Annotated in this window: 182 protein-coding genes, 2 tRNA genes, 3 rRNA genes, 1 other RNA gene, 1 pseudogene and 1 riboswitch (2 of these 190 only partly in view); of the genes and pseudogenes, 76 read left to right on the forward strand and 113 right to left on the reverse strand. The window is 71.4% G+C overall.

What is annotated here, in order from left to right; translation table 11 throughout:
- The 5 genes from ssrA to ftsE form a co-directional block, all read right to left on the reverse strand.
- Positions 1 to 82: a transfer-messenger RNA gene (gene ssrA / locus KK483_RS12900) on the reverse strand (it extends 288 nt beyond the left edge of the window).
- A gap of 111 nt (positions 83 to 193) precedes the next feature.
- Entirely contained in the window at positions 194 to 673 is a 480-nt protein-coding gene (smpB, locus tag KK483_RS12905; protein WP_262005376.1) for an SsrA-binding protein SmpB, read from the reverse strand.
- An 18-nt stretch (positions 674 to 691) separates the two neighbouring features.
- Positions 692 to 1,903: a S41 family peptidase gene (locus tag KK483_RS12910; RefSeq protein ID WP_262005377.1), complete on the reverse strand. Its 1,212-nt coding sequence runs from the start codon at positions 1,901 to 1,903 to the stop codon at positions 692 to 694.
- Positions 1,904 to 1,970: 67 nt separating this feature from the next.
- Positions 1,971 to 2,888 (reverse strand): permease-like cell division protein FtsX, encoded by a 918-nt coding sequence (gene ftsX, locus KK483_RS12915; RefSeq protein WP_262005378.1) that lies wholly within the window; start codon positions 2,886 to 2,888, stop codon positions 1,971 to 1,973.
- Positions 2,889 to 2,928: 40 nt separating this feature from the next.
- The gene (ftsE, locus tag KK483_RS12920; protein WP_262005379.1) at positions 2,929 to 3,618 is read right to left on the reverse strand and encodes a cell division ATP-binding protein FtsE; all 690 of its coding nucleotides are present in this window, start codon (positions 3,616 to 3,618) and stop codon (positions 2,929 to 2,931) included.
- Positions 3,619 to 3,857: 239 nt separating this feature from the next.
- On the opposite strand from ftsE, the gene KK483_RS12925 reads away from it, so the two are divergent.
- Positions 3,858 to 4,052 (forward strand): hypothetical protein, encoded by a 195-nt coding sequence (locus KK483_RS12925; RefSeq protein ID WP_262005380.1) that lies wholly within the window; start codon positions 3,858 to 3,860, stop codon positions 4,050 to 4,052.
- A 125-nt stretch (positions 4,053 to 4,177) separates the two neighbouring features.
- Here the strand turns inward: KK483_RS12925 and KK483_RS12930 are convergent, their stop codons facing one another.
- The 4 genes from KK483_RS12930 to KK483_RS12945 form a co-directional block, all read right to left on the reverse strand.
- Positions 4,178 to 5,071, reverse strand: coding sequence for a hypothetical protein (locus KK483_RS12930; protein WP_262005381.1), 894 nt, complete (start codon positions 5,069 to 5,071; stop codon positions 4,178 to 4,180).
- Positions 5,072 to 5,343: 272 nt separating this feature from the next.
- A complete protein-coding gene (prfB, locus tag KK483_RS12935; protein WP_262005382.1) occupies positions 5,344 to 6,450 on the reverse strand; it encodes a peptide chain release factor 2 in 1,107 nt (368 codons plus the stop codon).
- A 70-nt stretch (positions 6,451 to 6,520) separates the two neighbouring features.
- A complete protein-coding gene (locus KK483_RS12940; protein WP_262005383.1) occupies positions 6,521 to 7,759 on the reverse strand; it encodes a serine/threonine-protein kinase in 1,239 nt (412 codons plus the stop codon).
- A 139-nt stretch (positions 7,760 to 7,898) separates the two neighbouring features.
- Positions 7,899 to 9,611 (reverse strand): serine/threonine-protein kinase, encoded by a 1,713-nt coding sequence (locus tag KK483_RS12945; RefSeq protein ID WP_262005384.1) that lies wholly within the window; start codon positions 9,609 to 9,611, stop codon positions 7,899 to 7,901.
- Positions 9,612 to 10,027: 416 nt separating this feature from the next.
- Here KK483_RS12945 and KK483_RS12950 point away from each other — a divergent pair, with 416 nt between their 5' ends.
- The 4 genes from KK483_RS12950 to KK483_RS12965 all read left to right on the forward strand — a co-directional run bounded on the left by KK483_RS12950 (position 10,028) and on the right by KK483_RS12965 (position 17,665).
- Positions 10,028 to 13,744 (forward strand): FHA domain-containing protein, encoded by a 3,717-nt coding sequence (locus KK483_RS12950; RefSeq protein ID WP_262005385.1) that lies wholly within the window; start codon positions 10,028 to 10,030, stop codon positions 13,742 to 13,744.
- A 187-nt stretch (positions 13,745 to 13,931) separates the two neighbouring features.
- Positions 13,932 to 15,320 (forward strand): ABC transporter substrate-binding protein, encoded by a 1,389-nt coding sequence (locus KK483_RS12955; protein ID WP_262005386.1) that lies wholly within the window; start codon positions 13,932 to 13,934, stop codon positions 15,318 to 15,320.
- A 7-nt stretch (positions 15,321 to 15,327) separates the two neighbouring features.
- Positions 15,328 to 16,686, forward strand: a complete 1,359-nt coding sequence (locus KK483_RS12960; RefSeq protein ID WP_262005387.1) for a carbohydrate ABC transporter permease — start codon at positions 15,328 to 15,330, stop codon at positions 16,684 to 16,686.
- Between the two features lie 100 nt (positions 16,687 to 16,786).
- On the forward strand, positions 16,787 to 17,665 hold the full coding sequence (locus KK483_RS12965; protein ID WP_262005388.1) for a carbohydrate ABC transporter permease: 879 nt from the start codon (positions 16,787 to 16,789) through the stop codon (positions 17,663 to 17,665).
- On the opposite strand, the gene KK483_RS12970 is transcribed toward KK483_RS12965, so the two are convergent.
- Together KK483_RS12970 and KK483_RS12975 are read right to left on the reverse strand one after the other, a co-directional pair.
- Complete coding sequence (locus tag KK483_RS12970; protein WP_262005389.1) at positions 17,658 to 19,127, reverse strand: glycosyltransferase family A protein; 1,470 nt, start codon at positions 19,125 to 19,127, stop codon at positions 17,658 to 17,660. The two genes, KK483_RS12965 and KK483_RS12970, sit on opposite strands and share 8 nt — an antisense overlap.
- A 483-nt stretch (positions 19,128 to 19,610) precedes the next feature.
- Positions 19,611 to 20,219 (reverse strand): TetR/AcrR family transcriptional regulator, encoded by a 609-nt coding sequence (locus KK483_RS12975; protein WP_262005390.1) that lies wholly within the window; start codon positions 20,217 to 20,219, stop codon positions 19,611 to 19,613.
- A gap of 123 nt (positions 20,220 to 20,342) precedes the next feature.
- Here KK483_RS12975 and KK483_RS12980 point away from each other — a divergent pair, with 123 nt between their 5' ends.
- The 3 genes from KK483_RS12980 to KK483_RS12990 are packed head-to-tail and all read left to right on the forward strand — an operon-like array spanning position 20,343 to position 23,368.
- Positions 20,343 to 21,266: an ABC transporter permease gene (locus KK483_RS12980; RefSeq protein ID WP_262005391.1), complete on the forward strand. Its 924-nt coding sequence runs from the start codon at positions 20,343 to 20,345 to the stop codon at positions 21,264 to 21,266.
- Positions 21,267 to 21,282: 16 nt separating this feature from the next.
- Positions 21,283 to 22,083 carry an ABC transporter ATP-binding protein gene (locus tag KK483_RS12985; RefSeq protein WP_262009460.1) on the forward strand — a complete coding sequence of 267 codons (801 nt, stop codon included), beginning with the start codon at positions 21,283 to 21,285 and terminating at the stop codon, positions 22,081 to 22,083.
- A 37-nt stretch (positions 22,084 to 22,120) separates the two neighbouring features.
- Complete coding sequence (locus KK483_RS12990) at positions 22,121 to 23,368, forward strand: glycosyltransferase 87 family protein (protein WP_262005392.1); 1,248 nt, start codon at positions 22,121 to 22,123, stop codon at positions 23,366 to 23,368.
- 50 nt (positions 23,369 to 23,418) lie between these two features.
- On the opposite strand, the gene KK483_RS12995 is transcribed toward KK483_RS12990, so the two are convergent.
- Positions 23,419 to 28,398 (reverse strand): NAD-glutamate dehydrogenase, encoded by a 4,980-nt coding sequence (locus KK483_RS12995; RefSeq protein WP_262005393.1) that lies wholly within the window; start codon positions 28,396 to 28,398, stop codon positions 23,419 to 23,421.
- Positions 28,399 to 28,845: 447 nt separating this feature from the next.
- On the opposite strand from KK483_RS12995, the gene KK483_RS13000 reads away from it, so the two are divergent.
- Positions 28,846 to 29,412, forward strand: coding sequence for a DJ-1/PfpI family protein (locus KK483_RS13000; protein WP_262005394.1), 567 nt, complete (start codon positions 28,846 to 28,848; stop codon positions 29,410 to 29,412).
- Positions 29,413 to 29,557: 145 nt separating this feature from the next.
- Here the strand turns inward: KK483_RS13000 and KK483_RS13005 are convergent, their stop codons facing one another.
- On the reverse strand, positions 29,558 to 30,220 hold the full coding sequence (locus KK483_RS13005) for an HAD family hydrolase (protein WP_262005395.1): 663 nt from the start codon (positions 30,218 to 30,220) through the stop codon (positions 29,558 to 29,560).
- 138 nt (positions 30,221 to 30,358) lie between these two features.
- Positions 30,359 to 30,865, reverse strand: coding sequence for a DUF6912 family protein (locus tag KK483_RS13010; RefSeq protein WP_262005396.1), 507 nt, complete (start codon positions 30,863 to 30,865; stop codon positions 30,359 to 30,361).
- A 263-nt stretch (positions 30,866 to 31,128) separates the two neighbouring features.
- On the opposite strand from KK483_RS13010, the gene KK483_RS13015 reads away from it, so the two are divergent.
- Entirely contained in the window at positions 31,129 to 31,566 is a 438-nt protein-coding gene (locus KK483_RS13015; protein ID WP_262005397.1) for an Rv3235 family protein, read from the forward strand.
- A gap of 216 nt (positions 31,567 to 31,782) precedes the next feature.
- Here KK483_RS13015 and secA read toward each other — a convergent pair whose 3' ends face one another.
- A complete protein-coding gene (gene secA, locus KK483_RS13020) occupies positions 31,783 to 34,605 on the reverse strand; it encodes a preprotein translocase subunit SecA (protein WP_262005398.1) in 2,823 nt (940 codons plus the stop codon).
- 251 nt (positions 34,606 to 34,856) lie between these two features.
- Between secA and KK483_RS13025 the strand changes: the two genes are divergently transcribed.
- A complete protein-coding gene (locus tag KK483_RS13025) occupies positions 34,857 to 35,438 on the forward strand; it encodes a GNAT family N-acetyltransferase (protein WP_262005399.1) in 582 nt (193 codons plus the stop codon).
- Positions 35,439 to 35,488: 50 nt separating this feature from the next.
- Positions 35,489 to 36,667, forward strand: a complete 1,179-nt coding sequence (locus tag KK483_RS13030; protein WP_262005400.1) for a winged helix-turn-helix domain-containing protein — start codon at positions 35,489 to 35,491, stop codon at positions 36,665 to 36,667.
- A gap of 49 nt (positions 36,668 to 36,716) precedes the next feature.
- Here the strand turns inward: KK483_RS13030 and KK483_RS13035 are convergent, their stop codons facing one another.
- The 7 genes from KK483_RS13035 to mtnA all read right to left on the reverse strand — a co-directional run bounded on the left by KK483_RS13035 (position 36,717) and on the right by mtnA (position 45,203).
- Entirely contained in the window at positions 36,717 to 37,457 is a 741-nt protein-coding gene (locus KK483_RS13035; RefSeq protein ID WP_262005401.1) for a response regulator transcription factor, read from the reverse strand.
- Between the two features lie 185 nt (positions 37,458 to 37,642).
- Positions 37,643 to 38,332, reverse strand: a complete 690-nt coding sequence (gene hpf / locus KK483_RS13040) for a ribosome hibernation-promoting factor, HPF/YfiA family (protein ID WP_262009461.1) — start codon at positions 38,330 to 38,332, stop codon at positions 37,643 to 37,645.
- A 331-nt stretch (positions 38,333 to 38,663) separates the two neighbouring features.
- Entirely contained in the window at positions 38,664 to 39,389 is a 726-nt protein-coding gene (locus KK483_RS13045) for a ComF family protein (RefSeq protein WP_262005402.1), read from the reverse strand.
- A 123-nt stretch (positions 39,390 to 39,512) separates the two neighbouring features.
- Entirely contained in the window at positions 39,513 to 41,363 is a 1,851-nt protein-coding gene (locus KK483_RS13050) for an LpqB family beta-propeller domain-containing protein (protein ID WP_262005403.1), read from the reverse strand.
- A complete protein-coding gene (gene mtrB, locus KK483_RS13055) occupies positions 41,353 to 43,365 on the reverse strand; it encodes an MtrAB system histidine kinase MtrB (RefSeq protein ID WP_262005404.1) in 2,013 nt (670 codons plus the stop codon). Before mtrB ends, KK483_RS13050 begins: the two co-directional genes overlap by 11 nt.
- Position 43,366: 1 nt before the next feature.
- On the reverse strand, positions 43,367 to 44,056 hold the full coding sequence (gene mtrA / locus KK483_RS13060; RefSeq protein WP_187740742.1) for a two-component system response regulator MtrA: 690 nt from the start codon (positions 44,054 to 44,056) through the stop codon (positions 43,367 to 43,369).
- Between the two features lie 4 nt (positions 44,057 to 44,060).
- Positions 44,061 to 45,203, reverse strand: coding sequence for an S-methyl-5-thioribose-1-phosphate isomerase (gene mtnA, locus KK483_RS13065; protein WP_262005405.1), 1,143 nt, complete (start codon positions 45,201 to 45,203; stop codon positions 44,061 to 44,063).
- A 182-nt stretch (positions 45,204 to 45,385) separates the two neighbouring features.
- Between mtnA and KK483_RS13070 the strand changes: the two genes are divergently transcribed.
- From KK483_RS13070 to KK483_RS13090, 5 genes are read left to right on the forward strand one after another with little or no spacing between them, the layout of a single operon-like run.
- Positions 45,386 to 46,594, forward strand: coding sequence for a glycerophosphoryl diester phosphodiesterase membrane domain-containing protein (locus KK483_RS13070; protein ID WP_262005406.1), 1,209 nt, complete (start codon positions 45,386 to 45,388; stop codon positions 46,592 to 46,594).
- Between the two features lie 4 nt (positions 46,595 to 46,598).
- Positions 46,599 to 47,285 carry a DUF4129 domain-containing protein gene (locus KK483_RS13075; protein ID WP_262005407.1) on the forward strand — a complete coding sequence of 229 codons (687 nt, stop codon included), beginning with the start codon at positions 46,599 to 46,601 and terminating at the stop codon, positions 47,283 to 47,285.
- A complete protein-coding gene (locus KK483_RS13080; RefSeq protein WP_262005408.1) occupies positions 47,282 to 48,484 on the forward strand; it encodes a DUF4350 domain-containing protein in 1,203 nt (400 codons plus the stop codon). The genes KK483_RS13075 and KK483_RS13080 overlap by 4 nt, the downstream gene beginning before the upstream one ends.
- Complete coding sequence (locus KK483_RS13085; protein ID WP_262005409.1) at positions 48,481 to 49,464, forward strand: MoxR family ATPase; 984 nt, start codon at positions 48,481 to 48,483, stop codon at positions 49,462 to 49,464. Before KK483_RS13080 ends, KK483_RS13085 begins: the two co-directional genes overlap by 4 nt.
- 11 nt (positions 49,465 to 49,475) lie before the next feature.
- A complete protein-coding gene (locus tag KK483_RS13090) occupies positions 49,476 to 50,786 on the forward strand; it encodes a DUF58 domain-containing protein (RefSeq protein ID WP_262005410.1) in 1,311 nt (436 codons plus the stop codon).
- 85 nt (positions 50,787 to 50,871) lie between these two features.
- Here the strand turns inward: KK483_RS13090 and rrf are convergent.
- From rrf to KK483_RS13110, 4 genes are all read right to left on the reverse strand, one after another.
- Positions 50,872 to 50,988: ribosomal RNA gene (rrf, locus tag KK483_RS13095) — 5S ribosomal RNA — on the reverse strand.
- A gap of 80 nt (positions 50,989 to 51,068) precedes the next feature.
- Positions 51,069 to 54,187 (reverse strand): 23S ribosomal RNA (locus KK483_RS13100).
- A gap of 314 nt (positions 54,188 to 54,501) precedes the next feature.
- Positions 54,502 to 56,027 (reverse strand): 16S ribosomal RNA (locus KK483_RS13105).
- The 16S, 23S and 5S rRNA genes sit together here, the layout of an rRNA operon.
- Before the next feature lie 588 nt (positions 56,028 to 56,615).
- Entirely contained in the window at positions 56,616 to 57,623 is a 1,008-nt protein-coding gene (locus tag KK483_RS13110; protein ID WP_262009462.1) for a stage II sporulation protein M, read from the reverse strand.
- A gap of 182 nt (positions 57,624 to 57,805) precedes the next feature.
- Between KK483_RS13110 and KK483_RS13115 the strand changes: the two genes are divergently transcribed.
- Positions 57,806 to 58,789 carry an RDD family protein gene (locus KK483_RS13115; RefSeq protein WP_262005411.1) on the forward strand — a complete coding sequence of 328 codons (984 nt, stop codon included), beginning with the start codon at positions 57,806 to 57,808 and terminating at the stop codon, positions 58,787 to 58,789.
- Positions 58,790 to 58,835: 46 nt separating this feature from the next.
- On the opposite strand, the gene KK483_RS13120 is transcribed toward KK483_RS13115, so the two are convergent.
- Both KK483_RS13120 and ahcY read right to left on the reverse strand, forming a co-directional pair.
- Positions 58,836 to 59,456 (reverse strand): hypothetical protein, encoded by a 621-nt coding sequence (locus KK483_RS13120; RefSeq protein ID WP_262005412.1) that lies wholly within the window; start codon positions 59,454 to 59,456, stop codon positions 58,836 to 58,838.
- Between the two features lie 137 nt (positions 59,457 to 59,593).
- Positions 59,594 to 61,051, reverse strand: a complete 1,458-nt coding sequence (gene ahcY, locus KK483_RS13125) for an adenosylhomocysteinase (RefSeq protein ID WP_262005413.1) — start codon at positions 61,049 to 61,051, stop codon at positions 59,594 to 59,596.
- Positions 61,052 to 61,593: 542 nt separating this feature from the next.
- On the opposite strand from ahcY, the gene KK483_RS13130 reads away from it, so the two are divergent.
- Entirely contained in the window at positions 61,594 to 63,642 is a 2,049-nt protein-coding gene (locus tag KK483_RS13130; protein WP_313879511.1) for a fructose-specific PTS transporter subunit EIIC, read from the forward strand.
- A 141-nt stretch (positions 63,643 to 63,783) separates the two neighbouring features.
- On the opposite strand, the gene KK483_RS13135 is transcribed toward KK483_RS13130, so the two are convergent.
- From KK483_RS13135 to KK483_RS13160, 6 genes are all read right to left on the reverse strand, one after another.
- A complete protein-coding gene (locus KK483_RS13135; protein ID WP_262005414.1) occupies positions 63,784 to 64,761 on the reverse strand; it encodes a cation diffusion facilitator family transporter in 978 nt (325 codons plus the stop codon).
- Positions 64,762 to 64,878: 117 nt separating this feature from the next.
- Positions 64,879 to 66,042, reverse strand: a complete 1,164-nt coding sequence (gene manA / locus KK483_RS13140) for a mannose-6-phosphate isomerase, class I (RefSeq protein ID WP_262005415.1) — start codon at positions 66,040 to 66,042, stop codon at positions 64,879 to 64,881.
- Between the two features lie 225 nt (positions 66,043 to 66,267).
- Positions 66,268 to 67,404, reverse strand: coding sequence for an SIS domain-containing protein (locus KK483_RS13145; RefSeq protein ID WP_262005416.1), 1,137 nt, complete (start codon positions 67,402 to 67,404; stop codon positions 66,268 to 66,270).
- A 71-nt stretch (positions 67,405 to 67,475) separates the two neighbouring features.
- Positions 67,476 to 67,658 (reverse strand): Trm112 family protein, encoded by a 183-nt coding sequence (locus tag KK483_RS13150; RefSeq protein ID WP_262005417.1) that lies wholly within the window; start codon positions 67,656 to 67,658, stop codon positions 67,476 to 67,478.
- A 185-nt stretch (positions 67,659 to 67,843) separates the two neighbouring features.
- Positions 67,844 to 69,217: a phosphomannomutase/phosphoglucomutase gene (locus KK483_RS13155; RefSeq protein ID WP_262005418.1), complete on the reverse strand. Its 1,374-nt coding sequence runs from the start codon at positions 69,215 to 69,217 to the stop codon at positions 67,844 to 67,846.
- 146 nt (positions 69,218 to 69,363) lie between these two features.
- On the reverse strand, positions 69,364 to 69,795 hold the full coding sequence (locus KK483_RS13160; RefSeq protein ID WP_262005419.1) for a DUF3499 domain-containing protein: 432 nt from the start codon (positions 69,793 to 69,795) through the stop codon (positions 69,364 to 69,366).
- Positions 69,796 to 70,091: 296 nt separating this feature from the next.
- On the opposite strand from KK483_RS13160, the gene KK483_RS13165 reads away from it, so the two are divergent.
- Positions 70,092 to 70,547 carry a metallopeptidase family protein gene (locus tag KK483_RS13165; protein WP_262005420.1) on the forward strand — a complete coding sequence of 152 codons (456 nt, stop codon included), beginning with the start codon at positions 70,092 to 70,094 and terminating at the stop codon, positions 70,545 to 70,547.
- A gap of 150 nt (positions 70,548 to 70,697) precedes the next feature.
- On the opposite strand, the gene KK483_RS13170 is transcribed toward KK483_RS13165, so the two are convergent.
- From KK483_RS13170 to KK483_RS13180, 3 genes are all read right to left on the reverse strand, one after another.
- Positions 70,698 to 72,302, reverse strand: coding sequence for a DUF5719 family protein (locus KK483_RS13170; RefSeq protein ID WP_262005421.1), 1,605 nt, complete (start codon positions 72,300 to 72,302; stop codon positions 70,698 to 70,700).
- Entirely contained in the window at positions 72,299 to 76,057 is a 3,759-nt protein-coding gene (locus KK483_RS13175; protein ID WP_262005422.1) for a glycosyltransferase family 2 protein, read from the reverse strand. Before KK483_RS13175 ends, KK483_RS13170 begins: the two co-directional genes overlap by 4 nt.
- Positions 76,058 to 76,260: 203 nt before the next feature.
- Positions 76,261 to 76,524 (reverse strand): WhiB family transcriptional regulator, encoded by a 264-nt coding sequence (locus tag KK483_RS13180; RefSeq protein ID WP_077974550.1) that lies wholly within the window; start codon positions 76,522 to 76,524, stop codon positions 76,261 to 76,263.
- Positions 76,525 to 77,215: 691 nt separating this feature from the next.
- Here KK483_RS13180 and KK483_RS13185 point away from each other — a divergent pair.
- From KK483_RS13185 to KK483_RS13195, 3 genes are all read left to right on the forward strand, one after another.
- Entirely contained in the window at positions 77,216 to 77,716 is a 501-nt protein-coding gene (locus KK483_RS13185) for a cysteine dioxygenase family protein (protein ID WP_262005423.1), read from the forward strand.
- A 138-nt stretch (positions 77,717 to 77,854) separates the two neighbouring features.
- Entirely contained in the window at positions 77,855 to 78,811 is a 957-nt protein-coding gene (gene cofD / locus KK483_RS13190) for a 2-phospho-L-lactate transferase (RefSeq protein WP_262005424.1), read from the forward strand.
- Positions 78,808 to 80,118 (forward strand): coenzyme F420-0:L-glutamate ligase, encoded by a 1,311-nt coding sequence (locus KK483_RS13195; protein ID WP_262005425.1) that lies wholly within the window; start codon positions 78,808 to 78,810, stop codon positions 80,116 to 80,118. The genes cofD and KK483_RS13195 overlap by 4 nt, the downstream gene beginning before the upstream one ends.
- Before the next feature lie 401 nt (positions 80,119 to 80,519).
- On the opposite strand, the gene KK483_RS13200 is transcribed toward KK483_RS13195, so the two are convergent.
- From KK483_RS13200 to KK483_RS13210, 3 genes are all read right to left on the reverse strand, one after another.
- Positions 80,520 to 81,530 (reverse strand): DNA-3-methyladenine glycosylase, encoded by a 1,011-nt coding sequence (locus tag KK483_RS13200; protein ID WP_262005426.1) that lies wholly within the window; start codon positions 81,528 to 81,530, stop codon positions 80,520 to 80,522.
- A gap of 155 nt (positions 81,531 to 81,685) precedes the next feature.
- A complete protein-coding gene (locus tag KK483_RS13205) occupies positions 81,686 to 82,789 on the reverse strand; it encodes an NDP-sugar synthase (protein WP_262005427.1) in 1,104 nt (367 codons plus the stop codon).
- 124 nt (positions 82,790 to 82,913) lie between these two features.
- Positions 82,914 to 84,566, reverse strand: coding sequence for an N-acetylmuramoyl-L-alanine amidase (locus tag KK483_RS13210; protein ID WP_399014004.1), 1,653 nt, complete (start codon positions 84,564 to 84,566; stop codon positions 82,914 to 82,916).
- A gap of 128 nt (positions 84,567 to 84,694) precedes the next feature.
- On the opposite strand from KK483_RS13210, the gene KK483_RS13215 reads away from it, so the two are divergent.
- The 4 genes from KK483_RS13215 to KK483_RS13230 all read left to right on the forward strand — a co-directional run bounded on the left by KK483_RS13215 (position 84,695) and on the right by KK483_RS13230 (position 90,526).
- Positions 84,695 to 85,447, forward strand: a complete 753-nt coding sequence (locus KK483_RS13215; RefSeq protein ID WP_262005429.1) for a TIGR03089 family protein — start codon at positions 84,695 to 84,697, stop codon at positions 85,445 to 85,447.
- 124 nt (positions 85,448 to 85,571) lie between these two features.
- Positions 85,572 to 86,765, forward strand: coding sequence for an LCP family protein (locus tag KK483_RS13220; RefSeq protein ID WP_313878934.1), 1,194 nt, complete (start codon positions 85,572 to 85,574; stop codon positions 86,763 to 86,765).
- Between the two features lie 226 nt (positions 86,766 to 86,991).
- Positions 86,992 to 88,764: an LCP family protein gene (locus KK483_RS13225; RefSeq protein WP_262005430.1), complete on the forward strand. Its 1,773-nt coding sequence runs from the start codon at positions 86,992 to 86,994 to the stop codon at positions 88,762 to 88,764.
- Between the two features lie 82 nt (positions 88,765 to 88,846).
- Positions 88,847 to 90,526 (forward strand): LCP family protein, encoded by a 1,680-nt coding sequence (locus tag KK483_RS13230; protein ID WP_262005431.1) that lies wholly within the window; start codon positions 88,847 to 88,849, stop codon positions 90,524 to 90,526.
- Between the two features lie 76 nt (positions 90,527 to 90,602).
- On the opposite strand, the gene KK483_RS13235 is transcribed toward KK483_RS13230, so the two are convergent.
- Positions 90,603 to 91,616 carry a glycosyltransferase family 2 protein gene (locus KK483_RS13235; protein WP_262005432.1) on the reverse strand — a complete coding sequence of 338 codons (1,014 nt, stop codon included), beginning with the start codon at positions 91,614 to 91,616 and terminating at the stop codon, positions 90,603 to 90,605.
- A 346-nt stretch (positions 91,617 to 91,962) separates the two neighbouring features.
- On the opposite strand from KK483_RS13235, the gene KK483_RS13240 reads away from it, so the two are divergent.
- Positions 91,963 to 93,351, forward strand: coding sequence for an LCP family protein (locus tag KK483_RS13240; protein ID WP_262005433.1), 1,389 nt, complete (start codon positions 91,963 to 91,965; stop codon positions 93,349 to 93,351).
- Between the two features lie 106 nt (positions 93,352 to 93,457).
- Here the strand turns inward: KK483_RS13240 and KK483_RS13245 are convergent, their stop codons facing one another.
- Positions 93,458 to 94,006, reverse strand: coding sequence for an acyl-CoA thioesterase (locus tag KK483_RS13245; RefSeq protein WP_242337322.1), 549 nt, complete (start codon positions 94,004 to 94,006; stop codon positions 93,458 to 93,460).
- Positions 94,007 to 94,125: 119 nt separating this feature from the next.
- On the opposite strand from KK483_RS13245, the gene KK483_RS13250 reads away from it, so the two are divergent.
- Positions 94,126 to 95,352, forward strand: a complete 1,227-nt coding sequence (locus KK483_RS13250) for an LCP family protein (protein ID WP_262005434.1) — start codon at positions 94,126 to 94,128, stop codon at positions 95,350 to 95,352.
- Between the two features lie 87 nt (positions 95,353 to 95,439).
- Here the strand turns inward: KK483_RS13250 and KK483_RS13255 are convergent, their stop codons facing one another.
- Both KK483_RS13255 and KK483_RS13260 read right to left on the reverse strand, forming a co-directional pair.
- On the reverse strand, positions 95,440 to 96,087 hold the full coding sequence (locus KK483_RS13255) for a hypothetical protein (protein WP_262005435.1): 648 nt from the start codon (positions 96,085 to 96,087) through the stop codon (positions 95,440 to 95,442).
- A gap of 163 nt (positions 96,088 to 96,250) precedes the next feature.
- Positions 96,251 to 97,408: an acyl-CoA dehydrogenase gene (locus KK483_RS13260; protein WP_262009465.1), complete on the reverse strand. Its 1,158-nt coding sequence runs from the start codon at positions 97,406 to 97,408 to the stop codon at positions 96,251 to 96,253.
- Between the two features lie 181 nt (positions 97,409 to 97,589).
- On the opposite strand from KK483_RS13260, the gene KK483_RS13265 reads away from it, so the two are divergent.
- Entirely contained in the window at positions 97,590 to 98,930 is a 1,341-nt protein-coding gene (locus KK483_RS13265; RefSeq protein ID WP_262005436.1) for a UDP-glucose/GDP-mannose dehydrogenase family protein, read from the forward strand.
- Between the two features lie 124 nt (positions 98,931 to 99,054).
- Here KK483_RS13265 and KK483_RS13270 read toward each other — a convergent pair whose 3' ends face one another.
- A complete protein-coding gene (locus KK483_RS13270) occupies positions 99,055 to 99,417 on the reverse strand; it encodes a VOC family protein (protein WP_262005437.1) in 363 nt (120 codons plus the stop codon).
- Between the two features lie 96 nt (positions 99,418 to 99,513).
- On the opposite strand from KK483_RS13270, the gene KK483_RS13275 reads away from it, so the two are divergent.
- The gene (locus tag KK483_RS13275; RefSeq protein ID WP_262005438.1) at positions 99,514 to 100,026 is read left to right on the forward strand and encodes a CGNR zinc finger domain-containing protein; all 513 of its coding nucleotides are present in this window, start codon (positions 99,514 to 99,516) and stop codon (positions 100,024 to 100,026) included.
- Between the two features lie 74 nt (positions 100,027 to 100,100).
- On the opposite strand, the gene KK483_RS13280 is transcribed toward KK483_RS13275, so the two are convergent.
- From KK483_RS13280 to KK483_RS13290, 3 genes are all read right to left on the reverse strand, one after another.
- A complete protein-coding gene (locus tag KK483_RS13280; RefSeq protein ID WP_262005439.1) occupies positions 100,101 to 101,279 on the reverse strand; it encodes a dipeptidase in 1,179 nt (392 codons plus the stop codon).
- Between the two features lie 98 nt (positions 101,280 to 101,377).
- Positions 101,378 to 101,917, reverse strand: coding sequence for a 5-(carboxyamino)imidazole ribonucleotide mutase (purE, locus tag KK483_RS13285; RefSeq protein ID WP_262005440.1), 540 nt, complete (start codon positions 101,915 to 101,917; stop codon positions 101,378 to 101,380).
- On the reverse strand, positions 101,914 to 103,053 hold the full coding sequence (locus tag KK483_RS13290) for a 5-(carboxyamino)imidazole ribonucleotide synthase (protein ID WP_262005441.1): 1,140 nt from the start codon (positions 103,051 to 103,053) through the stop codon (positions 101,914 to 101,916). The genes purE and KK483_RS13290 overlap by 4 nt, the downstream gene beginning before the upstream one ends.
- A gap of 322 nt (positions 103,054 to 103,375) precedes the next feature.
- On the opposite strand from KK483_RS13290, the gene KK483_RS13295 reads away from it, so the two are divergent.
- Positions 103,376 to 103,906, forward strand: coding sequence for a GtrA family protein (locus KK483_RS13295; protein ID WP_262005442.1), 531 nt, complete (start codon positions 103,376 to 103,378; stop codon positions 103,904 to 103,906).
- 31 nt (positions 103,907 to 103,937) lie between these two features.
- Here the strand turns inward: KK483_RS13295 and KK483_RS13300 are convergent, their stop codons facing one another.
- A complete protein-coding gene (locus KK483_RS13300; RefSeq protein ID WP_399014012.1) occupies positions 103,938 to 105,278 on the reverse strand; it encodes an ATP-binding protein in 1,341 nt (446 codons plus the stop codon).
- A 99-nt stretch (positions 105,279 to 105,377) separates the two neighbouring features.
- The gene (locus KK483_RS13305) at positions 105,378 to 106,055 is read right to left on the reverse strand and encodes a response regulator transcription factor (protein ID WP_242337352.1); all 678 of its coding nucleotides are present in this window, start codon (positions 106,053 to 106,055) and stop codon (positions 105,378 to 105,380) included.
- A gap of 472 nt (positions 106,056 to 106,527) precedes the next feature.
- Here KK483_RS13305 and KK483_RS13310 point away from each other — a divergent pair, with 472 nt between their 5' ends.
- Positions 106,528 to 108,051 (forward strand): peptide MFS transporter, encoded by a 1,524-nt coding sequence (locus KK483_RS13310; protein ID WP_262005443.1) that lies wholly within the window; start codon positions 106,528 to 106,530, stop codon positions 108,049 to 108,051.
- 89 nt (positions 108,052 to 108,140) lie between these two features.
- Here the strand turns inward: KK483_RS13310 and KK483_RS13315 are convergent, their stop codons facing one another.
- The 6 genes from KK483_RS13315 to KK483_RS13340 form a co-directional block, all read right to left on the reverse strand.
- Positions 108,141 to 109,544, reverse strand: coding sequence for a hypothetical protein (locus tag KK483_RS13315; RefSeq protein ID WP_262005444.1), 1,404 nt, complete (start codon positions 109,542 to 109,544; stop codon positions 108,141 to 108,143).
- A gap of 14 nt (positions 109,545 to 109,558) precedes the next feature.
- Positions 109,559 to 110,602 (reverse strand): hypothetical protein, encoded by a 1,044-nt coding sequence (locus KK483_RS13320; RefSeq protein WP_399016042.1) that lies wholly within the window; start codon positions 110,600 to 110,602, stop codon positions 109,559 to 109,561.
- A gap of 68 nt (positions 110,603 to 110,670) precedes the next feature.
- Entirely contained in the window at positions 110,671 to 111,507 is an 837-nt protein-coding gene (locus KK483_RS13325) for a hypothetical protein (protein WP_399014015.1), read from the reverse strand.
- A 2-nt stretch (positions 111,508 to 111,509) separates the two neighbouring features.
- Positions 111,510 to 112,121 carry a peptidase gene (locus tag KK483_RS13330; protein ID WP_262009467.1) on the reverse strand — a complete coding sequence of 204 codons (612 nt, stop codon included), beginning with the start codon at positions 112,119 to 112,121 and terminating at the stop codon, positions 111,510 to 111,512.
- A gap of 238 nt (positions 112,122 to 112,359) precedes the next feature.
- Positions 112,360 to 112,860 carry an anti-sigma regulatory factor gene (locus KK483_RS13335; RefSeq protein WP_262005446.1) on the reverse strand — a complete coding sequence of 167 codons (501 nt, stop codon included), beginning with the start codon at positions 112,858 to 112,860 and terminating at the stop codon, positions 112,360 to 112,362.
- Between the two features lie 188 nt (positions 112,861 to 113,048).
- Positions 113,049 to 113,417: an STAS domain-containing protein gene (locus KK483_RS13340; RefSeq protein ID WP_262005447.1), complete on the reverse strand. Its 369-nt coding sequence runs from the start codon at positions 113,415 to 113,417 to the stop codon at positions 113,049 to 113,051.
- Positions 113,418 to 113,662: 245 nt separating this feature from the next.
- Between KK483_RS13340 and KK483_RS13345 the strand changes: the two genes are divergently transcribed.
- The 3 genes from KK483_RS13345 (at position 113,663) to KK483_RS13355 (ending at position 117,512) form a co-directional block, all read left to right on the forward strand.
- Positions 113,663 to 114,601, forward strand: a complete 939-nt coding sequence (locus tag KK483_RS13345) for an RNA polymerase sigma factor SigF (RefSeq protein ID WP_262005448.1) — start codon at positions 113,663 to 113,665, stop codon at positions 114,599 to 114,601.
- A 201-nt stretch (positions 114,602 to 114,802) separates the two neighbouring features.
- The gene (locus tag KK483_RS13350; RefSeq protein WP_399016046.1) at positions 114,803 to 115,966 is read left to right on the forward strand and encodes a DegT/DnrJ/EryC1/StrS family aminotransferase; all 1,164 of its coding nucleotides are present in this window, start codon (positions 114,803 to 114,805) and stop codon (positions 115,964 to 115,966) included.
- Positions 115,959 to 117,512: a lipopolysaccharide biosynthesis protein gene (locus KK483_RS13355; RefSeq protein WP_399014018.1), complete on the forward strand. Its 1,554-nt coding sequence runs from the start codon at positions 115,959 to 115,961 to the stop codon at positions 117,510 to 117,512. The genes KK483_RS13350 and KK483_RS13355 overlap by 8 nt, the downstream gene beginning before the upstream one ends.
- On the opposite strand, the gene KK483_RS13360 is transcribed toward KK483_RS13355, so the two are convergent.
- The 12 genes from KK483_RS13360 to hutU form a co-directional block, all read right to left on the reverse strand.
- On the reverse strand, positions 117,487 to 118,647 hold the full coding sequence (locus KK483_RS13360) for a glycosyl hydrolase (RefSeq protein WP_262005450.1): 1,161 nt from the start codon (positions 118,645 to 118,647) through the stop codon (positions 117,487 to 117,489). The genes KK483_RS13355 and KK483_RS13360 overlap by 26 nt on opposite strands.
- Before the next feature lie 11 nt (positions 118,648 to 118,658).
- On the reverse strand, positions 118,659 to 119,063 hold the full coding sequence (locus KK483_RS13365) for a hypothetical protein (protein ID WP_262005451.1): 405 nt from the start codon (positions 119,061 to 119,063) through the stop codon (positions 118,659 to 118,661).
- Positions 119,064 to 119,076: 13 nt separating this feature from the next.
- The gene (locus KK483_RS13370) at positions 119,077 to 121,029 is read right to left on the reverse strand and encodes a hypothetical protein (RefSeq protein WP_262005452.1); all 1,953 of its coding nucleotides are present in this window, start codon (positions 121,027 to 121,029) and stop codon (positions 119,077 to 119,079) included.
- 96 nt (positions 121,030 to 121,125) lie between these two features.
- Complete coding sequence (locus KK483_RS13375; protein ID WP_262005453.1) at positions 121,126 to 121,932, reverse strand: polysaccharide deacetylase family protein; 807 nt, start codon at positions 121,930 to 121,932, stop codon at positions 121,126 to 121,128.
- Positions 121,929 to 123,266, reverse strand: coding sequence for a glycosyltransferase (locus KK483_RS13380; protein ID WP_262005454.1), 1,338 nt, complete (start codon positions 123,264 to 123,266; stop codon positions 121,929 to 121,931). Before KK483_RS13380 ends, KK483_RS13375 begins: the two co-directional genes overlap by 4 nt.
- Positions 123,267 to 123,296: 30 nt before the next feature.
- Entirely contained in the window at positions 123,297 to 124,367 is a 1,071-nt protein-coding gene (locus KK483_RS13385; RefSeq protein WP_262009468.1) for a GNAT family N-acetyltransferase, read from the reverse strand.
- A gap of 266 nt (positions 124,368 to 124,633) precedes the next feature.
- Positions 124,634 to 125,719, reverse strand: a complete 1,086-nt coding sequence (locus KK483_RS13390; protein ID WP_262005455.1) for a DUF2278 family protein — start codon at positions 125,717 to 125,719, stop codon at positions 124,634 to 124,636.
- Between the two features lie 223 nt (positions 125,720 to 125,942).
- Positions 125,943 to 127,112, reverse strand: coding sequence for a hypothetical protein (locus tag KK483_RS13395; RefSeq protein WP_262009823.1), 1,170 nt, complete (start codon positions 127,110 to 127,112; stop codon positions 125,943 to 125,945).
- A gap of 427 nt (positions 127,113 to 127,539) precedes the next feature.
- On the reverse strand, positions 127,540 to 128,730 hold the full coding sequence (hutI, locus tag KK483_RS13405) for an imidazolonepropionase (protein WP_262005456.1): 1,191 nt from the start codon (positions 128,728 to 128,730) through the stop codon (positions 127,540 to 127,542).
- A gap of 47 nt (positions 128,731 to 128,777) precedes the next feature.
- On the reverse strand, positions 128,778 to 130,136 hold the full coding sequence (locus KK483_RS13410) for a formimidoylglutamate deiminase (protein WP_262005457.1): 1,359 nt from the start codon (positions 130,134 to 130,136) through the stop codon (positions 128,778 to 128,780).
- Entirely contained in the window at positions 130,127 to 131,317 is a 1,191-nt protein-coding gene (locus KK483_RS13415) for an allantoate amidohydrolase (RefSeq protein WP_262009469.1), read from the reverse strand. The genes KK483_RS13410 and KK483_RS13415 overlap by 10 nt, the downstream gene beginning before the upstream one ends.
- A gap of 119 nt (positions 131,318 to 131,436) precedes the next feature.
- A complete protein-coding gene (hutU, locus tag KK483_RS13420) occupies positions 131,437 to 133,095 on the reverse strand; it encodes a urocanate hydratase (RefSeq protein ID WP_262005458.1) in 1,659 nt (552 codons plus the stop codon).
- 105 nt (positions 133,096 to 133,200) lie between these two features.
- Here hutU and KK483_RS13425 point away from each other — a divergent pair, with 105 nt between their 5' ends.
- Together KK483_RS13425 and KK483_RS13430 are read left to right on the forward strand one after the other, a co-directional pair.
- Entirely contained in the window at positions 133,201 to 134,538 is a 1,338-nt protein-coding gene (locus KK483_RS13425) for a diaminopimelate decarboxylase (RefSeq protein ID WP_262005459.1), read from the forward strand.
- A 36-nt stretch (positions 134,539 to 134,574) separates the two neighbouring features.
- Positions 134,575 to 135,036: an SRPBCC family protein gene (locus tag KK483_RS13430; RefSeq protein ID WP_262005460.1), complete on the forward strand. Its 462-nt coding sequence runs from the start codon at positions 134,575 to 134,577 to the stop codon at positions 135,034 to 135,036.
- 143 nt (positions 135,037 to 135,179) lie between these two features.
- Here KK483_RS13430 and KK483_RS13435 read toward each other — a convergent pair whose 3' ends face one another.
- The gene (locus KK483_RS13435) at positions 135,180 to 135,533 is read right to left on the reverse strand and encodes a hypothetical protein (RefSeq protein WP_262005461.1); all 354 of its coding nucleotides are present in this window, start codon (positions 135,531 to 135,533) and stop codon (positions 135,180 to 135,182) included.
- A 97-nt stretch (positions 135,534 to 135,630) separates the two neighbouring features.
- Here KK483_RS13435 and KK483_RS13440 point away from each other — a divergent pair, with 97 nt between their 5' ends.
- From KK483_RS13440 to KK483_RS13460, 5 genes are all read left to right on the forward strand, one after another.
- Positions 135,631 to 136,998 carry an APC family permease gene (locus KK483_RS13440; protein ID WP_262005462.1) on the forward strand — a complete coding sequence of 456 codons (1,368 nt, stop codon included), beginning with the start codon at positions 135,631 to 135,633 and terminating at the stop codon, positions 136,996 to 136,998.
- 185 nt (positions 136,999 to 137,183) lie between these two features.
- Positions 137,184 to 137,609 carry a hypothetical protein gene (locus KK483_RS13445; protein WP_262005463.1) on the forward strand — a complete coding sequence of 142 codons (426 nt, stop codon included), beginning with the start codon at positions 137,184 to 137,186 and terminating at the stop codon, positions 137,607 to 137,609.
- A gap of 11 nt (positions 137,610 to 137,620) precedes the next feature.
- A complete protein-coding gene (locus KK483_RS13450; RefSeq protein WP_262009470.1) occupies positions 137,621 to 138,373 on the forward strand; it encodes a transcriptional regulator in 753 nt (250 codons plus the stop codon).
- A 38-nt stretch (positions 138,374 to 138,411) separates the two neighbouring features.
- Positions 138,412 to 138,900, forward strand: coding sequence for a roadblock/LC7 domain-containing protein (locus tag KK483_RS13455; protein ID WP_262005464.1), 489 nt, complete (start codon positions 138,412 to 138,414; stop codon positions 138,898 to 138,900).
- Positions 138,901 to 138,926: 26 nt separating this feature from the next.
- Positions 138,927 to 139,301: a hypothetical protein gene (locus tag KK483_RS13460; protein ID WP_262005465.1), complete on the forward strand. Its 375-nt coding sequence runs from the start codon at positions 138,927 to 138,929 to the stop codon at positions 139,299 to 139,301.
- 20 nt (positions 139,302 to 139,321) lie between these two features.
- On the opposite strand, the gene KK483_RS13465 is transcribed toward KK483_RS13460, so the two are convergent.
- The 3 genes from KK483_RS13465 to KK483_RS13475 form a co-directional block, all read right to left on the reverse strand.
- Positions 139,322 to 139,885, reverse strand: coding sequence for a hypothetical protein (locus tag KK483_RS13465; protein ID WP_262005466.1), 564 nt, complete (start codon positions 139,883 to 139,885; stop codon positions 139,322 to 139,324).
- Between the two features lie 115 nt (positions 139,886 to 140,000).
- Positions 140,001 to 140,852: a MurR/RpiR family transcriptional regulator gene (locus KK483_RS13470; protein WP_262005467.1), complete on the reverse strand. Its 852-nt coding sequence runs from the start codon at positions 140,850 to 140,852 to the stop codon at positions 140,001 to 140,003.
- A complete protein-coding gene (locus KK483_RS13475) occupies positions 140,849 to 142,366 on the reverse strand; it encodes an aromatic amino acid ammonia-lyase (RefSeq protein WP_262009471.1) in 1,518 nt (505 codons plus the stop codon). Before KK483_RS13475 ends, KK483_RS13470 begins: the two co-directional genes overlap by 4 nt.
- A 140-nt stretch (positions 142,367 to 142,506) precedes the next feature.
- On the opposite strand from KK483_RS13475, the gene KK483_RS13480 reads away from it, so the two are divergent.
- From KK483_RS13480 to KK483_RS13490, 3 genes are read left to right on the forward strand one after another with little or no spacing between them, the layout of a single operon-like run.
- Complete coding sequence (locus KK483_RS13480; protein WP_262005468.1) at positions 142,507 to 143,646, forward strand: ABC transporter ATP-binding protein; 1,140 nt, start codon at positions 142,507 to 142,509, stop codon at positions 143,644 to 143,646.
- Between the two features lie 5 nt (positions 143,647 to 143,651).
- Positions 143,652 to 144,293 (forward strand): ABC transporter permease, encoded by a 642-nt coding sequence (locus KK483_RS13485; protein ID WP_262009472.1) that lies wholly within the window; start codon positions 143,652 to 143,654, stop codon positions 144,291 to 144,293.
- Between the two features lies 1 nt (position 144,294).
- Positions 144,295 to 144,957 carry an ABC transporter permease gene (locus KK483_RS13490; protein WP_262005469.1) on the forward strand — a complete coding sequence of 221 codons (663 nt, stop codon included), beginning with the start codon at positions 144,295 to 144,297 and terminating at the stop codon, positions 144,955 to 144,957.
- 48 nt (positions 144,958 to 145,005) lie between these two features.
- Here KK483_RS13490 and KK483_RS13495 read toward each other — a convergent pair whose 3' ends face one another.
- A complete protein-coding gene (locus KK483_RS13495; RefSeq protein WP_262005470.1) occupies positions 145,006 to 146,202 on the reverse strand; it encodes an IS110 family transposase in 1,197 nt (398 codons plus the stop codon).
- Positions 146,203 to 146,432: 230 nt separating this feature from the next.
- Here KK483_RS13495 and KK483_RS13500 point away from each other — a divergent pair, with 230 nt between their 5' ends.
- Positions 146,433 to 147,371, forward strand: coding sequence for an ABC transporter substrate-binding protein (locus KK483_RS13500; RefSeq protein WP_262005471.1), 939 nt, complete (start codon positions 146,433 to 146,435; stop codon positions 147,369 to 147,371).
- A gap of 80 nt (positions 147,372 to 147,451) precedes the next feature.
- Entirely contained in the window at positions 147,452 to 147,880 is a 429-nt protein-coding gene (locus KK483_RS13505; RefSeq protein ID WP_262005472.1) for a hypothetical protein, read from the forward strand.
- A 293-nt stretch (positions 147,881 to 148,173) separates the two neighbouring features.
- Here KK483_RS13505 and KK483_RS13510 read toward each other — a convergent pair whose 3' ends face one another.
- Entirely contained in the window at positions 148,174 to 149,562 is a 1,389-nt protein-coding gene (locus KK483_RS13510; protein ID WP_262005473.1) for a cystathionine beta-synthase, read from the reverse strand.
- 178 nt (positions 149,563 to 149,740) lie between these two features.
- Here KK483_RS13510 and KK483_RS13515 point away from each other — a divergent pair, with 178 nt between their 5' ends.
- The 3 genes from KK483_RS13515 to KK483_RS13525 all read left to right on the forward strand — a co-directional run bounded on the left by KK483_RS13515 (position 149,741) and on the right by KK483_RS13525 (position 153,337).
- Positions 149,741 to 150,775 (forward strand): SGNH/GDSL hydrolase family protein, encoded by a 1,035-nt coding sequence (locus tag KK483_RS13515; RefSeq protein WP_262009473.1) that lies wholly within the window; start codon positions 149,741 to 149,743, stop codon positions 150,773 to 150,775.
- Between the two features lie 202 nt (positions 150,776 to 150,977).
- Positions 150,978 to 152,198 carry an acetyl-CoA C-acetyltransferase gene (locus KK483_RS13520; protein ID WP_262005474.1) on the forward strand — a complete coding sequence of 407 codons (1,221 nt, stop codon included), beginning with the start codon at positions 150,978 to 150,980 and terminating at the stop codon, positions 152,196 to 152,198.
- 269 nt (positions 152,199 to 152,467) lie between these two features.
- Positions 152,468 to 153,337 (forward strand): hypothetical protein, encoded by an 870-nt coding sequence (locus tag KK483_RS13525; protein ID WP_262005475.1) that lies wholly within the window; start codon positions 152,468 to 152,470, stop codon positions 153,335 to 153,337.
- Between the two features lie 12 nt (positions 153,338 to 153,349).
- On the opposite strand, the gene KK483_RS13530 is transcribed toward KK483_RS13525, so the two are convergent.
- Complete coding sequence (locus KK483_RS13530) at positions 153,350 to 153,679, reverse strand: hypothetical protein (RefSeq protein ID WP_262005476.1); 330 nt, start codon at positions 153,677 to 153,679, stop codon at positions 153,350 to 153,352.
- A 99-nt stretch (positions 153,680 to 153,778) separates the two neighbouring features.
- On the opposite strand from KK483_RS13530, the gene KK483_RS13535 reads away from it, so the two are divergent.
- On the forward strand, positions 153,779 to 154,009 hold the full coding sequence (locus tag KK483_RS13535; protein ID WP_262005477.1) for a DUF4287 domain-containing protein: 231 nt from the start codon (positions 153,779 to 153,781) through the stop codon (positions 154,007 to 154,009).
- Positions 154,010 to 154,108: 99 nt separating this feature from the next.
- Here the strand turns inward: KK483_RS13535 and KK483_RS13540 are convergent, their stop codons facing one another.
- Positions 154,109 to 154,996, reverse strand: a complete 888-nt coding sequence (locus KK483_RS13540; protein WP_262005478.1) for a Bax inhibitor-1/YccA family protein — start codon at positions 154,994 to 154,996, stop codon at positions 154,109 to 154,111.
- A gap of 224 nt (positions 154,997 to 155,220) precedes the next feature.
- Positions 155,221 to 155,302 (reverse strand) — tRNA-Leu (locus tag KK483_RS13545).
- 357 nt (positions 155,303 to 155,659) lie between these two features.
- Between KK483_RS13545 and KK483_RS13550 the strand changes: the two genes are divergently transcribed.
- Positions 155,660 to 156,469: an ABC transporter ATP-binding protein gene (locus KK483_RS13550; RefSeq protein WP_262005479.1), complete on the forward strand. Its 810-nt coding sequence runs from the start codon at positions 155,660 to 155,662 to the stop codon at positions 156,467 to 156,469.
- Between the two features lie 89 nt (positions 156,470 to 156,558).
- Positions 156,559 to 159,123 carry an ABC transporter permease gene (locus tag KK483_RS13555; protein ID WP_262005480.1) on the forward strand — a complete coding sequence of 855 codons (2,565 nt, stop codon included), beginning with the start codon at positions 156,559 to 156,561 and terminating at the stop codon, positions 159,121 to 159,123.
- Positions 159,124 to 159,201: 78 nt separating this feature from the next.
- On the opposite strand, the gene KK483_RS13560 is transcribed toward KK483_RS13555, so the two are convergent.
- From KK483_RS13560 to KK483_RS13600, 9 genes are all read right to left on the reverse strand, one after another.
- On the reverse strand, positions 159,202 to 160,506 hold the full coding sequence (locus KK483_RS13560) for a cyclopropane-fatty-acyl-phospholipid synthase family protein (protein WP_262005481.1): 1,305 nt from the start codon (positions 160,504 to 160,506) through the stop codon (positions 159,202 to 159,204).
- Between the two features lie 237 nt (positions 160,507 to 160,743).
- Positions 160,744 to 162,126, reverse strand: coding sequence for an NAD(P)/FAD-dependent oxidoreductase (locus tag KK483_RS13565; protein WP_262005482.1), 1,383 nt, complete (start codon positions 162,124 to 162,126; stop codon positions 160,744 to 160,746).
- Positions 162,127 to 162,495: 369 nt separating this feature from the next.
- Positions 162,496 to 163,410: a Ppx/GppA phosphatase family protein gene (locus KK483_RS13570; RefSeq protein ID WP_262005483.1), complete on the reverse strand. Its 915-nt coding sequence runs from the start codon at positions 163,408 to 163,410 to the stop codon at positions 162,496 to 162,498.
- 50 nt (positions 163,411 to 163,460) lie between these two features.
- Positions 163,461 to 163,988: a DUF501 domain-containing protein gene (locus tag KK483_RS13575; RefSeq protein WP_262005484.1), complete on the reverse strand. Its 528-nt coding sequence runs from the start codon at positions 163,986 to 163,988 to the stop codon at positions 163,461 to 163,463.
- Between the two features lie 227 nt (positions 163,989 to 164,215).
- Positions 164,216 to 164,680, reverse strand: coding sequence for a septum formation initiator family protein (locus KK483_RS13580; RefSeq protein ID WP_242337437.1), 465 nt, complete (start codon positions 164,678 to 164,680; stop codon positions 164,216 to 164,218).
- Between the two features lie 111 nt (positions 164,681 to 164,791).
- The gene (gene eno, locus KK483_RS13585; RefSeq protein WP_262005485.1) at positions 164,792 to 166,081 is read right to left on the reverse strand and encodes a phosphopyruvate hydratase; all 1,290 of its coding nucleotides are present in this window, start codon (positions 166,079 to 166,081) and stop codon (positions 164,792 to 164,794) included.
- A gap of 260 nt (positions 166,082 to 166,341) precedes the next feature.
- Complete coding sequence (locus tag KK483_RS13590; protein WP_262005486.1) at positions 166,342 to 167,052, reverse strand: transglycosylase family protein; 711 nt, start codon at positions 167,050 to 167,052, stop codon at positions 166,342 to 166,344.
- A 3-nt stretch (positions 167,053 to 167,055) separates the two neighbouring features.
- Positions 167,056 to 167,217: riboswitch (cyclic di-AMP (ydaO/yuaA leader) on the reverse strand.
- Positions 167,218 to 167,485: 268 nt separating this feature from the next.
- The gene (locus KK483_RS13595; RefSeq protein WP_262005487.1) at positions 167,486 to 168,433 is read right to left on the reverse strand and encodes a transglycosylase family protein; all 948 of its coding nucleotides are present in this window, start codon (positions 168,431 to 168,433) and stop codon (positions 167,486 to 167,488) included.
- 133 nt (positions 168,434 to 168,566) lie between these two features.
- Complete coding sequence (locus tag KK483_RS13600; RefSeq protein ID WP_262005488.1) at positions 168,567 to 169,859, reverse strand: cytochrome P450; 1,293 nt, start codon at positions 169,857 to 169,859, stop codon at positions 168,567 to 168,569.
- 108 nt (positions 169,860 to 169,967) lie between these two features.
- On the opposite strand from KK483_RS13600, the gene KK483_RS13605 reads away from it, so the two are divergent.
- A complete protein-coding gene (locus tag KK483_RS13605; RefSeq protein ID WP_262005489.1) occupies positions 169,968 to 170,597 on the forward strand; it encodes a Uma2 family endonuclease in 630 nt (209 codons plus the stop codon).
- Between the two features lie 13 nt (positions 170,598 to 170,610).
- Here KK483_RS13605 and KK483_RS13610 read toward each other — a convergent pair whose 3' ends face one another.
- Positions 170,611 to 171,612 carry a nucleoside triphosphate pyrophosphohydrolase gene (locus KK483_RS13610; RefSeq protein ID WP_262005490.1) on the reverse strand — a complete coding sequence of 334 codons (1,002 nt, stop codon included), beginning with the start codon at positions 171,610 to 171,612 and terminating at the stop codon, positions 170,611 to 170,613.
- A gap of 30 nt (positions 171,613 to 171,642) precedes the next feature.
- Positions 171,643 to 172,296 carry a SurA N-terminal domain-containing protein gene (locus KK483_RS13615; protein WP_262005491.1) on the reverse strand — a complete coding sequence of 218 codons (654 nt, stop codon included), beginning with the start codon at positions 172,294 to 172,296 and terminating at the stop codon, positions 171,643 to 171,645.
- 251 nt (positions 172,297 to 172,547) lie between these two features.
- Here KK483_RS13615 and KK483_RS13620 point away from each other — a divergent pair, with 251 nt between their 5' ends.
- Positions 172,548 to 173,498 carry a glycosyltransferase family 2 protein gene (locus tag KK483_RS13620; RefSeq protein ID WP_262005492.1) on the forward strand — a complete coding sequence of 317 codons (951 nt, stop codon included), beginning with the start codon at positions 172,548 to 172,550 and terminating at the stop codon, positions 173,496 to 173,498.
- Entirely contained in the window at positions 173,495 to 174,787 is a 1,293-nt protein-coding gene (locus KK483_RS13625) for an alpha-2,8-polysialyltransferase family protein (RefSeq protein ID WP_262005493.1), read from the forward strand. The genes KK483_RS13620 and KK483_RS13625 overlap by 4 nt, the downstream gene beginning before the upstream one ends.
- 44 nt (positions 174,788 to 174,831) lie before the next feature.
- Here the strand turns inward: KK483_RS13625 and KK483_RS13630 are convergent.
- Positions 174,832 to 175,209: pseudogene (locus KK483_RS13630) on the reverse strand (GtrA family protein); the annotation flags it as partial.
- A complete protein-coding gene (locus tag KK483_RS13635) occupies positions 175,206 to 176,186 on the reverse strand; it encodes a glycosyltransferase family 2 protein (RefSeq protein ID WP_262005494.1) in 981 nt (326 codons plus the stop codon). The pseudogene KK483_RS13630 and the gene KK483_RS13635, both read right to left, overlap by 4 nt.
- A gap of 123 nt (positions 176,187 to 176,309) precedes the next feature.
- Between KK483_RS13635 and KK483_RS13640 the strand changes: the two genes are divergently transcribed.
- Both KK483_RS13640 and KK483_RS13645 read left to right on the forward strand, forming a co-directional pair.
- Entirely contained in the window at positions 176,310 to 178,904 is a 2,595-nt protein-coding gene (locus KK483_RS13640; RefSeq protein WP_262005495.1) for a YfhO family protein, read from the forward strand.
- The gene (locus KK483_RS13645) at positions 178,889 to 179,752 is read left to right on the forward strand and encodes a class I SAM-dependent methyltransferase (protein ID WP_262005496.1); all 864 of its coding nucleotides are present in this window, start codon (positions 178,889 to 178,891) and stop codon (positions 179,750 to 179,752) included. Before KK483_RS13640 ends, KK483_RS13645 begins: the two co-directional genes overlap by 16 nt.
- Before the next feature lie 2 nt (positions 179,753 to 179,754).
- Here the strand turns inward: KK483_RS13645 and KK483_RS13650 are convergent, their stop codons facing one another.
- From KK483_RS13650 to KK483_RS13660, 3 genes are all read right to left on the reverse strand, one after another.
- Positions 179,755 to 181,293, reverse strand: coding sequence for a serine/threonine-protein kinase (locus tag KK483_RS13650; protein WP_262005497.1), 1,539 nt, complete (start codon positions 181,291 to 181,293; stop codon positions 179,755 to 179,757).
- A complete protein-coding gene (locus KK483_RS13655) occupies positions 181,290 to 181,880 on the reverse strand; it encodes a hypothetical protein (RefSeq protein ID WP_262005498.1) in 591 nt (196 codons plus the stop codon). Before KK483_RS13655 ends, KK483_RS13650 begins: the two co-directional genes overlap by 4 nt.
- Before the next feature lie 133 nt (positions 181,881 to 182,013).
- On the reverse strand, positions 182,014 to 184,062 hold the full coding sequence (locus KK483_RS13660) for an N-6 DNA methylase (protein ID WP_262005499.1): 2,049 nt from the start codon (positions 184,060 to 184,062) through the stop codon (positions 182,014 to 182,016).
- A gap of 211 nt (positions 184,063 to 184,273) precedes the next feature.
- Between KK483_RS13660 and KK483_RS13665 the strand changes: the two genes are divergently transcribed.
- The gene (locus KK483_RS13665; RefSeq protein WP_262005500.1) at positions 184,274 to 185,107 is read left to right on the forward strand and encodes a DUF4352 domain-containing protein; all 834 of its coding nucleotides are present in this window, start codon (positions 184,274 to 184,276) and stop codon (positions 185,105 to 185,107) included.
- A gap of 79 nt (positions 185,108 to 185,186) precedes the next feature.
- Positions 185,187 to 185,951, forward strand: coding sequence for a hypothetical protein (locus KK483_RS13670; RefSeq protein WP_262005501.1), 765 nt, complete (start codon positions 185,187 to 185,189; stop codon positions 185,949 to 185,951).
- A 99-nt stretch (positions 185,952 to 186,050) separates the two neighbouring features.
- Here the strand turns inward: KK483_RS13670 and KK483_RS13675 are convergent, their stop codons facing one another.
- Together KK483_RS13675 and KK483_RS13680 are read right to left on the reverse strand one after the other, a co-directional pair.
- Positions 186,051 to 187,265: an acyltransferase gene (locus KK483_RS13675; RefSeq protein WP_262005502.1), complete on the reverse strand. Its 1,215-nt coding sequence runs from the start codon at positions 187,263 to 187,265 to the stop codon at positions 186,051 to 186,053.
- A gap of 193 nt (positions 187,266 to 187,458) precedes the next feature.
- Positions 187,459 to 188,178, reverse strand: coding sequence for an HNH endonuclease family protein (locus KK483_RS13680; protein ID WP_262009474.1), 720 nt, complete (start codon positions 188,176 to 188,178; stop codon positions 187,459 to 187,461).
- 208 nt (positions 188,179 to 188,386) lie between these two features.
- Between KK483_RS13680 and KK483_RS13685 the strand changes: the two genes are divergently transcribed.
- Entirely contained in the window at positions 188,387 to 188,710 is a 324-nt protein-coding gene (locus KK483_RS13685) for a DUF6191 domain-containing protein (protein WP_262005503.1), read from the forward strand.
- Positions 188,711 to 188,719: 9 nt separating this feature from the next.
- Here KK483_RS13685 and mfd read toward each other — a convergent pair whose 3' ends face one another.
- From mfd to KK483_RS13700, 3 genes are all read right to left on the reverse strand, one after another.
- Positions 188,720 to 192,301 (reverse strand): transcription-repair coupling factor, encoded by a 3,582-nt coding sequence (mfd, locus tag KK483_RS13690; protein ID WP_262005504.1) that lies wholly within the window; start codon positions 192,299 to 192,301, stop codon positions 188,720 to 188,722.
- A gap of 229 nt (positions 192,302 to 192,530) precedes the next feature.
- Positions 192,531 to 195,107 (reverse strand): ABC transporter permease, encoded by a 2,577-nt coding sequence (locus tag KK483_RS13695; protein ID WP_262005505.1) that lies wholly within the window; start codon positions 195,105 to 195,107, stop codon positions 192,531 to 192,533.
- On the reverse strand, positions 195,104 to 195,970 hold the full coding sequence (locus tag KK483_RS13700; protein WP_399014039.1) for an ABC transporter ATP-binding protein: 867 nt from the start codon (positions 195,968 to 195,970) through the stop codon (positions 195,104 to 195,106). The genes KK483_RS13695 and KK483_RS13700 overlap by 4 nt, the downstream gene beginning before the upstream one ends.
- A 543-nt stretch (positions 195,971 to 196,513) precedes the next feature.
- Here KK483_RS13700 and KK483_RS13705 point away from each other — a divergent pair.
- The 3 genes from KK483_RS13705 to KK483_RS13715 all read left to right on the forward strand — a co-directional run bounded on the left by KK483_RS13705 (position 196,514) and on the right by KK483_RS13715 (position 200,399).
- Entirely contained in the window at positions 196,514 to 198,142 is a 1,629-nt protein-coding gene (locus KK483_RS13705; RefSeq protein WP_399016053.1) for an MFS transporter, read from the forward strand.
- 161 nt (positions 198,143 to 198,303) lie between these two features.
- Positions 198,304 to 198,792 carry a DUF485 domain-containing protein gene (locus tag KK483_RS13710; RefSeq protein WP_262005508.1) on the forward strand — a complete coding sequence of 163 codons (489 nt, stop codon included), beginning with the start codon at positions 198,304 to 198,306 and terminating at the stop codon, positions 198,790 to 198,792.
- Entirely contained in the window at positions 198,789 to 200,399 is a 1,611-nt protein-coding gene (locus tag KK483_RS13715) for a cation acetate symporter (RefSeq protein WP_262005509.1), read from the forward strand. Before KK483_RS13710 ends, KK483_RS13715 begins: the two co-directional genes overlap by 4 nt.
- 90 nt (positions 200,400 to 200,489) lie before the next feature.
- Here the strand turns inward: KK483_RS13715 and KK483_RS13720 are convergent, their stop codons facing one another.
- Together KK483_RS13720 and KK483_RS13725 are read right to left on the reverse strand one after the other, a co-directional pair.
- Positions 200,490 to 202,985 carry an SUKH-4 family immunity protein gene (locus KK483_RS13720; RefSeq protein WP_262005510.1) on the reverse strand — a complete coding sequence of 832 codons (2,496 nt, stop codon included), beginning with the start codon at positions 202,983 to 202,985 and terminating at the stop codon, positions 200,490 to 200,492.
- A 7-nt stretch (positions 202,986 to 202,992) separates the two neighbouring features.
- Positions 202,993 to 203,979, reverse strand: coding sequence for an SMI1/KNR4 family protein (locus tag KK483_RS13725; protein ID WP_262005511.1), 987 nt, complete (start codon positions 203,977 to 203,979; stop codon positions 202,993 to 202,995).
- A 297-nt stretch (positions 203,980 to 204,276) separates the two neighbouring features.
- Between KK483_RS13725 and KK483_RS13730 the strand changes: the two genes are divergently transcribed.
- Together KK483_RS13730 and KK483_RS13735 are read left to right on the forward strand one after the other, a co-directional pair.
- Entirely contained in the window at positions 204,277 to 204,801 is a 525-nt protein-coding gene (locus tag KK483_RS13730; RefSeq protein WP_262005512.1) for a YwqJ-related putative deaminase, read from the forward strand.
- Between the two features lie 8 nt (positions 204,802 to 204,809).
- Entirely contained in the window at positions 204,810 to 205,298 is a 489-nt protein-coding gene (locus KK483_RS13735) for an SUKH-3 domain-containing protein (protein ID WP_262005513.1), read from the forward strand.
- Positions 205,299 to 205,438: 140 nt separating this feature from the next.
- On the opposite strand, the gene KK483_RS13740 is transcribed toward KK483_RS13735, so the two are convergent.
- Positions 205,439 to 206,767 (reverse strand): sensor histidine kinase, encoded by a 1,329-nt coding sequence (locus KK483_RS13740; protein ID WP_262005514.1) that lies wholly within the window; start codon positions 206,765 to 206,767, stop codon positions 205,439 to 205,441.
- A gap of 239 nt (positions 206,768 to 207,006) precedes the next feature.
- Between KK483_RS13740 and KK483_RS13745 the strand changes: the two genes are divergently transcribed.
- The 6 genes from KK483_RS13745 to KK483_RS13770 all read left to right on the forward strand — a co-directional run bounded on the left by KK483_RS13745 (position 207,007) and on the right by KK483_RS13770 (position 211,797).
- Positions 207,007 to 207,078, forward strand: a tRNA-Gln gene (locus KK483_RS13745).
- Between the two features lie 118 nt (positions 207,079 to 207,196).
- On the forward strand, positions 207,197 to 208,645 hold the full coding sequence (gene glmU, locus KK483_RS13750; RefSeq protein WP_262005515.1) for a bifunctional UDP-N-acetylglucosamine diphosphorylase/glucosamine-1-phosphate N-acetyltransferase GlmU: 1,449 nt from the start codon (positions 207,197 to 207,199) through the stop codon (positions 208,643 to 208,645).
- Positions 208,646 to 208,803: 158 nt separating this feature from the next.
- A complete protein-coding gene (locus KK483_RS13755) occupies positions 208,804 to 209,778 on the forward strand; it encodes a ribose-phosphate diphosphokinase (protein WP_242337503.1) in 975 nt (324 codons plus the stop codon).
- A 170-nt stretch (positions 209,779 to 209,948) separates the two neighbouring features.
- Entirely contained in the window at positions 209,949 to 210,554 is a 606-nt protein-coding gene (locus KK483_RS13760) for a 50S ribosomal protein L25/general stress protein Ctc (RefSeq protein ID WP_262005516.1), read from the forward strand.
- 88 nt (positions 210,555 to 210,642) lie between these two features.
- A complete protein-coding gene (gene pth, locus KK483_RS13765) occupies positions 210,643 to 211,239 on the forward strand; it encodes an aminoacyl-tRNA hydrolase (RefSeq protein ID WP_262009475.1) in 597 nt (198 codons plus the stop codon).
- 87 nt (positions 211,240 to 211,326) lie between these two features.
- Positions 211,327 to 211,797 carry a hypothetical protein gene (locus KK483_RS13770; protein ID WP_262005517.1) on the forward strand — a complete coding sequence of 157 codons (471 nt, stop codon included), beginning with the start codon at positions 211,327 to 211,329 and terminating at the stop codon, positions 211,795 to 211,797.
- Positions 211,798 to 211,863: 66 nt separating this feature from the next.
- Here the strand turns inward: KK483_RS13770 and ppc are convergent, their stop codons facing one another.
- Positions 211,864 to 214,593, reverse strand: a complete 2,730-nt coding sequence (gene ppc, locus KK483_RS13775; protein WP_262005518.1) for a phosphoenolpyruvate carboxylase — start codon at positions 214,591 to 214,593, stop codon at positions 211,864 to 211,866.
- 216 nt (positions 214,594 to 214,809) lie between these two features.
- Between ppc and KK483_RS13780 the strand changes: the two genes are divergently transcribed.
- The gene (locus tag KK483_RS13780; protein WP_262005519.1) at positions 214,810 to 215,790 is read left to right on the forward strand and encodes an acyl-CoA desaturase; all 981 of its coding nucleotides are present in this window, start codon (positions 214,810 to 214,812) and stop codon (positions 215,788 to 215,790) included.
- Positions 215,787 to 216,461 carry a TetR/AcrR family transcriptional regulator gene (locus KK483_RS13785; protein WP_262005520.1) on the forward strand — a complete coding sequence of 225 codons (675 nt, stop codon included), beginning with the start codon at positions 215,787 to 215,789 and terminating at the stop codon, positions 216,459 to 216,461. Before KK483_RS13780 ends, KK483_RS13785 begins: the two co-directional genes overlap by 4 nt.
- Positions 216,462 to 216,540: 79 nt before the next feature.
- Here KK483_RS13785 and KK483_RS13790 read toward each other — a convergent pair whose 3' ends face one another.
- Positions 216,541 to 216,957 carry a VOC family protein gene (locus KK483_RS13790; RefSeq protein ID WP_262005521.1) on the reverse strand — a complete coding sequence of 139 codons (417 nt, stop codon included), beginning with the start codon at positions 216,955 to 216,957 and terminating at the stop codon, positions 216,541 to 216,543.
- A gap of 16 nt (positions 216,958 to 216,973) precedes the next feature.
- Entirely contained in the window at positions 216,974 to 217,795 is an 822-nt protein-coding gene (locus KK483_RS13795; RefSeq protein WP_262005522.1) for a trans-aconitate 2-methyltransferase, read from the reverse strand.
- 131 nt (positions 217,796 to 217,926) lie between these two features.
- Here KK483_RS13795 and KK483_RS13800 point away from each other — a divergent pair, with 131 nt between their 5' ends.
- Positions 217,927 to 218,424, forward strand: coding sequence for a MarR family winged helix-turn-helix transcriptional regulator (locus KK483_RS13800; RefSeq protein WP_262005523.1), 498 nt, complete (start codon positions 217,927 to 217,929; stop codon positions 218,422 to 218,424).
- On the opposite strand, the gene KK483_RS13805 is transcribed toward KK483_RS13800, so the two are convergent.
- The 9 genes from KK483_RS13805 to KK483_RS13845 form a co-directional block, all read right to left on the reverse strand.
- On the reverse strand, positions 218,383 to 219,162 hold the full coding sequence (locus KK483_RS13805; protein ID WP_262005524.1) for a response regulator transcription factor: 780 nt from the start codon (positions 219,160 to 219,162) through the stop codon (positions 218,383 to 218,385). The two genes, KK483_RS13800 and KK483_RS13805, sit on opposite strands and share 42 nt — an antisense overlap.
- Before the next feature lie 274 nt (positions 219,163 to 219,436).
- A complete protein-coding gene (gene galK / locus KK483_RS13810; RefSeq protein WP_262005525.1) occupies positions 219,437 to 220,618 on the reverse strand; it encodes a galactokinase in 1,182 nt (393 codons plus the stop codon).
- On the reverse strand, positions 220,605 to 221,600 hold the full coding sequence (galE, locus tag KK483_RS13815) for a UDP-glucose 4-epimerase GalE (RefSeq protein WP_262005526.1): 996 nt from the start codon (positions 221,598 to 221,600) through the stop codon (positions 220,605 to 220,607). Before galE ends, galK begins: the two co-directional genes overlap by 14 nt.
- Positions 221,597 to 222,652: a galactose-1-phosphate uridylyltransferase gene (gene galT / locus KK483_RS13820; RefSeq protein ID WP_262005527.1), complete on the reverse strand. Its 1,056-nt coding sequence runs from the start codon at positions 222,650 to 222,652 to the stop codon at positions 221,597 to 221,599. Before galT ends, galE begins: the two co-directional genes overlap by 4 nt.
- 304 nt (positions 222,653 to 222,956) lie before the next feature.
- On the reverse strand, positions 222,957 to 223,628 hold the full coding sequence (locus KK483_RS13825; protein ID WP_262005528.1) for a LuxR C-terminal-related transcriptional regulator: 672 nt from the start codon (positions 223,626 to 223,628) through the stop codon (positions 222,957 to 222,959).
- Positions 223,629 to 223,909: 281 nt separating this feature from the next.
- On the reverse strand, positions 223,910 to 225,670 hold the full coding sequence (locus KK483_RS13830) for a PQQ-like beta-propeller repeat protein (protein WP_262005529.1): 1,761 nt from the start codon (positions 225,668 to 225,670) through the stop codon (positions 223,910 to 223,912).
- Between the two features lie 64 nt (positions 225,671 to 225,734).
- Positions 225,735 to 227,492: a PQQ-like beta-propeller repeat protein gene (locus KK483_RS13835; protein WP_262005530.1), complete on the reverse strand. Its 1,758-nt coding sequence runs from the start codon at positions 227,490 to 227,492 to the stop codon at positions 225,735 to 225,737.
- Between the two features lie 294 nt (positions 227,493 to 227,786).
- Positions 227,787 to 229,598: an ABC-F family ATP-binding cassette domain-containing protein gene (locus KK483_RS13840; protein WP_262005531.1), complete on the reverse strand. Its 1,812-nt coding sequence runs from the start codon at positions 229,596 to 229,598 to the stop codon at positions 227,787 to 227,789.
- Between the two features lie 36 nt (positions 229,599 to 229,634).
- Positions 229,635 to 230,686, reverse strand: the 3' portion of a protein-coding gene (locus KK483_RS13845; RefSeq protein ID WP_262005532.1) for an acyltransferase. It continues 346 nt past the right edge of the window; only the last 1,052 of its 1,398 coding nucleotides appear in the window; its start codon lies off the right edge, out of view; it ends in the stop codon at positions 229,635 to 229,637.

Here is a 230,686-nt window from a genome sequence, read left to right on the forward strand (position 1 = left end):
GACATATGGTTAACGAGATCATTGCCGCTTCCTCGACACGCTTCCCCTGCTTCGACATCCGCTGTCGAAACCGATCATCCCCATGTTGAGTTGACAAACGTGCCCCCTCTGGGAGGGCAGTCCCATCGTACGTGACCAACGCACGACGGTGCCAGCCTATTCCCGGGCGTCGCGCCCAGGCGAGGCCGGCAGGTCAGGCCCGCTGGCGCCGCCGCGCCGCCGACATCGCCCGGTCCGACTCGCGCCGGTCCTGCTTCTCCCGCAGGGTCTGCCGCTTGTCGTACTCCTTCTTGCCCCTGGCGAGGGCGATCTCGACCTTCGCCCGGCCGTCCTTGAAGTACAGGGCCAGCGGCACGATCGTGTGCCCCGTCTCCTGGGACTTGGACTCCAGCTTGTCGATCTCGGCGCGGTGCATCAGCAGCTTCCGCTTGCGCCGGGCGCTGTGGTTGGTCCAGGTGCCCTGGCTGTACTCCGGCACGTGCACGTTGTGTAGCCACGCCTCGTGGCCGTCGATCTGGACGAACCCGTCCGCCAGCGAGGCCCGCCCCTGACGCAGCGACTTCACTTCCGTCCCCATCAGCACGAGACCGCACTCGTAGGTGTCGAGGATGTGGTAGTCGTGCCGCGCCTTCTTGTTCTGCGCGATCAGCTTGCGCCCTTTTTCCTTAGCCATAGTGCGGTCATTTTCGCACTACGACCCGGTGCCGAGGCCACTCAATACCGTCCGGGCCCGTTCCTCGGCCCGCTCGCTGACCGCGAGGTCGGGAGTGATGCCCTTTCCGTCCAGATCGTGACCGGCGGGGGTGCGGTAGTGACCGACGGTGAGCTCGGCGACGGAGCCGTCGGGCAGCGGCTCCGGCATCTGCACGGACGCCTTCCCGAAGGTGCGCGAACCGACCGTCACCGCCCGGCCGCGGTCCTGGAGTGCGCCCGTCACGAGCTCGGCGGCGCTCATGGTGCCGCCGTCGACGAGCGCGACGACGGGCCGCTCGGTGTCCCCGCCGGGCCCCGCGTACAGGGCCTTCTGCTCGCCGTGCACGTCATAGGTGGCGACGAGGCCGCCGTCGAGGAACGCGGAGGCGGCGGTGACGGCCTCGGTGACCAGGCCGCCGCTGTTGCCCCGCAGGTCGAGCAGGACACCGGCGCCCGCGGGGGCCCTGCGGACGGCCTCCCGCACCCGCTCGCCGCTGCCCTTGGTGAAGGCGGCCACCTTGATCATGACCGCGTGGTCGGCGAGCCGGTGCACCGTCACGGCCTCGGTGGCGAGCCGGGCGCGGCGCAGCGTCTCGGTCCAGGTGTGCGCGCCGCGCTGGAGGCCGAGGGCGACGGTGGAGCCGACCTTGGCGGTCGCGCCGCGCTCCGCACCCTTTCCATCGCCGCGCAGCAGCGCGACGACCTGGCTGACCGGCCGGCCGTCTATGGGCTTCCCGTCGATCGCGCGGATCCGGTCGCCGACCCGGATCCCGGCCCGCTCTGCGGGTCCGCCGCGCTGTACGCGGGAGACCTCGACCCGCCCGTCGGCGGCGCGCTTGGCCCACAGCCCGACGCCGGTGTACGAGCCGTCGAGGGCCTGGGCGAACTCCTCGTACTCCCTCTTGTCGTACACGGCGCCCCAGCGGTCGCCGCTGCGGCTGACGACCTCCTCGGCTGCGGCCGCCGCGGACTTGCCGTCGGCCATGGCCTCGGCGGCGGCGCGGGCGACCGCGTCACGGTCGGCCTCGGCACGGTCGGACCCGCCGTTGTCGACGGCCGTGGCGGCGGAGCCGGCGGAGGACAGCTCCCCGTCCCCGTCGGGCAGCAGCCCCCGGGCGGACGCGGTCACGAGGACGCTGGCGAAAAGCAAGGTGAGGGCCGCCCCGCGGCGGAATCCACGGGGCATCAAGGGAGATTCAGGGCCCGACATGGCGCCCACTCTAGGACAAGCGAAGGGCGTCGTACGGCGGTTGGCCGTACGACGCCCGGGGCGCTTGTCACACCTTGAGGTACTTGCGCAACGCGATGAAAGCCGCAAGGGCGGGCATCAGCAGACCGATCGCGAGCACCAGCGGCAGCTTGGTGATCACGGCCTCCCAGCCGATGAAGTTGACCAACTGCATCTTGTTCGCGAGCGCCAGACCGTTGTCGATCAGGAAGTACCGGCCGAGGAGCAGCAGGACACACGCGACACCGCCGCCCAGCAGCCCCGCGAAGGCGGCCTCCATGATGAACGGCATCTGGATGTAGAAGCTGGACGCCCCGACGAGCCGCATGATGCCGGTCTCACGCCGACGGCTGAACGCCGACACGCGCACCGTGTTGACGATCAGCATCAGAGCAATGATCAGCATCAGGCCCATGACGAACAGCGCCGCGACGTTCATGCCGTTCATCAGGTCGAAGAGGTTCTGCAGGATGTTGCGCTGGTCCTGGACGGACTGCACACCGTCCCGTCCCGCGAAGGCGGTGGCCACCACCTGGTACTTCTCCGGGTCCTTCAGCTTGACCCGGAACGACTCCTGCATCTGGTCCGGGGTGATGGTCGCGGCGATCGGGGTGTCGCCGTACTGCTCCCGGTAGTGCTTGTACGCCTCGTCGGCCGACTCGTGGTGGACCTTCTCCACGACGGCCATGTCGCCGAGATCGGCCTCGATCTCCTCTTTCTGCTGGGCGGTGACGGCTCCCTTGGAGCACTTCTCGTCGGTCTCCGCGTCGTTCTTGTTGCAGAGGAAGATGGAGACGTTGACCTTGTCGTACCAGAAGTCCTTCATGGTGCTGACCTGCTCGCGCATGAGCAGCGCACCGCCGAAGAGGGCGAGCGAGAGGGCCACGGAGACGATGACCGCGAAGGTCATCGTGAGATTGCGACGGAGACCGACTCCGATCTCCGAGAGTACGAACTGGGCGCGCATGGCGAGTCTTTCAGCCTTTCCGTCTTGTCGCTCTACGTGCTCAGTGCTGGTAGCCGTAGACGCCGCGCGCCTGGTCTCGTACGAGACGGCCCTGCTCGAGCTCGATGACGCGCTTGCGCATCTGGTCGACGATGTTCTGGTCGTGGGTCGCCATCACCACTGTGGTGCCGGTCCTGTTGATCCGGTCCAGCAGCTTCATGATGCCGACGGAGGTCTGCGGGTCGAGGTTGCCGGTCGGCTCGTCCGCGATCAGCAGCATCGGGCGGTTGACGAAGGCCCGCGCGATCGCGACGCGCTGCTGCTCACCACCGGAGAGCTCACCGGGCATCCGGTCCTCCTTGCCGCCGAGCCCGACGAGGTCGAGGACCTGCGGGACCGCCTTGCGGATCTCACCGCGCGGCTTGCCGATGACCTCCTGCGCGAAGGCCACGTTCTCCGCGACGGTCTTGTTGGGCAGCAGGCGGAAGTCCTGGAAGACGGTGCCGAGCTGGCGGCGCATGTGCGGCACCTTCCAGTTCGAAAGCCGGGCGAGGTCCTTGCCCAGGACATGCACCATGCCGTGGCTGGCGCGCTCCTCGCGCAGGATCAGCCGCAGAAAGGTCGACTTTCCGGAACCGGACGAGCCCACGAGGAAGACGAACTCCCCCTTCTCGATCTCCAGGGAGACTTCGCGCAGGGCGGGGCGGTTCTGCTTGGGGTAGCTCTTGGAGACGTTGTTGAATCGGATCACGGGTGCACCACGGTCGGCCGGGAGTAGGTGTGCGTGACCTTACGCGACTGCGGACGGCGCGCGCAGTTGCCGTCCGGAGTTGCGCGTTTTGTCCGATACCGGAATGGGCGTATTCCGGCGAGGCGCGCCGAAACGCGCGGGAGCTGGCACAGTGGTAGGGGGAACGGACGCGTTCCCCGGAGCGTTGAGCGGAGAGAAGCCCCAGCCGGCGACTCCGCCGCGCGGGAGGAGGAGAGCGCATGACCTATGACCGACTGGTGTGCGCGAACTGCGCGGCGCCTGTCACCGAAGGCCGGTGCCCCGTCTGCCGCGCCAATCGCGAGCGGCTCCAGCAGCAGGAGGGCCCCCTGGCGGGCCTGAGCCCTGTGGCGCTGCTGACGCTGCTTGTGGTCCTGGTGGCCGCGGTGGCGCTGCTGGCGCACCAGACCGTGTAGGCCCCCCGCAGGACCGCGACAGACCGCGACCGCGTAGCCGCCGTACAGAGTCGAAACAAGGGCCCGGAGTGCTGAGAAGCACTCCGGGCCCTTGTCACGCGCTGTTACTTTTGCCTAGCTGTCACTCACGCAACGGTACGGCCGCCGCCGACGAGGCGCGGCAGCATCCGGAAGCCGATGCCACCGGCGATCATCGTCGCGGCGCCGACCAGCAGGAACGTGGTCTCGGCGGCGCCGGTCTCGGCGAGCTCCTCCTTGGCCGCACCCTGCTCGACCGGCTGCGAGCCGGCGTTGTCGGTGTCGGTGTTGTCGCCGCACTCGGCCCCGTCGAGGTCCACGGTGCAGGTCCCGGCGCCACCGTCGGTGGTGCTGCCGCCGGTGGAGCCACCCGTGGCGGCGGTGCCGCCGGTGGAGGTGGTGGAGCCACCGGTGGCGGCGGTGCCGCCCTGGTTACCGCCGGCGTTGCCGTTGCCGCCGTTGTTGCCGTTACCGCCGTTGCCGCTACCGCCGTTGGTGGTGCCGCCGTCGGTCGTGGTGCCACCATCCGTAGTGGTGCCACCGTCCGTGGTCGTACCGCCGTCAGTGGTGGTGCCACCGTCAGTGGTCGTACCGCCGTCAGTGGTGGTGCCACCGTCCGTGGTCGTACCGCCGTCGGTCGTGGTCCCGCCGTCGGTCGTGGTGCCACCGTCCGTGGTCGTACCGCCGTCGGTCGTGGTGCCACCGTCAGTGGTGGTGCCACCGTCCGTGGTCGTACCGCCGTCAGTCGTGGTCCCACCGTCAGTGGTGGTACCACCGTCAACGCCGCCGTCAACGCCACCCGGGCCGGCGCCACCGTCCACGCCACCGATGGCGTTCAGTTCCGCACCCTGCTCGGTGAGCTCGGCGCTCGCGCCGATACCCGCAACGTTCACGTCGATACCGACGGCCTGAGCGGCACCCGCGGCGGTCAGGGACGCGCCGGCGGCGATCAGCGCGCCGGCGGCTATCCGCGCCACACGGATCCGCGTCTTGTTGGTCATCTGCTGCTACCCCCAGTAGCTGAAATCGTCAGTGTGCAGCGCCATGGGGCAGCAGCCGCTGAGGGTCGTTCTTCCGTTTCCCCCGCTCACACGCGCCCCAAGTAACACGCATGCCGCGCGCCAGCCTCCCCCAGTTTTCGCGGACGCGTCAAGTTTCATTGCGTCTGCGATGCCCGAAATAAGGGCAGTTGACCGAGGCGCACACAGGACTGTGACGAAAAAGGGAACTGCCGCCCACGGGGCGGCAGTTCCCTTGTCGACAAAGCGAGGTCTTACTTGTCCTGCTGCTTGCGCCAGCGAATTCCCGCTTCCAGGAAGCCGTCGATCTCGCCGTCCAGCACCGACTGCGGGTTGCCGACCTCGAACTCCGTACGAAGGTCCTTGACCATCTGGTACGGGTGGAGGACATACGAACGCATCTGGTTGCCCCAGGAGCTGCCGCCGTCGCCCTTGAGGGCGTCCATCCTCGCCCGCTCCTCCTGGCGCTGACGCTCCAGGAGCTTGGCCTGGAGGACGTTCATCGCGCTCGCCTTGTTCTGGATCTGGGAGCGCTCGTTCTGGCAGGAGACCACGATGCCGGTCGGGATGTGGGTGATACGGACCGCGGAGTCGGTCGTGTTGACACCCTGGCCGCCCGGGCCCGACGCGCGGTAGACGTCCACGCGCAGATCGGACTCGTCGATCTCGACGTGGTCGGACTGCTCGACGACCGGGAGGATCTCGACGCCCGCGAAGGACGTCTGGCGGCGGCCCTGGTTGTCGAAGGGGGAGATACGCACCAGGCGGTGCGTGCCCTGCTCGACCGAGAGCGTGCCGTAGGCGTACGGCGCCTTGACGACGAAGGTGGTCGACTTGATGCCGGCCTCTTCCGCGTACGACGTCTCGTAGACCTCCGTGCCGTAGCCGTGCCGCTCGGCCCAGCGCAGGTACATGCGCTGGAGCTGCTCGGCGAAGTCCGCGGCGTCGACGCCACCGGCCTCCGCGCGGATGTTGACGAGCGCCTCGCGCTCGTCGTACTCGCCGGAGAGGAGCGTGCGGACCTCCATCTCGTCCAGCGCCTTGCGGACCGACTCCAGCTCGGACTCGGCCTCGGCGCGGGTGTCCGGGTCGTCCTCGGCCTCGGCGAGCTCGAAGAGCACCTCGAGGTCGTCGATCCGCCCGCGCAGCGCCTCTGCCTTGCGGACCTCGGCCTGCAGGTGCGAGAGCTTGCTGGTGATCTTCTGCGCCGCCTCGGGATCGTCCCAGAGGGACGGCGCCGCCGCCTGCTCCTCGAGCACGGCGATGTCTGCCCTCATCCTGTCGAGGTCCAGGACGGCCTCGATCGACCCCATGGTCGAGGAGAGGGACTTCAGCTCTTCGGATACATCGACGACTGCCACGCCCCCAAGGGTAACGGCATCGCGCGACACGCCATCGCGCCTGTGGACGGCAAGGACCGAACGGCAGGCCCTACGGCTGCGAGGGAGCCGACTGCCTGTTGTCCTCGGGCGGTACGGAACCGTCGTCGCCGCCCGCCGCCAGCCAGCCGCCGACCCCTACCGCCGCGGCAAGCACCAGCCCCGCGACACCCAGTGTGATGCGGCGCCTGCGCACCGCGTCCGAGGACTTGTGCCGGGCGGAGCCGGGGCGGCGCTGGCCCGGGGAGCGCGGGGCGCGGGCCGTGCCGCGGGCGCCGCCCTCCAGCTCGTCGGGGGCCGGAACGCGCATCGAGGTGTGGGTGTCCCGGTTGGAGTCGGTCGCGGAGCCGCGGACGAGGGGCACGGCGGCCCTGCGGGGGCCGGTGGGGAGGGTCGCGTGGTCCGGTTCCTCGTACGGCTCGGACGAGGGCTCCGCGTCGGGCTCGTCCACGTCCAGCGGGGGCAGGCCCGCCAGCAGCGGCAGCACGTGGTGGAGGCGTGCGGCGAGCTCGGAGGCGCGCAGCCGGGACGCGGGCGCCTTGGCCAGGCACTGGACGATCAGCTGCCACAGCTCGTCCGGGATGCCGGGCAGCGGGACCACCGTCTCGGTGACGTGGCGGCGCAGCACCGCGCCCGGATGGCCGCCTCCGAAGGGGGTGAAGCCGGCGAGGAGCTCGTACAGCACGGTCGCGAGGGCGTAGATGTCGACGGCCGCGCGCGGCGGGAGGCCCTCGACGATCTCCGGGGCGAGGTAGTCCGGCGTGCCGATGATCTTGGTGGCCCGGGTGCGGCGCGGGGTGTCGATGAGCTTGGCGACGCCGAAGTCGGTGAGCAGCGCGGGGTGGGCGCCGCCGGGCCCGAGCGGGCCCTGCATGTCGAGCAGGATGTTCTCCGGCTTGACGTCGCGGTGGACGACTCCGGCCGCGTGGGCCGCGGCGAGGCCGTCGGCGACGTCGGCGATGATGGCGACGGCCGCCTCGGGGGCGAGCCGGCGCTCGCGGTCGAGACGGGTGCGCAGGTCGGTGCCGCGGACGAGGTCCATCACCAGGGCGAGGTCGTTTCCGTCCACGACCAGGTCACGGACGCCGACGACGCGCGGGTGGTCGAGTCCGAGAAGGGCCGTGCGCTCCTGGACGAAGCGTCCGACCAGCTCCTGGTCGGACGCGAGGTCCTCGCGCAACAGCTTGATGGCGACGGGGCCTTCGGGGCCCTCGCCTAGCCACACCGTGCCCGCGCTGCCCCTCCCGAGGATCTGGTGGGCGGTGTACCGGCTGCCGATGTTCCGTGCCAAGACTGCTCCCTCAGCGGCTGGCGTTGCCCATCAAAGTACGCGGGCGTCCGGGTGTCTCGTGCCCCGGATGGCGCCAACCGTCACTTCTGCGGGGCTTTTTCCCCCGCAGAAGTCGACATAACGACAGACTGATCGCTCGCTACTGCCCCGTGCCGCCACCGCTGCCGGTGCCCGATGTCGTACCGGAGCCCGGGTCGGAGGCGGTGAGGTCCTCGATGAACCTGCTGATGCTCGAGATCCCGTCGCCGATCGCCTTGAAATAGCTCTGGCCCTGGCCGATCCAGTCCTGGAGCGGGGTCAGCTCCCAGATCAGCCAGCCCGCCACGAAGAACAGGACCAGCGTGAAGAGGCAGCCCTTGAGGCAGCCGAGGCCCGGGATCCGCATCGGGTTCGCGCTGCGCTGCCGGGGCGGGCGCGGTGCGGGCTGCTGCGGCGGTGGCTGCGGGGGCGCGTACTGCTGCTGCGGCGGCGGAGCATACTGCTGCCGCTGCGGGGGCTGGGGAGCCCACTGCTGCTGAGGCTGCTGCTGGGGCTGCCGTTGCGGCTGGGGGCGCTGCTGCTGGCGCTGGGGCGGCTGCTGCGGCCTCGGGGCCGGCTGCCGCTGCGGACGCCGGCGCAGCGGGTCCTGGCTCGGGTCCAGGTACTGGACCTGGGTCTGCTCGTTGCGGTCGCGGGCCGCCTGGAGCTGGGACTGCCAGGGGTGCGGGTCCTCCGGACCGGGCTGCGGCGGGCCGTCGGGGCGCGGCGGCAGGGGCGGCATGACCGCGGTCGGGTCGGCGGCGCCCCTGTTCTGCAGTACGGCGGTGGGGTCGGCCGCACCGGGCATGCCGGTCTGGGGCATCACGCTGGTCGCGGCGGACGGGTCGTACTGGTGCGAGGCGTTGCCCTGGAGCACCTGCGTGGGGTCGGAGGCCCCGGGCATGCCGGGGACGGTGGCGGGCGCCGGGTCGGGTGCGAGCAGCGCGCCGACGCCCTCCGCGGCCTCGATCTGGGCGGGCGTGGAGTGGACGCCGACCCCGGCGGCGACCGTACGCAGACCGCGGGCGAGGTTCTCGGCACTCGGCCGCTCGCCGGGCTCCTTGCGCAGGCAGCGCTCTATCACCGTCCACAGCGGCCCCGGCACGGTGGACGGGCGGCGGGGCTCCTCGCTGAGGTGGCGGTGCAGCACCTCGAGGGCGGTGCCGCCGGCGAACGGGGGACGGCCGGTGACCAGCTCGTACAGCAGGATTCCGGCGCCGTAGATGTCGACGGCGGAGGTCTGCGGGCGGCCCTCGGCGGACTCCGGCGCGACATAGGCCGGCGTGCCGACGAACTCGTGCGTACGGGTCAGGCCCGGGGAGTCGGCGAGGCGGGCGATGCCGAAGTCGGTGAGCATCGGGTGCATCTCACCGCCGCGCTCGGCCAGCAGGACGTTGGCGGGCTTGAGGTCGCGGTGGACGACGCCGTCGGCGTGGCTCGCGGCGAGGGCGTCCGCGATCTGGGCGGTGAGCAGAGCGGCGGCGACCGGGGTGAAGGGGCCGTTGTCGCGGAGGTAGCGGTGCAGGTCGGGGCCCTCGACCAGGTCCATGACCAGGGCGAGCAGGTCGCCCTCGACGACCAGGTCGCGGGTGCGGACGATGTTCGGGTGGGTCAGGCGGAGCAGGACGGAGCGCTCGCGCAGGAAACGCATCACCACGTCCGCGTCGTTCGCCAGCTCCTCCTTGAGGACCTTGATCGCGACGGTCTCGCCCGGCTGGCCGGGCACGGCCGCCTCGGCCCCGGCGGTCTCCCGCTGGCGGGCCCGCCAGACGGTGCCCGTGGCACCGCGGCCGAGCGGTTCCTCGAGCAGGTACTTGCTGCCTACCGGCCGCACGTCATGCGCTCCCTGCTGATCGTCATCGGATCGTCGTTCTGGTGGTCCCCGGTACGAGCGCGGACCCGTCCGTGTGTCCGACCCACTGTAGTGCCGCCGACCGCGTCACCGGGGTGGCCGCCGGATTGGCGGTTAAGACGTCCCCGACGGGCCATTGGTTGCCGAACGGATGTGCTGAGGGTGGGGCAGACGAGCCCAACCAGGCACTTTTCCGCCCAGGCCGGGTCCCGTGTCGGCCAATCAAGATCACTTCCGGGTAGGGGGCGGGCGCGTTGTCGGTGGCAGGTGCGAGGATGCCTCCAGCACGGCGTCGTGGGGTCGGGAGAGCCCCTCGGCCGTGCAGACCTGCCGGGTGGGGGGAATCACAGGGCGGCTCCCCTGCCGGGCACCCCGCGCAGAAGGGACCGCTGACGGCGATGCAGATCCGGCTGACCGTCCTCGCGCCGCGCAGCGGCCTGTCCACGCCGGCGCGCGCATGCGACGTGCTGGTCACGGCCCCCGCGGGCACGGCGCTCGCGGCGGTGTCCTCCGCTCTCGCCGCGGCCGTGTCCGGCGCGGAAGCGGCACCGGGCCCGGTCGTGCTGTTCGCCGGGCGCGAGCGGCTCGACGCCCAGCGGTGCGCGCTGGGCGAGCCCCCGCTGGTCGACGGCGCGGTGCTCTCGCTCCAGACACCCGCCGATGACGAGGCGGAGGACGGGGAGGCCGGGGCCCAGGCCCGGCTCCATGTGGTCGCGGGCCCTGACGCGGGCGGGGTCCATCTGCTGCACGGCGGGCAGATCCGCGTCGGACGCGCAGTGGAGGCGGATGTTCCGCTCGACGATCCCGATGTGTCGCGGCTCCACTGCGCGGTGACCGTCGCTGAAGACGGCGGGGTCACGGTCGCGGACCTCGGCTCCACGAACGGCACGACGCTGGACGGAGCCGACGTCGGCCCCCGCCCCGTGCGACTTCCCGTGGGCGCGCTCCTCCGTATAGGTGAATCCACCCTCCGTCTGGCGCCTCCGGCCGCCCCCGAGCGGCTGGCGACGACACCGGACGGCGAGGGCCACCTGCGCCTCGGCGCCGCCTCCACGGATCACGCCCGCAGCGACGCACGGGACCCGGACGCTTCGGACCCGCACGCTCCGGCCCCGGGCGCACCGGGCCCGGACGCACCGGGTCCGTACGAACCCAGGGACGACCGCGCGACGCCGCGGCTCCCCGGCCAGCTGCCGGAGATCCCCGGGCAGCGCGGGCCCTCGTGGGTCCGGGGGGATCACGACTCCACCGCGCAGGACGGGATGCACCGGCACGGCCGCTACACCGTCCGGGGGGCGACCACGCACGGCCTGGGTGGCCACACCCACGGCGGCCCCGCGGGACACGGCTCGGACACCACGCACAGCGGGACTACGCACAGCGGCACCACGCACGGGCTGGGCGCTTACCTGCCCGGGGACGCCGCCGCGGACGGGCCGGGCGGGGGCGGGGCCGCGGGCGGTCCCGGTGCCCCCGATGACGGAGAGCGGGCCTCGGGCGACAGCCCGGGGCGACGCTCGCGGAAGCGCGGCATAGGCGCCTGGGCACGGCGGCTGGCCGGAGCACGGGACGCCGCCGGTGACGCGGAGCACGAGTGGGGGGAGCCCTCCGGGGCCGTCACCGAGCCCTTCGCCGAGACCTGGCCCGACCCCGCCGCCGTGCTGCTGACCGCCCTCGGGCCGGGCCCCCGGTTGTGGGAGCGCGGACCTGGACACCCCGAGGACCTCGTCGTCAGGCTCGGCACCGCGGAGCGGGCCGGCACTTCCGCCGTGCCCGTCACCGTCGGGCTGCACGAGGCCGGAGCGCTCGGGCTCGCCGGGCCGCGCGAGCGCCTGACAGGGCTCGCCAGGTCGGTCGTGGCGCAGCTCGCGGCGCTGCACTCGCCCGCCGACCTGGAGATCGTGCTGATCAGCGCGGACCGCGCGCGGCCCGTGGAGCGGCGCAAGGACGACTGGGCCTGGCTCGGCTGGCTCCCGCACCTGCGGCCGGCGCACGGCCAGGACTGCCGGCTCCTGCTCGCCTACGACCGGGACCAGGCCGCGGCCCGCGCCGCCGAGCTGACCCGGCGGCTCGACGACGGCCCGCTCGGGCCCGGCTGGCCCAGCGCGGACCGCCGCACGGTCGAGGACGCGGCGGCCCGCCACACGGGCCCGCGGACCGTGCTGATCCTGGACGGCGACCCCGGCTCGGCGGCGCTCCGCGAGGCCACGGCGCGGCTCGCCTCCGCGGGCGCGGCCGGGGGCATCCACGTCGTCTGCCTGGCCGAGACCCCGGCCGCCTCGCCGCGCTCCCCGGTGGCGGCGACGTACGAGGAGGCGTGCGCGGCGTCGCTCGCGTTCCGCGAGTGCGGGGCGGTGGCGCTGCTGAGCGGCGACGTGGCGACGGCGCTGCGACTGCTGCGCACGGCGGCAGGACAGCCCGCAGGACACGGCACTGTCGCCGCGCTGGACGCGGTCTCCGCGGCGTGGGCGGAGCGCTTCGGCCGGGCCCTGGCGCCGCTGCGTACGGCGGTGGACGGCGACGGCGCGCGCTCCGGCCCGGCGCGCGGCGGGGTGGCGGCCGTGGCGTCGCCGCTGCCCCGGTCGGCCCGGCTGCTGGACGAGTTGGGGCTGGCCCGGGCCACACCCGCGTCGCTGATGTCCCGCTGGGCCTCCGCACCGGACGGTACGGCGGTGCTGGGTGCGGGCCCGCGCGGCCCGCTCTCCGTCGACCTCACCGGCGAGGGACCGCATCTGCTGGTCGAGGGCCCCGCAGGCAGCGGGCGCACGGAGCTGCTCCGCGCGATCGCCGCCTCGCTGGCCGCGGCCGACCGCCCCGACCGGCTCGGGCTGCTGCTGGTCGACGGCGCGGGCGGCGAGCGCGGCGAGGGGCTCGCGGCCTGTACGGAGCTCCCCCATGTCATCGGCCATCTGGTCGCGTCGGACCCGGTCCGGATGCGTGAGTTCGCACAGGCGCTCGGTGCCGAGCTGAAGCGGCGTTCCGAGCTGCTGGGCCGGGAGAGCTTCGCGGAGTGGCACGCCCGGCGCACGGTCGCGGACCGCCTGGTGGGCCAGCGCTCCGCCCCGTCCGCCGAGTCCGCGTTCACGGCGGCCTCCCCTTCCGCCTCCCCTTCCCCGTCCCCGTCCGCTTCCGCGCGGGGCGATCGCGCAGACCGCGGCGATGTCGACTCGCCGGAGTCGGGCTCGCTGCGGCTGCGGGCGCGGGCGGCCCTCGCCGCGGGAGCCGCCACGCGGCACACGGCGTCGGGTGCGGGAGGCTCGATGGCGGGCGAGGCCGTGGCATCGGCGCCACAGCGGACGCGCCCCGCCGCGCCCGCGGCTGATGCCACCGAAGGGCACGCGAGCCCGGCAGACCCGGCCAGGCAGGACCCCGCCGCCGAAGCCGCCCGAGCCGCGGAAGCTGCCGGAGCCGGCGGATCCACCGGGCGCGGCTCCTCAGCCGTACCCCCCGGCTCCTCGGCCGTACCCCGCGGGTCCCGGCCGGGCACGACCGGCGCCGCCCCGGCCGGCCCGGACGGCGGCCCCGGCCCCGCCGGTGCCCGTACGACCACCCCCGCGACGGCAGCTGCGGGGACGGGTGCACCGCCCCCGCTGGCCCGCCTGGTCGTCCTCGCCGACGACTACGACGCCCTGGTCGCCCCCGCGCTCGGCAGCCCGGGCCGCCCTGCCGCCGGTTCCGTCGTACGGGCGCTGGAGGCGGTGGCCAGGGACGGCGAGCGGCTCGGCGTCCATCTCGTCGCGACGTCCGCCCGGCCCGACCGCACCGAGGACACCGAGCTGGCGCGCCGTGCACGGCTGCGTGTCGTGCTCGATCCCCCGCCCGTGTCCCCCGGCCCGGACGACCCCGCTCCCGGGCGCGGCAGGCTGGGGCATCCGGACGGGCGCGTGACCGCCTTCCAGGGCGGCCGCGTGACCGGCCGCATCCCCCGGACGGCGACGCTCCGGCCCACCGTCGTCGAGGTGGAGTGGGAGCGCATGGGCGACCCGCCCACCCGCCGCCCGGTCCGTGAGCTGGGCAACGGCCCCACGGACCTGGCCCTCCTCGCCAGCGCCCTCGACCGCGCCGCCCGCTCGGTCGGCGCCGCCCCCCTCCCGCCCCTCCCACTGCACCGCTGACCTCCACGGACCGCGTCCGGCCGCTGACTGCACGTCACGAGCCCATCACGATCACCCAGTTGACAGGGAAGGCGGTATTGCCTCACTCCCGCCCCGGGCGTAGACCTGACCGCACGGGACGGGAGCGGTGCTGCCTGCGTCACGGCCGGCTGCGCCCTCCACAGCGCACGGGAGAGACGGGGCTGACATGCGCATCACTCGTACTCGTACTCGCACATGCACGACTCGGAGCAGGGCCGCCATCGGGCTCGCGGCCGCCGGTGCACTCCTGGCACTCACCGGCTGCGGCGGTGACAACGATGGCGGCGGCGGAAGCACACCGGACAGCACCAGCGGCAGCGACTCCGCGCCCACCGTCCGACTGCCCAAGCTGAACGGCGAGAAGATCGAGGTCGCGGCGGTCTGGACCGGCCCCGAGCAGGAGAACTTCACCAAGGTCCTCAAGGAGTTCGAGAAGCGCACCGGCGCGACCGTCACCTTCGTCCCGGCGCAGGACCCGATCGTCAACTTCCTCGGCACGAAGATCGCCGGCGGCAGCCCGCCCGATGTCGCGATGCTGCCGCAGGTGGGCGCGATCAAGGAGACGGTGGCCAAGAAGTGGGCCAAGCCGCTCGGCCCGGAGGCCAAGGCGGAGCTGGCCAAGAACTACGCCAAGGGCTGGCAGGACCTCGGCTCGGTCGACGGCACCCCGTACGGCGTGTACTTCAAGGCCGCCAGCAAGTCCCTCGTCTGGTACAACAACGCGGTCTTCGAGAACGCGGGCGCCACCGAGCCCAAGACCTGGAAGGAATTCCTCACGACGGCCGAGACGATCTCCGCGTCCGGCGTCACCCCGGTCTCGGTCGGCGGCGCGGACGGCTGGACGCTCACCGACTGGTTCGAGAACGTCTATCTCTCGCAGGCCGGCCCGGAGAAGTACGACCAGCTGGCCAAGCACGAGATCAAGTGGACGGACCCGTCCGTCACGCAGGCGCTCACCACCCTCGCCGAGCTGTTCGGCAAGCCGGCCCTGATCGCGGGCGGCGCCGACGGCGCACTGCAGACGGAGTTCCCCGCGTCCGTCACCCAGACCTTCACCGGCGGCGACCAGCCCAAGGGCGCGATGGTCTTCGAGGGCGACTTCGTCACCGTCAACATCGCGCAGACCGAGGCGAAGATCGGCACGGACGCGAAGGTCTTCCCCTTCCCGGCGGTCGGCGCCGAGCCCCCGGTGGTCACCGGCGGGGACGCCGCCGTCGCGCTGACCGACTCCAAGGGCGCCCAGGCCCTGCTGACGTTCCTGGCCTCGCCCGACGCGGCGAAGATCTGGGCCGGGGCCGGCGGCTTCATCTCCCCGAACAAGTCCCTTGACGTGGCCGCGTATCCGAACGACATCCAGCGTGACATCGCCAAGGCGCTGATCGCCGCGGGCGACGACTTCCGCTTCGACATGTCGGACCAGATGCCGCAGTCGTTCGGCGGTACGCCCGGCAAGGGCGAGTGGAAGGCGCTCCAGGACTTCCTCAAGAACCCGAAGGACATCGCGGGCACGCAGGCACGGCTGGAGGCCGACGCGGCCAAGGCGTACGGGAACTGAGGCCGCGATGACGGCCCCCGAAGCCCCGTCCCGGGTACCGGAGGGCGAGGGCGGAACCGCGCACGGGCGACGCGGCAGGAGCGTGACCGGCACCCGTCGGCTCGCCGCCGCCGGCTTTCTGCTGCCGGCGCTCGTGCTGCTCGGCGCGCTCGTGGTCTACCCGATCGGCTACTCGCTCTACCGGTCCTTCTTCGACAAGTCCGGCGACGGCTTCGCCGGGCTCGGCAACTACGTCGAGATCTTCACCGACGACACCATCCTCACGGCCGTCAAGAACAACGCGGTGTGGGTGCTCGTCGCCCCGGCCGTCGCGACCGCCCTCGGCCTGGTCTTCGCCGTACTCACCGAACGGGTCCGCTGGGGCACGGCGTTCAAACTCGTCGTCTTCATGCCCATGGCCATCTCCATGCTCGCCGCGGGCATCATCTTCCGCCTCGTGTACGAGCAGGACCCCGAGCGCGGCGTCGCCAACGCGGTCTGGGTCGGGGTCCACGACACCTTCGCCGAGTCGGCCGGCTTCCCCAAGGCGCATCCGCTGCCCGCCCACCCGCTGCGCACGGCGGGCGGCGGGGCCTTCGTCACCAAGGAGCCGGTCACCGCGGGGACGGCGGTCCGGCTGCCGCTCGTCGGGGTCGCGCCCGCCAAGATGCCGGGGGACGCGGTACCCGCGAAGGCCCCGGCGGCGGACCCCGGCAGGATCAACGGCACGGCCTGGCTGGACTTCACCCGCGGCGGCGGCGGGAAACCCAACACCATCGACACCAAGGAGCTGGGCCTCAAGGGCATCAAGGTCGAGGCGGTGAAGGACGGCAAGGTCGTCGCCACGGCCACGGCGGCGGCCGACGGCACCTTCTCGCTCCCCGCCGAGGCGGAGGGCTCACTGCTCCGGCTGCCCGCGAGCAACTTCCGCGAGCCGTACAACGGAGTCGACTGGCTCGGCCCCTCGCTCGTGACACCGGCCATCATCGGCAGTTACGTCTGGATGTGGGCGGGCTTCGCGATGGTGCTGATCGCCGCCGGCCTCGCGGCCGTGCCACGCGAACTGCTGGAGGCCGCCCGGGTGGACGGGGCGAACGAGTGGCAGGTCTTCCGCAAGGTGACCGTCCCGCTCCTCGCGCCGGTCCTCGCGGTCGTCCTGGTCACCCTGATGATCAACGTCCTGAAGATCTTCGACCTGGTCTTCATCATCGCGCCCGGCTCGGCACAGGACGACGCGAACGTCCTGGCGCTCCAGCTCTACCGCTCGTCGTTCGGCACCGACGCGGATCTCGGCGTGGGCAGCGCCATCGCCGTACTGCTGTTGCTGCTGGTGATCCCGGTGATGCTGTTCAACATCCGGCGGATGCGAAGGGAGACGCGCCGATGACGCCACGACACGGCCTCCGCCCCGCACCCCGCCGGGGGTCCGGGGGTCGCCCCCCGGAAGAACACAGCAACATCCGGCGGATGCGAAGGGAGACGCGCCGATGAGCGCCGACAGCGCCGTTAAGGCGAGGGCGTCGCTCGCCTCGCGCATCGCCGCCCGTACCGGCGGCGGGGCCATGCGGGTCCTCCTCGTCCTGGTCGGGCTGTTCTGGCTGATGCCGACCGTCGGACTGCTGCTCTCCTCGCTCCGCTCGCCCGCGGACATCACCGCGAGCGGCTGGTGGGAGGTGTTCACCGCCCCCGCGCAGCTCACCACCGAGAACTACACCCGGCTGCTGCAGAACGACACCATCACCGGCTCGCTCGTCTCCACGGTCCTGATCACCGTCCCGGCCACGGTCCTGGTCGTCGTGATCGGCTCGCTCGCCGGATACGCCTTCGCGTGGATGGAGTTCCCGGGCCGCGACTGGTGGTTCCTGGTGGTCGTCGGGCTGCTCGTCGTCCCCGTACAGGTGGCCCTCGTGCCGGTGTCGAAGCTCTTCGGCGAGATCGGGATCTTCGAGACGACGGCCGGGGTCGTGCTCTTCCACGTCGCCTTCGGTCTCCCCTTCGCGATCTTCCTGCTGCGCAACTTCTTCGCGGAGATCCCGAGGGAGCTGCTGGAGGCGGCCCGGCTCGACGGGGCGGGCGAGATCCGGCTGTTCACCAGGGTCGTGATGCCGCTCGGCGCGCCCGCGATCGCCTCGCTCGGCATCTTCCAGTTCCTCTGGGTCTGGAACGACATGCTGGTCGCGCTGATCTTCGCGGACTCGGACTCCCCGCCGATCACGGTCGCACTCCAGCAGCAGGTACGGCAGTTCGGCAACAACATCGATGTGCTCGCGCCCGGCGCGTTCGTCTCGATGGTGATTCCGCTCGCCGTGTTCTTCGCGTTCCAGCGGCAGTTCGTGTCCGGGGTGATGGCGGGCGCGGTCAAGTAGCCGGGGCGCTGCGGGGCTGCTGCCGGCGGCCCAGCGGGGCGACGGCGACGACGAGTCCGCGGGTGCCGTCCGCGGCGACGTGCAGCCGGTACGGGCGCAGGCCACGCAGGCCGTGGGCCCGCCGGGGCGGGGCTCCGGCGGGGACGGTGGCCTGGTGCTCGGTGCCGAGGAGGGCGGTGCGCAGGCCGAAGCGGGTGCGGCCGGGCGGGAACGCGTCGGCGGGGATTCGTACCTCGATCTCCGTACCGCAGCCGTCGGGCGCCGGCCGCAGCACGATCCGGCCTGCGCCCGGCCGGGTGCCGGTGAGCCGGACCGGGGCCTCGGCGAGCGCGCCGAGGCCGGGCAGCGGGCTGCGGGCGGTGAGGACGAGGGTGTGGCGGGCGGGCCCGGTGCGCCGCCAGCCGGCGGAGACGAGGTCGGTACGCAGGGGCGGCACGCCGTGCCCGGCCTCGTACCGGACGACCGAGACCAGACCCGGCAGGTCTCCCGCGCGTACGTACGACAGGCGCAGCCGTAGTCCCGGCGGCAGCCTGGTCAGCACCGCGTCGCTGAGGTGGTCCGTGACCAGCCTGCGCAGCCCGGCGAAGACCCTGCGGCGGACCGGCTCGGCCACGTCCAGGAGGGCGGGGCCGGTCAACGGGTCCAGCTCCCGGGCGAAGTGGCGGTGGTGGAAGCCGTCGCGGAGCCGACCGGGCTCGGTGAAGCGGGCGGTGACGGCCATCGCCGCGGCGGTGCCGCGCAGCAGGTCCTCGATTCCGGGGGCCGGGTCGGTGTCGGTGTCGGTGTTGCTCGCGCGGGAGGCGAAGCAGTAGTCGTAGTCGGCCAGTACGGAGATGCCCCGGGCCCGGAACAGCGCTTCGAGCGTGAACGCCTGTACCGCGAAGGCGGCCGGGATTTCGTCGGCGAAGCGCAGCCCGTGCCGTTCGACCGGCTCCCGGCGGAACAACTTGGTGCCGGACAGCTCCCAGGGCAGCCCGGAGGCGTCGTGGGGGACGCGGTGTCCGGTGCGAGCGAAGAGCGCGCCGGTCGCACCGGCGGTCTTGGCGTAGACGACGTCGGAGCCGTGGATGTCGGCCGCGTCGACGAGTCGGGTGAGTGCCTCGCGGCCGAGGAAGTCGCCGGAGCGGAGGAAGAGGAGATAGCGCCCGCGGGCACGGGCGACGGCCGCGCCGACGGTGGCAGGATGGCTGGCGGAGAACCGTTCCAGCTGCTCGGCGGCGCAGGCGTCCCGGAACGCCTCGTCGCCGGCCGGACCGTCACCGACCAGGCCCCCGCCGGCCAAGCTGTCGCCGACCGGGCTGTCACCGGCGGGGCCGTCGCCGACGAGGAGGACCTCGATGCGGTCCAGCTCGAGTGTCTGCCCGGCGAGCGAGTCGAGGGACCGGGTGAGGCGCGGCTCCGGCCCGCGGGCCGAGAGGACGACGGTGACGTCGGGTGTGCCGGTGGTGCCCGATGCGCTCATGGGGTGGCCTCCACTCCCCTCGGGCGTGCCGTCCGCGCGCCCTTCCGGGGGAACGAAACGAGTCGCCCGTGGCTACGCGCCACGCGGCCCGTTCACCCGTCCGGCCCATGAATCGGCCCGCTTCGGACGCACGCCGACCCGCTCCGGCGGCTATCGGGCACCTGCGGCGGGCCCACTGGTCCACCGCCCCCGCCCTTGCCCGCTGCGTGGGTGACAGCAGGCAGCGACCCATGGCTGGTACGACCATCCGCAGTCGGCAACGCGCCGAGTCGGGGCCGTGCCATGCCGTGCCGTGCCGTGCCGTTGAGAGTCGGCCCCGCAGCAGTCGGCGGCCCCGAGGAATGTGAGCCCGGGGCGCCGCCCCACCACCCACCGTCGCAAGCCGTAGGCACCCGCGGGACTGCACGACCCGCACGCCCGCACCGCCGGACCGCCGGACCGCCGGACCGCCATCACGCATACGCGCACACACGCGCACACACGTCAGCCGCGCGTCAGCCCCGCCACCGCCGACGCCGCCAGTTCGTCCAGGTACCCCTTCGGCAGATCGCTGCGCACCACGACCAGCCGCCAGTAGAGCGGCCCGATGATCAGGTCCAGCGCGCGGTCCGGGTCCGCCGACTCGGGGAGTTCACCGCGGGCGACGGCGTCGCGGATCACCAGCGCGGCCACGCCCTGCTGGCTGTCGAGCAGGGCCGCCTTGATCGCGTCGGAGATCTCCGGGTGGCGGGCGGACTCGACCAGCAGGTCGGGGATCACCTGGGAGGCGACCGGATGGCGCAGGGCGTGCGAGGCCACTTCGAGGAGCGCGCGGACGTCCCCGTACAGCGAACCCGTCGCCGGCGCCGGCAGCCCTTGTACGGCGAAGGCCGCCAGCAGGTCGAGCACGAGCGACAGCTTGGACTTCCAGCGCCGGTAGACCGCGGTCTTGCCGACGCCCGCCCGCCGCGCGATGCCCTCGATCGACATGCGGGCGAAGCCGACCGCGGCCAGTTCCTCGAAGACGGCGGCGCGGATGGCTTCGGTCACGTCCTCCCGGAGCACTGCGGCTCCCGCGGGGGCGCGTCGTGGGGTTCCCGGGTCCGTGGTCATGCGCAGGAGCATACCCGTCACGACGAGACGGTTGCGTTGCGACGTCGTTCCGTCCTACTCTCCCCGTAGCGACGATACGGGTCCGTCCCATCGCCAGCGATCCCCCCGCCCCCGGCGAAAGCGATGAGCGCGAGCGTGAGCAGCCAGACGATCACCAGGCCGGCGCCACCGGCCCAGCGGGAGAACCTCAGCGAGCTGGCCGCCCGGCACGGGCTGACGGTCAGCGGGGCCCGCCCCCCGCTCGGCGCGTACATCAGGCAGCTCTGGTCGCGCCGCCACTTCATCGCCGCGTTCGCCACGGCCCGGCTCACAGCGCAGTACAGCCAGGCGAAGCTCGGCCAGCTGTGGCAGCTGATGACCCCGCTGCTCAACGCCGCCGTCTACTACCTCATCTTCGGGGTTCTGCTCCAGACCAGCCACCATGTCCCGGACTTCGTGCCGTTCCTGGTCACCGGCGTCTTCATCTGGACCTTCACGGCCAACTCGGTGATGGCGGGGACCAAGGCCATCTCCGGGAACATCGGGCTCGTCCGGGCACTGCACTTCCCGCGCGCCGCGCTTCCCATCGCGCTCGCCCTGCAACAGCTTCAGCAGCTCCTCTTCTCCATGGGGGCGCTGCTCCTGATCGTGATGGCCTTCGGGCAGTTCCCGACGGCGTCATGGCCGCTCGCCGTCCCGGCACTGCTGCTCCAGACCGTCTTCAACACCGGCCTGTCGATGGCCATGGCCCGTATCGCCGCCCACACACCCGACGTCTCGCAGCTGATGCCGTTCCTGCTGCGCACGTGGATGTACGCCTCCGGGGTGATGTTCAGCATCTCGACGGTCCTCAAGGGCCGGGACCTGCCGGACTGGGTGACCGTGGCCCTCCAGTGCAACCCGGCCGCCGTCTACATCGACCTGATGCGCTTCGCGCTCATCGACAGCTTCACCTCGGCCCAACTCCCGGCGCATGTCTGGGCGGTCGCCCTCGGCTGGGCCGTGCTCTTCGGAGTGGGCGGATTCGTGTACTTCTGGAAGGCAGAGGAGCAGTACGGCCGTGGCTGACCACAACCAGCAGGACATGCAGGGCACGCGGGACGAGCAGAGCGCGCGGAGCGCGGAGCCCACCGTCGTCGTCGACGGCGTCCACATCACGTACCAGGTCAACGGCGCCAAGACCGGTCGCGGCGCCGCGACCGCCGCGCTGAGCCGGATACTGTCCCGCCGCAAGGACAAGCGCGGCGGGGGCCGCGAGGTCCACGCCGTCAAGGGCGTCAGCTTCGCCGCGCACAAGGGCGAGGCGATCGGCCTGATCGGCTCCAACGGCTCGGGCAAGTCCACGCTGCTGAAGGCGATCGCGGGCCTGCTGCCGACGGCCGAGGGCCGGATCTACACCCAGGGGCAGCCCTCCCTCCTCGGCGTGAACGCCGCCCTCATGGCCGACCTGACGGGCGAGCGCAACGTCATCCTCGGCGGGCTCGCGATGGGCATGACGCGCCAGGAGATCCGCGATCGCTACCAGGAGATCGTCGACTTCTCCGGCATCAACGAGAAGGACGACTTCATCTCCCTCCCGATGCGGACGTACTCCTCCGGCATGGGCGCCCGGCTGCGCTTCTCGATCGCCGCCGCCAAGAGCCATGACGTCCTGCTGATCGACGAGGCGCTGGCGACGGGCGACGCCAAGTTCCAGCGCCGCAGCCAGGAGCGGATCGCCGAACTCCGCAAGGAGGCCGGAACGGTCTTCCTGGTCAGCCACAGCAACTCCACGATCACATCGACGTGCGACCGGGCGCTCTGGCTGGAGTCCGGGACGCTGCGGATGGACGGCCCGGCGAAGGAGGTCGTCGCGGCGTACGAGTCCTTCACCAAGAAGAAATAGCCGGAACACATGACATAACGGGCTAGGGTGCCGGTCGATGACGACCCATCAGGCACCCCAGCAGACGCCCCTCCCCCTCCTCTCCCGCTCGGACGCCACCGCCACCCACCGGCACCGCACTCTCGCCGCCGTCTGGGCGGTCACCCGGCTCGGGATGCTCGTCCTCCTCGTACGCGACGACCTCGGCGTCGGCGGCGTCTCCCGCGAGGTGTACGTCCTCTACGCCGGCTGGTACGAGCAGCTCGCCCGCGGGGTCTTCCCGTACGGCGACACCACGTGGCAGTACCCCCCGGGGGCGGCAGCGGTGTTCCTCTCCCCCGGACTCCTCCCCTGGCTCAGCTACTTCCAGGCGTTCGTCGCCCTGGCGCTGCTGGCCGACGCGGCCGTCGCCCTCGCCCTCGCCCGGGCCGGCGGCCGCGACGCCGGGACCGCCGGGGCCTGGCTGTGGACCTGCGGCCTCCCCCTCCTCCTCCACATCCCGCTGGCCCGTTACGACGTCCAGACCACCGCGCTCGCCGTGCTCGCCCTCCTCGCCCTGCTGCGTCCACGTCCCCGCCCCCGCCTCGGCGGCGCGCTCGCCGGACTCGGCGCGACGGTCAAGCTGTGGCCGCTGCTCACCCTGCTGGGCACCCCCCGCGGGCGCCCCACCCGCGCCGCCTGGACCTCGGCGGCCGCGGCCGCCGCCGCCCTGCTCGCCGGCCTCGCCCTGGGCTTCCCGCACACCCTGGACTTCCTGCGGCAGCAGGGCGACCGCGGCGTGCAGATCGAGTCCCTCGGCGGCACCGCCCTCCATCTGGCCCGGCTCGCCGGCCTGCCGTACCACGTCGAATACCGTTACGGAGCCTTCGAGTTCCTCGGCCCGCAGGTGCCGGCCGTGGCCCGGCTGTCGCTGCTGCTGACCGCCGCCGCCTTCGGCTGGCTGCTGCTGTGGCGGGTGCACGCGAGGCGCTGGACCCCGGCGACCCCTTGCGACGCGGCGCTGTGCGCCGTGCTCCTCTTCACCGTCACCAGCCGCGTCATCAGCCCGCAGTACCTGATCTGGCTGCTCGGCCTGGCCGCGGTCTGCCTCACCACCCGCCGCACCACCCAGCGCCCGGCCGCGCTGCTGCTCCTGCCCGCGGCGGCGCTCAGCTCCCTCGGCTATCCGCTGCTCTACGAGGACGTCATCGCGAGCACCCCGGCCGGCTGCACCGTGCTCGTCCTGCGCAACGGTCTGCTGCTGGCGGCAGCCTGGCTCTCCTGCCGCGGACTGTGGCGGGCGACGACCGCCGCGTCAAACACCTGAGGGGGCGCCCACCTGTACGGCGGGCGCCCCCTCGGCTCACTCCACGGCCGTCAGCTGTGCGTGCGCAGCAGCTGCCGCATCGTCCGCATCGCCACCGACAGGTTCGCCAGGTCGAACGTGTCCGAGCCCTGGATCTCCTCCAGCGTCGTCCGCGCCCGGCCCAGGATCGCCGCGTTCTTCTCCTCCCACGCCTGGAAGCGCTGCTCCGGAGTCGAGGCGCCGTTGCCCACCGACAGCACGTCCGACGTGAGCGCCGCGTGCGCCGCGTACAGGTCCTCGCGGATGGACGCGCGGGCCATGGACTGCCAGCGGTCGGCCCGCGGCAGCTCGATGATGCGGTCCATCAGCTCGGTGATCCGCAGCCGGTCGGCCAGGTCGTAGTAGATCTCGGCGACGGCCATCGGGTCCTTGCCGGTCCGGTCGGCGATCGCGACGATGTCGAGCGTCGGGAACGCGGACGAGAATCCGGCGACGCGCAGGGCCAGCCCCTCCGGGACGCCCGCGGCCGTGAACTCCTCCAGGAGTCCCTGGTACCAGTCCAGGTCGGCGCCGCGCAGCAGCTTCGGCAGCTCGGCCCAGACCTGCTCGACGCCCGCCGCGAAGAACTCGATCGTCTCCGTCAGCTCCAGCGGCTGCGGCCGGTTGCCCAGCAGCCAGCGCGTACCGCGCTCGACGAGCCGGCGGGAATGCAGCCGCATCCGGGTCTGGACGGCGGCCGCGACCTGGGTGTCGAGCCCCTCGACGGCGTCCCACACATCGCCGAGTCCGAAGATCGCCCGCGCGGCGGTCTGGGCGCGCACGATCTCCTCGATCGACGCCCCGGTCTCCTCGCGCAGCCGGTGCAGGAAGGTCGAACCGCCCGTGTTGACGGTGTCGTTGACCAGGACGGTGGTGACGATCTCGCGGCGCAGCGCGTGGCCGTCGACCGCCTCGGGGAACTTCTCCCGCAGCGGCTTCGGGAAGTACGCGTGCAGCAGACCGCACAGGTACGGGTCGTCCGGCAGCGTGGTCCGGATCAGCTCCTCGGCCGTCGTGATCTTGGTGTAGGCGAGCAGGACGGCCAGCTCGGGCTGGGACAGCCCCTGCTTGTTGTTGAGCAGCTCGCGGATCTGGCGGTCGTTCGGCAGGAACTCCAGGGCCCGGTCGAGCGCGCCCTCTCGGCCCAGCCTGCGCATGAAGCGCTGGTGGGCGTGGAGGAGGCTCGGCGACTGGGCGACCGCGTTGGCCAGGGCCACGTTCTGCGCGTAGTTGTTGCGCAGCACCAGCCGGCCGACCTCGTCGGTCATCTCGGCGAGCAGCTTGTTGCGCTGCTTGACGGTCATGTCGCCCTCGGCCACCAGACCGTTCAGCAGGATCTTGATGTTCACCTCGTGGTCGGAGGTGTCCACGCCCGCGCTGTTGTCGATGGCGTCGGTGTTGATCCGGCCGCCGTGGCGGGCGAACTCGATCCGGCCCAGCTGGGTCAGGCCCAGGTTGCCGCCCTCGCCGACGACCTGGACCCGCAGGTCCGCGCCGTCGACCCGGATGACGTCGTTGGCCTTGTCACCGACGTCGGCGTTGGACTCGGCGGAGGACTTGACGTACGTACCGATGCCGCCGTTCCACAGCAGGTCCACCGGGGCCTTGAGGACCGCCTTCATCAGCTCGGCCGGGGTCAGCTTGGTGACCCCCGCCTCGATACCGAGGGCCGCCCGGACATGCGCGTTGACGGGGATCGACTTGGCCGTACGGGGGTGGATGCCGCCGCCGGCCGACAGCAGCTCCTGGTTGTAGTCGGCCCAGGACGAGCGGGGCAGCTCGAACAGGCGGCGGCGCTCGGCGTACGAGACGGCCGCGTCCGGCTCCGGGTCGATGAAGATGTGGCGGTGGTCGAAGGCCGCGACCAGCCGGATGTGCTCGGAGAGCAGCATGCCGTTGCCGAACACGTCACCGGACATGTCGCCGACGCCGACGACCGTGAAGTCCTCGGTCTGGGTGTCGTGGTCGAGCTCGCGGAAGTGCCGCTTGACGGACTCCCAGGCGCCGCGGGCCGTGATGCCCATGCCCTTGTGGTCGTAACCGGCCGAGCCGCCGGAGGCGAAGGCGTCGCCCAGCCAGAAGTTGTAGGCGATGGCGACCTCGTTGGCGATGTCCGAGAAGGTCGCGGTGCCCTTGTCGGCGGCGACGACGAGGTACGTGTCGTCCTCGTCGTGGCGCACGACGTCGTGCGGCGGCACGACCTCGCCGGCCACCAGGTTGTCGGTGATGTCGAGCAGCGCCGAGATGAAGGTCTTGTAGCAGGCGATGCCCTCGGCGAGCCATGCGTCGCGGTCGACGGACGGGTCCGGCAGCTGCTTGGCGACGAAGCCGCCCTTGGCGCCGACCGGCACGATGACCGTGTTCTTCACCATCTGCGCCTTGACCAGACCGAGGATCTCCGTACGGAAGTCCTCACGCCGGTCGGACCAGCGCAGACCGCCGCGCGCGACCTTGCCGAAGCGCAGGTGGACACCCTCGACGCGCGGCGAGTACACCCAGATCTCGTACGCCGGGCGGGGCGCCGGCAGGTCCGGGATGGCCTGCGGGTCGAACTTCATCGACACATAGCCGTGCCACTGGCCGCCCGCCGCCTCCTGGAAGAAGTTGGTGCGCAGGGTGGCCTTGATGACGGTGAGGAAGGAGCGCAGGATCCGGTCCTCGTCGAGCGAGGCGACCTGGTCCAGGGCGGCGTCCAGCTCCTCGAGGAGGGCGTCGATCAGCTCGGTGCCGGCGCGCTGGCGGTCCGGCGCCATCCGGGCCTCGAAGAGGTTGATCAGCAGCCGGGTGGTGTGGACGTTGTTGAGGAGGGTGTCCTCCATGTAGTCCTGGCTGAAGGTCGACCCGGCCTGGCGCAGGTACTTGGCGTAGGCGCGCAGCACGACGGCCTCGCGCCAGTTGAGCCCGGCGCGCAGCACGAGCGAGTTGAAGGTGTCGTTCTCCGCGGCACCGGTCCAGACCGCCGAGAAGGCGTCCTGGAAGCGCTCGCGGGCGTCGTCTCCGAGGTAGTCCCCGCCGTTGCCCGTGGGGGTGGGCATCCGCAGACCGAAGTCGTAGATCCACGCGTGCGTACGGTCCGCGCAGCGCAGCTCGTACGGACGCTCGTCGATGACCTCGACGCCGAGGCGGTTGAGGACGGGCAGCACGGAGGAGAGGGAGACCTGCTCGCCCGGCCGGTAGATCTTGAAGCGGCGCTCGCCGGGGGCGGCTCCGACCGGCTCGTAGAGGGAGAGGGCGAAGTCCTTGCCGGTGTGGCTGAGCTGCTCCAGGTGGACGAGGTCGGCGACGGCGGCGCGCGGCGAGTGGTCGGCCTTGTAGCCCTCGGTGAAGGAGTTGCCGTACTTGCGCAGCAGCTCGGCGGCGCGCTCCTCGCCGGTCTCCGCGTTGAGCGCCTCGGCGAAGCCGTCGTCCCAGGAGCGGGCGGCCTCGGCCAGCCGGGCCTCGATGCGGTCCTTGTCGGCGTCGGTCAGGTGCGTGAGCTCGGTGCCGGACGGGACGCGGATGACGAAGTGGAGGCGGGTGAGCACCGACTCGGTGCTCATGAGGGTGAAGTCGACGCTGGTGCCGCCGAGCTCCTCCTTGAGGATGCCGGTCAGGCGCTCGCGGACGGTGGTGTTGAAGCGGTCGCGCGGCAGGTAGACGAGGGCCGAGTAGTAGCGGCCGTACTCCTCCTGGCGCAGGTACAGCCGCAGCCGGCGGCGCTCCTGGAGGTAGAGCACGCTCGTCACGATGGAGCGGAGCTCGTCGACGGGCGTCTGGAACAGCTCGTCGCGCGGGTACGTCTCCAGGATCTGCAGCAGGTCGCGGCCGTCATGGCTGTTCGGCGAGAAGCCCGCGCGCTCCAGGACCTCGATGACCTTGCGGCGGATGACGGGGACACGGCGCACCGACTCGGTGTAGGCGGCCGAGGAGAACAGGCCGAGGAAGCGCCGCTCACCGATCACGTTGCCGTCGGTGTCGAACTTCTTCACGCCCACGTAGTCGAGGTACGAGGGACGGTGCACGGTCGCACGGCTGTTGGCCTTGGTGAGGATGAGCAGCTTGTGCTCGCGGGCCTTGGCGCGGGCGTCGGCCGGCAGCCGGTTGAAGGACGGCGAGACGGGGTGGCCGTGGGCGTCGTCTCCGCTGTGGTGCGGGTCGGAGCGGAGGATGCCAAGGCCGGTGCCCGGGACGGCGGCCAGGGCGTCGCCGTCGACCAGGGTGTATTCGCGGTAGCCGAGGAAGGTGAAGTGGTCGCTGGAGAGCCAGCGCAGCAGCTCACGGGCCTCTTCGACCTCCTCGTCGGCGAGGTCGTCGGCGATGGGCTCGCTCGGCAGGTCGTCGGCGATGCGCAGCGCGGCGTCGCGCATCTTCTCCCAGTCCTCGACGGCCTCGCGGACGTCGGACAGGACGCGCAGCAGGTCGGCGGTGATCTGCTTGAGGTCGGCGCGGTCGGTCTCGCGGTCGATCTCGACGTGGATCCATGACTCGGTGAGGGCGTCGTGGGGCAGCTTGGCGGGGGCGGTCACGGCGGTCCCGTCGGCGCCGGAGCGGCCGTTGGGCTCGTTACTGAGCACCTCGATGAGCTTGCCGGTGACGTCGCGGCGGACGACGACCTGGGGGTGGATCACGAGGTGGATGCCGCGGCCCTGGCGAGTGAGCTCATTGGTGACCGAGTCGACCAGGAACGGCATGTCGTCGGTGACGACCTCGACGACGGAGTGGCTGCACGTCCAGCCGTTCTCCTCGACGGTCGGGGTGTGCACGCGAACGTTGGCGGTGCCCTGCGGGCGGTTCTCCGCCAGCCGGTAGTGCGAAAGAGCTGCGCCGAAGATGTCGACCGGGTCCCGGTCGGTGAGGTCCTCGGGGGCGGTGTGCAGGTAGTAGCGCTGGAGGTACGCGAGGAGGGTGTCCTGGTCGGGACGCTTCCCGCTGTCGGACCCAGTCGGAAGTTGCCCCCCGCCCGGGCTGTGCTCAGCTACCCGGGCGGCCCTCTCGAGCAGCTCGGCCTTGGCTTCGTCCAGCTTGGTCTGCATGTCCTCTGGCTCCTGTCGCGCGCCGTTGCGTGACGTAGGTAGGAAAGTTGGCACAACGCCACGACGCGGGGTGTCCGGTCAGGGGCGACGCTATGCCGTGATGAGAGATGTCCGGACCGTAACCGGCCAATTCCGCCGGGGAGTCCGGCAGGCGGCCTTGACACCGGCCGCACGGAAGATCAGCTCGCACCCGGCCGCTGTGGCGTACCGGGCGCAGGCCGGGGGCTTCGCTGCCCCCTCGGCGTATAGCGCTGATCACGGGGTCAAGGCTATCGCCCCGCACCCCTGACCCGTCATGAGCCGTATGTGTACAAAAGCGGGGCCCGAAGTTTGACACTCTGGACAGCGACACGCGCCCCGCCTCTTGGCAAACGGCTGCGGGAGAGGCAGGTTGACCTCATGTCCTGAAGCCCGACAAATCGGCATCAATCGACAGGAGCGGTAGCCATGACTGTGCAGATCCTGATCGTCACCGGCGATGCGGCCGAGTCCCTCGAGGTCCTTTATCCGTACCAGCGGCTCCGCGAGGAGGGGTACGAGGTGCACATCGCGGCCCCCGCCCGCAAGAAGCTCCAGTTCGTGGTCCATGACTTCGAGCCGGGCTTCGACACGTATACGGAGAAGCCGGGCTACACCTGGCCCGCCGACCTGGCCTTCTCGGAGGTCGACCCGGGCGACTACGCAGCGGTCGTCATCCCCGGCGGCCGGGCGCCCGAGTACCTCCGCAACGACCCCGAGCTCCGCAAGATCCTCAAGTCCTTCTTCGACGCGGACAAGCCGGTGGCCCAGATCTGCCACGGCCCCCTCCTCACCGCCGCCACCGGCGGCCTCACGGGCCGCAGAGTGACGGCCTATCCCGCCCTCGAACTCGACATGCAGGCCGCCGGAGCGTCCTTCCGGGACACCGAAGCGGTCGTCGACGGCACCCTGGTCTCCTCCCGCGCCTGGCCGGACCACCCCGCATGGATGCGCGAATTCCTCACGGTCCTGCGCGCGAAGGCCCCCCTGAGCTGAGGCGGACGAGGGCACCCGGACGCGGGGCAGCCGTGCCGGCACGCGGGGGCGTGCCCGGACGCCGGGACCGCGGACAGCAGCCGACGCCCACAGGGCCGGCCCAGCCCGCGGCGCGCCCCGGTGCCGTGGCACCGACTCCTCCGCGCTACGCCGCCAGCTCCTCCGCCACCGCGACCGCCTCCGCCAGCGAGTCCACCACCGGCACCCCCGCCGCCGCCAGGCTCACCCGGCTGTGCGACCCCCCGGTGTACAGCACCGCCTTCGCCCCGACGTGCGCCGCCGCCACCGCGTCGTCCACCGCGTCACCGATCACCACGACCCGCTCCGCCTCGACGCCGGCCAGCGCGGACAGATGCCGCACCATGTGCTCCGTCTTGCCGGCGTGCGACGCGCCTATGCGCCCGTCCACCCGCACGAAGCGGTCCTCGATCCCATGGCTCCGCACGATCGGCACCAGCCGCTCGTGCGGCGCGAGGGACAGCAGCGACTGCGTACTCCCCGACGCCTGCCGCTCCGCGAGCAACTGGGCCGCACCCGCCGTCAGTCCGCACGCATCAGCCCGCAGCCAGTAGTGCCGGTGGAACACCTCGTCCATGACCGCCCACTCCTCGTCCGTGGGCAGCCGGCCCATGAGCCGCTCGTAGAACAGCGGGACGGGCACGCAGTACAGGTCCCGGTACCGCTCGAGCGTGATCGGCTCAAGCCCTATCTCCGCGAACGATGCGTTCGTCGCCTCGATGACCGCGTGGATGTCGTCGAGCAGTGTGCCGTTCCAGTCCCAGACCAGATGCGCGCTGTGCTTCCCCATGCCAGGAAACGTTACCGGCAGGGTCTGACACTCCGACTCGGCCGACGGCTCGGCACCACAGTTCGGCACGACGGCTCGGCACGACGGCTCGGCATGGCACCTTGGCCGGCAGTTCGGCCGACGGCTCGCCCGCGGGCCTCAGCCGATGAGCCCGGGGATCTCCTGCACCCCGAACCACAGCAGTTCGTGGTCCTCCGCGCCGTCCACGACGAACTGCGCGTCGTCGTCCCCGTGATCCGCCGCGCCGAGCGCGTCCGCCGCCGCGGCCACATCGGCGTCCGCGTCGTCGGAATCCACATGCACCGCCGCCGCCTTGGCCAGCGGCACACCGGACGCGATCCGCACCTCGCCGAGCGACGCGGAACCGAGCCCCTGCCCGGGATCGGCGACCGCGGCCCCGTCCGGCACATCGACGGCGACGACGACCCGGCGCCGGAGCGCTCCGGGGTCCCCGGCGAGCAGCCGCAGCGATGCCGCCGCGGCCCGGCTCAGCGCGGCGTACTCGAGCTCCTCGATGTCGTCGGACACGTACCACTCGCGCAGCGCGGGCGTCACGGCGTACGCCGTGAGGGGCCCGGGACCCAGTTCGCCCGCCTTGTGCGCCTCTGCGAGACCGGGGAGGGTCAGGGGTACGTAGACGCGCATGGCTGGCCGCTTTCGTCGTCGGGTGAACACCTAAGGATACGTGCGGAGTCCCCCATCGGGCTGCTCTCGAGCCCTCTTCCCCCGTCGCTCCGGCGCGCCTCCACCCGCCCTTTCGCGGGCTCCGTGTAGGGGCCGCCACCCTGATAGGTGAACTCCGGAACCCTCACCGCACGGCCTGTCGGCCCTTGCGACCGCTCCCGTCCCGCCCGTACAAGATCCCCACCGGAAGTTACTTGTGGGTTGGGTATGAAGGGGCAACAGCCATGGACCACGCCTCGGCCAGGACGCGTACAAAGCCCGGCGGCCGCCACGACAGCCGCGGCCCGGGCCGCACCCCGCCGGCCACGACCAGAGGGAGGTCCCGCCTCCCCCGCTACTGGTTCGCCGAACGCCTGCTCTCGGTCCTCAGCGGCGCCCGCCCGGTCCACTGGATGCTCGGCCACACCATCGGAGACGCCTACGAGCACCTGATCCAGCTCGCTCCGGGCGCACCGCTCGCGGTGAACGGGCTGCGACCCGTCGTGCGCCACTGCGACGAGTACGTCCCCCGCCCCGGCGTCATCGAGGCGTTCGCCCGCATCAGCACGGGCGACCGTGTCAGCGCCATGGCCTTCCGCCTGGAGCAGGGCCCGGACCTGCGCTGGCGCTGCGCGGCGGTGGAACTCGGCGGCGAACGCACGGCGGTCGCCTCGCACGCCTGATGGTCTGCGAACGCGTGACGACGTACGGCGCGTGGTCGTGTGCGGCCGTGTGACCGTACGCGGGCGCGGGCGCGTGACCGTGCGCGGGCCGTCGCCCGGCGGGCCAGCCGCCGGGCTCAGCGTCCGACGGACCGGCAGGAGGGCCGCGCCGCCCCGCACACGCCGACGGGGCCGGACACCGCACGCTGTCCGGCCCCGCTGGGCCACAGGCGGTGCCTACTTCTTGCGGCGGCGCCCACCCGCACTCTTCTGCGCCTTGCGGCGCTCCGCCCGCGTCATCCCGTCCGACTCGGACCGCGCCGGCCCCTCGCCGTTCGCGAACTCGCCCTCGACGATGCTGCCCTCGCCGTCGACCTTCGGCGCGGTGAAGTGCAGCCGGTCAGGACGCTGCGGAGCGTCGAGACCCTTCGCACGGATCTCCGGACGGGCGGCACCCGCCGGCACCGCGTCCTCCTTCGCCAGGGACGTGCGCTCGGCCGAGTCCTGCACCGGGACCTCCTCGACCTGCTGCTCGACCTGGACCTCCAGGTTGAACAGGTAGCCGACGGACTCCTCCTTGATGCCCTCCATCATCGCGGTGAACATGTCGAAGCCCTCGCGCTGGTACTCGACCAGCGGGTCCTTCTGGGCCATCGCCCGCAGGCCGATGCCCTCCTGGAGGTAGTCCATCTCGTACAGGTGCTCGCGCCACTTGCGGTCCAGCACGGAGAGCACCACGCGCCGCTCCAGCTCGCGCATGATGTCCGAGCCGAGCTGCTTCTCGCGCTCGTCGTACTGGTCGTGGATGTCGTCCTTGATGGTCTCGGCGATGAACTCGGCGGTGATCCCGGCCCGGTCGCCGGCCGCCTCCTCCAGCTCGTCGACGGTCACCTTGACCGGGTAGAGCTGCTTGAAGGCGCCCCACAGCCGGTCGAGGTCCCACTCCTCCGCGAAGCCCTCGACGGTCTCCGCCTGGATGTACGCGTCGATGGTGTCGTCCATGAAGTGGCGGATCTGCTCGTGCAGGTCCTCGCCCTCCAGGACGCGGCGGCGCTCGGCGTAGATGACCTTGCGCTGCCGGTTGAGCACGTCGTCGTACTTCAGGACGTTCTTACGCGTCTCGAAGTTCTGCTGCTCGACCTGCGACTGGGCGGACGCGATCGCGCGCGTCACCATCTTGTTCTCGATCGGGACGTCGTCCGGAACGTTGGCCATGGACATGACCCGCTCCACCATCTGCGCCTTGAACAGCCGCATCAGGTCGTCGCCGAGCGACAGATAGAAGCGGGACTCGCCCGGGTCGCCCTGACGGCCGGAACGACCGCGCAGCTGGTTGTCGATACGGCGCGACTCGTGGCGCTCCGTGCCCAGCACATACAGCCCGCCGAGCGCCTTGACCTCCTCGAACTCCGCCTTCACGGCCGACTCGGCGCGCTTCAGCGCGTCCGGGAGGGCGGCGGCCCACTCCTCGACGTGCTCGACGGGGTCCAGGCCGCGCTGGCGCAGCTCGGCCTCCGCCAGGTCGTCGGGGTTGCCGCCGAGCTTGATGTCCGTACCGCGGCCGGCCATGTTCGTGGCGACGGTGACCGCGCCCTTGCGGCCGGCCTGGGCGACGATGATCGCCTCACGGTCGTGCTGCTTGGCGTTGAGCACCTCGTGCTGGATGCCCCGCTTGTTCAGCTGCTGCGAGAGGTACTCGGACTTCTCGACGGACGTCGTGCCGACGAGGATCGGCTGGCCCTGGTCGTGCTTCTCGGCGATGTCGTCGACAACGGCCGCGAACTTGGCGACCTCGGTCCGGTAGATCAGGTCCGACTGGTCCTTGCGGACCATCGGCCGGTTGGTCGGGATCGGGACGACGCCGAGCTTGTAGATCTGGTGGAACTCGGCGGCCTCGGTCATGGCCGTACCGGTCATTCCGGACAGCTTGCCGTAGAGGAGGAAGAAGTTCTGCAGGGTGATCGTGGCGAGCGTCTGGTTCTCGTCCTTGATGTCCACCCCTTCCTTCGCCTCGATCGCCTGGTGCATGCCCTCGTTGTAGCGGCGGCCGGCGAGGATACGGCCGGTGTGCTCGTCGACGATCATGACTTCGCCGTCGATGACGACGTAGTCCTTGTCCTTCTTGAAGAGTTCCTTGGCCTTGATGGCGTTGTTCAGGTAACCCACGAGCGGCGTGTTCACCGACTCGTAGAGGTTGTCGATGCCCAGCCAGTCCTCGACCTTCGAGACACCCGACTCATGGATGGCGACGGTCCGCTTCTTCTCGTCGACCTCGTAGTCGCCGGTCTCCTCGATGCCCTTCAGGTGGTTGCCGGGCTCACCCTTGGTGAGGCGGGTCACCAGCTTGGCGAAGTCGCCGTACCACTTGGTGGCCTGGTCGGCGGGGCCGGAGATGATCAGCGGCGTACGGGCCTCGTCGACGAGGATCGAGTCGACCTCGTCGACGATCGCGAAGTTGTGACCGCGCTGGACGAGCTCCTCCTGGGACCACGCCATGTTGTCGCGCAGGTAGTCGAAGCCGAACTCGTTGTTCGTTCCGTAGGTGATGTCGCACGCGTACTGCTCGCGGCGCTGGGCCGGCGACATGTTGGCCAGGATGCAGCCGACGCTCAGGCCGAGGAATTTGTGCACCCGGCCCATCATCTCGGAGTCGCGCTCGGCCAGGTAGTCGTTGACGGTGATCAGGTGGACGCCCTTGCCCGAGAGCGCGTTGAGATACGCCGGGAGCGTGCCGACGAGGGTCTTGCCCTCACCGGTCTTCATCTCGGCGACATAGCCGAGGTGCAGCGCGGCGCCACCCATCATCTGGACGTCGTAGTGGCGCTGGCCGAGGACGCGCTTGGCGGCCTCGCGGACGGTCGCGAAGGCCTCGGGCAGCAGGTCGTCGAGGCTCTCGCCGGCGGCGTAGCGCTCCTTGTACTCCTCGGTGAGCGCCCGCAACTCGGCGTCGGAGAGGCTGACGAAATCCTCTTCGATGGAGCTGACCTGGTCCGCGATGCGGTGCAGTTTGCGCAGGATCTTGCCTTCGCCTGCACGCATGAGCTTGTTGAAGACGGACACTGAGGCGGGTCTCCTTGCCGATCGGGCCTGGCACTGGGTCGTGTGTTGGACACTGGCGCGGGCACGGCAGGTGGACCCCACCGCAACGGCCATCGTAAGCGAGGACCCCGCCGCCTCGGGAGGTCCGGCGTCACGTGGACCGCCACGCGGGCCGGCTGCCGCGTATCTGGTGAACGCACGGGGGACGCGGAAGGTGCCGCCCTTCCCGAAAAGTGTTCGCACGGCAGACACACAGTCACCAGAATCACGTCATGGAGCCCATCACTCTCACCACCGAGCGGCTGGAACTGCGCACGTTCGCCCCGGACGACGCCGCGGAGGTCCACGCGGCCTGTCAGGACCCCGACATCCAGCGCTGGATCCCGGCCATTCCCTCGCCGTACGAGCAGCAGGACGCGGAGGAGTTCGTCGGACTGATCGTTCCGGACGGCTGGCGCAGCGACACGGCCTACACCTTCTGCGTACGTCCCCTGGGCGGTGGCCCGCTCATCGCCTCGACGAGCCTGCACCATCCGCTCGAGGGCGCGTGGGAGATCGGCTTCTGGACGGCCAAGGAGCATCGTGGCCGCGGTTACGCCACGGAGACCGTGCTCGCGCTCGCCCGCTGGGCCTTCACCGACCTGGGGTGCGTCCGCCTGGAGTGGCGCGCCGAGGTGGGGAACACGGGGTCGCGCTCGGTCGCCGAGAAGGCCGGCTTCACGGTCGAGGGCGCCCTGCGGTCGGGGATCCGGAGCCGCGGGACACTGCGGGACTGCTGGGTCGCCTCGCTGCTGCCGTCGGACCTGGGGCTGATACCGGCGGTCCCCTACCTGCCGGCCAGGGCCGATGCCTGATCCTCCCGGCCGGGGCCCGGCTGTCAGTGGCGCCCTCTAAGGTGCGGGACATGACGACTGAGCCGCCCCCCGCTGCCGGACCCGCTGCTGCCGGACTCTCCGCCGACGAGGCCCGCCGGATAGCTCTGCGGGCCCAGGGGTTCCTCGGCGCGCCCGACCGGCGGGGCGGCGTGCGCGGTGTGCTGCGCCACCTCGGCGCCGTCCAGCTGGACACCATCTCGGTGCTGGCCCGCTCCCACGAGCTGATCCCGTACGCCCGCCTCGGAGCGGTGGGCCGCAGGACGGTCGAGGAGGCGTACTGGACGGACGGCCACGCCTTCGAGTACTGGTCGCACGCGGCCTGCATCCTCCCCGTCGAGGAGTGGCCGCACTTCGCCTTCCGGCGCCGCGCCTACCGGTCCCGCCCGCACTGGTACCACGACCTGCCCGACGGTGCCTACGACACGGTGATCAAGCAGCTGCGCGCGGAGGGACCGCTGACCGCCACGGAGCTGGGCGGCGCGAAGAACAAGGGCGAGTGGTGGGACTGGTCCGAGTCGAAGGTCGCCGTCGAGCGGGCCCTTATGTACGGCGAGGTGGTGTGCACCGAGCGGCGCGGCTGGAAGCGGGTGTACGACCTCGCCGAGCGGGCGATCCCGGACCAGTTCCTCCATGACGAGCTGGACGACCGCGAGTGCCTGCGGCGGCTGGTGCGGCTGGCCGGGCAGTCGCTGGGTGTGGGCACCCGCGCGGACATCGCGGACTACCACCGGCTCAAGGGCGAGCAGTTCGACGAGGTGGTCGCCGACTCCGGTCTCGTGCCCGTCCGTGTCGAGGGCTGGTCAAAGCCCGCCTGGGCGGACCCCGAAGCCCTGGCGAGCGAGCCGCGCGGCCGGCACCGCACGACGCTGCTGTCGCCGTTCGACTCACTGATCTGGGAGCGGGCGCGCACCGAGCGGCTCTTCGGCTTCACCCACCGCCTCGAGGCGTACGTCCCGAAGGCGAAGCGGGTGCACGGCTACTTCGCGATGCCGCTGCTCTCGGGCGGCAGGCTCCTGGGCCGTGTGGACCCGGCCCGTGAGGGCACCACACTGGTCGCCCGGCAGGTCTCCCTCGACACCCCGAAGGCGGTCCGCCCGATGGCCCAGGCGCTGCTGGAGGCGGCCGAGTGGGTGGGCTGCGACACCGTCCGCGTCGAGCGCGTCGACCGGCCGGAACTGATGGCCCCCCTGGTGGCGGCCCTCAGCTGATCGGGCCGGCCTGAGCGGGCGTGCCTGGCCGGCGGGCAAGCGGAGCTCGCTAGCGGATCTCGAGGATCTTCTCCCGCATCGCGTACACGACCGCCTCCATCCGCGAGTGGAGCTGGAGCTTCTCCAGGATGTTGCGGACGTGGTTCTTCACCGTGTTCTCGGAGATGAACAACTCCTTGGCGATGTCCCGGTTGTTCATCCCCGTGGCGACCAGCTTGAGCACCTCCAGCTCCCGCTCGGTCAGCCTGGGCGCGGGCACCAGACGGCGCTCGTCGGTGCGCTGGATCATCGACTTGAACTCGGTGAGCAGCTTCGACGCCATCGAAGGGCTGATCTGCGACTGGCCGTCGGCCACGGCGCGGATCGCGGTGGCCACCTCGTCCGTGGAGATCTCCTTCAGGAGATATCCCGTCGCCCCGGCCTTGATCGCGTCGTAGAGGTCGGCCTCCTCGTCGCTGATCGTCAGCATGATGATCTTCGCGCTGGGGGCCACCTCCTTGATCGAGGTGCACGCCTCGATCCCCCCGCGCTTCGGCATACGCACGTCCATCAGCACGATGTCCGGCAGCAGATCGGCGGCCTTGTCGACCGCCTCCGCGCCGTCCCCGGCCTCACCGACGACCTGGATGTCCTCCTCCTGGGCGAGGACGATCTCCAGCCCGCGGCGGAAGAGGGCGTGGTCGTCGACCACGAGAACCCGGATCGGTTCCTTCCCGGAGACACCTGTCCCCGCGCCGTCCGCGCCCTCGGCGCCATCCGCGTCCTGCACGGGCCCGAAGCTGTCCGCCATCGTTCCTCCCCCTGAGGCCGTGGCCCTGGTTCATCTGCGGTCTGCCAACCGCAGTCCACAGCGCACCGGTTGGCTCGGGTCGCCATGATTCCATGCCCGTGTGACGGAGGGGTGCTCCCGTGGTGGCACGGTGGTGCCCCCGGGGGCGCACAGGGCGCTCCAGGGGGCACCACCGAAGAACGGGATCAGCCGCCGAGCGCACCACTCGCGCCGCCGGGCTCATGCCCGGCCAGCGGGTCGGTCTGCAGGTGGATGACGCCGTAGTCGTAGGCGTGTCGCCGGTAGACGACACTGGGCTCCTTGGTCTCGGAGTCGACGAACAGATAGAAGTCGTGCCCGACCAACTCCATCTCGTAGAGCGCCTGGTCGAGCGTCATCGGGGCGGCTACGTGGTTCTTCTCCCGGACCACGAGCGGTCCTTCGCCCTGCACCTCGAGCGAGCCGATCCTGGTGGTGGGAACGGATTCCGGGGTCTCTTCGGAGACGGGCTCGCCATTCTGGTTCAACTGGGCGACGCCGGGGACGACATCGGCGACCTCCGCTGCCGACAGCCGGCCGTTGCCACGCCGGGTGTGGCGCTTGTCGTGCTGCTTGCGCAGCCGGGCCTCGAGCTTCGCGGTGGCAAGGTCGAGCGCTGCGTACGGGTCGGCGGCCGCTGCTTCCGCACGGATCACCGGCCCGCGCGAAAGAAGGGTGATCTCCACGCGGTCGGAACGGTCGGCCTGCCGCGGGTTGTGCTCCTTGGACACCTCGACGTCGAGGCTGATCACCTTGCCGTCGAGCTTCTGGATCTTCTCCAGCTTCAGCTTCTCGGCCACGTGCTTGCGGAACCGCTCGGGCACCTCGGTCTTGCGGCCCTTGACGACGATGTCCACGCAGAACTCCGTTCCCGGATTGCTCCGCATACGTCGCGGAGCATCTCCCTTTTGCTGCACCAGGCCCCAGTGAGCACGGGGGCCTCGGACTTGGCGACTTTCACCTCCTCCTCCCCCATCGGCAAGATCCCCACCCCACCAACTTCGAGGTTCTTGATCCCTTCATGAACATCTGGCCTTAACCCGGCCATGTATTCGACGAAGAGCAGCGTTCACCATTCCTCACAACCGAACATAGCTCCCCCGGACGGTTGTCGGCACCCGCTACCAGCGCGTACGTCCGTTCAGGTGCATTTCCCCTCGCGCCACCTGCGACATTGCCGCTTCCCCTTCAGCCGTGGTCCACGCCGAACGACAGGGGCGGTGCGGCGATCACCGCGGCACTCGTTCGGACGCATCCGGAAGGGCCCGCGGCCGTTGCGGCACACAGTGCCCGCGCCGCCTCGACAAGCGAAGCGCCCGTCGTCATCAAGTCGTCCACCAGAACCGCTCTGCGGCCCTCCAGCAGCCGCTCGGCACCCTTGACCACCCCCAGTGCTCCCGTCATGTTCAGCACCCGCTCGCGGGCCGTGAGGCCCGACTGGTCGGCGACCTTCCGGCACTGGCGCAGCACCGGGACCGCACTCGCGCGGGCCCCCGACCGGCGGAGCGCCCCAGCGGCGGCCACCGCGACACGGCGTGCCGCGTCGTGGCCGCGTGCCCGCACGGCCCGCCGCGCCGACGGCACCGGTACGAGCAGCAGCGGCTCCGCCCCGTCGAGCGCCTCCGGTGCCGCTGCCACCACGGCCCCGGCCAGCGCCGCCCCGAGCGGCCCCGCCAGCCCCAGCACCCCCCGCTCCTTGTGCGCCAGCAGGAGGGCACGCACCGCGTCCTCGTACTCCGCCGCCGCGAACACCACCGGCAGCCCCGCCGGCTCGGGACACGGCCGCGCCCGCCGCGGCCCGCGACCGCCGAGCTGCCATGCGCACTCCTCGCACAGGGGCGTACGAGGACGTCCGCAACCACCGCATGCGAGAGGCAGCACCAGCCCGGCCATCTCGCGCCACCAGCCCCGCATGACCATCACTGTGCCGCTGCGGGGGACGCCCCGCCACTGCTGTGGACAACGCCTGCGCCGGCTCGGCCCGGCCTGTGGACAACGCGCTGTGGACGACGTGTCGGCAGAGGCCGGCCGGCGGCGCTATCCCGGATAGACGGGGGACAACCCCTTGTCGGTCATGGTCTGCCAGTTCGCGGAGGGGGCGAGCCGCACCAGCCCGTCATCGGACACGGCCACCAGCGGCTGGTCGTCGTCCTCCGTGGCCGCCACGGCGGACACCTTGTTCAGCCCCGGCACCCCGCCGGCGGGCGAGAGGGAGCCGTCGGTCTGGATGTAGCGGACCTGCTGCACGCCTCCGGCCTCCTTGCCCACCACCACGAGCCGGCTCGGCCCCGCCCAGGACACCGCGGTCACCGAATCCAGCCGGGGCGCCGCGGACTGCAGCTCCACCACGGAGACCGACGTCACCCCCTCGGGAGTCGTCCGCCGCTCGATCCGGCCGATCTTCAACGTGCTCTTGCCGTCCTCGGAGAGCAGCAGCGCTATCCGTACGCCGTCCGCCGACAGCCGCAGCGACTCGATCCGGGCCCCGTCGAGCCCGTCGACCGCCACCGCCTGAGGCGGGCCCTCGCCCCCGGCCAGCCTCAGCAGCCTCGGCCGACGCGGGTCGCGGTCGGCCACCCACAGATCGTTCCGGTCCCAGCTGGGAGCCGAAAGCCGGTCCGCGGGCTTGGCACCGTTGCTGCCCGCGAGCGGGTCGGCGAGCTCCTCGTCGGACATGATCGACGCGGCGTACAGGTGCTGCCCGTCCTGCGAGACGGCAGCCGCGCGCTGTCCGTTGCGCGCCACGGCAACCGTGCCCAGCCGCAGCGTGCCGTCCCCGAACGGTCCGCGCACCAGGGTCGGCTCATCGACGGTCTTGGCATCCGCCCCGACGACGGCCATGCGGCCGGTGGCGTTGACGAAGTACACATTGCCCGGGCTCGCCGACACCCGCACCGGGACGGACGCTTCGGCTTCGGCCTGGTCGGCGCTGAGCACGCACAGCGGCGAGCCGTCCGTGCGCTGCAGCTCCACCTGGTCGACACGCGGCGACGCCAGATCACGCAGGGTGAGCAGCAGCTGGGTCGCCATCTTCTTGCACACCGTCCGCCCGACGTTGGACGCCTTGTCGTTGAGCGGCACCTTCAGCTGGTTCTGGTCGTCGGGCGTCAGTGACGTCACGCCCGCCTTGAGTGCCGTACCCGTCGGGAACGGCGAGCCCACCACCGGCCTCAGCCAGTCCGTCGGGCCCTCGAACAGCGCCGACACGGTCTGGGCGACCGGGTCCATCCGGGTCACCGGGTCCTGGCGCTGCCGGATGTACACCGGGTCGGCGACCACGGACTGCTGCCCCGGCGCGAAGTAGTACCTGTTGACGGAGCCGTAGTTCCGCAGAAAGTCGCTCTCCCCGAGCACAAGGCCCTGCGGAGCGGAGTCGATGCGCCACTCCTTGTCCTTGCCCTCCGGACCGCTCTGCCGCACCAGCCGCAGCGTCCCGTTGTACCCGGCGGGCGCCGCCGCCTGGTAGGCGTGCCGCTCCACGGTCGCGATCAGCTCACCGGAGAGGGGATAGCTGCGGCTCTCCTCCCCGTCACCGGCCTCCGACAGCCCGGCGTCGGGCGCCTCGGTGAGGACCGTCGTCAGCTGCTCGGGCCTCCACTCCTTGGCGGCCCGCTTCGTCAGATACTTGCGAGCCGTCGCGAAACTCGGATCGTCACTGGTCATGGCCTCGAGGAAGCCCACGACGATCTCCTCGGGCGCCGCTCCATCGCGGGGCGGCACCGCAAGGACCCGCACCTGCGAGTCGGCGCCCTTGGTGGCCTTGACCTGCTCGACGTCCCCGCTGTCGGGCATCGACGCACACCCGCCCAGGACCACGACGGCACAAGTGGGCAGAGCGAACGCCCGCGCCGCCCGCCCCCGCCCGTACCGGCGACGCTCAGCGCCCACGAGTCGTGTCCTCCCGCTCCGGGATCCTGCCCGGTGTCGTCGTCTCACCCTCGCCCGGTCGCTCGCCCGCCCGACGCGCCACCACCCGGGCACCACTGCCCGGCAGTGCGGCCGGGTCCACCGTCGCCGAGGGCGGGGTGTGCGGCGGCAGGGGTGCCCTCGCAGGCAGCGGCGAGCGGTCCGCGCCGGGCTGGGCCGGCACGGTCGCCAGTCGCAGCGCGCCCTCGTTCGCCATGTCGGCAGCGGCCCTCTGACGGGCGCGCCGGGAGTCCTCGGGCTCCAGCGGTATCGGCGATCCGCGCAGCGGCTCGCCGGCGGTGCGCGGCAGGGTCAGCCGGAACTGCGAGCCGCCGCCCGCCTCGCCCCACGCCTGCAGCCAGCCCCCGTGCAGCCGCGCGTCCTCGACGGCGATGGACAGGCCCAGGCCCGTACCGCCCGTGGTGCGCGCCCGCGCCGGGTCGGCCCGCCAGAAGCGGTTGAACACCCGCGTCGCCTCCCCCGGCTTCAGACCCACGCCGTAGTCCCGCACGGCCACGGCGACCGCTCCGCGCGCCGCGGCCAGCTGCACCACCACGTCGCGCCCCTCGCCGTGCTCCACGGCGTTGACGACGAGGTTGCGCAGCACACGCTCGATCCGGCGGGCATCGGCCTCGGCGACCACGGGCTGCTCGTCGCCGACCACCCGGATCCGGGTGCCCTTGCACTCGGCAAGCGGCTCGGCCCCGCCGATCACCCTGCGCACGACCTCTCGGAGATCTATCGGCTCGGCCTCCAGCGCCGCCGCGCCCGCGTCGAACCTGCTGATCTCCAGCAGATCCGAGAGCAGCGACTCGAAGCGGTCCAGCTGGTCTCCGAGCAGCTCCGCCGAGCGCGCCGTCACCGGATCGAAGTCGCTGCGCGCCTCGTGAATGACGTCGGCCGCCATCCGTACGGTCGTCAGCGGGGTGCGCAGCTCGTGCGAGACGTCCGAGACGAAGCGCCGCTGCATCCTGGAGAGCTCCTCCAGCTGCTGGATCTTGTGCTGGAGGTTCTGCGCCATCTTGTTGAACGCCTCGCCCAGCCTGGCGATGTCGTCCTCGCCGGTGACCTTCATCCGCTCGTGCAGCGAGCCGGCCGACAGCCGCTCGGCGATTCCGGCGGCCATCCGCACGGGTGTGACGACCTGCCGCACCACGAGCCATGCGATCGCCCCGAGCAGGACGACCACGAACAGCCCGGCCGTCGCCAGCGTCCCCTTGACCAGGTTCAGCGACTCCTCCTCCTGCGTCAGCGGGAAGAGGTAGTACAGCTCGTACGCATTGCCCTCGACGTCGTTGAGGCGCTTGCCGACGACCAACCCGGCTTCCGAATCCTTCGCAACCGAGTACCTGATGCCGGCGTACGTCTGGAAGGTCCCCGTCCCCTGCGCGACGGAGCCGCGCAGCGCCTCGGGAATGCTGGTCACGTCCACGTCACCGGAGGCACGCGGGCTCCGGCTGGTGCCGGCGTCGTCGGAGTCCGGGCTGAGCGCCACCACGTGGTACGCCCCCTGGCCGCCACTGGCCAGCTGCTTGACGAGTTCGGACCGCCAGTTGACGGCGCCCCGGCCGGGCAGGCCGTCGGTCGCGTCACCGTCGGGGCCGCCGAGGGCGACCGGTCCGCTCGCCTTGTCCTGCGCCGCCGCGAAACCGCCCGCGGCCTGGCTCAGCGCCGCCTGCTCCTTCGCGTCCAGCAGACCGTTGCGGACCTGGCCGATGACGACGAGTCCGAGCAGCAGCACCACACCGAGCGACATCAGCAGTGTGCTGGCGACCACCCGCAGCTGGATGTTCCGCCGCCACAGCCGTACTGCGGGCAGCAGAGGTCGCCGAAACCACCGCGCGACCATCCGGAGCACCAGCGCACCTGGTGCCCCGTCCTGGAAAGCCCGGCGCACCCGCGAGGATGCACGCCCCGGCCCGGCAGCCCGCCCCGTACGGACTCCCGGCCCCCCGGGTTTCGGAGCAGCGCTGCCCACAGACATGTCAGCTCGGTCCGGCCTTGTAGCCGACGCCGCGGACGGTCACCACGATCTCCGGCCGCTCCGGGTCCTTCTCGACCTTGGAGCGGAGCCGCTGCACATGCACGTTGACCAGCCGGGTGTCGGCGGCATGGCGGTAGCCCCACACCTGCTCGAGCAGCACCTCACGGGTGAAGACCTGCCACGGCTTACGGGCCAGCGCGACGAGCAGATCGAACTCCAGCGGGGTCAGTGCGATCGACTGACCGTCCCGCTTCACGGAGTGACCGGCGACATCGATGACCAGGTCCCCGATCGTGAGCTGCTCGGGAGCGGGCTCCTCGGACCTCCGCAGCCGCGCCCGGATACGGGCCACCAGCTCCTTCGGCTTGAACGGCTTGACGATGTAGTCATCGGCACCGGACTCCAGCCCGACGACCACATCCACGGTGTCGCTCTTGGCCGTGAGCATGACGATCGGCACACCCGACTCGGCCCTGATGAGCCGGCACACCTCGATGCCGTCCCGTCCGGGCAGCATGAGATCCAGCAGCACCAGGTCCGGCTTGGCCTCCCGGAATGCAGCGAGAGCCTTGTCGCCGTCCGCTACGAACGACGGCTCGAACCCTTCTCCACGCAGCACAATCCCGAGCATCTCGGCCAGTGCGGTGTCGTCGTCGACGACAAGGACGCGTCCCTTCATAATCGACATCATCCCATTAGCTAATCGTTACCTGGCGTGACCTGGCACACAGCTCGGCTATTCCGCCCCCGGTGACCGGGGACACCGCTCCTTCTTCCGTCACGACGGCCGTCACGAGTTCCGGCGGCGTGATGTCGAACGCGGGGTTGTACACAACGGTTCCCGGCGGCGCCACCGGCAGCCCGTCGACAGGTCCGCCCGCTCCCACCCGCAGCCCTGTGACCTCCGTCACCTCCCGTCCCGACCTCTGCTCGACCTCGATCGACACCCCGTCCTCGGTCCGCAGATCCACCGTGGTGGTCGGCGCCACCACGATGAACGGCACATGGTGGTACTTGGCGAGCACCGCCAGCGGATAGCTCCCCACCTTGTTCGCCACGGAGCCGTCCGCCGCGATCCGGTCGGCGCCGATCAGCACCGCGTCCACCTGCCCCGCCGCGAACAGCGAGCCTGCGGCATTGTCCGTCAGCAGCGTGTACGGCAGCCCGTTCACCGCCGCCTCGTACGCGGTGAGCCGGGAGCCTTGCAGCAGAGGCCGCGTCTCGTCCACCCAGAGCGTGCGCAGCCGTCCCGCCCGGTGCGCCGCGAGCGCCACGGCGAACGCCGTGCCTTCCCCGCCCGACACCAGCCGCCCCGTGTTGCAGTGCGTCAGGATCCGGTGACCGCCGCCGGGCAGCAGCTCATCGAGGAGCGCGAGCCCGTGGTGCGCCATTCGCTCGCTGGCTGCCGCATCTTCCCGATGCAGCTCCTTCGCCTCGCGCAGCACCGCCCCGGCCGCCTCTTCCGCACCGGCGCCCCCGCCGACCGCCTCCCGATACGCCGCGGCCGCCCGCCGCACCCCGTACCCGAGGTTGACCGCGGTGGGCCGCGCCCCCTCAAGCTGGGCCGCCGCCTCCGCGACGTCGTCGCCTCGGGCGGCCGCCAGCGCCACCCCGTACGCCCCGGTGATCCCGAGCAGGGGCGCCCCGCGCACGGCGAGCGTCCGGATCGCCCGCACCAGCGTCGGAACGTCCGCACAGACCAGCTCGACCTCCTCGGCCGGCAGCCGGGTCTGATCGAGAAGCACCAGTACGGGGCCTCCGAGCGGCTCGTCCCAGCGCAGCGACGGCAGCGGCGGGGAGCCCTCGCCGGCCGGAGGCCGAGCATGCTGATCAACCATCCGCCCAGTCTGCCCGTTACGGCAGCCACAATGAAGGTGAGAACGTGATCCGGTGCCCGGTCCACCGCCGGGCGCCGCGTGGCACGATGGCTGCCAGCCTCCCGCCGATCCGCGCGGACAGGCACCGGGACAGCGCCGGCTCGCCGAGCCGACCGCCTGATCACTCCACGAGGTGGACGACTGTGAACGACACTTCGGGCTGGGCCTCGCCCGGATCCGAGCCCTCCGACAGCCAGGGCTCCGGAGTTCCGCGGCCCGCCGACTCGGCCGGGTCCGATGCGAAGTGGTCCAAGCAGCAGCCGCCTGCCGGTCAGTGGACTCCCCCTACCGCACCGGGTGGCGGTCCCGTGCCGCCGGCCGTCCAGCCCGCCTGGGGCAACCAGCCCCAGTGGAGCGGAGACTGGGGCCGGCCGCCGGCCGCCAAGCCCGGTGTCATCCCGCTGCGTCCTCTGGGCGTCGGCGAGATCCTCGACGGTGCGGTGTCGACGCTGCGCGAGCACTGGCGGACGGTGCTGGGCGTCACGATCACCGTCTCGGTCATCTCCCAGATCACCGACATCCTCATCCAGCGCTATCTGCTTCCCCGGGCCCCGGAGATCGATCCGGAAGCAAGCCCCGAGGTGGCGCTCGTCCAGACCGTCGACGCCATGCAGTCGAGCATGATCGCCATGGTGCCGACGCTGCTCATCACGTTGATCGCCACCATCGTCAGCACAGCGCTGCTCACCATCGTGGTCAGCCGCTCGGTCCTCGGCCGACCCGTCACTCTCGCCGACGCCTGGAACGAGGCCCGGACGCGGCTGCCGAAGCTCCTCGGACTGACCCTGCTCATCACCGTGATGACCGCCGGCGCCATCGCCGTCGGCACGCTCCCCGGAGCACTGCTCGGCTCCGGTGCCCTCGGTGTGCTGGGCGGATTCGCAGGCGGCCTCGTCGGGATCTGGCTCTGGGTCCGCTACGCGCTCGCCTCGCCCGCGCTGATGCTGGAGCGTGCGGGCATCGCACAGTCGATGCGCCGCTCCGCCAAACTCGTCCGCGGCGCCTGGTGGCGGACGTTCGGCATCCTGCTGCTGGTGCTGGTCCTCACCATCATCGTCTCGATGATCATCGGCATGCCGTTCGGCCTGCTCGCCTACGCGGCCGACGGCGACGGTCTCAGCGGGCTGTTCAGCGGCAGCACCCCCGAGTTCGGCTGGCCGTTCCTGATCATCACCGGCATCGGAGCGGTGATCGCATCGGCCATCACCTACCCGATCTCGGCCGGCGTGACAGTCCTCCTCTACGTGGACCAGCGCATCCGCCGGGAGGCACTCGACCTCGAACTGGCCCGTGCCGCAGGCGTCCCCGGCCACGACTCCCCGGCATCCGGCACCGACACTTCCAGGGGCTGATGCGGTGTCGGTCACGGGGGGCACGACCACGGCACGGTTCTTGATCCGTGCCGACGACGCACCGGTGGACATCCCGCGCGTCCCGGCCCGCGAGGCGGCCGAGCGTGAACTGTCCAAGCCGATGTACCACGAGAACGATCCGAACCTCCTCGAGCGCGCCCTCGACCGCTTCTGGGAGTGGGTCGACGGCATCTTCAGCTCCGCGTCCCATGCCACCCCCGGCGGCCTGCTCGGACTCCTCGTCATCATCGTGCTCGTCATCGCCCTGACCGCCGCCCTCTGGTGGCGGCTGGGCACCCCCCGCCGCACCCCCACAGGCGGAGATGCCCTCTTCGACGACAGCCCCCGCACCGCCGCCGACCACCGCACCACCGCCGAGGCACACGCCGCCGCGGGCCGTTTCGCCCAGGCCGTCCAGGAGCGGATGCGTGCCATCGTCCGCTCCCTGGAGGAGCGGGCCCTCCTCGACCCGCGTCCGGGGCGGACCGCCGACGAAGCCGCAGCGGAGGCAGGCGGTCCCATGCCCGACCACGCCGACGCCCTGCGCGCCGCAGCACGCTCCTTCGACGACGTCACATACGGCGGCCGTACCGCCGACCAGCAGACATACCTGCGTCTGAAGGACCTCGACGACCGGCTGGAACGCTCCAAGCCCCAACTGGGCAGCGCGGCACGGGGAGCGGCCGGATGACCACGGACACCACGGACACCACGTCGACCTCCCCGACCTCCCGCCAGATCTGGACGCGGAGCCGAGGGGTACTGCTCTTCCTCGTCGTTCTCATCGCCGCCGGGGTCGCCATCGCCGCGGTCCGCTCCGGCCAGCAGCACGGACGCCTCGACCCCCGCTCCGCGGACGGCCCGGGCAGCCGGGCCGTCGCCGAGCTCCTCAAGGGCCAGGGGATCGACACACGCGTGGTCACCACCCTCGACGAGGCCACCGCCGCCACCGGCCCCGACACCACCCTGCTCGTGGTCACCCCGGACCTGCTGACCCCGCGCCAGCAGGAGGCTCTGCGCACGGCGATGGTCCCCTCCGGCGGCCGGACGGTCCTGATCACCCCAGGCCCGCCCTCCCTCGGCATCCTCGCCCCCGGCGTACGCGCGGACTCGCCCGCTCCGATCTCCGCCCGCGCCCCCCAGTGCGCCCTCCCCGCCGCCGAGCGCGCCGGCAAGGCCGACATCGGCGGCGAGCGCTACGCCTCCAAGGGCCCGCTCGACACCGTCGGCTGCTACCCCAGCAAGGGTCTGCCCACCCTTCTCACGGTCAAGGACCCCGGCGACGGCGACACCGTCCTCCTGGGCTCCCCCGACATCCTCTACAACGAGCGCCTGGACAAGGAAGGCAACGCCTCCCTCGCGCTCCAACTCCTGGGCTCCCGGCCTCATCTGGTCTGGTACCTCCCCTCACTCAGTGATGAATCCGCCGCCGACGGCAGCGGCGAAGAAGGCGGGGAGAGCAGCCTCGGCGAGCTGATCCCCTCCGGCTGGCTGTGGGGCACGCTCCAACTGTTCATCGCCGCCCTGCTCGCGGCTGTCTGGCGTGCCCGCCGGCTCGGACCGCTGGTCACCGAACGGCTGCCCGTCGCCATTCGCGCCTCCGAAGCCACCGAGGGCCGGGCCCGCCTCTACCGCAAGGCCAACGCCCGCGATCGCGCCGCCTCCACCCTCCGCTCGGCCACCCGCACCCGGCTCGCCCTTCTCCTCGGCATCGCCTCGGCACACGCCCACACCCCCGATGTTCTGCTCCCCTCCGTCTCCACGCGCCTCACCGCCGACGACCGGGACCTCCGTGCTCTGCTCTTCGGCCCGGCGCCCACCGACGACGCCGCTCTCATCCGCCTGGCTGACCAACTCGACGCCCTCGAAAGAGAGGTACGCACTTCATGAGCGCCCCGACCCCCGAGACCCCAGAGCACTCGGACAGCGCACGCGCCTCCCTCGAGGCCCTGCGGACCGAGATCGCGAAGGCCGTGGTCGGCCAGGACTCCGCAGTCACCGGACTCGTCGTCGCCCTGCTCTGCCGCGGCCACGTCCTGCTCGAGGGAGTGCCCGGCGTGGCCAAGACGCTCCTCGTCCGAGCCCTCGCCGCATCCCTCGAACTCGACACCAAGCGCGTCCAGTTCACCCCCGACCTCATGCCGAGCGATGTCACGGGCTCACTCGTCTACGACGCGCGGACCGCGGAGTTCTCCTTCCAGCAGGGGCCCGTCTTCACAAATCTGCTGCTCGCCGACGAGATCAACCGGACACCGCCCAAGACCCAGGCGTCGCTGCTCGAGGCCATGGAGGAACGCCAGGTCACCGTCGACGGCACGCCCCGCCCACTGCCCGACCCGTTCCTGGTCGCCGCGACCCAGAATCCGGTCGAGTACGAAGGCACGTACCCCCTCCCGGAAGCACAGCTCGACCGCTTCCTGCTGAAGCTGACCGTGCCGCTGCCCTCACGCCAGGACGAGATCAACGTGCTGTCCCGGCACGCCGAAGGGTTCAACCCCCGCGACCTCCACGCCGCGGGCATCCGTCCCGTCGCCGGGCCGGCCGCGCTCGAAGCCGCCCGTGCCGCCGTCGCAAAGACCTCGGTGTCCCCCGAGATCGCCGGCTATGTCGTCGATATCTGTCGTGCCACGCGTGAATCCCCCTCGCTCACCCTCGGTGTCTCCCCCCGAGGCGCCACCGCACTGCTCTCCACCGCGCGGGCCTGGGCCTGGCTGACCGGCCGCGACTACGTCATCCCGGACGATGTGAAGGCCCTGGCCCTTCCCACCCTCCGGCACCGCATCCAGCTGCGCCCCGAAGCAGAGATGGAAGGAGTCACCGCAGACTCCGTCATCACCGCGATCCTCGCCCACGTCCCCGTTCCCCGCTGAGGCGGTGCGCCATGGCCCTCACCGGACGAACAACCCTCCTCGCAGCCCTCGGCTCCCTGCCCGTCGGCATCCTCGAACCCAGCTGGGCAGGGATCCTTGCCGTCAACGCACCACTCTCAGTAGCAATTCTGTGCGACTACGCCATGGCTGCACCAGTGCGAAAGCTACAGTTCACCCGAAGCGGTGACACATCGGTTCGACTCGGTGACAGCGCCGAAGTCCAGCTCACCATCACCAATCCGTCTGCCCGTCGGCTGCGCGCCCGGCTGCGCGATGCCTGGCCCCCCAGCAGCTGGCTGCCCGGAACGGAACAGGCATCCTCACGCCACACGCTGACGATCCCGGCGGGTGAGCGCCGCCGGATCTCCACTACTCTGCGCCCCACCCGCCGTGGTGACCGCCAGGCGGCACGCGTCACAGTCCGTTCCTACGGCCCGCTCGGCCTCGCGGCCCGCCAGGGGAATCACGAGGTGCCGTGGACCGTGCGTGTCCTGCCCCCCTTCACCAGCCGAAAGCATCTCCCGTCCCGCCTCGCCCGCCTGCGCGAACTCGACGGCCGCACCAGTGTCCTGATCCGCGGCGAAGGAACCGAGTTCGACAGCCTCCGCGAGTACGTGCCCGGCGACGACACCCGGTCCATCGACTGGCGCGCCACGGCCCGCCAGACAACCGTCGCCGTGCGCACCTGGCGACCTGAGCGGGACCGCCACATCCTCATCGTCCTCGACACCGGTCGGACCTCGGCCGGACGGGTGGGCAACGTCCCGCGCCTGGACGCCTCGATGGACGCGGCGCTCCTCCTCACGGCACTCGCGACGCGCGCCGGTGACCGGGTGGACCTCCTGGCCTACGACCGGCGCACGCGCGCCCAGGTCCAGCGCCGCGCCGCCGGCGAAGTGCTCCCGGCCATGGTCAACGCGCTTGCCCCGCTCGAACCCGAGCTCGTGGAAACCGACGCCCGAGGTCTCAGCGCCGCCGCGCTGAAGCACGCCCCGCAGCGCTCCCTCATCGTCCTGCTGACCAGTCTGGACGCTGCTCCGATCGAGGAGGGCCTGTTGCCGGTCCTCCCTCAACTCACCCAGCGCCACACGGTGCTCGTTGCCGCCGTCGCCGATCCGCATATCGAGGAAATGGCGAGCGCCGGAGGCTCCCTGGACGCTGTGTACGACGCTGCGGCCGGCACCCAGACCGGGATTCAACGCCGCCGGACGGCGGAACAGCTCCAGCGTCACGGCGTCACCGTCGTCGATGCCACACCGGAAAATCTGGCACCGGCCCTTGCCGATGCCTATTTGGCCTTGAAGGCGGCGGGCCGGCTCTAGCTGCGAAGAGCGACGAGCAGCGAGGCAGGGCCTTAAACGCAGGAAAGCCCCGGACCGTGACGGTCCAGGGCTTTCCTGAATGATTGTTCGGCGGCGTCCTACTCTCCCACAGGGTCCCCCCTGCAGTACCATCGGCGCTGAAAGGCTTAGCTTCCGGGTTCGAAATGTAACCGGGCGTTTCCCTAACGCTATGACCACCGAAACACTATGAAGATACCGAACTACCAGCCAGCAAAAGGCGAGTTCGTTACTTCAGAACTAACACAGTGGACGCGAGCAACTGAGGACAAGCCCTCGGCCTATTAGTACCGGTCAACTCCACCAGTTACCTGGCTTCCATATCCGGCCTATCAACCCAGTCGTCTACTGGGAGCCTTACCCTCTCTAGGAGGTGGGAGTCCTCATCTCGAAGCAGGCTTCCCGCTTAGATGCTTTCAGCGGTTATCCCTCCCGAACGTAGCCAACCAGCCATGCCCTTGGCAGAACAACTGGCACACCAGAGGTTCGTCCGTCCCGGTCCTCTCGTACTAGGGACAGCCCTTCTCAAGACTCCTACGCGCACAGCGGATAGGGACCGAACTGTCTCACGACGTTCTAAACCCAGCTCGCGTACCGCTTTAATGGGCGAACAGCCCAACCCTTGGGACCGACTCCAGCCCCAGGATGCGACGAGCCGACATCGAGGTGCCAAACCATCCCGTCGATATGGACTCTTGGGGAAGATCAGCCTGTTATCCCCGGGGTACCTTTTATCCGTTGAGCGACGGCGCTTCCACAAGCCACCGCCGGATCACTAGTCCCGACTTTCGTCCCTGCTCGACCCGTCGGTCTCACAGTCAAGCTCCCTTGTGCACTTACACTCAACACCTGATTGCCAACCAGGCTGAGGGAACCTTTGGGCGCCTCCGTTACTCTTTAGGAGGCAACCGCCCCAGTTAAACTACCCATCAGACACTGTCCCTGATCCGGATCACGGACCCAGGTTAGACATCCAGCACGACCAGAGTGGTATTTCAACGACGACTCCACAACCACTGGCGTGGCCGCTTCACAGTCTCCCACCTATCCTACACAAGCCGAACCGAACACCAATATCAAACTGTAGTAAAGGTCCCGGGGTCTTTCCGTCCTGCTGCGCGAAACGAGCATCTTTACTCGTAGTGCAATTTCACCGGGCCTATGGTTGAGACAGTCGAGAAGTCGTTACGCCATTCGTGCAGGTCGGAACTTACCCGACAAGGAATTTCGCTACCTTAGGATGGTTATAGTTACCACCGCCGTTTACTGGCGCTTAAGTTCTCAGCTTCGCCTGGACGAATCCAAGCTAACCGGTCCCCTTAACGTTCCAGCACCGGGCAGGCGTCAGTCCGTATACATCGCCTTACGGCTTCGCACGGACCTGTGTTTTTAGTAAACAGTCGCTTCTCGCTGGTCTCTGCGGCCACCCCCAGCTCAGGAAGTAAATTCCCTCACCAGACGTGGCCCCCCTTCTCCCGAAGTTACGGGGGCATTTTGCCGAGTTCCTTAACCATAGTTCACCCGAACGCCTCGGTATTCTCTACCTGACCACCTGAGTCGGTTTAGGGTACGGGCCGCCATGAAACTCGCTAGAGGCTTTTCTCGACAGCATAGGATCATCCACTTCACCACAATCGGCTCGGCATCAGGTCTCAGCCTCAATGTGTGACGGATTTACCTACCACACGGCCTACACCCTTACCCCGGGACAACCACCGCCCGGGCTGGACTACCTTCCTGCGTCACCCCATCACTTACCTACTACCACCTTGGACCGGCGGCTCCACCACTCCGAGATTGTCCGAAGACGCACCCGACGGCTTCACGGCCTTAGCATTAATGGGCTCGATATTGGGCGTTTCAAAGCGGGTACCGGAATATCAACCGGTTGTCCATCGACTACGCCTGTCGGCCTCGCCTTAGGTCCCGACTTACCCTGGGCAGATCAGCTTGACCCAGGAACCCTTAGTCAATCGGCGCACACGTTTCCCACGTGTGTATCGCTACTCATGCCTGCATTCTCACTCGTGAACCGTCCACAACTCGCTTCCACGGCTGCTTCACCCGGCACACGACGCTCCCCTACCCATCACAGTCCCCGTTGGGGGTATGTACTGCAATGACACGACTTCGGCGGTACGCTTGAGCCCCGCTACATTGTCGGCGCGGAATCACTTGACCAGTGAGCTATTACGCACTCTTTCAAGGGTGGCTGCTTCTAAGCCAACCTCCTGGTTGTCTCTGCGACTCCACATCCTTTCCCACTTAGCGTACGCTTAGGGGCCTTAGTCGATGCTCTGGGCTGTTTCCCTCTCGACCATGGAGCTTATCCCCCACAGTCTCACTGCCGCGCTCTCACTTACCGGCATTCGGAGTTTGGCTAAGGTCAGTAACCCGGTAGGGCCCATCGCCTATCCAGTGCTCTACCTCCGGCAAGAAACACACGACGCTGCACCTAAATGCATTTCGGGGAGAACCAGCTATCACGGAGTTTGATTGGCCTTTCACCCCTAACCACAGGTCATCCCCCAGGTTTTCAACCCTGGTGGGTTCGGTCCTCCACGAAGTCTTACCTCCGCTTCAACCTGCCCATGGCTAGATCACTCCGCTTCGGGTCTTGAGCGCGCTACTAAACCGCCCTATTCGGACTCGCTTTCGCTACGGCTTCCCCACACGGGTTAACCTCGCAACACACCGCAAACTCGCAGGCTCATTCTTCAAAAGGCACGCAGTCACGAGGATCCAAAAGATCCCGACGCTCCCACGGCTTGTAGGCACACGGTTTCAGGTACTATTTCACTCCGCTCCCGCGGTACTTTTCACCATTCCCTCACGGTACTATCCGCTATCGGTCACCAGGGAATATTTAGGCTTAGCGGGTGGTCCCGCCAGATTCACACGGGATTTCTCGGGCCCCGTGCTACTTGGGAAATACGCAAGAGAGCCGCTGATATTTCGTCTACGGGGGTCTTACCCTCTACGCCGGACCTTTCGCATGTCCTTCGACTACACCAACGGTTTCTGACTCTCCGACCAGCCGGCAGACCGATCAAACACACTCCCACAACCCCCTGCACGCAACCCCTGCCGGGTCTCACACGTACAAGGTTTAGCCTCATCCAGTTTCGCTCGCCACTACTCCCGGAATCACGGTTGTTTTCTCTTCCTGAGGGTACTGAGATGTTTCACTTCCCCTCGTTCCCTCCACACTGCCTATGTGTTCAGCAGCGGGTGACAGCCCATGACGACTGCCGGGTTTCCCCATTCGGAAACCCCCGGATCAAAGCCTGGTTGACGACTCCCCGGGGACTATCGTGGCCTCCCACGTCCTTCATCGGTTCCTGGTGCCAAGGCATCCACCGTGCGCCCTTAAAAACTTGGCCACAGATGCTCGCGTCCACTGTGCAGTTCTCAAGCAACGACCAGCCACCCACCACCCCCAACCAAAAGATCGGAGTTCACCGGGGCCGGCATCGCGAAGGTCCAGACCATAGCCCGCTACCCTCAGACACCCAACAGCGCGCCCAACACGGCCACTTGACCCGATCACGTTCCACGCCGAAGCAGTACTAGCGATCCATCAAGACAACCGTGCCGAATAATCAACGTTCCACCCATGAGCAAACCACCGTCGGACACTCGCCGACGTAGTGGCTCTGGACCCCCGGGCAAGCCCGGCGGCCTAGAAGCTCCTTAGAAAGGAGGTGATCCAGCCGCACCTTCCGGTACGGCTACCTTGTTACGACTTCGTCCCAATCGCCAGTCCCACCTTCGACAGCTCCCTCCCACAAGGGGTTGGGCCACCGGCTTCGGGTGTTACCGACTTTCGTGACGTGACGGGCGGTGTGTACAAGGCCCGGGAACGTATTCACCGCAGCAATGCTGATCTGCGATTACTAGCAACTCCGACTTCATGGGGTCGAGTTGCAGACCCCAATCCGAACTGAGACCGGCTTTTTGAGATTCGCTCCGCCTCACGGCATCGCAGCTCATTGTACCGGCCATTGTAGCACGTGTGCAGCCCAAGACATAAGGGGCATGATGACTTGACGTCGTCCCCACCTTCCTCCGAGTTGACCCCGGCGGTCTCCTGTGAGTCCCCATCACCCCGAAGGGCATGCTGGCAACACAGGACAAGGGTTGCGCTCGTTGCGGGACTTAACCCAACATCTCACGACACGAGCTGACGACAGCCATGCACCACCTGTATACCGACCACAAGGGGGCGACCATCTCTGGCCGTTTCCGGTATATGTCAAGCCTTGGTAAGGTTCTTCGCGTTGCGTCGAATTAAGCCACATGCTCCGCTGCTTGTGCGGGCCCCCGTCAATTCCTTTGAGTTTTAGCCTTGCGGCCGTACTCCCCAGGCGGGGAACTTAATGCGTTAGCTGCGGCACCGACGACGTGGAATGTCGCCAACACCTAGTTCCCAACGTTTACGGCGTGGACTACCAGGGTATCTAATCCTGTTCGCTCCCCACGCTTTCGCTCCTCAGCGTCAGTAATGGCCCAGAGATCCGCCTTCGCCACCGGTGTTCCTCCTGATATCTGCGCATTTCACCGCTACACCAGGAATTCCGATCTCCCCTACCACACTCTAGCCTGCCCGTATCGAATGCAGACCCGGGGTTAAGCCCCGGGCTTTCACATCCGACGCGACAAGCCGCCTACGAGCTCTTTACGCCCAATAATTCCGGACAACGCTTGCGCCCTACGTATTACCGCGGCTGCTGGCACGTAGTTAGCCGGCGCTTCTTCTGCAGGTACCGTCACTTTCGCTTCTTCCCTGCTGAAAGAGGTTTACAACCCGAAGGCCGTCATCCCTCACGCGGCGTCGCTGCATCAGGCTTTCGCCCATTGTGCAATATTCCCCACTGCTGCCTCCCGTAGGAGTCTGGGCCGTGTCTCAGTCCCAGTGTGGCCGGTCGCCCTCTCAGGCCGGCTACCCGTCGTCGCCTTGGTGGGCCATCACCCCACCAACAAGCTGATAGGCCGCGGGCTCATCCTTCACCGCCGGAGCTTTCAACCACAGACCATGCAGTCCGCAGTATTATCCGGTATTAGACCCCGTTTCCAGGGCTTGTCCCAGAGTGAAGGGCAGATTGCCCACGTGTTACTCACCCGTTCGCCACTAATCCACCCCGAAAGGCTTCATCGTTCGACTTGCATGTGTTAAGCACGCCGCCAGCGTTCGTCCTGAGCCAGGATCAAACTCTCCGTGAATGTTTACCGGTCATCCGGTCGACACACACGAGAGCGGTGCAACCAGGAGGAATAATCCCGATCGCACACAGCGTCCTCGCTGTGTATACGCCTACCCGCCACACAGGCCGGTAGGACTTCAAAGGAACCACGACCATCCGAAGATGGACGGGGTATCAACTAATCTGGCGTTGATTTTTGGCACGCTGTTGAGTTCTCAAGGAACGGACGCTTCCTTCGTACTCACCCTCTCGGGCTTTCCTCCAGGCGCTTCCCTTCGGTGTTTCCAACCTTACCAGATTCATTTTCCGTTCCGTTCCCGGTTCGGATTCTGTTTCCAGTGGCCGTTGGAGAGCCTTTTGCCTTTCGGCGGATTCCGACGTTATCAGATTCTTTTCGGCCGACCTAATCGGCTTCGCGATCCGAATTGAGGAATCGAGTGGCTCCCACGGAAACTCTATTTCCGATGAGAGCGAGAGAGATTCTAGGTTGTGACACTCGGACCTGTCCAGTCCGAGGCAACCGTTTGAATCTACCTCCCCGCTTGGGCCGTGTCAATGGTCCGGCGGGCGAAGAGGACAGTAGCAGCTCACGGGGGCTGCTCGCACATCAGGCGGCCGTCGGGAGCTCCGCGCTGCGTTCCGAGGCGTCGAGGTCGCCCACGTCCCCGGCAACAGCCGCGCGGCGGCCGAGGACGTAGACGTACGCGAGGAAGGCGAGCTCGGCGACGATGCCGATGGCGATGCGAGCCCAGGTGGGGAGTCCGGACGGGGTGACGAAGCCTTCGATCACACCGGCGACGAAGAGGACCAGGGCGAGGCCCATGGCCATGCCGAGGGCGGCGCGGCCCTGCTGGGCCATGGCCGTACGGCGGGATTGCGGGCCGGGGTCGATGAGGGTCCAGCCGAGGCGGAGTCCCGTACCGGCGGCGACAAACACGGCCGTCAGTTCGAGCAGGCCGTGCGGGAGGACGAGGCCGAGGAAGGTGTCGAGGCGGTCGGCCGAGGACATGAGGCCGATGCCTATGCCCAGGTTGGCCATGTTGAGGAAGAGGATCCAGAGGACAGGGAGGCAGAGGAACGCGCCGAGGACCAGGCACATGGCGGCGGCCTGCGCGTTGTTCGTCCATACCTGGGCGGCGAAGGAGGCCGCGGGGTGGCTCGAGTAGTACGTCTCGTACTCGCCACCCGGGCGTGTGAGCTCACGCAGCTCGCCCGGGGCGGCGATGGCCGACTGGACCTCGGGATGCGTGCCGATCCACCAGCCGATGATCGCGGCGACGAGGGTGGAGAGGACGGCGGTCGGGACCCACCAGTGGCGGGAGCGGTATATCGCTGCCGGGAAACCGGCGGTCAGGAAGTGGGCGACGTCGCGCCAGGTGGCGCGCCGGGTGCCGGTGACCGTGGAGCGGGCGCGTGCGACGAGCTGGGTGAGACGGCCCGTGATCATGGGGTCGGGCGCGCTGGACTGAATAAGGGAGAGGTGCGTGGCAGTGCGCTGGTAGAGGGCGACGAGTTCGTCCGCCTCGGCGCCGGTGAGCCGACGGCCGCGGCGCAGGAGGTGGTCCAGGCGGTCCCACTCCGCGCGGTGGGTCATGACGAAGACGTCGAGGTCCATGGTCGGCTGCTGCTCCAGGCACTGGGTCCGTGAGTGGTCCGTGGTAGGTCCGTCGTTGGTCCGTACCGTACGGATTTTTCGTTTCGTACGGACTGTTTCGCACAACTGCTCGTACTGCTGCGACACGTTTCCGGTCAGCTTGGCAGACTGGCGTGAGAGCCGTCAGGGAAGAGGGTGGGCGCGTGAGCGGGGTTGTGACGGGGGACGCGGTCGTACTGGGGCTTCGCCCGGCGAGGCTGCCCAGTCGGGCGCTGGCGCTCGCGATCGATCTCGCCGTGGTGTGGACGGCGTACCTGCTGATATCCCTCGGCCTCGCGATCGCCACGGCGTCGCTGGACGAGGCCGCGGTCATGGCGGTGTCGATCGCGACGTTCGTGCTGGTGCTCGTGGGGGCGCCGATCGCGGTGGAGACGCTCAGCCGGGGGCGCTCGCTGGGGAAACTGGCCTGCGGGTTGAGGGTGGTACGTGACGACGGGGGGCCGATCCGGTTCCGGCACGCGCTCGTGCGAGGGGCGATGGGCGTGGTGGAGATCCTCCTGACGTTCGGGGTCGTCGCGTGCATCGCTTCGCTGGTGTCCGCGCGGGGGCGGCGCATCGGCGATGTGTTCGCGGGGACGCTCGTCGTGCGGGAACGGGTGCCTGCGGCGCGGGCCGCTGCGGTGCCTCCTCCGCCGCCTTGGCTGGTGGGACGCTTCGCAGGGCTGGATCTTTCCGGGGTGCCGGACGATCTGTGGCTGGCGATACGGCAGTACCTGACACGCATGCACCAGCTCGACGCGGAGGTGAGCTGGTCGCTGGCGGGGCGGCTGGCCGGTGATCTGGCGGCGCGGACCGGGGCACCGGCGCCTGAGGGGGTACCCGCCGCGGCCTATCTGGCGGCCGTGGTGAATGAGCGGCAGGCACGGGACGCGCGCAGAGCGGTTGCCGCGGTTTCGGCGGGGCCGGCCCACGCCGTGCCACAGGCACGACCCGCCGATTCGGCCGCCGGTCACGCCAAGCAGGTCGGTCACACCAAGCCGGTGGGTCACGCCGATCCCGTCGCTCACACCGCCCCTCACCCGGGGCCTGGTACTGCCGCGGGTCTGCGTCAGGGCGCCGTTCCCGCTTCGCCGGCCGAACCTGCCCCTGTGCCGCCGCCCGCGACCGGATTCGCGCCGCCCGCCTGACCCGGGAGGAGCGAACTCTCGTTCTCCTCGGCCCGGGCACTCAGACTCAGGGTTCAGGGAATACCGACGGCGGGGTTTCGAGGTCCTCGAGCTCGACGCCGGGGGCTGAGAGGACCACGTCGCCGGCGATGTGGACGGTGTGCTGCTCCCCTGTGTCGAGGGCGCTGACCTGGTATTCGTCCACGGTCAGGGGGCCGTTGTCAGTGGCGTGCGCTTCACTCTTCACCAGGGCCCAGGACTGGTCGATCGTGCGGGGGGCGAGCACCGGGTCCGTGAAAGCGACGAGGCGGACGCGGGTCGCGGGGGCTCCGGGGGTGAGGCGGAGCAGCCGTGAGGTCGCGACGAGGAAAGCGGGGGAGGTTCCGGTGAAGGCGTGGGCGCGGACGTTGCCTTCAGTGGCATGGGCGCCGGTGGGGTCGGTGCGGACCCAGGTGACGCCGTCGATGGCGGCGCCGCGGACCTGCCAGCTCGCGGCGTGGAGTTCGAGACGAATAGGGCGGCCGAGCTCGTCGAGGGCCAGATCGACGGAGCCCGCGTGGTCTCCTGAGGGCGTGGTCGTCTGGGACACATAGCGCCAGCCGGAAGGACCGGGTGCGCAGTGGAAATGCTCTTCTCCGAGGGGGGTGTGATCGTGCGGATCATGGAGCGAATAGCGGCCGCGGGGCATGGGGTGCCTGACTTCTCCGGGTACGGGGCAGGCCCCCGGCACGGGGGTGCGGGGGCCTGCCTGGTGCGCTGGTGCCACTGCCGGTGCCGGCCCGTCGGTCTCCGGTCGGGCTGATCGGAGACCGGCCTGGCGGTCGATCAGTAACGGTAGTGGTCCGGCTTGTACGGACCCTCGACCTCGACGCCGATGTAGGTGGCCTGCTCGGGGCGGAGCGTGGTGAGCTTCACGCCGAGCGAGTCGAGGTGGAGGCGGGCGACCTTCTCGTCCAGGTGCTTGGGCAGCACGTAGACGTCGGTCGGGTACTCCTCCGGCTTGGTGAACAGCTCGATCTGGGCCAGGGTCTGGTCCGCGAACGAGTTCGACATCACGAAGGAGGGGTGACCGGTCGCGTTGCCCAGGTTCAGCAGGCGGCCCTCGGACAGCACGATGATCACCTTGCCGTCCGGGAAGGTCCAGGTGTGGACCTGCGGCTTCACCTCGTCCTTGACGATGCCCGGGAGCTTGGCGAGGCCGGCCATGTCGATCTCGTTGTCGAAGTGACCGATGTTGCCGACGATCGCCTGGTGCTTCATCTTGGCCATGTCCGTGGCCATGATGATGTCCTTGTTGCCCGTCGCCGTGACGAAGATGTCGGCCTTGTCGATGACCTCGTCGAGGGTCGTGACCTGGTAGCCGTCCATCGCCGCCTGCAGTGCGCAGATCGGGTCGATCTCGGTGATGATCACGCGGGCGCCCTGGCCGCGCAGGGACTCCGCACAGCCCTTGCCGACATCGCCGTAGCCGCAGACGACCACGGTCTTGCCGCCGATCAGGACGTCGGTGGCGCGGTTGATGCCGTCGACGAGCGAGTGGCGGCAGCCGTACTTGTTGTCGAACTTGGACTTGGTGACCGCGTCGTTGACGTTGATCGCCGGGAAGAGGAGGGTGCCTTCGCGCTGCATCTCGTAGAGACGGTGGACACCGGTCGTGGTCTCCTCGGTGACACCGCGGATCTCGGACGCCAGGAGCGTCCACTTCTGCGGGTTCTCCGAGAGGGTGCGGTTGAGCAGGCGGAGGATGTAGCCGTACTCCTCGCTGTCCGCCGTCGCCGGGTCCGGGGCCTCGCCGGCCTTCTCGAACTCGACGCCCTTGTGGACCAGGAGCGTGGCGTCGCCGCCGTCGTCCAGGATCATGTTCGGGCCGCCGGTGGACGAGTTCGGCCAGGTCAGGGCCTGCTCGGTGCACCACCAGTACTCTTCGAGGGTCTCGCCCTTCCAGGCGAAGACCGGGACGCCCTGAGGGTTGTCCGGCGTGCCGTTCGGGCCGACGGCGATGGCGGCCGCGGCGTGGTCCTGGGTGGAGAAGATGTTGCAGGACGCCCAGCGGACCTCGGCGCCCAGGGCGACCAGGGTCTCGATGAGGACGGCGGTCTGCACTGTCATGTGCAGGGAGCCGGTGACACGGGCGCCGGCGAGCGGCTGCGATGCCGCGTACTCCTTGCGGATCGCCATCAGACCGGGCATCTCGTGCTCGGCGAGGGTGATCTCCTTGCGGCCGAAGTCGGCGAGGGAAAGGTCGGCGACCTTGAAGTCCTGACCGGCGGCGACAGTCGTCATTGCGAGCTGCTCCTCAAATGGGTCGAGGGATGGATGGGGCTCATGTGGGCTTGCTGACAGCTGCGGTCGCCACGGCGGCACGGGCATACGCGTACGAACACACGCATGCCCGGGACGCGCGCAGACGCCCGCAGCGCAGTCCGTCGGAGGCCCTCTCTCCCTCGGCCGGTCCGCAGTCGCGGACCGCCCGACCGCCATCAGCAGCGACGTCTGGCTCTGGTCACGAATCTACACCGATCGCCGCAGGCGCCCACAGTGCGCCCGGGCCGGGATCCAGCCCCGGTCCGGTGGCAGTTCGATGGCGGTCCGGCCGGAGTCCACCGGGGCTCTGGCCGGATCCCGACCGTGTCGCGGACGCGTTCCGGCCGAAATCAGGGGCAAGAGTCCCTGCGAGCACGGACCTCAGCCTTTTTGACGTGGTGCAGATGTGTTGCACGATGCTGCGGGATCGCATGTGTCTGCGCGATCTGCGCCACCATCGTTAGGAGAACTACGTGACCAGTCCGGCGAGCGAGCAGCAGCGGAAGGTGAAGCTGCTCGCGGTGACGGCCTGCCCGACAGGCATCGCCCACACCTACATGGCCGCGGAGAAACTCGCGCAGGCTGCGGACGCGCTCGGCGTCGATATCAAGGTGGAGACCCAAGGGTCCATCGGGGCCGAGAATGTTCTCTCCGACAACGATGTCAGAAACGCGGACGGCGTCATCATCGCCGCCGACAAGGACGTCGACCGCAGCCGCTTCGTCGGGAAGCGGGTGCTGGCCGTCGGGGTGGCCGAGGGCATCCGTCACCCGGAGCGGCTGATCGAGCAGGTACAGAGCGCGCCCGTGCACGGGGCGGCCGGGGCGGCTGACGGCGGCAGCGGCAGCGGTGCCGTCGAGCCGGTCGGCACGGGCGGCGGCGCCGGCCGGGAGCGGAGCGTCGCGTACAAGGCGCTGATGAACGGTGTCTCGTACATGATCCCGTTCGTCGTGGTCGGCGGGCTGCTGATCGCCATCTCGCTGGCGCTCGGCGGGCACGCGACCCCGGAGGGCTACGCGATCCCGGAGGGCTCGTTCTGGGAGAGCGTCTTCAAGATCGGTGAGATCGGCTTCCAGCTGATGGTGCCGATCCTGTCCGGGTACATCGCGTACGCCATCGCGGACCGGCCGGCGCTGGTCCCCGGAATGATCGGCGGCTGGATCGCGAACACCGGGGCGCTGTACGACTCCGAGGCGGGCGCCGGATTCATCGGCGCGATCGTCACCGGCTTCCTCGCCGGCTACCTGGTCCTGTGGATCAAGAAGGTCAAGGTCCCGAAGTTCGCCCAGCCGATCATGCCGATCATCGTGATCCCGATCGTGGCGACGTCGGCGCTCGGGCTCTTCTTCATCTACGTCATCGGCAAGCCGATCGCCTGGGTCTTCGAGCATCTGACCGGCTGGCTGAGCGGGATGACCGGCACGAGCGCGATCCTGCTCGGCGCGATCCTGGGCCTCATGATCGCCTTCGACATGGGCGGACCGGTCAACAAGACGGCGTTCCTCTTCGGTGCGGGGCTCATCGCGACCGGCAACCAGACGGTCATGGGCATGTGCGCGGCGGCCATCCCGGTCATGCCGCTCGGCCAGGGGCTCGCGACGCTGATCCGGCGCAAGCTGTACTCCGAGCAGGAGCGCGAGACCGGCATGGCGGCGCTGTTCATGGGCTTCTTCGGGATATCCGAGGGTGCGATCCCGTTCGCCGCGGCGCGGCCCGCGCAGGTGATCCCGGCGAACATGCTGGGCGGCGCGGTGGCAGGTGCCCTCGCAGGGCTCGCGGGTGTCAAGGACGCGGTGCCGCACGGCGGTCCCATCGTGGCCGTGCTGGGCGCTGTCGGCGGCGTGCCGATGTTCTTCCTGGCGATCGCGGCCGGCACCGTGGTCACGGCGATCACCACGAACGCGCTGATCAGCATCAAGGAGCGCGGTGCCGGACGCGCCCCGGCCATCTCGCCGGTGCCGGTTCCCGCCGGGGTGCCGGTTGCGGCCATGGCGGAGCCGGTGTTCGCGGGTGTGGGTGCCGGTGGCGCCCGTACACCCGCGCCCGCTGCCCCCGTCGCAGTCCCTGCCGCCGAGGCCGAGCCCGGCAACGAGACCGAAGCCGCGCCCGAGGCCGAGGTGCTCTCCGGTTACCTCACCAGGCAGACCGTGAAGGTGCGGCTCGACGCCCACGAGAAGGACGCCGCCATCCGCGAGATGGCGGCAATGCTCGCGACGACCGGCAGGGTCGCGGACCCGGAGGAGCTGGTGCGGGCCGCGTTCGCCCGCGAGGAGCAGGGGACGACCGGCCTCGGCGAGGAGATCGCCATCCCGCACGCCAAGACGGACGCGGTGACCGCCCCTGTCGTCGGCTTCGCCCGCTCGACCGAGGGCGTGGAGTGGGGCTCGCTCGACGGCACGAAGGCCCGGCTGATCTTCATGATCACGGTGCCGGAGGCCGCCGCGGGCGACGAGCACCTGCGGATCCTGGCGATGCTGTCGCGCAAGCTGATGGACGCGGACTTCCGGGAGCGGCTGATGGACGCGCCGGACGAGCCCGCGGTCATGAGGGTGCTGGCGGAGATCCAGTAGCCCGGTAGCGGTTAGCGGTGTCCCCGTAGCCGTACGGGAAACGGGAAAGGGGCCCTGGCCGAGTCGATCGGTCAGGGCCCCTTCCGCTGTGCTCAGCGCCACACGCCCGCGCTCACACGCCGTGTGTCAGTGCGCCGTGCGTCAGTGCGCCGTGCCCGGCCCCGGGCCGCCCGGGGTCTTGGCCGGGTCGGGGCCGGCCGCGGCCGCGGTCTCGCTGTAGACGTCCGGCTCCAGGTAGATGACGCGGGCGATCGGGACGGCGCTGCGGATGCGGTCCTCGGCGGCGTTGATGGCCTCGGCGACCTGGGCGGCCGTGTTGTCGTGCCGTACGGCGACCTTGGCGGCGACGAGCAGCTCCTCCGGGCCGAGGTGGAGCGTGCGCATGTGGATGATGCCGGTGACGTTGTCGCCGTCGACGACCGCCGCCTTGATCTTCTCGACGTCCTCCAGGCCGGCGGCCTCGCCGAGGAGCAGCGACTTGGTCTCGGCCGCGAGGACGAGGGCGATCAGGATGAGCAGGACGCCGATGCAGAGCGTGCCGATGCCGTCCCAGACGCCGTTGCCGGTGAGGAGCGCGAGCCCGACACCGCCGAGCGCGAGGATCAGACCGACGAGCGCGCCGAGGTCCTCCAGGAGGACGACGGGGAGCTCGGGGGCCTTCGCATGGCGGACGAACTCCTTCCAGGAGCGCCTGCCACGCAGGACGTTGGACTCCTTGATGGCCGTACGGAACGAGAACGTCTCGGCGATGATCGCGAAGACGAGCACGCCGATGGGCCAGTACCAGTCCTCGATCGCGTGCGGGTGGTTGATCTTCTCGTAGCCCTCGTAGATGGCGAACATGCCGCCGACCGAGAAGAGGACGATCGAGACGAGGAAGGCGTAGATGTAGCGCTCACGGCCGTAGCCGAAGGGGTGCTCCGGCGTGGCCACGCGCTGCGCCTTCTTGCCGCCGAGGAGCAGCAGGCCCTGGTTGCCCGAGTCGGCGAGCGAGTGGACGCTCTCCGCGAGCATCGACGAGGAGCCGCTGAAGAGGAACGCCACGAACTTGGCTACAGCGATCGCGAGGTTCGCGGCAAGTGCCGCCACGATGGCCTTGGTTCCGCCTGACGCGCTCATGGGTGCGGGGTGTCCCTTCGTTCCTTGGAGGATGCTCGGTTGATGCTCCTGTGTTACGGCGGGACATTGTTGCAGCAGGCGGAGCCCCTGGCGGCCCGGACCGCCCTCGGACTGCCCTCAGGCCACCACGGTGGCGCGGAAGACGGTGCCCGTACCGGACAGTTCGGCCGTTTCGCCCGCCGGGACGAAGACCGACTCGCCGGGGGCGAGCGTGAATTCGCCCGTGGGACCGGATGCCTTCGGCCGGCCCGCCGTCGCCAGCAGGATCTGGGGCGTGGGTGCGGTGACGTCGGTGGGAGCCGCGCCCTCCGCCCGTACGTAGCGGGAGAGCCGGAACTCGTCGATCGGCGTCTCGTACACCTCCTCGCCGGAGGGGGACGCCTCCGGGCGCAGCACTCCCGGGTCGGACGCCTCGAAGCGGACGATGCGCAGGAGTTCGGGCACGTCGACGTGCTTGGGGGTCAGTCCGCAGCGCAGCACGTTGTCGGAGTTGGCCATGATCTCGACGCCGAGGCCGCCGAGGTACGCGTGCGGGACGCCGGCGCCGAGGAAGAGGGCCTCTCCGGGCTGGAGGCGTACGTGGTTGAGCAGCATGGCGGCGATGACGCCCGGGTCACCGGGGAAGTGGTGCGCGATGGCCGCGTACGGGGCGTACGCGCCGCCGAGGCGTTCCGCGGCGACCGCGGCCTCGGTGACGGTGTGGGCCATCTCCTCGCGGTCGGCGCCGAGGAGGGCGGTGAGGACCTCGCGGAGGGCGGCCTCCTCGGGGTGGGCGTGGAGGAGGTCGGCGTACGGCTTGAGCGAGTCGATGCCGAGGCCGTCGAGGAAGTCGGCGGCCTCGACGGGCGCACGGAAGCCGCACAGGCCGTCGAACGGGGTGAGGGCGCAGACCAGCTCGGGCTTGTGGTTGTCGTCCTTGTAGTTGCGGTGGGGCGCGTCGATCGGGATGCCTGCGCGCTCCTCGGCGGCGTACCCCTCCTTCGCCTGGGCGAGGTCCGGGTGGACCTGGAGGGAGAGCGGGGCGCCGGCCGCGAGCAGCTTGAGCAGGAACGGGAGGCGGGGGCCGAACTTGCCGGCGGAGTCCGCGCCGAGTTCGCCCACGGGGTCGGCGGCGATGAGGTGGTGCAGGGCACCGCGGTCGGTTCCGGAGGGCGCCCCTGGGTGGGCGCCCATCCACATCTCGGCCTGCGGTTCGCCGGTGGGGGCGGTGCCGAGGAGTTCCGGGATGAGGGTCGTGGAACCCCAGGCGTAGGGGCGCACGGTGTTGGAGAGGCGGTCCATGAGGGGTGATCCTGAGCTCGGTGTGTGGCGGGTGGATGGCTGGTGGGTGGCGGGAGGGTTGCGGTTTGCCGGTTGCTGACCGCGGTTGCTGATCGCGGTTGCTGACTGCGGGTGGCGTTCTGCAGGGTGCGTCGCGGGCTGCGGAACGCCGTCCGCCGGTCGGCGCCGGGGCGGCCGCCCCGCCCCGCCCCGTCCGGTGCGGTGCGGTGCGGTCGGTCGGTCGCGTCAGGCGTGGCCGCTGGTCGCCAGGGCCAGATAGCCCGCGGCGAAGTCGGTCACGGCGAGGAGTTCGGCCAGGGTCTCCAGCTCGCTGCTGCCCTCTTCCGGCCCCAGCTCGCTGATGGCCGTGTCGTGGCTGAGGGCCAGCTCGCGGGCGGCCGGGGCCGCGGTGAGGCCGCCGTCGGAGCGGTCGCGCAGCAGCAGGACGCGGGCGCGCAGGGCCTGGGGTTCCTCCACGCGGTCCCGGAAGAAGTCATCGGGGTCGGCGCCCGCCGCGAAGTCCCCCGCGAGCAGCACGCCGTGGGCCGGAAGCGCCTCGGGGAGCTGGGCGGAAAGGGCGGGAAGGCCGGCGAGTTCGGCCAGTACGGCGGCGAACCGGCGGCCCACGGGGGCCGCGGTGCCCTCGGTCCAGATGAGCGGGAGGGTGTCGGCGAGCTCCGCGGCGAGCGTCTTGGCGGGGTTGCTGTAGGTCGCGATGGCCGGGCCGCAGCGCTCGGCGGTGCTGTCGAGGCGGTCGGCGACGCTCTGGAGGGCGTCGGGGGGCGCGGTGAGCAGGCCGACACGGTCCAGGAGCGCGAGCAGCGGCGTGAACAGCGCCCAGAGCGCGCCGGGGCTGGCCGCGGCCTGGGTCTCCTCGTACAGCTCGTACGGGGCGGTCGCCATCGGGACGACGAGCCCGTGGACGCCGTCGACGGCCTCGGACAACGGGGAGCGCTGCGGGGCGACGGCGACGACGGTGCAGCCGCGGCGGTACGCCTGCTCGGCAAGGAGGGCGAGGCCCGGCTCGGAGCCGTCGGTGGTGACGACGAGCAGCAGGTCCACCGAGCCGGCCCAGCCGGGGAGCGTCCAGCGCAGGGCGCCGGCGGCGGGTGCCACGCCGGTGGGGTCCAGCCGGGTGACCGGTGCGGTGGGTCCGGCGAGTGCGGCGACGAGGTCCGCGACGCCGTTGGCGGCGGTGCCGGGGCCCGCGATGAGGACGACGCGGGGGCGGCCTTCGGGCGTCAGCTCGGCGATACCGGCCTCGGCGGCGTGCCGGGCGGCGGTACGGACGCGCGCCCCGGCCTCCGCGGCGCCGCGGAGCAGACCGCGGCGGTCGGCGCGGGCGAGGGCTTCCGGCGCATCGAGGAGTGACTCGTCGAGCATGGTGGTGTGCCTCCGATTCGCCGTATGGGCTGCGGGTACGCCGTAGAGCTGCGGATACGGGGGTACGGCGCTTACGCGGGGCGGCGGGCCTCGTCGACGAGGAGGACCGGGATCCCGTCACGTACGGGGTAACCCAGGCCGCAGTCCTTACCGGTGCAGATCAGCTCGGGCGTGTCGGCCGCCGTCTCGTCGGTGAGCGGGGCGTGGCAGGCCGGGCAGGCGAGGATCTCCAGGAGACCGGCTTCGAGCGGCATGGGATGTCCCTTCGAACATGCGGCTTGGGCCTGGTCAGCCTACCGCCGGGGGGCGCACGGCGCGGCCAGGGACCGTCGTTCGGATCAGCCCTGCCGGATCCGCCCTGCCGGCTTCAGCCCCGCCGACTTCAGCCCTGCCGGATCCGTACGGCGGTCTCCGGGCCCGCGCCCCCGCGGTGTTCCGGTCACTCGCCCCGCACCAGGCCCAGGACCTCGTCGCGCACGGCGATCAGGACGGTCTCGTCCCGGGCCTCGACGTTGAGGCGCAGGAGCGGCTCCGTGTTGGAGGGGCGGAGGTTGAACCACCAGGTGTCGGTCGCGATCGTCAGGCCGTCGAGGGTGTCGACGGTGACGTCCTCGCGGCCCTCGAAGGCGGCCCGGACGAACGCCGTGCGGGCGGTCTGGTCGGCGACCGTGGAGTTGATCTCGCCGGATCCGCGGTAGCGGTCGTAGCGGGCGACCAGCGCGGACAGCGGGCGGTCCTGGGTGCCGAGGGCGGCCAGCACATGGAGGGCGGCGAGCATGCCCGTGTCGGCGTTCCAGAAGTCGCGGAAGTAGTAGTGGGCGGAGTGCTCCCCGCCGAAGATCGCCCCCGTGCGGGCCATCTCCTCCTTGATGAAGGAGTGGCCGACGCGGGTGCGGACCGGCGTGCCGCCGTGCTCGCGTACGACCTCCGGCACCGACCACGAGGTGATCAGGTTGTGGATGACCGTGCCGCCGGGGTGCTTCTCCAGCTCGCGCGCCGCGACCAGTGCGGTGATCGCCGACGGCGAGACCGGCTCGCCCTGTTCGTCCACGACGAAGCAGCGGTCGGCGTCGCCGTCGAAGGCGATGCCGATGTCGGCGCCCTCGGCGCGCACGCGGGCCTGGAGGTCGACGAGGTTCTTCGGGTCGAGCGGGTTGGCCTCGTGGTTCGGGAAGGTGCCGTCCAGCTCGAAGTACATCGGGACGAGCTCGACGGGCAGCCCGGCGAGGACCGTGGGGACCGTGTGGCCGCCCATTCCGTTGCCCGCGTCCACGACGACCTTGAGGGGGCGCAGGGAGCCGAGCTCCACGAGGGAGCGGAGGTGGGCCCCGTACTCGGCGAGCGTGTCGCGCTCGCTCACGGTGCCCGGGGTCGCGACCGGTGCGAGGGCGCCCGACTTGCGCCAGGACTCGACCAGGGCGCGGATCTCGCCGAGCCCGCTGTCCTGGCCCACCGGGGTCGCGCCGGCCCGGCACAGCTTGATGCCGTTGTACTGCGCGGGGTTGTGCGAGGCCGTGAACATGGCGCCCGGCAGCCCGAGGTGGCCGGAGGCGAAGTACAGCTGGTCGGTGGAGCAGAGTCCGATCAGCGTGACGTCCGCGCCGCGGGCGCAGGCGCCGCGCGCGAAGGCCGCCGACAGTCCCGGCGACGAAGGGCGCATGTCATGGCCGATGGCGATCGCGTCCGCGCCCGTCACCTCGACGAAGGAGGCGCCGAGCAGCTCGGCGAGCTCCTCGTCCCACTGATCCGGCACCACCCCGCGGATGTCGTACGCCTTCACGATCTGCGACAGATCAGCAGCAGTTGCAGCCACGGCCCACCCTCCTGAAGTCCCTGCGGTCAGCACAAACTACCCCGCAGCGGGCCCAAGGGAGACGCAGGGGCGGGGCAACCGCTCAGGAATCGAGGGGCCGGGGCCGGGGCCGGGCGCGGCCCCGTACGGGGCGCCGTGAGGAACGCTCAGGAGTCGGGCGAACGCAGTACCCGAAGGTGGCCGCGGCGTGCGACCTCCATCGGATCCGCTCGGCGGGGACCGGCGCCCGCGCCGCCCGCCTCTGCGGCGCGCTCCTGGGGGCGGGCCGCTTCCCGGACCGCGTTGGCGAGGGCTTCGAGGTCGTCGCCGCTGGGCCTGGCGGGAGCGGAGCAGTCCGCGAGCCGTACGACCTCCCAGCCGCGCGGGGCCGTGAGGCGCTCGCTGTGCTCGGCGCACAGGTCGTAGCAGTGGGGCTCGGCGTAGGTGGCGAGCGGGCCGAGGACCGCGGTCGAATCGGCATAGACGTACGTCAGTGTCGCGACGGCAGGGCGGCCGCACGCGGTGCGCGAACAGCGACGTACAGGGCTCACGACGTTGGACGGTACCGCACTCTTGAGCGGGCCGCGACGACTCTCCACCAGGTCACTCCACCGTGTCGTCATGTGACGTCCGGCACAGGCAGTTTCGGGACGGCGGCGCTGACCTGCACGGGAGCGGCGTCACCCGGTCGGCCGCCGCCGGGGATCCGGTCACGGCTCGATACAAATCGCGCCAATCGCGATGAGAGCGGCGATCGCGCGGAGGTACCGAATCGAGCCCAAGGATGGCCGGAATGCTCAATAAGCGACATGCCCTCCGGGGAGGGGTGACGTGCCGCGCGGTGGGCGTGCGGCCCCGGTGCGGGCACGCCCCGGGGAGCTACCCTGCGTCAGTGATGGACAGTCCTGTGCCGCCCGTACCGCCCCGCCCGACCGAGCCGAGGGATTCCAAGGAGCCGCGGCCCCGCCGCCGCGACCGGCACGGCCGCGGGATGCGCGGGCCCGTCGCCCCGCCCCAGGTGCCGCTCTCCGCCAGCCGGGCGGACACCTTCCGGGACCTCGTGCAGGACTCGGTCGAACGGCTGGAGCGGCGCTGGCCGCAGCTCACCGAGGTGGAGTTCCTGGTCCTGGAGGTGCCGGGGACGCTCGACGAGACCGTGCCGCTGGGCGACTCGGTCCCGGCGGGCAAGGGCCGGCCTGCCCGGATCGTCGTCTACCGGCGCCCGGTCGAGATCCGCACCAAGAACCGGGAGGAGCGGGCGCTGCTCGTCCACGAGGTGGTCGTGGAGCAGGTCGCGGACCTGCTGGGCCTGTCGCCGGAGTCCGTCGATCCGCGGTACGGGCAGGACTGACCCGGGTTTGAACCCGGGGGACTGACCCGGGTTTGCCCGGGGACTGACCCGGGTTTGCCCGGGGACTGACGCGGGTTTGCCCGGGGGGGCCGTCCCGGGGTCGTCCTCCCTGAGGGCAGGTCCTCGGGGGTGTCCCCCCGAGGACACCCCCTAGTCGCCGAGCACCGACAGATCCTGCCGGGCCGTCGGGACCTCGACCGTGCCGCGGTCGTCGGGGAGCGTCTGGACCGTGAACATCTGGATCCCGTCCTGCGGCAGCAGCAGCGTGCGCGAGGCGTGGACCGGTCCGCCGGAGACGGGCTCGACGGTCAGCGCATACGAGCCCTTCAGCCCGGCCGGGACGGGCGGGCCGGTGACCGCCAGGGTCGTGCCGCCCTTCACCTCGAACGTCTTGACGACCGGCTCGCCGCCCTCGGTGCCGGCCGATGCCGTCACCTTCACCTCGGCCGAGGCGCCCGGCGCGGTCAGGGAGAGGACCGAGCCCTTGGCGCGGTTGTCGGCGGCCGTCGCGCGCTCCGTCACCGGAGCCGTCGCGGGGATGAACGCGAACTCCTGCTTGGCGCCCGTGCCCCGGGTGACCTCGAGCGCGGCGACGACCGGGGTCGCCTGGCCGCCCTCCGCCGGGCTGAGCAGCAGGGAGCCGACCTCGCCCTTGGTGACGTCCTTCAGGTCGAGCGCCGCTGTCATGCCCGACTTGACCCGCAAGGTCTCCGCGGCGGCCGGGGTGATGGTGCCGGACGGGGTCGCCAGCCTCAGCTTCAGGTCGGCGTCGGCGTCGCCGGGGGCGAAGGCCACGAGCCGCACGGACGTGGCGTCCGCCGGGATTCCGGGCAGGACGAGCGTGCCGGACGGGTCGGCGGAGGCGGGCAGCCAGTCGCTTCCCGTCTCGTCACCCGCGCCGCGCACGACGGCACCGACCCGTCCCGTGCGGGTGGTGACGTGGACCGTCACGTCCTCGGCCTTGTCGCTCGTCAGCGTCGGGAGGAGGACGGGGACGCTCGCTCCGGCCGGCACCGGAATGCCCTCGGTGAGCTGGGACTTGAGGGCGCCGTCCGTGCCGTAGATCTCGATGTCGGCGACCGCGGCGGTGTCGTCGGGGTTGGTGAGGTGGACGTAGTCCTGGCGGTCCGCTGCAAGGCTGGCGCCGGGGAACCAGAAGTCGGTGTCGGGCGCGGTGCAGCTGACGCCGAGCACGCCGCGGCCGCTGCCCGCCGGGACCACCGTGGTCTGCTGGGTCGTCCAGCCGGGGGCGAGCCCGCCGTCGGCGGAGCCGACGAGCGCGGGTGAGTCGCTGCCGGACTCCTTCCCGCCGACGGGCTTGCCGGGCGTCTTCAGGGCGAGGAAGGGCTTCTCCGGCGCGGGCTGCTTCGCCGCGTCCGCCTTCGCACCGTCCTTGGCCTCTTCGCCCTTCTTCTTCTCGTCCTTCTTCTCGTCCGCGGACTTCTTGTCGTCGCCCGCGGCGCCCTCGTCGGGGTCCGTCAGCGTCGCCGCGGTCGGCCGGAGCTCGGCCGCCGACTTCGTGTCCGTGCCGGCGGCGGCGCCGCTGCGCGCCGGGGTGTACGACGTGTACTCCGTGTCCGCGATGTCGGAGGTACTGGGCGCCGGGCAGAGCAGGCTGGAGCGCTCGACGGGAAGCCGGGCCGGGGCGCTCGCCGACCGGGCCTCCCCGCCGTCGGGGGCGGTGAGCGCGGCGAATCCCGTGACGGCGGCGAGGGCGGTGGCGGCCGCGAGGAGGGAGAGGGTGGTGCGGTTCACTGGTTGCTGCTCCCGTCGGGACGCTGCTCGGTCTCGTAGCCGTAGGGGTCGTACTGGCCCGTGCGGTACGGGTCGTACTGCTGTCCGTACTGGTCCTGCGCGTGCTGCTCCTGCGCCTGCTGGTCCTGCCCGTACTGGTCCTGGTACGAGTCCTGGGCGTACTGCTGCTGCCCGTACGCCTCCTGTCCGTACTGGTCCTGGCCGTACGCCCCCTGGGCGTACGGCTGCCGGCCGGCGTACTGCTGGTCGCCGTACCCGTCGTACCCGTACGGCTGCTCCGCCGACGGGTACTGCTGCTCGCCGTAGCCCTCGTATCCGTACTGCTGCGGGTACTGCTGCTGCTCCGGCACCGACGCGTAGGGCTCCGGGCCCGGCTCGTGCTGCGAGTCGGGCTCCTGCTCGTGCTCGTGCTCGGGGGCATGCTCATGCTCGGGGGCATCCGCCTCGGCAGCGTCGGCCGCATCGGCCTCCGCCTGCGCCGCCGCGCGCAGCCTGCGGGCCCTGCGCCCCTCGCCCTCCACGGGCTGGGCCGGGATCGCGGCCTCCTCGTCCGGCAGGTCGTCGTCGATCTCGCGGCGCCGGCCCGGCAGGGCGAGGACCAGCACGACGACGGCGAGCAGGGCCTGAGCCCAGATCCAGGCGGTGTGGCTGACGGGCTCCTCGTACGTCAGGTCGAGCTTGCCGCCCTCGGCGGGAAGCTCGAAGCCCTGGGCCCAGCCGTCGACCGTGGTCGTCGGAAGTGCGCGGCCGTCGAGCGTGGCCTGCCAGCCGTCGTCCGCGCGGTCCGCGATGCGCAGCACGCGCCCGGAGCCGCCCGCCGGGATCTCGGTGTGTGCCTCGACGGGTCCGGAGGCCACGGGCAGCGGATCCTCCTTGCCGTCCACGATGACCGCGCGGGCGACCTGGCGGTCGACGCGCCACAGGGAGGTGCCGTCGAGCTGGCTCAGGCGGGACAGCCCGGGGGTGGCGTCGAGGACGCGGCTCATCTGGCGCGGCGCCCCGTCCCGTACGAGCACGTACCGGATCGCGAAGCCGCTGAGCTGGCTGGTCTGGTCGGCGCCGGAGCCGGCGACGAGATTGGCGACGACCTTGTCGAGGCGGGGGTCGCTGCCGCCGGTCTCGGTCAACTCGGCGTCGCCGAGGCGCGCGCCGGAGCCGCGGACCAGGCTGTACTCCACGGTGGCCGGGTCGCTGCCGCCGAGGACGAGGGTGCGCGGCTGGTCGCGGGTGTCGCTCTCCTCGGCGACGAACGCCGGCACCTGCACCGGGTCCCGGCGCTCCAGCGGACCCGTGGCCCCGCTGATCATCCAGTTGGCGGCGGCGAGCAGCGGCGCCGCGGCCGCCGCGACGGCGATGAGCGCGGCGACGGGCTGGCGCCAGCCGAAGGACTGGGCGGCGACCCGCTCGCGGGCGCCTTCGGCTCCGAGCACGGCGGCGGCGAGCAGTGCGATGCCGTAGACGAGGGTGGCGGGTCCCGCCCAGCCCGAGCCGTTCGTGAGGGCCGCGAAGGCGAGAGCGGTGAGCGCGACCGCCCAGGCGATGCGGATGGCGAACTGCCGCTCGCCGCGCAGCAGGGCGGCGAGCGCCGCGAGGACGACTCCGATGAGCACGAGTCCGCCCAGGGCCTTCGGGCCGCCGGGGCTGATGCCGAGCAGGTCGAGCGCGGAGGCCGCGCCCGGGCCGAAGTCGAGGCCCGCCTCGCGGAAGAAGCGGGACGGGCTGCTCAGCAGCGACAGCGACCAGGGGGCGAGGACCAGCAGCGGGGTGCCGACGGCGACGAGCACGCGCAGCCCGTACGCGGTGAGGTCGTCACGTCGCAGCACGAGCGCGGCGACGCCGAGGACGACCGCGAGCGGCCACACGATCGGGGTGAAGGCCATCGCGAAGGTCAGCAGCAGTGTGTACGCCCAGGTGGCGCGCCAGCTGCCGCGCACGGGAGCTGCGCCTTCCGGCCGGCCGAGTCCGTACGCCGCGACCGCCGCGCGGGCGATCAGCGGCAGGACGATCGCGAGGACGGCGGTGCCGAGCCGGCCGGTGGCCAGCGCGCCGGTCGCCGCGGGCAGGAAGGCGTACGCGATGCTCGCCCAGGCGCGCAGCAGCCGGGACTCGACGAGCGGCCGGGAGACGAAGTACGCCGTCAGGCCGGCGAGCGGCACGGAGCAGACGAGCAGCAGGGTGAGCGCGAAGCCGGTGGAGCCGAGGAACAGGACGGAGAGGACGGACAGGACCGCGAGATAGGGCGGTGCGGTCTGGGTGCCGCCGGTGCCGAGGGGGTGCCATGCGTCGGCGTACCGCCCCCAGAGGCCGGAGATGGATTCGGGGGCGGGCAGCAGTGCGCCCCCCGCGAGTGCGCCGCCCGTGAGGAGTCCGCGGCAGGCGACGAGCGAGACGACGAGCAGGAGCGCGAAGAGGACGGGGCCCGGCTTGCGGGCGATCCGCTTGAGCCGGGCGAACTGCTCGATCTCCAGGTACTCGGCGTCGTCGCCGCCCGGTCCCGATTCGGCGACGCCGTGGCGTGAGCCGCCGGCGTCGGAGTCCGTCCCGGCGCCGAGGCTGCTCGCGATCTGCTCGACCGTGGCGCGGACGGTGGCGCCGGGCGGCGGGAAGAGCGGTCGCAGTTCGCTCGCCTCGACGGCGGAGCCCTTGCGCCTGCGGCGGGCGGCGAGGATCCGCTCGGGGCGCAGGAGGACGCCGAAGAGCCCCATGACCTCGTCGACGGCCTGGCCCGGCGCCTTGCCGACGAGATAGGCGAGGGTGCGCAGCAGAGTGCCGAGGACGAGCCGGAGGAAGACCCAAGGCAGGGCGCGGCCGCGGGCGTTGGCGAGCAGTGTGTAGACCGCGCCGGCCTTGTCGACGCGGTGCGGGGACGCGACGGAGCGGCCGGCGCAGTCGACGGTGCGGCGCTCGCGGGCGGCGGCCTCGGCGTGCCTCAGGACGGCGCCGGGCGCGACGAGGACGCGGTGTCCGGCGGCGTGGGCGCGCCAGCACAGGTCGACGTCGTCGCGCATGAGGGGCAGCCGGCGGTCGAAGCCGCCGAGCTCCTCCCAGACGTCGCGGCGGACGAGCATGCCGGCGGAGGAGACGGAGAGGACGGAGCGGACCTGGTCGTGCTGGCCCTGGTCCTGCTCGCGGCGGTCGAGTCCGGTCCAGCGGCGGCCGCTGTTGGCGATGGAGACGCCGGCTTCGAGGAGCTGCTTGCGGTCGTACCAGCCGCGCAGCTTGGGGCCGATGATCGCCGCGTACGCGTCGGAGTCGGCGACGCGCAGCAGTTCGGCGAGGGCGTCGGGGGCGGGTGCGCAGTCGTCGTGGAGCAGCCAGAGCCACTGGACCGGTTCGCCGTACGGCAGTTCCGGCATCTCGTACGCCTCGTCGCGCCAGGTCCTGGTGACGGGGTCCCAGCCGCTGGGCCGCTTCAGATACGGCAGGTCGTCGGGGGTGAGGACACCCGCGGTGCGTGCGGCCTCGTCGACGGCGGCGCCGAAGCCGGTGCGGCGGGCGAGGTGCAGGACCCGGTCGGCGCCGAGGGCGTCGGTGACGAGCCGCGCGGAGTCGTCGGCGCTGCCGGTGTCGGCCGCGATGACGTTCTGCACGGGGCGCTCCTGGCCGAGCAGCCCGGCGAGCGCGTGCGGCAGCCAGCGGGCACCGTCGTGGGAGACGATGACGGCGGTGACGACATGCCGCGGGAACTCGGGCGGGTTGGCGGGAGCGAACCCGCCGGCGGTGGCCGGGTCGAACACGGCGGTGGTGGCGGACATCGAGGTACGGGCCCTCCGGCCGGGGTCACCCCTGCGAGGGGGCGCTGGAGCGTCTGGGACGGGGCCCCACACTAACGGCTGACATGGGAACGGTCCGCCGCCTGTGGACAGAGCCAGGCAACGGACCGCTTCTTACGTACAGGTGTGTGCTGTTTGGTCGGACAGCCGGATCGGGCAGCGGACGGTTCGGTGTGAGGAACCGGTCAGACGGCGGCCTTCTTGAGACGGCGGCGCTCACGCTCGGACAGACCGCCCCAGATTCCGAAACGCTCGTCGTTGGCGAGCGCGTACTCGAGGCATTCGGAGCGCACTTCGCAGGCGAGGCAGACCTTCTTGGCTTCGCGAGTGGAACCGCCCTTCTCCGGAAAGAAGGACTCGGGGTCGGTCTGGGCGCACAACGCGCGCTCCTGCCAGCCGAGTTCCTCTTCCGCGTCCTCGACCAGCAGTTGCTGGAACAGCTCGGTCATGTGCGCCCCTCGTCTGTCTTTTGCGTCCCCGTGATGTAGCCGTTACCGTTTTCGGCCGAACGACACGAGTGAAATTACAAGTGCGTGGATCCGGGCCAGTCAAGCCGAGATCTGCTATTGGGCCTGGTATTCACTCTGCGGGACCAAGGCTGTGTGGAAAGTGTTCAAATCACTAAAAACGCGACACATGCCACCGACCCGCCCGCGAAGCTCCCCGCGCCCTCCCCTCTCCGGTGCGGCCCCGGCGGCCACCGGTCTTCACCGAGGAAGGACGCCGCGCGGCTCGATCTTGTTGCGATCCGGCCATACAAGCGATCCGGATCACAGTCCGATCACGAGAGCACAACGGCGTTTGAGAGCGCGGTTGCTGCGCCATGTCTCCTGCCCCCCGGTCGCACAAACCTTTCTCCGACCGGAGTAACCGGATGAGGTGAAACATTTGGTCCAAATCGGCCATTGAGTTGACATCCGGGAGCGCATTGGTCACCTTTGAAGGCATGCCAGCGACCACAGCGCCTTCCGCGACACCCATCCGTGGGTTCCGCAGTGCTGTCCTCCTCACTCGCTGCTGCTGTTGCTGTTCCAGCTGTTGATGCCGTCGCGCTCCAGCTCTCCCCCTCCGCCCACCGGGCGGGAACTCGCGACACCCCAGCACTGACCTTTCTGTTTCTGCCGAGGAACCACCGCACCCATGAACAGCGACAGCGACCTCCAGATCGCCGGCGACATCCTCGAGGTCCAGCACCTCCTCCAGCCCGCCCGTGAGCACCCCGCGACCGTGGCCGAGTTCGCCGGCCTCGCCCGCGCCCTCGCCGACGACCGCGCCCAGTGGGCGCACCTCGTCCAGTACGACGCCACCTCCCGCTGGTACCACCGGCTGCGCACCGGCCCCGGCTACGAGGTGTGGCTGCTCTCCTGGGTGCCGGGACAGGGCAGCGGCCTCCACGACCACGGCCGTTCCTCCGGCGTACTGACCGTCCTGGAAGGCGAGTTGACGGAGCGGACGGCCACCGCGGCCCGCTCCCTCGGCCCCGGCGCCCAGCGCGTATTCGCCCCCGGATATGTGCACGAGGTGGTCAACGACTCGCTCGAACCGGCCGTGAGCCTGCACATCTACTTCCCGGGCCTGACCGAGATGCCGATGCACGCCTCGCACTGCTCCCCGGCCCGGCGGGCAGCCGTCACCGCCTGACGGGCTCACCGGTCGCCCACCCGTCGCCCTGCCGTCGCCCGACCACCGCCCCTCAACGATCAGCCTTCGGCTGACAGGCCCGCCCGTCGCCCGACCACCGCCCCTCAACGATCAGCCTTCGGCTGACAGACTGTCCTTATGCGCATTGTGGTTCTGGCCGGAGGCATCGGCGGTGCTCGTTTTCTGCGTGGCCTCAAGACGGCCGCCCCCGACGCCGACATCACGGTCATCGGCAACACCGGTGACGACATCCATCTGTTCGGGCTGAAGGTCTGCCCGGACCTGGACACGGTGATGTACACGCTCGGCGGCGGCATCAACGAGGAGCAGGGCTGGGGACGTACCGACGAGACCTTCCAGGTCAAGAGCGAGCTCGCGGCGTACGGCGTGGGGCCCGACTGGTTCGGCCTCGGTGACCGCGACTTCGCCACGCACATCGTGCGGACGCAGATGCTGGGCGCCGGCTATCCGCTGAGCGCCGTCACCGAGGCGCTGTGTGCGCGATGGCAGCCCGGGGTGCGGCTGCTGCCGATGTCCGACGACCGGGTCGAGACCCATGTCGCCATCACCGTGGAGGGCGAGCGCAAGGCCGTCCACTTCCAGGAGTACTGGGTCCGGCTGCGGGCCTCCGTCGACGCCCACGCCGTCGTCCCCGTGGGGGCCGAGCAGGCCAAGCCCGCACCCGGTGTGCTGGAGGCGATCGCCGCCGCGGACGTGATCCTCTTCCCGCCGTCGAACCCGGTGGTGAGCATCGGGACGATCCTCGCGGTCCCCGGTATCCGGGAGGCGATCGCGGAAGCGGGCGTGCCGGTCGTCGGCCTCTCCCCCATCGTCGGCGACGCACCGGTGCGCGGCATGGCGGACAAGGTGCTGGCGGCGGTCGGTGTCGAGTCGACCGCGGCGGCCGTCGCGCAGCACTACGGCTCGGGGCTGCTGGACGGCTGGCTCGTCGACGGCGTCGACGCGGCCGCGGTGCCGGAGATCGAGGAGGCGGGGATCCGCTGCAAGGCCGTGCCGCTGATGATGACCGACGTCGAGGCCGCCGCGGCGATGGCGCGTGAGGCGCTGGCGCTCGCGGAGGAGGTAAGGGCGTGACGGGCGCGGAGAGCTCGCCGTCGTACCGCGTGTGGGCGCTGCCCGGGCTGCCCGAGGTCCGGCCCGGCGACGACATCGCCAAGCTGATCGCGGCCACCGAACCGGGCCTGGTGGACGGTGACGTCCTGCTGGTCACCTCGAAGATCGTGAGCAAGGCCGAGGGGCGGATCGTCACGGCCGACGACCGCGAGGAGGCCATCGACGCGGAGACGGTACGGGTCGTGGCGCGCCGCGGCGCCCTGCGCATCGTCGAGAACCGGCAGGGCCTGATCATGGCGGCAGCCGGAGTCGACGCCTCCAACACCCCTGCCGGCACCGTGCTGTTGCTGCCCGAGGACCCGGACGCGTCGGCGGCCCGGATCCGCGAGGGGCTGCGGGACACGCTCGGCGTCGAGGTGGGCGTCGTCGTCACGGACACCTTCGGGCGGCCCTGGCGGAACGGCCTCACCGACGTCGCGATCGGCGCGGCGGGGGTGCGGGTCCTGGACGATCTGCGCGGCGGCACCGACAGGTACGGGAATCCGCTGAGCGCCACGGTCGTCGCCACCGCCGACGAACTGGCCGGAGCCGGCGACCTGGTCAAGGGCAAGGCGGCCGGGCTGCCCGTCGCGGTGGTGCGCGGGCTCGGGCATGTGGTGGCCGACGGGGCCGAGGGGGCGCGGGCGCTGGCACGGCCGGCCGCGGACGACATGTTCCGGCTCGGCACGTCGGAGGCCGTACGGGAAGCGGTGACGCTGCGGCGGACGGTGCGGGAGTTCACGGACGACCCGGTCGACCCCGGCGCGGTGCGCCGCGCGGTCGCGGCCGCGGTGACCGCACCGGCTCCTCACCACACCACCCCCTGGCGGTTCGTGCTCCTGGAGTCCGAGGAGTCGCGGGTGCACCTGCTGGACGCGATGCGCGAGGCGTGGATCGCCGACCTGCGGCGCGACGGCAAGTCCGAAGAGTCCATCGCGAAGCGGGTCAGGCGCGGCGACGTGCTGCGCAACGCGCCCTACCTGGTGGTGCCGTGCCTGGTGATGGACGGCTCGCACACCTACGGCGACGCCCGGCGCGACGCGGCGGAGCGCGAGATGTTCGTGGTCGCCACGGGCGCGGGCGTCCAGAACTTCCTGGTGGCGCTGGCGGGCGAACGGCTCGGGTCGGCGTGGGTGTCGTCGACGATGTTCTGCCGCGAGGTCGTGCGCGAGGTGCTCGGGCTGCCGGAGGCGTGGGACCCGATGGGCGCGGTGGCGGTGGGCCGGCCGGCGGCTCCGCCGAAGGAGCGCCCGGCACGGGAGGCGTCGACGTTCATCGAGGTGCGCTGAGCCGAGACGAGCCCAGACCAGCCGTGCCACGACGAGCCGAGGTGGGCCCAAGCCAGCCGTGCCGCGACGAGCGGAGGCGGGCCGAGCCGAGGTGGGCCGAGCCCGAGGTGGGCCGAGCCCGAGGCAGGTCGAGCCAAGGCGAGCCGAGCCCGAGACAGGTCAAGCCGAGACGGGTCGAGCCCGAGACAGGTCAAGCCGAGACGGGTCGAGCCCGAGACAGGTCGAGCCAAGACGAGCCGAGCCCGCGGCAGGCCAAGCCGAGACGGGTCGAGCCCGAGGTGGGCCGACCCCGAGACGGGTCGAACGGCAGCGGGTCGAGCCCGCATGCGTTGGGTCAGGGTGCGCTGACCGCCCGGGACGTGCCGGTCCCGGCGGGGCTCGGCGTCCTCGGCCGCGGCGGCTCAGAGCGCCGAGATGTCGTGCCTCGGCATCTTCGGCTGCCGCCTCGCCGGCACCCGGCCGCTCAGCAGGATCAGCCGGGCGGCGCGGTGGCGCTGGCCCGCGTACGGCTCCAGGAGTTCGAGCATCGCGGCGTCGTCGGCGTCCCGGTCGCCGGCGAGGGCGTAGCCGACGATGCCGGGGAGGTGGAGGTCGCCGACGGTGACGGCGTCGGGGGCGCCGTTGCTGCGCTGGACCGTCTCGGCCGAGGTCCAGGGGCCGATGCCGGGGATCAGTTCCAGGCGGGCCATGGCCGCCTCGGGCTCCATCGCCGCGGCCTCCTCCAGGCGGCGTGCCACCCGGACGGCGCGCAGGATCGTCGAGGCGCGCTTGTTGTCGACGCCCGCACGGTGCCACTCCCAGGACGGGATGAGCGCCCAGGCGCGGGGCTCGGGCATGACGCACATCCGCTCGGGGCACGGGCCGGGGGCGGGCTCTCCGTACCTGCGCACCAGGAGCCGCCAGGCGCGGTACGCCTCGTCCGTGGTGACCTTCTGCTCCAGGACGGAGGGGATCAGGGACTCCATGACCAGCCCGGTCCGCGTCAGTCGCAGGCCGGGGCGGCGGCGGTGGGTCGCGGCGACGAGCCGGTGGCGGGGCGCGAAGGCGTCCGGGTCGTCGGCGTCGCCGAGCAGCGCGGGCAGCTGCTCCAGCAGCCACTCGGCGCCGGGCCCCCATGCCTGGGCGTGCACGGCTCCGTCGTGCGCGGCGACCCGGAGCGTTCCGGGGCCTGCGGGGGTGCGGGTGGCCCGCCACACGGAGCCGTCCGGCGTCGTACGGAACGTGGGGTCCGCGGGGCCGCGGCGCAGCGGCCCGAGCACCAGCCCGAGGTCGAGCGGGCCGGGCGGCGCGTAACGCCGCTCCTGACCGCCGCCCTGGGCGCGCGCCGCCGCGCGGGGCGCGGGTACGGCGACCTCGCCGCCGCGCGTGGTCGTGCGGGTGACGGCGGGGCGGGGTGCGAAGCGTCCGGCCACAGTGGGGTCCTCGGGGGTTCGGGGTCTCTTCGAGAGTAGGGCCCGCGCCGTACGCCCGTACGCGAACCCCGCCCCGAGCCCTCCCCCGATTCGCGCCTGCCCAGCTGCCGGTTCCGGCTGCCGGTTCCTGCTGCCGGTTCCTGCTGCCGGTCCTCTTACTGGTCGGAGGAGAAGCGGATCGACCCGGCCGGCAGCGTCGCCTCGCACCACACCCGGACACCGTCCCGCAGCTCGTTGTCCGCGCCGATCACCGCGTCGTCGCCGATCACCGCGTGGGACAGGACCGTGCGCTCGCCCACCCGGGCTCGGGCGCCGACCAGCGAGTCGGTGACGACCGCACCGGCCGCGACGACCGCGCCGTCCAGGATCGTGCTGCCCGAGACACGGGCGCCCGCGCCGATCACCGCGCCCGCGCCGACGACCGTGCCGCCGGTCAGCTTGGCGTCGGCGGCGACGGTGGCGGTGGGCAGTACGAGGCGGTCGCCGCAGCGGCCCGGCACCGCCGGGGACGGGGCGCGGCCGAGCACGAGATCGGCGGAGCCGCGGACGAACGCGTGCGGCGTGCCGAGGTCCAGCCAGTACGTGGAGTCGACCATGCCCTGCAGATGCGCACCGGCCGCCAGCAGGTCCGGGAACGTCTCCCGCTCGACCGAGACCGGCCGGCCCGCCGGGATGCTGTCGATCACCGAGCGGCGGAAGACGTACGCCCCGGCGTTGATCTGGTCGGTGACGATCTCCTCGGGGGTCTGCGGCTTCTCCAGGAAGGCCGTCACACGGCCGTGCTCGTCCGTCGGGACGAGGCCGAAGGCGCGCGGGTCCTCGACCCGGGTGAGGTGCAGCGAGACATCGGCGCCGGAGCGCGCGTGCGTGGTGACGAGGCCCCGGATGTCCAGGCCCGTCAGAATGTCGCCGTTGAAGATCAGTACCGGATCGTCGGAACCGGACCTCAGCCGCGACGCCACGTTCCGGATCGCCCCGCCCGTGCCGAGCGGCTCCTCCTCCGTCACGTACTCCAGGTGCAGCCCCATCGAGGAGCCGTCGCCGAAGTGCGGCTCGAAGACCTCCGCGAGGTACGACGTCGCGAGCACGATGTGCTCGACGCCGGCCGCACGCGCTCGCGCCAGCTGGTGGGTGAGGAACGGCACGCCCGCCGCGGGGACCATCGGCTTGGGCGTGTTCACCGTGAGCGGGCGCAGCCGCGTGCCCTTGCCGCCGACCAGGAGGATCGCTTCTTGGGCCTGAGTCCGGTCCTGAGTCAATGCCTTCTCTGCTTCCTGCTGGGGCCGGGACGAATCGTGCGTATGACCGGCCAGTGTATGCAGCCCGTTCGTACGGACGTATGCGGTATGGGCGTATGCGGAACGGGCACCGGTGCGACGGGGCTCAGCGGCCCTGGAACTTGGCCGAGGCGCTGCGCGTCGCGCCGAGCTTGCTGTAGAGGCGGCTTCCGGGGCAGTCGGTCTCGAATCCGTCGCGGTGCCCGGAGATGGTGTTGAGCCTGGCCTGTGTGCCCTTCGTGAACTTGTTGCCGCCTGCGGACGTCAGATACGTCGTCGTCGTCGGATCCACGCCGTACATGCCGAGCTTCCAGGCGGTGAGCCTGGCCACGGCGGTCAGCACGGCGGCCGGCGGGGTCGTCGCACTGTACGTTCCGAGGACCGCGATGCCCATGCTGTTGCTGTTGAAACCGCGCGTGTGTGCGCCCAGCACCGCCTTGGCCACGCCCCCCGCACGGCCTTCGTAGATGTTTCCGCACTTGTCGACGGCGAAGTTGTAGCCGAAGTCGCGCCAGCCGCTGCTCTCCACGTGGTAGCGGTAGATACTGCGCAGAACGGAGGGAGCCTGCGCGCAGGTGTAGCGGTTGCCCGTGGCGCTGTGGTGCACGAACGCCGCTTTGATCCCGTTCGTGTACACGAACTGCTTCTCGCGCAGCGTCTCGTCCGCGCCCCAGCCCTTGCGCGTGATGATGCGCGGCCGTGCGCCGATGTACGGCTTGCGGACTCCGTACAGCCCGGCCTCGCCCTCGGTCTGCGCCTTCGTCTGGGCGGCGATGACATCGGCGCCGAGCGGCGCGAGGTCGGCGTTCACGGCGGAGGCGGCGGCGGACTCGGCCGTCAGCGCGGCGGCCTGGGCGGGGCCGGCGTCCGACCGGGCACCGCCCGCCGGGAGTTCCCCGTCGCCGGGAGAGGCCGCGGGGCCCTCGGCGCCCTCGGGTGCGTCGGCTCCGTCTCCGTCGGGCTCTTCGGAGTCCTGGGGGTCTTCGGAGTCCTGGGGGTCTTCGGACCCTTCGGCCTCTTCCACCTCCACCTCTTCTTCGAGCACGTCGGGCTCTGCCGACTCTTCGAGTACATCCGGCTCTTCGGAACCGTCGCCCTCTCCAGGCCCCTGAACCTCCGCCTCCTCGGCCTTGCCCGGGTCGACGAGCTCCAGTCGCAGCCCCTGCGGCAGGGGCGGCGTCACACCGCGCAGCTCCTCGCCGCCGGGCGCCTCCGGCCGTACGCGCACCTCCACGGCGTCCGACGCACCGACCCACAGCGGCGCGGTCGAGCCGCGCACCGGGCCGCCCTCGGCCCGCTCGGCCGAGTCCGGGTCGGCGCCGTGCTCGTCGTTGTGGGTCTCCACGTCCTGCCACGCCGACCAGGCGCCGGAGCCGGCGGCGCGGGTGCGCACCTGGACCGTTCCGTGCAGTGCGGCGTCCACGTCGTCCCAGACCACGCCGACGAGCGAGAAGGCACCGACCTCGCGCGGCGCGAGGCCCTGGACCCCGGATCCGCCTCCGGCCCGGTACAACCCGGGCAGCGGCTCCAGCGCGAGCGACTGCGTGGAGCCCGGGACATCCGGCGCATCCGTTGCATCCGGTTCACCCGGGACAGTCGACATGCCTGAAAGATCCGGCACATATGGCACATAAGGTTTCGACGGCGTGGACGGCTGGGACGGCGCGGCCGAGGCGGATGCCCTCGGCAGGCCGAGTACGGGGATGACGAGTGCGGCTGTGCACGCGGCGCTGACCGAGGAGGCGAGAAGAGCACGCATGCAAGGATCGTCGGCGGTGTGGGCCGTATGCGCCCACCCGGAAAAGTGACGGTCCATCGAGCCGACCGGGCGACGCCGTCACCGGTACGGCCGCGTCCGCGCCGCCCCCGCGGCGTACCCTTGCGCGGGTGAACGCCAGCGACCGCACCCCTGCCGACCTGCTGCGATCCGCGCTCGCCGCGGACCCGGCCCGCCCCTTGGTCACCTTCTACGACGACGCCACCGGTGAGCGCGTCGAATTGTCCGTCGCGACCTTCGCCAATTGGGTGGCCAAAACGGCCAACCTCCTCCAGGACGGGCTGTCCGCCGAGCCCGGCGACCGGCTCGCGCTGCTGCTGCCGGCGCACTGGCAGACCGCGGTGTGGCTGCTCGCCTGCTCCTCGGTGGGGGTCGTGGCGGACGTCGGTGGCGACCCGGCGGCGGCGGACCTCGTGGTGAGCGGCCCGGACACGCTGGATGCGGCGCGCGCCTGCTCCGGTGAGCGGATCGCGCTCGCGCTGCGCCCGCTCGGCGGCCGGTTCCCGCAGCCGCCCGAGGGGTTCGCCGACTACGCGGTGGAGGTCCCGGGCCAGGGCGACCGCTTCGCCCCGTACGTGCCGGTCGGCCCGGACGACCCGGCGCTCGCCGTCGCGGGTACCGAGCTGACGGGCGCCCAGCTCGTCGACCGCGCTCGCGCCGACGCCGCCGCGCTGGGCCTGGCCGCCGGGTCACGGCTGCTGTCGGGGCGTGCGTACGAGACCTGGGACGGGTTGTCGGCCGGGCTGTACGCCCCGCTCGCCTCCGGTGGCTCGGTCGTCCTCTGCCGCAATCTGGACCAACTGTCCCCGGAGGGCCTGGAGAAGCGCGTCGCGAGCGAGCGGGTCACCGGCAGCGCGCCGTGACGGGCCCGCCGGCGTCCACCCGTTCGGCCCACTGAGGGCCCACCCCTCAGGCCCGAGTCCGGACTCCGGGAGATCATCGCGGTACAGCGGTACCTCTGCACCCACCGCGAGGACGGACCCAGAAGTGACCGACAGCGCTGGCACGCCCGCCGGACCGGGCGCCCCGGCGGGCCGCGCCGACTCCGTCGTCCCGCCCCGGCGGCGCCGCTGGCTGCGCTGGGCCGCGCTCGGGGTCTCGGTCCTGCTCCTCGCCGTCGCCGGGGTCAGCTGGTGGCTCTACCGGAAGCTCGACGACAACATCACCACGGACATCACCACCGCCGAGGAGCTGGAGCGGTACGAGAGGGAACGTCCGCACCCCGCGCCGCACGGCGCCATGAACGTCCTGCTGATCGGATCCGACACCCGCGCGGGGGCCGAGAACCGCAAGTACGGCCGCGCGCAGGGGCAGCGCTCCGACACCACCATCCTGCTGCATCTCGCCGGTGACCGGCGCAGCACGACGGCGGTGTCCATCCCGCGCGACCTGCTGGTGGACATCCCCAGCTGCCGTACGGCGCAGGGGGCCCGCACCCCGGAGGCGTACACCCAGTTCAACGTCGCCTACCAGTACGGCGGCGCCGCCTGCACCATCCGTACCGTCGAGCAGCTGACCGGGGTGCGGATCGACCACCACATGGTGATCGACTTCCACGGCTTCAAGGACATGGTCGACGCCGTGGACGGGGTCGAGGTCTGCCTGCGGGAGCCGATCGACGACAAGGCCGCCCATCTGAAGCTGAAGGCGGGCCGCCAGACCCTGGACGGCGAGCAGGCCCTCGGTTTCGTGCGCGCCCGCAAGTCGCTCGGCAACGGCAGCGACACCGACCGCATGGGCCGGCAGCAGCAGTTCCTCGGCGCACTCTTCAACAAGGTGCAGAGCAACGGCGTCCTGCTGAATCCGACCAGGCTCTACCCGGTGCTCGACGCGGCGACCAGATCGATCACCACGGACCCGGGTCTCGCCTCGCTGAAGGACCTCTACGACCTCACCCGCTCGATGCGCGGCGTGCCACCGGAGAACGTGCGCTTCCTCACAGTGCCCCGCAAGCCGTACCCGCCGGACCCGAACCGCGACGAACTGTCCGAGCCCAAGGCGAGCGCGCTCTTCGAGCGGCTGCGCAAGGACGAACCGGTGGCCGTGGCCAGGCCGGATGCGACAGCGAGCACCGGTACGGCGACGGAGCGGGACGAGAACGCGGACGGATCGGGCGCCTCGGACCGTCGCGCCACGCCGACTTTTTCCGGCACCGACGCGGCTTCCGGCATGTGCGGCTGAAGCGATCCTCGAAGTCAAGGCTTCGGTCCACGGCCTTTGCGCTGATTGCCCGGTTGTAAGGTGCGTGGAATTTCTCACGCACGTCGCTCGGCGTTGAACTGGACGGATAGTGTGACGCGATCCGGTGAATTCGGCCGCAAGGCCCGTACAACCGGATGGACGAACCGAGCGTCTCACGGGGGGAGGGAGACGCCTCGCGTGGCACCGACGGAGGACTCAAGCAACCGTGGACGCGCAGAGCCGAGGGCGGGCGGACGAGATCGACCCCGCCGACCAGTGGGTCCTGAACCCGCAGACCGGCAACTACGAACTGCGACTGGACCGCTCCGCACCGCAGTCGACAGCTTCCTCCTCCAGAGGCGCCGGCGCAAGGAGGGCACCGGCCCCCCGGACCCCCGAGCCGGGGCCGGAGCAGGGCGCCGCGACACCGCGCCGCAGGTCGGCAGCGTCCGGCGCCGAGGCGCCGGTGCAGCGCGGCCGCCGGGGCGGTGAGGCGCCGGGCCGTGCCGCGCAGCAGCAGGCCGGCCGCCGCAAGCGCAAGCAGGCCAGGTCGGGCAAGCGGAAGGTGCTGCTCTGGACCGGCGGCACGCTCGCGCTGCTCATGATGGGGACGGCGACCGCCGGATACCTCTACTACGAGCACCTGAACTCCAACATCACGTCGTTCTCCGACGACGGCGCGGGCACCGGCGGCTTCAGCAAGGACCGGGCGATCAACATCCTGCTGATCGGCACGGACAAGCGCACGGGCGAGGGCAACGAGAAGTACGGCGACAAGAACAGCCCCGGTCACGCGGACACCACAGTGCTGCTGCACGTCTCCAAGGACCGTACGAACGCCACCGCGTTGAGCATTCCCCGTGACCTCATCACGGACATCCCGGACTGCGAGACCACCCAGGAGGACGGCACCAAGGAGACGATCCCCGGGCAGACGGGCCGCCGGTTCAACGAGAGCCTCGGCCAGTCGGGCCGTACGCCGAGCTGCACGATGCGCACGGTCACGGAGATGACCGGGATCAAGCTGGACCACTTCATGGTGGCCGACTTCAACGCGGTCAAGACGCTGACGACCGCTGTCGACGGGGTGCCGATCTGCCTCGCCAAGGACATAAAGGACACGGACTCCAAGCTCGACCTGCCGGCCGGTGAGCACGAGATCCAGGGCGAGGAGGCGCTCGCCTTCGTCCGCACCCGGCACGCGGTCGGCTTCGGCGGGGACCTGGACCGCATCAAGCTCCAGCAGCAGTTCCTCAGCTCCCTGATGCGCAAGCTGAAGTCGAACGACACCCTCACGAGCCCCACCAAGCTGTTCAAGCTGGCCGAGGCCGCGACCGAGGCGCTGACCGTCGATGACAAGATCAGCGACATCTCCAAGCTCCGCGATCTCGGACTGGAGCTGGGCAAGTTCGACATGAAGAACCTGACCTTCGCCACCGTGCCCGTCGTCGACAACCCGAACGAGCCGGTGGGCCGCAAGGCCACCGTCGTCCTCGAAGCGGAGAAGGCGGACGCCCTCTTCTCCATGGTCAAGAACGACGTCTCGCTCACCGAGGTCGAGCAGAAGAAGAAGGACGCCCAGCAGGCGGCCAAGGACAAGCAGCAGGCGCTGCTCAAGGGCGAGCGGGCAGAGGCGTCGGACATACGCGTCGACGTCTTCAACGGCGGCGGCCCTCAGGGCTCGGCGCAGAAGACCCTCGACTGGCTGCAGAACGACGAAGGGGTGTTCAAGTCCACCAACAAGGGAAACGCGCCCGCCGACGTGGCCAGGACGCAACTGGAGTACGCACCCAATCAGGCCGACCAGGCCCGCAAGCTGGCGGATCTGATGGGCCTGCCGGCTTCGGCGCTGAAGCCCGGCACCACGGACGCCCAGGGCCTCGAAGCGATGACGCTGACCCTCGGCCCCGACTTCCGGGGCGCGGGAGTGCCGATCACCGGGCCGGCGAAGGCTCCGGAGAACGCGGTCACGGCAGACAAGCAGGTATGCGCCAAGTAACGGCGGACAACGGCTCGGAAGGCGGCTCATGGGGAGAGCCAGAGCCTGACAACAGGGGGTTCTAGGGGTGGGACAAGGCAGTGTGCGTGGGGAGGGAACGCGGGATCGCGTCCGGCACGCAGACGAGCGGGGCTGGGACGACGGCCTGTACGAGGAGGGGCCGGGCGGTGGCGCGGACCGCGACGAGAAGGGCCGGGCCGCTGTGCCGCCCGCCCGCTCGGCGGGGTCCGGACGGCCCGGCGGCGGCCCGCCCCCGCGCGTACGGCGCGGGAAACGGCGGGTGCTGCGCTGGGTCGCGTCCGTCCTCTCCCTGCTGATAATCGGCACGGCGGGCGCCGGATACCTCTACTACCGCCATCTCAACGGCAACATCAAGAAGGCCGAACTCAACCTCGGCAAGCAGGCGATGGTCGAGCACAGGGCGAACTCCGCCGGCCAGACCCCGCTCAACATCCTGCTGATCGGCTCCGACGCCCGCGACTCCAAGGCGAACCAGAAGCTCGGCGGCGCACGGGAGACCTTCGACGGACCGCCGCTCGCGGACGTCCAGATGCTCGTCCATCTCTCCGCGGACCGCAGCAACATCTCCGTGATCAGCATGCCGCGGGACACCGTCCTGAAGATCCCCGAGTGCCAGGACCCGGAGAGCGGCAAGACCTACCCGGCGACGGGCTGGACCCTCACCAACGAGTCGCTCAACCGCGGCGGCCCCGGCTGCACGGTGGCCGCCTGGTACGAGCTCACCGGCATCACCATCGACCACTTCATGATGGTCGACTTCGCGGGCGTCGTGTCGATGGCCGACGCGATCGGCGGCGTCCCCGTCTGTGTGAGGGACAACGTCCACTCGCACACGTCCGACGGCAAGGGCTCCGGTCTCAAGCTGCGCGAGGGCACGCACCCCGTGAAGGGCGAGCAGGCGCTGCAGTGGCTGCGTACCCGCTACGGCTTCGAGGACGGCACCGACCTGGCCCGTACCCACGCCCAGCACATGTACATGAACTCGATGGTCCGGGAGCTGCGCAAGAACACCAAGCTCACGGACCCCGTCAAGCTGCGCAAGCTCGCCGAGGCCGCCACGTCGGCGCTCACGGTGGACACCGGCCTGGACACCGTGGGGAAGCTCTACGGCCTCGCCGAGGAGCTCCAGAGGGTGCCGACCGACCGCATCACCATGACGACGATGCCGAACTTCTACTCCACGAGGCCCGGTTTCCAGGGCAAGGTGGAGCCGAAGCAGCCGGACGCCGAGCAGCTGTTCCGGATGGTCCGTGAGGACATCCCGCTGGACGGCAAGGCGTCCAAGCGCAAGCCCGCCGCCGAGACGAAGGACGCCGCCGCGCCCGCCGACGAGATCGGCGTGATGGTGCGCAACGGCACCTACACCGCCGAACTGGGGTCGGTGCGGGGCCGGGCGACGGAGGTCGCGGAGGTACTCGACGGCAAGGGCTTCACGGAGGCGAAGGCCGACACGCAGTCCGATCCGCAGGACCGGACGGTCGTGTACTACCCGAGCGTCGATCTGGAGGGCGACGCCCAGGCGGTCGCGAAGGCGCTCGGCATACCGGTGGCGTCGGTGAAGAAGTCCACCGAGGTGTCGGGGGTGACGCTGGTGGTCGGCGCCGACTGGCGCGAGGGCGCCGCGTACCCGAAGGACGCCGCCACGCAGGACGACGGCAAGGCGCCCGAGTCCGCACGCCCGCTCAACGGCGGGGACGACACGGCCTGTATGGACGTGCAGCCCGGGTTCACCTGGGAGTGATGACGGCGGTACGCAAGGGGCCCCGGGTGCGTGCACCCGGGGCCCCTTGCATCGACCGGACTCGCGCCGGCCCGGCTCAGGCGGCCGTGTGCACCGCCGGGCGGCGGCTGGCGATGACCTTCCGTGCCAGGGAGCGCGGGCTCGTCAGGAAGCCGAAGCCCCACGACATGTGCATCGTGGCCAGCGCCACGGGGATCTGGAGCCGGGCCTTCAGCGGCAGGCCCCGGCCCGCCGGGACCGAACCGGCGACGATAGCCGCGACATAGCCGGCCGGGACGACGAAGCCCAGCGGGGTGAGCGCCGCACCCACGACGACTCCCGCGGCGATCGCGCAGACCGCGGCCGGCGGGGCGAGGTAGCGGAGGTTGATCGAGCCCTGGTGGTAGCGGGCCACGACATGGCGCCAGCGGCCGTAGTTCTTGTACTGCTTGGCGAGGGCACGGACGCTCGGGCGGGGCCGGTACTGCACCTTCAGCTCGGGCGAGAACCAGATCAGTCCGCCCGCCTCGCGGATGCGGAAGTTCAGCTCCCAGTCCTGGGCGCGGATGAACTCCTCGTTGTAACCGCCCTGCTGTTCGAGCGCCGCGCGCCGGAAGACACCGAGGTAGACCGTCTCGGCGGGGCCGGCTTCGCCGCCCGTGTGGAAGGCCGCGTTGCCCACTCCTATCTTCGAGGTCATCGCGGCCGCGACGGCGTGCTCCCAGTCGTTCTCGCCCTCGGCGTGCATGATGCCGCCGACGTTCTGCGCGCCGGTCTCCTCCAGCAGGCGGACGGCGGTGGCGATGTAGTCCGGCGAAAGCATGCCGTGGCCGTCGACCCGCACCACGACCGGGTGGCGCGACGCCTTGATGGCGGCGTTCAGCGCCGCGGGCGTGCGCCCCGTGGGGTTCGGCACGGTGTGGACGCGGGGGTCCTCCCGTACGAGCTCGGCCGCGATCTCGTCCGTACGGTCGGCGGAGGGGCCGAGCGCGATCACCACCTCCAGCTCGCCGTCGTACTCCTGCTCCAGGATGTGACGGACCGAGCTGCGCAGATGCCGCTCCTCATCGAGGACCGGCATGATCACGGAGACGGCGGGGAGGGCGGGCATGAGTTCCTCGGGGGTACGGGGGTCGTCCCCCGGAAGACAGGAGTCTCGGGGGTACGGGGGTCGTCCCCCGGGAAGACAGGAGTCTCGGGGGTCCGGGGGCATTGCCTGCCACGTTACCGCGAACGGGGGACACCGGTGCGCGCCGCCCGGGGCCGCAGATCGTATCGGCCTACAGTTCCGGGGATCCCCCGAATGCCACCCCCGACTTGCGCCCCGCGGAGGTCCGCTCGTGCCCACACCGCCCCGCACGCCCCCTCGGAGGCCCGTGGCCCGTGCGCAGCAGCCGCGCCGGGGACCCCAGGTCCGGGCCGGGGTCCGGGCCCCGGTCAGGCGGCCGCACTGGGGGATGCGGATGGCGACCACGCTGTCGGTGCTGGTGCTCGGTGTGGGGGCGATCGGGCACGCCCTGGTGACGGGCCTGGACAGCGGGATCGGACGGATCGACCCGTTCAAGGACATGAAGAACCGCCCCGAGGCCGGGAACGGGACGAACCTCCTGCTCGTCGGCACCGACGGCCGGGACCGGATCACCCGTGAGGATCGCCACAAGTACCGCCTCGGCGGCGCGCCCTGCCGCTGCACCGACACGATCATGCTGGTGCACATCTCGGCGGACCGGGAGCGGGCGAGCGTGGTGAGCCTGCCGCGTGACTCGTACGCGGAGATCCCCCCGCACACGGACGCGACCACCGGGGTGCGCCACGCGGCCCACCCGGTGAAGCTGAACGCGGCGTACGCGGAGGGCGGCCCGGCGCTGACGGTGCGGACCGTCGAGCACATGACGAAGGTGAAGATCGACCACTATCTGGAGGTCGACTTCACCAGTTTCATGAAGACGGTGGACGCGGTGGGCGGGGTGCGGATCTGCACGGCCAAGCCGATGAAGGACAACTACACCGGTCTGGACCTGGCCGCGGGCACGCACCAGCTCGACGGTGGACGGGCGTTGCAGTACGTACGCTCGCGCCATGTCGACGGGGCCGCCGACCTGGGCCGGATGCAGCGGCAGCAGCGCTTCGTCGCGGCGCTGATCCAGCAGGCGACGAGCAGCGGGGCGCTGCTGAACCCGGTGAAGTTCCGCGAGGTCAGCCGGGCGGTGCTGAATTCGGTGCGGGCCGACAGGGGTTTCGGGGCCGATCAGCTGCTGTCGCTGGGGAAGGCGATGCGGGACTTCTCCCCCTCGTCGTCGGAGTTCACCTCGGTGCCCGTGGGTGACGTCAGCCACCCGGTGCCGGGCATCGGCTCGACGGTGAAGTGGGATCCGGCGAAGTCGACGCGGCTCTTCGCGGCGCTGCGCGAGGACCGGCCGCTGATGCCCGATGCGCCGCGCAAGGGCAAGGGGACGACGTCGGACGCGAAGGTCGTCGTCGACGTGCCGCCCCGCGGGATCCGCGTCCAGGTCTACAACGCCACCGCCATCGACGGCCTCGGCGCCCGCGTGGACGCCGGGCTCCGGGCGAGCGGCTTCGCGACGACCAGGGCGCCGCGGAACGGGGAGCGGCGCGACCTGCGGCGCACGGTCGTGACGTACGACCCGCGCTGGGACCGCTCGGCGAAGTCGCTGGCCGCGGCGCTCCCGGGCAGTGAGCTCCGCCCGGTCCGCGGCCAGGGCCCCACGCTGCGGGTGCTGGCCGGCACGGACTTCACCAAGGTCACCCCCGTCCGCGCCGAGACCCCGCCCAAGGGCAAGGGCGTCTTCGACGCGGTGACGGGCGACGAGGTGGTGTGTCCCTGAGGCCCCGGGATGAGGCCCTGGGAGGAGGTCCTGGGAGGCCCCCTGAGGACCGTCCGCCGCGGGCCCGCGCGGCCCGGGGCCCGCTCGCCGCAGGGCGCGCGAGGGGTCAGTCCTCGTAGCCGTCCGCCGCGCGCTTCTCGCGGAGCTCCTTGATCGCACGCCGCCGCGCCAGCCGGTGCGTACGCCGGATCTGCGCCTCCTGGTAACGGCGCTTGTCGCGCTCCGACTCCGGGATCACCGGCGGCACCTGCCGGGGCTTGCCGTCCGCGTCGACCGCCGCGAAGACCAGATACGCGGAGCCGACCTGCGTCGCGGGCGTCGACTCGTTCCAGCGCTCGGCCAGGACCCGTACGCCGACCTCCATGGAGGACCGCCCGGTCCAGTTGACCTGTGCCTTCACATGGACCAGGTCACCGACCCTGACGGGCTCCAGGAAGACCATCTCGTCCATCGACGCGGTGACGGCGGGTCCGCCCGAGTGCCGCCCGGCGACCGCTCCCGCCGCGTCGTCCACGAGTTTCATGATCACACCGCCGTGCACCGTCCCGAGGAGGTTGGTGTCGTTGTGGGTCATGATGTGGCTGAGGGTGGTGCGCGAAGCCGCGGTGGGCTTACCCGGAATATCGCCCTCCGGGGTCTGGGCCTGGTCTGTCATGCCGTCCACCCTATGCGGCGGCCTGTGAGGCGATGCATTGCATCAGGTTCGCAACAGCACTGAACCGATTCCCCACCCGGCCTGTCAGGGTCCCGGACCCGGGCTGCACACTGTTCCGCATGAATGACTGGCCCGAAGGCGACGGATACGGACGCGGCAGCCGGGGCGCGGAGCCCGAGGGCGCTCGCGCGATGCGGCATGTGCAGCGGCGGCCCATCCCTCAGCAGCCGCAGGGGTACGACGACCGTTACGGCGGCTACGACGCCCCGTACGACAGCGGGTACAACACGGGCCAGGTCTACGGCGCACCCGCCGGGGGCGGTCGCGACGGATACAGCGCGCCGCCGGACTACGGACGTCCCGGGCCCGACTGGCGCCGCCGCCTCAAGGTCGGATCCATCACCGTGCTCGTCCTCGTGCTCGGCGTCTCCATAGGCACGTACTTCTGGGCCGACTCCAAGATGCGCCGCGAGGTCGACCTCTCCAAGGTCATCGAGCGCCCCGAGGAGGGCGACTGCACGACCTATCTGATCGTCGGCTCGGACAGCCGCGAGGGCATGACCGCCGAGGACAAGAAGCGGCTGCACACCGGCTCGGCCGACGGCAAGCGCACCGACTCGATGATGATCCTCGCCGCCTGCGGCAGCGGCAACACGATGATCTCGCTCCCCCGCGACTCGGACGTGGAGATACCCAGCTTCGTCGGCTCCGAGTCCGGCAAGACGTTCAAGGGTGAGGGCCGCCGGGTCAAGCTCAACGCGGCGTACGCGGAGGACGGCCCCGAACTGCTCGTCCGCACCGTCGAGTACAACACCGGCCTGCGGATCGACCACTACGCGGAGATCGGCTTCGCCGGCTTCGCGAACATCGTGAACGCCCTCGGCGGCGTCGAGATGGACATTCCCAAGGCGTTCAAGGACAAGAAGTCCGGCGCCGACTTCCAGGCCGGCAAGCAGACCCTCAACGGCGAGCAGGCTCTCGCCTTCGTCCGCACCCGCTACGCCTTCGCGGGCAGCGACCTGGACCGGACGAAGAACCAGCAGAAGTTCCTCGCGGCCCTCGCGAACCAGGCGGCGACCCCGGGCACGATCCTCAACCCGTTCGCGCTCTACCCGACGCTGGGCGCGGGCCTGGACACCCTCATCGTCGACAAGGACATGTCCCTGTTCGACCTGGGCGAGATGTTCTTCGCGATGAAGGGCATCAGCAGCGGCGACGGGAAGTCCATGAACATGCCGATCTCCGGCAACCGCGGCAGCAATCTGGTCTGGGACAAGGACAAGGTCAAGCAGCTCGTGCAGCAGATCCAGAACGACGAGAAGGTCACGGTCACCTCGGACCGCTGACGCGCACGCATGACAGGGGCCCCGCCACCGGCGGGGCCCCTGTCGTACGCCGGCCTTGTCGTACACCGGCCCTGTCTTCCGCCGCCGTCAGGCCGCGAAGGGGTTCGCGTGCCCGGGCAGCTGCTGCCCGGGCCGCAGGAAGCGCTGCCGGCCGCTCTCGTCCTGGACGGCGACGAATCCGGCGTCCTGGAGCCGCTGGGCGATCCGCCGGCGGCGCAGCTCGCCGATCCTGACACCGCCCAGCAGGACCGCCGCCAGCGCGGCGCCGCCCGCGAGGGCGCCGACGTACATGCCGGCCACGAGCAGGGCCACCACCATGCCGCCCACACAGATCCAGGGGAACGTCATGTTCCGGGCCGAGGCCGCCTGGGTCATCACATCGAACCCGATCCGGTCCTTCAGCCGGGCGACCGCCTCCTGCGCCCCGTCGGCGGGCTTGAGCGTCCCCGGCTGCAGCCCGGGCGCCGCACCCCCGCGGCCCGCGTCGGGATACGCGGCGATCGTCGCCGCCTCCCGCTCGCGCGCGGCGGGGGCCGGGTCCCGGTACAGGCGGACGACCATGGTCTGCTTCTTCTGCCCCTCACGCCGGGCCTCGCCGTACTCGAACCCGTAGTGCTCGACGACGTGCGCCAGGGTCGCCGCCCTGCCCGCTCGCGCGAACTCGTCCGTCACCACGACCACGTCCTGCGTCGCGATCTGCTTGAGCAGCGCGGATATCCGGCTGTCTGCGCTCATGGCCCCACCCCTTGTCCGTTGTGCACGCGGCAGCGGGTCGCGTGCCGCGCGGCAGCGGATCCTAACGAGCCGCCCCGCCACGACGACGACAGCCCCCGGCATCGCGCCGGGGGCTGTGTGTGCTGGGCTGTGTGTGCTGGGCTGCCCGTGCCGCCAGGGGCCGCTACGGCAGGTTGCGGGCCATGACGATGCGCTGGACCTGGTTCGTGCCCTCGTAGATCTGCGTGATCTTGGCATCGCGCATCATGCGCTCCACCGGGTAGTCGCGCGTGTAGCCGTACCCGCCGAGCAGCTGGACGGCGTCCGTGGTGACCTCCATCGCGACGTCGGACGCGAAGCACTTGGCCGCGGCGCCGAAGAAGGTGAGGTCGCCATCGACACGCTCGGACTTGGCGGCCGCCGCGTACGTGAGCTGGCGCGCGGCCTCCAGCTTCATGGCCATGTCGGCGAGCATGAACTGGATGCCCTGGAAGTCGGCGATCGGCTTGCCGAACTGCTTGCGCTCCTTGACGTACCCCTTGGCGTAGTCGAGGGCGCCCTGCGCGATGCCGAGAGCCTGGGCCGCGATGGTGATGCGGGTGTGGTCCAGAGTCTTCATCGCGGTGGCGAAGCCGGTGCCCTCGGCGCCGATCATGCGGTCGGCGGGGATGCGGACGTTGTCGAGGTAGACCTCGCGGGTCGGGGAGCCCTTGATGCCGAGCTTCTTCTCCGGGGCGCCGAAGGAGACGCCCTCGTCCGACTTCTCGACGACGAAGGCGGAGATGCCCTTGGAGCGCTTCTCGGGGTCGGTGACGGCCATCACCGTGTAGTACTCGGAGACACCGGCGTTGGTGATCCAGCGCTTCACGCCGTTGAGCACCCAGAAGTCGCCGTCGCGCACGGCCCTGGTCTTCATGCCGGCGGCGTCGGAGCCCGCGTCCGGCTCGGAGAGGCAGTACGAGAACATCGCGTCGCCCTTGGCGAGCGGGCCCAGGTACTTCTTCTTCAGCTCCTCGGAGCCGGAGAGGATCACCGGGAGCGAGCCCAGCTTGTTCACGGCCGGGATCAGGGAGGAGGAGGCGCAGGCGCGGGCGACCTCCTCGATGACGATCACGGTGGCCAGGGCGTCGGCGCCGGCGCCGCCGTACTCCTCGGGGACGTGGACGGCGTGCAGGTCGGAGGCGACGAGCGCGTCGAGCGCCTCCTGCGGGAAGCGGGCCTCCTCGTCGACCGCGGCGGCGAACGGAGCGATCTTCGCCTCGGCGAGCGAGCGGACCGTCTCCCGGAGCATGTCGTGCTCTTCGGACGGGCGGTACAGGTCGAAGTCAGGCACTGTGCTTATCTCCCTTTGGCGCCAAGGTGTCTCGCCCCTGAGCCCCTGCTAACTACCGTTAAGTAATACAAATTTTAGTGGGCCCGTCCGGACCGGCATACGTGAGCTTCCTGACAGCGGAAAAATGCCCTCGGCACCGTCCGACTATGCTCGGGCGCGCACTCCTCCCCGCATCTGTCAGGAGCACCGTATGGCCCTCAAGATCACCGTGGTCGGCACCGGATACCTCGGCGCCACACACGCAGCGGCCATGGCGGAGCTGGGCTTCGAGGTCCTGGGCCTCGACGTCGTGCCGGAGAAGATCGAGATGCTGGCCGCGGGCCGGGTCCCGATGTACGAGCCCGGTCTCGAGGAGCTGCTGGGCCGGCATGTCGCGGGGCACCCGGGGGCCAGCGGCCGGCTGCGCTTCACGACCTCGTGGGACGAGCTGGAGGCGTTCGGCGGCGATGTGCACTTCGTGTGCGTGAACACTCCGCAGAAGCACGGCGAGTACGCCTGCGACATGTCGTACGTCGACGCCGCCTTCGACGCGCTCGCTCCGCGCGTGAAGAGCGGCTCGCTGGTCGTCGGCAAGTCCACCGTGCCGGTGGGCTCGGCGGACCGGCTCGCGTCGGTGCTCGCCGAGCGGTCGCCCGAGGGCGTGGAGCTGGCCTGGAACCCGGAGTTCCTGCGCGAGGGCTTCGCCGTCCAGGACACGCTGCACCCGGACCGGATCGTGGTCGGCGTCGCGAGCGAGCGGGCGGAGAAGGTGCTGCGCGAGGTGTACGCGACGCCGGTCGCCGAGGGTTCTCCCTTCGTGGTGACGGACTTCCCGACGGCCGAGCTGGTGAAGACCTCCGCGAACTCCTTCCTGGCCACGAAGATCTCCTTCATCAACGCGATGGCCGAGGTGTGCGAGGCGGCCGGCGGCGACGTCGCGAAGCTGGCCGAGGCGATCGGGTACGACGAGCGGATCGGCGCGAAGTTCCTGCGGGCCGGGATCGGCTTCGGCGGCGGCTGTCTGCCGAAGGACATCCGGGCGTTCATGGCGCGCGCCGGCGAGCTGGGCGCGGACCAGGCGCTGACGTTCCTTCGCGAGGTCGACTCGATCAACATGCGGCGCCGCGGGCACATGGTGGAGCTCGCGCGCGAGGCCGTGGGCGGCGGCTCCTTCCTCGGGAAGCGGGTCGCGGTGCTCGGCGCCGCGTTCAAGCCGGATTCGGACGACGTGCGGGACTCCCCGGCGCTGAACGTCGCCGGGCAGATCCACCTCCAGGGCGGCCAGGTGACGGTGTACGACCCGAAGGGCATGGACAACGCCCGCCGGGTCTTCCCGACGCTCGGCTACGCGAAGAGCGCGCTGGAGGCGGTGCGCGGCGCGGATGTGGTGCTGCACCTGACGGAGTGGCGGGAGTTCCGCGAGCTGGACCCGGGGGAGCTGGGCGAGGTGGCGTCCCGCCGGATCGTGCTGGACGGGCGGAACGCGCTGGACGGGGCGAAGTGGCGCGAGGCCGGGTGGACGTACCGGGCGATGGGCCGCCCCCGCGCCTGAGTCCGCTCCCCCGGCTTCGGGCCGGGGTCAGTGCCTGGCCGCGGCGACACGACCGCACAGAACGGCCCGGCACCGGCACCGCGGACCAGGAGGCTCCCGCGGCGCCGGGGGCCGGCCGGAGGTGTCAGCAGGCGCAGAGACAGAACGGGTGCCCGGCCGGGTCCGCGTAGACCCGCCAGGTACGTGAACGGTCGTCGGTGTCCAGCGGCTTGGCGCCGAGCGCCAGCACCTGGGCCTCGGCCGCGTCCAGGTCCTCGACGGTCAGGTCGAGATGGAACTGCTGCGACGCCTCGGGCGCGGGCCACTGCGGTGGTACGTGGCCTTCGGCGGCCTGGAAGGCGAGGGGCGTGCCCTCGTACCCCTTGAGATCGACCCAGCGGTCGTCGGCGGGCTCCACCCGGGCGCCGAGGAGCTCGGCGTAGAAGCCGGCGAGTGCGCGGGGGTCGGGGCAGTCCAGGACGACGGCTCCCATGGTGGCGATGGCCATGGCGCTTCCTTCCGTACGACGGCGGAGTTACCGGCTGCAAGCCCGAACCGGTAACGCGTTACCTCATGGTGGCGCACCAGAGGTAACGTTGCAACCATGAACGACAGAGCCCCCGCACCGGGAGAGCTCGCGCTGATCGAGTCCCTGGTCAACACGCTCGACGTCGAGACCGGCGTCGACTCCCTCGACACGGCGGCCGGCCGCGCCTCCTTCGCCCTCGGGGACGGCGACATCGCCGCGGCCAAGGAGCTGCGCGAGGCCCTGCGGGCGGCCTGCCTCGCCCACGCGGGGCACGGCCCCCCGGGTGACTCGGCCGCGCTGGACCTGGACCGCCTGCTCGCCGCCGCGCCCCTGCTGCTGACCGTGGACGCCTCGGGCGCGGCATCGCTCCGCCCGGCGGACCCGGTTCCGCTCGCGTCGCGCGTGGCCGTGGCGATCGCGGAGGCGACGGCGGAGGGCACATGGCTGCGGCTCAAGGCGTGCGAGGCGGAGGACTGCCGGTGGGCGTACTACGACCGGAGTCCGGCCGGCCGGAGCCGCTGGTGCACGATGTCGGTCTGCGGCAGCCGCGCGAAGATGCGGGCGTACCGGGCGAGGCAGGCCCGGTAGCCCACGGGGCACCGCCCCCGGACCCCGCTTCCCGAAGGCCGGAGGGGCTGCTTCCTCGCCGAAGCGGCGGAACCTCAGGCCCGGTCCAGCGTCGCGTTCGACGGGGCACGCGTCGTCTGGAGGGCGCGCGCCACCGCTTCCGCGTCCCGGAGCGCCCGTACCGCGTTCTCCCACGTCAGCTTCGCCACGTCGGCACGGGACCAGCCCCGCCGGAGCAGCTCCGCGACCAGGTTCGGATAGCCCGCCACGTCCTCCAGACCGGCCGGTGTGAAGGCCGTGCCGTCGAAGTCGCCGCCGATGCCGATGTGGTCGATGCCCGCGGCCTCGCGCATGTGGTCGAGGTGGTCGGCGACGGTCGACGCGGTCGCCATGGGCCGCGGGTGCGCCGCCTCGTACGTCCGCTGGACCTTCATCCCCGCCTCGGTCGTGTCCAGCGGATGCAGCCCGTTGGCCCGCATGTTCTCGTCCGCGGCCGCGGTCCAGGCCACCGCCTCCGGCAGGATGAACTTCGGTACGAACGTGGCCATCGCCACGCCGCCGTTCCCCGCCAGCCGCTCCAGCACGTCGTCCGGGATGTTCCGCGGGTGGTCGCAGATCGCCCGCGCCGACGAGTGCGAGAAGATCACCGGCGCCTCGGTCGTGTCCAGCGCGTCCCGCATCGTCGTCACGGCGACGTGCGAGAGGTCGACGAGCATGCCGGTGCGGTTCATCTCACGGACGACCTCGCGGCCGAAGTCCGACAGACCGCCGACGCCGGGCTCGTCGGTCGCCGAGTCCGCCCAGTCGTTGTTGTCGTTGTGCGTGAGCGTCATGTACCGCACGCCCAGCGCGTGCAGCGCCCGCAGCGTGGCGAGCGAGTTGTTGATGGAGTGGCCGCCCTCGGCGCCCATGAGCGAGGCGATCCGGCCCTCCTTGCGCGCCGCCTCCATGTCGTCCGCGGTCAGGGCGCGCGCCAGGTCCGCCGGGTAGCGGGCGAGCAGCCGGCCGACGACGTCGACCTGCTCCAGCGTGGCGCTGACGGCGTCGTCGCCTGCCATGTCGCTGCGTACGTACACGGACCAGAACTGCGCCCCCACACCGCCGGCCCGCAGCCGCGGGATGTCGGTGTGCAGCCGGCCGGTCTGGTCGGCGGCGATGTCGAGCCGGTCCAGGTCGTAGCGGACGTGCTCACGCAGCGCCCACGGCAGGTCGTTGTGGCCGTCGACGACGGGGTGCGATGCGAGCAGGGAACGGGCCTCGGCGAGAAAATCCACGCACGCAGCCTACTTGCCGCGGCCGCTCCCGGCCCGGGCCACCGGCGGAACCACGTGCCGGACTCCTTGCGGAGCTGCCTGCGGGGCTACTTGCGGGGCTACTTGGCGAAGCCGAAGGCCGCCGCGCCCTCGACCTTGGTCCGCAGCCGCTTGCCCTTCTCCGTCGCCTGGTCGTTCAGCTCCTGCTGGAACTCGCGCATCCGCGCCAGCAGGTCACCGTCGTACGCCGCGAGGATGCGGGCCGCGAGCAGACCCGCGTTACGGGCGCCGCCGACCGAGACCGTCGCGACCGGCACACCCGCCGGCATCTGCACGATCGAGAGCAGCGAGTCCATGCCGTCGAGGTACTTCAGCGGGACGGGCACGCCGATGACCGGCAGCGGGGTGACCGAGGCGAGCATCCCGGGGAGGTGGGCGGCTCCGCCGGCGCCCGCGATGATCGCCTTCAGACCGCGATCGGCGGCTCCCTCGCCGTACGCGATCATCTCGCGCGGCATGCGGTGCGCGGAGACGACGTCGACCTCGTACGGGATCTCGAACTCGTCCAGGGCCTGGGCCGCGGCCTCCATGACGGGCCAGTCGGAGTCCGAGCCCATGACGATGCCGATGAGCGGTGCCGAGTCCGATGCGCTGGTCATTCGGTGATCGTTCCTCTGAGGTAGTCGGCTGCGTGACGGGCGCGCCCCAGCACGTCGTCGAGGTCGTCGCCATAGGTGTTGACGTGCCCCACCTTGCGGCCGGGCTTCACGTCCTTGCCATACATATGGATCTTGAGCTGTGGGTCCCGGGCCATGCAGTGCAGATACGCGCCGTACATGTCCGGATAGTCGCCGCCCAGCACATTGCACATCACGGTCCACCTGGCGCGAGGGCGCGGATCGCCGAGCGGCAGGTCGAGCACGGCCCGCACATGGTTGGCGAACTGGGAGGTGACCGCACCGTCCTGGGTCCAGTGACCGGAGTTGTGCGGGCGCATCGCGAGCTCGTTGACGAGGATCCGCCCGTCGGTGGTCTCGAACAGCTCGACCGCGAGATGCCCGACGACGCCGAGCTCCTTGGCTATCCGCAGCGCCAGCTCCTGCGCCCGGCCCGCCAGCTCGGGGTCGAGATCGGGTGCGGGGGCGATGACGGTGTCGCAGACGCCGTCCACCTGCCGCGACTCCACGACGGGGTAGGCGACCGCCTGGCCGTGCGGGGAGCGGACGATGTTCGCCGCCAGCTCGCGCCGGAATTCGACCTTCTCCTCGGCGAGGACCGGGACACCGGCACGGAACGGCTCCTCGGCGTCCTTGGCGTTTCGTACGAACCAGACGCCCTTGCCGTCGTAGCCGCCGCGCACGGTCTTGAGGATGACCGGGAAGCCGCCCACCTCGGCCGCGAAGGCCACCGCGTCCGCCGGGTCGGCGACGATCCGGTGGCGGGGGCAGGGCGCGCCGATCGCGTCGAGCCTGGCCCGCATCACCCCCTTGTCCTGGGCGTGCACGAGCGCGTCGAGACCCGGGCGGACGGTGATGCCGTCCGCCTCCAGGGCCGCCAGGTGTTCGGCGGGCACGTGCTCGTGATCGAACGTGATCACGTCGCAGCCGCGCGCGAAGTCACGCAGCGTGTCCAGGTCGCGGTAGTCGCCGATGACGACATCGCTGACCACCTGGGCCGCCGAGTCCTGGGGGGTGTCACTGAGGAGCTTGAATCTGATGCCGAGGGGGATGCCCGCCTCGTGGGTCATACGGGCGAGCTGACCGCCGCCGACCATGCCGACTACCGGGAACGTCACCCTCTCAGGGTATCCGCCAAACCGGGCGGCTCCGACGTCTGGGCGATGCCACAGTCCCGCAGAGGGCGTCCGGCAGATGTCGCGGAGGCGTGAGGGAGACGTCGGGGAGCGGTCGAGGAGAGGTCGAAACGATGCCGAAACGATGCCGAGGGGGCGTCGAGGAGGCTCCGGGGGGACGGCCCGGCGAGAGCCCCGGACGATGTTTGCGATCGTCCACAGGGCAAGTCAGGGGGGTGCTGGTTAGAGTGGTCGCGTTGACGTTCAGCAGCGTCGACGATCAGCATGATCACCAGATGCCGACCGGACGGGGCCAGCGATCACCATGAGCGAACGGGGCGCGCTGCGTGTGCGACTGAACCGGCTCGCGCGCGAGGTCGCCAAGTTCGGCGCCGTCGGCGCCATGGGGCTGCTTGTCAACATGGCGGCCTTCAATCTGCTGCGGCACACCACCGACATCCCGGTGGTCCGGTGCAGCCTGCTCGCGACCTTGATAGCGATCCTCTTCAACTACGTGGGGTTCCGCTACTTCACGTACCGCGACCGCGACAAGAGCGGCCGCACGAAGGAGCTGACGCTCTTCCTGCTGTTCAGCGCGGTCGGAGCGGTGATCGAGAACGGCGTGCTGTACACGGCGACGTACGGCTTCGACTGGGACAGCTCGCTTCAGAGCAACTTCTTCAAGTTCTTCGGAATCGGCGTCGCGACGCTGTTCCGCTTCTGGTCGTACCGCACCTGGGTGTTCCGGGCGCTGCCGGCGCGCGAGGCCGTGCAGACGGCGGAATCGTTCCTGGAGCAGCGGCGGGCCGAGGAGCAGCCGGACCGCGTCGGCAGCGGCCGGGGCGGCCGCGGCTGAGCCCGCGCCTCAGCCAATCCGGACCTTCGCCTCAGCGGATGGGGCGCTCGTGCTCACCGGGCCGGTCGGCTCGGTCTGTCCTGTCCGATCGGTCGGCTCGGTCCGTCCGATCGGCTCGGTCCGTCCGGTCCTTGAGGCGGCGCGACTCCCGGCTCAGAAACAGCGCGAAGACCGGGGGCTGCTGCTGGAGCAGCTCCAGCCGGCCGCCGTCCGCCTCCGCCAGATCGCGGGCCACGGCGAGCCCGATGCCCGTCGAGTTCCGGCCGCTGATCGTCCGCTCGAAGATGCGGGCACCGAGATCGGCCGGTACGCCCGGCCCCTCGTCGGTGACCTCGATGACCGCCTGGTTGCCGGTGACCCTCGTCCGCAGGGCGACGGTGCCGCCGCCGTGCATCAGCGAGTTCTCGATCAGTGCGGCCAGCACCTGGGCGACCGCGCCCGGTGTGCCCACGGCCTGCAGCCCGTGCTTGCCCGAGCAGACGATGGCGCGGCCCGCGCTGCGGTAGGCCGGGCGCCACTCCTCGATCTGCTGCTTGACGACCTCGTCGAGGTCGAAGGCGACCGCCGAGCCGGTGCGCGGGTCCCGGGAGTTGGTGAGCAGCCGCTGGACGACGTCCGTGAGCCGCTCCACCTGGGCGAGCGCGATGGTCGCCTCCTCCTTCACGGTCTCCGGGTCGTCGGTGACGGAGATCTCCTCCAGCCGCATGGACAGCGCGGTCAGAGGCGTACGCAGCTGATGGGAGGCGTCCGCGGCGAGCCGCCGCTCGGCGGTGAGCATCCGCGCGATCCGCTCCGCGCTGGAGTCCAGGACGTCCGCGACCCGGTCGAGTTCCGGGACGCCGTACCTCCGGTGGCGTGGGCGCGGGTCCCCCGAGCCGAGGCGCTCCGCGGTCTCGGCCAGGTCGGTCAGCGGTGAGGCGAGCCTGTTCGCCTGCCGTACGGCGAGGAGGACGGCGGCGACGACGGCGAGCAGCGCGACGGCACCGATGATCATGAGGGTCCGGCCGACCTCGCGGGTGACGGTGGCACGGGACTCCTCGACGGTGACGCTCTCCCCCTGCTCCCCGGTCGCGGTGGCACGGATCACACTGCCCGACGGTCGTTCGCCGATCTCGATGGGGGCGGCGGCGGGGATCCGGATCAGCGCGTAACGGTCGGGCCCGATCTGCTCGGCGAGCGCCTCGGCGTCGACCCGCTCCCGCTCCAGAACCTTGGGCTCGACGACGCTGACCAGGCGCAGCGCCTCGGACTCGACGCTCTCCTGGGCGCTGTTGCTGATGGTGCGCGTCTCGACGATGACGAGGGAGACCCCGAAGACGGCGATGACGACGAGCACCACGGCGAGCGTGGAACTGATGAGACGGCGGCGCACGGTGCCAGGCCCTCCGGGCGGGGGTTCGCGAATGTCGGGGCTGCCTTCGAGCGTACGGCGGTCCCGACGCGGGTCCGGGCACGAAGCCCCGAAGCCCGCTCAGCTCTTCTCGAAGCGGAAGCCGACGCCGCGGACCGTCGCGATGTACCGCGGGTTGGCCGCATCGTCGCCGAGCTTCTTGCGGAGCCAGGAGATGTGCATGTCCAGGGTCTTGGTGGAGGACCACCACGTGGTGTCCCAGACCTCGCGCATCAGCTGGTCACGCGTGACCACCCGGCCCGCGTCCCGCACGAGGACCCGGAGCAGGTCGAACTCCTTGGCCGTGAGCTGCAACTCCTCGTCGCCCATCCAGGCGCGGTGCGACTCGACGTCGATCCGCACGCCGTGCGTGGCGGGCGCCGCGGACGGCTCCGTGGCGCCGCGGCGCAGCAGGGCCCGGACCCGGGCGAGCAGCTCGGCGAGGCGGAACGGCTTGGTCACATAGTCGTCGGCGCCGGCGTCCAGGCCGACCACCGTGTCCACTTCGTCGGCGCGGGCGGTCAGCACCAGGATCGGCACCGTGTGCCCGTCGGCGCGCAGCCGGCGGGCGACCTCCAGCCCGTCCATGCCGGGCAGTCCGAGGTCCAGCACGACCAGATCGACACCGCCCTGGAGCCCCGCGTCGAGCGCGGTCGGACCGTCCTCGCGGACCTCGACCTCGTACCCCTCCCGGCGCAGGGCACGCGCCAGCGGCTCGGAGATGGATGCGTCGTCCTCGGCGAGCAGTACACGGGTCATGGGCTGATGGTAGTCCGCGAGAGCGACGCCCCGTGAGGTGATCCACAGGCCCTGCGGGTTCGGCATGCGATCCTGTTAGTCACCTTCGAAACTGGGCAGGCGGTTCCCTGAACACCTGTGATCCTGGTCTCAAACCCTTCCATAACCCCAGGTGTCGTGTCGTATGGTGAGGAAACGCCTTTAGCACTATCGGGGACCTTTGGCTGCATCGCGCACCAAGGGTCTCTTTTCTGCCCAGGTCCGGTCACCGCCGGCCCGGGACAGTGAATGACCTGTGGGCCGGGCCTCACGCGCGACGCCGCGCACGGGGCGTGGATCCCGGTGCGGACGTGTCCCTCGTCTCCGTACGCCTACGCGAGACGGGCCCCCTCTGGCGTGGGGCGGGACCGCCCACCGCCGGTGCCGGCCGCCCCCCACCGGGCGCGAACCCGCTCACGAAGCGGGAGACGCGTCCCGAGCAGCAAGGATCGACATGGCGTCCAGCCTGACGACGAACGCCTCGCCCGGCACCGCCGGTAACGAGAAGACGTTCCTCGGCCACCCCCGCGGTCTGGCCACCCTCTTCTTCACCGAGATGTGGGAGCGCTTCTCCTACTACGGCATGCGTGCCCTTCTCGTCCTGTACCTGGTCTCCGGCGGTGCCGACGCCGCGACCGGCAGCCAGGGCGGCGGCCTCGCGATGACCGCGGTGACGGCGACGGCGATCTACTCCGTCTACGTCTCGATGGTCTACCTGATGGCCATGCCTGGCGGCTGGTTCGGTGACCGCGTTTGGGGCGCCCGAAAGACCGTCACCATCGCCGGATTCGTCATCATGGCGGGCCACGCCTCGCTGGCCGTGCCCGGCCAGGCGATGTTCTTCGTCGGCCTCGCGCTCGTCGCGGTCGGCTCCGGTCTGCTGAAGGCCAACATCTCCACGATGGTCGGCCACCTCTACAATGGTCCGGACGACCCGCGCCGTGACGGTGGCTTCACGATCTTCTACATCGGCATCAACCTCGGTGCGTTCGCGGCACCGCTCATCGTCGGCACCGTCGGCGAGAAGGTCAACTGGCACCTCGGCTTCGCCCTTGCCGCGGTCGGCATGGGTCTCGGACTCGCGTGCTTCCTGGCCTTCACCAAGAGCCTCAGCCCGAAGAGCAACGTCGTCCCGAACCCGCTGACCCCTCAGGAGCGCACGACGCTCCTCACCAAGGTCGCTGTCAGCGCCGTGCTCATCGCCGCGTTCTACGGCGTCGTGGTCGCCCTGGGCATATACACCCTGAACTGGGCACTGGTCCCGATCACCCTGGCCGGCCTGATCATTCCGGTCGCCGTGCTGGTCCGTATCAAGCGGGACAAGGACCTCGACAAGGTCGAGCAGTCCAAGGTCTCCGGCTACATCTGGTTCTTCGTCGCCGCGGCCGTCTTCTGGATGATCTACGACCAGGGTGGTTCGACCCTGTCGCTGTTCGCCGACGGCAAGACCGCCGACTCCCTGTTCGGCATGGGCTTCCCGGCCACCTGGTTCCAGTCGCTGAACCCGCTGTTCATCATGGCGCTGGCCCCGGTCTTCGCCTGGATGTGGCTGGCGCTGGCGCGCCGCAACAAGGAGCCCAACACCATCGTGAAGTTCGCGATGGCCCTGGTCCTGGTCGGCGCCTCGTTCTTCGTCTTCATCGTCCCGATGGCCATGGCGAGTGACGGCACCAAGGTCAGCCCGATGTGGCTGGTCTCGATCTACATGATCCAGACGATCGCCGAGCTGTGCCTGTCCCCCGTCGGTCTGTCGGTGACCACGAAGATGGCTCCGCAGAAGTACTCCAGCCAGATGCTGGGCGTGTGGTTCCTCGCCGTCACCGCGGGCGACTGCACCACGGGTCTGCTCTCGCTCGCCGGCGTCGACCTGAACGGCACAGGCATCATCGCCCTTCAGGCCGCCCTCGCCGTGGTCGCGGGTGCGGCGATCTGGATGTACCGCAAGAAGGTCCAGGAGCTCATGGGCAACGTCCACTGACGCTCCTTACCGCAACGGGGACGGGCCCGGCACGCGATGCGTGCCGGGCCCGTCCCTTTCTCATGGGCCCCCGACTCGGAGATCGCGGACTACCGCGCGCCGCGCAGGCGGCCCCATGGGGTGAACGTGAAGACCGCGCCGCCCAGCAGGATCACCGTGCCCGCCGCGAGGGCGAGGGCGCGGAGGACGGGGGTGTCCTCGGATCCGGTGTCGGCGAGGCCGCCGCCCGAGGCGTCGCCGCCGCCTGCGGAGCCGGAGGCCGAGCCGCCGCCGGCCGCGCCGCCCGGCTGGGCGGAGGTGTCGAGTTCGAGGGAGAACTCGACGTCGGCGGGCGGGGTGCACGTCGTGGTCGTGCCCAGCGCCATGACCGTGAGGACGCCCGGGCTGAGGGTGGTCTTCCCGGTGGCGCCCGGCTTGTACGTACCCTTCAGGTCCGGGATCTCGATCGGGTCGCCGGCCTTGATGGGCTCCGGGTTCGTGGGCCCTTCGACATGGACGAAGCCGGTGTCGGCGCCGCCGAGTTTGACCTCCATCGAGGGCTTGACGGAGTCGGCGGGGATGTCCGCCGGGCTGTCCATGACGGACTTGTTGAACTTCACGGTGAGGTCGAAGTCGCCGCCGTTCTTCTTGGCGTTGATCTGCACCGGGGAGACGGCCTCCTTGTCGCCGATGGGCGTCTTGCAGGAGTAGGGGACCTCGATCTCCTTGCCCTCGAAGTCGGTCTGGCCGCCGCCCCCGGTGGTCCCGCCGGAGTCGCCACCGCCGGAGCTGCTCGTACCGCCGGAGCTGGTGCCGCCCGCCGTGGAGCCGCCCGAGTCGGTGCCGCCCGAGTCGCCGCCGCCGCTGATCAGGCCGCCGGTCGTGGGCAGCCCGCCCGTCGTGCCGCCCGTCGTCGGCAGACCGCCGGTCGTGACACCGCCGGTCGTCGGCAGGCCGCCGGTGGTCGTACCGCCCGAACTGCCGCCGGCCTCCGTCACCTTGACCGTCGTGCCGGGCTGGACGGTCTCCTTCGGCGAGCACTTGGTGTCCGTCGAGATCGGCTTGGAGACGTTGATGTTGTACCCGTCCGGCGTCAGCGTGATCTCGCCCGGCGCCGTCAGCTTGAGCTTGCCCTTCATGTCGGGCAGCACCATCGGGCTGTTCTTGGGGATCGGCGGGTTCTGCCGGGGGCCGTCCATCGCGAGGTCACCGGTCTGCGCCCCGGCCACCTTGACGGTGCCGGTCGGTTTGACCGTGTCCTTCTCCAGGTCGAGGATGTCGGGGTTCTTGGACGCGGCCTCGACCGTCTTCCAGACCACCTCGATCTCGTCCCCCACCTTGGCCTCGGCGGGCGCGGTGATCTGCACCTTGGTGGTGCCCTGGACGGGCGGCAGCCCGGAGATCGCCGGGGGGATGCACTCCGTCGCGTACGACACATCGGCGGCGTGGGCCGGTCCCGCGGTCAGCAGGATCCCCGCGCCGCAGAGCATCAGCGCGACCCCTGCCGCGCTCATCCTCCGTTGCGTGCTCACGTGTGTCCCTTCGTCGTGGGTCGGTTCTCTGACGGTGCGGAGTCCGGGGTGAACCACGGCAGCGCCGCCGCGGCGGTGGTGGTCGTGGTCACGGGCGGTACGTTCCGGTGGCGGCCGTTACGGGGGGTCCGGGACCTACGGGGACGCCCCACCGTGCGCCGCGGGCGCACCCGGTCCACGACCGCCATCCCGATCCGGAACAGCGCCGCCGGTACGACCACGGCCAGCAGCACCCAGAAGAGCGTCACGCCCCAGGGCCTGCCCACGCCCCACGGCTGCTCGGCGAGCACCTTGGCGCCGTACTTGACCGAGACGTGGTAGTCGCCGTGTGCGCCCGCCGCGAGCTGGACGGGCAGGGTGACCCGCGCCTTCTTTCCGGGCTGGATGGTGCCGCGCCACTGCCGCTCCTCCCACTGCGGGGCGAAGACGCCGTGCGCGGTGCCGACCTGGAAGACGGGGTCGTTGACCGGGGCGGAGCCGAGGTTGCCGACGGTGAGGACGAGTTCGCGGGTGGGCGGGGCGCCGAACCACACGAGCAGGCCGCTCGATCCGCGCAGGTCGACGGCGGTGAGGACGGCGAGCTTGCCGTCGCCCGTCTGCTGTGGGAGGGGGGCGGTGGGGTGGCCCGCGACGGTGAACGGGGCGTCCACGGCGGCCTGTTCGCCCGTGACCGTCGCCACGTGGACGACGCACGGGCACGGCTTGGGGGGCTCCGCGACCGGCATCTTCTTGCTGAAGGCGCCCTTGGCGTCGGTGGTGACGGCCCGGCCGTCGGCGTTGGCGCAGGAGTTGGTGCCGCCGATCACGCCCCGGCCGGGGGCGGACTGCCCGCAGATCAGCATCATCAGCAGGGCGTTCGGGCGCCAGCCGGTGCCGCGGACGGTGATGTCGCCGCCTTTGCCGGCCTGTTGGGCGGAGAGCGTGACGGCGGGCTCCGCGTCGGCGGCGGGTGCGGAGGCAGTTAGGGGTACGGAGGCAGGTAGGGGTGCGGAGGCGGGTACGGCGGCGGCCGCGAGCGGGGACGGGCCGGTGAGCGTGATCGCGGCGGCGAGCAGCGCGCTGAGGAGCAGGCCGAGGCGCCCGCGTCGGAGAGGCTTGAATTGGGCGTTCACGGTCGGTCTCCCACCTTCGCCAGTCGCCGTTCGGTGCGCTTCAGTCGCAGGGCCGCCGCCCCGGCCGCCGCCGCGCCGAGGGCGAGCGCCACGCCGGTCGCGGCGCCCCACGGGACGTAGACCGCGGAGGCCGTCGCCTCGCCGTGGGCGCCGCCCTGGGCCGTCACGCGGAGGGTGACGTCGACGGAGTCGAGGGCGGGCGGGTCGGACCAGGGTTCCGTGAGGTCGACGCGGCGGCCGGGCCGGAGCTCCAGCGGGAGCGGGCGGGCCGGGCGGTCCAGCAGTGCGCCGGTGAGGCCGTCGGCGCTGACGGCGAGGCGCGGGGCGAGGACCGTGTTCCCGCGGTTGACCAGGGCGTAGTGGATGCGCCCGCCGTCCACCCGCACGTCCTCGACGGTCAGTGCGGCGAGCGCGGGACCGCCGACGCGCAGGTGGACGCGTACGACCGCGTCACGGCCGCCGGCCGTCGCGACGATCCGCGCCGTGTGGTCGCCGGGCGGGGCGCCCGCCGGCACGGTGACGGAGAACGGCACGTCGGCGCGGGTGCGGGGCGGCACGGTCACCCGGCCCGGGTCCCGTTCCCGGTCCCCGGCCAGCGCGATCCAACTCGTCCCGGCCGCCCGCAGCCGTACGGTCAGCGGCGCCGTGCCCGGATTGGTCACGGAGATCCGGTCCTCAAGGACCGTGCCGGGCGGTCCCTCCAGATAGACGTACGGTCTGCCGCCCGCCGCCGGCTCCGCCGTCCAGCCCGGCCCCGCGGCGGCCGCGGGCACGCCGAGGGGCCCGCACAGCAGTGCGGTGACGGCGGTGGCCAGCAGGGCGCGCGGCAGCACGGTCAGCTCGCGGGCCGCGCGCCGCGGCGGGTCAGCCAGAGCACTCCGGCCACCCCGGCGAGGAACACCGTGCCGCCGAGCGTGCCGAGCGCGATCGCCGAGTCGAGCGGGCCGGTCTTGGGCAACTCCCCGGAGCCCGAGCCCGACTGCGAACCGCCGCCTCCGCCGGCCGCCGCCTGGACGTCGATTTCGAGGGACGGCTTCGGGTTGTTCTTGGGTGTGCACGTCGTGGTCGTACCCAGCGCCTTGATGGTGAGCACGCCCGCCGTGAAGGTGACCTTGCCCGTCTTCTTCGGGGTGTACGTACCCGACAAGTCATTGATCTTGATAGGGGTGTTGGCGGGGACCGCCTCGGCGTTCGCGGGTCCCGACACCGGCACGGTCCCGCTGTCCGCGCCGCCCAGCTTGATCAGCGCGCTCGGGTTCATCGCGCCTTTGCCGAGCTCGACGGGGCTCGACGAGACGCCCTTCTCGAACGACATCGTGAGCTTGTAGGAGCTACCGCTCTTGACGGCCTTGATGTCGATCGGCGAGACGGCGCCCTTGGGGCCGATCGGCGTCTGGCACTGGTAGTCCACGTCCACCACTTCGGCATGGGCGGCGGGGGCGGCCATCAGCACCACCGAGCCCGCCAGCGCCGCCGCCAGCGTGAAAGCTGTCCGTTTCCGGTACGTCTGGTACGACACCTCGAATTCCCCTCATGCCGGGAAGTCGCCGCAAGTTACTGACGACACATCAGATCGGGCGCTCAAGGTACGCCTGGGTCCCGATGGAGGGAAGACAAAGAGCACGGCGGATCGCCGTGCTCCACAACTGCTTCAAATGCCGGTTCGAAACACGGCGTTCCGGTCGCTACGAGGGCGCCGCGAGCTCCGCCCACACCGTCTTGCCCGGCATTCCCGGGATGCGCATCACTCCCCAGTCCATGCAGAGCCGCTGCACGATGAACATCCCGTGCCCGCCCGGCCGGCCGGCGCGGTGCGGGGTGCGCGGCGCCGGCTGGCCCGTACCGCGGTCGGTGACCTCCAGCCGCAGTACCTTCGCGCTGCTGGAGACCCGCAGCTCCTCCGGCCCCTCGGCGTGCAGGCAGGCGTTGGTGACCAGCTCGGAGACGACGAGCAGAACGTCCTCGGCGGCGGCGCGGCGGTCGGCGGAGGCGGCGGGCAGCCAGCCCCAGTCGTACAGCGCCTGCCGGGTGAAGTCGCGTGCGAGCGGGACGATGCCGCTGGCGCTGCCCAGGGCGAGCGTGCGCACACGGAGGTCGGACACATCGGGGGCGGACGACGGATCGGAGCTTGCGCCGTCCGGCTCGGGGCCACGGTCGCCCGGCGGATGCTGCCGGGTGGTGCTCATCAGCGCTTCACCTCACCGATTCACCAGTTCGCGATTGCTTCAGTACAGAGAGTGCAGGGACGGACAGTGCTGGACGGACTTCACAACGGACTCCACAGGGGCAGTGCGGGTGCGGGTGGTGCGGTCCGCGGGGGTCTTCTGCCCGGCCGAATCAGGACAACACCCCCCGGCCTTTCAGCCCTGGGCGATCAGTCGACCAGCGCCGCCCCGAGCGAGTCATGGACGGTGAAGACCGCCTCGGCACCGGTGATCTCGAAGACCCTGGCGACGACGGGCAGCATCCCTGCCAGATGGACCCCTCCCCCGGCCGCCTCGGCCCTGAGCCGGGCACCGAGCAGCACATTGAGGCCCGTGGAGTCGCAGAACTCGAGGTGTGAGCAGTCGACCACAAGCCGTGTCCGGCCCTGGTCCAGCGCTTCGTCGAGTGGCACACGCAACAAATCGGCCGTGTGGTGATCGAGCTCACCTCGCGGTGTCACGATCTCGCTCCGGCCCTCGGTGCGGACCTCGACCCGAAGCCGGCCCCGATTCGCGCTTTCGACCGTCTTGCGGTCCATGAACGTCCTCTTCGCCTCATCGCCGATGCCGTTGACGTCCGAGGAACATTACGCCTTCCCTACGGCTCTCGGTAGCCGAACTCCCCCACAAATCAGACAACTATGACATTTGACACTTGCAACCATCAGCAAAGAGCGGGTAGGGCTAGTAGGGACACAACCAACACGGCCGGCTTCGGAGGCGCCGCACACCGCAGCGACAGGTAGGCATCGGCAGCCTTGTGCCGAGAACCATGGAGGAGACCATGTCACCCCGGCTCGACGAAACGCGTACCCCCCACGCGCCGTCGACACGTCAGCACGATCACCTCGAAGACCCCGCACACCCCGGGCACACGCCGACCGAGCACGCCGGGCACGCCGGGCATGCCGACCTCGGTGAGCTCGAACTCCCGGTGATCCCACCGTTCGACGAGGTCGGACCCGTGGACGCCCGGGCGCTTTCCAAGACGCTCTTCGCCCGCCTCGAAGTCCTCGAGGAAGGCACCCACGAGTACGCGTACGTCCGCAACACGCTCGTCGAACTCAACCTGGCCCTGGTCAAGTTCGCCGCCGGCCGGTTCCGCTCCCGCAGCGAGCCGATGGAGGACATCATCCAGGTGGGCACGATCGGCCTGATCAAGGCGATCGACCGCTTCGAGCTCAGCCGGGGCGTCGAGTTCCCCACCTTCGCGATGCCGACCATCGTCGGCGAGATCAAGCGCTTCTTCCGCGACACGTCCTGGTCCGTGCGGGTGCCACGGCGGCTCCAGGAGCTCCGCCTCGACCTCGCGAAGGCGGGCGACGAGCTGGCCCAGCAGCTCGACCGCGCGCCGACGGTCGCGGAGCTCGCGGAGCGGCTCGGCCTCAGCAACGACGAGGTCGTCGAGGGCATGGCGGCGAGCAACGCGTACACGGCGAGCTCGCTGGACGCCCAGCCCGAGGAGGACGAGACCGAGGGCGCCCTCGCGGACCGCATCGGGTACGAGGACCACGGCCTCGAAGGCATCGAGTACATCGAGTCGCTGAAGCCGCTCATCGCCTCGCTTCCCGCGCGCGACCGCACGATCCTGTCGCTCCGCTTCGTCGCCGGCATGACGCAGTCGGAGATCGGCGAGGAGCTCGGCATCTCGCAGATGCATGTGTCGCGGCTGCTCTCGCGCACACTGCGGAGACTCAGGAAGGGGCTCACGGTCGAGGAGTGACCGCCCCCGGCCGCCCCGGGCCGCCCCGGCCCCACCCGAGGATCCCCTCCATGGGTCCGTCCGAAGGGTCCGTTCAGAAGGGTCCATTCCGTCAAGGGATGGGCCCTTCCGCCTTATTGACGGTGCGGTCCGGTATGGGCCACATTGAGCCGGGGGCTCAGGGGGGACGGTGGGGTCATGGGGGAGGCGCTGGAAGCGCGCATGCGCGACCGCCTCGGCAGGGAATGCCTGTACGTGCCGTCGTGCCGGCTCGGGCTGTACGTGGCGCTGCGGCACTGGTGCCGGCCGGGCGGACGGGTGCTGATGTCGCCCGTCAACGACGACGTCATCTTCTTCGTGGTGCTCGCCGCCGGGTTGCGTCCCGTGCAGGCACCGCTCGATCCGCGCGACGGCTCCATCGACCTGCGCGCCGTACCCGACGCGGTGTGGCACGGACTGTCCGCGGTCCTCACGACGAATCTGTACGGCAATCCGGACCCGGCGCCGGAACTGCGCGCCCGCTGCGACGCGTCGGGCATCCCCCTGCTGGAGGACGCGGCGCACGCGATCGGGTCGCGGGTGGGCGGGCGGCCGGTCGGTTCCTACGGCGACGCCTCGGTCTTCAGCCTTTCCAAGCACACGGCGGCGAAGACCGGGGGCTTCCTGACCGTCGCCGACCCGGCGCTGCGCGGTGCGCTGGAGGAGGCGCGCGACGACCTCCTCGCACCGTCCCGCCTCGCCTCCGAACTCACCTACGCCTTACGGCCGTACGCGGAGGCCGGTGTCCGCGGGCTGCGGCTCGTGAGAGCGGCGCGGGCGGTGATGCGGCTGCTCGGGATGGCGGAGCGCGAGGAGATCCGCATGCCGCTGCGGGCGGACGAGCTGAAGCAGGCGATGGCGGAGGCGCCCGCGCTCGGACCGTTCCACTCCTGGGTGCGGGTCGACATGCACGACTACCGGATCGCGCCGGGAGCCGCCCGGCACAGCCGAACGGCCCGGCTGCTCGACCGGCTCGACGACCGCCTCGCCGCGCATCTCGCCGGGACACGCCGGCTGTCGGAGAGTCCGTGGGCCGCCGCGGGACCCGGCCCGGTGCAGCCGCTGTTCCGGGTCCCGCTCCTCGTCGAGGACCGTGACGCCGCGATCGCCGCCCTCGCCCGCCACCGGATCACCACGGGCTACCTCTACGACCCGCCCCTCGACGACTACGCGTCCGGCCTCTTCACCGATCCGTCGCCCGCCCCCGCAGCCGCCCGCTGGTTCGCCCGGCACGCTCTCCCGGCCGATCCGCTGCGGGCGGAGCGGATCATCGCGGTGCTGCGGGAGTCGGGGGCGCGCCCGGCGGGTGTCCCGGCAGAGTGCCGGCCCGGCGGGGACGGTGGCTGAGGCGTCGCGGCTGCGCGAGCCCGAGGAGGCGGCGGCCGAGGAGGCAGCGGCCGAGGAGCCGGCGGCCGGGGAGGCGCCGCGCGGCGGCGAGGCGGACTCCCCGCCCGACGGCGGCGGGGACTCGATGTTCCGCAACGCCTACGCGCTGATGCTCTCGACCGGGGTCTCGGCCGGGCTCGGGCTCGGCTTCTGGCTGGTGGCCGCCCGCTACTACACCGAGGAGGCCGTCGGGCAGGGCTCCGCGGCGATCGCCGCGATGAGGCTGCTCGCGTCGGTCACGGCGACGACGATGATCGGGGCCGTCGTGCGGTACGTGCCGCGGGCGGGCCGGACGACCGGGCCGCTGGTGTGGCGTGCGTACGCGGTGAGTTCGGCCGTCGTCTGCCTGGCGTGCGCCGTCTTCCTGGTCACGCTGGACCTGTGGGGGCCCTCGTACGCACCGCTGCGCGGGCCGGTCGCCGGGCTCGTCTTCACCGCCGCCTGCGTCGCCTGGGCGCTGCTGACCCTCCAGGACGGGGTGCTGACGGGGCTGCGCAAGGCGGTGTGGGTGCCCGTCGGCAACGCCGTGTTCTCCGTCGGCAAGCTGCTGCTGCTCGCCGCGTTCGCCACCGCCATGCCCGTGCTCGGCGTGTTCGTCTCGTGGGCGGCGGCCATCGGACTGTCCGTACTGCCCCTCGGCTGGCTGGTCTTCCGCCGGCTCATCCCCCGCCAGGCCGCCGCCGACCACGACCGGGAGCCGCCGCGGCTCCGGGACATCGGCCGCTTCCTGGCCGGGGACTCGGTCGGAGCGCTCTTCTCCCTGGCGATGATCAACCTGCTGCCGGTGATGGTCGCCGTCCGCTTCGACGCCGCGCACAACGGCTTCTTCTACATCGCCTACACCGTCGGCGGGACGATGGAGTTCATGGCCATCAACATGGCCTCCTCGCTCACCGCGCACGCCTCGCACAGCCCCGAGACCCTCGCCGAGGGGGTGCGCGGTGCGCTGCGGCGGATGGCGGTGCTGCTCGTGCCGGTCGTCCTCGTCCTGATCGTCTTCGCGCCGCAGATCCTCGCCCCGTTCGGGCCCGACTACGCCGCCCACGGCACGACCGTCCTGCGGCTGCTCGCGGCCGCCGCGCTGCCCCGCGTCGTCGTCGAGCTCTACATCGGGGTGCTGCGCGTCCAGGGGCGTACGGGCGTGCTCGCCGCGCTCCAGGGGGTGATGTGCACGCTGGTGCTGGGCAGCGCGGCGGTGCTGCTCGGGCCCGCCGGGATCTCCGGGGCAGGGCTGGCGATGCTGCTCTCGATGACGGTGATGGCCCTCGTCTCCGCGCCGGGAATCGGTGCGGCGCTGAAGGGACGCGGGCCGCGGCGGCGCCCCGTGCGGCGGCGCCGGTCCGCCGGCGAGGAGTACGAGTACGGCACGTCCTGGGCCCGTGCGGCCGCCGAGCGGCCCCCTGACGCGGCGTACCCGCGGGGGGTCCATGACACCCCGGCCCCCGCCTTCGGCACCCCCGCCCGCGCGCCGGACGCGCCCGTCAGCGGCCGGGGACGGGCTGTCTGAAGTACGCGGCCCGGCCGGCCTCGCGGTAACCCTCCAGGCCGGGACCGGTGTTGACCGTCAGATCACAACCCGCGCCCGGCACCGGACGGTTCCACTGCACCAGTGCCCTCACCCGGGGCATGGTCGGGGCGGTCTCCGGGATCCGCGCGTACCAGTCGCGCTGGCGGCGCGGCTGGAGCGGGTCGGGCGCGGTGGCGAACTCGGCGAGCATGACGGGCTTCCCACCGGATATGTGCTCGCGCAGCCAGTCGTACGAGGGCCGCTGACTGCGGTCGAAGTCCAGCCAGTTCGGCGACTTGTGGCAGAGGTAGTAGTTGTACTGGTCCATGCCGATCCAGTCGACGTACTCGTCTCCCGGATAGAGCCGCTCCATCTGCTCGGCGTGGCCGAGATAGCCGGAGACGGTCCACACCCACACCACGTTGGTGACGCCGAGCTCCTCGAACCGGTCGTGGATGTGCCGGTAGGCGGCGACGAACTCCTCCGGGGTCCCCGCGCCCTCCTTGATCCGGAAGTCGGCCTCCTGGTCGAAGGAGAGGAAGAGGCGCTTGCCGTACGCCTTGATGCGGCGGGCCTGCGGATCGATGACATCGCGGTCGTACCGCCCGGAGGCGATGTTCTTCCAGCCCAGCTGGGTCTCGGTCCAGCCGGCGTGGTGCGGCTCGGTCCACACGGTGGACTCCCAGGCCAGCATCAGCAGCCGGTCCCGGCCGAGCTCCTGCTCGTCGGCGGTGAGGAGTTCGCCGTCGAGCGGGGTGTCCGACATGTCGTGGTAGTTGTAGACGAGATCGAGCCTGCGGCCGATCTTCTTCTCGAAGGCGTACACGGCCTCGGTGAGCGAGCCGCCCGGTGCGTACGGGACGTACGCACCCCACCAGGCCCCGCAGCGCGGCTCCAGCTCCTCGGTGGGGGCGCAGGGTCCTTCGGGGAGCGCGCCCGAGGCCGCGTTGCCGGGAAGTCCGTGACCGCGGCCCGAGGGCCCGGCGTCGTCCTCCCTCCCGGCCGCGTCGGTCCGGGCGATCCACCACACCCCGAGCCCGGCGAGCAGCGCGCCGACGGTGGCCAGGACGAGCGCGGCGTACGTGCCGTGCGACGCCGCGGCCTGGCGCCGCACCCGCGGTGTCCGCCCCCTCATCCGCCGCCCCCTCATCGGCCGCTCCTCGATAAGGACTTGGGACGCCCGGCGGCCCCTCGGGTGGCCGCGGGCAGCGGCACACCGGGCAGGGCGGCGGCGACGGTCGCGAACGCGGCAAGCGCCACGAGGAAGGCCGTCGCCGAGAACGCCTCGGCCAGGAAGAGGGCGGTGGCGGCGAGCGCCGCGAGCGACAGGCTCAGCGGCGCGGCGAGCGCCACCGCCTCCAGCCGGGCACCGGGCCGCAGCGCCCGCGGCTGCGGGTGGAGCAGCGCGAGCCCGGGCCCGAGGCAGACGAAGGCGAGGACGGGGATCCAGCGCAGCGGCGCTCCGCCGGGCAGCGCGGTCGCGGCGAGCGCGAGCCAGCCGGAGGCGGCGAGTCCTGCTCTGATCCAGGGTCGGTCCAGTGGCACGGGCATGGTGGTCTCCACGTCAGCCGGCGGGGCTCGGGGCTTCGGATGTGTCCTCGGGGACGGTGGGCGCGTACTCCAGGACCAGGCCGTGCTCGCTCTCCTCCACGACGCGGAAGAGCGGGGACGCCTTGAGTCCGGCCGTCAGCTCGTCGAAGCCGCCGGGCGGCAGATAGCCCTCGCCGGTGACGGCCTTCTCCTGGGTGGGGGTGAGGATCACGTACGCGGTCCGGCCCTCGGGTATGCCGTCGGCGAGGTGGCCCGCCGGGTCCTGGAGCAGCTTCAGGTTCTCCGGCACCTCCTGCTCGGTGAAGAACCAGCGCTCGTAGTGGTCGTAGCGGTAGTACGCCCCGGGGAACGACCCGGTGGTGGCGAGGATCAGCGCACCGTCCGGGGCCCGGTCGTAGGCCCGCTTCGTGAGGGCGAGCTCGGCGGGCGGCGCGTAGTGCATGCCCTCCTTGCCGTAGTACGAGGGCAGGAAGCCGGCCAGCAGCGCGGTCAGTGCCACGGGCAGCGCGACCGCGGCGGTGCGGCGGGCGGCCTTGAGCGCACGTCCCGAGCCCCCCGCCGCCGGGACCAGCGCCGCGGCGGCGAAGAACGCGGTGCCGGGCAGTCCGAACAGATAGACGCGGAAGAGCATTTCGCCGCCGTAGTCGTTGACGGCGAAGAGCGGCACGGGCGCCACGGCAGCCAGGAGCAGCGGCAGCGCGCTGCGGGTCAGTCTGCGCCGCAGCAGCACCGCCGCGCCGGCGAGCGCGGCCAGGGCCAGCACCATGAGGACGTTGGCGGTCCCGACGAGCTCGGGCCCTGGGCCGGTCGGCTCTCCCGCGTATCCCGCACGGGAGTTGGCGAGCAGATCGCCCGCCGACTCGCGCAGAGTGCCGAGCGTCTCCAGGAACAGCACCCGCCCCATCGTCAGGTCCCAGGCCACCATGATCAGGGCGGCGACGGCCAGCAGCCCCCAGTTGCGGTAGCGACGGGTGAGGCACAGTGCGAAGAGCGTGGCGCACAGCATCACCGGCGTCAGCTGGTGCGACGCGTTGACGGCGGCGATCAGCGGGGCGGCGACCACGACCGCGACGGCCCGCTGCCGAGTGCTGGTGGGCGGCGGCACGGCGGCCGCTGCCGGGTCGAGTGCCCCGCGCTCGCGCAGCCGCCCGGCCGAGCGGGGCAGCACGAAGTGCCGTACGACGACGGCGAAGACGGTCAGCCAGAGCAGATACGAGAAGCCCTGCGGGGAGAGGTAGTCCTGCCCCACCCAGTTGGCGAGCTGGAAGATCCAGACCGCCGTCCACACAAGGCGCCAGTCGTCGCTGAAGGTGCGGTAGACCAGCACCAGGACGGGAAGCGTGAGCAGGCCGAGCGCGACGGGCGCCCAGTTCGCGTACGCCGCAGCGCCCTCGACGCCGAAGGCTCTCACCAGGGCCGCGTTGAGCGAGAAGAAGCCCGGCCACTGGTCGTAGGCGGACATGCCGCCGGAGAGCTCGGCGCCGGGGTGGACGGTGCCTTCGGCGAGCAGACGGCTGATCACGGCGTCGTGCTTGGACGCCCAGGCGTAGCGCACCGAGTCGTACAGCACCGCGGGCGGCGCCTTGAGCGCCACGAGCATCGCGGCGCAGTAGGTGGCAGGCCACCAGGGCGCGGTCCCGGCGCGCCGCAGCGTGACGAGGAAGCCGGCGGTGAGCACGGCGAGTGCGAGGTAGAAGGCGGTCGGGAAGCGGTCCAGCAGGCCGTAGTCGCCGATGGAGCGGAAGCCGGTACGCGGCAGGGCATGGAGCCACAGACCGGCGGCGACGAGCAGCGGCAGCAGACTGAGGAGGCTCTGCGGGCCGATCGCGCCGAGCCGCCTTCGGGCGGGTGCGGGCGGTGGCGCCCCTGCCGCCGCCGTCTCGTCCTGCTCGTCCTGCTCGGTCCTCGCCGCGGGCGGCAGCACGCTGCTTCCCGTGACTGGTGTGGGCACGCGCTGCTGCGGCACGGTGCGACTCCCCCTGTCCCCTTCGGTGAAGTATAGGAATCTGTACCGGGTTTGACCCGGCTCATCATGAAATTCGGCCGCTTGAGCTTCAGCGCTTCAGCCGGCGAACTCCGGCCCCCTCACCACGGCCCGCGTCCTCCTGTACAGGCGCCAGCCCATCGTCGGCAGCGAGTCCGGGTACGGAGCGACCCGTGCGCCCTCGCCCTCCATCCATGCCTCGACATCGGCGACGGTGTGGCCGCGGCGCAGGATGAGCCGGGCTATGCGGTACGCCTCGTCCGTCCCGGAGCTCAGTGCGTGGCGCACGGCGACCGCGGACTCGTATCCGGCCGCGCGGGCGGCCCGGCGCACGGCGCGGCTGTTGTAGCCGTGCGGATAGGCGAGATGGCGCACCTCGTGGCCGAGGGTGTCCTCCAGGACGGCCTTCGCATGGCGCAGTTCGTGCCGCAGCCGCTGCGGGTCCAGGGTGTCCAGCTGCGGGTGCGTGACCGTGTGCGCCCCGACCTCCAGGCCGTACCGCTCCAGCAGCGGTGCCTGCGCCAGCGTCATCATCGGGGCGGGCGGCAGCAGGCTGCGGACACCGGGGGTGATGGCGCCCGTGGTGAGATACGCGGTGGCGGGCAGGGCACGGGACGCGAGCGCCTCGGCGGTCGGGCCCGGCAGATCGGCGAAGCCGTCGTCGAAGGTGAGGACGACGGGCCTGGGCGGGAGCTCACCGCGCCCGGCGAGGTGGTCGGAGAGCGCGCCGATGGTCACCGGGGTCCGGCCGCTGGCGACGATCGCGTCGAGCTGGGCGCCGAACTCCTTGGTCCCCACCGTGAATTCGGCGATCCACTCCGGTGGGTCCTCCATCACGGCGTGGTAGAGCAGCACGGGGACACGGAGTCGTGGGGTCGTGCTCATTGCTCCTCCCAGGGCAGAGGCAGTCCGCGCACCTGTCGGCGGGCCCTGGCGTACCCGAGCGGCCCGTACAGCATCCCGCGCCGCTCCAGCCGGGAGAGGCCGCGAGGCCACGGGTGGTGGTGTGCGCCGTGCTGCCCGGGGACGCCGTGGCCGCCTTCGCGCCGGGCGGTCATCGCACGGGCGTGGGCGAGGCCGCGGGGCAGCCGGGCGAGCAGTGCGGGGAGCAGCGCGGGCCTGCGGGCGAGGACCGCGGTGAGATACGCCGTGAGCCCGGCGCCGTAGCCGTACGCCTGGTTGCGCAGGTCCTGCGGGGTCTCCCGGTGGTGATGCCAGACGAGCGCGTCCGGGGTGTAGCGCAGCCGGTGGCCCGCGGCGAGGATCCGCACGAACGCGTACAGGTCGTCGCCGCCGCGGGCGGGTGTGCCGGTGCCGGTGGCCGGGTCGAATCCACCGACCGCCTTGAGCGCCCGGGCCCGGAACGCCATGTTGGCACCGGACCCGAAGCGCCCCGCCGTGAACGGGAACAGCGGCTCGTCGGCGGGCGGCCGCGCCGGGTCGTAGGTGCGCGGTGCGAAGCCCTTGGCGAAGCCGCCATGGCCTTCGAGCAGTATCTGCGCGGGTGTCGTGAGCCGCGCGGGGAGGATCAGCCCGGTCGCACAGCCGATGCGGGGGTCGTCGGCGAAGGGCGCGCTGAGCGCGGTCAGCCAGTGCGGGTCGGCGATGACGTCGTCGTCGGTGAAGGCGAGCACGGCACCGTCCGCGGCGGCGATGCCCCGGTTGTGCGCGACGGCGAGCCCGGGCACGGGCTCGTGGACGTACCGCACGGCGCCCGCGTACTTCTTCTCGACCAGATCCCGGGTGGCGTCGGTGGCCGGTGCGTTGTCGACGACGACGATCTCGAAGTCCGGGTGGTCCTGGGCGAGGAGCGAGTCGAGCGCCCTGGCGAGCCGGCCGGCGCGCTCACGGGTGGCGACGACGACGCTGGTACGCGGCAGCCCGCCGTACCGCTCGGGCGCGGGCGGCCGGGTGCCGCGCAGCCGCTCGCGGGCGAGCGCGGCGAGGGCGGAGGCGGGGTCGGCGCCCTCGGGGACCGTCCCGGTGAGGGTGGCGACGGGGCGCCCGCGCAGACGCACGAGGACGTACACCGCGCCGGCCGTGAGGGGCGGGCCTCCGGGGCCGGGCCGGAGGGCGAGCACGCCGGCGTCCCCTGGCCCGTCGCTGCCACCCGGCCCGTCCGGGCCGAGTGCGCCGACGTCGATCGGGTCGACGCCGCGCGCGGTCCCGCGCCGGTCGAAGTCGATCGTGTCGAGGTCGAGTTCGGCGATCTGGAGCATGTGCGTCCCCCCAAGGGCGCGTGAGCCTGTTCAGTTGCCGCGAAGCCGCCCGACCCGGGTGAGCGTCCTCTGCGCGTACCCGGCGAGCCGTGGCCGGCTCCGTACGTACCGGTGGGCGTGCCGGGCCGGCTCGCGGCTCAGCCAGTAGAGCGCCGCCCTGACGCCCGGACGTGTCGACGAGCCTTCCTGGACGCGAAGTTCACCGGTCTTGAGAGCGTCCTTGTACTCCGCTTCACCCCGGCCGAGGTCGAGCATGCCGATGCCCTCGCGGGCGGCGGCCTCGGCCATCCTGAGGTGGAGGACCAGACCCGGCGAGAACTTCGCGAACTCGGTGTCGTACGCCGGGAACCAGCACGACAGGACGGTGCGCGAGCGCAGCCCGAAGTGCGCGGCGACGGGCCGGTCCGCCGCGTACAGCACGGACAGGACTCCGGAACAGCCGGGCGCGCGGGTGTCGTGCAGCCGTCGCACCAGAGAGCTGATCCACTCCTGCGCGAACCGGTCGCGACGGCCCGTCCTGCGGTACTGCGCGGACTTCCACTCCATGAGCGTGCGCAGCGCGGCCGGGTCCCGCTCGTCGAACACGAACCGTATGCCGCCCGCCTGGCGTGCGAGCTTGCGCTCCTTGGCGGTGGTGGTCCGGTGGAACTTGGGCGACCGGGCACGGAGCCGGGCCTCGTACGCCGCGAACCCCTCGCCGATGTCGATCACGGGCGAGCCGGACTCCTCGGCCGCGTCCGCCGCGAAGAGGCTCTGTCCGGCCTCCAGGTTGTCGAACTCCCACGCCGACAGCGCGCACGCGCGCAGCAGCTCTCGCGCCCCTATGCGCAGCCCGGGCCGCAGCACGGCCCCCTGGCAGTCGGACACGCCGAGCCCGATGGCCCGGCCGTGTCCGAACGCCCCTCTCTCGTACGGGAAGAAGCCGGCCGGTGAGCCGCCTTCCTCGATGACCGCGACCCGCGCGCCGGGCCGCACGCCCGCGACGGCCAGCGTGAACTCCGGCTCCATGAACGGATTCGCGGGCGCCCCGGACTTGGCGCGCAGCTCACGCCAGGACTCCCGCTCCCCCTCATCCAGCTCCCCCGGCCTCACGACACGAATGCGCCACACATCGCTCAACTCGACCCCCCGGTCTCCCCCTTGCTCCCCCTGAGCTTCCCCGGACAGGACGGTACCGGCGGAGAGAGCGGCGGGATAGGGACAGATGGCCAAGCTGTGGATAACTTGTGAAGCCCGTGAAGGGTGGGGCAAACAGGGAGAGCTGTGACCCGGCCCCCAGCCCCAGCCCCAGCCCCAGCCCCGGCGGTACGCACGACGCGCCCGCGCTACGGGCTGGGCGCCAGGGGCCAGGCGCTAGGCGCTAGGCGCTAGGCGTCGAAGCTGATGGGCTCCCCCTCGCGCCCGGCCTGCCCCGCGCTGTACGACACGGCGTGCGCGGTACGGCCCGCCGGATCGGTGAGCGTGATCGTGCCGCCCCGGTTGCCCAGCTGGAAACCGTCGCGTGCGGCGACCGTGACGCGGGCGTCCGGCTCGATGCGCTGGGCGGGGAGGGACAGTCGTCGGCCGTTCCGGTCGGAGAGGTGCCAGCCGTCGAGATCGACCGCGTCCGCCGAGGCGTTGAACAGCTCGACCGTCTCGGCCTCGGGCGCGCCGCCGTCGGGGTTGACCATCGCCGACACGATCCGCACGGACTCCCCGGCGCCGTCACCCGGCGGCTCGGGCCGGTCCGGCTCACCCGGCCGGTCCGGCTCGCCGGGCTGCCCCGGCTCCTGCGGGTCGGTCGGACGCTCCGGCGGAGCCGCCAGGGCGTGCCCGGTGGTGTCGTCGGTCTGCCACGCCTGCGACTGGAAGGCGAGGAAGACGGCCACCCAGCGGGACTCGGCCGGCAGATGGATGAACAGCCCGCCGTCCTGCCACACCCCGTCCTGGGACCTGAACCGCTCGCTGTTCCCCTGGTTCATGTGCACGTCGTGCACGCCGTTCCCCGGCCGGAAGCCGAAGATCTTGTCCTGGGTGCCCTCGGGCCCCCAGCGCTCGCCGAACACGTAGAGCGCCGCCGTCTCGTCCTCGATCGCCTGCTGGACGTGGCTGTCGAGAAGGTCGGCCAGATCGTTGCCCGCACCGGGGAGGTCCGGCGGCAGCGGCCGCATCGACGCCGAGTCGACGAGCCCGCCCCGGACGTAGTCGAGGGCGCCTTCCCCCTCCCGCGACTCCAGCCGCGACCAGCCGCTCCCCGCCGCCGGAAGCAGCTCCGTCACCGGGTGGCGCAGATCCTCGTCCACGAAGTAGAGAAGCTCCGAAGGAGACTCCTGCGACTTGACGTTGACGGCGGCCCGGTAGTCGGTGCCGGCGTCGTCGACGAGATGGATCTGGTAGTGGGGCGTGTCGTCGGCGCCCTCACGCCGGCGCGCGACGGCCCTGGCGGCCAGCACACCGTATTCCTTCAGCGGCATTCTTCATCCTCAACTTCGCGACGGGACAGCCTTGTTGCCGCCGCCCGCGAGATGCGGGCGGCAACCCGACGGGAGTACATCGTCGGCGCCGCCGCGCCTCCAGGCCGACACGCATCCGATCAGATGAAATCCACATGCCAGATGTGTCGAGGAAAGGTGAGGGGGCCGCATGCGGTCGCCTTCGACCGCCTTCGACCGCGGGGCAGGGCCCCGCCCGCCCTGATCAGCGGACGCCGCTCAGGTACACGCCCCAGAGCGCCGCGTACGGGACGACGATCAGCGCGGCCGAGCCCAGCCAGGTCCTCAGCGGGCGACCGGGGGCGAGCGGCAGTGCGCCGTTGACCAGCACCATCAGGGCCAGGACGAAGGCGCCCGACAGCGCCAGGGCCACCATCACCGGGCCGGCGTGGTCGAGCGTGTGGTAGTTGCAGTTCGTCGCCACCGCGATGTCGCCGGCATCACGGCAGTCCATCGGCAGATACTTGGTGAGCAGCCATTGGGCGCAGTACAGCGGGACGATCGCCGGCACACCCACCAGCAGGTTCACCAGGCCGGGGACCCACGGTGGACGCCGCGGTCCATCACCGCTCGCCGGTGCCTCGTCAGGCACCTGTTCGGCGAGTGCCGTGCGCATACTTCCGCTCTGCGGTCCGTGTCCGGCGGTGACGCCTTCCACGACGTTCTTGAGCGTCGCCAGGATCGCGAAGACCACGGTCATCACGACAGCGGCGATGAACAGGAAGTCGAGCCACCAGACGTTCTCGCCGACGACCGTGCCGTCAGCGGATACGCACGCGACTTCCGGCGGAAAGCTGCTTCTGCGCACCTGGTCGCAGAAGTTCGGCAGGTCGTCGTTGACCATGTACGCCCTTGCCCAGCTCAGCGACCAGGCGAGGGAGGCGGCGAACAGCGATGCGAAGAAGGCGCCCCACAAGCGGTTCCGGCGCGCCGGCAACAGATGCGCGTTCGAGGTGGGTGCGGTCATGAGCGCGGAGCGTACCCGGTCCGAGGTGCCGTTCGGCTCCGGGTAGCGCCGAGCAGCCCCTCCCCGGCCCCCAGCCTCACCGCAGGCGACGCAGCAGCCGCCGAAGCCCTCCCCGCCCGCGGCGAGTTCGCGGGGCCGCGGCCGGGGGGGGCGCCCGGTCGCGGTGGTGCCGGGGTGCCAGTGGTCGTCCGGTGAGAGCAGCGGTGCCTTGCGGTCCTGTTGGGCCTGGATCTCGTAGGAGGACTCGTGGGCGGTCACGCGAAAGACCTCGTCGTACGAGGCCATGGCCGCGCGGACGGCCGCGCCGGCGGTGCCGCGGCGGCGGACGCGGGAGGCCGGCCACGCGAAGCAGCCCAGGACCGCGGCGAGGGCGCCGGCGAGCATGAGGAGCGGGAGGTATTCGCGCATGGGGGAGCCTACGCGCGGGGTTCCCCCACCGGGCGTCGCCGGCCTGTCGCACCCGCTCGCCGAGCCGGCGGGTCCGGAGCCGGTGCGCCCCGGCGGCAGACGGCGGCCATCGGTGCAGCGCTGGGCCGGCCGGTGCGGTTCGTGGAGCAGAGCCGGGCGCGGGCGCGGTTGGTGCGGTTCGTGCCGGACCGCGTGGCGGACGACACGCTCGACGTCCTCGGGAGGCCGTCGTGGGCGCGCCAGAGCCGGGAGCGGGGGCGGGGAGCGGGACGAGCGGGAGCGACGGCAGCGGGAGCGGCAGGAGCGGCGAGGGCGAACGGTCCGCGACGCGACACCGGCGGGCGGCGGGTGAGCCCCGGCATCGAACGGGGCCTGGGCCGCCCGCCCCGGACCTTCGCCGAGTGGGCGGCGCGCACCGCCGGTGCGTTCAGCCGGCCGACCTGGTTCCCTCGGCCACCTGAACGCCCCGCCGCCACACGGCGGAGACGAGCGGCACCCCGGGCCGGTACGCCAGGTGGACGTGTGACGGGGCGTCGAGGAGGGCCAGGTCGGCGCGGGCGCCGGGGGTGAGGCGGCCGATGTCCGTGCGCCGGAGGGCTGCCGCGCCGCCCGCCGTCGCGGACCAGAGGGCCTCGTCCGGGGTCATGCCCATGTCCCGTACGGCGAGCGCGATGCAGAACGCCATCGAGGAGGTGAAGGACGAACCCGGGTTGCAGTCGGTCGAGAGCGCGACGGTCACGCCCGCGTCGAGCAGCCGGCGCGCGTCCGGCCACTCGGCGCGGGTGGAGAACTCGGCGCCGGGCAGGAGCGTCGCCACCGTGTTGCCGCTCGCGAGGGCGTCGACGTCTTCGGCGGTGAGGTGGGTGCAGTGGTCGGCGCTGGCCGCGTCGAGTTCGACGGCGAGCTGGACCCCGGGGCCGTACGACAGCTGGTTGGCGTGGACGCGCGGGGTGAGCCCCTTCGCCTTGCCCGCGGTGAGGATCGCGCGGGCCTGGTCGCCGTCGAAGGCGCCCTTCTCGCAGAAGACGTCGACCCAGCGGGCGTACGGCGCGCAGGCGTCGAGCATCTCGCCGGTGACGAGGGCGACGTAGGCCGCCGGGTCGGCGGCGTAGTCCGGGGACACGACATGGGCGCCGAGGTACGTCACCTCGTCGGTGTGGCGTGCGGCGATGCGGAGGGCGCGGGCCTCGTCCTCGACGGTGAGCCCGTAGCCGGACTTGGTCTCGAACGTCGTCGTGCCCTGGCGCAGCGCCTCGGCGAGATAGCGGGTGAGGTTGGCTTCGAGCTCGGCGTCGGTGGCGGCGCGGGTCGCGGCGACGGTGGTGCGGATGCCCCCGGCGGAGTAGGCGCGTCCGGACATGCGGGCGTTGAACTCGGCGGTGCGGTCGCCCGCGAAGACGAGGTGGGAGTGGGAGTCGACGAAGCCGGGGACGGCGGCGCGGCCGGCCGCGTCGTACGCCGTGTCGGCGGCGGGGGCGTGGGCGGCGGGACCGACCCAGGCGACGGTGCCGCCGTCCATGACGACGGCCGCGTCCTGGATCAGGCCGAGCGGGCCCTCGCCCGCGGCGGGATCGTTGGTGACGAGGGTGGCGATGTTGGTGACGAGGGTGGTGGTCATGGGTTCCTCTCCGTGGGGGCGCCGGGCCGGCGGGTCGGGCGGCGGCGTCAGGACCGCAGCGCCGCGATGGACTCCGCCAGTGCCGACGGGACGTCCGGGACCAGGGCGTGGGCGCCGTCCCATACCACGTGGCGGCCCGCCACCACCGTGTGGCGGATGTCCGCCGGCGTCGCCGCGAAGACCGCCGTCTCGGCGCCGAGCCTCGGCACCGGGCCCGCCGTCCGTACGGAGTCGAGGGCGACGGTCGTGAAGTCGGCGAGCGCGCCCGCCTCCAGGCGGCCCGCGTCGGACCAGCCGAGCGCCGCGTGCCCGTCCTCGGTCGCCGCGCGCAGCAGCGCCGCCGCGGTCCAGTGGCCGCGGGTGCGGGAGCGCAGGCGCTCGTTGAGTTCCATGGCCCGCGCCTCCTCCAGGAGGTCGATGACCGCGTGGCTGTCGCTGCCCAGCGAGAGCGGGGAGCCCGCCTGCTGGAGCGGGAGCGCGGGGCCGATTCCGTCGGCCAGGTCCCGCTCGGTGGTCGGGCACATGCACGTACCCGTACCGCTGCCGCCGAGCAGCGCGATGTCCTCGTCCGTCAGATGGGTGTTGTGGACACCCGTCGTGTGCCGGCCCAGCACTCCGTGGTCGGCGAGCAGCCGCGCCGGGGTGCAGCCGTATGCGGCGAGGCAGGCGTCGTTCTCGGCGGTCTGCTCGGAGAGATGGACGTGGAGGGGTGCCTCACGGGAGGCCGCCCACGAGGCGACCGTCGACAGCTGCGCGGCCGGAACGGCCCGTACGGAGTGGATCGCCGCCCCGATCCGTACGAGTTCGCCGTCCTTCAGGAGCGACGCCCGCTCCGCCCACGCCTCCGCCGTGCCGTCGGAGAAGCGGAGCTGGTGCGCGGTCGGGGGCTCCCCGCTGTGCTTGTCCCTGATGGCGGCCGCCAGATACACCGTGTCGAGCAGCGTGATCCGGATGCCCGCGTCGCCGGCCGCCGCGATCAGCGCCTCGCCCATGGCGTTCGGGTCGGCGTAGGGCGTGCCGTCCGGCGCATGGTGCACGTAGTGGAACTCGCCCACCGCCGTGACCCCGGCCAGCGCCATCTCCGCGTACACCGCCCGCGCCAGTGCGTGGTACGACTCCGGCGTCAGCCGCGCGGCGACCCGGTACATGAACTCCCGCCAGGTCCAGAAGGTCCCCGACCCGACCTGGACGAGGCCGCGCAGGGCCCGGTGGAAGGCGTGCGAGTGGGCGTTCGCCAGGCCGGGGAGCGTCAGGCCGCGCAGGATCACGGCGCCCGGCGGCGGGGCCTCCGCCTCCGCCCCGGTCCGTACGGCCGCGATCCGTCCTTCGCGCACGTCGAGCACCACGCCGGGCTCGACGTGCGTGCCCAGCCAGGCGTGTTCCAGCCAGTACGTCGTCACCTGCACGCCAGTCCCTCCAGTACGTCGGCGAGCGCGAGGACCCCGGCGACGCAGTCGTCCTCCGCCGCGTACTCGGCCGGGGAGTGCGAGACCCCCGTCGGGTTCCGTACGAACAGCATGGCGGTCGGGACGGAGCCGGACAGGATTCCGGCGTCGTGTCCCGCGCCCGTGCCGAGCACCGGGACCCGCCCGCCGAGCAGCCGGCCGAGCTCGTCGCGCAGCGCGTGCTCGAACTCGACGACCGGTGTGAACGACTCCCGTACGACCGCGAGGTCCACGCCGTCCCGCTGCGCGCGGTCCTTCGCGGCCTGCTCGATCGCGGCGACGACCGTGTCGAGGGTGGCCTGGTCGGCGGCGCGGGAGTCGAGCCAGCCGCGGACGAGGGACGGGATGGCGTTGACGCCGTTCGGCTCGACGGAGATCTTGCCGAAGGTCGCGACCGCACCCGCGAGTTCCGCCTCGCGGCGGGCGGCGAGGACGGTCTCGGCGTACGTCAGCATCGGGTCGCGGCGGTCGGCGAGGCGGGTCGTGCCGGCGTGGTTGGCCTCGCCGCGGAAGTCGAACCGCCAGCGGCCGTGCGGCCAGATGGCGCTCGCGATGCCGACGGGGTCGCCGGACAGGTCGAGGGCCCGCCCCTGTTCGACGTGGAGTTCGACGAACGCGCCGATGCGGGCGAGGCGTTCGGGGTCGGGGCCGATGGCGTCCGGGTCGTAACCGGCCGCCTCCATGGCCTGGGGGAGGCTCACGCCGTCCCCGTCCCGGAGTCCGTACGCCTGGGCCTTGGTCAGCTGCCCGGCGGTGAGGCGGGAGCCGACGCAGGCGAGGCCGAACCGGGCGCCCTCCTCGTCACCGAAGTTGGTGACGGCCACGGGCCTGGCGAACTCCGCTCCCCTGCGGCGTAGTTCGTCGAGCGCGGCGAAGGAGGACACGACGCCGAGGGGGCCGTCGAAGGCGCCGCCGTCGGGGACGGAGTCCAGGTGGGATCCGGTGACGACGGCGTCCCCCGCGGTGGGGTCGCCGAGCCAGGCCCACTGGTTGCCGTTGCGGTCGGTCTCGTAGGTCAGGCCGCGGGCCTCGGCCTGCTCCTGGAACCAGGTGCGGCAGTCGGCATCGGCTCCGGTCCAGGCGAAGCGGCGGTAGCCGCCGGTGTCCGCATGGCGCCCGACGGGCCGGAGCTCGGCCCACATCCGGTGGAAGGACGCGCCTGCCGCGGCCGGAGCGCCCGGTGCGTGGGCGGGTGCGGGCCGGTGAGCGGGCGCTGCCCCGGCAGCCGGGGCGCGGCCCGGACCGGGGCCGCCGGAGGCGGTCACGACTCCTCCCGCATCGGGATGCGGACGTCCCGCTCCCGGGCGACCTCGTCCGCGATGTCGTAGCCCGCGTCGACGTGGCGGATCACGCCCATACCGGGGTCGTTCGTCAGTACGCGGCGGATCTTCTCGCCGGCCAGGGGCGTGCCGTCGGCCACCGTCACCTGGCCCGCGTGGATCGAGCGGCCCATGCCGACGCCTCCGCCGTGGTGGATCGACACCCACGACGCGCCGGATGCCACGTTCACCATCGCGTTGAGCAGCGGCCAGTCGGCGATGGCGTCCGAGCCGTCGAGCATCGCCTCGGTCTCGCGGTAGGGGGAGGCGACCGATCCGCAGTCGAGGTGGTCGCGGCCGATGGCCAGCGGCGCCGCGAGCTCGCCGCCCGCCACCATGTCGTTGAAGCGCTCGCCCGCGCGGTCGCGCTCGCCGTAGCCGAGCCAGCAGATGCGCGCGGGGAGGCCCTGGAAGTGGACGCGCTCGCCGGCCATCTTGATCCAGCGGGCCAGGGACTCGTTCTCCGGGAAGAGGTCGAGCATCGCGCGGTCGGTCTTCGCGATGTCGGCGGGGTCGCCGGAGAGCGCCGCCCACCGGAAGGGGCCCTTGCCCTCGCAGAAGAGGGGCCGGATGTAGGCGGGCACGAAGCCGGGGAACGCGAACGCCCGGTCGTAGCCGGCCAGCTGCGCCTCTCCACGGATGGAGTTGCCGTAGTCGAAGACCTCGGCGCCCGCGTCCATGAAGCCGACCATCGCCTCGACGTGCCTGGCCATCGACTCGCGCGCGCGGGTGGTGAAACCGGCCGGGTCCTTCGCCGCGTACGACGCCATGTCGTCGAAGTCGACGCCCACCGGCAGGTACGACAGCGGGTCGTGGGCCGAGGTCTGGTCGGTCACGATGTCGATCGGGGCGCTCTCGGCGAGCATCCGCGGGAGCAGTTCGGCGGCGTTGCCGAGCAGGCCGATGGAGAGCGGCTTGCGCTGGTCGCGGGCCTCGGTGGCGAGCTGGAGGGCATGCTCCAGGCTGTCGGCCCGCACGTCCAGGTACCGGTGCTCGATACGGCGCTCGATCGCGCGCGGATCGCAGTCGATACAGATCGCGACGCCGTCGTTCATGGTGACGGCGAGCGGCTGGGCGCCGCCCATTCCGCCCAGACCGGCGGTCAGCGTGATCGTCCCGGCCAGTGTCCCGTTGAACTTCTTGGCCGCGACCGCCGCGAAGGTCTCGTAGGTGCCCTGGAGGATGCCCTGCGTACCGATGTAGATCCAGGAGCCGGCGGTCATCTGGCCGTACATGGTGAGCCCGAGGGCCTCCAGGCGCCGGAACTCCTCCCAGTTGGCCCAGTCGCCGACCAGGTTGGAGTTGGCGATGAGCACGCGCGGCGCCCACTCGTGGGTCTGCATGACGCCGACCGGGCGGCCGGACTGGACGAGCATCGTCTCGTCCTGCTTCAGCGTCCGCAGCGTGCGCACCATGGCGTCGAAGGAGCGCCAGTCGCGCGCCGCCTTGCCCGTGCCGCCGTAGACGACGAGCTTGTCGGGGTGCTCGGCGACCTCCGGGTCGAGGTTGTTCTGGAGCATGCGCAGCGCGGCTTCCTGCTGCCAGCCGAGGGCGTTCAGTCCCGTGCCACGCGGTGCCCGTACCGGGCGGGGTCCAGACATGCCGATGCCTCCTCGCGACGTTGAATCATCTATTCACATCCTGTCGTGTTGAATAATTTCAGTCAACATCTGCACGGCGGCGCCGTGGGTGATTGGCTTGACTGCATGGCTCCAGACGCCTCGAACCGCACACTTCCGGACCGCCGCGACCAGGCCGTGGGCGCCGCCGTGGAGCAAGGGCTGCTCACGGAGGCCGAACCCGTCACCGCCCTCCTCGACATCGACGGCATACGGGCCTCGGCCGCCGCCCTCACGGCCGCCTTCCGCGAGGTCACCGACGCCCCCGTGCTGCACGCCTTCGCCGTGAAGGCCGCCCCGCTGGTGCCGGTGCTCCGGCTGCTGGACAGCGAGGGCATCGGCGCGGAGGTCGCCAGCCCGGGTGAGCTGGCACTGGCCCGCGCCGCGGGCGTACCGCCCGAGCGGACCGTGCTCGACTCCCCCGCCAAGACGCACGCCGAACTGCGCGAGGCCCTCGGCCTCGGCATCGCCGTCAACGCCGACAACCCGCAGGAGCTGGAGCGGATCGACGCCCTGGTCGAGGCGGGGGCCGCCGGGCGCTCACAGCTCGGCCTGCGGGTCAACGCCCAGATCGGCGCGGGCGCGATCGGGGCGCTGTCCACGGCCACGGAGACCTCCAAGTTCGGGGTCGCGCTGCGCGACGAGGGCGCCCGCGAGCGCGTCGTCCGGGCGTTCCTCGACCGGCCGTGGCTGACCCGGCTGCACACCCACTCGGGCTCGCAGGGGCTGGCACCGGAGTTCATGGCCGGCGGCGTACGGGCCGTGTACGAGCTCGCCGAGGAGATCAACGCGGCCGCGCGGCGCCGGCAGATCGACACCATCGACATCGGCGGCGGACTGCCCGTCAACTTCACCTCCGACGAGGAGACCCCCACCTTCGCCGACTACGCCCGGCTGCTGCGCCGGGAGGTGCCGGGCCTCTTCGACGGGCGGTACGGCCTGGTCACCGAGTTCGGCCGGGCGCTCCTCGCCAAGCACGGCACGGTCCTCGCGCGGGTCGAGTACGCCAAGTCGGCGGGCGGGCGGCCCATCGCGGTCACCCATGCGGGCGTGCAGGTCGCCACCCGCACCGTCTACGACCCCGGCTCGTGGCCGGTCCGGATCACCGCGTACGACGCCAAGGGCCGCCCGAAGGCGGGCCCCGACGTCGTGCAGGACATCGCCGGCCCGGCCTGCTTCTCGGGAGACCTGCTCGCCGCCGCCCGGCCGCTGCCGCTCCTTGAGCAGGGTGACGTGATCGCGGTCCTGGACACCGGCGCGTACTACTTCACCAGCCACTACGCGTACAACAGCCTGGTGCGCCCCGCCGTCCACGGCTTCCGCGACGGCCAGGACGGCGTCGCCTTCACCGCCGTACGGGAGGCGCAGACCATGGCCGCGATCGTCGCCGAGTCGGGCGGCGATCGCCCCGATGCGCTGCTGTAGCGGGCGACTGTCGTACCCCGGTGGTTGCATGGAGCCATGAGCAGAAGTGTTGTCGTCGAGCGGCGGATCGCCGCCGCCCAGGGTCCCGTGTGGGAGGCCCTCACCGACCTGCAGGGCATGGAGCGGGTGCTCAGCGGGGTGACGAAGGTCGAGGTCCTCACCGACGGGGGCTTCGGCGTCGGCACACGCTGGCGCGAGACCCGGCGGATGCTGGGCAAGGAGGCCACCGAGGAGATGCGGGTGACCGCGAGCGAGCCGCCCGAGCGCTATGTGGTGGAGGCCGAGTCGCACGGCGCGCACTACGTCTCGGAGTTCCTGCTGCGGGCGGACGGGCCGGCGACGACGACGGTCCGGATGACGTTCTCGGCCCGGCCGCCGGGCGGCTTCGCGGGGCTGCTCGCCAAGGTGCTGGGCGGCGTGGGCGCACGGGCCGTGAGCAAGGCGATCGAGAAGGACCTCGCCGATGTGGCCGCGTCGGTGGAGGGCCGCAGCGGCTGAGCGCGACGGCACGTCCGCGCGCCGAATGCGCCCAGGGCCTGCCGTCCGGATCAGGCCCCGCTTTCCCTGACGGACGTCCGCGATCCCCTCGAAGCCGAGGCCGCGGGCTGGTGCGCGAAGTGGCCGGTGCCGGGCGAGCGGGGCTACGCCAGGCGCTCGGCGCGGGCCGCCTCCTCGGGGGTCACGTCGGCGGGGCCGCTGGTGAGCAGCCTCCAGTGGGTGACCGTCGCGTCCGGGCCCCGGAGGCGGCCCCCGGACAGTGCGTGGTCGATGCGGTCGCGCACCGTCTGCTCCGCGGCCGGCCCGGTGGCGAACAGGGTGCGCAGCAGCACCCGGTCCCCCGTCCGTTCCGCCCGTGTGTGGTGCGGGGCGAGCGGGCACGGTGGCTCGTGATCCCAGTCTCCGCACAGCGCGGCGGTGATCGCCGCGCCCGGCGCCCGCAGATCCGCGTCCGGCCGCATGCCGAGGACCGCCACGTGGACATAGGCACGCCGCATGAGGCCAGTATGCGGACCGGCGGCGCGTGTTTCCGCCCGTACGGCTGAACCGTACGACCGTACGCATCACACCAGGCCGGGCGGGCAAAGGTGTCACATGGCCACATCCACAACCACGGACACACCGGAACACCAGCCGTCGCTCAAGCGGGCCATCGGCCCGAAGCTGCTGATCCTCTTCGTCATCGGCGACATCCTGGGCACCGGCATCTACGCCACGACCGGGAAGGTCGCGGGCAAGGTCGGCGGCGCGCTGTGGCTGCCGTTCGTGATCGGCTTCGTCGTCGCGGTGATGACGGCGGCGTCCTACGTCGAGCTCGTCGGCAAGTACCCGAAGGCGGCCGGTGCCGCGCTCTACACGCAGAGGGCGTTCAAGCTCCCCTTCCTGACCTTCATCATCGCCTTCATGGTGATGTGCTCGGGGCTGTCGTCCGCGAGCGCGGCCGCCCGCGCGTTCAGCGGCGACTACTTCCTGGAGTTCACCGATGCCGTCCCGCCGACGCTGATCGCGATCCTCTTCATCCTCGCGCTCGCCGCGCTCGCGCTGCGCGGTGTTTCCGAGTCCGTGAAGACCAACGTGGTGCTGACCCTCGTCGAACTGACCGGACTGCTGATCATCCTCGCGATCGGCGCGTGGGCGGTGCTGACGGGCGGCGGGGAGCCGTCCCGGCTGGGCGAGTTCCAGGCGGAGGGCACGGGGTTCGCGCTGCTGACGAGCGTGCTGGGCGCCACCGCGCTGGGCTTCTTCGCCTTCGTCGGCTTCGAGGACTCGGTCAACATGGCGGAGGAGACCAAGGATCCGGTGCGCACCTTCCCGCGCGCGATCTTCCTGGGAGTGGCCGTGACCGGCACGATCTATGTGCTGGTCGCGCTGGTGTCCTCGCTGCTCGTGGACTACCGGGTGCTGGAGACGTCGAGCGGGCCGCTGCTGGAGGTCGTCAAGGCCGGCGGTGTCGACTTCCCGCCGAAGCTCTTCGCGCTCATCGCGCTCTTCGCGGTCACCAACTCGGCGCTGATCAACATCATGATGGCCTCGCGGCTCTGCTACGGACTCGCCAACGAGAAGGTGCTGCCGCGCGGCATGGGCCGGGTGCTGCGCAACCGCCGTACGCCCGTCACCGGCATCGTCTTCGTCACCCTGATCGCCATCGGCCTCGTCTCGACGGGCGGGATCGAAGGGCTCGGCGACACCACGGCGTTCCTGCTGCTCTGCGTCTTCACGGTGGTCAATATCGCGGTGCTGGTGCTCCGCAAGGACCATGTCGAGCACCGGCACTTCCGTACGCCCACGATCCTGCCGGTACTGGGGGCGATCACCTCGCTCATCCTGGCCAGCCCGCTGTCGGAGCGGGGGACGGACGTGTACATCCGGGCGGGGGTGCTGATCGGGATCGGGATCGTGCTGTGGGGGGTCAACAAGGTGTGGATGAAGGTGCGGCACGAGGAAGAGGCGTCCCGACGCTGAGCCCGCCGATCCCGCCGGGCCTGCGAAGCAGTTGCACGAATCGGGCGTGGCGTACCTTATCGAGTCCTGCGCATTTTCCGCTGGAAAATGCCAGAACTCCCACCAGCCACCATTCCGTTGAGTAACCTCACGACTACGGACGTACGTCCGAACCGTTCGCACATGTGCTGGAGGGGGATTTCCGCGTGCCCGGAATCGACGAGTGTCTGCTGCACGCCATGCGGCTGCCCGGAGCACGCGGCGCCGCCCTCGTCGACTGGACCAGCGGACTCGCCCTCGGCACGGTCGGGGACGCGGCGGGCGACGACCACGAGACGGCGGCGGCCGAGACCGCGGAGCTGGCGCGCATGGCGGCGGAGCACCCCACCTTCGCCCCCGTGGGACCCGCCGAGGGCCGCGCCCCGGTCGAAGGCCGCACCCCGGTCGAAGGCCGCACCCCGGTCGAAGACCTCGTCGTCACCACCCGCACCTGCTACCACGTGCTGCGGTTCGTCGAGACGAGCTTCGACAGCAGCGTGCTGATGCATCTCTGGCTCGACCGCGCGGAGGGCAATCTCGCCCTCGCCAGGCTGCGGATGAGGGACCTCACCGAGCGGCTGGTGCTTGAGTGACCGTCTCGCCGATGCTGCTGCGGCTCGCCGCCGAGCGGGCCACGGGCGCGCTGTTACGCGACCGGGGAACGCTCTATCTCGTCGACGGGCAGGTGGTACATGCCGAGAGCCCCGCAGCGCCCGGTATCGACGTCCTGCTGACCGCCGGCGGGCGGCTGGGCCCCGACGGCTGGCAGGAGGCCCTGCGGGAGGCCGGGGCGCAGGGCAGGGTCGGCCGCCATCTCGTCGACAGCGGCCGGCTCAGCGGCGGCGAGCTGGAGATCTGCCATCTCGGAGCGCTGTACGACGCCGCGTACTTCGCGCTCGCGCCCAGCAGCGGCCCCGCCCGCTTCCGCTACGGGGTGGCGCACTGGATCGGCCCCGTGCGGCCCGTGTCGGCCGAGGCCGTCGAGCGGGAGACGTTACGGCGCCGGGCCCTGCTCGACCGGCTGTGGGCCCATCCCGAGACGGACACCGCACCCGTCGTGCCCGCGCGCCGCACCGCCGGGGTACGCGCCGCACCGCGCCGGCGCGCCGTGCTCGACCTGGCCGACGGGGTGCGCACGCCCGCCGACATCGCCCGGGCCCTCGGCCGTCCCGCCTTCCACACCCTGATCGACGTCCGCCGGCTCGCCGCGGCCGGGCTCGTCGAGACCCCGCGCACCGACACCGGCACCACCTTGTCCGAACCACCACCCGAAGTCGCCCGCGTCATGGAGATGTCCGTGGACCCGGACGTCGCCCTGCTCCGCCGACTCCGTGACGCCCTGGAGGCAACGCTGTGATGCGCACGCTGAGGCAGCGGGCCGAGAGGAGACAGCTGATGACCGCGAGCCCCGGAGTCCTCGACGAACTCACCCGGTTGAGGGCCCGGTTGCCGCAGGTCACCGGCGCCCTCGCGGCCAGCGTCGACGGCCTCGTACTGGCCCGGGACACCCCGGACGCGGAGGCGGAAGGCGTCGCCGCGCTGACCGCGGCGGCCCTCGGCGTGGCCGTGCGGCTCACCGAGGCCACCGGCCAGGGCGGCTTCCGCGAACTGCTCGTGCGCGGCGACAGCGGCTACGTGGCGACGTACGCGGCCGGGCCCGCGGCCGTGCTCACCGTCACCGCGGAACCGCGCGTCAACGTCGGGCGGCTGCACCTCGAAGCCCGCCGCGCCGGAGCGCGCATAGGCGAACTCGTCGAGAGCGCCATCGACCGCACCGACCGCCCGGACCGCACCGACCGTCAGGACCGTCAGGACCGCACCGACCGCCCGGACCGCACCGACCGCCACGAGCGCCGTGCCCCCCACACCTCAACTCCCGGCTGATTACATCGAGAAGGAAAGGCACCACCATGGCCAACACCGAAACCGCCCTCAAGGAAGCGATGACCACGATCGAGGGGACCATCGGCGCCGCGCTCGTCGACTACTCGAGCGGCATGGCGCTCGGCACGCTGGGAGGCGGCAAGCAACTCGACCTGACCGTCGCCGCCGCCGGCAACACCGACGTGGTGCGGGCGAAGCTGCGCGCGATGGAGATGCTCGGCATCCAGGACCAGATCGAGGACATCCTCATCACGCTCGGCACGCAGTACCACTTGATCCGGCTGCTCAAGGCCCGCGGTGGCAACGGGCTGTTCCTGTACCTGGCCCTCGACACCAAGCGCGCGAACCTGGCCATGGCCCGCCACCAGTTGAAGAAGATCGAGGCGGAGCTGGAGGTCTGACGCCCCGGACCCCGTCGCCCTCAGCGGCGCCGCGCCCCGCCGGGCGCGGCGTCGCCGGCCGCCGGACCCGTCGTCCGGAGAGCCCGCATCCGGGGACCCGCCGGCCGCCCCCGCGGCACCTGGTCGACGGGCACCCACAGCAGGGTCTCCGCCGCCCGCTCCCGGCCGCCGATCAGGCGGGCCTTCAGCCACAGGCCGGTGCCCGCTCCCGCCAGCAGCAGGCCGCCCGCCGCCGGGACGGCGAACGCGCTGCCCGCCGCCGCGGCGAAGGCGAGCAGCAGCCACCAGCGGTGCGCGCGGCGCCGGTTGCGCACGGTCACGGCGCGGTCCTGGAGGAAGTCGCCCCGCGCTGCCCTGGTGGCCCCCGCGGCCAGGGACCGGTAGCGGCTCTGGCGGGTGAAGGCCACCACGGCGGCCGCGACGAGAAAGAGGGCCGCACCCCCGTACAGCCCGATCCGGCGTCCCGTCAGGCCCTCCGGTACCAGCCCGGCGCCCGCGGCGAGGACGCCCAGCCACACCATCGGCGCCGACCCGGCCCGTACGACCACCGCCACCCGGGCCAGCGTCTGCCCTCCGCGCCCCACGATCCGTACTCCCTTCGCGCATACGCTCCTTCGGGCACGCAGGGTAGTGGGCCTTTCTGAGGACCACCTGAGAACGAGGAGAGGACCGTCCGGGAAGGGCGCGGGAGCAGGCGGGCTACTCCACGAACAGGCCCCGCTCCGCCGCCCGTGCGTCGAACTCCTCCAGCCGCGCCTGCGCGTCCGGCAGGCCGTCGCACATGGACTCCAGCAGCACCCGCCCCAGCAGCATCGGCGCACAGGCCGTGTCGAAGGCGAGGCCCGTGCCGACGGCGGCCGGGATCAGCAGGTCGCTGTGGGCGGCGACCGGGGCGAAGGCCGAGTCGGCGACCGTGACGACGGTCAGCCCGCACTCGCGGGCGTAGGCGAGCGCCTCCACGACCTCCTTCGGGTGCCGCGGCAGTGCGAAGCAGACCAGCGCGCTCGCGCCCGCGCGCCGGGCGGCGTCGATGCGGTCGGCGAGCATCGTGCCGCCCTCGTCGAGGAGGCGGACGTCCGGGTGGACCTTGGCCGCGAAGTAGGCGAAGCCGCGTGCCTGGGACGAGGCGGCGCGCAGGCCGAGCACCGGCAGCGGCCGGGAGGCGGCGAGGAGCCGGCCCGCCTGCTCGACCGGGCCCGGGTCGGCGAGCATCTCGGCGAGGTGCCGCAGGTTCTCGATCTCGGCGTGGACGGCCTGCTGGTACTCGTTGAAGGCGTCCTTGCCCGAGTCCGCGACGGGTTCGGCGGGCGCGACCTCGCGCAGATGGCGGCGCAGCGCCGGGTAGCCGTCGAAGCCGAGCGCGACGGCGAAGCGGGTGACGGAAGGCTGGCTGACGCCGGCGAGCTCGGCCAGTTCGACGCTGGAGAGGAACGCCACGTCGGCGGCGCGGCGCACCATGCAGTGGGCGATGCGGCGCTGGGTCGGGGTGAGCCGATGCCCCTCGAACAGCTGCTGCAGCCGCGCGGCAGGGCTGTTGGTGGTCTCGGTCATGCCGTTCCCCTGTCCGGATCAACGAGTGTGCCCAGCGTGTCGATCAGTGTGGCCGCCGCCGTCACGTCATCGGTCAGCGGCCGGTCGGCGGCTTCCTCGTCGAGGACGGCCTCGGCCAGCGCGAAGGCCCGCCCGACCGGGAGCTCCGGGTCGGGACGCAGATCGCGCTGGCGCAGCGCCCGTACGGCGGCGACGAGTTCGCAGCCGACGACGAGCCGGTAGGGGCCGCTCGCCCGAAGGGTCTGGCGGGCGGCGAGCGAGGCGAAGCTGGCCTGCTCCTCGACGCCACGGGACAGTACCGCGTGGCCGAGGGACGCGGGGGCGGAACAGGCGCGAAGATCGCCGAGGGCCGCCCCTGCGGCGTATTCGAGGATCATCACCCCCGACGAGGCGGGCTCGGTGTCCGCGAGGAAGGGCCGCAGCCGGGTGAAGGCGGGCTCGTTGAGCGCGGAGAGCCGGGAGGTGGAGAGCCGGGCCACCTGGGTGAGCGAGAGCCTGAAGTGGTCGAGGGCGAGGGCGAGTCCGGCGAGGTAGAAGCCACCGTGGTGGTAGGCGGCGTGGTCGTCGGGGCGGATCAGGGGGTTCTCGGCAGCGGCGTTGATCTCGACGGTGAGCGCCTTCTCCAGCGCGTCCGCCGCGTCGTGCGCGGGCCCGTGGATCTGCGGCAGGCAGCGGAAGCCGTACGGGTCCTGGATCCGGCCGAGCGGGGGCGTCGGACGGGCGGGCGCGCCGAGCACCGCGCGCATCCGCGCGGCGACCGCGATGGAGCCGGGGTGGGGGCGGGCCTCGTGGACGGGCTCGGCGTAGGGCTCGTAGGAGCCGTCGACGGCCAGGAGGGAGAGCGCTGCGACGAGTTCGGTGGCGGTGACGAGGCGGCGCAGTTCGTCGAGGGCGAGCGCGGACTGGCCGAGGGTGAGCGCGTTGCTGCTGATCAGCGCGAGGGCGTCGTTGTTGTCGAGGGGCTGGGCGGCGGGTGCGGGGCCGGGGCCCCGCCACGGGTGCTCTCCGGCGAGGGCGAGGCCCATCTGGGCGAGCGCCGCGATGTCGCCGGTGCCGACGGAGCCGTACTCGTGGACGAGGGGGTACGCGCCGGTCTCCAGGGCCCCGCAGAGCGCGGTGATCACGCCGGGGCGCAGTCCGGCGCCGCCCGCGAGGAGTTGGTTGGCGCGCACGGCGAGCATGGCGCGGACCTCGCGGGCCGGCAGTGGCTCGCCGATGGCGCCGGCGTGGCTGCGCAGCAGGCGCAGACCGTGGCCGGCGGCCGCGTCGGTGGGGACGTCCTCGCTCCGGTTGGCGCCGACGCCCGTGGAGCGGCCGTACACACGGCCCGATGCGGCGAGTTCGCGGGCGGCGTCCCAGGCGTACTCGACGCGTTTCATCGCGTCGGGGGCGGGCACGGGGCGGGCGGCTCCGTCGGCGAGCCGGACGATGTCGGCGACGGGGAGGCGCTGTCCGTCGAGGACGACGACGTCGGCGGCGACGCCGATCGATCCGTCCACCATGTGGGACGACATCATGCGCGTACCCCTCCTTTCCGGACAGCCCGTCTTGATCTGCGGGCATTCGTCACGTGCGATTCACTCCGGGGCATTGACAAGTTATTCAGTCACCAAGAACTCTGCATGACCATATGCAGGCCGGGCAAGGGACGACGATGATCAGATTCGACGCAGTGGACAAGCGCTTCCCCAACGGCACCACGGCGGTCAGCGGTCTCACCATGGAGCTGCCGGAGGGCGGGATCACCGTCCTCGTCGGCTCCTCCGGGTGCGGCAAGACCACCACCCTTCGCATGATCAACCGCATGGTCGAGCCGACCTCCGGCGCCATCCACGTCGGCGGCGTGGACGTCCGGTCCCAGGATGCGGCCCTGCTGCGGCGCTCCATCGGGTACGTGATCCAGCAGGCGGGCCTCTTCCCGCACCGCACGGTCCTCGACAACATCGCCACGGTGCCGCTGCTGCTGGGCTGGGGCCGCCGCAAGGCGCGCGCCCGGGCGGCGGAGCTCCTGGAGACCGTCGGCCTCGCCGCCGAGACCGGCAGGCGCTACCCGCACCAGCTCTCCGGCGGCCAGCAGCAGCGGGTCGGCGTGGCGCGGGCGCTGGCCGCGGATCCGCCGGTGCTGCTGATGGACGAGCCCTTCGGCGCGGTCGACCCGGTCGTACGCAGCCAGCTCCAGGATGAACTGCTGCGGCTCCAGCGGGAGTTGAACAAGACGATCGCCTTCGTCACCCATGACATCGACGAGGCCGTCCGCCTCGGGGACCGCATCGCCGTCTTCCGCACCGGCGGCCACCTCGTCCAGTACGCCGAGCCCGCCGAGCTGCTGGCCCGCCCCGCGGACGAGTTCGTCGCGGACTTCCTCGGCGCGGAGCGCGGGCTGAAGCTCCTGTCGCTGAGCACGCTCGCCGGTGTGCCGCAGGCGGAGGCCCCCGAGGGCGGCCGCTGGCGGCTCGTCCTGGACGAGTCCGGCGCCCCGCTCGGCTGGCGCGACAACGATGCCATCCAGGACGCGCCGCCCCGCCCCGTGCGCCCGCTGCGCGACGGCGACTCGCTGCTCTCCGCGCTGAACGAGTCGGTCGCGTCCCCGACGGGCCTCGTCGCCCGCGTCGACGCGGACGGCGTCCTCACCGGCGTCACGTCCCGCGACGACATCCACACCCACGCGGGCGCGGCCCACGCGAAGGCGGCGGTCGCGAAGGCCAAGGCCGCGAAGGACGCAGGCGCAAAGGCCGCAGACGGGAAGGGCGCCGCCGGGAAGGGCGCGGCCGGGAAGGCGGCGGTCGCCCCATGAGCGCCATGACCGTCGACTGGAGCTGGCTCGCCGACCACACCGGCGATCTCGCCACGCTGACCCTCACCCATCTCCAGGCCGCCCTGTCCGCCGTGTTCTTCGGGCTCGTCATCTCGCTGCCGCTCGCCGTGGTGGCCCACCGGATACGACCGCTGCGCGGGTTCCTGCTCGGGCTGTCGAACGTGCTGTTCACGATCCCGTCCATCGCGGTGTTCGTGCTGCTGCTCCCGGTCTCCGGACTCACCCGCACCACCACCGTGACCGGGCTGACGATCTACACCCTGGTGGTCCTGCTCCGGAACACCGTCGAGGGGCTCGACTCGGTCCCGGCGAGGACCAAGGAGGCGGCAAAGGCCATGGGCACCCGGCCGCTGCGCACCTTGCTCACCGTGGAGCTGCCGCTCGCCCTGCCCGTGATCATGGCCGGCGTGCGGATCGCGACCGTCATGTCCATCTCGCTCGTCAGCGTCGCCACGTACATCGGCGACGGCGGCCTCGGACAGCTCTTCACCGACGGTTTCCAGCGCGGCTTCCCCACCCCGGTCATCGCCGGAGTCGTCCTCACACTGCTCCTCGCGCTGGCCGCGGACGCACTGCTGGTCGCCGTGCAGCACCTCCTCACCCCCTGGCGAAGGAAGCGGGCCTGACGTGTACGAGCTCTTCAAGGACCTCGGCGCCTGGCTCACCAGCGGCGCCCAGTGGCAGGGCCCCGACGGAATCGCCCACCGGCTCGCCGAGCACCTCCAGTACTCGCTGCTCGCCACGCTCATCGCCGCCGCGATCGCACTGCCGGTCGGGCTGCTCATCGGACACACCGGCCGCGGCGCCTTCCTCGCCATCAACCTCGCCTCGTTCGGCCGTGCGCTGCCCACCGTCGGCCTGGTCGTGCTGGTCTTCCTGGCGGGCGGTCTCTCCATGACCCCGGTGTACGTGGCGCTGGTGGCGCTCGCCGTGCCGGCGATCGTCACCAACACGTACGCCGGCATGACCGCCGTGGACCCGGAGGTGAAGGACGCCGCCCGCGGCCAGGGCATGCGCGGCCACCAGGTCCTCCTCCGCGTCGAACTCCCGCTCGCGCTGCCGCTGATCATGACCGGGCTGCGCCTGGCGCTCATCCAGGTCGTGGCCACGGCCACCATCGCGGCGTACGTCAGCTTCGGCGGACTCGGCCGGTACGTCTTCGACGGGCTCGCCCAGCGCGACCTCGTCCAGGTGCTCGGCGGAGCGGTTCTCGTGGCGCTCGTCGCCGTCGTCCTCGACCTGGGCCTCTCCGCCCTGCACCGCGCCCTCTTCCGGCACCGCACCGCATAACCGCGCAAGGACAACCCCGTGACGCGTAAGGACATCCCAATCGTGTTGTCAAGGCGCGGACGTGACGGGAGGTGAAGCGTGATAGCACGCTCCGTCACGGATCATGGCCCACAGGACGTTGAGGCGCCGGCGGGCGAGAGCGAGCAGGGCCTGCTTGTGGCCCTTGCCTTCGCTCCGCTTTCGCCGGTAGTACGCCTTGGAGGCCGGGCATGCCGGCAGGCTGGCCATCGCCGAGAGGTACATGGCACGCAGCAGCCCGCGGTGATAGCGGCGGGGTCTGCGCAGGTTGCCGCTGACACGGCCGGAGTCACGAGGCTGCGGAGCCAGGCCGGCGAACCCGGCCAGGCGGTCGGCGCTGCCGAAGGCGTCCATGTCGCCGCCGGTCGTGGCGATGAACTCGGCCCCGAGTTTGGGCCCCATGCCGGGCAGGCTGAGGATCACCTCGGCGTGGGGATGCTCGCGAAACCGGACCTCGATGAGGTCGTCGAGCTCGGCGATCTCTTCATCGAGGGCCATCACCCCCTTCGCGAGGCGGGCCACCATAGCTGCGGCCAGCGCCTCGCCAGGCAGTGCGGTCATCTGGGCCTGGGCCGCTTCCACGGCCATCTTTGCGACGGCGGCGGCACTGCGGACCTTGCGGTTCTTCAGCCAAGTCTCGATCCGCTGAGCGCCTGCACGGCGGATCGCAGCCGGAGTCTGATAGCCCCTCAGCAGCGTGACATGTCCCTTCTTCATGAGGTCCACGGAACGCTCCAACGCTGGGAAGATCTCCAGAAGTTGTGCCCTCAGCCGGTTGATCTGCCGGGTGCGGTCAAAGACGACGTCCAGGCGCCGGGTGGTCAGCGTGCGCAGATCGACAGCCAGCTCGTCCCCGGGCCGCAGCACCCCCAGATCGCGGCGGACACGGGCCTGGTCCGCGATGACGAAGGCATCCCGCTCGTCCGTCTTTCCCTCACCCCGGTAAGACGCCGAGGCCCGATGCACGGCAAGACCGGTGAGGTAGGTCATGGACTGGTCGTGCGAGAGCAGCAGCCCGATCAGCAGGGCGGCGCCGCCGTGGTTCAGATCGACCGCCCACAGCACGTCGGTGGATATCGCCAGGACATCCCCGATCAGCTCCAGCAGTTCGGACTCGTCATTCTCGACGCGGCGGGACAGCAGCCGTTCGCCGTCCGTGTTGATCACCATCGCATGGTGGTGCGTCTTGCCGATGTCCACTCCGGCCCAGATCTCGGGCACGGTCACCTCCGCCAGCTCGTCGTTACGTCAACCCAGCAGACGACCTCGCCGACGTTGTCCTATGCAGCGATCGAATCGCGTCTCCCAATTGGCGGTCGAGTCGTCGCGAGGCCCGAGGCGGCCATGTCCTTCAAGCCATCCAGCGGCTCACCCATGACAGCCATACCCCGGACCCCTGGGCCTCACCGATCTTACGAATGACCAGTTCAGACCCACATCAATAGATAGGACACCCCATGAACCGACGCACCCTGCTCGGCGGACTGCTCGCCGCCGCCTCCGTCCCCGCGCTCGCCGCGTGCAGCAGTGGCATCACCTCCCTCGAAGGCGAGGGCGGCACCCTCGGCGGCGGCGGATCGAGCAAGGACGGGCTCACCATCGGCACGGCCAACTTCACCGAGAACCAGATACTCGGCTTCCTGTACGCCGCCGTGCTCGGCGCGGCCGGCGTGAAGACGACGGTCCGCCCCAACCTCGGCACCCGCGAGATCCTCATCCCCGCCCTCAGGGGCGGCGACATCGACCTCCTTCCCGAGTACCAGGGCGCGCTGCTCCACTACCTCGACCCGAAGGCGGAGGCCACCGAGGAGGGGGAGATGCAGAACGCCCTCGCTGTCGCCCTGCCGGCGGGCCTCCAGGTCCTTCCGTACGGCGCCGCCGAGGACTCCGACGCCTTCGCGGTCACCCGCGAGACCGCCGAGAAGTACGGCCTCAGGACCCTCGCCGACCTCGCCCGGCAGAACGGCGAGCTGGTCATCGGCGCCGCGCCCGAGGTGAAGAAGCGCGTCGTCGGCGTCATCGGGCTGAAGGACGTGTACGGCGTCGAGTTCAAGGAGTTCAAGTCCCTCGACTCCTCCGGACCGCTGGTGAAGGGCGCGCTGAAGAAGGGCGACGTGGACGTCGCGAACCTCTTCACCACCGACACCGACATCAAGGCCGAGGGCTGGGTCGTCCTGGAGGACCCCAAGAACCTCGTCCCGGGCCAGCACGTCGTCCCGCTGATCGCCGACCGCAAGGCCGACTCCACCGTCCGCAAGGCCCTCGCCCGCCTCGGCAACGCGCTCACCACCGAGGCGCTCACCGAGCTCAACCGCCAGGTCGACAAGGACAAGAAGGACCCGGAGGACGTCGCGAACGCCTGGGCCGAAGCCAACGGCCTGACGAAAAGGGCCTGAGACGCCGGTGACCCGGAACACCGGGAACAGGGGGGATAGCCCCACTGACAGTCCCGTCCCCCGTGCCTACCCTGTGGAGCATGGAAGCCCCCGACCATGAGCTCACCAAGGAGCTCGACGCCACCCTCCAGGCCCGCCGCGAGCTGGGCACGGAGTACGAATCCGCGCTCATCGAGTCCTTCCTGGAGAAGGTCGAGCAGCGCCTGGACGCCACGGTCGACCGCCGCGTCCGGCGCCATCTGGCCGAGCAGCAGATGTCAGCGGCGCGGGGAGGGCGCCCCGGACGGCCGGGCGGCGAAGGGGGCGACAGCTTCGGTGACCGCTTCGGCTTCGGGATCGTCTCGATGATCCTCGCCGTGCCCCTGTCGGCGATCGGTGCGGTCAACGCCGGCATCGAGGGCCTGGTCGTCAGCTGGGCGGGCATCGTCGGGGTCAACGCGGTGCACGCGTTCCGCGACCGGATCCGTTTCTCCAGGCGGCCGAAGCCGCAGTCCGACTGGGAGGAGTGAGCGCCGGTCGCCCGCTCCGCCGCCGGTGTCGGCCGCGGCTTCGCGAAAGTGGTACGAGCGCGACACGTTGGCGCAGCACCCGCTTAACACGCGTCCGGCACATTGATGGGTGTCGGCGTCAAGGACCTCCGGAGCGGCTCCCGGACCTCCATGGACGCCCGGACGCGAGGCCGGCCCTGACCCGGACCGCGTCCCTCGCGGGGACCGCCGTCGTCCCGCCCCCCGGGTGACCGGGGGTGCGGCGGTCCCCGCGCACCACGTCCTCCCTGTGCTGCGGCTCGCCCGGGCCGCCGCTACTTGGTGGCGGTCCTCGCCAGGAACGACAGCAGGTCCTGCCTGCTCACCACGCCCGTGGGCTTGCCCTCGACCAGCACGATCGCCGCGTCCGCCGCGCCGAGCACGGACATCAGGTCGCCGACCGGCTCACCGGAGCCGACCTGCGGCAGCGGCGGGCTCATGTGCTTCTCCAGCGGGTCGCCCAGCGACGCCCGCTGGGTGAACAGCGCGTCCAGCAGTTCCCGCTCCACGACCGAGCCGATGACCTCGGCGGCCATCACGTCGGGGTGCCCTGCGCCCGGCTTGACGATCGGCATCTGCGAGACGCCGTACTCGCGCAGGACGTCGATGGCCTGGCCGACGGTCTCGTCGGGGTGCATGTGCACGAGCGAGGGCAGTCCGCCCTCCTTGTGCTGGAGCACCTCGCCGACCCGCGGCTCGTCGCCGGCCTGCTCCAGGAAGCCGTAGTCGTTCATCCACTCGTCGTTGAAGATCTTGGACAGATAGCCGCGGCCGCTGTCCGGGAGCAGCACGACCACGACGTCGTCCGGGCCGAGCCCCTCGGCCACGCGCAGCGCGGCGACGACCGCCATCCCGCAGGAGCCGCCGACCAGCAGGCCCTCCTCCTTGGCGAGGCGGCGGGTCATCTGGAAGGAGTCCTTGTCGGACACGGCGACGATCTCGTCGGTGACCGTCCGGTCGTAGGCGGTCGGCCAGAAGTCCTCACCGACGCCCTCGACGAGGTACGGCCGGCCGGAGCCGCCGGAGTAGACGGAGCCCTCGGGGTCCGCGCCGACGATGCGGACGGTGTCGCCGCTGACCTCCCTGAGGTAGCGGCCGGTGCCGGAGATGGTGCCGCCGGTGCCGACACCCGCGACGAAATGGGTGATTTTCCCGTCGGTCTGCTTCCACAGTTCGGGACCGGTGGTCTCGTAGTGCGAACGCGGGTTGTTCGGGTTGGAGTACTGGTCCGGCTTCCAGGCGCCCGGCGTCTCACGGACGAGCCGGTCCGAGACGTTGTAGTAGGAGTCCGGGTGCTCGGGGTCGACGGCGGTCGGGCAGACCACGACCTCGGCGCCGTACGCACGCAGCACGTTGATCTTGTCCGTGGACACCTTGTCGGGGCAGACGAAGATGCACTTGTAGCCCTTCTGCTGGGCCACGATGGCGAGGCCGACACCCGTGTTGCCGCTCGTCGGCTCCACGATCGTGCCGCCCGGCTGGAGCTGTCCGCTCTGCTCGGCCGCCTCGATCATGCGCAGGGCGATGCGGTCCTTCACCGATCCGCCGGGGTTGAAGTACTCGACCTTGGCGAGGACGGTCGCCTGAATGCCCGCGGTCACGCTGTTCAGCTTCACCAGCGGGGTATTGCCAACCAGACTGATCATCGAGTCGTGGAATTGCACCGTAAGTCTCCGGGATCTCCGTAGTGGTTCCGTCAGCGTATGCGCATCCGGGGTGAGATTGGGCGACGGCCATTACGGGGCAGTTACGTCTTGTACGGCAGCGGTCGCAGGACGGCGTCGGTACGGGAGCAGGGCAGCACGGCTACGCGGAGGTGCGGAGACGGTGTCGAGGGCGAGGGTGGCGCGGCGTATCGCCGCCGGCGCGGCATACGGCGGCGGCGGAATCGGCCTGCTCGGAGCGGCGGCGGTGGGAGTGGTGCTGGCCGAGGTGCAGCTGGCGAAGCGGTCCGTGGGCGGCGGCTCGGCCCCGCTGCCGCCCGTCCCCGACGGGCTGTACGGGACGGCTTACGGCCTCGCGGACCCGCTGCGGCTCGCCCTCCTGGGCGACTCGACCGCGGTCGGCCAGGGCGTGCGCCGGGCCGGGCACACCCCGGGGGCGCTGCTGGCGTCGGGGCTCGCGGCGGTGGCGGAACGGCCGGTGGAGCTGCGGATCGTGGCCGAGCCCGGCGCCAGGTCCGACGACCTGGAGCGGCAGACCGGGCTGGCGCTGACGGATCCCGGCCGGGCCCCGGACGTCTGCGTGATCATGGTCGGCGCGAACGACGTCACCCACCGGATGGCGCCGACCCAGTCGGTGCGCCATCTGTCGGCATCGGTGCGGCAGCTGCGCACGGCGGGCGCGGAGGTGGTGGTGGGCACCTGCCCCGATCTCGGCACCATCGAGCCGGTGTACCAGCCGCTGCGATGGCTCGCGCGCCGGGTGTCGCGCCAGCTCGCGGCCGCCCAGACGATCGTCGTGGTCGAGCAGGGCGGCCGCACCGTGTCGCTGGGCGACCTGCTGGGGCCGGAGTTCGAGGCGAACCCCCGCGAGATGTTCGGCGCGGACAACTACCACCCGTCGGCCGAGGGCTATGCGACGGCGGCGATGGCGATGCTGCCGACGCTGTGCGCCGTGCTCGGCCTGTGGCCGGAGACCGACCGGCTGGACGCCGACCGCGACGAGGGCATGCTGCCGGTCGCGAAGGCCGCGGCAGAGGCGGCGGCGGAGGCCGGCACCGAGGTCACGGGCGCCCGCGCCCCCTGGGCGCTGCTCAAGCACCGCCGCCGGCGCCGTCTGCCGGCCCCGGTCACGGCGGAGCCCGCCCCCACCCCGGACCGCGGGCCCGCCCCCGCGCCCGAGGCGAGCCCCGCCGAGATCCGCGGCTCGGACTGACGCCGGGCTGCTGGGGCGCGGCCCGGACGCCCGGACCCGCTCCGGACGCGGCCCGGCCCGACCCGAGCCGACCCGCCGTAAGCGGGCGCTTAGAAAAGAGGCCCGCATCACACGGTCCGTACGGTGACCCACGCGATACGTAGGGGTAACTTCCCAGACAGTCCTCCCAGACCGCCCGCCCCGAACCACCCCAGGAGCCGTGATGCCCGAAGCCGTGATCGTCTCTGCCGCCCGCTCACCCATCGGCCGCGCCTTCAAGGGCTCCCTCAAGGACCTGCGCCCGGACGATCTGACCGCGACCATCATCCAGGCCGCCCTCGCCAAGGTCCCCGAGCTCGACCCCGGGGACATCGACGACCTGATGCTCGGCTGCGGTCTGCCCGGCGGCGAGCAGGGGCACAACCTGGGCCGGATCGTCGCGGTGCAGATGGGCATGGACCACCTCCCGGGCTGCACGATCACCCGCTACTGCTCCTCGTCCCTCCAGACCTCCCGGATGGCGCTGCACGCCATCAAGGCCGGTGAGGGCGACGTCTTCATATCGGCCGGCGTCGAGATGGTCTCCCGCTCCGTGAAGGGGACGAGCGACGGCCTGCCCGAGACGCACAACCCGCTCTTCGCCGAGGCCGAGGCGCGCACCGCCGCCGTCGCCGCCAGCGAGGGCGCGAGCTGGCACGACCCGCGCGAGGACGGCCTGGTGCCGGACGCGTACATCGCCATGGGCCAGACCGCCGAGAACCTGGCCCGGCTCAAGGGCGTCACCCGCCAGGACATGGACGAGTTCGGCGTGCGGTCCCAGAACCTCGCCGAGGAGGCCATCAAGAACGGCTTCTGGGAGCGCGAGATCACCCCCGTGACCCTCCCGGACGGCACGGTCGTCAGCAAGGACGACGGCCCCCGCGCCGGCGTCACCCTGGAGGGCGTCCAGGGCCTGAAGCCGGTCTTCCGCCCCGACGGACTGGTCACCGCCGGCAACTGCTGCCCGCTCAACGACGGCGCCGCCGCGCTCGTGATCATGTCCGACACCAAGGCGCGCGAGCTGGGCCTGACCCCGCTGGCCCGGATCGTCTCGACCGGCGTCTCCGGCCTCTCCCCCGAGATCATGGGCTACGGCCCCGTCGAGGCGAGCAAGCAGGCGCTCCGGCGGGCCGGGCTCACCATCGGCGACATCGACCTGGTCGAGATCAACGAGGCCTTCGCGGCCCAGGTGATCCCCTCCTACCGCGACCTCGGCATCGACCTCGACAAGCTGAACGTCAACGGCGGCGCGATCGCCGTCGGCCACCCCTTCGGCATGACCGGCGCCCGGATCACCGGCACGCTGATCAACAGCCTCCGGTTCCACGACAAGCAGTTCGGTCTGGAGACCATGTGCGTGGGCGGCGGCCAGGGCATGGCCATGGTGATCGAGCGGCTCAGCTGACCGTTCGCCGACCGGGCCGGCCAAACCCCTCCCCATCCCTCGGAAAGGGCTTTCCCAACCCTTCCGCGTCCCAGCCGTGACCGAATCTCCCCCAGGATGTGACCTATCTCCTGGGGGAGATGGCTTTGCGCAGGTCAACGGGGTCCGCGAGGAAACATCCAGCCCAAAGTCCTGTCCATTTCGTGACGTAATGCACTGACACCGGGCATCGCCTCACGACAAGCTGATGTAGTAAGTCGGGGGAGTCGTCTGAGATCGGGAGTACGTCAGTGAGCGCCATGTCCCTCGCCCTGCTGCTGACCGCGGCCGCCGCCACGGCCGTGGGCGCCGCTGCCCTGCACGCCGCTCACGGGCTGCGCAAGCAGGTCACGGCCCTGCGTTCGGAGCTGGCCGCCGCGCACACCGCCGGCACCGGCCCGTTCACGGCAGCTGTCCCGCAGGCCCGCACCGCCCCCGCCGAAGAGATACGCGCCGCCGTGGCCGAGGCGCTCGCCGAGGAGCGCGAGCGCGAACTGGCCGAGGCGCGGGCCTTCTGGGCCGCGCAGGAGGCGCGTGACGCCGCGGACGCCCCGTCGCTGCTGGGCGGCTCCGGCGGGCTCGGCGACGACCTGCCTCCGCTGTTCATACCGCGCCAGGCCGACTTCGCCGGGCTGGAGGCCCTGGAGGCGCTCGACGCGATGGACCTGGAGGCCGCCGAGGCGCTCGACGAGCTCGACAGCCTCGCGGAGATCAGCGAGCCCTCCACGGAGTTCGCCGAAGACTCCCCCGAACTCGCCGCCGCCCGCCGACGGCACCCCTCGCACCCCGACTTCGTCCCGGTGCAGACACCGGTCGTGACCGACCATGAGCGCACCGTGGCCCGCCTGGAGGAGCTCGCCGAGACCGGCACCGCCCTCACCGACGTGCGCCCCGGCCCGCTCGGCACCCTCGACGTGTACGTCTTCGCCGACGGCACGACCCTCTGCATGACCCCGGGCCACCGGGAGACCGCGGAGCGGCTCGCCGAGGCGCTGCGCAACGGCGAGACCCCGGTACTGCTGGGCGGTTCGGGCGTTTCAGGGGCATACGCCCTGACGTTCTCGTGCGGCTCCGGCGAGAACGTCTACATCCTCGCGGACCGCGTCATCGCCTCGCTCTGACCGGCGGGCCGGTCAGAGCAACGCCCTCAGCCGCACCCCCGCCTCCTCCACGAAGCCCACGGCCTCGCCCAGCTGCTCCGGCGAGGCCGTTGCCGTGCGCAGCGCCTCGGCCAAATCCGTCGCCGCCACCACCAGTTGGTCCGCGACCGCGAAGAGGCCCGCGTCGGGCATGGTCCGCGGCTCCTCGTCCGGGGCCTCGACCCGCTGGGCACGCAGCGCCAACTCCCTGGCCAGCGCCAGCCCTTCGGCCGCTGCGCCGCGCTGGAGCCTGCTCTGCGGGGCGGCCCGCAGCCGGTCGGCGATCCGCTCAGCGGCGGCGGTCAGAGGTGTCGTATCAAGCACGACGCGACCCTATGCGCCGGTGCGGGACTGTTGCCAATACGCGAACACTCAGGCACGGTGACGTGAAGGACCACACGCGCAATGCGTCCGGAGGCGCCGATGTCCCAAGTCTTCTCCGAAGAGACCCACCGCAACCTGCTCTCCCGCATCCCCCATTGCACCGGTCGTGAAATCGCCGACTGGCTGCGCACCGTCGAGGAAGGCCCCGCCCTCTTCCGTTTCGAGGAGAAGGTCAGCTGGCTCCGGAGCGAGCACGATCTCGCCTACGGACACGCGAAAGCGATCATCCATGAGTACGACCTGAGGCGCGCGGCCCGCAAGCTGCTCTAGGACATGCCTCCGATCACGACAACGGGAAGGGCCCGCCCCGGCGCTGCCGGAACGGGCCCTTTCGTCATGCGGCCGTGACCGTCATGAGGTCGTGCCGCGTCAGTCGTCGCCCTGCAGGATCGACAGCAGTCGCAGCATCTCCAGGTAGATCCACACCAGGGTCACGGTGAGACCGAAGGCCGCGATCCAGGACTCCTCGCGCGGAGCGCCGTAGGCGATGCCGTCCTCGACCTCCTTGAAGTTGAGGGCGAGGAAGCAGGCGCCGAGGATGATGCCGATGACACCGAAGAGGATGCCGAGGCCGCCGCTGCGGAAGCCGAGGCCGTCACCGCCGCCGAAGACGGCGAACAGCAGGTTGACCACCATCAGGAGCATGAAGCCCATCGCGGCGGCCATCACGAAGCCGTAGAAGCGGCGGGTGACCCGGATCCAGCGCATCTTGTACGCGATCAGCACACCGGCGAAGACCGCCATGGTGCCGAGCACGGCCTGGGCCACGACACCGTTCGCGATGTACGTCGAGACGGCGCTGGAGATCACGCCGAGGAAGACGCCCTCGAACGCGGCGTACGCCAGGATCACCGCGGGCGATGCCTTGCGCTTGAAGGACTGGACCATCGCGAGGACGAACGCCACCAGCGCGGCGCCGAAGGCGATGCCGTACGACTTGCCGATGTTGGCCTGGTCGACGGGCAGGAGGACCCACGACAGGATCGCCGTGAGCACGACCGTACCGAGCGTCATGGCGGTGCGTGCCACGACGTCGTCGATCGTCATCGCACCGGTGCGGCCGGGAGCCTGCGGCGGCGCGCCCACCTGGGCGTCGGACGGGGCGTAGGGGTTCGTGGCGTACGGGTTGCCGGCGCCCTGGGCATACGGGTCGGTTCCGACAGCGGGGCCCCCGGCCTGCGGCGCGGTGTTGAAGCCCGCGTAGCCGTTGTCGCGGCTGAACCCCCGTCGCGAGAAGACCGGGTTGCTGCTCCTCATCTCACTCCTCCATGGCCACCCTGCGCGGCCTTGACACAAGAGTAATGCGAGGGCAAAGAGATCGGACTAGCGCCTAGGGAGGATCTTTCCTGGATCGCGACGGACCGGTCACCCGTACGGCATTCCGGAGCCCTCTGGCGGGAAGATTCTCTGACCGACGTCAGAGAAAGAACGCGGAGCTCGCCGGTGCGAGGAACGGCCCGCCTCGGACGCCGAAAGGAGCGTGCCCGGAGCCGGACTTGAACCGGCACGGCCCGAAGGCCAGCGAGGTTTAAGCTCGCCGTGTCTGCATTCCACCATCCGGGCTTGGCGCGCAGCTCCGCGTTGGCACACGAGCCTATCCGGGCAGGTCCCCCGAACAGCGGAGTCCCGACCCGATGTTGTCTTATTTTATTGACGTCTGAGGGTGTGTCAGTGCAGGTGGCCGGTAGTTTGCTCAAGCCGTGGCCCGGCCCTCGCGCGTCCGGCACCGCGCCCCGGAATGACGGAAAGTCGCCGCCCCCTCGCGGCGCGGCGGCACGGGACGCACCCCAAGGGCGCCCCGAGGCCGTCCGGGGGGTGCCGTCATACCAGAGGAGGACAGGCGGGCACTGCCGTCAGACCCAAGAGGGCCCTGGGAACGGGCACCGGGACGGACGATCCGGGGGCCGGGCGGACAGCAGGATGGAGGGGTCCCTCAGGATCACCCACCAGGAGAGCCGTCACGTGACCACCACCACCGCCCACCGCGCCACCGCAGTGGCCGCCCGCGCCATGGAGCTGTCCAAGGTCTACGGACACGGTGAGACCCAGGTGGTCGCGCTCGACCGGGTCACCGTGGACTTCCGGCAGGGCGAGTTCACCGCGATCATGGGGCCCTCGGGCTCCGGCAAGTCCACGCTGATGCACTGCGTCGCCGGGCTCGACAGCTTCAGCAGCGGCTCCGCGCGGATCGGCGAGACCGAGCTCGGCTCCCTCAAGGACAAGCAGCTGACCCAGCTGCGCCGGGACAAGATCGGTTTCATCTTCCAGGCGTTCAACCTGCTGCCCACGCTGACAGGGCTGGAGAACATCACGCTGCCGATGGACATCGCCGGCCGTAAGCCCGACAAGCAGTGGGTGGAGCGGGTCATCGACATGGTCGGGCTCTCCGGACGGCTCCACCACCGCCCCGCCCAGCTCTCCGGCGGCCAGCAGCAGCGGGTCGCGGTCGCCCGCGCGCTCGCCTCCCAGCCCGAGATCATCTTCGGCGACGAGCCGACCGGAAACCTCGACTCCCGTTCCGGCGCCGAGGTGCTGGGCTTCCTGCGCAACTCCGTACGTGAGCTGGGCCAGACCGTCGTGATGGTGACGCACGACCCGGTGGCGGCCTCGTACGCGGACCGCGTCGTCTTCCTCGCGGACGGCCGGATCGTGGACGAGATGCTCGCCCCGACCGCGGACGGTGTGCTGGACCGCATGAAGGCGTTCGACGCCAAGGGCCGCACGAGCTGAGCCCCAGGCTCCCCTTTCCGGGGCCCGGCCCCGCTCCCGTCACTTCGTCCGGCCCCCGGGGCCGGACGCCCCACCACCTGGACACCCACATGTTCCGTACCGCCGTGCGCAATGTGCTCGCGCACAAGGCCAGGCTGCTGATGACCGTGCTCGCCGTGATGCTCGGCGTGGCCTTCGTCTCCGGCACCCTGGTCTTCACCGACACCCTCTCGAACGCCTTCCGAAGCCAGTCCGCCAAGAACTACGACAACGTGGCCGTGGCCGTCACCTCGTTCGGCGACCCGAACGACCCGGAGTCCGACCCCGGCGTCTCCCAGAAGACCCTCGAGGAGATCCGGGCCCTGGACGGCGTGGCCGGCGCCTACGGCCACGTCGAGGGCTTCGCCGGGGTCGCCGACCCCGACGGAAAGCTCATCGACGGCACCTTCGGCAGCCCCAAGGGCTCCAACTTCGCCCCCGGCAAGGACGGCAAGGACCCCGCCTACGCCTTCACCGACGGCTCGGGCCCGCTGAAGGCCGGCCAGATCGCGCTGGACGAGGCCACCGCCGCCAAGGGCAGCTACGAGGTCGGCGACCGGGTCCGGGTCGCGACCAACGGGCCGATCCAGGAGTTCACCCTCAGCGGGATCTTCACCACCGACGACGGAGAGGTGAAGGCCGGCGGAAGCCTCGTGCTCTTCGACACCGCCGTCGCCCAGAAGCAGTACCTCAAGGCGGGCTGGTACCAGGACGTGACCGTCGTCGCCGCCCCCGGCGCCGACGACGCGAAGCTCCTCGACGCGATCGAACCGCTGCTGCCGAAGTCCGCCGAGGCCAAGACCGGCCAGGCGATCGCCGAAGAGCAGGCGAGGGACATCGAGTCGGGTCTGGGCGCCCTCAAGCAGGTGCTGCTGGGCTTCGCCGGCATCGCGCTGTTCGTCGGCATCTTCCTGATCTCCAACACCTTCTCGATGCTGGTCGCCCAGCGCACCAAGGAGCTCGCGCTGATGCGCGCCGTCGGCGCCTCGCGCAAGCAGATCACCCGCTCGGTGCTGATCGAGGCCGCGGTCGTCGGTGCGATCGCCTCGGCGATCGGCTTCGTCATCGGCATCGGTCTGGCGATCGGGCTGCGCTCGGGCATGGCCGCGTTCGGCATGAACGTCCCGCCCGGACCGCTGGTCGTGACCGCCACCCCGGTGATCGCCGCGCTCGCCGTCGGCGTGCTGATCACGATGCTCGCCGCCTGGCTGCCGGGCCGCAGGGCCGCGAAGATCCCGCCGGTGGCGGCGATGAGCAGCGTCCACGCGGTCGCCACCACCAAGTCGCTGGTGGTGCGCAACTCCATCGGCGCGGTCATCACCGCGCTCGGCGCGGCCGCCATCGTGTGGGGCGCCGGAATCGGCGGCGACGACGGCCGGCTCCGTATCGCGGCGGGTGCGTTCTTCGCGCTGATCGGCATCATCATCCTGATCCCGCTGCTGTCGCGGCCCGTCATCGCGCTCATCCGCCCGCTGCTCACCGGCCCGTTCGGGGTCTCCGGCAAGCTGGCCGGGCAGAACGCGGTCCGCAACCCGCGCCGCACCGGCGCCACGGCCTCCGCGCTCGCCATCGGTCTGACGCTGGTGACCGGTCTGTCGGTGCTCGGTGTCACGGTCGGCCAGGCCCTCGACAGGATGACCACGGACAACATCAAGGCCGACTACATGGTCGTGATGGCGAACGGCGGTGACCTGGACCAGTCCGCGCTGACCGCCCTGGAGAAGGCGGACGGCGTCTCCGCGGTCTCACCGCAGCAGTCCGTGTACCTGGAGCTCAGGAAGGGCGGGAAGAGCGGAAAGTCCGAGAGGGACGGCTTCGTGTCGGCCTCCGCGGTCACCCCGGGCTCCATCGAGCAGGTGCTGAACATCGACGTCGTGCAGGGCAGCCTCGGTTCGCTCGCCGAAGGACGGATCGGGGTCGCCGAGAAGACGGCGGACAAGAGGGGTTGGAAGGTCGGCACGGACATCCCCGTCACCTTCGGCGACAAGAAGCAGGGCACCCTGACGGTCGGCGCGGTCTACAAGGACAGCGAGTTCGTGTCCCCCGTGATCGTCAGCACCAAGGTCGTCAACCCGCACGAGGCCAAGCCGTTCATCCCGCAGATCTTCGTCAAGATGGACGGCGGTCAGACCGCGGCCAACGAGAAGGCCCTGATCAGCGCCCTCGGTGAGAACCCGGCCATCACGGTGATGGACCACCAGGACATCCGCGACCAGTTCGGCGGCATGATCAACCTGATGCTGAACATCCTGTACGGCCTGCTCGCGATGGCCCTCCTCATCGCCGTCCTCGGAGTGGTCAACACCCTCGCGATGTCGGTCTTCGAGCGCCAGCAGGAGATCGGCATGCTCCGCGCGATCGGTCTCGACCGGCGCCGGGTGAAGCGGATGGTCCGGCTGGAAGCCGTGGTCATCTCCCTCTTCGGCGCACTGATCGGCATCGGCCTCGGCGCGTTCCTCGGCTGGGCGATCGGCGAGACCATGAGGGCGTCGATCCCCGGCTACGAACTGGTCCTGCCCTGGGACCGGATCGGGATCTTCCTGGCGCTCGCGGGACTTGTCGGTGTGCTGGCCTCGCTGTGGCCGGCCCGCAGCGCCGCGCGGCTGAACATGCTGAACGCGATCAAGACCGAGTAGCCCCCGCCGGACCGCACCCGGACCGGACGCCACGAGGGCCGGGCCTTCCCCCAGGGAAGGCCCGGCCCTCGCTCCATGTCACGGTCGCTCGGTCCAGCTGCGCGCCCGCGGCGGCAGCCCCGAGCCGCCCGCCTCGGGCGTCTTCACCGCCAGGACCTGGTTGACCCCGATCCTGTTCCGCTCGAAGGCCACGGCCGACGCGGCCATGTACAGCCGCCAGACGCGCGCCCGCCCCGGTGAGACGCGCCGCAGCGCGGTCTTCCACCCGGACTCCAGATTGGTCACCCACGCCCGCAGCGTGCGGGCGTAGTGCTCGCGGATCGCCTCCACGTCCCGCACCTCGAAACCGGCCTCCTCCAGGATCGAGGCGGTCCGGCCCACCGGCGCCAGCTCGCCGTCGGGGAAGACGTACGCGTCGATGAAGTCGTCCACGCGGTAGGCCGCTTCGTCCCGCTCCGGGCGGCGCGCGATCTGGTGGTTGAGGAGCCGGCCGCCGGGCCTCAGCAGCCCGTACAGGACGTCGGCGTACTGCCGGTAGCGCAGGGAGCCGACGTGCTCGGCCATACCGATCGACGAAATCGCGTCGTACGGCCCGTCCTTGACGTCCCGGTAGTCCTGGATGCGCACCTCGATGCGGTCGGTCAGGCCCTCCTCCGCGATGCGCTTGCGGGCGTACGCGGCCTGCTCGCGCGAGAGCGTGACGCCGGTGACCTGGGCGCCGTACTCCTTGGCCGCGTGGATCGCCATCGAGCCCCAGCCGCAGCCGACGTCCAGCAGCCGGTCGCCCTCCTTCAGGGCGAGCTTGCGGCAGACGAGGTCGAGCTTGTCGCGCTGAGCGTCCTCCAGAGTGCCGCCGTCCTCCCAGTAGCCGCACGAGTAGACCATGGAGGGGCCGAGCACCAGCTCGTAGAAGTCGTTGCCCACGTCGTAGTGGTGGCTGATCGCCTGCCGGTCCCGGACCCTGGTGTGCAGCGGCCCCTGGCGCCTGCGGACCTCCTCGGCGGGCGGCGGCAGCGGCAGCCACACCCGCGGGCCCGACAGCCGGAGCAGGTCCCGGGCGGCGGCGCGCAGCGTCGGGTCGAGGACGGAACGGGACGGCGCGTCCACGTCCCGGGGAGGGGCCCAGAGCAGCCGTGAGAGCCGGTCGAGTGCCTCGTACAGATCCCCTTCGACGTCGAGCTCCCCGGCCACCCAGGCCCGGGCCAGGCCCAGTTCACCGGGCTTCCAGAGCAGCCTGCGCAGGGCGCGCCGGTGCCGGATGACGAGGACGGGGGCGTCGGGAGGTCCCGCCTCGCTTCCGTCCCAGGCGCGGATGCGGAGCGGGGGTGGGGCCCCCAGCAGGTTCTCGGCGAGAGTGGTGAGCCGCGAAGCGGCATCGGCCATGGCGCACACCTCCGTGACGACGGTTCCGTAAACGCCCAACACCACGTAAACACCGTCGGCGTGCCGATGCAGTCCCCTGAGCGGACAATTCCCGAATGGCGGTACGCATGCGGTGCACAAGGGGCGCACGGGACGCACGAGGCGCCCCCGGTGGCCGGGGGCGGGAACGCCGAAGGGGCCGTCCGCACCACGGATGGCGGACGGCCCCTTCGGGGCGTGCGGGGAGGGGTGGGTCTGCTACGACGCCTTGGCCTTCTCCGGGGCGGGCCTGGCCGCCGCCGTCGGGACCGGCTTGGCCGCCTCGTAGAACTCCTCGCGCGGCGACTCGATCGCGCCGAGCGAGACGACCTCCCGCTTGAGGAACATCGCGAGCGTCCAGTCGGCGAAGATGCGGATCTTGCGGTTCCAGGTCGGCATGGCCATACCGTGGTAGCCACGGTGCATGTACCAGGCGAGCCGGCCCTTGAGCTTGATCTTCATCTTGCCCATGACGATCATCGCGACGCCCTTGTGCAGGCCGAGACCGGCGACCGCACCCTTGTTCGCGTGCTCGTAGTTCTGCTGCGGGAAGCCGCGCATCCCGGAGATCACGTTGTCGCCGAGGGTCTTCGCCTGGCGCAGCGCGTGCTGGGCGTTCGGCGGGCACCAGGCGTTCTCGACACCGGCCTTGCGGGCGGCGAGGTCCGGGACCTGGGCGTTGTCGCCGGCGGCCCAGATGTAGTCGGTGCCCTGGACCTGGAGCGTCGTCGCGGTGTCCACGTGGCCGCGGGGGCCGAGCGGCAGGCCGTAGCGGGCGAGGACCGGGTTCGGCTTCACACCGGCGGTCCACACGATGGTGTTGGAGTCGACCTCGAGGCCGTTCTTCAGCACCACGTGGCCGTCGACGCAGGAGTCCATCGAGGTGTTGAGGTAGATCTCGATGCCCCGGCCCTCGAGGTGCTCCTTGCCGTACTGGCCCAGCTTCGGGCCGACCTCGGGAAGGATCTTGTCGGCGGCGTCGACGAGGATGAAGCGCATGTCCTCGCGCTTGACGCTCTTGTAGTACTTCGCCGCGTCGCGGGCCAGGTCCTCGACCTCGCCTATGGTCTCCGCGCCGGCGAAGCCGCCGCCCACGAAGACGAAGGTCAGCGCCTTGCGGCGGACCTCCTCATTGGTCGTCGAGTCGGCCTTGTCGAGCTGCTCGAGGACGTGGTTGCGCAGGCCGATGGCCTCCTCGATGCCCTTCATGCCGATGCCCTGCTCGGCGAGGCCGGGGATCGGGAAGGTGCGGGAGACCGCGCCGAGGGCGACCACGAGGTAGTCGAAGGGGAGCTCGTAGGACTCGCCCACGAGCGGCGCGACCGTGGCGACCTTGCGGTCCTGGTCGATGGTGGTGACCCGGCCGGTGAGTACCTCGGCCTTGGGCAGCACGCGTCGCAGCGGGACGACGACGTGCCGAGGCGAGATGCTGCCGGCGGCGGCTTCGGGGAGGAAGGGCTGGTACGTCATGTACGACCGCGGGTCGACGACCGTGACGGTCGCCTCCCCGTACCGCATCTTCTTCAGAATGCGACGAGCTGCGTACAGGCCTACGTACCCACCGCCTACTACGAGGATCCTGGGACGCTCCGTGGTGCTCATGCCATCGAGTATCCACCCCACCAGGTGGGGGTGCTCGTGAGCCCCTTCACAAGCACTGGTGGGCCCTCTGCTACACTCCGCCGCCCACGTGACCGAGGTCATGACGGGCGCAGGGAACCACGCCGTAACGCGGGACGTTGTCAAGCCCTTCTGAGCTGGCCCCACTTCCTCGTATGAAGGTGAACCACTCCCCCTCTTCATATGGACGTAACGCGGCGGGAACGTGCAGGACGGCGGGCGCTCAGCCGGAGTTGGGCACAAAAAGAGGCCCGGAGGGCCGTCGAAGGGCACTTTCGACGGCCAACCGGGCCCTTTTCCTTGTGAAGAACTTCACGAAGTTTCTCGCGGCGGAGTCGCGGCGGGACCGCACTAGGCCATCGACCAGGCGATTCCGTCCAGAATGTCGTGTTCACTGACCACGACCTCGTCGATGCCGATGCGGTCCATGATCTCCAGCAGGACGAGCGCCCCGGCGGCGATCACGTCCACCCGGCCGGGGTGGACCACGGGGATCGCGGCGCGCTCGTCGTGCGTGGCGGAGAGCAGCCGGCCGGTCACCTCGGCGACCTGCTCGCGGGAGATCCGCGAGTGGTGGATGACGGAGGAGTCGTACGCCTCCAGGCCCAGCGCGATCGCCGCCACCGTGGTCACCGAACCCGCCAGACCCACCAGGGTCTGCGCCTCGCGGATCGGCACGGTCTCCTCGGCGAGGTCGAGCGCGGCGGCGATGTCGGCGCGGATCGCGGCGGCCTCGGCGGGCGCGGGCGGGTCGGTGCGGACATGCCGCTCGGTCAGGCGTACGCAGCCGATGTCCACGGAGCGCGCCGCCTCCACGCGGTCGTGGCCGACGACGAACTCGGTGGACCCGCCGCCGATGTCCACGACCAGGCGCTCCTCGTGACCGGGGAGCTCCTTGGTGGCGCCGGTGAACGAGAACTCGGCCTCCTGGTCCCCGCTGATCACCTCCGGCTCGACGCCGAGGATGTCGAGCACACCGCGCACGAAGTCGTCGCGGTTCTCGGCGTCCCGCGACGCCGAGGTGGCGACGAAGCGGATCCGCTCGGCACCGTGCGCCTTGATCGCCTCGGCGTACTCACGGCAGGCCGCGAAGGTCCGCTCAAGCGCCTCCGGCGCGAGCCGGCCGGTCCGGTCCACGCCCTGGCCGAGCCGGACGATGGTCATCCGCCGGTCGAGGTCGACGAGTTGCCCGGTGGCCGGGTCCGCGTCGGCGACGAGCAGACGGATGGAGTTGGTGCCGCAGTCGACGGCGGCGACGCGGGTCATGTTCGTGGGCTCCTTCGAAACGGCTCCGGCAGGGTCCGACAGGGCCTCGGTCAGGCTTCGTCCACGCACGGCGACACACACGGGCCCTTCGCCCACCATGGCGGCAGCATCGCGATGGCCTCGTCGCCCAGCGGGTTCACCCCCGGGCCCGCCGCCAGCGAGTGGCCGACGAGGACGTGCAGGCACTTCACACGGTCCGGCATGCCGCCCGCGCTCGGGAAGCCCTTCAGCTCCTCGATCGCGTCGCGCCGGGCGATGTAGTCCTCGTGCGCCGCCCGGTACGCGGCCGCCAGCTCGGGATCGGTCCCCAGGCGCTCGGTCATCTCCTTCATGACGCCGTTCGCCTCCAGCGTGCCGATCGCGGACGCCGCCCGCGGACACGTCAGGTAGTACAGCGTCGGGAACGGCGTACCGTCCTCCAGCCGCGGTGCCGTCTCCACCACGTCCGGATTGCCGCACGGGCAGCGGTGGGCGATCGCGCGCAGACCGCGCGGCGGCCGGCCGAGCTGGTCCTGGAAGGCGGCGATGTCCGCCTCGGTGGGCGGGGTGTGCTCGGTCGTGGGAGGTGGCGTGTCCATGTTTCCGTACGTCTGTCTCTTCGTTGTCCGTGTTCGTCCGCCGGCGGCGTCCGCTAGGGAGTGTCTTCAAAGTGGCGTCGTCCGCCCGAAGGGCGGGGCCGGCGGCGTCTGGTGCGTGCGATCGCAAGGCGGAGGAGGGAGTCCATGCGGAGCATAGGCGACCGACGACAACGCAGCGAGGGTGCGTGCCAGACGCCGCCGGGCAGACGGGACTTTGAAGACACGACCTAGCGGCCGGCGTCCGCGTGGTCCACGCCGTCCCAGACGTTCGAGTACCAGGGGCGGTCCACACCGCCCTCTTCGGCGCGGTGCCGCTCGGCGGCCTCCGGGTCGATCATGATGTAGCCCGTCTCGCCGGGCAGGACCATGTGCAGGTGCTCGCGGGCCAGCCGCATGACGTACGCGTCGTCCTGGAGCCGCGCCTTCTCGTCGCGCAGCCGCTCCACCCGCTCGCGGGCGGCCTCGGCGAGCCGCTCCTGCTCGGCGATGTCGTTCCGCTGCGACACGTACTGCCGCATCGGGTAGGCGAGCGCGACGATCATCGAGCAGACCACGAGCGCGAGGAAGGCCGCCCGGCCGGTGAGCCGGGAGCGGCGCGCCTGGCGGCGGGTCTGCGAACGGTAGACGCGGGCGGCGGTCTGCTCACCGAGCAGCCGCAGCCGGGTCGCGGTGGAGAACCGGTCCCTGGCCATGTGCGCGTCTCCCCTTCACGTGCGTACGTCCCCGCACACGGTACGGGACCGAGTGCGGGGACGTACGTAACTACCGGTCTACCGGGCTACCCGGCTCAGCCCTTGCTGTGCTTAATGGTCCGCAAAGCGGAACCGCGGGAACGCCGAGCGGCCCGCGTACACCGCGGCGTCGTCGAGGATCTCCTCGATGCGCAGCAGCTGGTTGTACTTGGCGACGCGCTCCGAGCGGGCCGGGGCGCCGGTCTTGATCTGGCCGCAGTTGGTGGCGACGGCCAGATCGGCGATGGTGACGTCCTCGGTCTCGCCGGAGCGGTGGGACATCATGCACTTGAAGCCGTTGCGCTGGGCCAGCTCCACGGCGTCCAGGGTCTCGGTCAGCGAACCGATCTGGTTGACCTTGACCAGCAGGGCGTTGGCCGCGCCGTCCTCGATGCCGCGGGCCAGGCGCTCCGGGTTGGTGACGAACAGGTCGTCGCCGACGATCTGGACCTTGGCGCCCAGCTTGTCGGTGAGCACCTTCCAGCCGGCCCAGTCGTCCTCGAACAGCGGGTCCTCGATGGAGACCAGCGGGTAGGCGGCGACGAGCTCCTCGTAGTACTCGGTCATCTCGGCGGCCGAGCGGGACTTGCCCTCGAACTCGTAGGAGCCGTCCTTGTAGAACTCGGAGGCAGCGACGTCGAGCGCAAGCGCGATGTCCTTGCCGGGGGCGTAGCCGGCTTCCTTGATGGCCTCGAGGATCAGGTCGAGGGCGGCACGGTTGGAGTCGAGGTTCGGCGCGAAGCCGCCCTCGTCGCCCAGGCCGGTGGAGAGCCCCTTCTGCTTCAGGACCTTCTTGAGGGTGTGGTAGACCTCGGTGCCCCAGCGCAGCGCCTCGGAGAAGGACTCCGCGCCGATCGGGGCGATCATGAACTCCTGGATGTCCACGTTGGAGTCGGCGTGCGAGCCGCCGTTCAGGATGTTCATCATCGGCACCGGGAGCAGGTGCGCGTTGGGTCCGCCGAGGTAGCGGAAGAGCGGGAGGTCGGACGCCTCGGACGCGGCGTGGGCGACGGCGAGGGAGACACCGAGGATGGCGTTGGCGCCGAGGGACGCCTTGTTGTCGGTGGCGTCGAGGTCGAACATCGCCTGGTCGATCAGGCGCTGCTCGGTGGCGTCGTAACCGACGAGCTCCGGGCCGATCTGCTCGATGACGGCGAGGACGGCCTTCTCGACGCCCTTGCCCTGGTAGCGGTTCTGGTCTCCGTCACGGAGCTCAATGGCCTCGAACGCACCGGTGGAAGCACCGGAGGGCACGGCAGCACGGCCGGTGCTGCCGTCGTCGAGGCCGACCTCGACCTCGACCGTGGGGTTGCCTCGGGAGTCCAGGATTTCCCGGGCTACGACGACGTCGATGGACGGCACGAGCATCTCCTTCTGGGATGTGACGCTAAGGGTGACCCCGGCGGGTGCGGGGTCGGTGCAGGGTCGCTTCGCCTTGCGACATGAGCCTAACCGGCCCGGGGGCGGCGGACCGCCGCTGCCCGCCCCGTGGGACGAAAAAGGGAAGGAAAGCGACAGAAACCCCGGCCCGGCACGCACGGGGGAAGGCGCGCCGGGCCGGGGTGGCTGGAGTGGCCGGGGAAGGCCGGGGGGACGGGGGGACGGGGGTGCGCCCCGGGGGGTCAGCTCAGGTGGAGCTTCTGGCCCGGGTGGATGACGTCCGCGTCGTCGATGATGTCCTTGTTCAGCTGGAACAGCTTCTGCCAGCCGTCCTCGACCTTCTCGGCCTCGGCGATCTTGCTGAGGGTGTCGCCGGCCTTGACCGTGTACTCGCCGTCGCCCTTCTTGACCGGGGCGGCGGCCGGGCGCTCGGAGCGGGTGGTCGGGACCTCGGCGCGCTTCGGGGCCGGGGCCGGGGTCTCGGCGCGCTTCGGGGCCGGAGCCGGGGTCTCGGCCTTGGCCTCCGCCTTGGGGGCGGCGGGCTTCGAGGCCGGGGCCTCGGCGCCGCCGCCGGTGTACGCGGCGTTGGAGAGGCCGACGCCGCAGTGCGGCCAGGCGCCCTTGCCCTGACCGTCCAGGACCTTCTCGGCGATCTCGATCTGCTGGGCCTTGGTGGCCTGGTCGGCGGTGGAGGCGTACGCCGTGCCGCCGTACCCGGCCCAGGTCGAGGCGGAGAACTGGAGGCCGCCGTAGAAGCCGTTGCCGGTGTTGATGGACCAGTTGCCGCCGGACTCGCACTGGGCGACGGCGTCCCACTCGGAGGCGGTGGCGGCGGAGGCGGTGCCGGAGGCCATCAGCGGGGCGGCGACGGCGGCGCCGGTGACGCCGGCGAGCGTGGCTATACGAGTGGCCTTGGACGGGCGACGGTGCTTGCCCTTGCCGGAAAGCAGCATGGAGTATCCCCTCACCGACGCCTGCGAGGTGAGCTGTCGGGTTCGGGCCAAGTGAGTGCCCGGCCACGCGAGTTGCGTGACTTCACCCCAAGCCGTTCCCGTCCTCGTCGGGCGGGTACGGCACTTACCTGGGTCCCCCGCTCCTGCCTACGGCGCTTGCGCGTCGACTGTTCCCGCCGGCCGCCGGCAGGATTCGGCGTGCGGTCGTCGGGGCCCGCGTTGGCGAGCGGTTCAGACCGTAAACGCACTCCTCCCCGATGTTCAAAGCCGAACATCGGGGAGAAATCACCCCTATTTGACGGGGAGAGTTGTCCGTTTTCGCAGGTGAGAGGCGTGATGACCGGAGTTGACCGATGAGACACGCCAGTTGATCGGAAGAGACTCATGTCTCACTTGCGCAGAACCGGACATAAGCCAGCGAATCGCCTCGCGGCTACTCCGTCAACTGCCCCTGCCCCAGGCCGAGGTCGAGGCTCTGACCGGGAAGGATGAGATCGGGGTCGGAGCCGACGGTCTCCTCGTTCGCCTCGTACAGCGCGGGCCAGCCCCCCGGCACCTCGTTCGCGTCCGCGATGGCCCAGAGGTTGTCGCCGGGGCGGACCGTGTACTCATCTTCCGCGGTGGCGTCGTCCCGTGCCGATCCGTCACCCCGCGAGGCATGACGACCGGAATCACGACCATTGCCCGAATTGCCCGTATCAGCCGACTCGCCCGCTTTGCCGGCCTCGTCGGTGGCGGCACCGCGATGCTTGCCGGAACCGCCGGCCTCCGCATCGCCGGTCGCGCCGGAGTCGGAGCCGGGGGCGGTGGACCCTGACCCCGAGGGAGCCGCCGCCGGGTCCGAGGACTGCGCCGGGGCCGGCGAACCGGAGGACGAAGGAGGCGACGAGGCGTCGGCCCCGTCACCGAAGGTCGGCGGGTCCACCTGCCCGGCCTCGCCGTCCTGCGCATCGGCCGTGGCGCTCGGGGCGGCGCCGGTGTCGGCCTTGGCCTTGCCCTTGGCCTCGTCGACCACGAGCCCGGTCAGCAGGGCGCAGCTCGGCCACGCCGTCGGCCCCTGGGCGGCGAGCACCTTCTCGGCGACCGCGATCTGCTGCGAGCGGCTGGCGAGGTCGGCGCGCGGCGCGTACGCCGTACCGCCGAACTCCTCCCAGGTGTCCTGCGAGAACTGCAGCCCCCCGTAGTAGCCGTTGCCGAGGTCGGCGCTCCACATGCCGCCGCTCTCGCAGTCCGCGACCCGTTCCCAGGTGGCGGTGTCGGCGGCGGAGGCGGAGCCCGCGCCGAGCAGCGGGATGGCGATGGCCGATCCAGTCACCCCTGCCGCGACAACGAGTGCGGGGGCCTGACGGGGGCGGCGGTGCCGACCGTTCCCGGAGCGCATGCGGTTGGCCTTTCGTGTGACTGCTGACGACTGCTGGCGACTGCTGAGTCGTCGGTGAACGTAGCCGCAGTCGAACGTCTGTCACAAGCCGATGCAGCGCAGATCACGTAAAAGTCACAGCCTTGACGGGGCGTCAGATGGTTTCGGGGGTGCTGTTCTTGATTCCCTGGGGGACGTCCCCAGACCCCCAGGCAACGGGCAGAGTGCGCAATCCGCGCATGATAAGTCCCCCACGCCACCGCAAATCGGAAGGATCCACCGCAAGCCGCAAGTCGGGCAGCCGGGTCAGCAGAGTCGCGAGCGCGGTCTGCCCCTCCAGACGCGCGAGCGGTGCGCCCAGGCAGTAGTGGATGCCGTGCCCGTAGCCGAGGTGCTGGTTGTCACTGCGGGCGAGGTCGAGCGCGTCGGGGTCGGGGAACCGCTCCGGGTCGCGGTCGGCGGCCGCGAGGACGACGAGGACCGGATCGCCCACGGCGATGTCCTGCCCGCCGAGGGCGAGCGGCTCGGTCGCGAACCGCCAGGTGGCGAGTTCGACGGGTCCGTCGTAGCGGAGGAGCTCCTCGACACCGGTCTCCAGGAGCGCGCTGTCGCCGGCGGCGAGGGACGTCTGGAGGCGGGCGCGCTGCTCCGGGTTCCGCAGCAGCGCGTACACCCCGTTGCCAATGAGGTTGACGGTGGTCTCGAAACCGGCGAAGAGCAGGATGAAGGCCATCGCGGCGGCCTCGTTCTCGGTGAGGTGCTCACCGTGGTCGCTGGCCCGGATCAGCCCGGAGATCAGGTCGTCCCCCGGCTCCTCGCGCTTGCGGTGGATCAGCTCGGCGAGGTAGCCGCGCATCCTCTTCACCGAGCGCGCCACCCCGCCCCGCGGACCGCCGCCGTGACGGATCATCATCCCCGCCCAGTCCCGGAAGTCGTCCTGGTCCTCGGTGGGAACGCCGAGCAGGTCGCAGATCGCGTAGATGGGGAGCGGGAAGGCGAAGTCATGGATGAGGTCGGCGGTTCCGTCCGCCGCGAAGTTCTCGATGAGCCGGTCCGTCAACTCCTGCACCCGCGGGGCGAACTCGGCGACACGGCGCGGGGTGAACGCCTTGGAGACGAGGCGGCGCAGCCGGGTGTGGTCGGGCGGATCGATGTTCAGCAGATGCGTCATCAGCTCCGCCTTGCGCTCGCCCGGGATCCCCGTCTTCCCCTTGGCGTGCGCCGGCTCGTCGTGGTGCGCCGGGTTCTTGCTGAGCCGCGGGTCCGCGAGCGCCTGCCGGGCGTCCCCGTACCGGGTCACCAGCCACGCCTCGACCCCGCTGGGCAGCCGAGTCCGGTGCACGGGCGCGTGCTCGCGCAGCCAGGCGTAGGCGGGGTAGGGGTCGGTCGCGAACTCCCAGGTGAAGAGGGGAGGGGGTTCGGGGATGCGGGACGGCTGGTCGTGCATGGCACGACGGTAACGCGCCGCGGCTGGATCACTCGTTCGGCGGATGCCTCGGTATTCCCCCTGGGTACGCTGACGGTACGCGCCAGACTCCGTCGCATGGGAGCGCTGATGAGTGCCGCAGCCGAAGACCAGCGGAACGAGCAGGACGACACGGAAGAGCGGTACGCCTTTCCGATGCCGCCGGCCGGTGGGTGGACAGCGGACGACCTCGACCGGATCAAGGGTCTCCCGCCGCACACCGAGCTGATCGACGGGGGACTGTTCTTCGTGAGCCCGCAGACCTTCTTCCGCATGGCCGCACTGCGCCTGCTGGAGAACGCCCTGGTGCAGCAGGCGCCGGAGCACCTTTACGTCATCCGCGAGATGACCACGAAACTCGGCAAGCGCGACCGGCCGGAGCCCGACCTCATGGTGGTGCGGGAGAGTGCCCTGGGCGGGCCCGAGCAGACCTGGTATGCACCGGCTGACATCCTGCTCGCCGTCGAGATCGTCTCCGACGAGTCCGTGGAGCGCGACCGCGAGCTGAAGCCCCGAAAGTACGCCGCCGCCGGGATCCGGCACTTCTGGCGGGTCGAGAAGAACGACGGGTTGCCCGTCGTGTACGTGTACGAACTCGACCCGGCGACGAACTCCTACGCCGTCACCGGCATCCACCACAACAGGCTCAAGGTCGACGTCCCGTTCCCCGTCGAGATCGACCTCACCGCCGTGGACAGGCGGCGGGACGGGCAGGACTGACGGGCCCCGGTCGTCAGGCCCCGTTCTCCATGGCCAGGATCGCGTCCCGGTAGGCGCGGGCGGCGGCGCGCAGGGCGGCCTCAGGATCCTGGCCGTGGGCCTCGGCCCGTACGGCCATGGCCAGCAGCTCGTACCCGACGGCGTGCTCGCCGTCACCGGACGGCAGTGGGACGTCCAGCCCGGCCGTGCGCACGCGGGAGGCGAGCTTGGCGGCCAGGGCGAGGCCGGGCTGCCCCAGCGGGATGCCGTCGGTGACCGAGTCGCGCTGCTTCTCGATCGCCTTCGTGCGCAGCCAGTGGGCCTTGACGTCCTCGGGCGTCTCGGCGTGCTCGTCGCCGAAGACGTGCGGGTGGCGGTGGATGAGCTTGTCGACGATCGTCCCGGCCACGTCGTCGATGGAGAACGGCTCGTCCCCCTCCTCCTCGCTCGCCTCCTGCGCGATGCGGGCGTGGAAGACCACCTGGAGGAGCACGTCCCCGAGCTCCTCGCGCAGCTCGTCGCGGTCGCCGTCCTCGATGGCCTCGACGAGTTCGTACGCCTCCTCGATGCCGTACTTGGCGAGACCCTTGTGGGTCTGCTGCGAGGACCAGGGGCACTCACGGCGGATCCGGTCCATGACCTGCACCAGGTCGAGGAGCCGGGCTCCCGGGAGGTCGTACGAGCCGGGCAGCAGCTCCAGGTCGGGCATCTGCACCCGCCCCGAGCCGGCCATGCGCGCCAGTCCGTCGGTGAGGCCCCGGTCGCCCTCGCCGGCCGCGAGGACCACGACCGTCCGGCCTCCGGCGCAGGCGTCGACGAGCTCCTGCGCGGTCGGCGCGGCGATCTCCACGCCGACGCCCGCCTCCCGCAGATAAGGGAGCTGGACGTGACCTCCGTCGGCGCACAGCACGCGGTCGGCGCCGTGCAGCGTCTGCCACGCGGGCCAGGACAGCAGCCCGGGCGCGACGCGGTGGCTGGCGGTGACCAGGACGATACGGCCGGGCCCGACGGGGACTTCGACGGCTTCAGCGTTCACGCCTCGACCTTACGTCGGGGGGCCGGGCGGTCAGCCTCCGGCCTGGATGGCCTCGGGCTCCTTGGTGACCTGGGTGATCCAGGGGGCCTTGTAGTCGCCGAGCTGGATCTTCGTGTCGTCCCAGCTGCCGTACCGCGGGTTCACGTCGATGTCGAGCGCCTTCGAGGCGGCGGAGAGCGCGGCGCCGACCTTCTGCTGGCCCTGCGGGGTGGTGAGATCGGCGCCCAGCGCCTGGGCCAGCTTGGTCAGCAGGACCTCCTCGCGCACGGCCACGTCGATCTGCCCCGGCGCGACCCCGCGCTGCTGGAGCAGCATCGCGGCGAGCTGCTCCTCACTGCCGGACTGCTGCGCCGCGGCCGCCCGCGCGTCCTGGACCTCCTTGCGGGAGACGGTCACGCCGGCGTCCTGCGCGGCCTGCTCCAGCACCCGGTCGAGGATCATCCCGTGCAGCTTCGCCCGGCTCAGCTGCCCCGTGTTCTGGATCAGCTGCGCGGACTGGGGCGATGCCTCCTGCGCCGCCCGGACGTCCTTCACCTCGGACTGGAGCGCGGCCACCTCGATCCGGTCGCCGCCGACGACGGCCGCGGCGCCCGGATGGGCCTCGTTGCCACAGGCGGCGAGCAGGGGCGCCGCGGCGACGAGCGCGGCGGAGACGGCGAGCGCGGTGCGACGGCGGCGGTGCAAAGGGGCCTCCCGGCGTGCGGTGGTGATTGTGACGCGGTGCGATTGTGACGCGGTGCACAAAGACCTTGCGGTGATCGATGGTAGGCAGTCGGCGTGATCCAGGCCACTACTTCCGTACCACTGATTCGGCCAACGATCCGGGAGGCCGCCGGGTGCGGGAGCGACGGCGCCACACGACGCTCACCTCCCGTTCACCCGGCACCCGTGTCCAGGACAGAGACCCGCCCCCTGCCCGACCATAGGGTCGACCGGTGACCACGCTCTCCGTCATCGTCCCCTGCTACAACATCTCGGGCTACATCGCCGACACCGTCACAGGACTGGTGAACAACGCCCGGGACGACTTCGAGTTCATCTTTGTCGAGGACTGCTCGAAGGACGACACACCCGAGGCCCTGGCCGCCCTCGCCCCCGGACTCCCGAACAGCTCCGTCGTCAGACACGAGCAGAACAAGGGCCTCGCATCGGCGCGCAACACCGGGCTCGACCGGGCGACCGGGCGGTTCATCACCTTCCTCGACGGCGACGACTGGCTGGGGCCCGGGCATCTGACCGGGCTCGTCGACGCGATCGAGCGACTCGGCGTGGACTTCGTCCGAACCGACCATGTACAGGTCACCGGCGTGGACCGGATGCTGGAGCGGGCGCCGGAGGGCCGGCGCAACGAGGTGCTCGACCCGCGGTCGTCGATCCTGCCGATCGGCGAGACCTCCATGGTCGACTACCCGTACGCCTGGGCCGGGATCTACGACGCCCGGTTGCTGGAGCGGGGCATGCTGCGCTTCACCGACGGGCTGCGCACCGCCGAGGACCGGCCGTGGATCTGGCAGCTGCACCGGCTGGCCGAGTCGTACGCCGTCGTGTCACTGCACGGCATCTTCTACCGCCGGGGAGTGGCCACCTCCCTCACCCAGATCGGCGATGCGCGGCAGCTGGACTTCATCCGCGCCTTCGAGCAGGTGCTCAGCGAGGTCCGGGAGGACCCCGAGGCGGCGCGGCTGCTCCCCAAGGCCATCCGCAGCTACTCCGTCGTGATCGCCCACCAGCTCATGGAGCGGGGCCGGTTCGAGCGCCCCCTCGCCCGCAAGCTCGATGAAATGACCCGTAACGCCCTGCGACGCATCTCCGCCGACGAGCTCGACAAGGCCCTTGTCGGCCTGGACGACGAGCGGCGCTCGATCCTCCGGAAGGCCGCCGCGTGACCACCCAGATCTTCTGCGCCGCCACCCAGTACGCCGCGGCGACCATCACCGCCGCCATCCGCGCCGGGCTCTTCGGTCCGCGCGAGGAGCACCGCCGGATACTGGTGGTCAGCGACACCTCGCCGGCGCCCGAGCTCGGCACCCCGCTGGACCGGATGGCCGGCTTCGAGGCGCTGCGCCCGGAGTTCGACGCCGTCCGCTCGTGGAACGAGGCGATCCGCCCGCACCACCCCGTCGGCTGGTCCCCGCGCGCCCAGGACAACCCGCTCTGGGAGAAGGCCCTGCGGCTCGCCTGGGACCTGGGCGACGACCGGGTCGAGATCGCCTGCGAGTCCATCCAGGCCAATCCGTCCCGGGCGATCGCCGCGATCTTCGCGGACAGCCCGATCCATGTGTACGCCGACGGGCTGATGAGCTACGGCCCGACCCGCAACCGCATCCCGCTGCCCATGAGCAGCAGGATCAAGCGGCTGATCCACCTCGAGCTGGTGCCGGGGCTCCGCCCGATGCTGCTCTCCGAGTACGGCGTCGAGCCGGTCGCCGTCCCCGACCCGGAGTTCCTCTCCGTGCTGCGCGGGATCAGCGCCGGTGTCACGGTCGGCGAGGAGCCCGGAACCGCGCTCGTCCTCGGCCAGTACCTCTCCGCGCTGGACCTGATCAGCCGCGAGGAGGAGGAGGACCTGCATCTGCGCATGGTGCGCGGGGCCGCGGCGCTCGGTCACCGGACCGTCGCCTTCAAGCCGCACCCGAGCGCCCCGGGCGACTCGACCCGTGCGCTGGAGAAGGCCGCGGACGAGCTCGGCATCACGCTGAAGGTGCTGCGCGAGCCGGTCCTCGCCGAGACGCTCTACCAGCAGGCCAGGCCCGAGCTCGTCGTGGCGTGCTTCTCGACGGCGCTGCTCACGGCGGCGACGTTCTACGGCATCCCGGCCGCGCGGGTCGGCACGGAGCTGCTGCTGGAGCGGATCGCGCCGTACCAGAACAGCAACCGTGTGCCGCTGACCGTCGTGGACGCGCTCGTGCCCGACCTGGAGCACGACGAGCGGGCGGGCAAGGTCCTGGACTTCGGCAAGGACATCGGCCCGCTGGTGCGGGCGGTCGGGTACTGCATGCAGTCCACGTTCTACCCCGAGCTGCGCGACGAGGCGCAGGAGCTGCTCGACGGGCTGCCGCCCGCCGAGCTGCCCCGGTACTTCAAGCGGCGCCGGCTCGGCAGCCTCGGGCTGCCTGGCGGGACGCGGCCAAGGCGTGGCGCGACGGTGCGGAAGGTCGTACGGCGGCTGCGCTGAGCCGCGCCGCCCCGGTCCCCGCGCCCGTCCGCCGCTGTGCCGGCGGGCGGGCGCTCCGGTCCCAGCAGGATCGTGCGGGAGACGACGAACGTGATCGGGACGGCCGCGGACGCCGCGGCCAGCGGCGCCCAGCGGTCGCTGAAGCCGCCCACGTCGACCAGCAGCCAGACACCGCCGGTGGTGATGGTGAAGTTGGCGGCGTTGGTGAGCGGGAAGAGCAGGAACTTCCGCCAGGTGGGGCGGGTGCGGTAGGTGAAGTACGAGGTCAGGAAGAACGACCCCGTCATGCTGAGCACGCACGCGGCGACATGCGCGGCGATGTACGGCAGCCAGGTCAGCAGCGACAGGTAGCAGCCGTAGTACGTACCGGTGTTGACGGCGCCGACCAGCGCGAAGCGGACCAGCTGCCAGCGGACCGTCATCGCCGCAGCAGCTCCCCCGGATCCTCCTCGGTGCGGTGCCAGCCCCGCCGCCGCGGCACGCTCGCGTTGGTCGCCGCCACCAGATAGTGCGGGCGGCGCTTGACCTCGTAGTAGATGCGGCCGACGTATTCGCCGACCACTCCGAGCATCACCATCTGAATTCCGGCGAGGGCGACCACCGTCACCAGAAGCGTGGCATAACCGGGGGTCTTCACGCCGTTGACGAGCGTCGCCCCCACGATCCAGGCCGCATACGCCATGGCGACCGAGAGCAGCACCAGACCGAGATAGACCGCGGCACGCAGTGGCTTGTTGTTGAACGAGAGCAGCCCATCGAGTCCGTAATTGAGCAGCTTGCCGAAGCTCCACTTGGAACGGCCCTGCTCACGCACCGCGTTCTCGTACTCGAAGGTCGTGGTGCGGAATCCCACCCAGGCGAACAGGCCCTTGGAGAACCGGTTGTACTCGCTCAGCCCGGTGACGGCGTCCACGGTGCGGCGCGACAGCAGCCGGAAGTCACCGACCCCGTCGACGAGTTCGACGTCCACGAGCCGGTTGATGAGCCAGTAGTAGGCGCGTGCCGTGACGGTGCGGGTGACGCGGTCGCCCTTGCGCGTGCGACGGGCGACGACCTGGTCGAACCCCTCCCGGTGGAGGCGGAGCATGCGGTCCACCAGCTCGGGCGGGTGCTGGAGGTCGGCGTCCATGATGACCACCACGTCGCCGCCGGCGTGCTGGAGACCGGCCAGCATGGCGGCCTCCTTGCCGAAGTTCCGGCTGAACGAGACGTAGCGGGCGCGGGAGTCGTCGGCGGCGATCTTTTCGAGGAGAGGGAGCGTGCGGTCACGGCTTCCGTCGTCCACATAAACGAGTTCGAAATCCTGCCCGATAAACGAGAGTTCCTTCGTCACCCGTTCGTGGAAACGGCCGATGATCTCCTCTTCGTTGAAACACGGGACGACAATCGAGATCAGCACGGAGGCACAGTAGCCCATATCCACGGGCGACCGGATTCACTCCATGACGCAGGGACCACGTTGTGATGAAAGGGCCCTGCAACGGCCCGAACCGGCAGCCGGTCCTGCCATATTCGAATAACCATGCCCAGCCTCGATCCCGTGCGGGTCCCCGCAGCCCGCCTCCCCGCGACCGGACCGCGCGCCACCGCCCCGTGTGCGACCGAACCGAGTGCGGCCGAACCGCGTGCGAGCGCCCCGCGTGCGACCGTCCTCGCCGCGCTCCTCACGGTCGCCGCCGTGTGCACGGGCGACGCCGTCGCCCGCAGCTTTCCCTTCGGCCCGAGGACGCGCAGCGTCAACGACCTCGGCAATCAGTTCGTCCCCTTCCACGCGCATCTGTGGGACCTGCTGCACGGCCGGGCGGAGGGCGGGCTGCTCCTCAACTGGCAGTCCGGCTACGGCATGAGCTTCCTGCCCGACCTCGGCACGTATCTCGGCAGCCCGTTCTCGCTGCTCGTCGGAGTCTTCCCGCGCGAGGACATCGACCTCGCGGTGTACGTGATCACCGTCCTGAAGATGGCCGCGGCCGCGGCCGCGATGACGGGGCTGCTGCTCGCGCTGAACCGGAACCCCGGCCCCCGCGGCCGCTGGTGGGCGGCGGGCGTGCTCGGCGCCTCGTACGCGCTGTGCGGCTGGTCCGTCGTCGAGGCCGCCTACAACACCATGTGGCTGGACGGGCTGATCGCCTTCCCGCTTCTCTGCCTCACCGGCGAGTGGGCACGGGCCCGGCGGCGGCCCGTCCTCGCCGTGGTGGTCGTCGCCGCGGCCTGGACCGCCAACTTCTACACCGCCTACATGGCCACGATCGGCGCCGCGCTCGTCCTGCTGCTGCGGCTGCTCCTGGACGAGGAGGCGACCGTGCGGGACCGGGGGCGGGCGCTGCTGCGGGCGGCGGGGACCACGCTGCTCGGGACCGCCCTCGCCGCTCCCGTGCTGCTGCCCGTCCTCCAGGGCTCGAAGCACGCCCACCCGGGCTGGACCCGGCAGTTCACCCCGACAGGGTGGACCGATGTGATCGCCCGCGCCCTCCCGGCGACGTACAGCTTCTTCAGCCCGGCCGTCTTCCTCGGGACGGGTGCACTGCTGCTTGTCGCCGCCCTGCCCTTCCACCGGGGCGTGGAGCGGCGCGAGCGCCTGGGATGGACCGGGCTCGCGGTGGCGGTCGTCCTGTCGATGCAGTGGGAGCCCGGCCATCTGGCGTGGCACGTCTTCGCGACGCCCAACGGCAGCCCGTACCGCCAGTCGTTCGTCCTCGCCGGGATCCTGGTGATCGCGGCCTGGACGTGTCTCGCGCAGGACTGGCCGGGGCCGCGGGCGCTGCTCGCCGGGACCGGAGCCCTCGCGGTGCTCGCGGCGGCCGCGGCGACCAGTGAGCTGGCGGCCGAGTGGTCGCTGCCGCTGTTCCTCGCCGGGCTGGCCGGTGCGGGCGGCGGGCTGGTCCTGGCGCGGCGCCGGCCGGCGCGCGGGGGGTACGCCGCCGTGGCCGCGCTGCTGATGTGCGGCGCGCTCGTCGGCCAGGCCGCGGCGACCGTCGCCTATGCCGACCGGCAGAAGCTCGGCCGGCTGGACGACTATCCGCCCTGGGGCTCCCCGCACGACGCCCGGGCCGCGGCGGTGGCGCGCGCCGACGGCTGGCCGCGCCATCGCACCGACCCCGGCCGAATCCAGCTCACCGGCAACGACCCGCTCCTGGTCGGCGGCGAGGGCGGCGGCTACTACAGCAGCCACACGCCCGCGGTGTTCACGCGCACCATGGCCGCGCTCGGCGCCGGCTGGACCTCGCGGGGCCGGAATGTGCAGAGTCTGGACAACCCGGTCACCGACGCGGTCTTCTCGGTCGGCGCGCGGGTGCGCGCGGCGGCCGACGGCGACGACGTACGCGTCGTCCGGCCGGCTGGCGGCGTGCCGCCGCTGGTGACCGTCCGCCCGGACCGCCCCGGGGGCGCCCCCGGACCGCGCTTCGGTCACTCCCCCTTCCGCAACCAGGAGCTGCTGCTCGGCACATCCGTGTACACGGCCCCCGAGGACGGGGTCTGCCCCGCGGGCACCGATGTCTTCGTCTTCGCGCCCGACTACACCGGCTGGGCCCGCCGCGGCGACGGCCCACCGGTGCGGCTCAGGGGCGAGCCCCTGCGGGGCGTGCGCGCCGCGATGACCCCGCTCGGCACGTCGACCGGTCCCGGCTCGCGGATCGCCTTCGCCCGGGGCGTCGCACCGCACGGCTGGAGCGGGGGCTGTCTGCACCGCGACAGGCTCGCCGCCGCCGTGGCGCAGCTGAAGCGGACGGGCGCGGTCGCCGTCGACGTCCGCGACGACGGCGTACGGGCCGCACTGCCGCCCGGCTCCACCGGTACCGCGGTGCTCGCCGCCCCGCGTATCGCGGGCTGGCGCTGCAACGGCCGCCCGGCCGGCGGCCACCTCGGCCTGGTCGCCGTCCCGCTCGACGGGCGCACGACCACGGTCGACTGCTCCTTCCGGCCGCCCGGGCTACGGGCCGGAGCAGCGGTCGGCGGCGCGGCGCTGCTCGTTCTCATCGCCGTCGCGGCGCTGCCGACGGTGCGGGCACGCGCGAACGCGTCGACGTCCGGCCACCAAGACTTCACCCGTACAGAACCCTTTGGCCGTCCGCCGAGCATGAGGTGCCGCGTACGCTCCCGACCATGCCCTCCCTCCTGAGCAACCGGCTGGCGAAGCGGGTGCTGCGTCCGGCGTTCACGCTGGTCGAACAGCGCCTGGAGCGCGCCACGACGGCCTTGCAGTCCGACCTCGACGCCCTCCACCACGAGGTGGCCGACCTGCGTCGGCAGAGCTACGGACTGGGGCTGCTGCTCGACCACGCCGGGCGGGACGGCCACCGGATGCCCACCGCCACCCAGCTGGACACGCTGGTGCGGGAAGTGACCACGGTGACGGGCGCGTCCGACGCCCACGCCCGCAGCGAACTGACCGTCGCCTACCGCACGGTGGTGGCCCTGGAGGCACTGGGGATCGGTTCCATGCCGGGCTCGACCTCCGACGTGTGCGGCAAGCTGGCGACCGTTCCCCTGCTGGCCCCGCCGAACGGCGATGTCCTCGAAATAGGCACCGGACACGGGCTGTTCGCGTCGGGTCTGCTGCGCATGCTGCACCGGGCGGGCGTCGAGCCCCGACTGACGGCCGTCGGCCCGCTGACGGCCGCCGACCCGCTGACGGGCCCGGTCCGCGAGGACGCCGTACGCGTCAACCTCGCGCTGTGCGGCGGCCGTTCGGCCGCCGAGGCGCGCATCGCCGCCCCCCGGAACGCCGTCTCCGACCGTCGGTACGGAGTCGTCGTCATCGCCGGCGACCCCTCCGTCGATGCCGTGCTCGCCGACCTCGAATGGTCCGCGGAGCTCGCCGCGGACGGCGCGGCCGTGATCGTCGACGGCCATGCCGACGACACCCGCCCCGGCGTCAACGAGGCCCTCGGCAAGCACCTCGCGACCGGCTCCCGCCTGCGCCTTCTGGGACAGGTCGCGGGCACGGCGGTCCTCCGGGCTGCCTGAGCTCAGCCGCCCGGGCGGAACTGGCGCTGCCGGTCCAGCGCACGGCGCAGGCCCAGTGCCGACGGATGGGCCGGGCCATACAGGCGCTCCGTGTCGTAGAGCAAACTCTGCAACTGCTGCTGCCCCGCCGCGTGGTCGCCGATCGCCAGCAGCAGGTGCCCGATCCGGTGCCGGATGTCGAAGGCCCGTGACTGGTCCGCCCCCGCCACGTGCCTGCCCTCGTAGTACGGCAGCACCGCCCGGTACTCGGCCAGCGCTGCGGCCGGCTCACCGAGCTGCTCCAGGCACTGTGCCGCGTCGTAGCGGTACTGGAGCGTCTGGGGGTCGCCCATGCCCGCCTCGGCCGCCCGGTCGTCGGCGAGCCGGCGCAGTTCGGGCAGGGCCCTGCGGTACTGGCCGTCGTCCATCAGCGTCGTCGCGTACTGCTTGCGCAGGATCCTGACGACCGGTGAGTGCTCGCCGTGCTCGGCGGCCGCCGCCGGGAGGATGCCACCGAGGATGTCGACGGCCCGGGTGATGCTGCCCTCTCCGAGGAGCCGCTTGACCTCGTCGACAGCCGCGGCCACATCCGGGCGGCCCGCGACCACCGTCGGCGTGGCCTGGTGCGGCACCGGCGCCGGAGTGGCCGCGCGGTCCGGCCAGGGGGCGTGCGGGCGCAGGAAGGGCCGGGTCGGGTCCAGCGGGCCCAGCGGTGCCGGCGCACCGCGGCCCGGCAGCAGCGGGGCCAGCTGCTCGTAGACCTCCTGGGCGCCGGACGGGCGGTGCTGCGGGTCCTTGGACAGCAGCCGCAGCACCAGCGTCTCCAGCCGCTCGGGCACCTCGGGCCGCAGCTGCCGCACCGGGAGGGGCGGCTCGTACAGATGCCGGTGCAGCACGCCGAGCGCGGTGGAGCCGGCGAACGGCACGTTCCCGCTGAGGAGTTCGTGCAGCAGCACGCCGAGCGCGTACAGGTCGGTGTAGGGGCCGACCGCGCCGCCCATCGCCTGCTCGGGAGCCATGTAGGCGGGGCTGCCGATCGGGGAGCCGGTGTGGGTGAGCCGGGTGGTGTCGGTGTCCAGGACGGAGGCGACGCCGAGGTCGAGGACGGTGATCGTGCCGTCGGGCTTCACCATCACGTTCCGCGGCTTGAGGTCGCGGTGGACGATCGGCACGGCGTGCACCGCGGCGAGCACCGCGCACAGCTGGGCGGCGATCGCGGCGGCCCACTCCCAGGGATACGGGTCGTGCTCGGCGAGGTGGTCGGCGAGGTCGGCGCCCTCGACGTACTGCATGACGAGGTACAGGTCGTCGCCGTCGCTGCCCGCGTCATGGACGGTGACCAGGCCGGGGTGCGAGACCTGCGCCGTCACCCGGCACTCGCGGACGAAGCGCCGGCGCATCTCGTCCGCCGCGGTCGCCGCGGCCATGTGGTCCGGCCTGAGCAGCTTGACGGCGACGCGCCGGTCGAGCCGCCGGTCGTAGCCGGTCCAGACCTGGCCCATGCCGCCCTGGCCGATGACGGTGGAGAGCTCGTACCGGTCGGCGATGACCCGTCCGTTCACCGGCCACCGCCGTCCGCGCGGTGGTCCTTGCGGAGGAAGTCGCTGAGTTCGTCGAGCTCGGCGCGCACCTGGTCGATGCGGCGGGGCGGTTCGGGGGCCGGGATCGGGGCGGGGGCCGGGTGCGGCACAGGCTGGGCGTACGGATTCGGCACGGGCGGCTGGGCCACCGGCGGGTAGCCGTAGCCGGTCATGTGCTGCTGCGGAACGGGAGCAGGAGACGGGTGCGGCACGGGCAGCGTCTCGTAGTACCTCATCTCGGCGTACAGGTAGTAGGCCATGACGCCGACGACCTGGACGACTATCCCGGTCAGGACGATCGCCGTCGCCGCGTCGCTCAGCTCCTTGTCCGGGTCTTCCGGAACCGAGCTGCCGAAGAAGATGAAGAGTCCGATGTTGAGGACGATCACCGCGGAGAAGAGCGCCCAGTGCAGGGCCCTGCGGGTCACGATCGCGAGCCGCAGCATCGGCGCCCAGCCCAGGAACCCGCAACTCAGCACGGTCAGACAGATGAAGACCACGCGCAGCGCGACCAGTGTGCTGCCGGCGGGGCGCCCTGGCTGTGGTGGCGCGTAGCCGTGGCCGTGCATGCGGGCTCCTGAGAGGTGTACCGATCCTGACGAGGTTCGAGCGTATACACCGACACCGACAACGGCCCGGGGGTTGTACCGAACCGTTGTCCAACCGATCACGCCGTACGCCTCACGCGGCGTGCCGCGTGACTCACGCCTCGACCGTGCCGTCCGTCAGTCCGTCGTACAGCCCCTGCGCCAGCTGCTGTCCCAGCCGTCCCGTGAGCCGCAGCGCGTCCTCGAAGGAGGCGAGCGCCCGGAAGCGTTCACCGTACCGGCGCTGGTCGGCGAGTGGCAGCCGGGGCAGTTGGAGCCGGCGGACGTCGAGCCGGGTGGCGGTGGAGGCGTAGCTGCTGGCCTGGCGGTTGTTAGCGGTGCCGCGCAGGAAGCCGGCGAGGAACCAGGGGTCGAGCGCGGCCGGGTCGGGGCGCAGCAGCTGGAGGTTGCGGCCGAGCGCGGCGCCCGCGGTGGCCTCGTCGACGACACGGGCGGCCGAACCACCGCCGAGAACGGGTACCACGACGTCGCCGGCCCGGAGGAGGACGGGCTCGACGGGGTCCTCGCCGGGGCCGGGGGCGTCCGGGAGGCTGCCCGACGGGGCGGTGCCGGCGAGGACGTCGTGCTCGGTGAGGACGGGGGCGGAGCCGGTGCCGGAGCCGCCGGGGCGCAGCTCCAGGGCGCCCGCGCGGGCGAGTTCGCCGACGGTGGTGCCGGTCCAGCGGGCGGGGCCGGCGCCGGTGGGCTCGGCGGGTGGCGGCGTGAGGTCGCCGGTGAGGCGCAGGGTGTCCGTCAGCCGCTCCCGTACGCCGGTGAGTTCGGCGGCGCTCCCGCCGGTGGCCGGGGGCGGCAGATGGCGGGCGGGTGCCAGGTCGACGTCGTCGTCGAGGAGCTCGATGACGGGCACGGAGCGGCTGACGCCGGGCTGTTCTTCGGCCGTCCCGCTGCGGTCGAAGGGCCCCCAGGCGTCGAGGACCGTGTGGTGCACGGTCTGCCAGTCGAGCTTGTCGCGTCCGCCGCTGCCGGCCGGCTCGGCGGTGTCGACGAACAGCAGCTCGGGGGCGGGGCGTTCCGCCGCGGCCGGGCGGCGCAGCACCCAGAGGTGGAGCGGGATTCCGTACGGGGGCGCGGCCCCGGCGGGCAGCGCGACGACCGCGCGCAGGGCACCGCGGCGCAGCAGGTCGGCGCGGATACGGCGGCCGGAGCGGCGGGAGGCGGCTGCCGGGGGCATCAGCAGGACGGCGGCGCCGCCGGGGCGCAGCCGGGCGAGCGCGTGCTGCACCCAGGCCAGCTCGGACTCGGTACGGGCCGGGAAGCCGTACTCCCAGCGCGGGTCGTAGGCGAGCTCCTCGTGGCCCCAGTTGCGCTCGTTGAACGGCGGGTGGCACAGGACGGCGTCGGCGGTCAGCCGCGGGAAGGCGTCGCCGCGCAGTGAGTCGCCGGTGCGGACGTGCACCTCGGCGTCGGAGCCGAGGGCGAGGCGCAGCGCGGCGAGCGCCGCGAGATCGGGGTCCGCCTCCTGCGCGTACAGGGCGGTGGGGCGGGCGGCGGCCCGCAGGAGAGCCCCCGTGCCGCAGGCGGGGTCGAGCACGGTCGCTGCGGGGCCGGCCAGCGCGGCCATCAGCGCGGCCGGGCCGGGCGGAGTGAGCGTGTACTGGCGGGGGTTGGCGTCGAGGTGCCGGCCGAGGAGGAACTCGAACGCCTGGCGGGCGCCCGTCTCGGCGGCGAGTTCGACGGCGCCGCGCAGCAGCGGCACGGCGCCGCGCAGCGCGGCGGCGTCAGGAGTGGGCACGGCACGCTCGCCGGGCGGCCCGAACCGCGGGGTGAGGACCGCTTCGAGCACCTTGGGCAGCATCGTCGCCAGGTGCTCGTCGGAGACCGCGGCGAGCTCCAGCCAGGCGGTGGGCCGGTCCCGTACGAGCAGCAGGGCGCAGCCCGCGTGGCCGAGGGCGGTGACGGCGCCGTCGGGGTGTGCGGCGACCTGCTGCCAGACCCGCTCGCGGAGCGGGACCTCGGCGAGCTTGCCCTGGTCGCGCAGCCACTGCTCGACCTCGCCGAGCGCGAAGGACGGGCTGGTCTCGGTGCCTCCGACGGGCCGGGGGAAGTCGGCGTGCCGGCGCCGCCAGTTGCTGACCGCTGCCCGACCGACACCCGCGAGCCGGGCGATCCCGGCGGCGGTCACCTCTGCGGCGTTGTCCGGCACGGGGCGGCCTCCCTCTTCTTCGTCGTCATCGGCGTCTTCCCGCCCTGGTGTGACACCGAGCATACCGATGCCCACAAAACCCATCCCTTCACAGCGTGAGCCCACCCATCCTCCGTGGAGCATGTTGACTCGGTTCACAGGCTCTGTTCTTATTGACCTATCACTCCAAGGGATCGGTCAACGGACCCGCAAACAATCCGGGAGGACACCCATGTCCGAGTACACACAGCAGCCCCCGTACGCTCCCGAGCCGCCCGCGCCGCAGCCGCCCGCGCCCCACCCGGCCCCCGCCCGCAACGGCCTCGGCACCGCCGCGCTGATCCTCGGGATCATCGGCGCCCTGTCCGGCGTGATCCCGTTCTTCTTCTGGCTGGCGGGCATCCTCGGCCTCATCGGGCTGATCCTCGGCTTCGCCGCCCGCGGCAGAGTCAAACGGGGCGAGGCCACCAACAAGGGAGTCGCGCTCGCCGGCGTCGTCCTCGGCCTGGTGTCACTGGTCCTGTCCGTGGTCGGTGCGGTCATCACGTTCAAGGCCGTGGGCGACGCGGTCGACGAGATCAACAAGGCCACCTCCGGCAGCTCCGCCTCGAAGGAGCCCGGCGCGGGCAGCGACAAGCCCCTGGAGAAGGCGAAGGACGGCGAGGACACCACCGGCAAGGCGCTCGCCGCCGGCGACTCGGCTGTCTACGACGACGATCTGACCGTCACGGTGTCGGAGCCGAAGCCCTACACCCCGGGCGAGTTCGCGGCCGGACACACCAAGGGCAACAAGGCGTTCCAGGTCACCGTCACGATCGAGAACGCCGGCAAGGAGAAGTTCGACGCCTCGCTCGTCACCGCGGAAGCCCGCGCCGGCAAGGACGGCGTCAGCGCCGAGGAGATCTACGACGGCAAGGTCGGCGAACCGATCACCGGCACCGTCCTGCCCGGCAAGAAGGTGACGACCACCTGGGCCTTCGGCACCCCCTCCGACGCCGCGAACCTCACGATCGAGATCAGCCCCGGCTTCGAGTACAACGCGTCCGTCTGGGACCTGAAGCTCTGACGTCCCCCGCTTCCCTCCTCTCTTCTCCCCTCCCTCCCGCTCCCTCCCCCCTTCACAGTCACCATCTCGGAGATCGACCATGTCTTCCACTGCTCTGGTACGGATGAAGCGCACCGCCATCGCCGCCCTCTGCACCGCCACCGGTCTCGGCCTCTCGGCATGCGGCCCTCTCGGCACCACCGTGGCAGGGGCCGGGGAAAGGACCGACTCGGGCCCGTACGCCGAACTCTCGGGATCGGAAGTACTCAACAAGGCCGTCAAAGCGACGAAGGCCGCGACCTCCCTCAGACTCGGCGTCACCATGACCACCGCCGACGGCCCGGTCCAGGCGCATATGGCGGTCGACACCAAGGGCGACTGCGCGGGGACCATATCCTTCGGCGCCGCCGCCACCACGGAGCTCATCAAGACCGGCGACACCGTCTACCTGCGCTTCGACGAGGCGATGCTCCGCAAGGAGGGCGAGGGCCGGTCGAAGGAGGAGACCGACGCCGTCCTGAAGACCATGCTGGGCAAGTGGATCAAGGACGACGCCGAGAGCGGGGACGCCAAGGACCTGGTGGAGTTCTGCGACCTGGACACCTATCTCGGCGGCTTCGATGCCGACAGCAACAGTGCCAGGAAGGGCGGGGAGTCGGCGGTGAACGGCACGCCGACGCTCGTCCTCACCGAGTCCTACCGCGACGAGAAGTACACGGTGCACGTGGCCGCCAAGGGCACGCCCTACCTGCTCAAGCTCCAGGTGGCCGGCGGCACGCAGCCGATGTCCATGACCTTCGCGGAGTTCAACAAGTCGGTCGCCGCGAAGAAGCCCGCGGCGAAGGACATCGCCGACATCGGCTAGCGGCGGGTGCCTGGGCCGGACCGGGCCGGCGGGAGCGGGGGGGGAGAGCCGGGGAGGCCGCCGGAGGGGGGCGGCTTCCCCGGCTGCTGCCGCCGTGCGTCAGCGCGCCAGGGTCTTCAGCCGAGCGGCCTGGCTCTCCATGATCCGGCGCATCCGCGGTCCGAAGGGCTTCTCCACAAACCGGTGGATCAGCCAGGCGAGCAGCAGCATCGCGCCGACCGTGACCAGCAGTGTCGGCCAGGCACCGAAGTGGTACTTGCGGCTCAGCACGGTGATGACGAACCAGCCGATGTGCTCGTGCACCAGGTAGAAGGGGTACGTCAGGGCCCCGGCGAACGTCAGCCAGCGCCAGCCGGCCCACCGCATCCAGCCCAGTGCCACTGCGGCCACGACGGCGAAGGCCAGGGTCACGATCGCCGCGACGACGTAGGGGCTCTTCTCCAGGTAGGCATCGGGGTTCCTCTCCCACAGCGTGGACGTGGCGTAGCGCACGCCGAACGCCCAGCTGACACCCACGATGCCCCACAGCAGCAGATCGCTCCCGTAGCGGTGGATGAGGTAGAGCGCGAGCCCGCCGACGAAGAACGGGGCGTGGTCGCGCATCACGATCTGGTCGGTCAGCGGATGGTCGGCGACGCGGGCCAGAACACCGGCGACGAGCCACAGGCAGCAGAAGATGACCACGCGCCGGTAGGTGACGCCCTTCCACACCACGAAGATCGCGAAGAGCAGGTAGAACTTCGCCTCCACCCAGAGCGTCCAGCACACGCCGAGCACGCGTTCCGCACCCATCGGCTGCTGGAGCATCGTGAAGTTGAGGAGGATCTCGTCGAGACGGAGCGGGGCGAAGACCGACGGCAGGATGAAGCAGGCGGCGGTGGTCAGCACGATCGCGACCCAGTAGGCCGGATAGAGCCGGGTGACCCGGGAGCGGAAGAAGTGCCCGAGCGACTTGCCCCAACTGCTCATGCAGATGACGAAGCCGCTGATGACGAAGAAGAGCTGAACACCGAGGTAGCCGTAGGCCCCCACGGCGGAGAGGTCGGGGAAGAGCTCCTTCGGGGAGTCCCCCCAGGCACGGCCGACCTGGCCCTTGCCGACGTAGTGGAAGAGGCAGACGCTCAGCGCCGCCAGGATGCGAAGCCCGTCGAGAGCGCGCAGGCGGTTGTCACGGGGCTTCTTGTCCGCCGGACCGGCCACGTCGAGCACGACCGGGGCGGTGCCGTCGACGCCGTCCCGAGGGCCCCGGGGAGCCGGTGCCCGTTCCGGTGCGGCGTCCGCCCCCAGTTCTCGAACCCCTGCACCACTGCTCATCGAACTCTCTCCCCATCAAGACCGGCGAAGCTGCACTGTAAACATGCCGCCGCCCGGTTTTGGGGCCGAGGAAACTCCCTTCCGGCACTGTTCACCCAGACCTCATCCGGACGTTCCCGAGGGGGCCCGCCGGGCGCCCGGCGGGCCGCCGCCTGCGGCCACGCCCGGGGCGAACAGCTGCGTCAGCGGGTCCTCAGCCGCCGCACTGATCGAGCATCGTCCTCTTGTCCGCCGCGGTCACCGGCATCTCGTACTTCAGGGCGACCTCGGCGAAGCGGACCGCGTACGCGCACCGGATCTGCCTGTTCGGCGGCAGCCAGGACGCGGGCCCTGAGTCCCCCTTGGACGAGTTGGTACGACCGTCGACCGGGATCAGATTGAGCGCGTCGTTCGCGAGCTGCTCGCGCTTGCTCTCCGTCCAACGCGACGAACCCATCTGCCAGCTGTACGACAGCGGCACCACGTGGTCTATCTGCACCTCGGCGGCCTTCTGCTTGCGCCACTCAATGGTCTTGCCGGTGTACGGATCATGCAGTGTCATGGCGACGACGACACAGTCGGAACCGGTTCGGAAGCGCACGTTCCGGCCATCGCGCTTCAAGAGATCGTTGCGGGTGTCACAACCGTTCCGCGCCAGTGGGACGCCGTCGGCCGTGTCCATCCACGCATAGCCGAACTCGTCCCGGGCGTAGCCCGTCTTCGGCCCCCGCCCCTTTGTCGGCACCGCCTCGATGAGCTCGCGAGCCGCGGCCCTGTCTGCCTCGCTCGTCAGGAGGGCGAGACCCGGCTTGGTTCCGTCCCGGTTCTGCAGCGGGCTGACAGCGTGCCCGTTCGGCGCCGCTGCCCCGCTCCCCGGGGAACCGGCGTCGTCGAGGCCGTCGCACCCGGTGGTGAGAGCCAGGGCGGCGAACACCGCGAGCCCGGTACGGAAAAGGGAGGGCGGCGCGAGGGCGGCGGTGGCTGCGGCGGACGGCAGGGATATGGGACGACGAGTCACGCCCGCATCCTAGGGCGAGAGTTGCCCGCCTCGTGGACAGTGCCCCGCACCCGCCGGGGGCACGCCGGCCGTACGTACGATACGAGGACGGCGCCGGGCCGCAGGAGCCGGAAGGAGCACGGGCGTGGAATTCCTGGTCTTCATGACGCTGCCGGGCCTGGCGATCCTGCTGACGGCCGTGGCCGCCGTCGACCAGATCGCCCTGCGGACCGGCCGCTCCCGGTGGCTGCCCTGGCGCAGTGCGGCCCGTCAGGGGCAGATCTCGGCCACCGGGTTCGAGCAGTTGCACGCGAGCTTCTCGCCCGGAAAGCAGGCCGAGCTGAAGGAGCGGCAGTCCGCGCTGGTGCTGCGCGACGACGAGACCGACGGCGCCCCGCCGCGTTCGAGGGTCGATCTCGCGGCGGGGAAGGCGGTCATCCGCCTCCCCCGCCGGTCGACGCTACTGTGAAGACGCGCCCTAGGAGCCGAGGATCGTCGTCAGGAACTCACCGGTCCACGCGAGCAGTTCGCGTCCCACCACGGGCTTTCCGCCGATCTTGCCGGTCGTCGGGCGCGGCACCAGGATCTGGTGGACGGCCGGCTTGATGACCGTACGCGGGTACAGCCGCTTCAGCCGCAGCTCCTGCGACTCCCTCAACTCCACCGGCGCGAAGCGGATGTTCGCCCCCTGGAGGACGATCTCGCCGACGCCGCACGCCCGTGCGAGCATCCGCAGGCCGGCCACGAGCAGCAGGTTCTCGACGGGCTCCGGCAGCTTGCCGTAGCGGTCGGTGAGCTCCTCCCGTACGGCCTTGATGTCCTCCTCCGTGTTGGCGGAGGCGATCGCGCGGTACGCCTGGAGGCGCAGCCGCTCGCCCGGCGCGTAGTCGTGCGGGACGTGCGCGTCGACCGGGAGCTCGATCTTGACCTCCAGCGGGGGCTCCTCCTGAACGCCGCCCTCCAGCGAGGCGCGGTAGTCGGCGACCGCCTCGCCCACCATGCGTACGTACAGGTCGAAGCCGACGCCGGCGATATGGCCCGACTGCTCGCCGCCGAGCAGGTTGCCCGCGCCGCGGATCTCCAGGTCCTTCATCGCGACGTACATGCCCGCGCCCATCTCGGTGTGCTGGGCGATCGTCGCCAGCCGCTCGTGGGCGGTCTCGGTCAGCGGCTTCTCCGGCGGGTAGAGGAAGTAGGCGTAGCCCCGCTCGCGGCCACGTCCCACACGCCCGCGCAGCTGGTGCAGTTGCGAGAGGCCGAAGTTGTCGCCGCGCTCGACGATGAGTGTGTTGGCGTTGGAGATGTCGATGCCGGACTCGACGATCGTCGTCGACACCAGCACATCGAACTTCTTCTCCCAGAAGTCGACGACGACCTGTTCCAGCGCCGACTCCGACATCTGGCCGTGGGCGGTGGCGATCCGGGCCTCGGGGACGGTCTCGCGCAGCCGCGCCGCCGCCCGGTCGATCGACTCGACGCGGTTGTGGATGTAGAAGACCTGGCCCTCACGCAGCAGTTCACGGCGGATGGCCGCGCCGATCTGCTTCTCCTCGTAGGGGCCGACGAAGGTCAGCACCGGGTGGCGCTCCTCCGGCGGGGTGGTGATCGTCGACATCTCGCGGATTCCGGTGACCGCCATCTCCAGCGTCCGCGGGATCGGGGTCGCGGACATCGTCAGGACGTCGACGTTGGCGCGGAGCTTCTTCAGCTGCTCCTTGTGCTCGACGCCGAACCGCTGCTCCTCGTCGACGATGACCAGCCCCAGGTCCTTGAACTTCGTCTCGGACGAGAACAACCGGTGGGTGCCGATGACGATGTCGACCGAGCCGTCCCGCAGCCCCTCCAGGGTCGCCTTCGCCTCCGCGTCCGACTGGAAGCGGGACAGCGCCCGCGTGGCGACGGGGAACTGCGAGTACCGCTCGGAGAAGGTCCCGAAGTGCTGCTGCACCAGCAGTGTCGTCGGGACGAGGACCGCGACCTGCTTGCCGTCCTGGACGGCCTTGAAGGCGGCCCGTACCGCGATCTCCGTCTTTCCGTAGCCGACGTCGCCGCAGACGAGGCGGTCCATGGGGATCGACTTCTCCATGTCCTCCTTCACCTCGGCGATGGTGGACAGCTGGTCGGGCGTCTCAACGTACGGGAAGGCGTCCTCCAGCTCCCGCTGCCAGGGGGTGTCGGAGCCGAAGGCGTGGCCGGGCGCCGCCATCCGCGCGCTGTACAGCTTGATCAGGTCCGCGGCGATCTCCTTGACCGCCTTCTTCGCGCGCGCCTTGGTCTTGGTCCAGTCGGCGCCGCCGAGCCGGTGCAGCGTCGGGGCCTCGCCGCCGACGTACTTGGTGACCTGCTCCAGCTGGTCGGTGGGGATGTAGAGGCGGTCGCCGGGCTGGCCGCGCTTGGCGGGGGCGTACTCGACGAGCAGGTACTCGCGGGTCGCGCCCTGGACCGTGCGCTGCACCATCTCCAGGTAGCGGCCGACGCCGTGCTGCTCGTGGACGATGTAGTCGCCGACCTCCAGCGTCAGCGGATCGATCTGCTTGCGGCGCCGCGTCGGCATCCGGGCGCCGTCCTTGCCGGCGGCCTTCTGCCCGGACAGGTCGGTCTCGGTGAGGACGGCGAGCCGCAGGCCCGGGTCGATGAAGCCGTAGTCGATGGAGCCGGTGCTGACGTGGACGACGGACGGGGAGATCTCGCCGAGGTCCGCCTCCAGCCGGGCGGCGATGCCCTCGCCGCCGAGGACCTCGGTGTAGCGGGCGGCCGGGCCGTGGCCCTCGGTCACGTACACCGTGCGCCAGCCGTCGGCGAGCCAGCCCTTGGTGTCGGCGAGGGCGCGGGCCGTGTCGCCGCGGTACGTCTCCGGGGCGTGCATGCCGAGCTTCAGCGTGTCCGCATCGAGCTCCTCGTCGGCGGCGAACGGCGACACCGACCACCACATCATCCCGAGCTCGCTCGCCCGCTCCCGGACGTCCGCGATGCCCCACAGCGAGGCCGCGCCGACGTCGATCGGGGCCTTGCCTCCCGCCCGTCGCCCACCACCACCCTTGCCGGAGCGGGCTTCGCCCGCGCTGGACATCGCGGACGCCGCCCAGGACGCCTGGAGGAACTCCTGCGAGGTCGCCACCAGGTCGGCGGCCCGGGTGCGGACCCGCTCGGGGTCGCACACCACGGCCATCGAGCCCTTCGGCATGACGTCGAGCAGCAGCTCCATGTCGTCGACGAGGACGGGGGCGAGGGACTCCATGCCCTCGACCGCGATGCCCTCGGCGATCTTGCCGAGCAGTTCGCCGAGCTCGGGGTGGCGCTCGGCGAGGGCCGCGGCCCGTCCCCGTACCTCCTGCGTCAGCAGCAGCTCACGGCAGGGCGGGGCCCACAGCCCGTGCTCGGCGACCTCCAGCGAGCGCTGGTCGGCGACCTTGAAGTAGCGGATCTCCTCGACGTCGTCGCCCCAGAACTCGATCCGGAGCGGATGCTCCTCGGTCGGCGGGAAGACATCGAGGATGCCGCCGCGCACCGCGAACTCGCCGCGCTTCTCGACCAGCTCGACCCGGGAGTACGCGGCGGCCGCCAGCCCCTCCACGACCTCTTCCAGGTCCGCGGTCCGCCCGGTACGCAGCGCCACCGGCTCCAGGTCGCCGAGCCCCTTGACCTGCGGTTGGAGCACGGACCGCACGGGAGCGACGACGACGCTCACGGGACCCGCGGCCGGGTCGTCGGCGGCGGGGTGGGCGAGGCGGCGCAGCACCGCCAGGCGCCGGCCGACGGTGTCGGAGCGGGGCGAGAGCCGCTCGTGGGGCAGGGTCTCCCAGGACGGGTAGTCGACGACCGTGTCCGGGTCGAGCAGTGAGCGCAGCGCCGCCGCGAGGTCCTCGGCCTCCCGCCCGGTCGCGGTCACGGCGAGCACCGGCCGGCCCGCCCCGCGTGCCAGGGCGGCCACCGCGAAGGGCCGTGCGGCGGGGGGTCCGACCAGGTCGACGTGGTGCCGGTGACCGTCGGTCGCGGCCTTCACCGCTTCGGTGAGGGCGGGGTCCTTGGCGACGGCGTCGAGCAGACCGTGCAGGCTCATGAAGGGGTTCCGTCCGGGGTCCGGGATGGGGGTGGGCAACGCGAACCGCCCGACACGTCCTACGGGCCGGGGGTCTCCAGCGTAAACCCCGCGGGACGGCTCCTGCCCGGCGAGCGCGGACACGCGGACACCGGGACGCGGACCGGCCCGGCGAGCGCGGACACCGGGACATGACCCGGCCCGGTGAGCGTGGAGGACGCTCACCGGGCCGGGCCGCCATCCTACGGAACTACTCGGTGGCGATCGCGTTCAGGACGTTCATCCGCCCTGCCCTGAACGCCGGGACCAGCGCCGCGAACAGCCCGACGAAGGCCGATCCGACGAACACCGTCAGGATCGTCGGCCACGGGATCTCCAGCACCCCGAGGCCCTCCAGAGCGAGCAGCTTCTGCGCCGCCGTGCCCCAGCCCATGCCGAGGCCCAGGCCGAGCAGGGCGCCGAAGAGGGCGATGACCACGGACTCCAGGCGGATCATGCGGCGCAGCTGGCGGCGGGAGAGGCCGATGGCGCGCATGAGGCCGATCTCCCGGGTCCGCTCGACCACCGAAAGCGCCAGGGTGTTCACGACACCGAGCACCGCGACGATGATCGCGAGGGCGAGCAGGCCGTAGACGATGTTCAGCAGCTGGCCGATCTGGTCCTTGAGGTCCTGCTTGAAGTCGGTCTGGTCGAGGACCCGGTACTGCGGGTAGGGCGCGAGGGAGTCCTTGAGGCTCTCGTACGCCTCCTCGGCCTTGCCCTCCTCCGCCTTGGCGAACATCATCACGTTCTTCGGCATCCGCTCGGGCGTGTAGTACCGCTCGGCGGTGGCGATGGACGTGTACATCGCGCCCTGGTCGATGCTCGTGTCGTCGGAGGTGATCGCCGCGACCTTCAGCCGCGCGGTCTTCCCGTTGACGAAGGCGACGGTCAGCGTGTCACCGACCTTCACGCCGTGCTTGCCCGCGAAGTCGTCGCCGACGGACATGGCGTCCTTGGCGTACGCCTTCGCGAGGTCGCCGGCGACGGTCTCGCGGCGCAGGTCCTCGGCGTAGGTCGGGTCGGCGGCGGCGAGCCAGCCGTCGTCCGTGGTGGTGCCGTCCGGTGCGGTGATCTTCGCCTTGAGGCCCTTGTACTCGGTGGTGTGCGCGAGGTCGGGGCTCTTCTTCACGGCCTCGGCCGCCTGCGGCATGATCGGGCCGTTCGCGGACTGGATGATGAAGTCCGCGCCGACGGACTTGTCGAGCTCCTGCGTGGCCGACGCGACCATCGAGGAGCCGACGACCGACAGACAGGCGACCAGCGCGAGGCCGATCATCAGGGCCGCGCCGGTGGCGCCGGTGCGGCGCGGGTTGCGCAGCGCGTTGCGCTCGGCCATCCGCCCGACCGGGCCGAAGACCCGCAGCACGACGGCGCCGAGGACACGGACCACGCCACCCGCGAGCAGCGGGCCGACGACGATGAAGCCGACGAGGCTGAGGACGACGCCGAGGCCGAGCCACATCGAGCCCTCGGTGGCCTTGTCGGCCTGGGCCGCGGCCCACAGCCCGGCGGCGCCGGCGCCGGTGAGGACGAGGCCGATGATGCCCCGTACGAGACCGGCCCTGGCGTCCGCCGGTGTGCCGGCGTCGCGCAGCGCGGCCATCGGGGAGACCTTGCCGGCCCGGCGGGCCGGGATGTACGCGGCGAGGACGGTGACGACGATGCCGAGGGTGAGACCGACGGCCGGGGTCGTCCACTTCACGGTCAGGTCGTCCGTGGAGAGGTTCATGCCCATGGTGGACATGAGCTCCATCAGCCCGATGGCGAGGCCGACACCGGCGGCGACTCCGGCGATCGAGCCGATGACGCCGAGCAGCAGCGCCTCGACGAGGACCGAGCGGTTGACCTGCTTGCGGCTCGACCCGATGGCGCGCATCAGGCCGATCTCGCGGGTGCGCTGGGCGACCAGCATCGAGAAGGTGTTGACGATGAGGAAGACGCCGACGAGGACGGCGATCCCGGCGAAGCCGAGCATCGCGTACTTCATGACGTCGAGGAAGCCGCCGACGTCCTCGCGGCCGGCGTCGGCGGCCTCCTGCTGCGTCTGGAGCTTGTACGCGCCGGTGCCGACGGCCGCGGCCACGTTCTTCTTCACCTGCTCGTGGCTGACCCCGGGCTCGGCGGTCACGGCGACATGCGTGAACTTCCCGGTCTCGCCGAGGAGTTCACGCTGGGCGGTGGGGGTGTCGAAGTAGACGACGGCCGCACCGGGGTTGGTGACCTTGAAGGAGGCGATGCCGGAGATCTTCGCGGTGAAGTCGCCGGTGACGGCGATGGTGCGCAGCTCGTCACCGAGCTTCAGCCCGTGCTTCTCGGCGGTGTCGGCGTCGACCATCACCTCGGTGGGGCCGCGCGGGGCGTGGCCGGAGGTGATCTCCATGGTCCGCAGGTCGCCCTGGGTCCAGTTGCCGGCGATCGTCGGGGCGCCGTTGCTGGAGCCCATGTTCTTGTTGTCGGCGTCGACGACGGTGACGCTCATGGAGACGACACCGCCCTCGGCGGACTTCACGCCGTCGGCCTTCTCCACCGTCGGCACCAGGGAGGCGGGCAGGGATTCGGGCCGGCCGTTCTCCGGGGTCTCGTCGTTGGTCGCCGCGTTCTTGGGGCTGACCGTGACATCGGCCGCGGTGGCCGCGAAGAGCTTGTCGAAGGTGGTGTTCATGGTGTCGGTGAAGACGAGCGTGCCGGACACGAACGCCACCGACAGCAGGACCGCGATGGCGGAGAGCGCCATGCGTCCCTTGTGCGCGAAGAAGGTGCGCAGGGAGGTCTTGAGCATGGTCACGACGTCCGTCCCCGGGCGTCGAAGTCCTTCATCCGGTCGAGGACCTGCTCGGCGGTGGGGTTGAGCATCTCGTCGACGATGCGGCCGTCGGCGAGGTAGAGCACGCGGTCCGCGTAGGAGGCGGCGACCGGGTCGTGGGTGACCATCACGATGGTCTGGCCGAGCTCGTCGACGGAGCGGCGCAGGAAGCCCAGCACTTCGGCGCCGGCCCGCGAGTCCAGGTTTCCGGTCGGCTCGTCCCCGAAGATGATCTCGGGGCGGGCGGCCAGGGCGCGGGCCACGGCGACGCGCTGCTGCTGGCCGCCGGAGAGCTGTGCGGGCCGGTGCTTGAGCCGGTCGGCGAGGCCCACGGTCTCCACGACGCGGTTGAGCCAGGCGGCGTCCGGCTTGCGGCCCGCGATGTCCATCGGCAGCGTGATGTTCTCGATGGCGTTGAGCGTCGGCAGCAGGTTGAACGCCTGGAAGATGAAGCCGATCCGGTCCCGGCGCAGTTGGGTGAGCTTCTTGTCCTTGAGCCGCGTGATCTCGGTGTCGTCGACGTGGATCTCGCCCGAGGTGACGGTGTCGAGCCCGGCGAGGCAGTGCATCAGCGTGGACTTGCCGGAGCCCGAGGGTCCCATGATCGCGGTGAACTGCCCGCGCATGATGTCCACATCGACGTGGTCGAGCGCGACGACCCGCGTCTCGCCGGTGCCGTACGCCTTGACGACCTGTCGCGCTCGCGCGGCGACGGCCGCACTCCCTCCCGCCACCCGACCGCCGCCCCTCACCGAGGCTCCCCCAGACTTCGTCCCGGGGGACCCCCATCGCGCCGCACCTTCTGAATCGCCCCCGTGCGCGGGAATGGCCGCAGCCGTTGTCACGGTATGTCTCCTATGTCGGCGAACGGGGCGTGATACGCCGCCGCGTACGTGTCGAGTGTCATGGGAAGCGGGACCCTGGCGCGATGGTGCTCGGCGCAGTCTTCGAGCGGGGGTTTTCCCCACCGTGCGATCGTCCGGCGCCGTGCGGAACCGCCTGCGGAACCGCCGTAGGAACAACGTAAGGAACGGGCCCGCCGCTTCTCGTCCTCCAGCGGGACGAACGGCCCCTGGGCGGAAGTAGGGAGCCACCCCTAGGGGTCTCCGCTTCCGGACCGAGGCCGTCCCCGTAGACACTGCCCCCTCCCGCTGCGTGAGGGGCAAGTGAGATGGTGGATCCGGCCGAAATACGTGCATGGGGAAGGGACCTTGATGTCCGGGGGCGGTACGGGAACGGGCGGCGACCGTACGAGCGTGGGCGGGGCCGGCGGAGCGGGGCCGGGCGGCGGCAAGGGCGAGCCCCGGGGCGCCGAGACGGACGGCGGACGCGGCGTGGGACGCGGCGTGGGCGACCCGGGGGGCGGAGCGGAGGCGGAGGCGGGGGCCATGGCCGCCGAGGCCGATGCCGGGACGGGGGCCGGGACCGGGGCGGGCGCCGGGACCGGGACGGGCGCCGGGGCCGGGACGGGCGCCGGGGCCGGGGCGGGCCTCCCGGCCGGAGCAGGGGGCGGCGCAGGGGCAGCGGCCCCGGCCGCCCGCGCCAAGGCCCCCGCCCGCGACACCGTCCGCCGCGGCCCCGTCGTCGCCGCGCTGATGCTCGGCATGGCGCTCGCCGCGCTCGACGGCACCATCGTGGCGACCGCGGTCCCGCAGATCGTCGGCGACCTCGGCGGCTTCTCCGCCTTCTCGTGGCTGTTCTCCGGCTATCTGCTCGCCGTCACCGTCACCCTCCCCGTCTACGGCAAGCTCTCCGACACCTTCGGCCGCAAGCCCGTCCTGATCGCGGGCATCATCCTCTTCCTCCTCGGCTCCGCGCTCTGCGCGGGCGCCTGGAACATGGCCTCGCTCATCGCGTTCCGCATCGTCCAGGGCCTGGGCGGCGGAGCGCTCCAGGGCACGATCCAGACGATCGCCGCAGATCTCTATCCGCTCGACGAGCGCCCCAAGATCGTGTCGAAGATCTCCACCGTGTGGGCGGTCTCGGCGGTCGCGGGACCGGCGGTGGGCGGGCTGCTCACCGCGTACGCCGACTGGCGCTGGATCTTCCTCATCAATCTCCCGGTCGGCGCGGTCGCGCTGTGGCTGATCGCCCGTCACCTCGTCGAGCCGCTGCGGGAACGGGGCCGGCGACCCCGCATCGACTGGCCCGGCGCGCTGGCCGTCTTCCTCACCGGCACGCTCCTGCTCACCGCGCTCGTCCAGGGCGGGGTGGCCTGGCCCTGGCTCTCGGCGCCCTCGCTCGGGCTGTTCGCCGCCGCCGCGGCCGGCGCCGCCGCGACCGTACTGATCGAACGCCGGGCGGCCGAGCCGATCATCCCCGGCTGGGTCTGGCGCCGCCGGACCATCGCGGCGGTCAACCTGGCCCTCGGCGCGCTCGGCCTGCTGATGATCGCGCCGACCGTCTTCCTGCCCACGTACGCCCAGTCGGTCCTCGGACTCGGCCCGATCGCCGCCGGTTTCGTCCTGTCCGCGATGACCCTGAGCTGGCCGGTCAGCGCGGCGTGGTCGAACCGCGTCTACACCCGCATCGGCTTCCGCAACACCGCGATCATCGGCATCGGTACGGGAATGCTCGTCCTGCTGTCGTTCCCGCTCCTCATCCCCTACCCGGGCGAGGCATGGCAGCCGACGCTCGTCATGTTCCTCCTCGGCGCAGCACTCGGCATCTTCCAACTGCCGCTGATCGTCGGCGTCCAGTCGACCGTCCCCTGGGCCGAGCGCGGTACGACGACCGCGTCCGTGCTCTTCTGCCGCCAGGTCGGCCAGAGCCTCGGCGCGGCGCTCTTCGGCGCCCTCGCCAACGCCGTCCTGGCGTCCCGCCTCGGCGGCTCGGAGGACCTCGACTCCGTCGCCCGCACCCTGGCGGACGGCGCCTCGCAGGACCATCTGCGACGCGCGGTCGCCACGGCGGTGGACTACGTCTACATCGGCGCTGCGGGAGCCGCGGCGCTGGCCCTGCTGGTCCTGGTCTTCCTGGCCCCTCGCAGGTTCCCGGTGCTCGGCGACCGCGACTGACCCGGCCCGCCGCCGCGTGTGCCTCAAGGCCTGTGACCCGACTGTTGCCGAAACGACATACCTTCCAGTCGGTAACCCCCTTACGCCGTAGGTCTACCGGCAAGTAACGTACGCGCTCCCCCCACAGGTGAAACCCCTCACCCCTGCCCCGGAGCCACACCATGGCGTACGACCGCTACTTCCCCGACCCGCCCGCCCCGGCGGGGCAGTCCTGGTACGCACCACCGCCGCCGCCGGATCTCGCTCCCGAGCCGTACGTCGACACCCATGACGATCTGGGCAGTCTCCGCACGGGGTACCGCAGGCTGCGGCGCGTCGCCACCCTCACGGCGCTCGGATACTTCGTCCTCTTCCTCCTCCTTTCCGGCTATGCGCCCCACCTGATGGCCGGTGACATCAGCGGCGGCCTCACCATCGGACTGCTGCTGGGGCTCCTCACGCTGCCGGTGACCCTGGCCGCGATCGCGCTGTACGAGCGCATCGCGCGCGACCGCGTCGATCCGCTCGCCGCGGCGATCCGGTACGACGCCGAGCAGGCCGCCGCCGCAGCGGCAGCGCCCCGCCAGGGCCGGCAGGGTCGGCAGGACCGCGCCGGAAACGGGGCCGGCGCGTCCGGATGGGACTGGCCGACGGGAGGGGCTCACGCATGACCGGCTTCAACTCCGATGCCCAGACGATGTCGTTCGTCGCGTTCATCGCCGTCATCACCGTGACCCTGCTGCTGTGCGTGATGACCGGACCCGACCGCGACGACCTGGGCGAGTACTACACCGGCTTCCGCTCGCTCTCCCCCATGCAGAGCGGCCTCGCCATCGCCGGCGACTACATCTCCGCCTCGACCGTCCTCGCCACCATCGGGGTCATCGCGCTCGCCGGGTACGACGGCCTCACGCTCGCCCTGAGCACCGTGCTCTCCCTGGTCCTGATGATGTTCCTGCTCGCCGAACCGCTGCGGAACGCGGGCCGGTTCACCATGGGCGACGTCCTCACCCGCCGCACCCCCGGCCCCGCCGTGCGCATCACGGCCTCCGCGGTCACCCTCGCGGCCCTGCTGCCGCTGGTCGTCTTCCAGCTCGCGGGCTCCGGCGAACTGCTCGCCTTCGTCCTCGGCTTCGAGGCGGACGGGTTCAAGACCGGCTCCATCGTCTTCCTCGGCGTCCTGATGATCGCGTACGCGACGATCGGCGGGATGAAGGGCACCGCGTTCATCCAGATCGTCAAGACCGTTGTCCTGCTCGGCGCCTCCGCGGCCGTCGCCGTGCTGGTCCTCAACCGCCACGACTTCAGCCTGCCCACGCTCCTCGACGCGGCGGGCAAGGGCAGCGGGGCCGGGGACGCGTACCTCGCCAGCGGGCTCCAGTTCGGCGGCGACGACATCGACATGATCAGCGCCCAGCTGACGGTGGTGCTCGGCGCGGCGGTACTGCCGCACATCACGATGCGCGTGTTCACCGCGCGCAGCGCGACCGCGGTGCGGCGCTCGATGTCCTGGGCCGTCTCGACCGTCGTCGTCACCTGTCTGCTCATCGCCGTCATCGGCTTCGGAGCGGCCGCGATCGTCGGGCACAAGGGACTGGTCGCGGGCGACCCTCAGGGCAAGACCGCGTTCCTGCTCGTCACTCAGGCGCTGCTCGGCGCGGACCCGACCTTCGGCGAGACGCTGGTCTTCACCGCCGTCGCCACCGCCATCTTCCTCACCCTGCTCGCCTCGGTCGCCGGCATCACCCTCGCCTGCGCCAACACACTCGCCCACGACCTCATCGCCCACGGTCTTCGCCGCACCCGGCTGCAGCACACCACCGAGATGGCCGTGGCCCGCGCGGCCGCCGCGGTCGTGGGCCTCGCCGCGATCGCCGTCGCCGCCCTCGTCCAGCACGAGAACCTCCAGGCGCTGGTCACCCTGTCCTTCTCCATCGGCGCGTCGGCGGTCGCCCCCGCCCTCGTCTACAGCATGTTCTGGCGCCGCTTCACGCGCACGGGACTGCTCAGCACCCTCATCGTCGGCACCGCCTCCGCGATCGTCCTGATGACCGGCAGCAACCTGGTCTCCGGCACGCCCCAGTCGGTCTTCCCCGGCAGCGACTTCAACTGGTTCCCCTACACCACCACCGGCCTCGTCTCGGTCCCGCTCGGCTTCCTCGCCGGCTGGCTGGGCACACGCCTCTCCGCCCGCGACGCCGCCGCCCAGCGCGAGCTCTACGAGTCGGTCGAACCCGTCATCCTGGCGGGCGCACCGGCGCCCCCGCGCGGGGCTTGAGGCTGGACGGAACGGCGCCGTACGACAGACAGGGGCGCCCGGTCCGCGCATGTCGCGGACCGGGCGCCCCTTCGGTGTCCTACGGGCCGGCTACAGAAGCCCGTCCCACATCTGTTCCAGCAGCACCGACCACCAGCTCTCCGGCGACGACAGTGCCGCCGGGTCGAGGGCCGCGAGCTGGAGCTGGAAGTCGACCGTCCAGCGGGCCGCCTGCTCCGGGTTGAGACCGAAGCGCAGTCGCCACATGCGGCCGAGCAGGGCGAGGCAGCGCGTGAACTCCGGGAGGCCGCTGTTCACGAACTGCGGTGGCACAGGCCCGCCGCCGGGGCCGGCCTCGACCGGGACCGCGACGATATGGGCCGTGCCGTACTGGACGCAGATCGCCTTGCCGAAGTCGGTGCCCACGACCAGGTACGAGCCGGCGTCCGAGGCCGGCTGGACCTGGCGCTGCGCGGCCAGCTCCGCCAGCGTCGGCACCACCGGCTGGGCGGGCTGCGCCCAGAAGAACGGGCCGAAGTCGGCCGGCAGCCCTGCCCACACCAGGGTGCGGGCCACGATCTCCGGCACGCCCTGGCGGGACACCGCGCGCTGGTCGAAGCGGCAGATGCCCTGCGGTCCGAACGAGCCCACGAGCTCCTGCGCGATCGCCTCCGGGGGCAGCGGCGGGGCCGGCTGGACCGGCGGGAGCGGCGCGCGCACCGGCGCGGGGCGCGCCGGGCCGTCCGCGACCTGGTGCAACTCGCCCTGATGGGTGAGGAGTTGCTGCATGCCGCCCTGGCGGCTCGCGTGCTCCGTGCCGTACGGGGCGATGCTCGTGATCCGCGCCTGCGGCCAGGTCTCCCGGATCATCCGGGCGCAGTAACCGCCCGGCAGCTCACAGGACTCCAGCTCCGTGTGCAGCTCGAGCACCTGGTCGCTGGGGACGTTCATCGCACGCAGCTCGTGGAAGATCTGCCACTCCGGGTGCGGGGTGCCCGGTGCCGAGCGCCGGATGAGCTGCTGCTCGGAGCCGTCCGGCGCGCGGTAGCGCAGCACCGCCTGGTAGCCGGGGCCGACCATGGGCACGCCGGCGGGCGGCTGCTGCGGGTAGCCGTAAGCCGGTGGCTGCGGCGGCTGGGGCGCCTGCGGTACGGGGCCCGGCACGCCCGGCGGCGGACCCTGCGGCGGCTGGGGTGGCTGGGGGGCCTGAGGCGGCTGCGGGGCCTGGGGCGGCTGAGGCGGGGGTGCCTGGCCCGGGCCTGCCAGCATCGTCGCTGCATGGTGGACACCACCCGGCGGTGTACCGGGGGCGCCAGGCGCACCGGGCGGGCCGGGCGGGCTCGGCGGCTGGGGCGGCTGAGGCGCCGCCGGACCGCTCTGGTTCGGACCCGGGTTCGGATTCGGATTCGGATTCGGATTCGCCAGCATCGTCGCCGCATGGTGCACATCGCCCTGCGGAGGGCTCGGCGGCTGCGGCCCGTCCGGGCCGAGTTGCGAGACCAGCTGCGTCGGGACGTAACCGCCCGCCGGAGCGCCGGAAGCGCCCGGCCGCGCGCCGGGGACACCGGGCGGGGCGGGGGGCGGCGGGGTCGTCGGGCGGCCTCCGCGCGAAGCACGCGGCGGCACACTGGCCTTGCTGGTCGCGGCGTCGGCGATGTCACCGGCCCCGTTCCGGCCGGGCGCCGCGGGAGCAGCAGACGGCTGCGGCCCGGGCTGCGCCTGCGCACCCGGCTGCGGATGCGGCTGCGGATGCGGATCGAGCGCGGGCGCCACCGCCGTCGGCGGCAACTGGCTGCCGCCCGACATCAGCGCGGTCGGCGCGTCCGCACCCACCGCCGGCGGCGGTGTGTCATCGTCGTCGGCCCCGGCGAGCGGGGGCGCGAACACGGTCGCCGGCAACGGCACGGACGCGTCGTCCGACGACGCGGCGTTCGTGTCGGTCCCGGCCCAGGGGGTCGCCCCACCGGGCGCCGCGGGGGCGGACGCAGGCACCCCGTCCGACGCGGTGGGCTCATGGTCCGGTGCCTGTCCGGCGGCGGTCGCCGTGCCCGGCCACGCCTCACCGCCGATGTGCGAGCCACGGCCGGACGTCCCACCGGCGACCGCACCGGCCGGACCGGCAGTCGGCGCAGACGCCCCCGCGCCGGCGCCAGCACCCGCACTGACCGCACCCGCACCCGTGCTGCCCGCACCCGCGCTCGCGCCGGCCCCCGCACCCGAACGACGGTCCGGAATACCCAACTTGTCCGCCGCGTCCTGCAACCACTCCGGCGGACTCAGCAGGAACGACGTCTGGTTCAGGTCGATCCGCTCCGCAGGCGCCGCGACCGGCGCCGCACCCGCGTCCGGAGTGCCGTACTCCTCCTCGTACCGCCGGATCACCTCGCCCACCGGCAGCCCCGGCCACAGCGTGGCCTCCCCGCTGTCCCGGGCGATCACCAGCCGCTGGTTCCCGCCGTCCGACGTAGCACCCCCAGCGCGGTCCTCCGCCCACACGACGAACCCCAGCCCGAACTCCCGCACCCGCACCTCACGGTGCTGATACGCGGGCACATCGCCGTTGATCCACTCTTCCGCGCGCTCCTGCGCCTGCGCGAAGGTCACCATCGAAAGCTCACTCCCCCACCGCAACGACCGGAACGGCGCGCGCGAAGCCGCCGTCCACCATCAGGTTCGCCACCGTCTCCAGCTCCGGCGGACTGCCCGCGAGACGCGACAGAAACGCGTCGAAGTCCTCACCGCACGGCAGCAGCAGCCGCTCCACCCGCTCGTTCACCGACCAGCCGTCCCGGTCCCGCGCGTCGTCGTACGCGCAGAACCAGACCGAACCGGTGCCGCCGCCCCGCACCTTGACCGCCAGCAGCCCGCCCTGGACGAAGCCGACGCCCAGGTAGTCCTTCGTCAGATGGTCCCGCAGGCACTTGTTGACGTACACCAGGTCGTTGACCGCCGCCTCCTCGCGCACCGTGAAGAACGGCTGGTCGATCAGCAGGCCGAGCTCCGCGTCGAGCGCCGTGCCCACCGGCGCGCAGCCCCCGGCCGCCTTCAGGAAGGAGCGGTACGCACCCGGAAGCCGGTACCCCAAGTCCTCTTCCACACCGAGCAGTTGCTGCTCGGACACCGATACCGCGCCCTTGGGCAGCCCGAAGTGCGCGGGCCGGGTCTCCTGGAGCGGACGGGTGCCGCGCTTGGCGTGGTCGACCGCGGTCGTCGCCATTCCCGCGTGATGGCGCAGGAGCGCCTTGACCTCGACCGGGACCAGTTCGAGCCGGCGCCCGCCCGGGACGTGGTGCCACGTCCAGCCGTGCGGCGTCGCCACCGCGGGGATCGTGTCCCACAGTTCATGGCCGCCGGCGGCGAGCGCCGCGTTCGCCGACACGTAGTCGGTCAGCCGCAGTTCGTCGACGCCGAAGCCCGCCGGAGGCTCGGCGATCTCCGCGGCGGCGCGCGCATACGGCGAGAAGTCCGGATAGCCGTGTTCGTCCACGCGCACCCCCACGGGGTGCCGGGCGGCCCGGACCGGGTCCGGGAAGTGCACGACCTGCCCGGCGTAGGCCGCGTTCGGTGGCGCGGCTTGCTGCCCGAGCCGACCTGTCGTCATGGCGGTAGCCCCCTGCTGCGTCTGGCTGGTTCACCACAGCCTATGCGGTGGGGCAACAGGCGGCGCCGCCCCCGGTACCAGCCCGGCAACAGCCCGGTCGCCACCCGGTCGCCACCCCTCCGCTTCCGTAACGAAACGTCACCTCCGCGTGACCGTCAGCCGAAGCAACACCGACACAGCTACACGTTTCAGTCACCCCGCTTCCATACCCGGCGTCCCATTTGGCAGGCTGTCCCTTCAACTCGGGGGCGTGCGAGACGGCGATGGCGCTGCGGGCACGGGAGGGACAACAGCACGATGCACACGGCACCATCAGGCACGACGGGCGATCCCCGGCTCAACTGGAGCAGCGCCGACGCGGCCGGGCACCCGCCCGCGCTGCGCTTCCGGCGCGACGGAATCCTGCCAACCGTCGCGGCGGCACTCTCCGTACGCGGCACGACCCTCACCTGCACCGCCGGCAAGGGCGACCAGCCGCCCGCGCTCCACCACCTCGTACAGGACTTCCTCGACACCCTCACCAGCGGACAGCGGGAGCGCTTCACCGGCCGCTGCCCCGAGGCGATCCTGCTCTCGCGCCACCTCACGGCCGCCGACACCGCCCGCTCCAAGCGGGCGCAGCGCAAACCCCTCACCAGCGGCGAGGCCCGCCGCTCCCTCAAGCAGGCCAAACTCACCACCCGACGCATCCGCGAGGACGGCGACCCCCTGCACGGCAGCTACGCGGCGCCCTGCCGCTCCTGTGCCGCGATGCTCGCCCACTTCGGCGTGCGCGTCGTCGATCCGACCGCACAAGACCGGCCCCAGAACCAGAACGGCTGACCCGGACCGTGAACCAGCACAACACGACCCGCTTCCCCGTCGCCGTCGACGCCGCACTGCGCGAAGCGGGCTGGCAGCCGGGCCGCTGGGACATCAAGCAGGCCGAGCACTGGGCCGACACCCTGCGCGCCCACGAATCCCCCGGCGGCCACCGCCACGCCGTCTTCCCGGCCGCCGTCGAGGCGTGGGCCGAGTTCGGCGCCCTGCGCATCACCCCGCCAGGGCCCGGCCGCCAGATAGCCCCCGCGGTGCTGCACTTCGATCCACTCGCCGGGCTGCACCTCGCCCGCACCCTGGGCGACCTCGGCCGCGCCCTCGACACCGAGCTGACCCCGCTCGGCGAGGAGGGCGACGCACAGGCGGTGCTCGCCATCGACACCGAAGGCCGCGTCTACAGCCTCGACCACACCGGCGACTGGTACCTCGGCCCCGACGTCGACCAGGCCCTCGCCACCCTGGTCACCGGCGCCCAGCCGGCCCGCCTGACGACCTCCTGAACCGGGCCCGACGGACCCCAGGAGACCGACGGACCCCAGGAGACCGACGGGCCACAGATAACCAACAGGCCGCACCGGACCGGCAGGCCACACCGGACCGGCAGGCCACACCCGACCGGGCGGACTCCAGGAGACACCCCTCAGGCCGAGGGCACCTCCATCGGCAGCACCGCCGACACCCGGAAGCCCCCCGCGTCCGTCGGGCCCGACACGAAGACACCGCCCAGCGCGGACACCCGCTCCCGCATCCCCACCAGGCCGTTGCCACCGCTCGGCAGCCCCGCATCGGCCGCACCCCGCTCCGAGGGGCCGTTCTCCACCTGCATCGCGACCTCCGCGCCGCGGTGCGCCACCCGCACCCACGCCTTCGCGCCCGCCGCATGCTTGTGCACGTTCGTCAGCGCCTCCTGCACCACCCGGTACGCCGTCTGCTCGACCTCCGGACGGTACGGGCGCGCCTCGCCCTGCACCATCAACTCGACCACCATCCCGGCCTGCCGGGACTGCTCGACCAGCGGCTCCAGATCCGCCAGCGACGGACCGTCCGCAGGGCCGCCCTCCGCCGCGGCGGCCGCCGCGGCCGCGGCCGCCACCCCCACCGCCGCCAGCGGCACCGGCTCGGCCGCCCGTGCCACCACATCCTCACCCGCCCGCAGCACCCCGAGCATCTCCCGCAGCTCGGTCAGCGCCTGCCGGCCCATGTCCCCCACCAGTGCCGCGTTCTTGACCGCCTTCTGGGGGTCCTTCAGCGCCACCGCCTGCAACGCCGCCGCGTGCACCACCATCAGGCTGACCCGATGGGCCACCACGTCGTGCATCTCGCGCGCGATCCGCGTCCGCTCCTCCGTACGCGCCCACTGCGCCTGCTGCTCCGCCCGGTCCGCCAGCAGTGACAACTCCTGCTCCAGGCTGACCGCCCGCTCCCGCAGGCTCTCCATCAGCCGCCGCCGAGCCCCGACATAGAGCCCGAACAGCACCGGCGGCGCCGTCAGCCCGATCGACATCACGACCGACACCAGCGGTACGTACCAGAGCCCCGGGTCGAAGTCCGCCGACCCGACGTCCTGCCGGGTCCGTACGAACGTCACGATGAGCGTCCCCACCAAGGACATCCCCGCCAGCGCGGCGATGATCCGCCGCGGCGCCTCCGAGGCCGCGAGCGTGTACAGCCCGACGATCCCCATCAGGAAGCCCATCTCGGCCGGCGTGATCGCCACCGACACCAGCACCACGCTCGCCGGCCACCGCCGCCGCAGCACCAGCACCGAGCCGGCGACCAGCCCGAAGAGCACCCCCAGCGGCACGGGCAGCGCCGCGTTGCCCGCGAAGCGGACCCCCTCCAGCGCGCACTCCACCGCGGACACGAGTCCGAGCCCCACGTCCAGCACCGCACTGCGGCGCCGCCCCCACCACAGCCAGGAGCGGGCGCTGTCGCCCGCAGAGTCCTGGTGTGCCCCCGATGTGGTCATGTCTTCCAGCCTACGGAAGCGCGCGACCGATTTTCCGGCGACTGCAACCTCACGAAAAGTCATCGAACACGAACGCAACGCGCACCGACCACCGGAACAGCTGCATCGACCAGGCTTCCGCCCCGGAGGCGATCGCACGCTACGCCGATCTCTACCGTCGCGTGGAAGGCGCTTGGTACGGCATAGTGTTGGGTGCTGATCCGGCGACCTGATCCAATGTCCGGTTTAGTAGGCTTCATTCCCCCGTGGTGTAATTGGCAGCACTGTGGCTTTTGGTGCCATCTGTTCGGGTTCGAGTCCTGACGGGGGAGCATCGCAGGTTCGGGTCCTGACCGTGACGGTCAGGACCCGCCCTCATTTCACGCCTGAAACGTGCCGGTATCCTTCCGGTGTCCCCCACCCGAAGCACCGAAGCCGAAGGGCATACCCGTGAGCGTCAACCGCCCGGCCGCCGTCGTCGTCCTCGCCGCGGGTGAGGGCACCCGCATGAAGTCGAAGACCCCCAAGGTCCTCCATGAGATCGCCGGGCGCTCGCTCGTCGGCCACGTCGTCTCCGCCGCGCGCGAGCTGGAGCCCGAGGAGCTCGTGGTCGTCGTCGGGCACGCGAGCGAGCAGGTCAGGGAGCACCTCGCCGCGCATTACGCCGGCACGCGCACCGCGTACCAGGCCGAGCAGAACGGCACGGGGCACGCCGTGCGGATGGCGCTGGAGGAGCTGGGGCGGACGCCGGACGGCACCGTGGTCGTCGTGTGCGGTGACACCCCGCTGCTGTCCGGCGAGACGCTGACCGCGCTGGCCGCGACGCACGCCGCCGACGGCAACGCCGTGACCGTGCTGACCGCCGAGGTCCCCGACTCGACCGGGTACGGGCGGATCGTGCGCGACGCGGCGTCCGGTGCGGTGACCGCGATCGTGGAGCACAAGGACGCGACCGAGGCCGAGCGGGAGATCAAGGAGATCAACTCGGGGGTGTTCGCGTTCGACGGGCAGCTGCTCGCGGACGCGCTCGGCAAGGTCCGTACGGACAACAGCCAGGGCGAGGAGTACCTCACGGACGTCCTCGGGATCCTGCGTGAGGCGGGGCACCGGGTGGGCGCGTCCGTCGCCGGCGACCACCGGGAGATCCTGGGCATCAACAACCGTGTGCAGCTCGCGGAGGCGCGGCGGCTGCTGAACGAGCGGCTGCTGGAGCGGGCGATGACGGCCGGTGTGACGGTGGTGGACCCGGCGTCGGTCATCGTCGACGTGACGGTGACGTTCGAGCGCGACGCGGTGATCCACCCGGGTACGCAGCTGCTGGGCGCGACGCACATCGCGGAGGACGCCGAGGTCGGCCCGAACACCCGGCTGCGGGACACGACGGTCGGCCGGGGCGCCCGGGTGGACAACACGGTGGCCGACAGCGCCACCATCGGCGACTCGGCGTCCGTCGGACCGTACGCGTACCTGCGTCCGGGCACGAGCCTCGGCCCGAAGGCCAAGGCCGGTACGTACGTGGAGATGAAGAACGCGACGATCGGCGAGGGCACGAAGGTGCCGCACCTCTCCTATGTGGGGGACGCGACGATCGGCGACTACACGAACATCGGTGCGGCGAGCGTCTTCGTGAACTACGACGGCGAGGCGAAGCACCACACGACGATCGGGTCCCACTGCAAGACGGGTTCCGACAATATGTTTGTTGCACCGGTCACAGTGGGGGACGGCGCCTACACGGCGGCGGGCTCGGTGATCACGAAGGACGTACCGCCCGGCTCGCTCGCCGTCGCACGCGGCCAGCAGCGCAATATCGAGGGCTGGGTGGCTCGTAAGCGTCCGGGGAGCGCGGCGGCCCAGGCCGCCGCGGAGGCGGTCAAGCAGTTCAACGACGAAGGCTGACCGGAAACGGGTGCGCCGATCTCGGCGTACCGTGATACGTGCACATCGTGCACATTCGGGGGACCGGGAGGCGTCCCCCCGGTGAACACCGTGGCTGGCTCGCCGCACCAAGGACGGGCGGATCAGCAGCAGAGAAACACGTCTGAGGAGACAGTGCTGTGACCGGGATCAAGACGACCGGCGAGAAGAAGCTGATGCTCTTCTCCGGCCGCGCCCACCCCGAGCTGGCCGAGGAGGTCGCCGCCCAGCTGGGTGTCGGCCTGGTGCCGACCAAGGCGTTCGACTTCGCCAACGGCGAGATCTATGTCCGTTTCCAGGAGTCCGCGCGCGGCGCGGACTGCTTTCTGATCCAGAGCCACACGGCGCCCATCAACAAGTGGATCATGGAACAGCTCATCATGCTGGATGCTCTGAAGCGGGCCTCGGCCCGGAGCATCACCGTGATCGTTCCGTTCTACGGCTACGCCCGCCAGGACAAGAAGCACCGCGGCCGTGAGCCGATCTCGGCCCGTCTGGTGGCGGACCTGATGAAGACGGCGGGTGCGGACCGGATCCTCACCGTCGATCTGCACACGGACCAGATCCAGGGCTTCTTCGACGGCCCGGTCGACCACCTGTTCGCGCTGCCGCTCCTCGCGGACTACGTGGGCGCGAAGGTCGACCGTTCGAAGCTGACGGTCGTCTCCCCCGACGCGGGCCGGGTGCGCGTGGCCGACCGCTGGTGCGACCGCCTGGACGCCCCGCTGGCGATCGTGCACAAGCGCCGGGACAAGGACGTGGCGAACCAGGTCACCGTCCACGAGGTCGTCGGCAATGTCGAGGGCCGGGTCTGCGTCCTGGTCGACGACATGATCGACACCGGCGGCACCATCTGCGCGGCGGCGGACGCACTGTTCGCGCACGGCGCGGAGGACGTCATCGTGACGGCGACGCACGGTGTGCTGTCCGGTCCCGCGGCGGACCGGCTGAAGAACTCCAAGGTGAGCGAGTTCGTGTTCACGAACACGCTGCCGGACCCGAACAACCTGGAGCTCGACAAGATCACGGTCCTGTCGATCGCTCCGACGATCGCGCGCGCGGTGCGCGAGGTCTTCGAGGACGGTTCGGTGACGAGCCTCTTCGAGGAGCAGTGAGCTAGATCGATTTAGGCTACGGCCTCCCTCCGGGTAGACTCATCGGGTTGCTCGGCGAGGGAGGCCGTACCTGTTTCCGGTACGGCGGTCCGTTATCGACGCGCTCTTCGTAGCAGGCCAGTCGTGGCCGGGTGACTGTTCATGTTCGTCACCATCTACGAGGAGTGCATATGTCCGAGGTGAAGCTCGCCACCGAGACCCGCACCGAGTTCGGCAAGGGCGCCGCGCGTCGCATCCGCCGCGAGAGCAAGGTCCCGGGCGTTCTGTACGGCCACGGCGTCGACCCGATCCACATCACGCTGCCGGGCCACGAGCTGCTGCTGGCTCTGCGTACCCCGAACGTCCTGCTGGCGCTGGAGATCGGGGGCAAGAAGGAGCTCGCGATCCCGAAGGCGGTGCAGCGCGACCCGCTGAAGGGCTTCCTGGAGCACGTCGACCTGCTGCTCGTGAAGCGCGGCGAGAAGGTCAGCGTCGAGGTCCCGGTCCACGCCGAGGGTGAGCTGGCCCCGGGTGGCAACCTGCTGGAGCACGTCCTGAACGCGCTGCCGGTCGAGGCCGAGGCCACCCACATCCCCGAGTCGTTCACCGTCTCCGTCGAGGGCCTGGAGGCCGGCGCCTCCGTCCTCGCCAAGGACATCACCCTGCCGAACGGCGTCACGCTGGCCGTCGAGGAGGACGCCGTCGTCCTCCAGGTCCTGGCCGCGCAGGCCGAGGAGCCGGCCGCCGAGGGCGAAGAGGCCGTCGAGGGCGAAGAGGCCCCCGCCGCCGAGGCCTGATCCGTCCCGGGTCACGAAATCCCCTGCCACCGCCCCCCGCACCGCACGGTGCGGGGGGCGGTGGCGCTATGAAGGAGGCATGCAGCAGATGACGACGGACGCGACGGCCCCCTGGCTCGTGGTGGGGCTGGGGAACCCCGGGCCGGGTTACGCCGGGAACCGCCACAATGTCGGGTTCATGGTGGCGGACCTGCTCGCCGAGCGGATGGGCGGCTCGTTCAAGCGGGCGGCCAAGGCGCAGGCGCAGGTCCTGGAGGGCAGGATCGGCTCTCCGGGGCCCTCGAGCCGGCGGGTGGTGCTGGCGAAGCCGATGTCGTACATGAACCTGTCGGGCGGGCCGGTCGTGGCGCTGCGGGACTTCTACAAGGTGCCGACAGCGAACATCGTGGCGATCCATGACGAGCTGGACATCGACTACGGCGTACTGCGGCTGAAGCTCGGCGGCGGCGACAACGGCCACAACGGGCTGAAGTCGATGACGAAGGCGATGGGTGCGGACTACCACCGGCTGCGGTTCGGCATCGGGCGTCCGCCGGGCCGGATGCAGGTGGCGGACTTCGTGCTGAAGGACTTCTCGGCGGCGGAGCGCAAGGAGCTGGACTACTTCGTGGACCGCGCGGCGGACGCGGTGGAGTGTCTGGCGACGGAAGGGCTGGAGCGCGCGCAGAGTGCGTACAACTCCTGACCGCAGTGCGCACAACTCCTGACAAGCCCCCCATAGCCATGGCCCGAGGTTGACCGAGCGCGGTCGCTTGCCGAAGGATCGCGCCCCATGAAGCGGAACTCCTCCGGCCGGATGCTCGACCACAGCCGCCGTGCGGCCATGGTGCTGGTCGCCCTGCTGCTGCTCGTCGCCGGCGCCTGGTCGTCCTGGGGGACGGCCCAGCACGTGCTGCTCGCGAAGGGCCGCGAGCACGGCACGCTCACGGTGGCGGACTGCGGCGAGAAGACCTGCACGGGCTCGTACGACCCCGAGGGGCCGTCCGCGCCGCGCAAGGGCATGACCATCGAGCGCTCGGTCGCCGTCGACAAGGGGACGACGGTCCCGGTCGTCGTGAAGCCCGGCACGGACGAGCTGGTCCGTACGGGGTGGGCGGGGGCGCTGCACGCCTGGCTGCCGTTCGGCGGCGCGCTGCTGCTCGCGGCCCTGGTGATCGGCGGCGGTCTGCGCATGACGCGCACCGCGTGGGCGACGGCGGCCGCGGGTGGCGCACTGCTGGTGGGCGCGTTCTTCGCGCTGTGAGCCGCCGGCTTCGCGCTGTGAGCCGCCGGACGGGCCCGGGTCGGGCCCGTCCGGCGGCCGGGGGCGTCAGCCCGTGTTGCGCAGGCCCGCCGCGACGCCGTTCACCGTCAGCAGCAGTGCACGCGACAGCAGCGGGTCGGCCGGCTCGCCCCGCTCGGCGGCCAGCCGCTGCCGGGACAGCAGGGCCACCTGGAGGTACGAGATCGGGTCCAGGTAGGCGTCGCGGATCGAGAAGGTCTGCTGGAGCACCGGGTTGGAGTCGAGGAGCTCCTCCCCTCCGGTGACCCGCAGCACCTCACGCACCGTCAGCTCGTGCTCTGCCTCGATGCCGGCGAAGACGTGCTTCAGCTCGTCCGGCACGAGCGTGTCGACGTAGTGCCGGGCGATCCGCAGATCGGTCTTGGCGAGCGTCATCTCCACGTTGGAGACGAAGTTCCGGAAGAAGTGCCACTGCTCGTACATCTCCGTGAGCACCTCGCCGAGACCGGCCTCACGCAGGGCCTTGAGCCCGGATCCGACGCCGTACCAGCCCGGCACGATCTGCCGCGACTGGGTCCAGCCGAAGACCCACGGGATGGCCCGGAGCCCGTCGAGGCCCGCCCCGCTGTCCGGACGGCGCGAGGGCCGGGAGCCCAGGTGCAGCTCGGCGAGCTGGTCGACCGGCGTGGAGGCGAAGAAGTACGCCGGCAGGTCCGGGTCCTCGACCAGCCGCCGGTATGCGGCGTGGGCGGCGTCGGAGGCCGTGTCCATGGCCGCGTCCCAGCGGGCCAGCGCCTCGTCGCTCTGGCGCGGGGCGGTGTGCAGCGCGGACGCCTGGAGCGTGGCGGCGACGGTCAGCTCCAGGTTCTCCCTGGCCAGGGACGGGATCAGGTACTTGTCGGAGATGACCTCGCCCTGCTCGGTCACCTTGATCTCGCCCTCCAGCGTGCCCCACGGCTGGGCGAGGATCGCCTCGTGCGTGGGGCCGCCGCCGCGGCCGACGGTGCCGCCGCGGCCGTGGAAGAGCCGCAGCCGCACGCCGTAGCGGTGGGCGACGTCGCGCAGCCGCCGCTGGGCCCGGTGGATCTCCCACTGCGAGGTGGTGATGCCGCCGAACTTCGACGAGTCGGAGTAGCCGAGCATGACCTCCTGGACATCGCCGCGCAGCGAGACGAGCCGGCGGTAGGAGGGGTCGGCGAGCATCCCGTCGAGGATGACGTCGGCCGCCTTCAGCTCGTCGGTGGTCTCCAGCAGCGGCACGATGCCGATCTTGGCCCAGCCCGCGTGCAGATCGATCAGCCCGGCCTCGCGGGCGAGCACGGCGGCGGCGAAGACATCGTCGGCGCCCTGGCACATCGAGATGATGTACGACTCGATGACCTCGGGCCCGAACTTCTGGAAGGCATCCTTGACCGTGCGGAAGACGCCGAGGGTCTTGGCCCCGGCGGCGTCCAGCGGCGCCGGGCTGGGGGCGAGCGGCCGCCGGGAGCGCAGCTCCTTGGCGAGCAGCTTCTGCCGGTAGTCGCGGGGCATGTCGGCGTACCGCCAGGACTCCTCGCCGAGCCGGTCGAAGAGCTGCCCGACCGCGTGGTGGTGGGCGTCCGCGTGTTCGCGCACGTCCATCGTGGCGAGCTGCAGCCCGAAGGCGGCGAGCGTGCGGATCGTACGGTCGAGGCGACCGTCCGCGAACAGTCCGCCGCGGTGCTCGCGCAGCGACGTCTGTACGAGGGTCAGGTCGTGCAGCAGCTCGGCGGTGCCGAGGTAGTCGCGGCCGTCCTCGTGCGCGGTGCCCTTGGCGAGGCGCTCGCGCGTGTTGACGAGCTTCTGCCGGACGCAGGTGGCCTTGAGCCGGTACGGCTCCTCGGCGTTGAGCCGCTTGTAGCGGGGGCTGATCTCGGGCAGCCGCTCCAGGTCGGCCTGGAGCGACGAGAGCAGCTCCTCGGTGGCGCCCGCGTACCGGATCGAGTTGGACAGCAGCCCGCGCAGCGAGTCGACGGCCTCCAGGGCGTCGGTGATGCCGTGCTCGTGCTGGAGGATCAGCACCTCGCGGGTGACGTCGGGGGTGACGTTGGGGTTGCCGTCGCGGTCGCCGCCGATCCAGGTGCCGAAGGTGAGCGGGCGGGTGCCGGGCGGCAGCTCGACGCCGACGCGCTCCAGCTCGGCGGCGAGGTCCTCCAGGACGTCGCCGACGGCGCCGGCGTGCAGCTCGTCGAGGTAGTAGATGGCGTTGCGGGCCTCGTCGGCGGGCTCGGGGCGTACGACGCGGAGCTCGTCCGTCTGCCAGATGAGGTCGATGTTCTCGGCGAGCCGCAGATCGTGGCGGCGCCGGTCGGCGGCGATGACCGGGGTCTCGAGCAGTTCGGCGATGCGCCGGAGCTTGTTCAGTACGGACCGGCGCGCGGCCTCGGTCGGGTGCGCCGTGAACACCGGCCGGACGTTGAGGTTCCGTACGGTCTCGCGCAGGTGCTCGGGGTCGGCTTCCTTGAGCATGTCGGCGGTGCGGGAGAGCAGTCCGCCCTCGGCGGCCCGCTTCTCGCGCATCTCACGGCCGCGGTGCACCTGCTCGGTGACGTTGGCAAGATGGAAATAGGTGGAGAACGCGCGTACGAGCTTCGCTGCGGTCTCCAGGTCCGTGTCCCCGAGCAGCTCGGCGGCGGCGTCGCCGTCCGTCCGTGTGAGGGCGCGTACGCGTTCGACGAGCTCCAGGAGCTCGGGGCCTTCCTGCCGTACGAGGGTTTCGCCCAGCAGATCGCCCAGTCGGCGGATGTCGGAGCGCAGCTCCGCGCTGGCGGATGTGGTCTGGTCGGCACTGCTCACAGGTGCGGCTCCTTGCAGTGTTTGAGCACGTCTGGAGGTTTTCCGGAGGCTTTGCGGACCACGCTGTCCGACGCCACCAAGGATAGGTGTCCGTTCATGCACCGTTGTCCACAGCCCTCTTGCCGCGAGGCGTCGCGCTGCCATACTTACGACGCCGTAGGTTACGGATCCGTAGCCATGGATCATTCGCACTCCTCACCCCACAGGGGACACCCCATGACCACAAGCCCCGATGTGATCGACGACGCCCGGAATCCGTCCGAATCCGATCTCCCTGCCGCCACGCTCGGCGGCGAAAAGAAGCGTTCGATCGAGCAGATCGCCCTGCTGCTGTTCATCACGGTGCCCTTCCTCGCCCTGCTCGCGGCAGTTCCCCTGGCATGGGGGTGGGGCGTGAGCTGGCTCGACCTCGGCCTGCTCGTGTTCATGTACTTCCTCGGCTGCCACGGTGTGACGATCGGCTTCCACCGCTATTTCACGCACGGCTCCTTCAAGGCGAAGCGCCCGCTGCGCATCGCGCTGGCGATCGCCGGCTCGATGGCGGTGGAGGGCCCGCTGGTCCGCTGGGTGGCGGACCACCGCAAGCACCACAAGTTCTCGGACGCCGAGGGCGACCCGCACTCGCCGTGGCGCTTCGGTGAGAGCCTGCCGGCGCTGATGAAGGGCCTGTGGTGGGCGCACATCGGCTGGCTGTTCGACGAGGAGCAGACCCCTCAGCACAAGTACGCGCCGGATCTGATCAAGGACCCGGCGATCCGTGCGGTCTCGCGTCAGTTCGTGGTCTGGACGTTGGTCTCGCTGGCGATCCCGCCGCTGGTCGGCGGCCTGGTGACGATGTCGTGGTGGGGCGCGTTCACGGCGTTCTTCTGGGGCTCGCTGGTGCGGGTCGCGCTGCTGCACCACGTGACCTGGTCGATCAACTCGATCTGCCACGCCGTGGGCAAGCGCCCGTTCAAGTCCCGTGACCGTTCGGGCAACGTGTGGTGGCTCGCGGTGCTGTCGTGCGGCGAGTCCTGGCACAACCTGCACCACGCCGACCCGACGAGCGCGCGGCACGGTGTGATGCGCGGGCAGATCGACTCCAGCGCCCGGCTGATCCGCTGGTTCGAGCTGGCGGGCTGGGCATACGACGTGCGCTGGCCGAGCACGGAGCGTATCGACTCCCGACGCAAGACGGAGGCCGCAGAGGCGGCATGATTGACGACGTGGCGATCGACGGCAGTAGCACCAGCAGCGAAAAGCCCAGGCGCGGGCGCAGGGTCCGCATGACCGGGGCGGAACGCCGTCAGCAACTGCTCGACATCGGCCGCACGCTCTTCGCGGAGAAGGGCTTCGAGGGCACGTCGGTGGAGGAGATCGCGGCGAAGGCCGGGGTCTCCAAGCCGGTGGTGTACGAACACTTCGGCGGCAAGGAAGGGCTGTACGCGGTCGTCGTGGACCGCGAGATGCGCCAGCTCCTTGACATGGTGACCGGCGCGCTGACCGCCGGTCATCCGCGTGAACTGCTGGAGCAGGCGGCGTTCGCCCTGCTCGACTACATCGAGACGTACACGGACGGTTTCCGGATCCTCGTCCGTGACTCGCCCGTGGCCCAGTCGACGGGCACCTTCGCCTCGCTGATCAGCGATATCGCCACGCAGGTGGAGGACATTCTGGGCCTGGAGTTCAAGGCCCGCGGCTTCGATCCGAAGCTGGCGCCGCTGTACGCGCAGGCGCTGGTGGGGATGGTGGCCCTCACGGGCCAGTGGTGGCTGGACGTCCGCAAGCCGAAGAAGGCGGAGGTCGCGGCGCATCTGGTGAATCTGGCGTGGCACGGCCTTGACGGCATGGAGCAGAAGCCGCGGCTGATAGGGCACCGCAAGAGCTAGGAGCTGATCCGGCCGGCGTCCGGTCGCGTGACCGGCCGCCGGCCGGGGGCTAAGTCGTCCTCACCGTCCCGTGAGCCGGTCATGCCGTCGGCTCGGACGCGGCCTCGGAGACGGACGCGGGCACGGACGCGGGCTCGGGCTCGGGCTCCAGGAACTCCAGGAGGTTGCCCGCCGGGTCCTCGGAGTAGAAGCGGCGGTGCCCGGGCAGATCGCGGTCCCAGACGACCTTGGCGCCACGCGATGCGAGGCGGTCGGCATACGCCTCGATCCCGGTGACGCGCAGGCCGGGGTGGGCCTTTCTGACGGGCCTGAAGTCAGCCTCGATGCCGAGGTGCAGCTGTACGGGACCGGCCTGGAACCAGCAGCCTCCGCGGGCGGCGAGCGGCTGGGGCTTGGGGATCTCGGTCATCCCGAGGACGTCGGTGTAGTAGGCGCGCAGGGCGTCCTCGGTGCCCGGCGGCGCGGCGAGCTGGACGTGGTCGAACGCTGTCAGCATGATTTCCCCCTGCTGGTCAGGACGGTTTGCGGGCCACGGCGAAGATCCGGCGGAACGGGAAGACCGTCCCGTACGGCCCCGGCGGGTACGCCTTGCGGAGCAGGTCGCGGTACTGGCCGAGGAATTCCTCGGTCGCCTCGTCGTCCCCTTCGAGCGTGGTGAGGACCGGCCGCAGCGCCGTGCCCTTCACCCAGTCGAGTACGGGGTCCTCACCGCCGAGGAGCTGGGAGTACGTCGTCTCCCAGACGTCCGTCGCGCAGCCGAGGTCGGCGAGGCGCATGAGGTAGTCCGCGGGTTCCAGGATGTGGACGAAGCGGCGGCCCTGGTCGGCGAGGCGGTCGCGCCACTGGGGGGTGTCGCAGAGCTCGCCGAGCAGGGCGTGGCTGGGTGAGGTGAAGTTGCCCGGGACCTGGAAGGCGAAGGTGCCGCCGGGCGCGAGGCCGTCGATCCAGGTGCGGAACGATTCGGGGTGGTTGGGCACCCATTGCAGTGCGGCGTTGGAGACGATCAGGTCGTACGGCTCGTCGGGCGTCCAGTGCGCGGCGTCGGCGGGGCGGAAGTCGAGCCAGCCGCCGCCGGGGGTGGTGCCGGCGTACTCCTTCTCGGCGCGGGCGAGCATCTCCGGTGAGAGGTCGAAGCCGGTGATGTGGGCGTCGGGCCAGCGCTCGGAGAGGAGGACGGTGACATTGCCGGGCCCGCAGCCGAGGTCGGCGATGCGCGGGGCGCGAGCGGTGCCCGGCAGCTCGGGTATTCGCGCGAGAAGGTCGAGGAACGGGCGGGTCCGGTGGCCTGAGTGACGGAGGTACTGCTGTGGATCCCAGGTTGGTGCGGAATGCATGTTCGAGCCCCCTTGCTGGAAAGGTACGGCCAAGCGGAACGGAGTTCCGGCCCGACCATGCCCAATAGTCCGACGAAATATATCTTGACGTCAAGAGACTTCATGTCGACAGACCCTCTACACTGATCGACATGGAGGACGAGGTCGACCGACTGGTCGCTGCATGGCGCCGAGAGCGCCCCGACCTCGACGTGGAACCGCTCGAGGTGCTCAGTCGTGTGTCCAGGCTGGCCCGGCATCTCGACCGCGCACGTCGCCTCGCTTTCTCCGAGCACGGACTGGAGCCCTGGGAGTTCGACGTCCTGACGTCATTGCGGCGCGCGGGCGCGCCCTACCAGCTCTCCCCCGGCCAGCTGCTGACGCAGACCCTGGTGACCTCCGGCACGATGACCAACCGCATCGACCGTCTCGCCAAGAAGGGACTCGTCGAGCGGCTGCCCGATCCCAGTGACCGCCGCGGTGTGCTGGTGCGGCTCACCTCCGAGGGCCGTGACCGCGCCGACCAGGCGCTCGCCGGGCTGCTGGCCCAGGAGCGCGCGATCCTCTCCCAGCTCCCCCGCACCCAGCGCGCCGAACTTGCCGCACTGCTACGCCAGTTGACCGCCCCGTTCGACAACGTCCCCGGCTGAGGAGAGCTCCGCGGGCCCCACCCCCGCCCGGCGGGCCAGTGCCACCGCCGCGAGGGTGGAGTGGACGCCCAGCTTCCCCAGCACGTTCTGCATATGGGTGCGGACCGTGTGCGGGGAGAGGAAGAGCCGCTCCGCGACCGCCTTGCGGCCGAGCCCCGCCACCATGCAGCGCAGCACCTCGCGTTCGCGCGGGGTGAGGGACTCGACGAGCCGTTCGCTCTCGGTGCGGTGCTTGCGCGCCGCGGTCAGCTCCCGCAGGACGCCGGTGAGCAGCGCGGGCGGCAGATGCGTCTCGTCCCGCAGCACCCCCCTGATGACCGTGAGCAGCCGCTGAAGCGAACAGTCCTTGGCCACCCAGCCCGAGGCGCCCGCCTGGAGCGCGAGCGCGGCCCGGCGCGGGTCGTCCCTCTCGGCCAGCACGACGGAACGGACCGCCGGACGCGCCGAACGGACCCCCGCCACCAGGGAGATGCCGTCGACGAAGCCGCCCTCCCCGTTGTCGGGCACGGCCCGTGCGACGACGGGGGCGGCCGGTGCGGCGGCCACGCCCAGGTCGGCGTCGACGAGCATCACGTCGAAGTGGCGCCCGTCGGCCGCCGCGCGCTCCATGCAGCGCAGCGCGGCAGGCCCGCTGCCGGCCGCGGCCACCTCGACGTCCGGCTCGGCGGCGAGCGCCGCGGCGAGGGACTCGGCGAAGATTCGGTGGTCATCCACCACAAGAACCCGGATACGAACCACAGGCACCCCCAAGCTGCGCAATTCCGGCGGAGTCCGGAAGCGCGAGTACGGCGCCCGAGGATGGGGTGGTACGCAATCCACGGCCGCCGCCGTGCTGTTGACTGCTACCCCGCCCCGGGCGTCGTACCCGACTGTCTTGCCCCCTGATGCACAGCACCGGCCCCCACCGGTGCTGTGCATCAGAGTAAGGCCGGGTGCCTGACGCGGAAGGGCATTTGCAGAACTGGTTACCGGAGGGGGCGGGCCGGGTTGCCCGGCGCGGTCGCCGCAGGCGCTACCGGACGCGGCGCGCACCGCCCGACGGGACCGCGGGGAAGATCCGCGGCGCCGTGTGGCCCGCCGCCGCGAAGGCGTCCTCGATCTCCTTGGCCACCCGGTCGGCCGTCTCCTGTTCGACCAGGACGACCGCCGAGCCGCCGAAGCCGCCGCCCGTCATCCGGGCGCCCAGCGCCCCGGCCGTGTTCGCCGTCGAGACCACGAGGTCAAGCTCCGTGCAGGAGACCCGGAGGTCGTCGCGGAGCGAGGCGTGGCCCTCGGTGAGGACCGGGCCGACGGCGCGGAGGTCGCCCGCGTCAAGGAGGGCGATCGTCCGCTCGACGCGGTGGTTGTCGCTCACGACATGGCGCACGTAACGGCGGATCTCTTCGGCCGGGGGCCCCGGGTGTGCCTCACGGGAACCCACGGAGTCGCCCAAACGCCCGAGGGCGTCCGGCAGTTGCGCGTACGGGACCTCGCGCAGCGTCCGTACTCCCAGCGCCCGCGCTCCCGCTTCGCAACCGGCGCGCCGCTGCGCGTACGCGCCGTCCCCGAGTGCGTGCTTCACACGGGTGTCGACGACCAGGAGTTGCAGGCCGTGGGCGGGGAGGTCGAAGGGGACCTGGCGCCGGCTGAGGTCACGGGTGTCCAGGAACAGCGCGTGGCCCTCGGTGCAGCAGGCCGACGCCATCTGGTCCATGATCCCGCACGGGACGCCGACGAAGGCGTTCTCGGCGCGCTGTGCGAGCACCGCGAGCTCCTCGCCGCGGAGCCTGAGCCCGAACAGGTCGTTCAGAGCGAGGGCGGTGACGATCTCCAGGGCGGCCGACGAGGACAGTCCCGCGCCCGTGGGAACGGTGGAGCCGAGATGGATGTCGGCGCCGGTGACCGGGTGCCCGGCCTCGCGCAGCGCCCACACCACACCCGCCGGGTAGGCCGCCCAGCCCGAGCCGGAGCGCGGCTCGAGCGCGTCGACGGCCAGCTCGACCACGCCCTGGTCCACGTCCGCCGAGTGGACCCGCAGCACCCCGTCCGCGCGGCGCGCCACCGCCGCGACCGCCGTGTGCGGCAGCGCGAGCGGCATCACGAAGCCGTCGTTGAAGTCGGTGTACTCGCCGATCAGATTGACGCGGCCGGGCGCGGCCCAGACGCCTTCGGGGGCGTACCCGTAGAGCTCGCGGAAGGCGTCAGTCACGGCCACGGGCGAACTCCCAGGCGTCGGCGACGATACCCGCGAGATCCGCGCGGGACGGGTTCCAGCCGAGCCGCTCGCGGGCGGTGGCGGCCGAGGCGACGAGCACGGCCGGGTCGCCGGGGCGGCGGCCGGCGGCGACCTCGGGGACCGGGTGTCCGGTGACCTTGCGGACGGTCTCGATGACCTCGCGGACCGAGAACCCGTTGCCGTTGCCGAGGTTGCAGATCAGGTGCTCGCCCGGGGTGACCTTGTCCATGGCGAGCAGGTGCGCCTCGGCCAGGTCGGCGACGTGGATGTAGTCCCGTACGCAGGTGCCGTCCGGGGTCGGGTAGTCGTCGCCGAAGACGGAGATCGCCTCGCGCTTGCCGAGGGCGACCTGCAGGACGAGCGGGATGAGGTGCGATTCGGGGTCGTGGCGCTCGCCGCAGCTGCCGTAGGCGCCCGCCACGTTGAAGTAGCGCAGCGAGGCGGCGGCCAGCCCGTGGGCGGTGCACTCGCCGCTGATCATGTGGTCGACGGCAAGCTTGGATGCGCCGTACGGGCTGGTCGGGGCGGTCGGGTCGGTCTCGGTGATCGGCGTGGAGACGGGCTCGCCGTAGGTGGCCGCGGTGGAGGAGAAGACCAGCTTGCGCACGCCGGCCGAGCGCATCGCGGCGAGCAGCGCCATGGTCCCGCCGACGTTGTTCACCCAGTACTTCTCGGGGTCCGCGACCGACTCGCCGACCTGCGAGAACGCGGCGAAGTGCAGGACGCCGTCGTACGAGGGGTCCAGCCAGCGCGCGGCGTCCTGGATGCGGCCCTCGATGAACGCGGCGCCGGCCGGCACGCCCTCGCGGAAGCCCGTGGACAGGTCGTCGAGGACGGTGACCTCGTGGCCCGCCTCCAGCAGGTGCGCGGCCACGACGCTGCCGACGTATCCGGCTCCACCGGTCACCAGGAACTTCTTCGGGGGTCCGGGGGTCGCCCCCCGGGAAAACACAGCGCTCATCTGCTGCTCGCTATCTCTCGCAGTCGCTGGGCCGCGGCCTCCGGCGGCACATCGTTGATGAACACACTCATGCCGGACTCGGAACCCGCGAGGAACTTGAGCTTGCCGGAAGTTCGGCGGATGGTGAAAAGCTCGAGGTGCAGGGCGAACTGGTCACGCTGCGCCCGCCCGCCGTCACCGAACGGCGCCTGGTGCCAGGCGGCGATGTACGGCGTCGGCGGGGCGTCCGGGCCGAAGATCCGGTCGAAGCGCCTCAACAGTTCCAGATAGAGCTGTGGGAACTCTGTGCGCGCCGCGTCGTCCAGGGCCAGCAGGTCCGGCACCCGGCGGCGCGGGTAGAGGTGCACCTCGTACGGCCAGTGCGCCGCGTAGGGCACGAAGGCCACCCAGTGCTCCCCCTCCAGGACCACCCTTACGGGGTCGGCGAGTTCACGTGCGACGGTGTCGTCGAAGAGGTTCCGGCCGGTGGCGGCGAGGTGCTCGGCGACCGAGCGCTGCATCAGGGCGGTGCGCGGGGTGACGAAGGGGTACGCGTAGATCTGCCCGTGCGGATGGCCGAGGGTGACGCCGATCTCCGCGCCCCGGTTCTCGAAGCAGAAGACCTGCTCGACCTGGGGCAGCGCGGCCAGCTCCGCGGTGCGGTCGGTCCAGGCGTCCAGGACGAGGGCGGCCTGCTCGTCGGTGAGCCCGGCGAAGGAGGTGTCGTGGTCGGGGGTGAAGCAGACGACCTCGCAGCGGCCGGTCTCGCCGGAGAGGGAGGGGAAGCGGTTCTCGAAGACGACGACGTCGTAGTCGCTGTCCGGGATCTCGCTGAGCCGGCCGTCCCGGGAGGGGCACAGGGGGCACTCGTCGGCGGGCGGGTGGTAGGTGCGCCCCTGGCGGTGGGAGGCGACGGCGACGGAGTCGCCGAGCAGCGGGTCGCGCCGGATCTCCGCGGCGGTGGCGACGGCGGAGAGCGGCCGCCGGTCGACGGCGTCGCGGACGATGTCGTCGCGGCGGTCGTAGTAGAGCAGCTCACGGCCGTCGGCGAGCCTGGTCACCGTCTTCTTCACACTGGGGCTCCTCGACGACGTCATCAAACAGAAGTCCACACAAAGAACCATGACCGAACACCGTTAGTCAATCCCCGCCCGTCGAACGGGGGTGGGTGCCGCAGAAGGTGGGTGCCGCAGAAGGTGGGTGCCACAGGGGATGGCTGCCGCAAGAGGTGGGTGCCGCAGAAGGTGGGTGCCACAGGGGTGGGTGCCGCAAGAGGTGGGTGCCGCAGAAGGTGGGTGCCACAGGGGTGGGTGCCACAGGGGGTGGCTGCCGCAGAAGGTGGGTGCCACAGGGGGTGGCTGCCGCAGGAGGTGGTGCTCAGCCCTGGCCGGAGGCGCGGTCGAGGAGTCCCGTGCGGGCCGCCAGTGCGGCGGCCTCCAGCCGGGAGCCCACGCCGAGTTTCATCAGGACGCGCTGGACATGGGTGCGGGCCGTGCTGGGGGCTATGCCCATGCCCGCCGCGATCAGCCGGGTGTCCTCGCCTTCGGCGACACGCACCAGCACCTCGACCTCGCGCGGGGTGAGCATCCGGAGCAGCCGCTGGCCCTCGTCGTCCGGCTGGGCCGCCGGGTTGAGCAGCTCCGTGAAGGCGCCCTGGAGCAGCTGCGGGGCCACCGCCGCCTCACCCGAGCGCGCCTTGGTCATGGCCCGCTCGACGCCTTCGATGCGCTCGTCATGACGCACGTAGCCGGACGCCCCCGCCGCGAACGCGGCGGCGATCCCGCGCGGGGAGGGCACCGGACCCAGCACCACCACGGCCACCTGCGGGCGCTCCCGCTTGATCCGGACGATCGGGTCGAAGACACCCGGCTCCGCCGGGGTCGCCGTCCCCAGCAGGCACACCTCGGGGGCCCTGCTCACCACGAGCTCGGCCGCCCCCGCCACCGGTGCCGCCGCGGCGAGCACCCGGTGCCCGCGCAGCTTCAGCGCCGACGCGAGCGCCTCGGCCAGCAGTCGGTGGTCGTCGACCACCATGAGCCGCACACCCATCGAGCAACCCCCATACCCTGGAGTCGGCCCCCCGGCCCCCCAGGCCCGCCTGCCACGCCGCCTGCCTGCCTGTCACGCCCGCCCTACTGCCCCGGCAAGCTACACGCTTGTCCGACGTTGCGCTCGCCCTACGCCCGGAAAACCCCTCGGACCGGCGAAATGCGCATTGTTCACGGCATGTGGGGAATGAGCGGCCCCCACGCACAACGGAGGCGGTCCCCGCCGACCGGTGGGGACCGCCTCCGTTTCTGCCGCCTCGCGCCGGTCACCCGGCCGGCGGGTCAGCCGGTCGCGAAGGAGAGCGCCAGGTACGACGGACCGCTCCCGGTGTCCTTGCTGAGCATCGACTCGGCAACGAACATCCGCCCGCCGGTGTAGTGGATCTCCGCGTAGTCCAGCGAGAAGCTGGTCTCGGCGTCGTTGACCGACTCGTCGGCCGGGTTCTCCAGCAGCACCGTCTGCTCGAACGTGCCGCCGTCGATGCTGACGATCTGTCCGCCCTTGTCGTACGGGGGCGTCTTGTAGGCGATGACGTTGCCGCCGTCCATGCGCAGCGGGATCATCGTGTACCGGTCGCCTGCTTCCGCCTTCCCCGGCAGGGACTTGCCCGTCTTCAGGTCGAGCGAGACGATCTCGTTGGTGTCGCCGTACGCGTCGCTGCTGCCCTCGTGCTCCTCGGTGGGCAGGTAGAGCCGCCCGTTTCCGGCGGTCACGTGCACGCACGACTCGACCTCGGTGGAGTGGCAGCGCGCGGCGTAGCGGTCGGCGTCCGCCGAGATCTTGACGATCAGCTTGCCCGTCTTCTCGTCGATGGAGAAGAAGTCGGAGATCCCGCTGCCGTCCCCGGCCGTGTCGCCCACGTCGGCCGCGACGACGAGCGGCGCCGTGGAGACGATGGAGGCGTACTCGACGCCCGGCGGCATCTTGAACGAGGACAGCGGCGCGCCCGTCGCCGGGTTCAGCGGCTGGATGACCACGTACTTGTTGTCGTAGTCGCCGCACTTGCGGGCCGCGACGAGGGCCGGACCGCCGCCGTAGCCCATGTCGTAGCAGCCCTCGGCGTTGACCTCGGGCTTCCAGCGGACCGCACCGGTGGTGAGGTCGAAGGCGGCTCCGCCGTCGGTGCCCCCCGCCGCGACGGTGTTGCCGCTGAGCGTGATCTCGTTGAAGCGGGGCGGCTCGTCGCCGCTGCCCTGCGCCGCCTTGCTCCACAGCAGCTTGCCGGTGTTCAGGTCGATGGCGCCGATCTGGTTGCACGGCTGGTAGTTCTTCGGCGGGACGCGCTTGATCGCCTCGAACGCGATCGCGGACTTGTTGTCCGCGGACACGTGGCGGGAGGCCGCGCAGACCTGACCGGGGAGCGGGATCGTCCACAGGACGGTGCCCTTGGCGAGGTCGTAGCCGACGACGGAGTTGATGCCGGTCTTGACGTACGCCTTGTCGGTGACCCAGGAGCCGCTGACGTCGGTGACGTCGGTGACCTTGGGCTGCGGGAGCTGGAAGGCCACCTTCGCCGCGGTGTTCTCGGGGGCCTTCTCCTTGCCGTCGCCCCCGACGGCCTTCTCGCCGTTGGCGCCCTCGGTCGAGCTCTTGGCCTGGTCCTTCTTGGAGTCGTCCCCCTTGCCCGCCGCGAACCAGACGCCCGCGCCGACGATCAGCACCACGGCGACGACCGCGGCGATGATGATCTGCGCCTGGGCGCTGAGCTTCTTCCTGGGCGGCTGCGGCGGCAGGTACTGCGGCTGGCCCTGCGGCTGCTGGCCGGGATAGCCGTAGCCGTACGGCTGCTGGCCCTGAGCCTGGCCCGGGGCCTGCGGATAGCCGTAACCCGGACCGGGCTGCTGGGCGGGCGGAGGGGTCTGCGGATAGCCGTAACCGGGGTTCCCCGGGGGCGGGGTCGGTGCGCCGAAGCCCGGGGGAGGGTCCTGCGGGGCCCCGAAGCCGCCCTGCGGAGGCCCGCCCGGGGGCTGATTCGGCGGCTGGTTCGGCGGCTGGTCGGGTTGCTGCGGCGGCTGGTTGGGCGGCATCGGTGGCTGCGTCATACGTGCGTACCTCTGAGCGGAAGGGAGTCGTCGTGGGGTCCTGGGCGTCGTCCGTGAGGACGCGTCACTTCCCGAATGCCATCATCGTCTTGGTCTGCTTCTCCTCTTCGTCGTTACGCGAGGAGACGCGCCCACTGGCGATGTAGAAACGGCCGTCCTGGTAGACCATCTGGGGCGACCAGAAGGTGCTCTCGATCTCGGCGGTGGACGCCGGGTGCTGGAGGATCACGTTCGGCTTGCCGCCGGCCGGCGCCAGGGTCGCCACCGCACCCCCCGCGTCGAACGAAGGCTCGACGTACAGGAGGACGTTCGCACCCTCCATGCGCAGCGGGGTCATCGTGCGCCCGTCGGGGGCCTCGGCCCGCCACTTCTGCTTGCCGGTGTCGAGGTCGAACGCGACGACCGCATTGGTCCTGGACGAGCCGGAGGCGTCGGGCGCGGTCGCCATGTAGAAGGTGGTGGCGTCGGCGGCGACGCCGACACACCCCTCCAGGGCGTCGCTGAAGACACCGCCCCCCTGGCCGCAGCGGGCCTCGAAGTTGTCCTTGCCGCCGTCCATCTGCGAGCGCACGGTGCCGTTCGCGTTCAGCGCGACGACGGCCCACTTCTTGTCGTCGGCATGGGTCAGCGAGAGCACGACCGGGCTGACCGAGTAGACGCTGTCGACCTGCCAGCCCTCGTTGAGCTTGTACGTCCACTTCGCCGCGCCGGTGGCCGGGTCGAGCTCCTGGACCTGCTCCTGGAGCTTGTCGATGTCGCCGCTCGGGCACGTCTCGGCGGCGATCAGCTTCGCTCCGCCCGCGAACGCCCTCGGCTGGCAGTTGCCCGGCAGCTTGCCGAACAGTTCCTTGCCGTCGCTGACCCGGAACGCGTCGGCGTTCCCGGTACGGGCGGCGGTCACCGTGTCGCCGCTCAGCGAGAGCGTGATGTCGGAGAGGAAGTCCCACGTCCCCCGCTGCTTGATGGTCTTCTTCCAGCCGGCCTTGCCGGTGGTGGCGTCGATCATCTGAAGCTGGGTGCAGTCGGCCTTGTCCGTCGTCCCGTCCTTGAACCCGACCACGAGCTTGCCGTCGGCGGTCGCCATGGGGGCCGCGGCACACAGCTCGGCGGGGAAGGGAATGGTCCACTTCTTCTTGCCGTCCGTGGCCGAGTAGCCCACGAGCTCCTTGTACATGCCCTTGACGACGGTGTCGCCGACGGCCCACGGACCGTACGTCTCGGCACCGTTGCGCGGCAGGTCGATGTCGTTCTTGGTGAGGAACAGGACCTTCGCCTCGCCCGGCTTGCGCCCGGCGTTGAGGTCGTCGTCGACAGCGCGCCCGTCGCCGCTGCCGTCGCCCTGGTCGACGGACGCGGACCCGGTGGGCTGCGGCCCGGTGCTCCGCTTGGCGTCGGGCTTCGCGTCGTCCTCACCGCCGCTGACGGCGAACCAGGTGCCGGCGCCGATGACGAGGAGGGCCGCCACGGCGGCGCCGACGATCACGCCGGGCCTGCCCTTGAAGGGGTTCCCGCCGCCTGGAGCGGGAGCGGGTGCGGGCGCGCCGGGGTACTGCGGCTGGGTCGGGTATCCGTACCCGTAGGGCCCGGGCTGGGGCCCGTAGGGACCGGGGCTGTTGTACGGGCCGGGCTGCTGGTTGTACGGACCGGGCTGGCCGTACGGACCCGGGGCCTGCTGCGGATATCCGTACCCCGGCTGCGGCTGCGGCTGCGCGGCCGACGGCGGCTGCGCAGGCTGTTGGGGCGGCTGAGGAACCTGCTGGGGATCCTGCGGGGATCCGAAGCCGCCTCCCTGCGGCGGTTGCTGACTGGGCGGCTGAGTCATGTCAGCACTTCCCCCTTCGTGCGGTCCACAGCCCGACCAGCCTCCCCCGCGATTCCGTATGGCGGTTTCCATACGGAAAGGAGCGAATCGGACAGGGATTGCGCAGCGTCACATCATGGAGCGGGGCTTCTTTTTACCACCTGGCCCTGGCCGAAAGCGGGGCCGGTCCCGCCCCTGTACCCAAGGGAGGACCGGCCCGTGATATCGCCGTTACGCGCTCTGGGTGTCCCTAGGTTCGCGTCTTCAAAGTCCCGTCTGCCCGGCGGGCGGACGACGCTCCCGTGAAGACACTCCCTAGGCGTCCTCGGCGAGTTCGAGCCAGCGCAGCTCCAAGTCCTCGCGCTCGGATGTCAGTTCGCGAAGCTCGGCGTCGAGTTCCGCCACCTTCTCGAAGTCAGTGGCGTTTTCGGCGATTTGCGAGTGCAGCTTGGTCTCCTGCTCGGAGATCCGGTCCAGCCGGCGCTCGATCTTCTGGAGTTCCTTCTTCGCGGCGCGCGTGTCCGCCGCGGACTTCGCGGGGGCCTCGGACTTCACGGGTGCGCCGGCGGTCTGCGCCGGGACCGCGGCCTCGATCATCCGCTCGCGCCGCTCCAGGTACTCGTCGATACCGCGCGGGAGCATCCGCAGCGCGCCGTCGCCGAGCAGCGCGAACACCCGGTCGGTCGTGCGCTCGATGAAGAACCGGTCGTGGGAGATGACCACCATCGATCCGGGCCAGCCGTCGAGCAGGTCCTCCAGCTGCGTCAGCGTCTCGATGTCGAGGTCGTTGGTGGGCTCGTCGAGGAAGAGGACGTTCGGCTCGTCCATCAGCAGCCGCAGCAGCTGGAGACGGCGCCGCTCACCGCCCGACAGATCGCCGAGCGGGGTCCACTGCTTCTCCTTCGAGAAGCCGAACTGCTCGCACAGCTGCCCGGCCGTCATCTCCCGGCCCTTGCCGAGGTCGACGCGGTCGCGCACCTGCTGGACGGCCTCCAGCACCCGCAGACCCGGGTCGAGCTCGGCGACCTCCTGTGAGAGATAGGCCAGCTTCACCGTCTTGCCGGTGACGATCCGCCCCGCGCTGGGCTGCTGCTCGCCGTCGCTGCGGGCGGCCGCGGCCATGGCGCGCAGCAGCGAGGTCTTGCCCGCTCCGTTCACCCCGACCAGGCCGATCCGGTCGCCGGGGCCGAGCTGCCAGGTCAGATGCTTCAGCAGCACCTTCGGCCCGGCCTGGACGGTGACGTTCTCCAGGTCGAAGACGGTCTTGCCGAGCCGCGACGAGGCGAACTTCATCAGCTCGGAGGTGTCGCGCGGCGGCGGCACGTCCTGGATGAGCTCGTTGGCCGCCTCGACGCGGAAGCGCGGCTTCGACGTACGGGCGGGGGCGCCGCGCCGCAGCCAGGCCAGCTCCTTGCGGACCAGGTTCTGCCGCTTGGTCTCCTCGGTGGCGGCGATGCGCTCGCGCTCGGCACGCGCGAAGACGTAGTCCGTGTAACCGCCCTCGTACTCGTAGACCGTGCCGCGCTGCACGTCCCACATGCGGGTGCAGACCTGGTCCAGGAACCAGCGGTCGTGCGTGACGCAGACGAGCGCCGAGCGGCGCGCCTGGAGATGGCGGGCGAGCCAGGAGATGCCCTCGACGTCCAGGTGGTTCGTCGGCTCGTCGAGGACGATCAGGTCCTGCTCGGCGATGAGCAGCTTGGCGAGGGCGATGCGGCGCCGCTCGCCGCCGGAGAGCGGGGCGATGACCGTGTCGAGTCCGTGCGGGAAGCCTGGCAGGTCGAGCCCGCCGAAGAGTCCGGTGAGCACGTCGCGGATCTTGGCGTTGCCGGCCCACTCGTGGTCGGCGAGGTCCCCGATGACCTCGTGCCGGACGGTGGCGGCGGGGTCGAGCGAATCGTGCTGGGTGAGCACCCCGATGTGCAGCCCGCCGCTGTGGGTGACCCGGCCGGTGTCGGCCTCCTCCAGCTTGGCGAGCATCCGGATGAGGGTCGTCTTGCCGTCTCCGTTGCGTCCGACGACGCCGATGCGGTCTCCCTCGGACACGCCGAGGGAGACTCCGTCGAGCAGGGCACGGGTGCCGTACACCTTGCTGACTGCCTCGACATTGACCAGGTTGACGGCCATTTCTCTCCTGACGGGGGGATCGATCGGCCTCCCAGCCTAGTCGGGGCGCACCGGGCGCAGGTCACGCCTACGCTGCGCGACCGGCCACCCACCCGCGCGTTCCACCAGTGCCCAGCCGGCCAGGGCCATCGCGACCGCCGCAGGGGCGGTGACCGGGATGGCGACGAGGGTCGCCGTACGGCCCTCCAGCAGGCCCGCGAAGCCGACCATGGACAGACCGAGCACGCCGAGCAGACACAGGGTGATGCCGAACGCGGCGAGCGCACCGGGACCGGAGCGCCCCGGCGCCGGGGCCGGGGCCGGGGCCGGGGCCGGGGCCGGGGCCGGGGCCAAGGCCGGGGCCGGGGCCGGCTGCTCGAAGGTGCGGAAGGCGGCGACCAGCACCGCGGTGAGCACGGCCGCGGCCGCGATCCGTACCGGCGTCTGGGCCCACCAGGCGCCCGAGGCCGGCTCGGGCAGCGGGACGCCGAGGGCGAGCAGGGCGCCGTAGACGCCGAGCATGGCGGTGAGGTGCCACAGGAAGGCGGTCATGGCGACGCCGTTCGCCGCGACGACCGCCCGCCACACCCGCGGCCGGGCGACCAGCCGTGCCCCGGGCCCGCGCAGCAGCTCGACCGCGCCGACGAGCCAGAGGCCGTGGCAGAGGAGAGCGAGGGTGGGCGGGGCCATGTTGGACACCTTCTCGCCCGGCATGCCGACCATGGAGAGCGGATACGGGCCGAGGGCGACCAGCGCGACCGCGCCCGTCAGCCCCGCCGCCGCGAGCGCGGACGGCGCGCGCAGCCGGCCGTCGGCGCGCAGGAAGCCGAGCTGGTGCACGGCGAGCCAGACGAAGGCGAAGTTCAGGAACTCCACGAAGGGCACGCCGCACACGAAGCGCAGCACGTCCACGCCGACCGCCCCCGCGGCGAGCGCCCCGAACGCGCCCCACCCGTACCGCTCGTGCAGCCTCAGCAGCGGCGGGGTGAAGGCGACCATCGCCAGGTAGATCCCGATGAACCACAGCGGCTGGGTGACCAGCCGCAGCGAGACGCCGGTGAGTCCGCCGCCCCCGCCGAGCAGTTGGACGACGAACGCCGCGGCGCCCC

The sequence above is a fragment of the Streptomyces sp. FIT100 genome, from assembly GCF_024584805.1.
GTDB lineage: Bacteria > Actinomycetota > Actinomycetes > Streptomycetales > Streptomycetaceae > Streptomyces.

Bases quoted from the DNA above. Each gene is read 5' to 3' on its own strand.
- smpB (WP_262005376.1), bottom strand. From the start codon at position 673: ATGGCTAAGGAAAAAGGGCGCAAGCTGATCGCGCAGAACAAGAAGGCG.
- KK483_RS12910 (WP_262005377.1), bottom strand. From the start codon at position 1,903: ATGTCGGGCCCTGAATCTCCCTTGATGCCCCGTGGATTCCGCCGCGGG.
- ftsX (WP_262005378.1), bottom strand. From the start codon at position 2,888: ATGCGCGCCCAGTTCGTACTCTCGGAGATCGGAGTCGGTCTCCGTCGC.
- KK483_RS12925 (WP_262005380.1), top strand. From the start codon at position 3,858: ATGACCTATGACCGACTGGTGTGCGCGAACTGCGCGGCGCCTGTCACC.
- KK483_RS12930 (WP_262005381.1), bottom strand. From the start codon at position 5,071: ATGACCAACAAGACGCGGATCCGTGTGGCGCGGATAGCCGCCGGCGCG.
- KK483_RS12950 (WP_262005385.1), top strand. From the start codon at position 10,028: ATGCAGATCCGGCTGACCGTCCTCGCGCCGCGCAGCGGCCTGTCCACG.
- KK483_RS12955 (WP_262005386.1), top strand. From the start codon at position 13,932: ATGCGCATCACTCGTACTCGTACTCGCACATGCACGACTCGGAGCAGG.
- KK483_RS12960 (WP_262005387.1), top strand. From the start codon at position 15,328: ATGACGGCCCCCGAAGCCCCGTCCCGGGTACCGGAGGGCGAGGGCGGA.
- KK483_RS12965 (WP_262005388.1), top strand. From the start codon at position 16,787: ATGAGCGCCGACAGCGCCGTTAAGGCGAGGGCGTCGCTCGCCTCGCGC.
- KK483_RS12970 (WP_262005389.1), bottom strand. From the start codon at position 19,127: ATGAGCGCATCGGGCACCACCGGCACACCCGACGTCACCGTCGTCCTC.
- KK483_RS12975 (WP_262005390.1), bottom strand. From the start codon at position 20,219: ATGACCACGGACCCGGGAACCCCACGACGCGCCCCCGCGGGAGCCGCA.
- KK483_RS12980 (WP_262005391.1), top strand. From the start codon at position 20,343: ATGAGCGCGAGCGTGAGCAGCCAGACGATCACCAGGCCGGCGCCACCG.
- KK483_RS12985 (WP_262009460.1), top strand. From the start codon at position 21,283: ATGCAGGGCACGCGGGACGAGCAGAGCGCGCGGAGCGCGGAGCCCACC.
- KK483_RS12990 (WP_262005392.1), top strand. From the start codon at position 22,121: ATGACGACCCATCAGGCACCCCAGCAGACGCCCCTCCCCCTCCTCTCC.
- KK483_RS12995 (WP_262005393.1), bottom strand. From the start codon at position 28,398: ATGCAGACCAAGCTGGACGAAGCCAAGGCCGAGCTGCTCGAGAGGGCC.
- KK483_RS13000 (WP_262005394.1), top strand. From the start codon at position 28,846: ATGACTGTGCAGATCCTGATCGTCACCGGCGATGCGGCCGAGTCCCTC.
- KK483_RS13005 (WP_262005395.1), bottom strand. From the start codon at position 30,220: ATGGGGAAGCACAGCGCGCATCTGGTCTGGGACTGGAACGGCACACTG.
- KK483_RS13010 (WP_262005396.1), bottom strand. From the start codon at position 30,865: ATGCGCGTCTACGTACCCCTGACCCTCCCCGGTCTCGCAGAGGCGCAC.
- KK483_RS13015 (WP_262005397.1), top strand. From the start codon at position 31,129: ATGGACCACGCCTCGGCCAGGACGCGTACAAAGCCCGGCGGCCGCCAC.
- KK483_RS13025 (WP_262005399.1), top strand. From the start codon at position 34,857: ATGGAGCCCATCACTCTCACCACCGAGCGGCTGGAACTGCGCACGTTC.
- KK483_RS13030 (WP_262005400.1), top strand. From the start codon at position 35,489: ATGACGACTGAGCCGCCCCCCGCTGCCGGACCCGCTGCTGCCGGACTC.
- KK483_RS13035 (WP_262005401.1), bottom strand. From the start codon at position 37,457: ATGGCGGACAGCTTCGGGCCCGTGCAGGACGCGGATGGCGCCGAGGGC.
- KK483_RS13045 (WP_262005402.1), bottom strand. From the start codon at position 39,389: ATGCGGGGCTGGTGGCGCGAGATGGCCGGGCTGGTGCTGCCTCTCGCA.
- mtrB (WP_262005404.1), bottom strand. From the start codon at position 43,365: ATGTCTGTGGGCAGCGCTGCTCCGAAACCCGGGGGGCCGGGAGTCCGT.
- mtrA (WP_187740742.1), bottom strand. From the start codon at position 44,056: ATGATGTCGATTATGAAGGGACGCGTCCTTGTCGTCGACGACGACACC.
- mtnA (WP_262005405.1), bottom strand. From the start codon at position 45,203: ATGGTTGATCAGCATGCTCGGCCTCCGGCCGGCGAGGGCTCCCCGCCG.
- KK483_RS13080 (WP_262005408.1), top strand. From the start codon at position 47,282: ATGACCACGGACACCACGGACACCACGTCGACCTCCCCGACCTCCCGC.
- KK483_RS13085 (WP_262005409.1), top strand. From the start codon at position 48,481: ATGAGCGCCCCGACCCCCGAGACCCCAGAGCACTCGGACAGCGCACGC.
- KK483_RS13090 (WP_262005410.1), top strand. From the start codon at position 49,476: ATGGCCCTCACCGGACGAACAACCCTCCTCGCAGCCCTCGGCTCCCTG.
- KK483_RS13110 (WP_262009462.1), bottom strand. From the start codon at position 57,623: ATGGACCTCGACGTCTTCGTCATGACCCACCGCGCGGAGTGGGACCGC.
- KK483_RS13120 (WP_262005412.1), bottom strand. From the start codon at position 59,456: ATGCCCCGCGGCCGCTATTCGCTCCATGATCCGCACGATCACACCCCC.
- ahcY (WP_262005413.1), bottom strand. From the start codon at position 61,051: ATGACGACTGTCGCCGCCGGTCAGGACTTCAAGGTCGCCGACCTTTCC.
- KK483_RS13135 (WP_262005414.1), bottom strand. From the start codon at position 64,761: ATGAGCGCGTCAGGCGGAACCAAGGCCATCGTGGCGGCACTTGCCGCG.
- manA (WP_262005415.1), bottom strand. From the start codon at position 66,042: ATGGACCGCCTCTCCAACACCGTGCGCCCCTACGCCTGGGGTTCCACG.
- KK483_RS13145 (WP_262005416.1), bottom strand. From the start codon at position 67,404: ATGCTCGACGAGTCACTCCTCGATGCGCCGGAAGCCCTCGCCCGCGCC.
- KK483_RS13150 (WP_262005417.1), bottom strand. From the start codon at position 67,658: ATGCCGCTCGAAGCCGGTCTCCTGGAGATCCTCGCCTGCCCGGCCTGC.
- KK483_RS13165 (WP_262005420.1), top strand. From the start codon at position 70,092: ATGGACAGTCCTGTGCCGCCCGTACCGCCCCGCCCGACCGAGCCGAGG.
- KK483_RS13175 (WP_262005422.1), bottom strand. From the start codon at position 76,057: ATGTCCGCCACCACCGCCGTGTTCGACCCGGCCACCGCCGGCGGGTTC.
- KK483_RS13180 (WP_077974550.1), bottom strand. From the start codon at position 76,524: ATGACCGAGCTGTTCCAGCAACTGCTGGTCGAGGACGCGGAAGAGGAA.
- KK483_RS13185 (WP_262005423.1), top strand. From the start codon at position 77,216: ATGAACAGCGACAGCGACCTCCAGATCGCCGGCGACATCCTCGAGGTC.
- cofD (WP_262005424.1), top strand. From the start codon at position 77,855: ATGCGCATTGTGGTTCTGGCCGGAGGCATCGGCGGTGCTCGTTTTCTG.
- KK483_RS13210 (WP_399014004.1), bottom strand. From the start codon at position 84,566: ATGCGTGCTCTTCTCGCCTCCTCGGTCAGCGCCGCGTGCACAGCCGCA.
- KK483_RS13235 (WP_262005432.1), bottom strand. From the start codon at position 91,616: ATGCCCGCCCTCCCCGCCGTCTCCGTGATCATGCCGGTCCTCGATGAG.
- KK483_RS13240 (WP_262005433.1), top strand. From the start codon at position 91,963: ATGCGGATGGCGACCACGCTGTCGGTGCTGGTGCTCGGTGTGGGGGCG.
- KK483_RS13245 (WP_242337322.1), bottom strand. From the start codon at position 94,006: ATGACAGACCAGGCCCAGACCCCGGAGGGCGATATTCCGGGTAAGCCC.
- KK483_RS13250 (WP_262005434.1), top strand. From the start codon at position 94,126: ATGAATGACTGGCCCGAAGGCGACGGATACGGACGCGGCAGCCGGGGC.
- KK483_RS13255 (WP_262005435.1), bottom strand. From the start codon at position 96,087: ATGAGCGCAGACAGCCGGATATCCGCGCTGCTCAAGCAGATCGCGACG.
- KK483_RS13265 (WP_262005436.1), top strand. From the start codon at position 97,590: ATGGCCCTCAAGATCACCGTGGTCGGCACCGGATACCTCGGCGCCACA.
- KK483_RS13270 (WP_262005437.1), bottom strand. From the start codon at position 99,417: ATGGCCATCGCCACCATGGGAGCCGTCGTCCTGGACTGCCCCGACCCC.
- KK483_RS13275 (WP_262005438.1), top strand. From the start codon at position 99,514: ATGAACGACAGAGCCCCCGCACCGGGAGAGCTCGCGCTGATCGAGTCC.
- purE (WP_262005440.1), bottom strand. From the start codon at position 101,917: ATGACCAGCGCATCGGACTCGGCACCGCTCATCGGCATCGTCATGGGC.
- KK483_RS13295 (WP_262005442.1), top strand. From the start codon at position 103,376: ATGAGCGAACGGGGCGCGCTGCGTGTGCGACTGAACCGGCTCGCGCGC.
- KK483_RS13305 (WP_242337352.1), bottom strand. From the start codon at position 106,055: ATGACCCGTGTACTGCTCGCCGAGGACGACGCATCCATCTCCGAGCCG.
- KK483_RS13310 (WP_262005443.1), top strand. From the start codon at position 106,528: ATGGCGTCCAGCCTGACGACGAACGCCTCGCCCGGCACCGCCGGTAAC.
- KK483_RS13315 (WP_262005444.1), bottom strand. From the start codon at position 109,544: ATGAGCGCGGCAGGGGTCGCGCTGATGCTCTGCGGCGCGGGGATCCTG.
- KK483_RS13330 (WP_262009467.1), bottom strand. From the start codon at position 112,121: ATGGCCGCCCCCGCCGCCCATGCCGAAGTGGTGGACGTGGACTACCAG.
- KK483_RS13335 (WP_262005446.1), bottom strand. From the start codon at position 112,860: ATGAGCACCACCCGGCAGCATCCGCCGGGCGACCGTGGCCCCGAGCCG.
- KK483_RS13340 (WP_262005447.1), bottom strand. From the start codon at position 113,417: ATGGACCGCAAGACGGTCGAAAGCGCGAATCGGGGCCGGCTTCGGGTC.
- KK483_RS13345 (WP_262005448.1), top strand. From the start codon at position 113,663: ATGTCACCCCGGCTCGACGAAACGCGTACCCCCCACGCGCCGTCGACA.
- KK483_RS13350 (WP_399016046.1), top strand. From the start codon at position 114,803: ATGCGCGACCGCCTCGGCAGGGAATGCCTGTACGTGCCGTCGTGCCGG.
- KK483_RS13360 (WP_262005450.1), bottom strand. From the start codon at position 118,647: ATGAGGGGGCGGACACCGCGGGTGCGGCGCCAGGCCGCGGCGTCGCAC.
- KK483_RS13365 (WP_262005451.1), bottom strand. From the start codon at position 119,063: ATGCCCGTGCCACTGGACCGACCCTGGATCAGAGCAGGACTCGCCGCC.
- KK483_RS13375 (WP_262005453.1), bottom strand. From the start codon at position 121,932: ATGAGCACGACCCCACGACTCCGTGTCCCCGTGCTGCTCTACCACGCC.
- KK483_RS13380 (WP_262005454.1), bottom strand. From the start codon at position 123,266: ATGCTCCAGATCGCCGAACTCGACCTCGACACGATCGACTTCGACCGG.
- KK483_RS13390 (WP_262005455.1), bottom strand. From the start codon at position 125,719: ATGCCGCTGAAGGAATACGGTGTGCTGGCCGCCAGGGCCGTCGCGCGC.
- KK483_RS13395 (WP_262009823.1), bottom strand. From the start codon at position 127,112: ATGCGCGAATACCTCCCGCTCCTCATGCTCGCCGGCGCCCTCGCCGCG.
- hutI (WP_262005456.1), bottom strand. From the start codon at position 128,730: ATGACCACCACCCTCGTCACCAACATCGCCACCCTCGTCACCAACGAT.
- KK483_RS13415 (WP_262009469.1), bottom strand. From the start codon at position 131,317: ATGTGGGCCGAGCTCCGGCCCGTCGGGCGCCATGCGGACACCGGCGGC.
- hutU (WP_262005458.1), bottom strand. From the start codon at position 133,095: ATGTCTGGACCCCGCCCGGTACGGGCACCGCGTGGCACGGGACTGAAC.
- KK483_RS13425 (WP_262005459.1), top strand. From the start codon at position 133,201: ATGGCTCCAGACGCCTCGAACCGCACACTTCCGGACCGCCGCGACCAG.
- KK483_RS13430 (WP_262005460.1), top strand. From the start codon at position 134,575: ATGAGCAGAAGTGTTGTCGTCGAGCGGCGGATCGCCGCCGCCCAGGGT.
- KK483_RS13435 (WP_262005461.1), bottom strand. From the start codon at position 135,533: ATGCGGCGTGCCTATGTCCACGTGGCGGTCCTCGGCATGCGGCCGGAC.
- KK483_RS13440 (WP_262005462.1), top strand. From the start codon at position 135,631: ATGGCCACATCCACAACCACGGACACACCGGAACACCAGCCGTCGCTC.
- KK483_RS13450 (WP_262009470.1), top strand. From the start codon at position 137,621: ATGCTGCTGCGGCTCGCCGCCGAGCGGGCCACGGGCGCGCTGTTACGC.
- KK483_RS13455 (WP_262005464.1), top strand. From the start codon at position 138,412: ATGACCGCGAGCCCCGGAGTCCTCGACGAACTCACCCGGTTGAGGGCC.
- KK483_RS13460 (WP_262005465.1), top strand. From the start codon at position 138,927: ATGGCCAACACCGAAACCGCCCTCAAGGAAGCGATGACCACGATCGAG.
- KK483_RS13470 (WP_262005467.1), bottom strand. From the start codon at position 140,852: ATGACCGAGACCACCAACAGCCCTGCCGCGCGGCTGCAGCAGCTGTTC.
- KK483_RS13475 (WP_262009471.1), bottom strand. From the start codon at position 142,366: ATGTCGTCCCACATGGTGGACGGATCGATCGGCGTCGCCGCCGACGTC.
- KK483_RS13480 (WP_262005468.1), top strand. From the start codon at position 142,507: ATGATCAGATTCGACGCAGTGGACAAGCGCTTCCCCAACGGCACCACG.
- KK483_RS13485 (WP_262009472.1), top strand. From the start codon at position 143,652: ATGACCGTCGACTGGAGCTGGCTCGCCGACCACACCGGCGATCTCGCC.
- KK483_RS13500 (WP_262005471.1), top strand. From the start codon at position 146,433: ATGAACCGACGCACCCTGCTCGGCGGACTGCTCGCCGCCGCCTCCGTC.
- KK483_RS13505 (WP_262005472.1), top strand. From the start codon at position 147,452: ATGGAAGCCCCCGACCATGAGCTCACCAAGGAGCTCGACGCCACCCTC.
- KK483_RS13520 (WP_262005474.1), top strand. From the start codon at position 150,978: ATGCCCGAAGCCGTGATCGTCTCTGCCGCCCGCTCACCCATCGGCCGC.
- KK483_RS13535 (WP_262005477.1), top strand. From the start codon at position 153,779: ATGTCCCAAGTCTTCTCCGAAGAGACCCACCGCAACCTGCTCTCCCGC.
- KK483_RS13540 (WP_262005478.1), bottom strand. From the start codon at position 154,996: ATGAGGAGCAGCAACCCGGTCTTCTCGCGACGGGGGTTCAGCCGCGAC.
- KK483_RS13550 (WP_262005479.1), top strand. From the start codon at position 155,660: ATGGAGGGGTCCCTCAGGATCACCCACCAGGAGAGCCGTCACGTGACC.
- KK483_RS13555 (WP_262005480.1), top strand. From the start codon at position 156,559: ATGTTCCGTACCGCCGTGCGCAATGTGCTCGCGCACAAGGCCAGGCTG.
- KK483_RS13560 (WP_262005481.1), bottom strand. From the start codon at position 160,506: ATGGCCGATGCCGCTTCGCGGCTCACCACTCTCGCCGAGAACCTGCTG.
- KK483_RS13565 (WP_262005482.1), bottom strand. From the start codon at position 162,126: ATGAGCACCACGGAGCGTCCCAGGATCCTCGTAGTAGGCGGTGGGTAC.
- KK483_RS13570 (WP_262005483.1), bottom strand. From the start codon at position 163,410: ATGACCCGCGTCGCCGCCGTCGACTGCGGCACCAACTCCATCCGTCTG.
- KK483_RS13575 (WP_262005484.1), bottom strand. From the start codon at position 163,988: ATGGACACGCCACCTCCCACGACCGAGCACACCCCGCCCACCGAGGCG.
- KK483_RS13580 (WP_242337437.1), bottom strand. From the start codon at position 164,680: ATGGCCAGGGACCGGTTCTCCACCGCGACCCGGCTGCGGCTGCTCGGT.
- KK483_RS13590 (WP_262005486.1), bottom strand. From the start codon at position 167,052: ATGCTGCTTTCCGGCAAGGGCAAGCACCGTCGCCCGTCCAAGGCCACT.
- KK483_RS13595 (WP_262005487.1), bottom strand. From the start codon at position 168,433: ATGCGCTCCGGGAACGGTCGGCACCGCCGCCCCCGTCAGGCCCCCGCA.
- KK483_RS13600 (WP_262005488.1), bottom strand. From the start codon at position 169,859: ATGCACGACCAGCCGTCCCGCATCCCCGAACCCCCTCCCCTCTTCACC.
- KK483_RS13605 (WP_262005489.1), top strand. From the start codon at position 169,968: ATGAGTGCCGCAGCCGAAGACCAGCGGAACGAGCAGGACGACACGGAA.
- KK483_RS13640 (WP_262005495.1), top strand. From the start codon at position 176,310: ATGCCCAGCCTCGATCCCGTGCGGGTCCCCGCAGCCCGCCTCCCCGCG.
- KK483_RS13645 (WP_262005496.1), top strand. From the start codon at position 178,889: ATGCCCTCCCTCCTGAGCAACCGGCTGGCGAAGCGGGTGCTGCGTCCG.
- KK483_RS13655 (WP_262005498.1), bottom strand. From the start codon at position 181,880: ATGCACGGCCACGGCTACGCGCCACCACAGCCAGGGCGCCCCGCCGGC.
- KK483_RS13665 (WP_262005500.1), top strand. From the start codon at position 184,274: ATGTCCGAGTACACACAGCAGCCCCCGTACGCTCCCGAGCCGCCCGCG.
- KK483_RS13670 (WP_262005501.1), top strand. From the start codon at position 185,187: ATGTCTTCCACTGCTCTGGTACGGATGAAGCGCACCGCCATCGCCGCC.
- KK483_RS13675 (WP_262005502.1), bottom strand. From the start codon at position 187,265: ATGAGCAGTGGTGCAGGGGTTCGAGAACTGGGGGCGGACGCCGCACCG.
- mfd (WP_262005504.1), bottom strand. From the start codon at position 192,301: ATGAGCCTGCACGGTCTGCTCGACGCCGTCGCCAAGGACCCCGCCCTC.
- KK483_RS13705 (WP_399016053.1), top strand. From the start codon at position 196,514: ATGGCCGCCGAGGCCGATGCCGGGACGGGGGCCGGGACCGGGGCGGGC.
- KK483_RS13710 (WP_262005508.1), top strand. From the start codon at position 198,304: ATGGCGTACGACCGCTACTTCCCCGACCCGCCCGCCCCGGCGGGGCAG.
- KK483_RS13715 (WP_262005509.1), top strand. From the start codon at position 198,789: ATGACCGGCTTCAACTCCGATGCCCAGACGATGTCGTTCGTCGCGTTC.
- KK483_RS13720 (WP_262005510.1), bottom strand. From the start codon at position 202,985: ATGGTGACCTTCGCGCAGGCGCAGGAGCGCGCGGAAGAGTGGATCAAC.
- KK483_RS13725 (WP_262005511.1), bottom strand. From the start codon at position 203,979: ATGACGACAGGTCGGCTCGGGCAGCAAGCCGCGCCACCGAACGCGGCC.
- KK483_RS13730 (WP_262005512.1), top strand. From the start codon at position 204,277: ATGCACACGGCACCATCAGGCACGACGGGCGATCCCCGGCTCAACTGG.
- KK483_RS13740 (WP_262005514.1), bottom strand. From the start codon at position 206,767: ATGACCACATCGGGGGCACACCAGGACTCTGCGGGCGACAGCGCCCGC.
- KK483_RS13760 (WP_262005516.1), top strand. From the start codon at position 209,949: ATGTCCGAGGTGAAGCTCGCCACCGAGACCCGCACCGAGTTCGGCAAG.
- pth (WP_262009475.1), top strand. From the start codon at position 210,643: ATGACGACGGACGCGACGGCCCCCTGGCTCGTGGTGGGGCTGGGGAAC.
- KK483_RS13770 (WP_262005517.1), top strand. From the start codon at position 211,327: ATGAAGCGGAACTCCTCCGGCCGGATGCTCGACCACAGCCGCCGTGCG.
- KK483_RS13780 (WP_262005519.1), top strand. From the start codon at position 214,810: ATGACCACAAGCCCCGATGTGATCGACGACGCCCGGAATCCGTCCGAA.
- KK483_RS13785 (WP_262005520.1), top strand. From the start codon at position 215,787: ATGATTGACGACGTGGCGATCGACGGCAGTAGCACCAGCAGCGAAAAG.
- KK483_RS13790 (WP_262005521.1), bottom strand. From the start codon at position 216,957: ATGCTGACAGCGTTCGACCACGTCCAGCTCGCCGCGCCGCCGGGCACC.
- KK483_RS13795 (WP_262005522.1), bottom strand. From the start codon at position 217,795: ATGCATTCCGCACCAACCTGGGATCCACAGCAGTACCTCCGTCACTCA.
- KK483_RS13800 (WP_262005523.1), top strand. From the start codon at position 217,927: ATGGAGGACGAGGTCGACCGACTGGTCGCTGCATGGCGCCGAGAGCGC.
- galE (WP_262005526.1), bottom strand. From the start codon at position 221,600: ATGAGCGCTGTGTTTTCCCGGGGGGCGACCCCCGGACCCCCGAAGAAG.
- KK483_RS13825 (WP_262005528.1), bottom strand. From the start codon at position 223,628: ATGGGTGTGCGGCTCATGGTGGTCGACGACCACCGACTGCTGGCCGAG.
- KK483_RS13830 (WP_262005529.1), bottom strand. From the start codon at position 225,670: ATGACGCAGCCACCGATGCCGCCCAACCAGCCGCCGCAGCAACCCGAC.
- KK483_RS13835 (WP_262005530.1), bottom strand. From the start codon at position 227,492: ATGACTCAGCCGCCCAGTCAGCAACCGCCGCAGGGAGGCGGCTTCGGA.
- KK483_RS13840 (WP_262005531.1), bottom strand. From the start codon at position 229,598: ATGGCCGTCAACCTGGTCAATGTCGAGGCAGTCAGCAAGGTGTACGGC.